The organism is Bilophila sp. T19-St14, assembly GCF_059728385.1.
Window position 1 is genome coordinate 281,441 of record NZ_BAAGFT010000002.1, and the last position, 227,336, is coordinate 508,776.

217 protein-coding genes, 3 pseudogenes and 1 CRISPR repeat array (2 of these 221 running past the window's edge) are annotated in these 227,336 nt (G+C 56.3%); of the genes and pseudogenes, 98 read left to right on the forward strand and 122 right to left on the reverse strand.

The window, feature by feature from the left end; translation table 11 throughout:
• The 18 genes from AC6I1V_RS15640 to AC6I1V_RS15725 all read left to right on the forward strand — a co-directional run.
• On the forward strand, nt 1-419 hold the 3' portion of the coding sequence (locus AC6I1V_RS15640; protein WP_497737202.1) for a phage virion morphogenesis protein. It extends 115 nt beyond the left edge of the window; 419 of the gene's 534 nt are visible here — the last part of the coding sequence; its start codon lies beyond the left edge, outside the window; the stop codon is at nt 417-419.
• Between the two features lie 216 nt (nt 420-635).
• Entirely contained in the window at nt 636-1,682 is a 1,047-nt protein-coding gene (locus AC6I1V_RS15645) for a phage protease (protein ID WP_497737203.1), read from the forward strand.
• Nucleotides 1,683-2,636 carry a Mu-like prophage major head subunit gpT family protein gene (locus AC6I1V_RS15650; protein ID WP_497737204.1) on the forward strand — a complete coding sequence of 318 codons (954 nt, stop codon included), beginning with the start codon at nt 1,683-1,685 and terminating at the stop codon, nt 2,634-2,636.
• Nucleotides 2,624-3,040: a gp436 family protein gene (locus AC6I1V_RS15655; RefSeq protein ID WP_497737205.1), complete on the forward strand. Its 417-nt coding sequence runs from the start codon at nt 2,624-2,626 to the stop codon at nt 3,038-3,040. Before AC6I1V_RS15650 ends, AC6I1V_RS15655 begins: the two co-directional genes overlap by 13 nt.
• Nucleotides 3,037-3,762, forward strand: coding sequence for a phage tail terminator protein (locus tag AC6I1V_RS15660; RefSeq protein ID WP_497737206.1), 726 nt, complete (start codon nt 3,037-3,039; stop codon nt 3,760-3,762). Before AC6I1V_RS15655 ends, AC6I1V_RS15660 begins: the two co-directional genes overlap by 4 nt.
• Nucleotides 3,713-3,910 carry a DUF2635 domain-containing protein gene (locus AC6I1V_RS15665; protein WP_227329138.1) on the forward strand — a complete coding sequence of 66 codons (198 nt, stop codon included), beginning with the start codon at nt 3,713-3,715 and terminating at the stop codon, nt 3,908-3,910. The genes AC6I1V_RS15660 and AC6I1V_RS15665 overlap by 50 nt, the downstream gene beginning before the upstream one ends.
• Nucleotides 3,903-5,324, forward strand: coding sequence for a phage tail sheath C-terminal domain-containing protein (locus AC6I1V_RS15670; protein WP_497737207.1), 1,422 nt, complete (start codon nt 3,903-3,905; stop codon nt 5,322-5,324). Before AC6I1V_RS15665 ends, AC6I1V_RS15670 begins: the two co-directional genes overlap by 8 nt.
• Before the next feature lie 12 nt (nt 5,325-5,336).
• Nucleotides 5,337-5,711, forward strand: a complete 375-nt coding sequence (locus AC6I1V_RS15675; protein ID WP_497737208.1) for a phage tail protein — start codon at nt 5,337-5,339, stop codon at nt 5,709-5,711.
• A gap of 3 nt (nt 5,712-5,714) precedes the next feature.
• Nucleotides 5,715-6,041, forward strand: coding sequence for a hypothetical protein (locus tag AC6I1V_RS15680; RefSeq protein WP_497737209.1), 327 nt, complete (start codon nt 5,715-5,717; stop codon nt 6,039-6,041).
• Nucleotides 6,042-6,191: 150 nt separating this feature from the next.
• Nucleotides 6,192-8,399: a phage tail tape measure protein gene (locus AC6I1V_RS15685; protein ID WP_497737210.1), complete on the forward strand. Its 2,208-nt coding sequence runs from the start codon at nt 6,192-6,194 to the stop codon at nt 8,397-8,399.
• 1 nt (nt 8,400) lies between these two features.
• Entirely contained in the window at nt 8,401-9,738 is a 1,338-nt protein-coding gene (locus AC6I1V_RS15690; protein WP_497737211.1) for a DNA circularization protein, read from the forward strand.
• Nucleotides 9,722-10,810, forward strand: coding sequence for a phage baseplate assembly protein (locus tag AC6I1V_RS15695; protein WP_497737212.1), 1,089 nt, complete (start codon nt 9,722-9,724; stop codon nt 10,808-10,810). Before AC6I1V_RS15690 ends, AC6I1V_RS15695 begins: the two co-directional genes overlap by 17 nt.
• Nucleotides 10,807-11,451 (forward strand): phage baseplate assembly protein V, encoded by a 645-nt coding sequence (locus AC6I1V_RS15700; RefSeq protein WP_497737213.1) that lies wholly within the window; start codon nt 10,807-10,809, stop codon nt 11,449-11,451. The genes AC6I1V_RS15695 and AC6I1V_RS15700 overlap by 4 nt, the downstream gene beginning before the upstream one ends.
• Nucleotides 11,452-11,524: 73 nt before the next feature.
• Entirely contained in the window at nt 11,525-11,875 is a 351-nt protein-coding gene (locus AC6I1V_RS15705; protein ID WP_497737214.1) for a phage GP46 family protein, read from the forward strand.
• 1 nt (nt 11,876) lies between these two features.
• A complete protein-coding gene (locus tag AC6I1V_RS15710; RefSeq protein ID WP_497737215.1) occupies nt 11,877-12,923 on the forward strand; it encodes a baseplate J/gp47 family protein in 1,047 nt (348 codons plus the stop codon).
• 1 nt (nt 12,924) lies between these two features.
• On the forward strand, nt 12,925-13,491 hold the full coding sequence (locus AC6I1V_RS15715) for a YmfQ family protein (protein WP_497737216.1): 567 nt from the start codon (nt 12,925-12,927) through the stop codon (nt 13,489-13,491).
• 8 nt (nt 13,492-13,499) lie between these two features.
• Complete coding sequence (locus AC6I1V_RS15720; protein WP_497737217.1) at nt 13,500-13,904, forward strand: hypothetical protein; 405 nt, start codon at nt 13,500-13,502, stop codon at nt 13,902-13,904.
• Nucleotides 13,798-14,403 (forward strand): tail fiber protein, encoded by a 606-nt coding sequence (locus tag AC6I1V_RS15725; protein WP_497737218.1) that lies wholly within the window; start codon nt 13,798-13,800, stop codon nt 14,401-14,403. Before AC6I1V_RS15720 ends, AC6I1V_RS15725 begins: the two co-directional genes overlap by 107 nt.
• Before the next feature lie 1,192 nt (nt 14,404-15,595).
• On the opposite strand, the gene AC6I1V_RS15730 is transcribed toward AC6I1V_RS15725, so the two are convergent.
• The gene (locus AC6I1V_RS15730) at nt 15,596-15,820 is read right to left on the reverse strand and encodes a hypothetical protein (protein WP_497737219.1); all 225 of its coding nucleotides are present in this window, start codon (nt 15,818-15,820) and stop codon (nt 15,596-15,598) included.
• A 684-nt stretch (nt 15,821-16,504) separates the two neighbouring features.
• On the opposite strand from AC6I1V_RS15730, the gene AC6I1V_RS15735 reads away from it, so the two are divergent.
• From AC6I1V_RS15735 to AC6I1V_RS15760, 6 genes are all read left to right on the forward strand, one after another.
• Nucleotides 16,505-17,008, forward strand: coding sequence for a tail fiber assembly protein (locus tag AC6I1V_RS15735; protein WP_486851092.1), 504 nt, complete (start codon nt 16,505-16,507; stop codon nt 17,006-17,008).
• 8 nt (nt 17,009-17,016) lie between these two features.
• Nucleotides 17,017-17,571 carry a macro domain-containing protein gene (locus AC6I1V_RS15740; protein ID WP_486851093.1) on the forward strand — a complete coding sequence of 185 codons (555 nt, stop codon included), beginning with the start codon at nt 17,017-17,019 and terminating at the stop codon, nt 17,569-17,571.
• A 27-nt stretch (nt 17,572-17,598) separates the two neighbouring features.
• Nucleotides 17,599-18,492, forward strand: a complete 894-nt coding sequence (locus AC6I1V_RS15745; RefSeq protein ID WP_486851094.1) for a tyrosine-type recombinase/integrase — start codon at nt 17,599-17,601, stop codon at nt 18,490-18,492.
• A gap of 183 nt (nt 18,493-18,675) precedes the next feature.
• Nucleotides 18,676-18,879 carry a Com family DNA-binding transcriptional regulator gene (locus AC6I1V_RS15750; protein WP_486851095.1) on the forward strand — a complete coding sequence of 68 codons (204 nt, stop codon included), beginning with the start codon at nt 18,676-18,678 and terminating at the stop codon, nt 18,877-18,879.
• A gap of 25 nt (nt 18,880-18,904) precedes the next feature.
• The gene (locus tag AC6I1V_RS15755; protein ID WP_486853859.1) at nt 18,905-19,579 is read left to right on the forward strand and encodes a Mom family adenine methylcarbamoylation protein; all 675 of its coding nucleotides are present in this window, start codon (nt 18,905-18,907) and stop codon (nt 19,577-19,579) included.
• A gap of 61 nt (nt 19,580-19,640) precedes the next feature.
• On the forward strand, nt 19,641-20,081 hold the full coding sequence (locus tag AC6I1V_RS15760) for a hypothetical protein (RefSeq protein WP_486851097.1): 441 nt from the start codon (nt 19,641-19,643) through the stop codon (nt 20,079-20,081).
• 245 nt (nt 20,082-20,326) lie between these two features.
• On the opposite strand, the gene AC6I1V_RS15765 is transcribed toward AC6I1V_RS15760, so the two are convergent.
• Nucleotides 20,327-21,373, reverse strand: coding sequence for an alpha/beta hydrolase (locus AC6I1V_RS15765; RefSeq protein ID WP_486853860.1), 1,047 nt, complete (start codon nt 21,371-21,373; stop codon nt 20,327-20,329).
• 67 nt (nt 21,374-21,440) lie between these two features.
• Complete coding sequence (locus tag AC6I1V_RS15770; RefSeq protein ID WP_486853861.1) at nt 21,441-21,671, reverse strand: hypothetical protein; 231 nt, start codon at nt 21,669-21,671, stop codon at nt 21,441-21,443.
• A gap of 273 nt (nt 21,672-21,944) precedes the next feature.
• Here AC6I1V_RS15770 and AC6I1V_RS15775 point away from each other — a divergent pair, with 273 nt between their 5' ends.
• Nucleotides 21,945-22,856 (forward strand): LysR family transcriptional regulator, encoded by a 912-nt coding sequence (locus AC6I1V_RS15775; protein ID WP_486853862.1) that lies wholly within the window; start codon nt 21,945-21,947, stop codon nt 22,854-22,856.
• 530 nt (nt 22,857-23,386) lie between these two features.
• Here the strand turns inward: AC6I1V_RS15775 and AC6I1V_RS15780 are convergent.
• The 3 genes from AC6I1V_RS15780 to AC6I1V_RS15790 form a co-directional block, all read right to left on the reverse strand.
• Nucleotides 23,387-24,838, reverse strand: coding sequence for an ATP-binding protein (locus AC6I1V_RS15780; RefSeq protein WP_486853863.1), 1,452 nt, complete (start codon nt 24,836-24,838; stop codon nt 23,387-23,389).
• Between the two features lie 1,146 nt (nt 24,839-25,984).
• Complete coding sequence (locus AC6I1V_RS15785; RefSeq protein ID WP_486853864.1) at nt 25,985-28,264, reverse strand: MFS transporter; 2,280 nt, start codon at nt 28,262-28,264, stop codon at nt 25,985-25,987.
• 2 nt (nt 28,265-28,266) lie between these two features.
• On the reverse strand, nt 28,267-29,436 hold the full coding sequence (locus tag AC6I1V_RS15790; RefSeq protein ID WP_486853865.1) for an ABC transporter substrate-binding protein: 1,170 nt from the start codon (nt 29,434-29,436) through the stop codon (nt 28,267-28,269).
• A gap of 349 nt (nt 29,437-29,785) precedes the next feature.
• On the opposite strand from AC6I1V_RS15790, the gene AC6I1V_RS15795 reads away from it, so the two are divergent.
• Nucleotides 29,786-30,163 carry a RidA family protein gene (locus AC6I1V_RS15795; protein WP_486850978.1) on the forward strand — a complete coding sequence of 126 codons (378 nt, stop codon included), beginning with the start codon at nt 29,786-29,788 and terminating at the stop codon, nt 30,161-30,163.
• A gap of 392 nt (nt 30,164-30,555) precedes the next feature.
• Here AC6I1V_RS15795 and AC6I1V_RS15800 read toward each other — a convergent pair whose 3' ends face one another.
• A complete protein-coding gene (locus AC6I1V_RS15800) occupies nt 30,556-31,266 on the reverse strand; it encodes a GntR family transcriptional regulator (protein WP_497737220.1) in 711 nt (236 codons plus the stop codon).
• 96 nt (nt 31,267-31,362) lie between these two features.
• On the reverse strand, nt 31,363-31,854 hold the full coding sequence (locus AC6I1V_RS15805; RefSeq protein WP_486850977.1) for an aminoacyl-tRNA deacylase: 492 nt from the start codon (nt 31,852-31,854) through the stop codon (nt 31,363-31,365).
• A gap of 378 nt (nt 31,855-32,232) precedes the next feature.
• Here AC6I1V_RS15805 and AC6I1V_RS15810 point away from each other — a divergent pair, with 378 nt between their 5' ends.
• The 6 genes from AC6I1V_RS15810 to gcvH all read left to right on the forward strand — a co-directional run bounded on the left by AC6I1V_RS15810 (nt 32,233) and on the right by gcvH (nt 36,794).
• Nucleotides 32,233-32,643, forward strand: coding sequence for an OsmC family protein (locus AC6I1V_RS15810; RefSeq protein WP_302552483.1), 411 nt, complete (start codon nt 32,233-32,235; stop codon nt 32,641-32,643).
• Between the two features lie 20 nt (nt 32,644-32,663).
• Nucleotides 32,664-33,041: a RidA family protein gene (locus AC6I1V_RS15815; RefSeq protein ID WP_308770782.1), complete on the forward strand. Its 378-nt coding sequence runs from the start codon at nt 32,664-32,666 to the stop codon at nt 33,039-33,041.
• 592 nt (nt 33,042-33,633) lie between these two features.
• Nucleotides 33,634-34,455 carry an aspartate dehydrogenase domain-containing protein gene (locus tag AC6I1V_RS15820; protein ID WP_302552481.1) on the forward strand — a complete coding sequence of 274 codons (822 nt, stop codon included), beginning with the start codon at nt 33,634-33,636 and terminating at the stop codon, nt 34,453-34,455.
• Nucleotides 34,456-34,522: 67 nt separating this feature from the next.
• Nucleotides 34,523-34,957, forward strand: a complete 435-nt coding sequence (locus tag AC6I1V_RS15825; protein ID WP_302552479.1) for an OsmC family protein — start codon at nt 34,523-34,525, stop codon at nt 34,955-34,957.
• The gene (lpdA, locus tag AC6I1V_RS15830; protein WP_486853866.1) at nt 34,954-36,342 is read left to right on the forward strand and encodes a dihydrolipoyl dehydrogenase; all 1,389 of its coding nucleotides are present in this window, start codon (nt 34,954-34,956) and stop codon (nt 36,340-36,342) included. The genes AC6I1V_RS15825 and lpdA (AC6I1V_RS15830) overlap by 4 nt, the downstream gene beginning before the upstream one ends.
• 62 nt (nt 36,343-36,404) lie before the next feature.
• Nucleotides 36,405-36,794: a glycine cleavage system protein GcvH gene (gcvH, locus tag AC6I1V_RS15835; RefSeq protein WP_308770647.1), complete on the forward strand. Its 390-nt coding sequence runs from the start codon at nt 36,405-36,407 to the stop codon at nt 36,792-36,794.
• A 986-nt stretch (nt 36,795-37,780) separates the two neighbouring features.
• Here the strand turns inward: gcvH and AC6I1V_RS15840 are convergent.
• Nucleotides 37,781-38,692: a tripartite tricarboxylate transporter substrate binding protein gene (locus AC6I1V_RS15840; protein WP_308770645.1), complete on the reverse strand. Its 912-nt coding sequence runs from the start codon at nt 38,690-38,692 to the stop codon at nt 37,781-37,783.
• Between the two features lie 1,031 nt (nt 38,693-39,723).
• On the opposite strand from AC6I1V_RS15840, the gene thrC reads away from it, so the two are divergent.
• From thrC to AC6I1V_RS15860, 4 genes are all read left to right on the forward strand, one after another.
• Nucleotides 39,724-40,956, forward strand: coding sequence for a threonine synthase (gene thrC, locus AC6I1V_RS15845; protein ID WP_308770644.1), 1,233 nt, complete (start codon nt 39,724-39,726; stop codon nt 40,954-40,956).
• A gap of 51 nt (nt 40,957-41,007) precedes the next feature.
• Nucleotides 41,008-41,961, forward strand: coding sequence for a tripartite tricarboxylate transporter substrate binding protein (locus AC6I1V_RS15850; protein WP_308770643.1), 954 nt, complete (start codon nt 41,008-41,010; stop codon nt 41,959-41,961).
• A 59-nt stretch (nt 41,962-42,020) separates the two neighbouring features.
• A complete protein-coding gene (locus AC6I1V_RS15855; RefSeq protein WP_482332505.1) occupies nt 42,021-43,514 on the forward strand; it encodes a tripartite tricarboxylate transporter permease in 1,494 nt (497 codons plus the stop codon).
• Nucleotides 43,515-43,602: 88 nt separating this feature from the next.
• The gene (locus AC6I1V_RS15860; protein ID WP_302552466.1) at nt 43,603-44,049 is read left to right on the forward strand and encodes a hypothetical protein; all 447 of its coding nucleotides are present in this window, start codon (nt 43,603-43,605) and stop codon (nt 44,047-44,049) included.
• A 587-nt stretch (nt 44,050-44,636) separates the two neighbouring features.
• Here the strand turns inward: AC6I1V_RS15860 and AC6I1V_RS15865 are convergent.
• The 9 genes from AC6I1V_RS15865 to AC6I1V_RS15905 all read right to left on the reverse strand — a co-directional run bounded on the left by AC6I1V_RS15865 (nt 44,637) and on the right by AC6I1V_RS15905 (nt 55,827).
• Entirely contained in the window at nt 44,637-45,665 is a 1,029-nt protein-coding gene (locus AC6I1V_RS15865; RefSeq protein WP_497737221.1) for a tyrosine-type recombinase/integrase, read from the reverse strand.
• 1,345 nt (nt 45,666-47,010) lie between these two features.
• Entirely contained in the window at nt 47,011-47,829 is an 819-nt protein-coding gene (locus tag AC6I1V_RS15870) for a M55 family metallopeptidase (protein ID WP_486854817.1), read from the reverse strand.
• A 38-nt stretch (nt 47,830-47,867) separates the two neighbouring features.
• Nucleotides 47,868-48,935 (reverse strand): P1 family peptidase, encoded by a 1,068-nt coding sequence (locus AC6I1V_RS15875; RefSeq protein WP_486854818.1) that lies wholly within the window; start codon nt 48,933-48,935, stop codon nt 47,868-47,870.
• A gap of 2 nt (nt 48,936-48,937) precedes the next feature.
• Nucleotides 48,938-49,825, reverse strand: coding sequence for a glutathione ABC transporter permease GsiD (gene gsiD / locus AC6I1V_RS15880; RefSeq protein ID WP_302554272.1), 888 nt, complete (start codon nt 49,823-49,825; stop codon nt 48,938-48,940).
• A 7-nt stretch (nt 49,826-49,832) separates the two neighbouring features.
• Nucleotides 49,833-50,756 (reverse strand): glutathione ABC transporter permease GsiC, encoded by a 924-nt coding sequence (gene gsiC / locus AC6I1V_RS15885; RefSeq protein ID WP_337430814.1) that lies wholly within the window; start codon nt 50,754-50,756, stop codon nt 49,833-49,835.
• 65 nt (nt 50,757-50,821) lie between these two features.
• Nucleotides 50,822-52,366: a glutathione ABC transporter substrate-binding protein GsiB gene (gsiB, locus tag AC6I1V_RS15890; RefSeq protein WP_486854819.1), complete on the reverse strand. Its 1,545-nt coding sequence runs from the start codon at nt 52,364-52,366 to the stop codon at nt 50,822-50,824.
• A gap of 9 nt (nt 52,367-52,375) precedes the next feature.
• On the reverse strand, nt 52,376-52,504 hold the full coding sequence (locus AC6I1V_RS15895) for a hypothetical protein (protein WP_497737222.1): 129 nt from the start codon (nt 52,502-52,504) through the stop codon (nt 52,376-52,378).
• Between the two features lie 68 nt (nt 52,505-52,572).
• Nucleotides 52,573-54,465, reverse strand: coding sequence for a dipeptide ABC transporter ATP-binding protein (locus AC6I1V_RS15900; protein ID WP_302554268.1), 1,893 nt, complete (start codon nt 54,463-54,465; stop codon nt 52,573-52,575).
• Between the two features lie 372 nt (nt 54,466-54,837).
• Complete coding sequence (locus tag AC6I1V_RS15905) at nt 54,838-55,827, reverse strand: isoaspartyl peptidase/L-asparaginase family protein (protein WP_486854611.1); 990 nt, start codon at nt 55,825-55,827, stop codon at nt 54,838-54,840.
• On the opposite strand from AC6I1V_RS15905, the gene AC6I1V_RS15910 reads away from it, so the two are divergent.
• On the forward strand, nt 55,826-56,152 hold the full coding sequence (locus tag AC6I1V_RS15910) for a hypothetical protein (protein ID WP_302554266.1): 327 nt from the start codon (nt 55,826-55,828) through the stop codon (nt 56,150-56,152). The two genes, AC6I1V_RS15905 and AC6I1V_RS15910, sit on opposite strands and share 2 nt — an antisense overlap.
• A gap of 727 nt (nt 56,153-56,879) precedes the next feature.
• On the opposite strand, the gene AC6I1V_RS15915 is transcribed toward AC6I1V_RS15910, so the two are convergent.
• Both AC6I1V_RS15915 and AC6I1V_RS15920 read right to left on the reverse strand, forming a co-directional pair.
• A complete protein-coding gene (locus AC6I1V_RS15915; protein WP_486854612.1) occupies nt 56,880-60,827 on the reverse strand; it encodes an MFS transporter in 3,948 nt (1,315 codons plus the stop codon).
• Nucleotides 60,828-60,849: 22 nt separating this feature from the next.
• Nucleotides 60,850-61,182, reverse strand: a complete 333-nt coding sequence (locus tag AC6I1V_RS15920) for an ArsR/SmtB family transcription factor (RefSeq protein WP_308770954.1) — start codon at nt 61,180-61,182, stop codon at nt 60,850-60,852.
• A gap of 477 nt (nt 61,183-61,659) precedes the next feature.
• Between AC6I1V_RS15920 and AC6I1V_RS15925 the strand changes: the two genes are divergently transcribed.
• A complete protein-coding gene (locus AC6I1V_RS15925; protein ID WP_486854613.1) occupies nt 61,660-62,595 on the forward strand; it encodes a patatin-like phospholipase family protein in 936 nt (311 codons plus the stop codon).
• Nucleotides 62,596-62,847: 252 nt separating this feature from the next.
• Here AC6I1V_RS15925 and AC6I1V_RS15930 read toward each other — a convergent pair whose 3' ends face one another.
• Nucleotides 62,848-63,138, reverse strand: a complete 291-nt coding sequence (locus AC6I1V_RS15930; protein WP_486854614.1) for a hypothetical protein — start codon at nt 63,136-63,138, stop codon at nt 62,848-62,850.
• 323 nt (nt 63,139-63,461) lie between these two features.
• Between AC6I1V_RS15930 and AC6I1V_RS15935 the strand changes: the two genes are divergently transcribed.
• The gene (locus tag AC6I1V_RS15935) at nt 63,462-64,019 is read left to right on the forward strand and encodes a metal-dependent hydrolase (RefSeq protein ID WP_302553823.1); all 558 of its coding nucleotides are present in this window, start codon (nt 63,462-63,464) and stop codon (nt 64,017-64,019) included.
• 426 nt (nt 64,020-64,445) lie between these two features.
• On the opposite strand, the gene AC6I1V_RS15940 is transcribed toward AC6I1V_RS15935, so the two are convergent.
• The 8 genes from AC6I1V_RS15940 to AC6I1V_RS15975 all read right to left on the reverse strand — a co-directional run bounded on the left by AC6I1V_RS15940 (nt 64,446) and on the right by AC6I1V_RS15975 (nt 75,456).
• Complete coding sequence (locus AC6I1V_RS15940; RefSeq protein WP_486854615.1) at nt 64,446-65,153, reverse strand: B3/B4 domain-containing protein; 708 nt, start codon at nt 65,151-65,153, stop codon at nt 64,446-64,448.
• Between the two features lie 4 nt (nt 65,154-65,157).
• Entirely contained in the window at nt 65,158-66,024 is an 867-nt protein-coding gene (locus AC6I1V_RS15945; protein ID WP_302553827.1) for a hypothetical protein, read from the reverse strand.
• Nucleotides 66,025-66,807: 783 nt separating this feature from the next.
• On the reverse strand, nt 66,808-67,878 hold the full coding sequence (locus tag AC6I1V_RS15950; RefSeq protein ID WP_486854778.1) for a tellurite resistance/C4-dicarboxylate transporter family protein: 1,071 nt from the start codon (nt 67,876-67,878) through the stop codon (nt 66,808-66,810).
• Nucleotides 67,865-68,527: a respiratory nitrate reductase subunit gamma gene (gene narI, locus AC6I1V_RS15955; protein ID WP_486854779.1), complete on the reverse strand. Its 663-nt coding sequence runs from the start codon at nt 68,525-68,527 to the stop codon at nt 67,865-67,867. Before narI ends, AC6I1V_RS15950 begins: the two co-directional genes overlap by 14 nt.
• 281 nt (nt 68,528-68,808) lie before the next feature.
• Nucleotides 68,809-69,408, reverse strand: coding sequence for a nitrate reductase molybdenum cofactor assembly chaperone (gene narJ / locus AC6I1V_RS15960; protein ID WP_486854780.1), 600 nt, complete (start codon nt 69,406-69,408; stop codon nt 68,809-68,811).
• The gene (gene narH, locus AC6I1V_RS15965; protein ID WP_486854781.1) at nt 69,405-70,874 is read right to left on the reverse strand and encodes a nitrate reductase subunit beta; all 1,470 of its coding nucleotides are present in this window, start codon (nt 70,872-70,874) and stop codon (nt 69,405-69,407) included. The genes narJ and narH overlap by 4 nt, the downstream gene beginning before the upstream one ends.
• A gap of 136 nt (nt 70,875-71,010) precedes the next feature.
• Nucleotides 71,011-71,187, reverse strand: coding sequence for a hypothetical protein (locus AC6I1V_RS15970; protein WP_479859244.1), 177 nt, complete (start codon nt 71,185-71,187; stop codon nt 71,011-71,013).
• Nucleotides 71,188-71,706: 519 nt separating this feature from the next.
• The gene (locus tag AC6I1V_RS15975) at nt 71,707-75,456 is read right to left on the reverse strand and encodes a nitrate reductase subunit alpha (RefSeq protein ID WP_497737223.1); all 3,750 of its coding nucleotides are present in this window, start codon (nt 75,454-75,456) and stop codon (nt 71,707-71,709) included.
• Between the two features lie 1,144 nt (nt 75,457-76,600).
• Between AC6I1V_RS15975 and AC6I1V_RS15980 the strand changes: the two are divergent.
• Together AC6I1V_RS15980 and AC6I1V_RS15985 are read left to right on the forward strand one after the other, a co-directional pair.
• Nucleotides 76,601-76,756: pseudogene (locus AC6I1V_RS15980) on the forward strand (hypothetical protein); the annotation flags it as partial.
• A 762-nt stretch (nt 76,757-77,518) separates the two neighbouring features.
• Nucleotides 77,519-77,719, forward strand: coding sequence for a hypothetical protein (locus AC6I1V_RS15985; protein ID WP_308770568.1), 201 nt, complete (start codon nt 77,519-77,521; stop codon nt 77,717-77,719).
• 281 nt (nt 77,720-78,000) lie between these two features.
• Here AC6I1V_RS15985 and AC6I1V_RS15990 read toward each other — a convergent pair whose 3' ends face one another.
• A complete protein-coding gene (locus tag AC6I1V_RS15990) occupies nt 78,001-78,270 on the reverse strand; it encodes a hypothetical protein (protein ID WP_497737224.1) in 270 nt (89 codons plus the stop codon).
• Nucleotides 78,267-78,647, reverse strand: coding sequence for a hypothetical protein (locus AC6I1V_RS15995; RefSeq protein WP_497737225.1), 381 nt, complete (start codon nt 78,645-78,647; stop codon nt 78,267-78,269). The genes AC6I1V_RS15990 and AC6I1V_RS15995 overlap by 4 nt, the downstream gene beginning before the upstream one ends.
• Before the next feature lie 513 nt (nt 78,648-79,160).
• Between AC6I1V_RS15995 and AC6I1V_RS16000 the strand changes: the two genes are divergently transcribed.
• The 6 genes from AC6I1V_RS16000 to AC6I1V_RS16025 all read left to right on the forward strand — a co-directional run bounded on the left by AC6I1V_RS16000 (nt 79,161) and on the right by AC6I1V_RS16025 (nt 84,768).
• On the forward strand, nt 79,161-79,487 hold the full coding sequence (locus tag AC6I1V_RS16000; RefSeq protein ID WP_497737226.1) for an HxsD-related protein: 327 nt from the start codon (nt 79,161-79,163) through the stop codon (nt 79,485-79,487).
• A complete protein-coding gene (hxsB, locus tag AC6I1V_RS16005; protein WP_497737227.1) occupies nt 79,480-80,934 on the forward strand; it encodes a His-Xaa-Ser system radical SAM maturase HxsB in 1,455 nt (484 codons plus the stop codon). Before AC6I1V_RS16000 ends, hxsB begins: the two co-directional genes overlap by 8 nt.
• The gene (hxsC, locus tag AC6I1V_RS16010) at nt 80,921-82,045 is read left to right on the forward strand and encodes a His-Xaa-Ser system radical SAM maturase HxsC (protein ID WP_497737228.1); all 1,125 of its coding nucleotides are present in this window, start codon (nt 80,921-80,923) and stop codon (nt 82,043-82,045) included. Before hxsB ends, hxsC begins: the two co-directional genes overlap by 14 nt.
• Nucleotides 82,046-82,053: 8 nt before the next feature.
• Nucleotides 82,054-82,308: a hypothetical protein gene (locus AC6I1V_RS16015; protein WP_497737229.1), complete on the forward strand. Its 255-nt coding sequence runs from the start codon at nt 82,054-82,056 to the stop codon at nt 82,306-82,308.
• Between the two features lie 321 nt (nt 82,309-82,629).
• Nucleotides 82,630-83,577, forward strand: coding sequence for a BRO-N domain-containing protein (locus AC6I1V_RS16020; protein WP_497737230.1), 948 nt, complete (start codon nt 82,630-82,632; stop codon nt 83,575-83,577).
• Between the two features lie 35 nt (nt 83,578-83,612).
• Nucleotides 83,613-84,068: direct repeats of the CRISPR family, unit length 28 nt; unit sequence GTCTTCCCCACGTACGTGGGGGTGTTTC.
• Between the two features lie 442 nt (nt 84,069-84,510).
• The gene (locus AC6I1V_RS16025) at nt 84,511-84,768 is read left to right on the forward strand and encodes a hypothetical protein (RefSeq protein ID WP_497737231.1); all 258 of its coding nucleotides are present in this window, start codon (nt 84,511-84,513) and stop codon (nt 84,766-84,768) included.
• A gap of 321 nt (nt 84,769-85,089) precedes the next feature.
• Here AC6I1V_RS16025 and AC6I1V_RS16030 read toward each other — a convergent pair whose 3' ends face one another.
• From AC6I1V_RS16030 to AC6I1V_RS16085, 12 genes and pseudogenes are all read right to left on the reverse strand, one after another.
• A complete protein-coding gene (locus AC6I1V_RS16030) occupies nt 85,090-91,500 on the reverse strand; it encodes an LPD3 domain-containing protein (RefSeq protein WP_497737232.1) in 6,411 nt (2,136 codons plus the stop codon).
• 968 nt (nt 91,501-92,468) lie between these two features.
• Entirely contained in the window at nt 92,469-94,211 is a 1,743-nt protein-coding gene (locus tag AC6I1V_RS16035; RefSeq protein ID WP_497737233.1) for a hypothetical protein, read from the reverse strand.
• Between the two features lie 3 nt (nt 94,212-94,214).
• Nucleotides 94,215-94,805: a virion core protein, T7 gp14 family gene (locus AC6I1V_RS16040; protein WP_497736938.1), complete on the reverse strand. Its 591-nt coding sequence runs from the start codon at nt 94,803-94,805 to the stop codon at nt 94,215-94,217.
• A complete protein-coding gene (locus AC6I1V_RS16045; protein WP_497736939.1) occupies nt 94,805-95,260 on the reverse strand; it encodes a GNAT family N-acetyltransferase in 456 nt (151 codons plus the stop codon). Before AC6I1V_RS16045 ends, AC6I1V_RS16040 begins: the two co-directional genes overlap by 1 nt.
• Before the next feature lies 1 nt (nt 95,261).
• Nucleotides 95,262-97,688 carry a phage tail protein gene (locus AC6I1V_RS16050; protein ID WP_497737234.1) on the reverse strand — a complete coding sequence of 809 codons (2,427 nt, stop codon included), beginning with the start codon at nt 97,686-97,688 and terminating at the stop codon, nt 95,262-95,264.
• Nucleotides 97,689-97,756: 68 nt separating this feature from the next.
• Entirely contained in the window at nt 97,757-100,462 is a 2,706-nt protein-coding gene (locus AC6I1V_RS16055) for a tail fiber domain-containing protein (RefSeq protein WP_497737235.1), read from the reverse strand.
• Nucleotides 100,452-101,018 carry a phage connector family protein gene (locus tag AC6I1V_RS16060; RefSeq protein WP_497737236.1) on the reverse strand — a complete coding sequence of 189 codons (567 nt, stop codon included), beginning with the start codon at nt 101,016-101,018 and terminating at the stop codon, nt 100,452-100,454. The genes AC6I1V_RS16055 and AC6I1V_RS16060 overlap by 11 nt, the downstream gene beginning before the upstream one ends.
• 130 nt (nt 101,019-101,148) lie before the next feature.
• Entirely contained in the window at nt 101,149-101,586 is a 438-nt protein-coding gene (locus AC6I1V_RS16065; RefSeq protein ID WP_497737237.1) for a Bbp16 family capsid cement protein, read from the reverse strand.
• Between the two features lie 9 nt (nt 101,587-101,595).
• Nucleotides 101,596-102,588, reverse strand: a complete 993-nt coding sequence (locus AC6I1V_RS16070; RefSeq protein ID WP_497737238.1) for a major capsid protein — start codon at nt 102,586-102,588, stop codon at nt 101,596-101,598.
• Between the two features lie 18 nt (nt 102,589-102,606).
• Complete coding sequence (locus AC6I1V_RS16075; RefSeq protein ID WP_497737239.1) at nt 102,607-103,227, reverse strand: hypothetical protein; 621 nt, start codon at nt 103,225-103,227, stop codon at nt 102,607-102,609.
• On the reverse strand, nt 103,220-103,513 hold the full coding sequence (locus AC6I1V_RS16080; RefSeq protein WP_497737240.1) for a Bbp19 family protein: 294 nt from the start codon (nt 103,511-103,513) through the stop codon (nt 103,220-103,222). The genes AC6I1V_RS16075 and AC6I1V_RS16080 overlap by 8 nt, the downstream gene beginning before the upstream one ends.
• A pseudogene (locus AC6I1V_RS16085) lies at nt 103,513-105,039 on the reverse strand (portal protein); the annotation flags it as partial. The pseudogene AC6I1V_RS16085 and the gene AC6I1V_RS16080, both read right to left, overlap by 1 nt.
• 245 nt (nt 105,040-105,284) lie before the next feature.
• Here AC6I1V_RS16085 and AC6I1V_RS16090 point away from each other — a divergent pair.
• Nucleotides 105,285-106,802 (forward strand): class I SAM-dependent DNA methyltransferase, encoded by a 1,518-nt coding sequence (locus AC6I1V_RS16090; protein WP_227118466.1) that lies wholly within the window; start codon nt 105,285-105,287, stop codon nt 106,800-106,802.
• Nucleotides 106,789-107,910, forward strand: coding sequence for a restriction endonuclease subunit S (locus AC6I1V_RS16095; protein WP_227118467.1), 1,122 nt, complete (start codon nt 106,789-106,791; stop codon nt 107,908-107,910). The genes AC6I1V_RS16090 and AC6I1V_RS16095 overlap by 14 nt, the downstream gene beginning before the upstream one ends.
• On the opposite strand, the gene AC6I1V_RS16100 is transcribed toward AC6I1V_RS16095, so the two are convergent.
• From AC6I1V_RS16100 to xerA, 4 genes are read right to left on the reverse strand one after another with little or no spacing between them, the layout of a single operon-like run.
• A complete protein-coding gene (locus AC6I1V_RS16100; RefSeq protein ID WP_227118468.1) occupies nt 107,907-108,386 on the reverse strand; it encodes a restriction endonuclease subunit S in 480 nt (159 codons plus the stop codon). The genes AC6I1V_RS16095 and AC6I1V_RS16100 overlap by 4 nt on opposite strands.
• Nucleotides 108,387-108,406: 20 nt before the next feature.
• On the reverse strand, nt 108,407-108,655 hold the full coding sequence (locus AC6I1V_RS16105) for a DUF2442 domain-containing protein (RefSeq protein WP_196982958.1): 249 nt from the start codon (nt 108,653-108,655) through the stop codon (nt 108,407-108,409).
• A gap of 9 nt (nt 108,656-108,664) precedes the next feature.
• Complete coding sequence (locus AC6I1V_RS16110; protein WP_196982957.1) at nt 108,665-108,931, reverse strand: DUF4160 domain-containing protein; 267 nt, start codon at nt 108,929-108,931, stop codon at nt 108,665-108,667.
• Between the two features lie 3 nt (nt 108,932-108,934).
• Nucleotides 108,935-109,915, reverse strand: coding sequence for a site-specific tyrosine recombinase/integron integrase (gene xerA, locus AC6I1V_RS16115; protein ID WP_196982956.1), 981 nt, complete (start codon nt 109,913-109,915; stop codon nt 108,935-108,937).
• A 156-nt stretch (nt 109,916-110,071) separates the two neighbouring features.
• Between xerA and AC6I1V_RS16120 the strand changes: the two genes are divergently transcribed.
• The 5 genes and pseudogenes from AC6I1V_RS16120 to erm(G) all read left to right on the forward strand — a co-directional run bounded on the left by AC6I1V_RS16120 (nt 110,072) and on the right by erm(G) (nt 112,996).
• A complete protein-coding gene (locus AC6I1V_RS16120) occupies nt 110,072-110,629 on the forward strand; it encodes a restriction endonuclease subunit S (protein WP_227118470.1) in 558 nt (185 codons plus the stop codon).
• A 78-nt stretch (nt 110,630-110,707) separates the two neighbouring features.
• A complete protein-coding gene (locus AC6I1V_RS16125; RefSeq protein ID WP_227118469.1) occupies nt 110,708-111,046 on the forward strand; it encodes a phage major capsid protein in 339 nt (112 codons plus the stop codon).
• The gene (locus tag AC6I1V_RS16130) at nt 111,003-111,536 is read left to right on the forward strand and encodes a zinc ribbon domain-containing protein (RefSeq protein WP_122012635.1); all 534 of its coding nucleotides are present in this window, start codon (nt 111,003-111,005) and stop codon (nt 111,534-111,536) included. The genes AC6I1V_RS16125 and AC6I1V_RS16130 overlap by 44 nt, the downstream gene beginning before the upstream one ends.
• Nucleotides 111,537-111,965: 429 nt before the next feature.
• Nucleotides 111,966-112,247 (forward strand): annotated as a pseudogene (locus tag AC6I1V_RS16135) (MFS transporter); the annotation flags it as partial.
• Between the two features lie 14 nt (nt 112,248-112,261).
• On the forward strand, nt 112,262-112,996 hold the full coding sequence (gene erm(G), locus AC6I1V_RS16140; RefSeq protein ID WP_014387027.1) for a 23S rRNA (adenine(2058)-N(6))-methyltransferase Erm(G): 735 nt from the start codon (nt 112,262-112,264) through the stop codon (nt 112,994-112,996).
• Nucleotides 112,997-113,635: 639 nt separating this feature from the next.
• Here erm(G) and AC6I1V_RS16145 read toward each other — a convergent pair.
• Nucleotides 113,636-113,857 carry a hypothetical protein gene (locus tag AC6I1V_RS16145; RefSeq protein ID WP_122012633.1) on the reverse strand — a complete coding sequence of 74 codons (222 nt, stop codon included), beginning with the start codon at nt 113,855-113,857 and terminating at the stop codon, nt 113,636-113,638.
• A gap of 262 nt (nt 113,858-114,119) precedes the next feature.
• Entirely contained in the window at nt 114,120-114,497 is a 378-nt protein-coding gene (locus tag AC6I1V_RS16150; RefSeq protein ID WP_021949478.1) for a TnpV protein, read from the reverse strand.
• 338 nt (nt 114,498-114,835) lie between these two features.
• Between AC6I1V_RS16150 and AC6I1V_RS16155 the strand changes: the two genes are divergently transcribed.
• Entirely contained in the window at nt 114,836-117,919 is a 3,084-nt protein-coding gene (locus tag AC6I1V_RS16155) for a type I restriction endonuclease subunit R (protein ID WP_227118471.1), read from the forward strand.
• 17 nt (nt 117,920-117,936) lie between these two features.
• Nucleotides 117,937-118,290, forward strand: a complete 354-nt coding sequence (locus tag AC6I1V_RS16160; protein WP_196982985.1) for a hypothetical protein — start codon at nt 117,937-117,939, stop codon at nt 118,288-118,290.
• 94 nt (nt 118,291-118,384) lie between these two features.
• Here the strand turns inward: AC6I1V_RS16160 and AC6I1V_RS16165 are convergent, their stop codons facing one another.
• Genes AC6I1V_RS16165 through AC6I1V_RS16185 form a run of 5 tightly spaced genes read right to left on the reverse strand, consistent with a single transcriptional unit; the run spans nt 118,385 to nt 121,639 of the window.
• Nucleotides 118,385-118,993 (reverse strand): hypothetical protein, encoded by a 609-nt coding sequence (locus AC6I1V_RS16165; protein ID WP_196982984.1) that lies wholly within the window; start codon nt 118,991-118,993, stop codon nt 118,385-118,387.
• The gene (locus AC6I1V_RS16170) at nt 118,990-119,694 is read right to left on the reverse strand and encodes a nucleotide-binding protein (protein WP_196982983.1); all 705 of its coding nucleotides are present in this window, start codon (nt 119,692-119,694) and stop codon (nt 118,990-118,992) included. The genes AC6I1V_RS16165 and AC6I1V_RS16170 overlap by 4 nt, the downstream gene beginning before the upstream one ends.
• 2 nt (nt 119,695-119,696) lie before the next feature.
• Nucleotides 119,697-120,068 (reverse strand): hypothetical protein, encoded by a 372-nt coding sequence (locus AC6I1V_RS16175; RefSeq protein WP_196982982.1) that lies wholly within the window; start codon nt 120,066-120,068, stop codon nt 119,697-119,699.
• 12 nt (nt 120,069-120,080) lie between these two features.
• On the reverse strand, nt 120,081-121,295 hold the full coding sequence (locus tag AC6I1V_RS16180; RefSeq protein ID WP_196982981.1) for a relaxase/mobilization nuclease domain-containing protein: 1,215 nt from the start codon (nt 121,293-121,295) through the stop codon (nt 120,081-120,083).
• Nucleotides 121,289-121,639 carry a plasmid mobilization protein gene (locus AC6I1V_RS16185; protein WP_196982980.1) on the reverse strand — a complete coding sequence of 117 codons (351 nt, stop codon included), beginning with the start codon at nt 121,637-121,639 and terminating at the stop codon, nt 121,289-121,291. The genes AC6I1V_RS16180 and AC6I1V_RS16185 overlap by 7 nt, the downstream gene beginning before the upstream one ends.
• 110 nt (nt 121,640-121,749) lie before the next feature.
• Here AC6I1V_RS16185 and AC6I1V_RS16190 point away from each other — a divergent pair, with 110 nt between their 5' ends.
• A complete protein-coding gene (locus AC6I1V_RS16190; protein WP_486854541.1) occupies nt 121,750-122,301 on the forward strand; it encodes a hypothetical protein in 552 nt (183 codons plus the stop codon).
• 56 nt (nt 122,302-122,357) lie between these two features.
• Here AC6I1V_RS16190 and AC6I1V_RS16195 read toward each other — a convergent pair whose 3' ends face one another.
• The 8 genes from AC6I1V_RS16195 to AC6I1V_RS16230 form a co-directional block, all read right to left on the reverse strand.
• Nucleotides 122,358-122,561, reverse strand: coding sequence for a helix-turn-helix transcriptional regulator (locus tag AC6I1V_RS16195; RefSeq protein ID WP_165178278.1), 204 nt, complete (start codon nt 122,559-122,561; stop codon nt 122,358-122,360).
• A gap of 276 nt (nt 122,562-122,837) precedes the next feature.
• Nucleotides 122,838-124,043 carry a tyrosine-type recombinase/integrase gene (locus AC6I1V_RS16200; RefSeq protein ID WP_196982979.1) on the reverse strand — a complete coding sequence of 402 codons (1,206 nt, stop codon included), beginning with the start codon at nt 124,041-124,043 and terminating at the stop codon, nt 122,838-122,840.
• Nucleotides 124,037-125,236 (reverse strand): tyrosine-type recombinase/integrase, encoded by a 1,200-nt coding sequence (locus AC6I1V_RS16205; protein ID WP_196982978.1) that lies wholly within the window; start codon nt 125,234-125,236, stop codon nt 124,037-124,039. Before AC6I1V_RS16205 ends, AC6I1V_RS16200 begins: the two co-directional genes overlap by 7 nt.
• 465 nt (nt 125,237-125,701) lie before the next feature.
• Nucleotides 125,702-125,980 carry a hypothetical protein gene (locus AC6I1V_RS16210; RefSeq protein WP_486854542.1) on the reverse strand — a complete coding sequence of 93 codons (279 nt, stop codon included), beginning with the start codon at nt 125,978-125,980 and terminating at the stop codon, nt 125,702-125,704.
• Complete coding sequence (locus tag AC6I1V_RS16215; protein ID WP_486854543.1) at nt 125,977-126,522, reverse strand: hypothetical protein; 546 nt, start codon at nt 126,520-126,522, stop codon at nt 125,977-125,979. Before AC6I1V_RS16215 ends, AC6I1V_RS16210 begins: the two co-directional genes overlap by 4 nt.
• Nucleotides 126,522-127,988 (reverse strand): terminase, encoded by a 1,467-nt coding sequence (locus AC6I1V_RS16220; RefSeq protein WP_486854544.1) that lies wholly within the window; start codon nt 127,986-127,988, stop codon nt 126,522-126,524. Before AC6I1V_RS16220 ends, AC6I1V_RS16215 begins: the two co-directional genes overlap by 1 nt.
• Nucleotides 127,978-128,319 (reverse strand): hypothetical protein, encoded by a 342-nt coding sequence (locus AC6I1V_RS16225; protein WP_486854545.1) that lies wholly within the window; start codon nt 128,317-128,319, stop codon nt 127,978-127,980. Before AC6I1V_RS16225 ends, AC6I1V_RS16220 begins: the two co-directional genes overlap by 11 nt.
• A gap of 81 nt (nt 128,320-128,400) precedes the next feature.
• Nucleotides 128,401-129,327 carry a BRO-N domain-containing protein gene (locus AC6I1V_RS16230; protein ID WP_486854546.1) on the reverse strand — a complete coding sequence of 309 codons (927 nt, stop codon included), beginning with the start codon at nt 129,325-129,327 and terminating at the stop codon, nt 128,401-128,403.
• 358 nt (nt 129,328-129,685) lie between these two features.
• Between AC6I1V_RS16230 and AC6I1V_RS16235 the strand changes: the two genes are divergently transcribed.
• Nucleotides 129,686-130,699 carry a ParA family protein gene (locus tag AC6I1V_RS16235; protein WP_486854547.1) on the forward strand — a complete coding sequence of 338 codons (1,014 nt, stop codon included), beginning with the start codon at nt 129,686-129,688 and terminating at the stop codon, nt 130,697-130,699.
• A 450-nt stretch (nt 130,700-131,149) separates the two neighbouring features.
• Here AC6I1V_RS16235 and AC6I1V_RS16240 read toward each other — a convergent pair whose 3' ends face one another.
• The 5 genes from AC6I1V_RS16240 to AC6I1V_RS16260 are packed head-to-tail and all read right to left on the reverse strand — an operon-like array spanning nt 131,150 to nt 132,421.
• Entirely contained in the window at nt 131,150-131,428 is a 279-nt protein-coding gene (locus tag AC6I1V_RS16240) for a hypothetical protein (protein ID WP_302554036.1), read from the reverse strand.
• Nucleotides 131,425-131,553, reverse strand: a complete 129-nt coding sequence (locus AC6I1V_RS16245; RefSeq protein WP_482334918.1) for a hypothetical protein — start codon at nt 131,551-131,553, stop codon at nt 131,425-131,427. The genes AC6I1V_RS16240 and AC6I1V_RS16245 overlap by 4 nt, the downstream gene beginning before the upstream one ends.
• Nucleotides 131,543-131,743, reverse strand: coding sequence for a hypothetical protein (locus tag AC6I1V_RS16250; protein WP_337431102.1), 201 nt, complete (start codon nt 131,741-131,743; stop codon nt 131,543-131,545). Before AC6I1V_RS16250 ends, AC6I1V_RS16245 begins: the two co-directional genes overlap by 11 nt.
• 1 nt (nt 131,744) lies before the next feature.
• Nucleotides 131,745-132,035, reverse strand: coding sequence for an RNA-binding protein (locus AC6I1V_RS16255; RefSeq protein WP_497737241.1), 291 nt, complete (start codon nt 132,033-132,035; stop codon nt 131,745-131,747).
• Complete coding sequence (locus AC6I1V_RS16260; protein WP_497737242.1) at nt 132,035-132,421, reverse strand: D-Ala-D-Ala carboxypeptidase family metallohydrolase; 387 nt, start codon at nt 132,419-132,421, stop codon at nt 132,035-132,037. The genes AC6I1V_RS16255 and AC6I1V_RS16260 overlap by 1 nt, the downstream gene beginning before the upstream one ends.
• A gap of 344 nt (nt 132,422-132,765) precedes the next feature.
• Between AC6I1V_RS16260 and AC6I1V_RS16265 the strand changes: the two genes are divergently transcribed.
• Nucleotides 132,766-133,176 carry a hypothetical protein gene (locus tag AC6I1V_RS16265; RefSeq protein WP_497737243.1) on the forward strand — a complete coding sequence of 137 codons (411 nt, stop codon included), beginning with the start codon at nt 132,766-132,768 and terminating at the stop codon, nt 133,174-133,176.
• Nucleotides 133,176-133,544, forward strand: a complete 369-nt coding sequence (locus AC6I1V_RS16270) for a hypothetical protein (protein ID WP_497737244.1) — start codon at nt 133,176-133,178, stop codon at nt 133,542-133,544. Before AC6I1V_RS16265 ends, AC6I1V_RS16270 begins: the two co-directional genes overlap by 1 nt.
• 18 nt (nt 133,545-133,562) lie before the next feature.
• Here AC6I1V_RS16270 and AC6I1V_RS16275 read toward each other — a convergent pair whose 3' ends face one another.
• Genes AC6I1V_RS16275 through AC6I1V_RS16310 form a run of 8 tightly spaced genes read right to left on the reverse strand, consistent with a single transcriptional unit; the run spans nt 133,563 to nt 137,418 of the window.
• Nucleotides 133,563-133,937 carry an RNA helicase gene (locus AC6I1V_RS16275; protein WP_497737245.1) on the reverse strand — a complete coding sequence of 125 codons (375 nt, stop codon included), beginning with the start codon at nt 133,935-133,937 and terminating at the stop codon, nt 133,563-133,565.
• A 26-nt stretch (nt 133,938-133,963) separates the two neighbouring features.
• Entirely contained in the window at nt 133,964-134,230 is a 267-nt protein-coding gene (locus AC6I1V_RS16280; RefSeq protein WP_497737246.1) for a hypothetical protein, read from the reverse strand.
• The gene (locus tag AC6I1V_RS16285) at nt 134,227-134,655 is read right to left on the reverse strand and encodes a PDDEXK family nuclease (protein ID WP_497737247.1); all 429 of its coding nucleotides are present in this window, start codon (nt 134,653-134,655) and stop codon (nt 134,227-134,229) included. The genes AC6I1V_RS16280 and AC6I1V_RS16285 overlap by 4 nt, the downstream gene beginning before the upstream one ends.
• Nucleotides 134,652-135,032 (reverse strand): inverted formin-2, encoded by a 381-nt coding sequence (locus tag AC6I1V_RS16290; protein ID WP_497737248.1) that lies wholly within the window; start codon nt 135,030-135,032, stop codon nt 134,652-134,654. The genes AC6I1V_RS16285 and AC6I1V_RS16290 overlap by 4 nt, the downstream gene beginning before the upstream one ends.
• Nucleotides 134,956-136,098, reverse strand: a complete 1,143-nt coding sequence (locus tag AC6I1V_RS16295; protein ID WP_486855087.1) for a hypothetical protein — start codon at nt 136,096-136,098, stop codon at nt 134,956-134,958. The genes AC6I1V_RS16290 and AC6I1V_RS16295 overlap by 77 nt, the downstream gene beginning before the upstream one ends.
• Nucleotides 136,095-136,583, reverse strand: a complete 489-nt coding sequence (locus AC6I1V_RS16300; protein WP_497737249.1) for a DNA N-6-adenine-methyltransferase — start codon at nt 136,581-136,583, stop codon at nt 136,095-136,097. Before AC6I1V_RS16300 ends, AC6I1V_RS16295 begins: the two co-directional genes overlap by 4 nt.
• Nucleotides 136,574-136,864 (reverse strand): DUF4258 domain-containing protein, encoded by a 291-nt coding sequence (locus tag AC6I1V_RS16305; protein WP_486850646.1) that lies wholly within the window; start codon nt 136,862-136,864, stop codon nt 136,574-136,576. Before AC6I1V_RS16305 ends, AC6I1V_RS16300 begins: the two co-directional genes overlap by 10 nt.
• Nucleotides 136,861-137,418, reverse strand: a complete 558-nt coding sequence (locus AC6I1V_RS16310) for a phage regulatory CII family protein (protein ID WP_497737250.1) — start codon at nt 137,416-137,418, stop codon at nt 136,861-136,863. The genes AC6I1V_RS16305 and AC6I1V_RS16310 overlap by 4 nt, the downstream gene beginning before the upstream one ends.
• Before the next feature lie 403 nt (nt 137,419-137,821).
• Here AC6I1V_RS16310 and AC6I1V_RS16315 point away from each other — a divergent pair, with 403 nt between their 5' ends.
• From AC6I1V_RS16315 to AC6I1V_RS16375, 13 genes are all read left to right on the forward strand, one after another.
• Nucleotides 137,822-138,226, forward strand: a complete 405-nt coding sequence (locus AC6I1V_RS16315) for a restriction endonuclease subunit S domain-containing protein (protein ID WP_486850649.1) — start codon at nt 137,822-137,824, stop codon at nt 138,224-138,226.
• Nucleotides 138,227-138,396: 170 nt separating this feature from the next.
• Nucleotides 138,397-139,326, forward strand: a complete 930-nt coding sequence (locus AC6I1V_RS16320) for a BstA C-terminal domain-containing protein (protein WP_497737251.1) — start codon at nt 138,397-138,399, stop codon at nt 139,324-139,326.
• Between the two features lie 200 nt (nt 139,327-139,526).
• Nucleotides 139,527-139,772, forward strand: a complete 246-nt coding sequence (locus AC6I1V_RS16325; protein WP_486850699.1) for a hypothetical protein — start codon at nt 139,527-139,529, stop codon at nt 139,770-139,772.
• An 88-nt stretch (nt 139,773-139,860) separates the two neighbouring features.
• The gene (locus AC6I1V_RS16330) at nt 139,861-140,157 is read left to right on the forward strand and encodes a hypothetical protein (RefSeq protein ID WP_486850698.1); all 297 of its coding nucleotides are present in this window, start codon (nt 139,861-139,863) and stop codon (nt 140,155-140,157) included.
• Nucleotides 140,154-140,294, forward strand: coding sequence for a hypothetical protein (locus tag AC6I1V_RS16335; protein ID WP_486850697.1), 141 nt, complete (start codon nt 140,154-140,156; stop codon nt 140,292-140,294). The genes AC6I1V_RS16330 and AC6I1V_RS16335 overlap by 4 nt, the downstream gene beginning before the upstream one ends.
• Nucleotides 140,291-141,121: a PD-(D/E)XK nuclease-like domain-containing protein gene (locus AC6I1V_RS16340; protein ID WP_486850696.1), complete on the forward strand. Its 831-nt coding sequence runs from the start codon at nt 140,291-140,293 to the stop codon at nt 141,119-141,121. The genes AC6I1V_RS16335 and AC6I1V_RS16340 overlap by 4 nt, the downstream gene beginning before the upstream one ends.
• A complete protein-coding gene (locus tag AC6I1V_RS16345; protein WP_486850695.1) occupies nt 141,118-142,218 on the forward strand; it encodes a recombinase RecT in 1,101 nt (366 codons plus the stop codon). Before AC6I1V_RS16340 ends, AC6I1V_RS16345 begins: the two co-directional genes overlap by 4 nt.
• Nucleotides 142,219-142,303: 85 nt before the next feature.
• A complete protein-coding gene (locus AC6I1V_RS16350; RefSeq protein ID WP_497737252.1) occupies nt 142,304-142,777 on the forward strand; it encodes a hypothetical protein in 474 nt (157 codons plus the stop codon).
• Nucleotides 142,774-142,956 (forward strand): hypothetical protein, encoded by a 183-nt coding sequence (locus AC6I1V_RS16355; RefSeq protein ID WP_308770981.1) that lies wholly within the window; start codon nt 142,774-142,776, stop codon nt 142,954-142,956. Before AC6I1V_RS16350 ends, AC6I1V_RS16355 begins: the two co-directional genes overlap by 4 nt.
• Nucleotides 142,957-143,166: 210 nt before the next feature.
• Nucleotides 143,167-143,940: a phosphoadenosine phosphosulfate reductase family protein gene (locus AC6I1V_RS16360; RefSeq protein WP_486853829.1), complete on the forward strand. Its 774-nt coding sequence runs from the start codon at nt 143,167-143,169 to the stop codon at nt 143,938-143,940.
• On the forward strand, nt 143,937-144,197 hold the full coding sequence (locus AC6I1V_RS16365) for a hypothetical protein (protein ID WP_486853830.1): 261 nt from the start codon (nt 143,937-143,939) through the stop codon (nt 144,195-144,197). Before AC6I1V_RS16360 ends, AC6I1V_RS16365 begins: the two co-directional genes overlap by 4 nt.
• Nucleotides 144,179-144,481, forward strand: a complete 303-nt coding sequence (locus tag AC6I1V_RS16370; protein WP_486853831.1) for a hypothetical protein — start codon at nt 144,179-144,181, stop codon at nt 144,479-144,481. Before AC6I1V_RS16365 ends, AC6I1V_RS16370 begins: the two co-directional genes overlap by 19 nt.
• A gap of 34 nt (nt 144,482-144,515) precedes the next feature.
• Nucleotides 144,516-145,610 (forward strand): tyrosine-type recombinase/integrase, encoded by a 1,095-nt coding sequence (locus tag AC6I1V_RS16375; RefSeq protein WP_486853832.1) that lies wholly within the window; start codon nt 144,516-144,518, stop codon nt 145,608-145,610.
• A gap of 134 nt (nt 145,611-145,744) precedes the next feature.
• Here the strand turns inward: AC6I1V_RS16375 and AC6I1V_RS16380 are convergent, their stop codons facing one another.
• A complete protein-coding gene (locus tag AC6I1V_RS16380) occupies nt 145,745-146,905 on the reverse strand; it encodes a GGDEF domain-containing protein (protein WP_486853833.1) in 1,161 nt (386 codons plus the stop codon).
• 201 nt (nt 146,906-147,106) lie between these two features.
• Between AC6I1V_RS16380 and AC6I1V_RS16385 the strand changes: the two genes are divergently transcribed.
• From AC6I1V_RS16385 to AC6I1V_RS16395, 3 genes are all read left to right on the forward strand, one after another.
• Nucleotides 147,107-147,517: an OsmC family protein gene (locus tag AC6I1V_RS16385; protein ID WP_486853834.1), complete on the forward strand. Its 411-nt coding sequence runs from the start codon at nt 147,107-147,109 to the stop codon at nt 147,515-147,517.
• A gap of 224 nt (nt 147,518-147,741) precedes the next feature.
• Nucleotides 147,742-149,148: a dihydrolipoyl dehydrogenase gene (gene lpdA / locus AC6I1V_RS16390; protein WP_497737253.1), complete on the forward strand. Its 1,407-nt coding sequence runs from the start codon at nt 147,742-147,744 to the stop codon at nt 149,146-149,148.
• Between the two features lie 239 nt (nt 149,149-149,387).
• Entirely contained in the window at nt 149,388-150,296 is a 909-nt protein-coding gene (locus AC6I1V_RS16395; protein ID WP_486853836.1) for an AEC family transporter, read from the forward strand.
• A 740-nt stretch (nt 150,297-151,036) separates the two neighbouring features.
• On the opposite strand, the gene AC6I1V_RS16400 is transcribed toward AC6I1V_RS16395, so the two are convergent.
• On the reverse strand, nt 151,037-152,347 hold the full coding sequence (locus AC6I1V_RS16400; protein WP_497737254.1) for a sensor domain-containing diguanylate cyclase: 1,311 nt from the start codon (nt 152,345-152,347) through the stop codon (nt 151,037-151,039).
• Nucleotides 152,348-154,305: 1,958 nt separating this feature from the next.
• Nucleotides 154,306-155,196 (reverse strand): pyridoxamine kinase, encoded by an 891-nt coding sequence (locus AC6I1V_RS16405; RefSeq protein WP_302553679.1) that lies wholly within the window; start codon nt 155,194-155,196, stop codon nt 154,306-154,308.
• A gap of 635 nt (nt 155,197-155,831) precedes the next feature.
• Between AC6I1V_RS16405 and AC6I1V_RS16410 the strand changes: the two genes are divergently transcribed.
• From AC6I1V_RS16410 to AC6I1V_RS16425, 4 genes are all read left to right on the forward strand, one after another.
• On the forward strand, nt 155,832-156,203 hold the full coding sequence (locus tag AC6I1V_RS16410) for a DUF134 domain-containing protein (protein ID WP_302553680.1): 372 nt from the start codon (nt 155,832-155,834) through the stop codon (nt 156,201-156,203).
• Nucleotides 156,200-156,508, forward strand: a complete 309-nt coding sequence (locus AC6I1V_RS16415; RefSeq protein WP_302553681.1) for a sodium/nucleoside cotransporter 2 — start codon at nt 156,200-156,202, stop codon at nt 156,506-156,508. Before AC6I1V_RS16410 ends, AC6I1V_RS16415 begins: the two co-directional genes overlap by 4 nt.
• A 63-nt stretch (nt 156,509-156,571) precedes the next feature.
• Nucleotides 156,572-157,534, forward strand: a complete 963-nt coding sequence (locus AC6I1V_RS16420; RefSeq protein WP_302553682.1) for a radical SAM protein — start codon at nt 156,572-156,574, stop codon at nt 157,532-157,534.
• 89 nt (nt 157,535-157,623) lie between these two features.
• On the forward strand, nt 157,624-158,472 hold the full coding sequence (locus AC6I1V_RS16425) for a P-loop NTPase (protein ID WP_482332486.1): 849 nt from the start codon (nt 157,624-157,626) through the stop codon (nt 158,470-158,472).
• Between the two features lie 795 nt (nt 158,473-159,267).
• Here AC6I1V_RS16425 and AC6I1V_RS16430 read toward each other — a convergent pair.
• Nucleotides 159,268-160,071, reverse strand: coding sequence for an SDR family oxidoreductase (locus AC6I1V_RS16430; RefSeq protein ID WP_308770578.1), 804 nt, complete (start codon nt 160,069-160,071; stop codon nt 159,268-159,270).
• A gap of 108 nt (nt 160,072-160,179) precedes the next feature.
• On the opposite strand from AC6I1V_RS16430, the gene AC6I1V_RS16435 reads away from it, so the two are divergent.
• Nucleotides 160,180-161,049 (forward strand): LysR family transcriptional regulator, encoded by an 870-nt coding sequence (locus AC6I1V_RS16435; RefSeq protein WP_486853838.1) that lies wholly within the window; start codon nt 160,180-160,182, stop codon nt 161,047-161,049.
• Nucleotides 161,050-161,399: 350 nt separating this feature from the next.
• Here the strand turns inward: AC6I1V_RS16435 and AC6I1V_RS16440 are convergent, their stop codons facing one another.
• Nucleotides 161,400-162,767 (reverse strand): sigma-54 interaction domain-containing protein, encoded by a 1,368-nt coding sequence (locus tag AC6I1V_RS16440; RefSeq protein ID WP_486853839.1) that lies wholly within the window; start codon nt 162,765-162,767, stop codon nt 161,400-161,402.
• 282 nt (nt 162,768-163,049) lie between these two features.
• On the opposite strand from AC6I1V_RS16440, the gene speB reads away from it, so the two are divergent.
• Both speB and AC6I1V_RS16450 read left to right on the forward strand, forming a co-directional pair.
• On the forward strand, nt 163,050-164,003 hold the full coding sequence (gene speB / locus AC6I1V_RS16445; RefSeq protein WP_486853840.1) for an agmatinase: 954 nt from the start codon (nt 163,050-163,052) through the stop codon (nt 164,001-164,003).
• Nucleotides 164,004-164,013: 10 nt separating this feature from the next.
• Complete coding sequence (locus AC6I1V_RS16450) at nt 164,014-165,072, forward strand: ABC transporter substrate-binding protein (protein WP_486853841.1); 1,059 nt, start codon at nt 164,014-164,016, stop codon at nt 165,070-165,072.
• 304 nt (nt 165,073-165,376) lie between these two features.
• Here the strand turns inward: AC6I1V_RS16450 and AC6I1V_RS16455 are convergent, their stop codons facing one another.
• The gene (locus AC6I1V_RS16455; RefSeq protein ID WP_486853843.1) at nt 165,377-166,234 is read right to left on the reverse strand and encodes a phosphodiesterase; all 858 of its coding nucleotides are present in this window, start codon (nt 166,232-166,234) and stop codon (nt 165,377-165,379) included.
• A 303-nt stretch (nt 166,235-166,537) separates the two neighbouring features.
• Nucleotides 166,538-167,866 carry an MFS transporter gene (locus tag AC6I1V_RS16460; protein ID WP_302552295.1) on the reverse strand — a complete coding sequence of 443 codons (1,329 nt, stop codon included), beginning with the start codon at nt 167,864-167,866 and terminating at the stop codon, nt 166,538-166,540.
• A 389-nt stretch (nt 167,867-168,255) separates the two neighbouring features.
• On the opposite strand from AC6I1V_RS16460, the gene AC6I1V_RS16465 reads away from it, so the two are divergent.
• Nucleotides 168,256-169,326: a LacI family DNA-binding transcriptional regulator gene (locus AC6I1V_RS16465; RefSeq protein ID WP_486853844.1), complete on the forward strand. Its 1,071-nt coding sequence runs from the start codon at nt 168,256-168,258 to the stop codon at nt 169,324-169,326.
• Nucleotides 169,327-169,647: 321 nt separating this feature from the next.
• On the opposite strand, the gene AC6I1V_RS16470 is transcribed toward AC6I1V_RS16465, so the two are convergent.
• The 8 genes from AC6I1V_RS16470 to AC6I1V_RS16505 all read right to left on the reverse strand — a co-directional run bounded on the left by AC6I1V_RS16470 (nt 169,648) and on the right by AC6I1V_RS16505 (nt 179,425).
• Nucleotides 169,648-170,403, reverse strand: a complete 756-nt coding sequence (locus AC6I1V_RS16470; RefSeq protein WP_486853845.1) for an ATP-binding protein — start codon at nt 170,401-170,403, stop codon at nt 169,648-169,650.
• Between the two features lie 640 nt (nt 170,404-171,043).
• Nucleotides 171,044-172,090, reverse strand: a complete 1,047-nt coding sequence (locus AC6I1V_RS16475; RefSeq protein ID WP_302552298.1) for an ABC transporter substrate-binding protein — start codon at nt 172,088-172,090, stop codon at nt 171,044-171,046.
• An 88-nt stretch (nt 172,091-172,178) separates the two neighbouring features.
• Nucleotides 172,179-173,447, reverse strand: coding sequence for a TRAP transporter large permease (locus tag AC6I1V_RS16480; protein ID WP_497737255.1), 1,269 nt, complete (start codon nt 173,445-173,447; stop codon nt 172,179-172,181).
• 3 nt (nt 173,448-173,450) lie between these two features.
• Nucleotides 173,451-173,957 carry a TRAP transporter small permease gene (locus AC6I1V_RS16485; protein ID WP_302552300.1) on the reverse strand — a complete coding sequence of 169 codons (507 nt, stop codon included), beginning with the start codon at nt 173,955-173,957 and terminating at the stop codon, nt 173,451-173,453.
• Between the two features lie 51 nt (nt 173,958-174,008).
• A complete protein-coding gene (locus AC6I1V_RS16490; RefSeq protein WP_302552301.1) occupies nt 174,009-175,043 on the reverse strand; it encodes a TRAP transporter substrate-binding protein in 1,035 nt (344 codons plus the stop codon).
• A 145-nt stretch (nt 175,044-175,188) separates the two neighbouring features.
• Nucleotides 175,189-176,220: a TRAP transporter substrate-binding protein gene (locus AC6I1V_RS16495; RefSeq protein WP_482333629.1), complete on the reverse strand. Its 1,032-nt coding sequence runs from the start codon at nt 176,218-176,220 to the stop codon at nt 175,189-175,191.
• A 60-nt stretch (nt 176,221-176,280) separates the two neighbouring features.
• On the reverse strand, nt 176,281-177,516 hold the full coding sequence (locus AC6I1V_RS16500) for a M20 family metallo-hydrolase (RefSeq protein ID WP_486854738.1): 1,236 nt from the start codon (nt 177,514-177,516) through the stop codon (nt 176,281-176,283).
• A 304-nt stretch (nt 177,517-177,820) separates the two neighbouring features.
• The gene (locus AC6I1V_RS16505; protein ID WP_302552304.1) at nt 177,821-179,425 is read right to left on the reverse strand and encodes an amidohydrolase; all 1,605 of its coding nucleotides are present in this window, start codon (nt 179,423-179,425) and stop codon (nt 177,821-177,823) included.
• A gap of 653 nt (nt 179,426-180,078) precedes the next feature.
• Here AC6I1V_RS16505 and AC6I1V_RS16510 point away from each other — a divergent pair.
• Complete coding sequence (locus AC6I1V_RS16510) at nt 180,079-180,903, forward strand: helix-turn-helix transcriptional regulator (protein ID WP_486854739.1); 825 nt, start codon at nt 180,079-180,081, stop codon at nt 180,901-180,903.
• 1,237 nt (nt 180,904-182,140) lie between these two features.
• Here AC6I1V_RS16510 and AC6I1V_RS16515 read toward each other — a convergent pair.
• The 4 genes from AC6I1V_RS16515 to AC6I1V_RS16530 form a co-directional block, all read right to left on the reverse strand.
• On the reverse strand, nt 182,141-182,266 hold the full coding sequence (locus AC6I1V_RS16515) for a hypothetical protein (protein WP_497737256.1): 126 nt from the start codon (nt 182,264-182,266) through the stop codon (nt 182,141-182,143).
• A 42-nt stretch (nt 182,267-182,308) separates the two neighbouring features.
• Complete coding sequence (locus AC6I1V_RS16520) at nt 182,309-182,569, reverse strand: hypothetical protein (RefSeq protein ID WP_497737257.1); 261 nt, start codon at nt 182,567-182,569, stop codon at nt 182,309-182,311.
• 63 nt (nt 182,570-182,632) lie between these two features.
• Entirely contained in the window at nt 182,633-183,871 is a 1,239-nt protein-coding gene (locus tag AC6I1V_RS16525; RefSeq protein WP_486854753.1) for a hypothetical protein, read from the reverse strand.
• A gap of 4 nt (nt 183,872-183,875) precedes the next feature.
• Nucleotides 183,876-185,156: a contractile injection system sheath initiator gene (locus AC6I1V_RS16530; protein ID WP_486854752.1), complete on the reverse strand. Its 1,281-nt coding sequence runs from the start codon at nt 185,154-185,156 to the stop codon at nt 183,876-183,878.
• A 132-nt stretch (nt 185,157-185,288) separates the two neighbouring features.
• Between AC6I1V_RS16530 and AC6I1V_RS16535 the strand changes: the two genes are divergently transcribed.
• On the forward strand, nt 185,289-186,038 hold the full coding sequence (locus AC6I1V_RS16535) for an endonuclease (RefSeq protein WP_302552312.1): 750 nt from the start codon (nt 185,289-185,291) through the stop codon (nt 186,036-186,038).
• Between the two features lie 36 nt (nt 186,039-186,074).
• Here AC6I1V_RS16535 and AC6I1V_RS16540 read toward each other — a convergent pair whose 3' ends face one another.
• From AC6I1V_RS16540 to AC6I1V_RS16555, 4 genes are all read right to left on the reverse strand, one after another.
• The gene (locus AC6I1V_RS16540) at nt 186,075-186,857 is read right to left on the reverse strand and encodes a Gp138 family membrane-puncturing spike protein (protein ID WP_486854751.1); all 783 of its coding nucleotides are present in this window, start codon (nt 186,855-186,857) and stop codon (nt 186,075-186,077) included.
• Nucleotides 186,857-187,777, reverse strand: a complete 921-nt coding sequence (locus AC6I1V_RS16545) for a baseplate hub protein (protein WP_486854750.1) — start codon at nt 187,775-187,777, stop codon at nt 186,857-186,859. The genes AC6I1V_RS16540 and AC6I1V_RS16545 overlap by 1 nt, the downstream gene beginning before the upstream one ends.
• Entirely contained in the window at nt 187,777-188,157 is a 381-nt protein-coding gene (locus tag AC6I1V_RS16550) for a phage baseplate plug family protein (RefSeq protein WP_337431777.1), read from the reverse strand. The genes AC6I1V_RS16545 and AC6I1V_RS16550 overlap by 1 nt, the downstream gene beginning before the upstream one ends.
• 424 nt (nt 188,158-188,581) lie before the next feature.
• Nucleotides 188,582-188,809 (reverse strand): helix-turn-helix domain-containing protein, encoded by a 228-nt coding sequence (locus tag AC6I1V_RS16555; protein ID WP_479858684.1) that lies wholly within the window; start codon nt 188,807-188,809, stop codon nt 188,582-188,584.
• Between the two features lie 159 nt (nt 188,810-188,968).
• Here AC6I1V_RS16555 and AC6I1V_RS16560 point away from each other — a divergent pair, with 159 nt between their 5' ends.
• Both AC6I1V_RS16560 and AC6I1V_RS16565 read left to right on the forward strand, forming a co-directional pair.
• Nucleotides 188,969-189,760: an ORF6N domain-containing protein gene (locus tag AC6I1V_RS16560; RefSeq protein WP_486854749.1), complete on the forward strand. Its 792-nt coding sequence runs from the start codon at nt 188,969-188,971 to the stop codon at nt 189,758-189,760.
• 9 nt (nt 189,761-189,769) lie between these two features.
• Nucleotides 189,770-190,024, forward strand: coding sequence for a hypothetical protein (locus AC6I1V_RS16565; RefSeq protein ID WP_486854748.1), 255 nt, complete (start codon nt 189,770-189,772; stop codon nt 190,022-190,024).
• A gap of 473 nt (nt 190,025-190,497) precedes the next feature.
• Here AC6I1V_RS16565 and AC6I1V_RS16570 read toward each other — a convergent pair whose 3' ends face one another.
• The 10 genes from AC6I1V_RS16570 to AC6I1V_RS16615 form a co-directional block, all read right to left on the reverse strand.
• Nucleotides 190,498-190,776: a hypothetical protein gene (locus tag AC6I1V_RS16570; protein ID WP_486854747.1), complete on the reverse strand. Its 279-nt coding sequence runs from the start codon at nt 190,774-190,776 to the stop codon at nt 190,498-190,500.
• Nucleotides 190,773-190,901: a hypothetical protein gene (locus AC6I1V_RS16575; RefSeq protein ID WP_486854746.1), complete on the reverse strand. Its 129-nt coding sequence runs from the start codon at nt 190,899-190,901 to the stop codon at nt 190,773-190,775. Before AC6I1V_RS16575 ends, AC6I1V_RS16570 begins: the two co-directional genes overlap by 4 nt.
• Nucleotides 190,891-191,091 carry a hypothetical protein gene (locus AC6I1V_RS16580; RefSeq protein WP_486854745.1) on the reverse strand — a complete coding sequence of 67 codons (201 nt, stop codon included), beginning with the start codon at nt 191,089-191,091 and terminating at the stop codon, nt 190,891-190,893. Before AC6I1V_RS16580 ends, AC6I1V_RS16575 begins: the two co-directional genes overlap by 11 nt.
• A gap of 1 nt (nt 191,092) precedes the next feature.
• Nucleotides 191,093-191,383, reverse strand: a complete 291-nt coding sequence (locus AC6I1V_RS16585; RefSeq protein WP_497737258.1) for an RNA-binding protein — start codon at nt 191,381-191,383, stop codon at nt 191,093-191,095.
• Entirely contained in the window at nt 191,383-191,769 is a 387-nt protein-coding gene (locus AC6I1V_RS16590; RefSeq protein ID WP_486855089.1) for a D-Ala-D-Ala carboxypeptidase family metallohydrolase, read from the reverse strand. Before AC6I1V_RS16590 ends, AC6I1V_RS16585 begins: the two co-directional genes overlap by 1 nt.
• Before the next feature lie 134 nt (nt 191,770-191,903).
• On the reverse strand, nt 191,904-192,239 hold the full coding sequence (locus tag AC6I1V_RS16595) for a type II toxin-antitoxin system PemK/MazF family toxin (protein WP_482333743.1): 336 nt from the start codon (nt 192,237-192,239) through the stop codon (nt 191,904-191,906).
• Entirely contained in the window at nt 192,236-192,514 is a 279-nt protein-coding gene (locus AC6I1V_RS16600; RefSeq protein WP_337430981.1) for an AbrB/MazE/SpoVT family DNA-binding domain-containing protein, read from the reverse strand. The genes AC6I1V_RS16595 and AC6I1V_RS16600 overlap by 4 nt, the downstream gene beginning before the upstream one ends.
• A 57-nt stretch (nt 192,515-192,571) precedes the next feature.
• Nucleotides 192,572-192,754, reverse strand: a complete 183-nt coding sequence (locus AC6I1V_RS16605; RefSeq protein WP_497737259.1) for a hypothetical protein — start codon at nt 192,752-192,754, stop codon at nt 192,572-192,574.
• Complete coding sequence (locus AC6I1V_RS16610) at nt 192,751-193,359, reverse strand: HAD family hydrolase (protein ID WP_497737260.1); 609 nt, start codon at nt 193,357-193,359, stop codon at nt 192,751-192,753. Before AC6I1V_RS16610 ends, AC6I1V_RS16605 begins: the two co-directional genes overlap by 4 nt.
• Before the next feature lie 755 nt (nt 193,360-194,114).
• A complete protein-coding gene (locus AC6I1V_RS16615) occupies nt 194,115-194,450 on the reverse strand; it encodes a tripartite tricarboxylate transporter substrate-binding protein (protein ID WP_497737261.1) in 336 nt (111 codons plus the stop codon).
• A gap of 128 nt (nt 194,451-194,578) precedes the next feature.
• On the opposite strand from AC6I1V_RS16615, the gene AC6I1V_RS16620 reads away from it, so the two are divergent.
• The 8 genes from AC6I1V_RS16620 to AC6I1V_RS16655 all read left to right on the forward strand — a co-directional run bounded on the left by AC6I1V_RS16620 (nt 194,579) and on the right by AC6I1V_RS16655 (nt 203,644).
• Nucleotides 194,579-195,277 (forward strand): DUF554 domain-containing protein, encoded by a 699-nt coding sequence (locus AC6I1V_RS16620; RefSeq protein WP_302554158.1) that lies wholly within the window; start codon nt 194,579-194,581, stop codon nt 195,275-195,277.
• Between the two features lie 674 nt (nt 195,278-195,951).
• Entirely contained in the window at nt 195,952-196,941 is a 990-nt protein-coding gene (locus AC6I1V_RS16625; protein WP_302554157.1) for an ABC transporter permease, read from the forward strand.
• Nucleotides 196,941-197,846: an ABC transporter permease gene (locus AC6I1V_RS16630; RefSeq protein WP_486853444.1), complete on the forward strand. Its 906-nt coding sequence runs from the start codon at nt 196,941-196,943 to the stop codon at nt 197,844-197,846. Before AC6I1V_RS16625 ends, AC6I1V_RS16630 begins: the two co-directional genes overlap by 1 nt.
• 54 nt (nt 197,847-197,900) lie before the next feature.
• Nucleotides 197,901-199,472 (forward strand): ABC transporter substrate-binding protein, encoded by a 1,572-nt coding sequence (locus tag AC6I1V_RS16635; protein ID WP_486853443.1) that lies wholly within the window; start codon nt 197,901-197,903, stop codon nt 199,470-199,472.
• Nucleotides 199,473-199,557: 85 nt separating this feature from the next.
• On the forward strand, nt 199,558-200,574 hold the full coding sequence (locus tag AC6I1V_RS16640) for an ABC transporter ATP-binding protein (protein ID WP_486853442.1): 1,017 nt from the start codon (nt 199,558-199,560) through the stop codon (nt 200,572-200,574).
• On the forward strand, nt 200,571-201,467 hold the full coding sequence (locus AC6I1V_RS16645) for an ATP-binding cassette domain-containing protein (RefSeq protein WP_302554153.1): 897 nt from the start codon (nt 200,571-200,573) through the stop codon (nt 201,465-201,467). The genes AC6I1V_RS16640 and AC6I1V_RS16645 overlap by 4 nt, the downstream gene beginning before the upstream one ends.
• Before the next feature lie 994 nt (nt 201,468-202,461).
• On the forward strand, nt 202,462-203,061 hold the full coding sequence (yedF, locus tag AC6I1V_RS16650; RefSeq protein ID WP_486853441.1) for a sulfurtransferase-like selenium metabolism protein YedF: 600 nt from the start codon (nt 202,462-202,464) through the stop codon (nt 203,059-203,061).
• Nucleotides 203,062-203,326: 265 nt separating this feature from the next.
• Entirely contained in the window at nt 203,327-203,644 is a 318-nt protein-coding gene (locus AC6I1V_RS16655; RefSeq protein WP_302553694.1) for a 7(1) septoil knot domain-containing protein, read from the forward strand.
• Nucleotides 203,645-204,419: 775 nt separating this feature from the next.
• On the opposite strand, the gene AC6I1V_RS16660 is transcribed toward AC6I1V_RS16655, so the two are convergent.
• From AC6I1V_RS16660 to AC6I1V_RS16685, 6 genes are all read right to left on the reverse strand, one after another.
• A complete protein-coding gene (locus tag AC6I1V_RS16660) occupies nt 204,420-205,343 on the reverse strand; it encodes an NAD(P)/FAD-dependent oxidoreductase (protein ID WP_302553692.1) in 924 nt (307 codons plus the stop codon).
• 76 nt (nt 205,344-205,419) lie between these two features.
• On the reverse strand, nt 205,420-205,554 hold the full coding sequence (locus AC6I1V_RS16665; RefSeq protein WP_337431795.1) for a hypothetical protein: 135 nt from the start codon (nt 205,552-205,554) through the stop codon (nt 205,420-205,422).
• Between the two features lie 313 nt (nt 205,555-205,867).
• Complete coding sequence (locus AC6I1V_RS16670) at nt 205,868-206,176, reverse strand: thioredoxin family protein (RefSeq protein WP_302553690.1); 309 nt, start codon at nt 206,174-206,176, stop codon at nt 205,868-205,870.
• Nucleotides 206,177-206,332: 156 nt separating this feature from the next.
• A complete protein-coding gene (locus tag AC6I1V_RS16675) occupies nt 206,333-207,031 on the reverse strand; it encodes a Crp/Fnr family transcriptional regulator (RefSeq protein WP_486853440.1) in 699 nt (232 codons plus the stop codon).
• 20 nt (nt 207,032-207,051) lie between these two features.
• The gene (locus AC6I1V_RS16680; protein WP_337430651.1) at nt 207,052-208,455 is read right to left on the reverse strand and encodes an SLC13 family permease; all 1,404 of its coding nucleotides are present in this window, start codon (nt 208,453-208,455) and stop codon (nt 207,052-207,054) included.
• A gap of 384 nt (nt 208,456-208,839) precedes the next feature.
• The gene (locus AC6I1V_RS16685; protein ID WP_337430650.1) at nt 208,840-210,357 is read right to left on the reverse strand and encodes a sulfatase family protein; all 1,518 of its coding nucleotides are present in this window, start codon (nt 210,355-210,357) and stop codon (nt 208,840-208,842) included.
• Between the two features lie 1,308 nt (nt 210,358-211,665).
• Here AC6I1V_RS16685 and AC6I1V_RS16690 point away from each other — a divergent pair.
• Nucleotides 211,666-212,238, forward strand: coding sequence for a hypothetical protein (locus tag AC6I1V_RS16690; protein WP_486853439.1), 573 nt, complete (start codon nt 211,666-211,668; stop codon nt 212,236-212,238).
• A 588-nt stretch (nt 212,239-212,826) separates the two neighbouring features.
• Here the strand turns inward: AC6I1V_RS16690 and AC6I1V_RS16695 are convergent.
• Nucleotides 212,827-213,177 carry a hypothetical protein gene (locus AC6I1V_RS16695; protein WP_486853438.1) on the reverse strand — a complete coding sequence of 117 codons (351 nt, stop codon included), beginning with the start codon at nt 213,175-213,177 and terminating at the stop codon, nt 212,827-212,829.
• 50 nt (nt 213,178-213,227) lie between these two features.
• On the opposite strand from AC6I1V_RS16695, the gene AC6I1V_RS16700 reads away from it, so the two are divergent.
• Nucleotides 213,228-220,310 carry an EAL domain-containing protein gene (locus AC6I1V_RS16700; protein ID WP_486853437.1) on the forward strand — a complete coding sequence of 2,361 codons (7,083 nt, stop codon included), beginning with the start codon at nt 213,228-213,230 and terminating at the stop codon, nt 220,308-220,310.
• 841 nt (nt 220,311-221,151) lie between these two features.
• Here the strand turns inward: AC6I1V_RS16700 and AC6I1V_RS16705 are convergent.
• The 7 genes from AC6I1V_RS16705 to AC6I1V_RS16735 form a co-directional block, all read right to left on the reverse strand.
• Nucleotides 221,152-221,451 carry a hypothetical protein gene (locus tag AC6I1V_RS16705; RefSeq protein ID WP_302554198.1) on the reverse strand — a complete coding sequence of 100 codons (300 nt, stop codon included), beginning with the start codon at nt 221,449-221,451 and terminating at the stop codon, nt 221,152-221,154.
• A 6-nt stretch (nt 221,452-221,457) separates the two neighbouring features.
• Nucleotides 221,458-222,636, reverse strand: coding sequence for an acetyl-CoA C-acetyltransferase (locus tag AC6I1V_RS16710; RefSeq protein ID WP_479858842.1), 1,179 nt, complete (start codon nt 222,634-222,636; stop codon nt 221,458-221,460).
• Between the two features lie 88 nt (nt 222,637-222,724).
• Nucleotides 222,725-223,567 carry a 3-hydroxybutyryl-CoA dehydrogenase gene (locus tag AC6I1V_RS16715; protein WP_337431278.1) on the reverse strand — a complete coding sequence of 281 codons (843 nt, stop codon included), beginning with the start codon at nt 223,565-223,567 and terminating at the stop codon, nt 222,725-222,727.
• Between the two features lie 49 nt (nt 223,568-223,616).
• A complete protein-coding gene (locus tag AC6I1V_RS16720) occupies nt 223,617-224,732 on the reverse strand; it encodes an acyl-CoA dehydrogenase family protein (protein WP_479858840.1) in 1,116 nt (371 codons plus the stop codon).
• 37 nt (nt 224,733-224,769) lie between these two features.
• Nucleotides 224,770-225,531 (reverse strand): enoyl-CoA hydratase-related protein, encoded by a 762-nt coding sequence (locus AC6I1V_RS16725; protein WP_337431604.1) that lies wholly within the window; start codon nt 225,529-225,531, stop codon nt 224,770-224,772.
• Between the two features lie 63 nt (nt 225,532-225,594).
• Nucleotides 225,595-227,055 (reverse strand): 4-hydroxyphenylacetate 3-hydroxylase family protein, encoded by a 1,461-nt coding sequence (locus AC6I1V_RS16730; RefSeq protein ID WP_483971946.1) that lies wholly within the window; start codon nt 227,053-227,055, stop codon nt 225,595-225,597.
• 95 nt (nt 227,056-227,150) lie between these two features.
• Nucleotides 227,151-227,336 carry the 3' end of an SDR family NAD(P)-dependent oxidoreductase gene (locus AC6I1V_RS16735; RefSeq protein ID WP_486853436.1) on the reverse strand. It continues 570 nt past the right edge of the window, so only the last 186 of its 756 coding nucleotides appear in the window; its start codon lies beyond the right edge, outside the window; its stop codon occupies nt 227,151-227,153.

Here is a 227,336-nt window from a genome sequence, read left to right on the forward strand (position 1 = left end):
CGGGGGCCGCCGAAGGCGCTTTTGCCGATGAAGCCGATCCGGTGACGGGTGCGAAGTGGCAGCCGCTTGCGGCTTCAACGGCGGCGGCGCGGGCCGCCGCCGGGCATTCCGGCAAGATATTGCAGCTTACCGGAAGCCTCGCCTCTTTGCTTGAGCGCGACTTTGGGCGCAATTATGCGGTCGTCGGCACAGCCAAAAACTACGCGGCGGCTCACCAGTTCGGGGCCGTGACAAAGCCGCATGTGATCCGGGCGCGCAACGGCAAGGCGCTCAAAATCCCCGGCGTGGGTTTTCGCCGCTCCGTCAACCACCCCGGATCGACCATCCCGGCGCGCCCCTTCCTCGGCATCGGCCCGGACGATGAAAAAGAACTGCTCGGCATCTTCCGGGACGAACTGCACAAGGCGCTTTACGGCTGATTCGCAAATTTTCGTTTTAAGGGCCGTTTTTCTCCCCGGATGAAGAACGGCCCGCGTTTTTCCTTCACGCATTTTTTAACGGGGGTCTAACGGCCTTTATTCGCGTGCCGCTTCTTTTTCTCCTCCCCCGTTTCCCGTCCGTACCCGCTCCCCCGCCTTTTCACCCGCTGACATGCGTCAACTGGCGCGCTTCCCGCGTCCTGCTACTCTGACGCCATGAACGCTTCCACCACATTCTCCTCCTTCATCGCCGCCCGCGTCTCCCCAGAGACGGCGGGCGGCCCCGCGCCCGGACGCATCCAACTTTTCCCGGCGGGCGAATTTTCCGCCCGCGACGGAAGGCCCGGCACGCTCAAGGGCGTCAAAGCCAAGGCGTGGACGCTTACTTTTGAGACTGCCGCCGCCGTGATCGCCCGCTGGCAACAGCGGGAGACGCCGCTTGTCGTGGACTATGAGCACCAGACGATAAACGCCGCCGAAAACGGCAAGCCCGCCCCTGCGGCGGGTTGGATCGAGTCGCTGGAGGCGGGGCCGGACGGACTTTACGCCACGGTCAAATGGACGGACGCCGCCCGCGCGTTCATCCAAGCGGACGAATACCGCTACATTTCCCCCGTTTTTTCTTTTGACCCCGAAACCGGGGCCGTGCTCGAACTGAAAAGCGCGGCCCTGACAAACTACCCCGCCCTTGACGGCATGGACGCCGTGACCGCGCGGGCAGAGGACGATCCCCCTATGAAGAAAGAAACGCTTGAGGCGCTCCGGCACTTTTTCGGCCTTGCCGCCGACGCCGACGAAGACGCCGCCCTTGCCGCGCTCAAGGCGCAGGGCCAGCCATTGGCCGCCATGCTCACCGCCGCCAAGGAAACCGCCCCCGATCCCGCTCAGTACGTGCCCGCCGCCATGCTTGCCGCCGCGCAGGAAAAAAACGCGGCGCTGGCCGCAAAGGTGAAGGAACTTGAGGGTGAAAGCACCCTTGCCGCGCTTACCGCAGAGATTGACGCGGCGCTGGCCGACGGGCGTTTGCCGAAGGCTTGCGAGGCGTGGGCGAAGGCCACAGCAAAGACCAACCCGGAAGCGATCAAGGGCTACATCGCTTCCGCCGTTCCCGTCGCGGCCCTGACATCTACCCAGACCGACGGCACCTCTCCCGCCGGAACGCCGCACACCGCCGCACTGACTAATGAGGAAAAGTATGCCTGCGCACAGCTCGGCATGAGTGAAGCGGAATTTCTCGAAGTCAAGAAAATGGAGAAAAAGTAAATGGCAATCGTAACTTCAAGCCTCATTCAAACCCTGCGCACCGGCTACTCGAAAGCCTTTCAGGAAGCCTTGGCGAAAGCGCCGACGCAATGGGCCAGCGTTGCGACGCGCGTACCGTCGGGCAACAGTTCCAACACCTACGGTTGGCTCGGCCAGTTCCCCAAGCTGCGGGAATGGACGGGCGATCGCACCTTTAAAAGCATCAAGGAGCACGGCTACGCCGTGACGAACAAGCTCTACGAGGCCACCGTGGACATCCCCCGCACGGCCTTTGAAGATGACGAGCTTGGCGTCTACTCGCCCCTGTTCTCTGAAATGGGCTATGCGGCGGCTACCCACCCGGACGAGATCGTCTTCGGGCTTCTGGCCGCCGGGAGAACCACGGATTGTTACGACGGCAAAAAGTTCTTCGCCGCCGATCACCCCGTATATCCCAACGTCGACGGCACGGGGTCGAAGACCGACGTTTCAAACCTGCTCCGGCCTGCACCCGCCGGAGATCCGAGCCCGACGATCACGGACAAGACCGCATGGTATCTGCTCGACGTGTCGCGCCCGCTGAAACCTTTTATCTTTCAGGAGCGCACCACGCCGGAATTGCAGGTCATTACGAACCCGGACAACGATACCGTCTTCATGAAGGACAAAATCCCCTACGGTATCCGTTACCGCTGTAACGGCGGTTATGGGTTCTGGCAGCAGGCCATTTGCTGCACCGACGATCTGACGCCTGAAAACTTTGAGCTTGCGCTGACCACCATGCAGGGCTTCAAGGCGGACGGCGGGCGGCCCCTTGGGCTTGGCTTCGGCGGCAAGGCCGGGACGTTGCTTGTCGTCCCGCCTACTTTGCAGGCCGACGCGCGCAAGGTGATCGCCGCAGAGCGCGACGACATGGGTGCCAGCAACATCTGGTTTGATACCGCAACCATTCTTGTCTCGCCGTGGCTGGCGTAACCGTCTACGCCACCCCGGATCAGCTTGTCGCCCTGTTCGGCGAGGATGAAATGCTCACCCTCGCCGCCGGGGCGGACGGCGAGCTTGACGAAGCCCGCATCACGGCGGCGATCGAGTGGGCGTCAAGCGAGGCGGACAGCTATCTGTCCGCCCGCTATCCGACGCCAATCAGCCCCGTGCCGCCGATCCTGACCAATGTTGTGGGCGACATCGCCCGTTATCGGCTCACCGGACACAACACGCTGGAAAATGATGTTATCCTGCGCCGCTATGAAAAGGCGATCGAGTGGCTTTTGCGTATCGCAAAGGGGCTTGCCGATCTGCCGGGGCAGGACGCGGGCGGGGAATCCGGGGACGGTACGGACGGCGTGGGCATTACGCCGGGGGCAAGGGACTGGACATGATCGCAGCCATCGAAACCGCGATTGTCGAAACTATTCGGGCGGCCCGCCTGCCGTACCTGCGTTATCTGGGCACCTACGGCGGGGAACTGGACGGCGAGCCGCAAAGCATCATCCGGCAAACGCCCGCCGTGTGGGTATCATACCGCGACGAATCCGCGCCCGATCCGCGCAATACGGGCCGCACACGATGGACGGTCAAGGCGACGTTCTCCGTGCTGGCCGCCGCCCGCAGCCTCAAAAACGAGAAAGCCACCCGCCACGGCGACGCCGTGCAGGTGGGCAGCTACCAGATGATCGAAGACATCCGGGCGCTGATCGGCTTCAACGATTTTGGCCTGTCCGGCGTCGACTACCTGCGCCCCGGACGCACCCGGACGCTGTTTAACGGACGGCTGGCCGCGTGCAGCATGTCCATTCTCATGCAGGAATGGACGGCGCTTTACGATCTGCGCGTCCGCGAGCCGGGACAGCGGGCGCTTGACGCCCCGCCCGGCGCATATCTTCCCCCGGAAGGCACGCGCCTGCCCGGCAACGCCCATGCGAATGACGATCCATACCTCCCGCCGCTGTCGGCGTGCGGCCTGCGGTACTGGCTGAAACCGCCGCTTGACCCGGACGCCGACGAACCGAGCGCCGTTGACCTTGTAACCCTCAACAAAAACAGGGAGTACCATGCTTACCGTAAAAGCCCGCCCCGGTGTTGCCGTGCCGATGGAGCATGACCCGCGCCGGTATATCACAGCGTCATCCGGCCCGGTCAAGGTGCCGGGGACGCCGTACTATCTGCGGAGGTTGCAGGACGGCGATCTGGTGATCGTCCTGCCCGCCGAACGCGCCTACACACATGACGAGGAGGCCCCCAATGGCTAGCGCGAACGTCAGTTTCGACAATATCCCGGCAAGTATCCGCAAACCCGGAAAATACTTTGAGTTCAACACGAAGCTGGCCGTCCGCACATTGGCGACCAACCCGCAGACGGTTTTGATCGTCGCACAGAAAACCGCCGACGGCACCGCCACGGAAAACGTCCCCGTGCAAGTCTTTGATACCGACACAGCGGGGAAGCTGTTCGGGTTCGGCTCACAGGCCGCAAACATGGTCAAGGCCGCCATGCGCGCCTACAGCTATGTCGATCTGTCAGTCCTGCCCATTGCCGACGACAGCGCGGGCATTGCCGCATCCGGCTCCCTCAAGCTGACCGGTGACGCTACCGCGCAGGGCGTGCTCACCCTGACGGTTGCGGATACGGAAATTTCGGTTGCAGCCGCCGCCGAAGATTCCGCCGATGCGCTGGCTACGGCCCTTGCAGCCGCCGTCAACGCCGAAAGGGACTTGCCGGTTACGGCGCAGGCCGCCACGGGCACGGTCACGCTGACCGCGAAAAACAAGGGCACTCTCGGCAACGGGATCGCGCTTGCGTACAGCAATACGGTTCCCGGCATCACGCCGACGCTGACAAAAATGACGGGCGGGCAGAAAGACCCGGACATTGCCGAAGCGTTGGCCGCCGTCTTTGCCTCCGAGTATACGATCTATTGCGTGCCGTGGGCGGTACAAGCCCCGCTTACCGCCCTGCGCGAGCATCTGGACAACATGGGCGGGCCGCTGGAGCAACGCGGCGCGATCGGCGTCTTCGCTTCCACGGGTACGCTGTCCGCCGCAACCACGCTTGCGGGCCAGCTTAATGCGGGCCGCATCACCGGGGCGCTTTTGCCCGGTTCAACAACGCCGCCCGAACAGATCGCCGCAGCCTACGCCGCTGTCTTGGCAAGCGAGGAAGACCCGGCGCGCCCGCTCAATACGTTGTCGCTCACGGGCGTGACCGTGCCGCCCGTGGCTTCGCGCTTGGGGCGCACCGAGCAGGAAGTCTGCCTGAAAAACGGCGTAACGCCGCTTGAGGCCGGGCCGGGCGATGTCGTCCAGATCGTCCGGGCGATCAGCACGTACACCGTCAACGCGGAAGGCACGGCGGACGTGTCGCTTTTGGACATCACGACGATCAGGACGCTTGATTATGTGCGCAAGGCGATCCGGGAGCGCATGTCCCTGCGCTTCCCCCGCGAAAAGTTGTCGACCCGCACGCCCCCGAAAGTGCGCTCGGAGATCCTTGATGTCCTGCGCGGGCTTGAAAGCCTTGAGATCGTCGAGGAAGTGGACGCCAACGCCGACGGCGTAGTGGTTGAGCGCGATCTTCAGGATGCGAACCGGCTCAACGCCAAAATCCCCACCGATGTCGTCAACGGCCTGCACGTCTTCGCGGGCCGCATCGATCTTTTGCTGTAAAAGGAGGCGCATATGGCGCTTGAAGAGTATGTAGGCGCGGTTGTCGTCGAAGTCGACGGGCGGGAGATTGAAGCCTTTTCTTGTTCCCCGTCCGCAAATACGGGCCGCAAGCCCGTCAAAACCATGAACCGCAACCAGCGGATCGCCGGGTACACCAACGGCGTCTATGAATATACCCTTGATCTGTCCGTACCGGTTGAGGCGGACGGCGACACGATCGACTGGGAAAACGTTATCGACGCCAAGGTGGTCATCTACCCCGTAAAAGGCAACCGCCGCACGGCATATACCGGGTGCGTTGTGACGGAAGTGGGCGAGCAGTACGAAGTGGAAAACGAGGCCAAACGCGACATCAAGATGTTCGCGCAGGACAAAAAGGAAGAGTAGCGCATGGATACGATTAAAGGCCGATTTGCGATCGGGCTGTGGGATGAAGAAAGCGAGGCGTTTCAGCGCGATTTTGAAATGCGCCTTGCCACGCTTGAAGACACCGAGAAGGCACTGGAAGAGACGCCGGAAGATGCCAGCACGGCGCGCATCCGGCGGCACGAGTGGGCGGCCTGCCTGCTTTCCGTCGGCACCATTCCCGGCGACAAGATCACCCCGGAACGGCTGGCCGGGCTTGCTTCCGTTGAATACGGCATCCTCGCCGACGCGCAGGAGCGGCTTGTAAAAAAGCTCAGTGGCGGGAAAAGCGCCTCGCCGATGTCCGTCTGACGATCGCCGCGCTTGTCCGGCACGGTTTTTCTCCCGCCGACGTGCGGGGGATGACCGGGCCCGAGGCCGTCAGCTACCTTGAGATCTTTTACCCAAACCCCGACAGGGGCAAGAAAAAATACATCTCGTTAAGGAAAAGGAAGAAGGGACATGGCCCGCGATCTTGAAGTCGAAGCAAGGCTCACGCTTAAAGACGATCTCAGCAAAAAGGCCGGGACAGCACTTGACGCCGTGGGCAAAAAGGCGCGCAACGCCGGGAAGGCCGCCGATGCGCTGTCGGCTGCGAAAAAGGACGCGGGGGAGCAGGCGTATGAACGGACGGCGCAGGCCGCCGACAAGGCCGCCACGGCGATCGACAAAATGGCGCGCTCGACGGAGCGGGCGCGGGACGCACACGGGCGATTCGTCAGCGGTTCCGGCTCAGGCATGGGGCGTGTGGCGCAGGACGCTGAAAAGGCCGAGCGCAGCATGGGGCGTCTTGAAGCAATGGCCCGGCGCACCGGCACGGCCCTTTCAAAGATAGGCGGCGCTATGGGCACCGCGCGGGACGCCGGGGCCGGGCTTATGGCTGGCGGGTATGTGGCGGCCCGTGCGGTGCAAAAGCCGATCGCCTATGAAAAGCAGCTCGCCGAAATGGCGAACAGCACCTATCGAAAACGTGATGTCGCTGGCCGTATTGAGGGTATGAAAGACCTTGACGAAGCCGTTAAGGAAGCTATCCGAATAGGTGGGGGAAGCCGCGAACAGGCCGCTGGAGCACTCGGCACAATGATCAGGGGCGATCTGGATAGTGCTACGGCAAGAAGGCTGTTGCCGCTTGTCCAGAAGACAGCCACGGCGTCACAGGCAGATCCTAACGAACTGGCGGCGATCCTTGTTAAAGGGATCAAACAGGGGCAATTTAAGGTCGATGAAGCGGAAGAGGTGTTGGAAATGGCTCTCCGGGCCGGTGACGCCGGACAGTTTGAGCTAAAAGATCAAGCCCGCTGGCTGCCTCAGTTATTCTCTGAAGGTAAGGGCATGAAGGGGAAGGAGGGCTACAAACAACACCTCGCCAACCTGCAAGCCATAGCGGAAGTGACGGGCTCAAGCGATCAGGCGGGCAACGCCTACTACAACCTGCTCGGCAAACTTACGGCCCCCGACACCGCAAAGAACCTTGAGGATTTTGGCGTCAATTTGCCGAAAGAACTGGAAAAAGCGGCAAAAGAAGGCGAGGATCCAGTATCGGCATTCGTCCGTATTGTGGAAGAGCGTGTCGTCAATACGAACAAAAGCTACAAAAAAATCAAGGCACAACTTGCAGCCGCCAAGGGGCCGGAACGTCAGGCGCTTCTCAAACAGGCCGAGGAAATCCTGCAAGGTTCCGCCGTAGGGCGAATTCTTCAAGACCGCGAGGCCAGACTCGGCTTCGTCGGCATAATGAGCCAAGGCGAGACGAAGAAAAGCGTACTGGCCGAGCTTGATAATGCCAAGGGTGCCATTGATGCCTCATACAAGGTTATGGCTTCCACAACCGACGTGCAGCTCCAGCAGGCGGCCAACGAGAAAGACATTGCCGCCAGCGCCGCCTTTTCCGAGGTCAAGCCCCATATCGACAATATGCTCACCGGCTTGCGCGACGCGGCACAGGAATTTCCCCGGCTGACGACGGTTGTCTATGAAGCCGCGACGGCCTTGGGCGTATTTGCCGCCGTCGGCATGGCGTGGGGCGGCTCCCGGATGCTTCGCGGGGGAGGCGGAAAACTGCTCGGCGGGGCGGGCAAACTTTTGGGCGGGGCCGGGAAAACCGCCGTTGAGGCTGGCGGCAAGGCGGCCCTCGCCAAGACCGCCGCCGATGTGGGCGGCAAGGCCGTACTCAAGGGGACGGCGCTGGAAGCCGGGGGCAAGGCGGTTGCAGACGCCACGGCGAAGACGGTAGCGAAAGAGACCATACAGGCCGGGGCGAAGACGCTCGGCAAGGGATTTCTTGGGGCCGAGTTTGCCATGTCCGCCTATGACATTTGGCAGACTGAGAACGACCCGAACCTGACGCGCCAACAGAAAGATCAGGCGAATATGGCTACCTACGGCGGTTTTGGCGGTGCGCTTGCCGGGGCGGCTGCGGGCGCTTCCGCCGGTTCCGTCGTGCCGGTGATCGGGACGACGGCTGGTGCGCTCATCGGCGGACTGCTCGGCTGGTGGGCGGGGCGTGAGGCCGGGGAAGGCGCGGGCAAACTCGTTTACAGCGATCCGGTTTCGGAATCGCAGATGAGCAGGCCCATTCAGATCGACAACCGGATCACCCTCGAAGTTGACGGGGAGCCGATGGCCCGCAAGGTTGAAAGTTATATTGCCGATTACGGGCTGAGGTATTGATATGGGCTGGAAAACCGAACTTCTTGACGCCTCTTTCCGGGGCGTCGCGTTTGAAGTCGAATCAGTGCAGGACGACGGGGAAAAATCCATTGTCGTGCATGAATACCCGTACCGGGCCGGGGCCGAGATCGAAGACCTTGGGCGCAAGGCCCGGCGTATCCGCGTTACGGCGCTTTTTTGGGGCGAAAACTATCTTTCCGGCGTGGCCTCGCTCGTCAAGGCTTTTGAAGAAGCGGGCAAGGGTGAGCTGATTCACCCCGTTTTCGGCAGCGTGCAGGTTGCGATCACCCGATGGGGCATTCCCCACCGGGCGGACGATCCCGATTACGTCGCCCTTGACTTTGAGGCCGTGGAAGCCAGCCTCGACAATCCTTTTTTCGACTATCAATCGCCGCGCGCCGGGGCGGAACAGGCGCAGGCTTCGCTTGACGCAAGCATTGCCGACGCGCTTTCTTCCGCCGCTTCAACGGTGCGCGACAAGCTCGCCGTGGCGCAGGAATACGCGCAGGCCGCCCGCGCCCGCGTTGAAAACGTGCTGTCCGCCGTGCTCGACATATACGACGCGGGGCAATCAGTCGTCAGAACCGCGCTTTCATACGTCAACTATCCCGCCGCGTTCATGTCGGATCTGCTGGCCGTGCAGTCAAAAATCACTTCCGGCGTCGATCTGTCCGGCTCCTTCTCGGCGTGGACGCGGCTTTCCGATTCCTTCCCGCGCCTTGGGCGCACCGGCGAGACCGTCAAGAGCGAGCCGATCGTGGGCGGCGTCTCGTCCCGCGTGCAAGGCTACGTGTCCGGCGGCGCGGACGGGCGCGCCGAGCCGGTGCTTGCCGTCAAAAAGTCTCCGGTAAAAGAACCCGCGCCGTCATTGAACGCCCCGGCCCCCGGCGCGGGGACGGTGGAAGATGTAGGCGTTATGGCGGCGACTGTGACGCAGACCGTACAGCTTGCGGAAGCCGCCGGGGGACTGCTTGCCGACGAACTGGACGAGCCGGTGATGGTTCCGCAGGAAATAGAGGCCGTGGTTGGGAACGTGCGGGAGCGCGTGCAAAATTCCATTGACTGGATTCGGGCTGTCAGTGACGAAAAGACGGCCTACGAGAGTTCGGAAGCCTTGCGCACCATCGCCGACGCCGTGCAGACATTGGGGGCGAAGGTCTTGGAGGCCCGCCCGCCCCTCGTTGAGCATGTGGCCGAGACGGAATGCAACGCGCATCTTCTCGCCCATAAACTGTATGGCGACTTTACCCGCGCGGCGGAAATCGTCCGGCTGAACCCGCAGATCCGCAATCCGAACTTCATAGCCAAGGGGCAGGCCCTCCATGTCTACGCCGACTGACGCCGATCGCGTGACGCTGCATATAGCCGGGCACGTCCACGCCGATTGGTTAAAATACAGCATTGATTCCGATTTCTTTACACCGGCGGACGGCTGGAGCGTGTCTTTGGGCACGCCCGCAGCGGCGTTGCCGGAATACCTCCAGCCGTGGGCCGAAGTGCAGATCCGCATCGGGGACGAGCTTGTCATGTCCGGGCGCGTCGACCGCGTGCGCCATGCCTTCCGTAAGGGCGAGCACATACTGGACATCCGGGGGCGCGACGGGGCCGCCGTACTGCTTGACTGCTCGGCCCCCATTTTCGTCAGCCGAGAGGTGACGTTGCCGGAAGCCGTCGCCGCCGTGGCCCGGCCCCTTGGCATCGCCAAGCTCGACATCGCCGGGCGTGATGCGGCTTTCGTCAAAGTGACGATCGAGCCGGGCATGTCGGCGTGGGAAGTCATCCAGCAGGCCGCCGAAGCAAGCGGCCTGTGGCCGTGGTTCACCCCAGACGGCACCTTGAAGATCGCCGCCCCGGACTATACCACGCCGCCCGTCGCGGCCCTGATCATGCGGCTTGACGGCAAAGGCAACAACGTGATCGGCCTTGAGATCGATAAGGGCTGCGAGCGCCGGTACTCTGAAATCACGGTGCTGGCGCAGGGTGCAGGGACGGAAAAGAAAAAGGGCAAAAACGCCATGAAGGGCAAGGCCACAGATCCAAACGTCAGGTGGTACAGGCCGTTGATCATCCCGGAAGGATGCCTTGATTCCCCCGGCGACGCGCTGAAAAAGGCAAAGAAACGGCTTGCCGACGGCGTGATGGACAGCTTCACGATCACGGCAAAGGTGCGGGGCCACCGTACCAGCGATGGAAAGCTGTGGGAGCCGGGCCAGCGGGTGACGCTGAACGGCGACGAGCACGTTTACTTTCTCACCCGGCGCACGTTCAACGGCGGGCGGGACGGCACGACCACCACGCTTGTCTTAAAACCTGACGGGGTTTGGCTGCCGGATACCAGCAAGAAGGGCAAGCGCGGGAAAAAAGGCAGGAAAGCCTTTTCCGGCTCGTGGGATTTTGGAGACGAAACATGACCACCGCGCAGATGATCAAGGATGCCATTGCCCGCGCGCTTGCCGCCGTGCGCCTTCCGTTCCGGGCCGTGCTCGGCGGGCTGAACGGCAGGCCCGGCGTACAGCTTGCGCAAGGCGACGCCCTGAACGGCGAAAAACTGGAAGCATCGGAAGTTTTTCAGCAATTCGGCTTTACGTCCGGGGTTCCTGCGGGGTCGGAGCTTATCGTTTTGCCCTTGGGCGGCAAAACGGCGCACAGCGTCATTGTGGCGACGGAAAACGGCGCGTACCGGGTGCAAGTCGGCAGCGGGGAAGTGTGCATCTACAACCAGTGGGGCGCGAAAATCACCTTGAAAAATGAAAAGATCATCGAGGTGGAGTGCGATCACTTCATTATAAAAGCGAAAGAAGACATATCAATACAGACAAAAAGCTACACCGTACAGGCAGACACAGGCGTCACCTACCAGACGCCTAGCCTCGCCTACGGCGGGGCCGCAGGCCGCAGCCGCGCCGCCGGGCGCACCGTGGCCCGCATCACCGGCGACATGCACCTTGACGGCGAGATCACAAGTACCGGCGATCAGGTGGCGGCGGGCATATCCACCGCCCACCACACCCACCAAGGCGACAGCGGCGGAACTACCGGCGAGCCGCAGTAACCGCCTTTCCTTCTTTTCACCCGCTGACATCCGTCAACTAGCTGGCGTCCGTGCGTTTGCTACCATGCAACGCATGGACGCTTTTCTTGATCCCCATACCGGCGACTATACCGGCGAACGCATCAACACTCTGGCGAACGCCGTTTACCTGCGCCTAATGACCCCGCTTGGCGGCTGGTGGGCCGATCCGTCTTTGGGGTCGCGTCTGCACGAGCTGACGCGCCAAAAAGACAGGCCGCGCGTGAGCAAGCTCGCCGTGCAGTACGCCGAGCAGGCCCTTGCCCCGCTGGTCAATGACGGGCGGGCGCGCTCCGTCAGCGTCACCGCAGATATGCCGCATGACGGGCGATGCTTGCTTCACGTCGAAGTCGTCGACCTGACGGGCCGCCGTTCCTTGTACTCATACCCCGTTAAAGTAAGCTGATATGCCGTACACGCCCCCCGATTTCGCGGCGATCCGCGAGCGTATGCTGCGCGATGCCCGCAACCTCGATCCCTCGGCCCCCGCAGACGGTGACAGTGATCTTTTTGTCCGTTCCTCATGCACCGCGTCAGCCGTAGAAGGGCTTTACGACTATCAGGCGTGGCTTGCCCGCCAGCTTTTGCCCGATACCGCCGATACCGAGTATCTTGAGGCACATGCGGGCTTGCGCGGCATCGTCCGCAAGGTCGCCGTGGCGGCGTCGGGAACTGCGACGTTCACCGGCGCGCCGGGCGTCGTCTTGCCGTCCGGGGCAAGCCTGAAAAGCGCCGACGGCACGCTTTACCTGACGACGGAAGAGGCCGCCGTGGGGGAAGAAGGGGCTTTGACCGCAGCCTGCGCCGCCGCCACCGCCGGAGTTATGCCCGATCTGATTGACGGCACGGTGACGCTTATGCAACCGCCTACCGGGATTGAGGCCGTCGGCACGGCCACGATCACCGGCGGCGCGGATGCCGAAAGTGACGCCTCGCTTTTGTCCCGGTTGCTTGACTACATGCAGAGCCCGCCCAGCGGCGGCACCGCCGCCGACTATCGCAGGTGGGCGAAATCGGTAGCGGGCGTGGGCGAGGCATATGTCTACCCGCTTCGCCAAGGGGCCGGGACTGTCGACGTAGTGATCACGGGCGACGGCGTGATCGCATCGGAAGAAGTCGTTCAGGCGGCACAAGCCTATATCGACGAACAGCGCCCATGTACGGCGCAGGCGACAGTCATAGCGGCTGTCGCGCTGACGGTAAATGTGACGCTCAAGATCGTACCCGCCACAGGCTACACGCTCCAAACGCTCGCGGCTCCGGTTCGCGACGCCGTGCAGGCCGTCTTTGCAGACTATCACCCCGGCTCGCGCGTCTACCTGTCTGCGCTGATCACCGCCGCGTCTACAGTCCCCGGCGTCGTCGACGTGAGCGTTGCCGCTCCCGCCGCAACCGTCACCCCGACGGCGATACAATGGCCCGTGTGCGGCACGGTGACGCTGGAGGCGGTATAAAATGGGCCACGCAACCCTTTTGCGGCGGCTTTTGCCGCCCACAAGCTATAACCCCAACGCCCCGCGCCTCAGCGTATCGGTCGACATGGAAGGGAAGGAGCTTGATCGCGTGCTTGCCGACGCGCCGCACGCCGTCGGCGCGCTCCGCCCCTTCACCTATCAGGAGTGGCTTGAAGACTACGAGCGCATCTACGGCTTGCCCGGCCCCTGCGCCGTGGGCGAACAGCTTTTGCAGGAGCGCATGGCCTTGCTTGCCGTGGCCTTGCAAGAACGCGGCGGCATTTCGCTTGCGTGGCTTAAAAGATATGCCTCCCTAGCGGGGTATGATGTTGAAATCACAGAGTTTCAAGGCTTTAAAGCCGGGATCAGCGCCGCAGGGGACTCATTGACCAATGGCGGCTGGTGCCACGCCTTTCTTGTGAGCGCCCCCGGCGATGCCCCGCGTGAGTTCAAGGCCGGGCGCTCCGTCGCCGGAGAAGCCTTGCGCACTTGGGGCGATCCCATACTTGAATGCGTCATCAACTGGCGCAAGCCAGCGCATACCGTTGGGCTTGTTGCGTATATTTAGGAGCAGACATGCACAGGATAGATTCCGCCACCGCTACATCTGACCACAAATTCACGGAAGGCGATCCAACTATTCCCATTGCGGCGACTACCGTTACAGCCGATTGGCTTAACGCCGTGCAAGAAGAAATCGCGGCGGTCATCGCGGGAGCCAAGAAAGAACTGGATAAAAGTGACAATGCGCAGCTTTATGCGGCTATCACCTCGCTGATCACCACGGCCAAACCCGGCATAGCTACCTCAAAAAAAAACGGGCCTCGTGCAGATAGGCAGCGGCCTGTCGATCACGGCGGAAGGTCTGCTGTCCGTGCTGACGGCTACCACCGCACGGGCGGGCATTGTCCAGCTTGCCGCCGCCTTGTCAGCGTCCACAACGCAGGCCCCTACATGCAAAGCCGTCAAAGATGCGATTGACGAGAAGTTTACCATAACCCTGCCCATTGGAGGTATTGTCGCTTTTTCTGGAACTTTTGGCGGCGAGGGCAACCGTTTTCCTATCCCTCTCGGTGCAAAACAACCTGATACTAATTGGGTTTTGTGTGACGGTACAGAGACAAATGGGCACCCCGTTCCAGACCTGCGCGGGCGCATGATTTTGGGCGCGTCTGAAAGCCACCAAATTGGCGATACTGGCGGATCGGAGACGCATACGCACAGTTTGTCCGGCACTGTCGGGGCCACGACGCTGACTGTGGAGCAGTTGGCGAGCCATACACATCCAATTCGAGGCGATGTCCATGCTTTTGACTATGGAAGTAAAGGAGGTACAAGCAATGATTGGTCTGCATCGTATATGTCGACATACACAACCGGAGGTTCACAGCCACACACGCACGGCTTTTCCGGCTCCAGTGGCGCGGCCAGTAACCTGCCGCCTTATTATGTCCTCGCGCATATTATACGGGTTGCCTGATATGTTGGAATCCATAAGTTTTTTTGACCTCATCCGGGTGTGTCCGGTACTGTCGGGGCTGCGACGCTGACCATAGAGTACATGCCCAGCCATATGCATACGGGAATCGTCCTGAACAACGTGGGAAATGGGGACGGCATTCCCGGAAAGGTAGCCAATACAGTACGTTTGTTGGAACACGGAATTGGATGGACGGGCGGCAGCCTCCCACACATGCACGGCATGTCCGGGAACACTGGCGCGGCTGGCAACCTACCGCTTTACTATGTCCTCGCGTATATCATGCGGGTAGCCTGATACGTTGGAATCCATAAGTTTTTTTGACCTCATCCGGGTGTGTCCGGCACTGTCGGGGCTACTACGCTGACTGTGGAGCAGTTGGCGAGCCATTTACACACCCATGACAACAATACGGGATTGGGGCGATCCAAGTTTGGAGGTAACGGCAGCGATATGATTGTTTGGGCTACCTATAAACCTCAATGGGATACAGTATATTCAAATCCAACCGGCTCAAATTCGTCACACATCCACACACTCTCTGGAGCGTCTGGCAAAGCCAGTAGTCTGCCGCCATATTACAATCTCGCATACATCATGCGCAGCGCATGATAAACGCGAGGCTATGGAACGGCGGTATGTTTGGGGCGTCCCCGGACACCCCTGTCAGGGCATGGGTGTGGGGCTGGCTGCCGCCAGCATGCCAAGTAGACAACAGGTAATCGTTCCATGTGGAGTCCGTATTTTCGTAAAGTATCCCGATTCCTGCCGTCCCTGCCCCCTTTGTTTTGACGGACAAGGAGTGATTATGGATTGGTATTTCGTTGACAGTCAGCGTAGTAGCCCCGACAGTGCCGGACACACCCGGATACCACATTTAACCCATTGACAAAATTTAGTTACGATACTCGCATGATGTACGACAAAGCATAAAATGGCGGCAAGTTATCGGCGACTCCAGACGTTCCAGATAGGGTGTGGGTGTGTGGCTGAGAGCCGCCACTATATTCTGTTACGTGTACTTGTGGCCCGGTGGACTCCCAAACCTGCCGGGGGAGGTTAGTTCCAATTTGCCCTGGCAAAGTCTTGATGTCGTGATTGTGGCTGGCTATCTGCTCCACAGTCAGCGTCGTGGCCCCGACAGTGCCGGACACACCCGGATGAGGTCAAAAAACTTATGGATTCCAACATATCAGGCCACCCGCATGATCAAGGCAAGGACGTAGTACGGGGGCAGCGAGGAAATACTAGCAATTTTGCCCCCGGATAGGGCGTGCGTGTGGTTTTTGGAACCACCTGAAGCTGCAAGGTTTTTATTTTCATCAAAACTGAACGCACTACCGAAATCCAAACGGTTTTCAGTTCCATTTGTCAGTATGCCCTTTTTGTTTGTCGTGGTGTGCGTATGGTTCGACATCTGCTCCACAGTCAGCGTCGTGGCCCCGACAGTGCCGGACACACCCACAGGAGGCCAAAAAATTTACGGATTTCACCATGTCATGCAATCCGCATAATCAACGCCAGCGCGTAATATGGGGGCAAACTATTCGCCTGTTTCGATGCTCCAGAAAGGCTGTGGGTGTGAGACTGAGAACCGCCAGTTGTGTCAATTAGATTGCTCGTGCTGCTAAGAGGGAAATATGTGTCAAAACCATACTGGCCTTCACCATTTGATCCATACTTATATTTGCTGTTTTTTATAGTGTGTTTGTGCGTAGCCAACTGCGCCACGGTCAAAGTCGTGGCCCCGACAGTGCCGGACACACCCGGATGAGGTCAAAAAAACTTATGGATTCCAACATATCAGGCAACCCGTATAATATGCGCGAGGACATAATAAGGCGGCAGGTTACTGGCCGCGCCACTGGAGCCGGAAAAGCCGTGCGTGTGTGGCTGTGAACCTCCGGTTGTGTATGTCGACATATACGATGCAGACCAATCATTGCTTGTACCTCCTTTACTTCCATAGTCAAAAGCATGGACATCGCCTCGAATTGGATGTGTATGGCTCGCCAACTGCTCCACAGTCAGCGTCGTGGCCCCGACAGTGCCGGACAAACATTTCATTTTTCGTAGTATACTAATAAGAAAGGAGTTTTTTATGAAAAGGTTGACTGTTGTTCCCGCTGATAGCCTCATTATCATTGACGGGGAAGCCTTGCGCTTTGATTTTCCCGCTCCGTCAAATCTGCACGCCCTGCAATGGGACAATGTAACGCAGAGCGGGCATCTGGAGTTTACCGACGACTATAATCAGGCTCTTGACGGCTCACTTTACGACGAAGAAGTTGCCCCCTTTGTCGCCCTCTGGGAAGCGGAAAAAGCCCGCATCACCGCCGAGGCCGAAGCCGCAGAAGCCGCCCGGCTGGAAGAGTACAACAGCGAGCCCGCCCGCTACCAGCGCCTGCGTGCCGAGCGCGATCGGCGTATAGCCGCCACCGATTACCTTGTCATGCCCGACTACCCTTTGGGCGAGGATGTCAAGGCTGCGGTCAGCACCTACAGGCAGGAACTGCGTGACCTGCCCGCGCAGGAGGGCGCGCCGTGGGATGGAGGCGAATCCGGGACGCCGTGGCCGGAAGTGCCCGCCATACTGGCAAGTTAGAGGTCAATATGCAAATTATCCTGTGCGATGTACGGACAGATATTACTACGGCATGGCAGGCATACATACCTTCCCAACTGGCCGCAACGGTTCAAGTCATAAAAGGGAGCATCCTCTCCTTGCCCGTGGCAGCCGTGGTAAGCCCTGCAAACAGCTTTGGCTTTATGGACGGCGGGCTTGACGCGCTTTATACGCGGTTTTTTGGCCCGCAGCTCCAGCATCGCCTGCAACGGATGATCCGGGAGCGGGCTTCGGGTGAATTGTTGGTGGGGCAAGCCTTGCCGGTACAGACGGGGCATACACGCATCCCGTGGTGTATCAGTGCGCCGACAATGCGCGTGCCGCGTAGTCTTGAGACGGCGGAACCCGCTTATCTGGCTACACGGGCCGCATTGCGCTGCGCCATGACAGCCGGGCTTTCGAGCGTGGCTATTCCCGGCATGGGGACGGGTGTGGGTGGGCTGCATCCTCAACGTGCTGCCCGTGCTATGCTGCACGCCGTCAATGACGTTTTTTTCCCGCGCCCGTTCCCCGCATCTCTAGCCGAGGTATACGCTTTTTGATGCAATGGCCTTCTTCAAGGAGGCCATATGGCAGCAAAACAACGAAAACGGGACGCAATGACGGCCCGGCAGCTTGTAGAGGAATATCTGGCGCACCAAATTACACGGGATGTAACCCGCACCAGTACCCGGCACCATCTCAATCAGCTATTGGCCCTTTTCGGGGGCTGGCAGGCCCGCCGGGTGGGCGCGGCACAGGTGCAGGATTTCTTGGCGGCGCAAAAGGCGCGCGGCGTCATGATCAGCACGGCCCACCATCGCGTGCGCCTATGGAGGACGGTTTTGGCTTGGGCTGTGGAAACGGGCCGCCTGTCCGTGTCGCCTTTGGCTGGCTTTCGCCTGCACCGCCCAAAAGCGCGGCGCATAGACCCGCCGACACGGGCCGAGGCTGCGCGTATGTACCGAGTGGCCGTGCCGCATATCCGGCGCGTGATCGTTCTGGGCATGGCCGCCGGGCCGCGTATTGGGCCGTCCGAGCTTTTCCGGCTCACATGGGCGGACGTAGAACTGGCGGCAGGTTACATGCGTATGCCCAACGCAGCCAAAGGCGCAAAAGAAGACAGCAGGATCGTCCCTATTCGTGACGACATTTTGCCCCTGCTGCGGGCATGGGAGGAGGAAGACAGAAAGGCGGGCTGCCCGTGGGTCATCCACTGGCGCGGGCGACCGGTGCGCTGCATCGGCCATGCTTGGCATCAAGCCCGCATGGCTGCGGGCATCACACGCCGTATCACGCCGTACAGCCTGCGCCATGCCATGCCGACGGAGGCCCTTGAACACGGGGCCGACGTCAAAGCTGTGGCTGAGGTAATGGGACACACAGATCCCACCATGCTTTTGCGCGTATATCAGCACACGCGCTACAGGCTGCGGAAAAAGGCGGTCAACGCCGCGCCCGGCCTGAAATTAAACAAAATGTGACAGTGGCGGGGGAGCCGCAAACTCCCCCACCGGCTCGGCGTCACACCGCCGAACCACGGCCCCGCATGATACGGACATATCATGCGGAGTATCCGCCTGCGTTTATGGCTCACAGTCAGACCGCGAGCGCGTAAACGCATATCAGGACGGATGCGGGGGCGCAACCCAAGGACAATCAAAAAAATGAAGGGAGCACACGACAACGAAATCAGATGCGGACACTGTAACCGCCTGCTTGCCAAAGGTGAGGCGCTTTATCTTGAGCTAAAATGTCCACGTTGCGGGGCATATACTGTATTGCGCGCCGCGAGCGCCAACTGTGCGGGCCGTCGAGCCTCTTTAGGGGCTTGTCATGCACCGCAAACCATACCATCCCCCCGTCCCTAGCCCGTATACTCCTCCAGAGGCCGACGTGCCGGGCTATATCATCGGAGAACATGGCGGCGTTGTCGGCTTCGGAAAACGCGGCTTCTATGTCGCGGCAATCCCGGCACAAAAGGCGCGGGAGACGATCCTGCGCCACCATTACTCGCAATCCATCGTCAACAATTCATATATTCATTTAGGAGTGTTTTACCGGGACAACTTCGCAGGCGTCCTGCAATTTGGGTATGCCCTCAATCCAGCCTGCGCCGGTAAAATCGTCGAGGGGACGGTACAGGGGGAATATCTAGAGCTTAATCGAATGTGGCTTGCTGACGTTTGCCCGCGCAACTCTGAAAGCATGGCGATCAGCTATGCAGTCAAGTACATCCGCCGGGCAAGTCCGAGCGTCGCTTGGATACAGTCTTTTGCCGATGAACGGTGCGGACGGCTTGGCGTCGTCTATCAGGCGTCAAATTTCCTCTTTTTAGGCACACACGTCAGCCCGTTTTATTTCCTCGACGGCGATTACTACCATAAGATCCTCATGACGGCGCGGCGAAAATCTAATGTGCGCGGAAAACTGCTGCGGGAAAACAAAAATCGTGCAATCCCGCTTGAGTATCGTCAGTTCCGGTATGTCCTTTTTTTGAAGCAGTCATGGCGCAAGCGTCTGCGGTTGAAAGTACAGCCGTACCCTAAACCAAAAGAATACATTTTATAAATTAAAAATTGATTTTTATCCATAATAGATTTATTTTTGTCCGCAAACAGGAGTATCCGCTATGAGCCTTGAACGTGTCAGAACACAACTCGGCAAGTTCGGCTTGGCGAAGGCCAACGATGAAATGGCTGTCGCTGTCCAACCGCTCTTGCCCTATTATCTTTTTAGCAACGCCACAGGGGAAAGCCTGCTGATTGCCGGGGCGGAAGATGTCAGCCAACGGCTGAACAAGATTTCTTACCAAATGGGACGATTGACGCATGAAGAGTTCTGGAGCGGCATCTGGCTTGAAAAGGCCCCCCATTACCGTGGTTTTGATGAGCTGTGGGGCGCGCTTGCCGCCGAGCCGTTCACCGTCAGCGTTTCAGTGCCCAAAGAATCCGAAAGACTTTGCATTGGCCGTGCAAAGAAGCTGAACAAGGATTTTTGGCTCTTTGAATCTGAGAGCGGGGAATATGGGCTTGTCCCTGAACGGGAAACCCGAAAGTGGTATATCGAATAACCACAGCACGAGGAACGGAACAACACAAAAAGCCCGGAGAAAAATTTCTCCGGGCTTTGCATATGCTGTGCCAGCATGGGAAAAAGGCAAAAAAGAGTGTCCCAAATCGCGCGCTAAACTGTCCCAAATCGCGCGCCGCGTTAGTCGACCAGCGGGGATTGCCTGTCTGAAAGATACCGTTCTGCATACTATGGCCTTTGGGATGCGGGTGGGGCCCTCAACCGGGCCCCGCCCTCCCCGGAATGTTATTTCAGGTTTTTCGTGAAGAAGTCCGTGAGCTTGCCGAAGGGGATGAGGCTTGCCCTGTCATACAGATCCACATGCCCGGCTCCGGGGACGATATGCAGTTCCTTCGGTTCCGCCGCGAGCCTGTACGCGTCTTCGCTGAACTCGATGGAGTGCGCCTTTTCGCCCGCGATAAACAGCATGGGGCGCGGGGAAATCGTCTCGATGTCCGAGAACGGGTAGAAGTTCATGAACTTGACGTTGCTGGTGAACGTCGGGTGCGTGGTGAGCTGGGGGGAGGAGCCTTCCGGGGTGAATTCCCCTCTCGGCGTCCGGTAGAAGGCGTAGAATTCCCGTTCGATGGGCGTGGACGTTTCCGTCAGTTCATGGACGGTGCCGCTGGTGTACCGGATTTCGCCGCCCGTGAATTCCGCATAACGCTGTTCCGCCGCTTCCCTGATGATCCGCTTTCGCTGTTCCAGTGTCATGCCGTGCCGGAGCCCGTTCCGGTTGGCCGCGCCCATGTCGTACATGCTGATCGTCGCTATGGCCTTCAGGCGGGGATCGATCTTGGCGGCGCTGATGGCGAAGCTGCCGCTGCCGCAGATGCCGATGACCCCGATCCGTTCACGGTCCACAAGAGGGTTCGTGCCGAGGAAGTCCACGGCGGCGCTGAAGGTTTCGGCATACAGGTCAGGGGAAACGGCATTGCGCGGCTGGCCTTCGCTGCCGCCCCAGAACGCCAGATCCACGGAGAGGGTGACGAATCCCTGTTCCGCCATTTTGACGGCGTACAGGTTTGCGCTCTGTTCCTTCACCGCGCCCATGGGATGCCCGACGATGATCGCGGCGTGTTTCTTTTTCTGATCCAGATTCTTGGGCAGGAACAGGTTCCCGGCGATGTTCATCTTGTACTGGTTCGGAAACGTGACCTGGCGCATGGTCACGCTTTCGCTCTTGTAGAAATTGCTGGCGTCGGCGGGGATTTCCTGAGCCAGAACCGGGGCGGCGGACATTGCGCCGACAATGGCGGCGCTCATGCCGAGTCGTTTCACTGCACGCATCATGTTGCCTCCTTTGGGGTTGAGCATTCTTGATCGGGCTGGAGACCGAAAGGGACGCGGCAAGGCTGTTTCAGCATCCCTTTTTCAGTTGAAAAAGAAGGTAATCAAGGCAATCCAGCTTGTTCTGATCCGTATGGAGGGCTTCAAGAAGCAGGCTCCGCTGTTTTGCCAGAATGCGGATCTGGCAAAGCGTATCCTTTTCCCGCCTGCCCTGCATGAATTGATCGATGATCTGTTGTGAGCATCCGGCGTCATGCAGGTTTTGAATCAGCGAATCATCCTGTTTGGCGTTGCCTTTCATACTTGCTTTCTCCTGTGGCATTCATATAGGGGCAGGGTCATTGAATAGCAAATACTTATATTGAATACTTTACCATGCTTCATAAGCATGGTATTAATTGCCGCATCACAGGGGGGGCTGCGTGCGGGCGGCATTGCGTGCCGCCCTGAGGGATGCGCACCAGGGCCGACGCCCTTTCAATGGCCTTGCCGCCGGTACGGATGCGCCGCCCCTGTTGCGTGAAGGCAGGCTGGCGAACGGTACGCAGTGGCCTGTAGCAAGTGGAGGGGGACTATGGAACTGAGGGTGCTCCGTTATTTCCTTGCCGTGGCGAGGGAGGAAAGCATATCCGGGGCGGCGGAAGCCCTGCACGTCACCCAGCCCACGCTGTCGCGGCAGATGATGGAGCTTGAGGAGGAACTGGGGAAAACGCTGTTCCTGCGCGGGAAAAGGAAAATTTCGCTGACGGAGGAGGGCATGTTCCTCCGCAAGCGGGCGCAGGAGATCGTCACGCTGGTGGAAAAGACGGAATCCGAATTCAGCGCGGCGGAAGAGACGATCAGCGGGGATGTCTATATCGGAGGCGGCGAGACCGACGCCATGCGGCTGATTGCCCGCGCGGCGCACAGGCTCCAGTCGGCGTACCCCCACATTGCGTACCACCTGTTCAGCGGCAATGCGGAAGACGTCACGGAAAGGCTGGACAGGGGGCTTGTGGATTTCGGCGTCTTCATCGAACCGGCGGATCTGTCGAAGTACGACTTCATCAAGCTGCCGATGACGGACATCTGGGGCGTGCTGATGCGAAAGGACAGCCCTCTCGCGGCAAGGCCAACGATAAGGCCGCAGGATCTGCCGGGCCTTCCGCTCCTCGCTTCCAGACAGTATCTGGTGAAAAACGAATTCTCAGGATGGTTCGGGGAAGGCTATGAGAAGCTGAACATCATCACGACATACAATCTGTTGTACAACGCCTCGATCATGGTGGAGGAAGGCATGGGGTACGCCCTGTGCTTGGACAAGATCGTCAGAACATCCGGCGACAGCCCGCTGTGCTTCAGGCCGCTGGAGCCGAAGCTGGAGGTGGGGCTCCATATCGCGTGGAAAAAATACCAGTTTTTCTCGAAGGCCGCTGAAAAATTCCTGGAATGCCTGCAACGCGAGATCGCCGCTTGGCGTAAGGCGGATAGCCCCGCTCAAGAGTGAACCACGGGCAAGCGGGAAAGGGGAAGAGGGCGACGCCAAGTCCGGGATACGTAATGGAACTAGCTTTCCCATATGGAAATGGCTTTCCCATTGCGCCCATGCCGATGCTCCACGTGCCGCCGGCGGGCGACTCTGCGGACTTTACTCGGTAAAGTTCTTGGCGAGGGCGGGAGCGGCATCCACGGCAAAGGCAAGGGCGGGAGCTTAAGGGATGCGTACAGGTCATGGCTAAGCCTTCGGCAGTTCAATATTCAGAGCTTTGCGGCGTTCTTGTGCAGGGGATTGGGCAGGGCTTCGTCCCTGAAAAGCGCCTTGAAGCGGCTCACGCAGTCCACGATGGGCATCAGCGGATAAGCAGTGCCGAACAGAAAACGCTCCTGATGGGAAACGGATGATACTCTTTTGAAATTCTAAAAGGATAGCCAATACACTGCCTCAGTCATGGAACCAGCCCACGGAACAACTGAACAGGCTGTATTTTCACCATATTATTGTGGAAATAAAACGGTCGAATCCTATGACAGGGCCCGTCATGATACGTCAATGGTGAGGCCTTCCCATGCTGTGTTGCGCAGGGCGGTTTCCCAAGCCGGGGCCCTCTGCGAGCGGGGCGTGTAGTCCAGACACCACCGGGCGAGGCTGAGGGGGAGGACAGCTTCAAGCGGGAGATCCGCAAGGCGCTGCAAGTCCGCCCGGCTGATGCCCCCGGAGGCGATCAGCTCCAGCATGCCCGCGGGAAAGAGCCTCCCGGCTTCCCGCGCCTGCATGGAAATGGCGAAAGCCGCCAGCATCGTCCGGCCCGGAAGCGGCGGGAGCGGTTCGCCGCACGCCATGAACTGATCCCGCACGGCGTGGAGCATTGCCGGAAGGTAGCGCACGAGGAAAATCCCGCCGTGGCAGCAAAGCCCGTGCTCAAGCGCCAGCGTCATGTAGGAAACGAACAGCCCCGGATAGATGTTCCGGTCGCGCAGGGCCTCAATGACGGCTTCCGGCACAAGCGGCAGATGGAAGCCCGGAAATTCGAGCGCGCCGCTGTCCGGCGATACGCGCAGGGGGTGCCGCCGCCCGCGCCCGTCCACGCCCCAGAAAAAGGCCGTGCCGTTCCCGGCTGTTCGGGGCAGCTCGCCGCCGGAAACCACGCCGTGGCTCCAACAGCCGCGCACGCCGGCAAGACGCCGTAAAAGCCCTTCGCGCAGGCGCGGCATAAACAGCGCCCTGTGCAATACCGAATCGGGCCGGGCAAGGTCGTCGATCAGCAGTTCCCGTGCGATTTCCTCCAGTTCGAGATAGACGGCTGTGGGCCGGGCATCTGGAAACAGGGCGGCGTACAGCTTCGCGTTGACCCGTGCGGCCTGCTCCCCAAAGCGTTTGAGCGCGAGCGTGTCCGGGTCAAGCAGATGATGCAGCACCGTCCCCAGCCCCCGTTTCTCATAGGCCCGCGTCGGTTTCCAGTGGACGGCGCTTGAACGCATGTCCTTTGCGGTCAAGGCGGGGGCGTTCAGTTCCACGGTGTCCTGCCAAGAGCTCCGAAACAACGGGAAACGTGCCGGGGCGTCCGCGTGGAAGGATTGCAGCCCGCGCGGGTATGCCGAACTCTGTAGGGAAACGCCGCCGCAGGACAGCACGGGGATGACGGCCCCCGGCTCACCGTTGGCCAGACGGTCAAGGCCGAAGAACGGCACGGCCTGCACCATTTCAGGCAGGCAGTCGATGCCGTGCAGGTTCGCCGACAGGACGGCGTTGTTCCGGGAAAAATACCGTTTAACCGCATCGCCAACATCGTTGCCGAGGCTCCGTGCCGCGTGTTTCGCCATGCAGCCCACGATGGCGCCGGAAGGCAGACGTTCCCCGTCCGCCGTCGCGTAGGCCGAAGCGGATATTTCACCGAGGCTCATGCCGCGCCATGATGCAAAACAGCCGGGAAGGTAGGGAAAAGCCTCCCAAAGAGGCTTGAAGATGGGCATGGCCAGGGGATCAATCATGTGTACTCCTTTGCAAAACGGCATCCGGCGGCGCCAACATTATTGCGCATCGCTGTCTCTTGCAAGGAACAAAGCAAAAAACGGGCCGGGAAAGACCTTCCTGCATGAAAGGCGTCCATACCGGCACGCAGCATTGGTGCGCACGCGGTGCATACGGAGAGGCTTCCGGCCTTCCGAAAGGTGGCGTCAGGAGCATGGGGAACGGGACGGCTGGTGGAACTCCCCCGTACATGTAGGGAAGACTGTTCCATCAGCATGTTGCCCGCGGCGACGGCGGGGACTCCCCCCATACATGTAGGGAAGACCAGCTTCCGGTTCTGGCGTCGCCGGGCGACGAAGGGACTCCCCCGTAACACGTAGGGAAGACGACATGGCAGGTGAAGGACGGGGCATGAGCGTGGGGGCTTCCCCATACGTGTAGGGAAGAAATTCTCCAAGATAGACGCTCCGAGCCTGTTCATTAGGCTTCCCCATACGTGTAGGGAAGAAATCGTAGGAATGGGCATATTGGCTGCCAAAGCTGGTTTCCCCTACGCGTGTAGGGAAGGCAATATTGCGTCTTTCTTTTCTTCCCCCGGTTTTTCCCCGGCATCCAGTCTCCCACACGGGTGTGGGGAAGAGCGTTCGCAATACTCTCGACGAAAGGCTGTAATACGGTTTCCCACATGCGTGTAGGGAAGACAACCCGAAGCCTTCGGTTCCGGCGACCCCGTGAGGGGGCCCTATCTGTGTAAGAAACAGCCTAACACAATGAAAAGACAGGGAAAAATCCACGGTTTCCCCAACGGTGGGGAATTTTCCTTTTCTAAAAGACGCTTTAAGGCTCCCCCATGCGTGTGAGGAAGGCTCCGCAAGCTGGAGCGCATCCCCTGCTGCGTCGAAGTCCCCCCATGCATGTGGGGAAGGCCTAAAGGATCAGAGGGGAAACCGGTACGCACGGAGGGGATCCGGCTGATGCTTCTTTTGCAACCCCAAAGAATCCATCCGGCATGTGCGGAGGTGGCCCGTCACGGCGTCCATGCCGTCAAGGGCGGGGTAGGGCCATCCGGCGCGCATGGAGGGCACGGCGGGGCCCTTTTGCGGAGGACATGCGGCGGCTGCGCAAAAAGCGGAAGCCGATCCCTGCAAGGGGGAAACGGCAAGCCGTCATGCGCCGCCCCTGGCAAAGCGCCCGGTCAGGGCGAAAAGGATATTCAAGGCGGCGAGCACAGCCGCCATCCCAAGCAGCCCCGAATCCACGCCCCACAAGGCGATCACCTGTCCGAGCGCGACCGGGCCGAGCATTTGGCCGAGCCGTTCGGTGATATTGTAGATCCCCACCGTCCTGCCGGAGCCGACCCGCTGGGAAACCGGGATTTCGAGCGCATAGGTTCCCTGCGCGCTGGCGACGACGGCATTGCACAGGGCGAGCAGCGCCACGCAGACGAACGCCGCCGCGAGTCCGTCGAGCAGGAGCAGGGCGATGATGCCGCCGATGCACAGGAACCCGCCGCCCACGAGCCAGGCGAGCTTGTTGGGCGACCTGTCCACCGCCTTCCCGAAGAAGGGGCCGAGGTAGATGATCACGAGGCAGAACAGCAGGAACACCCGCCCGATGCCCGCCGGGCTGACCCCGGCCTGGCTGAGCGAGACGGGAAGGAAGAACTGGAACAGGCACACGGTCACGAAGGCGCAGGGGAAGATGTTGCCCAACAGCAGGCCCGCCATCCTGATGTCCGAGAAAAAGGCGCCGAGCCCGCGCAGGGAGATGCGCCCGGAAGCGGAAGGCTCAGGGGCCCACGTTTCGCGGGGCAGCGTGAAGCGGAGGAAGATCCCGATGAGGGCCATCAGCCCCGCCGAAACGAGGAAGGCCGACGCATATCCAAGGTTGTCCGCGATGAGCCCGCCGAAGGCGCTGCCGCACAGGAACCCGGCGTACAGGCCCGCGACGAGCGCGGAGAGGTTCCCGGCCCGGTGTTCGGGCGAGGAGTGCGACACGACGAAGACCTGCCCGGCGAGGTTGATGAGGCCGTAGCCGAACCCCGCGCCGCCTCTGGAGAGGATGTAGGCAAGGGGCTCCGAGACAAGGCCGCTTGCGACGTTGCCGAGCGCCACCAGCAGCGCCCCCCAGAGCAGGAGGGGCCGCCAGCCCTTCTTCTGGCTCCAGAAGCTGCCTAGAAGGATGCCTATGCCCACCGCGCACATTTCAAACGACAGCGGGAGGCCCATCACCACATCGGGCGGAAGTCCAAGCAGGCCGAGATCCATTTCCGCTATCCGCAGGGGGATAAAGGAGGCGGGCAGATCGATGGCGAACATGCACAGGAAGATGATCGGGCGCATGATGCGCGGCGGCAGAGGTTCATCGGCGGACGGCGCGGCGGGCTTCCCCATGCTTTGCAGGGGCACAAGCTCCAACATGAACAGCATGGCGATGATCATGATGGTCAGGGTGTCGTAGACGATGGAACGGAAGGCTTCCCATACCGTGCCCTCGTCAATGCCCACGGTTACGGAAACCGGGTTGCCGTCGGACAGGGGCACGCCCGCCTGGAGGGGCGTCATCGGGTTCCCCACCGTAAAAGTGGTTCCTCCGGCATCGCTGACGGTGATGGACTGCGCCCAGGGCAGGCTCTGGCGGATGTGATCCAGATACGCCCTGACGGAAGGCACGTCCGCCAGCTTCAACCCAAGATCGTTGATATGCGCGACATCATGCCCGATGTAGCGGGCAAGCTGGGTTCCGGCGTCGCGGGCGTTTTCCTCCAGAAAGGAAACGGCGGGGCCCCGGAGGAAAAGGAGGAAGGCGATCTGGCTGACGAGCAGGGGGATGATGAGGCAGCCCTTGCCGAGTTTCGGAAAGGGTGGCTTGCCTTCCCGCAACACCAGCAGGATGAACAGGGAGCCGCCCAGTACGGCTACCCCAAGGAACAGGAGCGTGTGTCGGGAGGCGGCGCTGCCGACAAGCTCCGCCATGCCCGCCTCGTCGAACCCGGCGAGCACGCTCCCCACGCCGGCCCCGGTGCGGTTCCTGATGGGCTGGACAATCCAGACCTTGCCGTCGGCGTCGAAGGTTTTCACCTCGCCGTGCAGCGTCTTGAGCTTGTTCTCGTCCTGAGGGACGGGAGGGGCCTCCGGCGCGCCTGAGGGCCAGGCGGAGATGGGCCGCCCGTTTCCGTCCAATACGGCAAGGCGGCTGACGCCCGCGGTTTCGCAAAAACGGCGAACGCGCCCGTCCATGTCCTCCACCCGTTCGGGATCTTTGCCGAAACGGGCCAGCCGCGAGAGATCGAGGCTGAACTTTTCGCTGGCGATGGCCTGCACCGAGACAAGGGACGTCTTATAGGATTTGTACAGGGTCGCCAGCGTGAGGATACCATACAGGCACTGCGCGGCAAGGAGCGTTGCCAGGCCGCCGATGAGCAGGCGCTTGCGGGATGGTTCCATGTTCACTCGGCCGCGTTTTTGATGTCTTGATAGATCGCGTCCGCCGCCAGCAGGATTTCAAAAGGCGGATCCCAATAGATGAGCCGCGCCATTTCCAGATTGATGGCAAGCCCGATTGCGCTGTCAAAGACCTGCCCGACATCCCTGGGGCGTGTGCCGTCCATGACTTTGGCGATGGCCTCGGCCCCGAAGCGGCCTTCACTGGAAAAACTGCTCTGGGACAGGCTCATCAGGACGCCGAGCTTCGTCTCCTCAATGCCGCTCTGGGAAAAGGAGGGGACGCCCGCCTCAATGAGCGGCTGGAGCAGTTCCCGCATCCGGTTCCACTGCATGCCTGAGTTGGTGGTGAGGTACACGGCGTCGGACGTTCCCGCCAGTTGGGAAATACACTGCCTGAGGTTGGCGAAGCTCTGATCGGGAGGCACGTTCAGCGCCGTGGTGCAGCGCACAAGCTCGATGCCGAGCTCATCGGCGGCGGATTCGATGGCGGCCAGCGAGACGTCGGAACGGCCTTCCGGGGTATCCTCATACGGGACACCCAGTTTCTTGAAACCAAAAATATCATGGAAAACGGCAAGCTGGCGCTTGTAGCGTTCGGGATCGATCTGCGTATGCAGGTTGTCGCGCCCGGAATCCTCCAGCGATTTGGAGATGCCCGCCTGCACCGCGTCGGTGACCGACATGGAGAACACCGGAACGGCAATGTCGGCTGTGGCCATATCCAGACCGGCCCACGTGCCGAAGGCGAAAACCATATCCACGTCGCCCCGTTCGCGGATACGGTCGAGCAGGGCCTTCCTGTTGGCGGCACGCTGCGGCGCATCCCAGTTGGCGGAATAGTAGCCGTCTTTCAAAAACTCCAGCCGATCCCCGCCCGCATGTTCGGCGAGCCAGTCCCAAATGGGCCGGGTGTCGTCCGTCTTCTCCGGGATGGGCACATCGCCGTCGGCAATAATCCCAAGTTCGGCAAGCCCCTTGGCTGTGGCGGCGAGGATGCGCTGATAGTCCGTATACCCGCCTCCCTCAATGTAGGCCACCCGCCATCTTTTTGCGGGATGGGCGGAGGCTTTTTCCTCAACAACTGGGGTGCCGTCGGCGGACGCGGCAACAGCGGCAAAGAGCAGACCGCCGCACAGCACGATAAAAAGGAACAACCGGCAAAAGCGATTCATGGCGACTCTGTTTTTCACAAGGTTAGGCAGGCGGCTTTCAGGCCGCGTTCCCGGCGGAACGTGCATGCCGGGCCATCCGTATGCCCCTGATCCATAAAACGTCAGGAGATGATTTCGCTTTTACGTGCATTCCCCAAGCCATGCAAGGCCGACAGATGACAAAGGGGCCCCTTGCGGCTACTGTAGCGATGGACGCATTTGGCGAACCGCGCACCGGGCGTACATGCCCAAACAGCCAGTGCGCGGCATCCCGCGGCAACAGGGAGGGAACGTCCGTATCCCGGCTCCTGTCCCAGTTCCTGCTGGTGCGGCAAAACTTCAATACCCGTTTGGGAACAAGGAGACTGCCATGAAGACCGTCATTTCCACTTCCAAGGCTCCCGCCGCCATCGGCCCCTATTCGCAGGCCGTCCGTAAGGGCGATACCCTGTATCTTTCCGGGCAGATCGGCATGGATCCGGCTACGGGGGAACTCGTTTCCGATGATGTGAAGGCGCAGACCGCGCAGGCCCTCGCCAACATGAAGGCCATCCTTGCGGAGGCCGGAGCCACGCCCGCCGATGTGACCAAAGTAACCGTGTTCATCGTGGACATGGCGGAATTCCAGATCGTGAACGGCGTGTACAGCGAAACTTTCGGTACAGACGCCCCGGCCCGCTCCTGCGTCGCCGTCGCCGCCCTGCCCAAAGGCGCACGCGTGGAAATCGAAGCCATCGCCGTCCTGTAACTTTTCAGTCCCACTAACTTTTTCGTCCCACGTTCACACATAAGCGGATTTTTCCTTCCCCCTCGGCCCGCCGAGGGGTTTTCATATGGGAAGGCCAGCTTTTCTCTTCCCTGAGCTTTCGTCAGGATAAAGACGGGAAGAGCGGGCCGCGTGTTCCCCCAGTTTCCCATAAGCGAACGTCCCGAAACTTCAACCGGAAACAAAAGGCTGTACCATAGAAAATGGTTGATGTTTTTTCTTTGGAGTTCCAAAGGCATGAACAACAAAATGCCTTAACTATGGATTCCGCCGATGGGAAAACCGGAAAAGAATGTATTTTCAGCGTACCGCGGAGATGAAACAACCACTGCTATGGCAGGGCCAAACAAAAAGCCCCGCACGGGGCAGGGCTGTCATTCGGTGGGGAAGTGGGCGCGCCGCTTGGAGCGGGTTGCCTTGGGTTTTTGTTCCGCTTCGCAGATTTGGGCGAGCCGTTCGGCGGAATCGGCATAATGCGCCCGCACTGCTTCCTCAATGGTGTGCGGGTTGCGCGTGAGGAACGCCTCATACATGCTGTTGTGCCGCTGAAAAAGCTCCTCCGCCGTGTACAGCGTACGCCATTGCTGAAACATAAGGTATTTGGAAATCACCCGGCAGGAACTGCGGGCAATGGAGATGAGCAGGGGGTTGCTGGCCCTTTCGAGGATCGTTTCATGGAAGGCCGTGCCGAGTGCCGCGTGATCCTCGAAGGGCGTGCCGGAAAGCACGCCTTGTTTCATGCGGTCAAGCAGGGCTTCCAATTCTTCCCACGGGCCTTTGGGCAGGTTCAGGACTACGTTGACGGCAGCGGCCCCTTCGAGGAGCCCACACAGTTCGTAGCGGTGGCGGATGCCGTCGCCCGTGAGCAGGGTTACGCACTTGCCCCGCTTCGGGTGGGACATCAGGAACCCCTCCGTTTCAAGCTGATAAAGCGCCTCACGGACGGGGGCCCGGCTGATGCCGCATTCCTCGGCTATGCTGGCCTCGCTGATCCGATCCCCGCTGCGGAGTTTGCCGTTGCGGATCCGCTGGCGGATAAGGTTGACCACCTGTTCGCTGTATGTCGGTTTGTTAAGCTGTTGCATCGCTCACCATTGTGTTCGTTGGCGGCGTCCGATTGTGAACGCCGTATCATATGTATTTGATACCAAATAACCTCTCCCCATATACGCCGTCAAGGGCTATCGCCGGGGCCCGCAGCTCTGAATGTCCCCGGCCACGGCCCCGGCAAGCCGCAGGGCATCGGGCCGGATAACGGCGATGACGCCGCGTTCGCCCGCATTGATGTACAGCGTCCCCCGCTCGAAAAGCGAAGACTGCGCGAACACCGGAAGCGGCGAACTGAGCCCGAACGGGCAGATGCCGCCGGGCTTGTATCCGGTCAGGCGTTCGGCGTTTTCAGGGGAACTCGGCTGGAGGTGCGGCACGCCCGAAAGCCGCTGGAGCTTGTGCAGGGATACGCGCTCATCGCCGTGCATGAGCGCCATGACCGCGTGCCCTCCCTGCCCGTCGTCGAACACAAGGCTTTTCACGATGTCGTGTTCGCACAGCCCAAGCTGCCGGGCCGCGTCCTTCGTGCCGCCCCGCTCGGTGAAAGCATACTCCAAACGCCCCACGTCCTCACCCGCTTCCTGCAGAATGCGGATGGCCGGAGCCTCTTTTTTCCCGTACATCCCTCTCCCTCCACACGTATTATTGTACGGGCAGGAGATACCTGATATCCGACATGCTGTCGACTGCTTTAGTCGACGGCTAGTGGTTCCATGTTTCGCATTGCACGCAGAGTTTGCATTGCACGCCGATGGCCCGATGACGGCTGGGCAGGGAAGGCTTTCAACAGGTGCCCCTTTTCAACGAGTGCCCTTGGGTTATCTTGGGGAGAAATGAGGAAAGCTCCGCATGGGCAGGGCTTCTTTCGAGGAAGGCCCCGTATGGGCAGGATTTCTTTCTTGGTTTTTAAATAAGTCGACGGTATACTGTTGACCATTATCCGCGTCCGGGGTATTGTGCTTTCAGCAACAAGCTCAACCCTGACGACAAAGGAGAACCACATGGCTACAGTTACCGCGAAATACCTTGGCGATCTGCGCGTCGAGTGCACCCATGTCGCGAGCGGAACCAAACTGGTGAGCGACGCCCCCGTGGACAACAACGGCAAGGGCGAAGCCTTTTCGCCCACTGACCTCTGCGTTACCGCCCTCGCATCCTGCGCCATGACGATCATCGGCATTTACGGCAAGATGCACGATGTGGACGTTGTCGGAACGGAAATTGAAGTCGCCAAGACCATGAGCGCCAACCCGCGCCGCATCGGCAAGATCGAAGTGACCTTCATCATGCCCGACCGCGAATACACCGACAAGCAGAAGACCATGATTGAACGCGCCGCGCATACCTGCCCGGTTCACCTGAGCCTGCACCCCGATGTCGAGCAGGTGTTCACCTTCAAATGGGCGAAGTAGCTCCAACCAAGGAAAACGCCATGAAAACCGTGATTTCCACCCCCAATGCCCCCGCCGCCATCGGCCCCTATTCGCAGGCCATCCGTAAGGGCGGCACCCTGTACCTCTCCGGCCAGATCGGCATGGTTCCGGCCACCGGAGAGCTCGTTTCCGATGATGTGAAGGAACAGGCGGCGCAGGCCCTCGCCAACATGAAGGCCGTCCTCGCCGAAGCCGGAGCCACGCCCGCCGATGTGGTCAAAGTGACCGTGTTCATCGTGGATATGGCTGATTTTCAGGCTGTGAACGGTGTATACAGCGAAACCTTCGGAGCCGATGCCCCGGCCCGTTCCTGCGTCGCTGTTGCCGCCCTGCCCAAGGGCGCGCGCGTGGAAATCGAAGCCATCGCCGTCCTCTAGCCCCCTTTCCCATACGGCTCCCAGATGCCTCCTCCCACATAGCCCCCGGCCCAGCCGGGGGTTTTCCGTAGGCCCTGTTATAGTATGTGGTTGTTTCATCTCCCCAGTGCGATGAAAAATAGAGCTTTTTTCCAGCTTTCCCCTTGGCGGGATCCACGGCTAAGGCATTTTCCGGTTGGCTGTGTTCAATTTTACGGTTGATGATTTTTTCAATGAAAATCAATAGATAAAAGCTCATTCCACGTCTGGTGATATGGGCCTCTCTCATTTTTTGTTCATTACATGAAATCCAGTTTTGAAGAATTGTTGCGAGACCTCCAAATCATTTCCAAAGAACTCTTCCTTTCCAGTTGGAATCTTGTATCAACCACAAACTTAAACACAGTCTTTCGGTTATCCCTTTGGAGTTTCAAGGAAAAAAGCATCAACCCTTTTCTATGGCACAGCCTTTCCGCAAGGGGCTGCAAGGGAATAAGCCTTTTGCGGACAACGGTGAGAGGGCTGGATCTGTCGGATTATTTTTGGTCGACTATTATTGTCGACAATAAAACGGTTTTCGGCTATGCTCCCTATGGATATATTGGAGAAAGCGATGCAGCCAACGGTTCTTGGGATCATCGGATGCGGTGCGATGGGGCGTCTCATCGCCCGGCATATCCGCGAACATCTGCCGGCCTATCGTCTCGGCGGGCTTTTTTCACGCACCACGGCGCACGCCGAGGAGCTCGCGCTGGAGCTCGGAGGCGTCCCCGTGCTTGGCCTGCAACCCCTTATCGAATCATGTGATTTGCTTGTCGAAGCCACCAGCGCCGTCTCCATGCCGCCTATCGTGCGGGCTTGTCTTGCCGCCGGAAAAGCCGTTGTGCCGTTGAGCGTCGGCGGGTTTTCGCTTGATCCTTCCCTGCTGCGCGATGTGGAGGCCTCCCGCGCCGCGGTGCATGTGCCCTCTGGGGCCATTGCCGGGCTGGATGGCATCCGGGCCATGCGGGAAATGGGGCTTGATGCCGTTACCCTCACCACGGTGAAGCATCCCCGCAGCCTTGGGCAGACGCCGCCCCTCACGGATCTTGACCCGCCCACGGCGGAAGAGGCGCTGATCATGTCCCCGGAAGCCCGGCTGTTGTTCAGCGGCACGGCGGAAGAGGCGATCCGGCGTTTCCCCGCAAACGTGAACGTCGCGGTCAGCCTCGGCCTGGCGGGGCTTGGCTTTTCGCGGACGCGGGTACGCCTGTTCGCCGATCCCGGCGCGGCAGGAACCCTGCACCGCATTTCGGCCCGTGCCGGGGACTGCACGCTGGAAACCATAACCCGCCCGGCCCCGCTGCCCCGGAACCCACGCAGCTCGGCGCTCGCCATGTATTCCGTCCCCGCCCTGCTGCGGGGGCTCGCCGCCAACCCGAAGCTGGGGGGATGACGGTTTTCATGGACTTGGAAGCAGGATAGGCACACTCTGGAATCCCACAACAAACAAGGAGTCAGCGATGTCCCAACGCATACAGGTTTCGTTCGTTCAAGAGGGCGACGTCTACACCGTCCATACGGGTTCCCCTGTCCTTAAAGATATTGTCATGGATTATACCGGAATCCCGGAAACGGAGCGGGGCGGCAACTCGTCCGCTTTGCTGATAGCCGCGGCCCTGAGCTGTTTCTGCGGAAGCATCCGGGCGGCGCTTGTGGCCCGCGGGGTTCCGTTCCGCGCCATCCGGGCGCAGGGGACGGGAACCAAGGAACCCAATGCGGACGGCGCGATGCGCCTTGTACGCATCGACATCGACGTGACCGTGGACGCGGATGAAGCCTATGCCGCCAAGGTGGATCATTGCGCGAAGATCGTCAAAAACTGCCTCATCACGGCATCCATTTTTGAAGGCATCAACGTCTCGCACAGTGTCCGCAGGGCAGGGGGCGCGTCATGAAGCTGACCATCATCGGGGGAGGACCCGGAGGGTACACCGCCGCATTCGCCGCCGCGAAAGCCGGGGCCGAAGTGACCCTTATCGAGCGTGCCCATCTTGGTGGGACGTGCCTGCACACGGGCTGTATCCCAACGAAGACGCTGCGTTCATCGGCGGACGCGCTGGATACGGCTGCCCGGCTCAGGGAATTCGGCATTGCCGGGGATTGCGCCGCCGTGCCGGACATGCCCGCCATCGTCGCCCGGAAGCGCAAGGTGACGGCAACCCTGCAAACCGGGCTTGAGAAAACAGCCGCCCAGTTGAAGATCCGCATCATCCACGGCGAGGCGGGGCTTGTCGGTTCCGGGCTCGTCAGGGTTGCTTCCGGGGATGAAGTTCTGGAGATCGCCGGGGATCGGGTCATCCTCGCCACCGGCTCCTCCCCGTTGGAGCTGCCTTCGCTGCCCGTGGATCACCGGCTTGTCCTATCCAGCGACGATGCGCTGGAGCTGCAAACCGTGCCTGAGCACTTGGCCATTGTCGGCGGCGGGGTTATCGGCTGTGAACTCGCCTTCATCTACCGGGCCTTCGGCGCGAAAGTGACGGTCATCGAAGGGCAGGGGCGTCTGCTCCCCCTGCCGTCCGTGGACGGGGAAATCAGCCGTCTGCTGCTCCGTGAAATGAAGAAGAAAGGCATCGCCGTGGAACTGGCCCATACGGTTTCCCGCGTATCCCCGTGTGACGGCGGGGCGGCGGTGGAAATCGCGCCTTTCCCCGCAGGGGCGGGCGGTTCCCGTATCCTAAACGCGTCCGCCGTTTGCGTTACCGTGGGCCGGGCGCCGAACACCGCAGGATTGGCCGAAGCGGGGATTGCGCTCGACCAGCGTGGCTGGATCATCGTCGACGATACGCTGGAAACGTCGGTTCCCGGCGTATATGCCATTGGCGACGTCACCGGCCCGCGGCGGATCATGCTGGCGCACATGGCCGCAGCCGAAGCGCATACCGCGGTTCATAACATCCTGCACCCTGAGAAGCGGAAAACGCAATCCTATGCGGCGGTTCCTTCGGCCATCTTCACCTCGCCGGAAATCGGCGATGTGGGGTTGACGGAAGAACAGGCCAAGGAACAGGGGATGGCGGTACGTTCGGCGGTGTTCCAGTTCCGGGAACTCGGCAAGGCGCAGGCTATGGGCGCGCTTTCCGGGCTTTTCAAAATCGTTGCCGAAGAGGGCACGGGCAGGCTCCTCGGCGTCCATATTGCCGGGGCGCACGCCTCGGATCTCATCGCTGAAGCGACCCTCGCCCTTCAGAAGGGGTGTACGGCACGGGAACTCTTTGAAACCATCCATGCCCACCCGACCCTTTCGGAAGGGCTGTACGAAGCCGCCGGGATGCTCGCCTAGCTCCCGTTTCCCTCAACCATGCCGCACGGCTCCACCGGGTGCGGCGAACCGCAGGAGGCATTATGAACACGCCAAAATCCCTGAACTTTCCTGAAGATCTCGGTTACACGGCCCGCCACGTATGGGCCCGCAAGGACGGCGACACGCTGGTCATCGGCATCACGGATTTCGCACAGGATCAGCTTGGTGAAATCCTGTTCGTCGATCTGCCCGATGCGGGCGCTTCCTTCGGGGCCGATGACGAATTCGGGACTGTGGAATCCCTGAAAACCGTCAGTTCGCTGTATATGCCCGTGGCCGGGGAAGTCGTTGAGCGCAATGGGGCGCTGGAAGGCAAGCCTACGCTCGTGAACCTCAACTGCTACGCCGATGGCTGGATGCTCCGTATCCGGCCCACGGAAACGCCCGCCCTGATGACGGCGGCTGATTACCGCAGCCAGTTGGAAGGCTGACGGACAGCCTTCGGATGAAGGCAAAGGCTTCTGTCATGGCAGGTGGTTGTTTCATCTCCACAGCACGCTGAAAATACGGCTTTTTTTATCCGGTTTTCCCATTGGCGGAACCCACAGCTAAAACATTTTGCTGCTTATCCCTTTGGGGCTTTAAAGAAAAAAGCATCAGCCATTTTCTGTGACGCAGCCAATGCAAAAAACGCCGGGAGCTTTTCCCGGCGTTTTTCTTTGTGGGTTTCAGCCTGTTGAGGATACGAAGCGTCAGAAAAATGATCACCTGCTGTGCGGGTGGTTATTATTTGGCCCTGTCATGGGATATGGCTGTTTCATGTGGCTGTGTCATAGAAAATGGTTGATGCTTTTTTTCTTGAAGTTCCAAAGGAATAACTAACAAAATACTTTAACCACGAATTCCGCAAAGGAAAAACTAGAGAAAGAGGCTGTATTTTCACCATACTATGGAGATGAAACAACCACATGCTATGACAGAGCCTTTCATGTTTACAGCGTGATGAAAAGAGGGCCTTTTTCTCCCGTGTTCCGCTTGCTTCCGCTTTTGTTGGCGGGCTTCATGGCCCAAGCCCTTTATCGGCCATTTCCTTGGGATATCAAGAAAGCATCAGCTATTTCCATGAGACAGCTTTTTTATGTCTCTATCAGAGTTCATGGTCGTTTTGCCTCAGCAATATGCTGAAAAATATATGTTTTCTCTCCTATTTTTCCGCTGAAGGGTTCCATGGTTGGGGGAGTTTATTGGTTATGTCTTTGGCATTTCAGGAAAGAAAGCATCAACCGTTTTCCATGACAGAGCTTTTCCTACCCTGTTCCGCCATCACACCTCACGTTTTCCATCCCCCTTCCCCGTCCATCGTTACAGCCGCAGCCATCAAAAAAGCCCCCTGATCCGCATGGTGGTACGGATCGGAGGGCTTTCCGCCGCGTCGCCGCAGGCTGCATCCTTTCAGAATGGGGCCGCTTTCGCTGTGCTACCGGATCAACCCCTGTTCCTTGAGGGTCTTGTGGGCCTTTTCCTTTTCCTGCCGGATGATTTCGCCAAACGCCTTGCCATCCTTAAAGTAGGGGAGCAGTCCGGCCCCGCGTACGCCCGCCTGATATTCAGGGTTGGCGCATATCTTGGCAAGCGCGGCTTCGAGATAGGCCTGAGCTTCCGCGGGGAAGTCCGGCGGGGTGGCAAGGCCACGATACTTGGCGGATTCGAGCTTATAGCCAAGCTCGTTCATGGTCGGGACATCGGGGCAGAGCTCATAGCGATCCTTGGTTGCAATGGCGAGGCCGCGTGCGCCCTGCATACGCAGGAAGTTGGATGTGGAAGCGAAATAGCAGTCCACTTCGCCGCCGAGCAGCGCCGGGGCCGCCTTGCTGCCGCCGGGGTAGGGAACCTGCGTGAACTTCGCGCCGGTGAACTTTTCCACGTTCATAAGAAAGATATGGTCACCGGTGAGCTTGCCCACGGTTGCGGCCTTCACCTTGCCGGGGTTGGCCTTGGCGTATTCGATCAGTTCCCCGAAACTCTTAAACGGGCTCTTTTCGCTGACGATCAGGATGTCCGGGTCGAACACGAGGCAACAAAGCGGATTCAGTTGTTCCGTCTTGTAGCCCGGCTGCCCCTCAGGGCGAAGCATGGGCTGGAGCACGATATGGGGCAGATCCACGCCGCCGATGGTGTACCCGTCCGCCTTTGCGCCGATGAGCCACGTCCAGCCGATTTCCCCGCCCGCGCCCGCCTTGTAGGTCACGACGATGGGCTGGGGGATGACCCCCTTGGCGAATTTCTCGACGAGCCTGTGGCTCAGGTCGCTGCCGCCGCCCGCATTGAATGCGGTCATGAGCATGATCGGCTTGGCGGGGTATTCCGCCAGCGCAGGAAGCGCGGACACAAAGCAAATCCCCAGGGCGAGCAACAAAGCATAGAATCTTTTCATAGCTACCTCAAAGGTGGGTGGTGAAAAAAACAAATTTGTCGACCGTTGACAGTATTAGAACTCTGTCGACGGGTTGTGTCAAGTGCTGTTTGTCACAACACCTAAAAAATCTTTCAGAGTGGATGGGGCAGGCATGGTGCGATGTTTTGAAGGCCGGGGAAAAAGACGGCGTGCCGGCAGAACGGCATTTGGGAGCCAGGCAGGAAGGCCGTTTTTGCGTACATCAGGCCGTACCTGTGGGCCAACCCAATGGAGGGGAAAAAGCCCATGGCTGGGACTCTTGGCGGCTATTTTCTATATTTGATTATAACTATTATAAATATTTTATCATTCAGTTGTAAAAAATAAGGCTGCGTCATAGCATGTGATTGTTTCATATCCACAGCCCGGTGAAAATACAGCCTTTTTCTCCAGTTTTCCCCTTGGCGGAATCCATGCCTGCGGCATTTTGTCGGTCATGCCTTTGGGATTTCAAGGAAAAACATCAACCATTATCCTACAACACGGCCAAAAATAAATTTCCCGTATCAGAGAACCCGGCAGCTCCAAAATAAGGCGTGGGCGCGGTTACGCACGAAGGTTTGGGCTTCTGGATGGCATCCGGCAGTCCCCAACCCCGTCCGTGTGAAGCGTTTGGAACGGCCTTTCATAGGGTGAGAGGCCGGAGTTTCCGGTTTGGGCAGCTAAAAAATGGCATCAGAGGCCTGCCGGAGGGCCCGCATCGGCCATGTGGCTGGAGGAGACAGGGCTTACAGTATTTTTTCGGATCTGTAGTTTATCTATTTCACTTTCCTTATTGCATAAATGAAGAAGCTCCATCGGGTGTGCGAGGCCGTCTGTATTTTTGTCGACTATTTTTGTCGACAGAGTATTGACAGGGCGTGTTTCTTTTCACATACTGTCGACGGATGACAAAAATACTGCCGGCGATCGACCGTTGTTCGTACACGAGAGGCGCCAAGCCTTTTCCACTCAGGAGGATTCATATGCATGCAGAATGTCTGGGGCTTGTCTGCCGCGAATGCGGCAAACGCGTGCCTGAGGCCGAATGTGCCCTGTCTTGTCCCGACTGCGGCGCGCCCATGCGCGTCACGTTTTCCGAGGCGTCGCTCCGTCAGGTGCTGGGCGCGGGCTTGCCCACTCCCGATGGGCGTTCATTCCTCCGCCAGTGGCGGTCTATCCTGCCGATTTCCGACGAATCGCTTATTGATCGCGTGAGCCTTGGCGAAGCCGAAACGCCGCTGCTGCCTTCCCACCGCTACGGCGAGAAGCTCGGCATACCGGATCTGCATTTCAAGGTGGAGCAGGGGCCGACCCTGTCCCTGAAGGATCGCGGCACGGCCCTGTGCGTCCTCAAGGCTTTGGAATTCGGCTGTAAAACCGTGTGCCTGTCCTCGTCCGGCAACAACGCGGCCAGCGTATCAGCCTACGGCTCCCGCGCCGGGCTCAATCCCGTGGTCTTCGTCCAGAAACAGGTTTCCGCCGCGAAAATTTTCAAGAGCCTCGTCTACGGCGGGCGCGTAGTCCGCATCGACGGCGACATGGCCGCCGCCAGCCGGATCTGCGGGGAAATGGTCAAGCGCCGCAACTGGTTCCAGTGCGGCGGCCCCAACCCTTACCGTATCGCCGCAAAGCGTACCTTCGCTTACGGTGTCGTCCAGCAGCTTGGGCAGGCCCCGGATACGGTTCTGATCCCCTGCGGCGGCGGGGCCGGGATGGTCGCCGCGTTTGACGCCTTCCGCGAGATGCTCGCCGCGGGGGTCATCGATCGGATGCCGCGCCTCGTCGGGGTACAGTTGCAAGCCTGCGATCCCACGGCCCGCGCCTTCCATGAAGGCCGCGATAACGTGACGCCCGTGGACAAGAAGCCTTCCCTTTCCGACGCCATCATGAACAACAACCCCTACTGGGGGCGTTACTGCCTGCAAGCCGTGCGCGAAACCGGCGGCACCATGATTTCCGTTTCCGACGCCGACTTCATCCACACCATCCGCGAGCTTGGGCGGGAAGAGGGGCTGTTCACGGAACCGGCGGGTTCCGTCTCCGTGGCCGCCTTGCGGTATCTCGTGAAGGTGCCCGGTTTTGAGAATCCGGGGGTTACCGTCTGCAACCTCACCGGGCACGGGCTGAACGCGCCGCAGGTCGCCACCGACGAACGCGAAACGCCCGGCGTCATCCCCCCGACCGTGGAGGCCGTGGAAGCCTTCCTGCAAAGCTGAGTCCCGGACAACGCCCTGTAACTGCCATCTAAACACCTGTTGGAGGTAGATATGAAAAGCTTGTTCCTTTCCTCTCTTCTGGCGCTGGGCCTCTTGGCGGCTCCCGCACAGGCGGCCGAGTATCCTGCAAAGCCGATCACCCTGATGACCGCGTTCAATGCGGGCGGCGGCAGCGACGTCAGCCACAGGCTCCTTGAAAAATTCGCCAAGGGCGTTTTCGATCAGCCCATCATCGTAACCTACAAGGCCGGTGCGGGCGGGGAAATCGGCTGGACGTGGCTGGTCGGCGCAAAGGCGGACGGGTACACCATCGGCGGCGTGGATCTGCCTCATATCGTGCTCCAGCCCATGCTGCGCCCTGAGGGGCAGCCGGGCTACAAGACGGAACAGCTCAGCCCGCTTTGCGGCCTTGTGTACGACGCCGACGTGGTCATGGTTCCCGAAGACGCCCCCTATAAGACGTTCAAGGATCTTATCGAGTACGCCAAGGCCAACCCCGGCAAGGTGAAGGTGGCGACCGTGGGCAAGCTTACCGGCGATCACCTCTTCCTTATGCAAATCGAAAAGCTCACCGGCGCGAAGTTCACGCAGGTGCCTTATTCCGGCAGCGGCAAGGCCATCCCCGCTTTGCTCAGCGGCGAGGTGGACGCCTACTTTGGTTCGGGTTCCAGCTTCCTGCGCATGGAAAAGACCCGCGGGCTCGCCATCGGCAGCAAGGAACGCTATGAGCTGTGCCCCGACGTGCCCACGTTCATTGAACAGGGCTATGCCATCGAGTCCGGCAAGTATCGCGGCCTCGCCACGCCCCAAGGCATTCCGGCTGAAGCACGGCAGTATCTGGAAAGCAAGTTTGCGGAAGTGTGCGCCAACCCCGAATATCAGAAGGCGGTCAAGAGCAGCGGCCTGATGCCCCAGTTCCAGACCGGCAAGGCTTTTGGTGAGATCATCAGCAGGGAAGGCGAACAGGCCAAGAAGGTTCTGGAGGCTTCCGGTTTCCTCAAGTAGGGTCATGGGGGAGGCGACTCCCCCCTTGAAGCTTCATCCATAACACGAGCGAGATGAACATGTTTGATCCGTGGGTAGTCCTTTCCAATCTGTCCGACCCGGTCACGCTGCTGCTCATGACCCTGAGCGCCTGCTTCGGCATCATTATGGGGGCCATCCCCGGATTGTCAGGCACGCTCGGCATCGCGCTGCTCCTGCCTTTTACATTCGGGCTTGAACCGGCGACGGCGCTGCTGATGCTCGGTTCCGTATACTGCGGTTCGGAATATGGCGGCTCCATCCCCTCAATCCTCATCAATACACCGGGAACGGCGGCGGCCCTGTGCACCACGTTCGACGGGTACCCTATGGCCATGAAAGGGCAAGCGCAGAGGGCCCTTTTCACGGCACTGATCGCATCGGTCTTTGGGGGGCTTTTCGGTGTTGCGTCCTTGCTGTTCCTGTCCGTGCCCCTTGCCAACGTGTCCATGAAGTTTGGTGCGCCCGAACAATTCTGGCTGTGCGTGTTCGCGCTGACGATCATCGCTTCCCTTTCTTCCGGCAATGTCCTCAAGGGCGTGATCGGGGCGCTTATCGGCCTTGTCCTTGCCTGCGTGGGCATGGATCCGGTCACGGGGTATCCCCGTTTCACGTTCAATACGATGGAACTGATGGGCGGGATCAACGTAGTCCCCGCGCTTATCGGGCTGTTCGCCATCCCTCAGGCCCTGCTGCTTCTGCGCCCCGCAGGGGAAAAGGGCGTTATGGCCCCCTACAACCCGGCCCCCGGCGTCTTTTGGCAGACGTTAAAAGACTTCTTCCGCCGCATATGGGTCACGCTTGTGGCCGGTGTGGTCGGGGTCATCGTGGGCATCATGCCGGGAGCGGGCGGCAACATCGCCACTTTCGTAGCCTATAATGAAACCAAGCGGTTCTCGAAGAAGCCCGAAGAGTTCGGTACCGGCGTCATGGAAGGGATCATGGCCCCTGAAGTCTGCAACAACGCCGTGGTCGGGGGGGCGCAGATCCCCATGCTCACACTCGGCATCCCCGGCAGCGCCCCCGCCGCCGTGATGCTCGGCGCGCTGATGACCCACGGGCTGAAGCCGGGCTTCGATCTGTTCTCGGAACAGGGCGACATCGTATTCACCTATGCCTTCGGGCTGATCCTGTCGAACATCATCATCCTGCTGCTTGGGCTCGTACTGGTGCGCATTTTCGTGCGGGCGCTGCAAATCCCGCAGCACTTCCTTGTGGTAGCGATCCTGGCCCTGTCCGTGGTCGGCTCCTACTCCATCAGCAGCTCCCTGATGGACGTGCTGTCCATGGCGGCTTGCGGTTTGCTCGGTTACGTGCTTGTGCGGTATAAGTACGGGGTCGCCCCCATGGCGCTTGGGCTTATCCTCGGCACCACGATGGAAGAAGGATTCAAGCTGTCGCTTCATCTCGGATCGGCGGAAGGCAATATCATGCTGTTCTTCTTCTCGCGCCCGCAGAGCCTTGTGCTCATCATCCTTACGCTGCTTTCGCTCGGCTATTCCATTTGGAAGGAATGCGGGGCCAAGAAGGTTTGATTCGCGGGACATATCGCCCTTACTGTATAATGGCGTATCCGGCTAAACAAGAATTGGGATGCTGCGCAGCCCATCAGGAAGGATGCAGATGAAAGAACGTACCATAGATATTCTGACCGCTGTTTTTCTCATCGCCTTCAGCTTCGTCATGCGGGGCCAGCTTGAGGGCATCCCCCGCGAAGGCGTACTCTTTCCGCTGTGCGTGCTGTATTTGATCATGGCGTGCAGCGTCCTGTTGGCGCTCAAGGCCATTATGGCAGGCAAAGGGGAAATGTCCTTCTTCGGGGACATTCCCCCGCAGCGCTGGTGCCTTGTTTCCGCGATTTTCATCGCGCAGGTGCTTGGCGCAATGTATGTTTCATTCAAGATCAGCATGGCCGTCGGCATGTTTGCCATGCTGGTTGTGCTGACCCCCCGCAAGACCGGCAGGGCACTCTTCGCCGACCTTGCGTTCACGGCGGCGTTTATCGTATTTTTCCAAGTCTTTTTCACCAACATCATGCATATCTACTTTCCGGAGCCTTTCTTTGGATAATCCCCCTTCCTGAAAAGGCTTTTGGTTCCCCAACAGGCGGTGCGCACCGCCTGTTCCCCCAGCACGACAAGGCCGCCCCATCTAGTGAGGGGCGGCCTTGTTTGTGGCTGTACATCGCTTTTTTGTCCATCCTGTGCGGGGAAGGCTTTTTCCGTGCCTCATGTCCCTTTTCAGTTGGCTGTGTCATAGAAAACGGTTGATGCTTTATTTACTTGAAATTCCAAAGAAATAATCAATAAAATCTCCCAATTACAGAGCCCACCAGCGGAAAATTTGGATAAAAAGCATATATTTTCAGTATATTGCTGAAACAAAACAACCAAGTACTATGACAGAGCCTTTCAATTTTCAGCATTCCTGTGCTTGAAGATGGAGCGTGAAGGGCTGCGTATCCACCACACCAATATAGTGAAAGTCTTTGTTATAGTTTGTGGTTGTTTCATCTCCACAATGCGGTGAAAATACAGCCTTTTTCTCCTGTTTTCCCCTTGGCGGGATCCACGGCCAAGGCATTTTGCCGGTTATCCCTTTGGAACTTCAAGGAAAAAAGCATCAACCATTTTCTAAAACACAACCTAGTGAAATAATTATTCTTCATCAAATATGGCGCTTGCCGGGGCCATAAGCTGGGCCGCCTCGTTGTAGTGCATGGTCGTCTGGATGTTCGCATGTCCGGCAAGGGCCTGAATGCTTTCAAGGCGCGCCCCCCGGCTTGCAAGCTGGGTGAAACAGCTATGGCGGAACCAATGCGGCGAAACGTCACCTCTGGAAATGACAAGGGAAGACCATTTCTTGACAAGCGCATACAGGCCATGCCGGGAAATAGGGCGTCCGCGGTGGCGGAGGTTTTCAAAGATCGGATAATCGGGGCGCGGTGAGGTGCGGCGCCGCAATTCTTCAAGTGCCGCTTGAGCTTTTTGGGGAAGATAGACCCGCCGCGCTTTGCTGCCTTTCCCCAGCACGTCAAGGTACCAGCGCCCTTGCCAATTGATCACATTCACCCATTTGAGGGATACGGCTTCCTCGGCGCGCAGCCCCGTCATGAACAGAACCCGGAAGAGGACAACATCACGGAACGGTGCGCCAAGTTCTTCCATGCCAGTGAATAGGCGCTCCAGTTCATCCTGTCCGAGGCTATGCGACAGGTGGCCCGGCAAGGTTCCTTTCCCATCGCTGCGCTTCCGTTTCAAAAAAGCGGCGGGGTTGACTGTGCAGACGCCCGAATCGACGAGATGCCGGAAAAAACTCCGAAGTGTAGCCGCCGCCGTATTCCGGGAGCTTGGCTTCAGCCCCTTGTTTGCCAGATGCCGTAAATAGGCGTCAATATCCCATGCTTTCAAGAGGTTGAAACTCTTTTTCGCATAATTGAAAAGGCCAATGATATACAGGGCGTACAATTCTATCGTCCGTGTGGAGTCGGCATACACGGCATGGAGGAAAAAAAGGATGACGCGCTCATCGGGCAGGAGATCCGACTGGAAAGAAATGTATTCGGCGATGTTTTCGTAATCGCGGCTAAGCATAAAATGTTCCAAGACCCGTTTCCGATCAAGGGGCGTCCAGTCAGGCAGGGTTTCGGGAAGCTGTGAAAATGAGGGGGCCGGAAGGGGGGGCATGAATAGAACCTCCATAACAGGGAACGGCTACAGCCTATCGAACTTGTAAGGGAGCCGCAAGGTACATTCCCTTTGCATTTCATGAGATTGGGAAAACTGCTAACGAGAGGATACACTGCCGGGGACGGCCTTTAGGATAGAAACCTTTGGCTGAACCCAAAAAGAAATGGCTGAGGCCATATTTTTTGAGGCTCTGTTATAGTTTGTGGTTGTTTCATCTCCACAGTGCTGTGAGAATACAGCCTTTTTTTCCGGTTTTCCTCTTGGCGGAATACAGGGCTAAGGCATTTTGTCGGTTATCCCTGTGGAACTTCAAGGAAAAAAGTATCAACCATTTTCTATAACACAGCTTTTTTTTAACTTCAAAAACTTCAAAGAGGTAAGCAATAAAAGGACTCGGCTATGGAGGCAGCCAACGGAAAAGCTGATAACAATCTGTATTTTCACCGTATTATAACAACAAAAGGCTGTGTCGGAGAAACTGGCTGATGCTTTTTTCTTTGAAGTTCCAAAGGAACGACCGGCAAAATGCCTTAGCCATAGGTTCAAGGGAAAGCTGGAGAAAAAGGCTGTACTTTCACCGAGCTGTGGAGATGAAACAACCACATCCCCTGACAGAGCCCAGCAAAACAATCGCATCTTATGGTAGATCCCATCTTTTGAAGACTTGTTTCAGCACTGAAAACACAACCCGGTTAATGGCTGCTTCACTATGAGAACAATGTTGGCAGATTTGGCCTTTTGCGGATGGCTCTATCAGAGTACATGGTTGTTTTTGTTTCGACAATATACTGAAAATATATGCTTTTTCTCAAAATTTTCCGCTGGTGGGCTCTGTGATTAGGGGATTTTATTGGTTATTTCTTTGGAATTTCAAGGAAATAAAGCATCAACCGTTTTCTATGACACAGCCTTGCGGATTTGGTTTTACTCAGGCTTTAGCTTTGCCAAAGCGGGCCAGAAAAGTTTTATTCCCGATAGCTCGGAATTGGGCCATATGGCGTCAAAGAAAAAGTCCTTCAAAAATTGATTTTAAGGCGCTAAAAAATTTTTTCCGATGTATGAGGCGTAAAATGGATAAACGCGATTACAGCGCGTTTTTGGCGGTTCTACTCCACTCTGAAATTTTAGTTAACTTTATGACAGTAAAGTTAACTAAACTGGAGAGGAACATTTCCTGATTTTCTTTTATGCCGAACATTTCATTTTTTACATTTTATCAAATAAATACATGATGTTACGTAATAAATTTGACAACATGGGTCTGCTCTAAAGAATATCCGCCATTCCACAAAAAAAGACGCGCGGAAAAACCGCGCGCCGTATGTTCGTCTTAACCATCAAGCTAATGCACTGAGGCCGCCATGCTCGAAAAACAGTTGAGTGTCCGCGAAATGGCAAACGGCGTCTCCGCGATAAACTCAAGGCATGTCGGAGACAGCCGTTTCGTGCCGGGAAGCATACAGAAAAGATCCGCATGGTAGGTCCGCACAGTGGAAACCTGTACCGAGAACGGCCCGGCGAGCTTGAACGGCTTGCATGAAATGTTTTGCAGTGATTTCCGGGCCGCCGCACGTAAAGCCTCATGAACCGCCCCGGTCGGCTGATGGACGGCTGCCCTCGTACCCAGTGCCCGTTTTACCGTTACAATCTCCGCATGGGGATAAACGGAAGCGGCTTCCTCAGCAAGCCTGTCGTCACCGCTGATCAGCCGGACGGGGATATCATACTCGCCAGCCAACAACCCATTCAGGTAATACTCACCCACGGGGACGCCGTTGACGCGGATTTCGGCGAAGGCCGAGCCATTGATGGTGTGGGCCAGCACACCATAAGCTCCGGCGCGCGCATGGTAGCCGATCAGGAAAAGCCCATCCCACGGGCCGCAGTCAAGACCGCCCATCATACCGAACAGCCGGGGCTTCCCAGAGACGAGGCTCGCGCTCGGATGCAGTTCTTCCAACAGGATATTGTTGTATTGCCCATGACCGTCAGCCACCCAGATTTCGGCAGCCCCGCCTTCCAATGCCCCTTCGACGGCGGCATTGACTTCCCTGGTCATGAGGAGCCGCGCCCGTTCGTACTCGCCAGATCCGGGGCTGGTCTGCTCCGGGCTCATAACCCCGCTGATGCCTTCAATATCCGCAGAAATCAAAATGCGCATGATGTTCTCCGTATTCCGAACAAGGATAGCTGCGGCCCTCAGCCCCGCACGATGTCACGCCACTCCGGCAGCACTTCCCGAATGGAAGGACGCCTATGCCCGTCGCGCCCGGTAAAGGGTTCCGCAAAAAACAAGGCTTTGAAAATGGCTTGCTCGGTCGCCTCGGCAGCAGCCTGAAACAGGCGATCCATCCAACCGTCCGGCGCATGAAGAAGCGGCACGGCGGATTCTGACGACTGCGGGAGGTGTTGGCTGGAAGAAAAGGCAATGGCGACGTCTCCGCTGCCATGCCCGAAAATGGAGCCCGTCCGCGCAAGGCCATTCCCGGCCCGCTTCGCCAGCCGCCCAAGCTGCAAGACATCCAGCGGCGCATCGGTTGCCAACAGCATGATGATGCTGCCCTTTTCCGGTGCGGCGGCAAGCGCGGCGGCTTCCGCACCGATGCGATCCAGCCGTTCCTGCAAAAGGCGGCCTACGGGACGGCCCGCCAACAGGCAGTGTTCCGCTTTGCCGAAATTGGAAAGCACCAGCGCCCCGACGGTGAAGGGCTGCCCTCCGCACTCCGCTATCCGGGAAGCCGAACCGATGCCCCCCTTGAGGTGGAAGCAGGACATGCCCCGCCCGGCCCCGACACTCCCCTGCATGAATTCGCGGGAAGCCGAGGCACACGCTTCGATATACTGTTTTTCAGTTACGGCAAGGGCCTGAATGTCGTTTAAATACCCATCGTTGCATTCAAGAACCAAAGGGTTGACCGTCGGCCATTCCCGGCCCACTTCCGGGTGTGCGGACACCGCCGCCCGGATCTGCGCCGTGGCGATTGCCCCCACCGAAAACGTGTTGGTCAACGCCAGCGGCGTTTCGAGGCAACCGAGCTCCGCCATCTGCATCAAGCCGACGCTCTTGCCAAACCCATTGAATATACGGCAGGCGGCAAGCGGCTTCCGCATCAGGGGATCGTCGTTGGGGAGCACCACGGTCACACCGGTATGGACATCCCCTTCATCCAGTGTGCAATGCCCGACGCGGACGTCGCCCACATCCGTGATCGCATCCAACGGGCCGCTCGGCAAAACCCCGACGCGGGGGAAATCCAATCCGTTCATGGCTATTCCTGATCGATCTTGGGATCAAGCGCGTCGCGCAGGCCATCACCGAAAAGGTTGAACATGAGCACCGTCAAAAAGATGGCGAGGCTTGGGAAAATCGCCACATGCGGGGCCACCACCATATCGGCGCGGGCTTCATTCAGCATCGCCCCCCACTCCGGCGTGGGCGGCTGCGCACCGAGGCCGAGGAAGGACAGGCTGGCGGCGGTGATGATGGACGTGCCGATACGCATGGAAAAGTAGACAACGATGGACGAGATCGTCCCTGGGAAAATGTGGCGCAGCATAATCGTCATCGGCCCGGCGCCGAGGCTGCGGGCCGCCTCAACGAACGTCTGGCGTTTGAGCGCCAGCGTGTTGCCGCGCACCAAACGGGCGAATGCGGGAATGCTGAAAATCGCCACGGCGAGGATGACGTTCGCCATGCCGCTGCCGAGAACCGCAACGACGCTGATGGCGAGGAGGATGCCGGGGAACGCGAACAGAACGTCGCAAACCCGCATGACCACACGATCCCACCAGCCTTCAAAATAGCCGGAGGTCAGGCCGAGCAGCGTCCCGACGACTGCGCCGACGAGTACGGAGGAAAAGCCGGCGGCCAGCGAAATGCGCGCGCCCGCAAGGATGCGGCTGAAAATATCGCGTCCGAGGGAATCCACGCCGAACCAGTGCTGGAGCGAGGGGCCAGCGTTCAACATATCGTAGTCAAAGTAGTTTTCCGGGTCGTAGGGCACGATCCACGGCCAAAAGACGGCGATCAGAACCAACAGGCCGATGAAGCTGCCCGCGAACAGCGTCATGCGCTGCCGCTTGAACTTGCGCCAGAATTCGCTCCACGGGGTACGGACTTTTGCGGGGCCGGATGCGGCTGATACGTTGTTTTGCATGTTCATATCACTTGAAGCAGATTCGCGGGTTGATGATGGCATAGAGGATATCCACCAGCAGGTTGATCAGGATGAATTCGAGCGAAAACAGGAGCACTTCGGCCTGAAGAACCGGATAGTCCCGCATTTCCACGGCATCCACGAGCAGGCGGCCAAGGCCGGGCCAGTTGAATACCTTTTCGACCACGATGGAACCGCCGAGCAGGAAGCCGAACTGAAGGCCCATCATGGTCACGACGGGGATGAGCGCATTGCGCAGGCCATGCTTGACGATGACCGCCCATTCGCTCAGGCCTTTGGCGCGGGCCGTGCGGATATAGTCATCCTGAAGGATTTCCACAAAAGACGCACGGGTGAACCGGGCCATGACCGCGGCGACGCCCGCCCCCAACGTAATGGACGGCAAAATGTAGTGTTTCCACGAGTCCGCCCCGACGGTGGGCAGCCACCCCAGCGAAACGGAAAAAATTTCCATGAGCAGCAGCCCAAGCGCAAAGGTCGGGAAGGAAATCCCGGAAACGGCGAGCGCCATCCCTGCGTGATCCTGCCATTTGTTGCGCTTGGTGGCTGAAATCATGCCGATGATCAGCCCAAAGAAGACCGACCAGACCATGCTCCAGACGGTGAGCCAGAAGGTCGCCGCGAAACGCTCCCCGATTTCCACGCTGACGGGGCGCTTGGTGCGCAGGGAGGTGCCGAAGTCGCCTTTGGTAATGATGTTGCCGAAATAGGTGATGAACTGTTCAGGAAGGGGCTTGTCCAGCCCAAGATCCTTGCGCACCAGCTCCACGGTGACCTGATCCGCTTCCGGCCCGGCGGCAAGGCGCGCGGGATCGCCGGGAAGCATGTGTACGAACAGAAACACGATCACCGCGACCAGAAACAGCGTGGGCAGCAACCCAAGAAGGCGTTTGACAAGATAGTGGAGCATCCGTTGAAACCTCGCCGAAGGGCGGAATGACGGGCCGGGCATGACGCCCGGCCCTGACACTGGAATTATTGCAGATCGATTTCTTCAAAGAAGTAGTTGGCGTCAGGCATGACGTACATGCCGGTCAACTTCTTGCTGGTCGCGTAGAGCAGCTTTTCGGTCACGAGGAAGGCCCACGGGGTATCCTTCCAGATCTCTTCCTGCACTTCGGTGTACAGCTTGGTCTTTTCGGCGCGGTCGGTGGTGCCGAGCGCCTTCATGATGTTCGCGTCCACCGTGGGGTTCTTATAGTAGGAAATGTTGTACATGGACGGCGGAGTCTTATCGCCGGCGAACAACGGACGCAGGCCCCAGTCGGCTTCGCCGGTGGAGGAAGACCAGCCGGTATAGTACAGGCGGACGGGCGCGGTGGCGGCATCCTGATGGCTTTCCACCTTTTCCACGCGCTGGCCGGCTTCCAGAGCCTGAACCTGGGCCTTGATGCCCACCTGGGCGAGCTGCTGCTGGATGAACTGGATCACCTTCTGGCCGGTGGTGTGGTTATAGGCAGACCACAGCGTGGTCGTAAAACCGTTGGGATACCCGGCTTCAGCAAGCAGTTTCTTAGCCTTCTTGGGGTTGTACGGCCAAGGGCCGAGCTTGATGGCATAGTCGACGCCCTGCGGCAGCGGGCCTTCCGAAGGGAAGGCGTAACCGCTGAAAGCCACCTTGGCGAGGGCTTCCTTGTTGATGGCGTAGTTGATGGCCTGACGCACACGGATGTCGTCGAACGGCTTCTGGAGCATATTCATGTTCAGGTAGCGCGTCACGATGGAAGGCGCGGCGATGAGCTTGAGGTTCTCATCCTTTTCCAGGACGGCGGCCTGTTCATACGGCACGGGGAAGGTGAAATGGGCTTCGCCGGTACGCATCATCGCGGAGCGGGCATTGTTGTCCACAACGGGCACCCAAGTGATGGTATCGATCTTGGGCAAGCCGGGACGCCAGTAGTTCTCGTTCTTCACACCCTTGAGATAGTCGGTCTGCTTCCATTCCACAAACTTGTACGGGCCGGTGCCCACGGGGTGGAACATGATGTCCTTGCCGTACTTCTTGAGCGCAGTGGGGGAAATCATGACCGCGGAGGGATGCGCGAGCTGGTTGATGAAGGGCGAGAAGGGCGTCTTCAAAGTGACCTTGGCGGTGAGGTCGTCGACCACTTCGGTCTTGGCGATGTTGGAATACAGGCTGTACCGCTTCAGCTTGTTTTCCGGGTTGGTAACGCGGTCGAAGTTGACTTTGACGGCTTCGGCGTTGAAGTCGGTGCCGTCGTGGAACTTCACGCCCTTGCGCAGATGGAAGGTATATACGAGCCCGTCAGGGGACACGTCGTAGCTTTCGGCGAGCACGGGGCGCAGCTCAAGCTTCTCGTTGAAGCCGAACAGCCCTTCATAGAATGTTTTCGCACAGGCGTGGGACAGCGTATCATTGGCGTCCCACGGATCGGTGGTGGTCAGGGTCGAAGCGACGGCAAGCACCACGTCTTTGGAAGCATGGGCCTGCGGAGCGCACAACGCAGCAACCATCGTTGCGGCAATAAGCACTTTTTTCCATGTGTTGCAGAAAAACATACATACTCCTCACATACGCCTGACGGCGGGGTTGATAACGGCGTCCCGCGCCATTGCGGGACGTCGGACAATCCTGAATGTCTGGACGAGCGCCCTTTCGCCCAAAGGGGGCAGCCGCCTGACGGCTAAGCTCGCCATAAAAGCGGAATTCCACCGAAAAATTCTTCCCCGGCGAACCCCTCTTGAAGCGCGGAGCTCAGGTGCCCCTAAAACCAGTTCGCCACCTGATCTTCGGATACGAAATGTCCGGGGCTTACTTCCTTCAGGGGGGGCACCACGGGCTCATAATCCGCTGGGCGGACAGGGCTTGGGATTTCACCCGTCAGCAAGGTGTGCGACATGGTGCGCCGCGAGGGATCCGGGATGGGCACGGCGGACATGAGCCGTTTGGTATAGGGATGCAGCGGGTTTTCAAAGACGTCACGCCGGGAGCCCAGCTCCACGATCCGCCCAAGGTACATGACGGCCACCCGGTGGCAGACGCGTTCTATGACGGCCATATCATGGGAAATAAAGAGGAAGGCGATGCGGAATTCTTTTTGAAGGGCCAAAAGGAGGTTGATGATCTGGGCGCGTACGGACACGTCGAGGGCGGAAACGGATTCGTCGGCAATGATGATTTCCGGGTTCATCGCCAAGGCGCGGGCGATGCAGACGCGCTGGCGCTGCCCGCCGGAGAACTCATGCGGATAACGGACGGCCATTGCGGGGTCCAGATCGACGCGCTCCAGCAGTTCCCCAACCCGGCGTTCCGCTTCCTGCCGTGAACAGACCTTATGGATCAGCAGGGGTTCCATAATGGAAAAGCCGACCGTAAGGCGAGGGTCCAGAGCCGCATAGGGATCTTGGAACACATACTGGATATTCCGCCGCAGTTTTTGCAGCCGAGGCCCGGATACCTGCGTAAGCTCTTGCCCGTTAAAGACGATGCTGCCCGAACGCGGGGTTTCAAGCCCGATCAGCGAACGGCCTATGGTGGATTTGCCGCAGCCGGACTCACCCACCAAGCCGAGGGTTTCGCCCGGATACAGATTGAAGCTGACCTGTTCCACGGCGTGGACGCGGCGTTTGACCTTCCCCCAGAAACCGGTTTCCACATCAAAACGGGTGATCAGCTTGTCCACGCTGAGTACGGGGCCATCCGACACGGACGGCGCGGGGGCGGCAGGTTCGGGCGCACTGGCGGGCGTTTCGTCCATGTCGGCGGTGCCCAACTGTTCAGCTTCGGGATCAGTGATGCGCAGCAAGGGGAAGGGGGCGGGCTCGTCAGTCCCCCGCATGGAACCGAGGCGCGGGACAGCCGCCAGCAGGGATTGCGTATAGGGATGGCGCGGGTTGTGGAAAATCTGTTCGCAGGTGCCCTCTTCCACCGCCTCCCCGTGGTACATGACGAGCACCCGGTCAGCGACCTCCGCCACCACGCCCATATCATGGGTGATGAAGATGACCGCCATGCCCATCTCTTCCTGAAGCTGCCGGATGAGCTGGAGGATCTGCGCCTGAATGGTCACGTCGAGGGCTGTGGTCGGTTCGTCGGCGATGAGCAGGGAAGGCTTACAGGACAGGGCCATAGCGATCATGACGCGCTGGCGCATCCCCCCGGAAAGCTGGTGCGGGTACCGCTTGAGGATCTGCTTGGCTTCGGGGATGCGGACAAGCTCAAGCATCCTGAGCGCTTCGGCCTCTGCTTCCGCGTGGCTGAGCCCTTGATGGAGCATGACCGCCTCCGCCACCTGCGCCCCCACGGAAAACACGGGGTTTAAGGAGGTCATGGGCTCCTGAAAAATCATTGAGATTTCGCCGCCCCGGATAGTGCGCATGACGCTGTCGGCGGCTTTGGCAAGATCGAGCTTCCCACCGTTCCTGCGGGTGAAAGAGATCCTCCCCGAAGCAATGGTTCCCCCGCCATGCTCAATGAGGCGCATGATGGACAATGACGTAACGGATTTCCCGGAGCCTGATTCACCCACGATGGCCAAGACTTCCCCGGCCCGCACATGAAATTCCAGATCCTTTACGGCAACAACGCTTCGCTCGGACGTATCGAAGCGGACGGTCAATCCCTGAACTTCCAGGACGTTTCTGTCACTCGGCCCCATTCCCTTCTCCAACTTCCAACCTAACGGTACTCCGCCCTCCCCCGGAACGCTTCCCAGAGGCGGTGCGGACAAGCCAAACTTTTGCGGAACAAATTCGAGGCTGGGGATCTCACAGGGCCTTGCAGAACCGGCAAAACCACATTGTGAAATCCCGCAGCCTTCGTTTTCGTTCGAGAATACCTATTAGAAGCCTAAACGCCCCTGTCCTGTCAATAGAAAAAAAGCATTCCCCCCTCTGCAAAACGGGTGGAACGCCTTTTTCCCTTTTATCGTGAAAAACAGAACAAAACCGCAACACGCCTTCATCTTTCCGAATAGGCGATGCCGACAGGCGGAAATGACATTATGGAAAAGGTCCGCTGTTTTCCCTGTTCAGCAGCCTTCTTCCTTTCCATAAATGGCTACGAGCGGCGCATCCGTCCCCCGGACGCATCCCCGGTACATCCCTTCGGAAATGAAAGGCAGCGCCGCATGCCCCGCGTTGTCCACGGCGATGAGCCCGCCCGTGCCTCCGAGTTCGCCCACCCGCGACAGGACGGCGTGGGCGGCATCCTCAAGGCTTTCCCCCAGATAACGCATGCGGGCGGCAACGTCGTGCCCCACCACCAGCCGGATGAAATATTCGCCGGAGCCGGTGCAGGAAACCGCCACGCCGTCATCGGCATAGCAGCCCGCGCCGACGATGGGCGTATCCCCTACCCGTCCGGGGAGCTTGTTGGTCATGCCGCCCGTGGAGGTCGCCGCAGCCAGATTGCCCCGGCTGTCCAGCGCCACGGCCCCCACAGTGCCCATTTTCGTCTTTTCGTCGAGCGGGTTTCCGGAGAAGGAGAGCTTGCTTGCCGCAGCCGCGCCGTCATGGTCGAGCACAGCCGCGCCGGGCTGCCTCTTCTGCGCCTCATGGAGCTGGGCCAAACGGTGCTCCGTGTCGAAGTACGCATCGGGCATGAATTCCACGCCGTGCCCGCGGAGGAACGCCATCGCGCCGTCGCTGGTCATCAGGACATGGGGGGACTGCTCCATGATCACACGGGCCGCCCGGATCGGGTTCTTGACGCCGTGCACGCACGAAAGCGCACCAGTCCGCAGCGTGCTGCCGTCCATGATGGCGGCGTCCAGCTCATGGGTTTCGGCACTGGTGTACACCGCACCGCGCCCGGCATTGAACAGCGGGCAGTCCTCAAGCATGGACACCGCCAGCGTCACCGCATCAAGGGCGGAGGCCCCGGCAGCCAGCGCGTCCCGCCCTTTCTCCAGAATGGATTGAAGGGCGCCGCGGTATTCGCGCTCCGCCTCGGCGGAAAGAGCTTCCCGGTTGATTGTGCCCGCGCCGCCATGAATAGCCAAAACAGGAACCTGTAGCATGAAACGTTTCCTCCAAAAAAGGGGAAGGAACCTCCCCGAAATATGGCGCATTCCTACCGCGCCTTCATCCTTTTGTATAGCCCGCGCTGACGGGCGGCAGGGGAAGGCGCTGCCGCTGATGCGCCTGAAAACCGGGGACTGCCGGGACAGGGGCAGCTTTGCGAAACGGAATTTCCCCAACGGAGTTTCCCCTACCCCGGCAGCCCGCCAACGCGAAACCTTTTCTGAGGCCGTGTCGTTGATTAGATATAATCTATTGAAACTAGTTAACCATTTTCAAGTTGCAAAAGATTATTTTTCAATAATTTCATATAATTATACGTAAAATGACGACACGGCCTAGGCCGTATCCTAGGAAATGGTTGATGCCTTATTTCTTGAAACTCCAAGGGGATACTCAACAAAATTTTTCCGGTTGTCCCTTTGGAACTTCAAGGAAAAAAGCATCAACCATTTTCTATAACACAGCTTCTATAACACAGCCTACCTTTTTTGTTGGCTGTGTTTAAGTTTGTGGTTGATACAAGATTCCAACTGGAAAGGAAGAGTTCTTTGGAAATTATTTGGAGGTCTCGCAACAATTCTTCAAAACTGGATTTCATGTAATGAACAAAAAATGAGAGAGGCCACATCACCAGACGTGGAACGAGCTTTTATCTATTGATTTTCATTGAAAAAATCATCAACCGTAAAATTGAACACAGCCTTTTTGTTTCTCAAAAGGGGGAAAACATACGCGCCGGACGCATCCGGGACTCCCGCCGCGCTGCACCCCACCAGTCAGGAAACTATACTCGCCGGACGCATTGATGAACGGAGATACTTTTTACTGCATGATGACAGGAAACCCCATACGCGCCGGACGCAGCGGCTGCCCCTTCACATGCAGGCCGCCAACCCCTCCCTCTCCTCAAAGACTTTTGTGGGCTGCCCCTTCGCAGGTTGCCCAGGAGAAAGGAACTCCGACCAGATAGGGCAAGGCACTCAAGGAACGCCGCCAAGGGCACTCCGTTGAAGGGGACTCCGGCGCATGGGGCAAGGGCTGCCCCCTCTCACGTACAGGCCGCCTTGAGCGCCTTGTAATCGGTCTTTCCGGTTCCCAGAACCGGGATGGACGCCAGCTTTTGCACACGGGCGACGGCGAACAGCCCGGAAAGGTGCGCCGCCCGCAAGGCCGCATTGGCCTCTTCCCGCGTAATGTCGAGCGTGGTGAACAGGACAATGGCTCCGTCCTCCCCGCTTTCGACCGCAAGCGCGGGGCCCTGCCCGCCGGGTTCTTCGGAACGCCCCCTGCCGAAGGCCGCCGCAAGCACGCCCTCGATCTGCGGGAGTGAAACCATCTCGCCGCCGATCTTGACGAAACGCTTTAAACGCCCCCGGAAGGACAGGCAGCCGTCGGCGGCCTCGCTTACCAGATCCCCGGTGCGGTACCACTCCGTGCCTTCAAAGGCCACAAAGGGCTGCCTGTCCGCATCCGCGCCCAGATACCCGCCGAAGACGTTGGGGCCGGACACCAGCAGCATGCCGGTTTCGCCGAGGGCCACGCGGCGCGGTTCCCCTTCCGCGGACACGACGGCAACCCTTACGGACGGCAGCGGCTGGCCGATGGTGCCGGGGAGGGCGCTTCCGGGGCGGTTCACGCTGATGACCGGGGAACATTCCGTCACCCCGTAGCCTTCGCACAGGACGCCGCCGGGGGCGGCCTCGGCAAAGGCCGCATACACGCTGTCGGGGCACTTTTCCGCACCAACGAACCCAAGGCGCAGGGAAACGAGATCGCCGGGGCGGGCCTTCCGCAACATGCCGTCAAGGAACGTGGGCGGGGCCACGGTGATCGTGGGCTTCCAGCGCCGGGCCAAGGCCGCAAGCCGCGCCCCTTCGGTGGGGTTCGCGTGGTAGACGGCGGGCAGGCCGAAAGCCAGCGGCAAGGCGATATTCCCGGTCAGCCCAAGGGAATGGAACGGCGGAAGCATGGACAGCATGCTGTCGTGCGACGTGATCTTGAGCACGGCTGCGATGTCCCGGCAGTTTGCGAGGATGTTCGCATGGGTGAGCGGCACGGCCTTCGGCAGGGCCTCGGAACCCGATGTAAACAGGATCGCCGCCGTTTCCGGCACGCGGCGCGGGATGACGGCCTCGCCAAGGCCGGGGACACCCAGCAGGCGGGACTTGAGGAATGCGCCGAGCTTCGCCGGGAACGGAAGGCGCTTCGCGTCTTCAAGCGCCGCCCAGACATCGGCGTATTCGCGGACGGGGAACCCTTGCCCCGCAAGCCTGTCCAGCAGGCGGGACGAAGTGAAGACGCGGCGCACGCCCGCCGCTTCAAGGCCGTGGGAGAAGTTGGCCGCTCCGACCGTCCAGTTGCACATCACGGGCGTCTTTCCGGCCATGAGCGCCCCAAGCCACGCGAGCACGGCTGCGGCGGAAGCGGGCAGCATGATGCCGACGCGCTCCGCGCGCCCCGCCTTTGCCTTGATGAAGGACGCCAGCGCAAAAGCCCGCATGACCATATCCCGCGCCGAGAGTGCGGCGGAGCCGTCGGCAAGCATGGGCCGCGAGGGTGAGCGCATGGCCTGCCGGAATGCCGTCTCCACCAGATTGCGTCCGTCCGGCACCGAAAGTGTGCGCGCCTCGCCCGTGGGGAACCACGCGGCGGGCGGTTCGGCGGCTTCACCTGCCGCGCCGAGCAGCCCTGCCGCCGCGAGGATGCAATCCCCAACCGTGCGCAGCGCTTCAAGCCGCTCGATGGGCTGGCCGGAAACCTCCTCCAGCCGTACGCTGACATTGATGAGCGACAAGCTGTCGATCCCCAGATCCGCGGCGAGCGTCGCCGTATCTTCAAGAACCTCCACCCCGCTCTCTTCCCGCAGGATGCCCTCTACCTTTTCCCGGATGGCCTTCGGCACGTCCGCCAAGGCAGCCCCGTCCGGGGTTTGGGCTGCGGGCGCGGGCAGTTCCTTCGGCGTGGAACCGAGCAAAAAATGGTACGGCACAGCGAGCGCGGGCTTCATGTCCGCATTATAAAAGGCTTCCAGCGCCTCGTTGAGCGTGCGCAGCCCCTCGGCCTGTCCGGGCAGTTCCGGTTCCGATACCACAATCCGCACCCTTCGGCGCGGCATAAAGAATATGCCGTTGAGCAGCAGTTTGAACATGCCCCTGCCCAAGCCCTTCAAAATCTCCGGGGCCGTGCCCCGCGCCCAACTGAACGAGCTTCCCCAGAGGCCCGTCGTCCTGACGAGCACCAGCCGCACGTCCGGCACCAGCCCGCGCAGGCTGTATACACCCCGATTGCCGCCGAGCCGTTCCCGGCCCGTGCGGGTAAGCCCCCCGGCGGGATAAAGAAGGACATTCCCGCCTGAGCGCAGGACTCCGGCAACACGTTCCAGCGCCTCACGTACCCCGCCCTCTGCCGTGCGCCCTTCCCTGCGCAGATCCGGTATGGAAATGGTTCCGATCAATCGGGCCAGGGTGCGGATCAGCGGCTGTCCGACTTGGCGTTCGTCCCCAAGCGGCCTCGGCGCAAAGTCCGCAAGGCTCGTGTAGACAAGCGCCGGATCGATAAGCGCCGGATGATTGGGCAGGAACAGGATCGGGCGTCCATCGTCGCGGGCGCGCACGGCTTCAAGCCCTTCCACCTCTATCGTATAGCGCAGCCGCAGCAGCACGCGGACAAACGCCGGCAGCGCCCGGAAACCGGGGCCATGCGCCGCCGGGCGCGGGGACGAAGCGGCCGGGGCTGGCCCCGAAAGCGGTTCTTCAGGGGTTTGATGCCGCCCGAACCCACGCATTACGGCCAGAAACACGCAGGCGACGCCCAAGCTGAGGATGCCGAGGGCGACATGCCCGTATGAGGGCCGCAACGCCGACAGGGGCAGATACAACTGGCCCGCAAGCAGGATGCCGGTGAAGGAAAGGCAATTGTCGAGCCCAAGGATGCGCCCCTTGTCCGTGGCGGCGGGGCGGACTTGGATAAAGCTGGTGATCGGGATGAGGTAGAGCCCCCCGCACGTCCCGGCAAGCGCGTACAGCCCGAACAGCAACGGAAGCCGGAACGCGGGATCGGCAGACGCGGCGAGCGGCACGAGGCACAGCAGGATGCCGATGCCCATGAGCGCCGGAACCAGCAGCGTGCGCCAGCTTTCGGGCGTGCCCCTCGCGGCGAGCAGCGAGCCCGCGCAGATGCCGACCATCAGGGCCACAGGCAGGAAACTGGTCGCGGTATAGGACAGGCCGAGTTCCGCCCCCCCAAGGTTATTGATCTCAAGCAGCAGCAAGGTCGAGAGGAAATAGAAAAAGGCTTCCGCCCAGATGACGAGGTGCAGCGGGCCATCCTTGCGGAGGGTGCGCAGGAAGCGGAAGGAATCGATGACCGCCGACCACGGGAAGGGGTTGCGGCTCCCGGCCCCCGGATGCGCGGGGATGAAGGCCGTACTGGCGAGCCCTCCGGCTGCGACGGCTACGGCCAATATCGCCACCAGCCAGCGCCCGAAGGGGTAAGCCGTTTCGATCCATGCCTGATCCAGCGCGATCCCGGCGAGGAACACCCCGAACAGGATGGACGCCGTGGTTCCGAGCTTGAACAGGGCGTTGATGCGGGGGACTTGTCCGACCGGGAACAGTTCGGGGATGGAACCGTTGAGCGCCGGGCTGAACAGCGTGGAGCTCAGGCCCATGCAGAAGGTCATGGCGAGCATCCAGTTCCAGTCGAGCGTCACCATGCCCCACGCCCCCGCCAGCATAGCCGCGAGTTCCAGCGCCTTCGCGCACACGACGAGGCTTTTCTTGGCGAAACGGTCGGCAAGCCAGCCGCTCCATGCGGAGAAGAGCACGAACGGCAGCGCAAACAGGAACGTCACCTGCGACTGGAACACCGCATTGCCCGTGGTCACCGCAAGGAGCAGCCCGGCCTGCTTGAAGAAGTTGTCGTTGAAAGTCCCAAGGGCGTAGCTGGCCCCAAGGGCAAGCGCCTGATGCTTCCGATTCCCGTTGCCGGTACTCATGGAACGCCTCCCAAAGGATGTGTCATTGTGCCGCTTCGGTGGCGGCAAGCAGTTCGTCGGCGTACGTCTTGACCTGCCCAAGCGCATGGACGGCGCAGGCAAGGTTGAGCGTGTACGAAAGGGCACGCCCGTGTTTGTGCGGAATCAACAACCCCGCCTGCTCCAAGACTTTCAGGTGGTGCACCACCGCCGAACGGCTCAGCGGCAGGATATCCACGAAGGTCTTCAGTTCGATGGCTTCGCCCGGCTCAAAGAGCAGCAGGATCGTTTGCCGCGTCCCATCCCCCAGCGCTGAAAAAACTTCAGCGATGGCGGCCCATTCCTGAGGCAGTCCGTTGAGGTAGTGTGTGTTCATGACTAAATAACTAGTTTTTTAGTTATAATAAGTCAAGCATTTTCTCCCCTCACATGCATCTTCCGCACAGGGAGGTTTGGGGAATCATCTTTTTTCTTTACATTATAGGCAGGTAACAGCTTTCTGCCCCAAAGGGGGAACATCCGATCCTGCTGGATGGGGCTTTGCCGCGTCCGGGAAACGATGTGTAACCCTATCGACAGGAACGGCGGCAGCCCGTATAAAAAAGGCTGTGTTATAGAAAATGGTTGATGCTTTTTTCCTTGAAGCTCCAAAGGGATAATCGGAAAAATGCCTTATCCGTGGCTCCCGCCAAGGGGAAAACCGGAAAAAAAGCTGTCTTTTTACCGCACTGTGGAGATGAAACAACCACAAACTATAACAGAGCCATAAAAAATCTGGAGCGCACCAAATACCTTCAAAACGCGTACCCCTGCCCCTCCGGGCAGGATCGAAGACGCAACAAGGCGGTCTGCCATGAAAATAGGTTTGGCACTGGGGAGCGGCTCCGCACGGGGCTGGTCGCACATAGGCGTCATTGAGGCGCTTGCGGAGCTGGACATCCACCCCGAAATCGTGTGCGGGACGTCCATCGGCTCCATTGTGGGCGCGGCGTACGCCACCGGGAACATTGGGCGGCTGAAACGGCGCGTATCCGGGCTGACCAAGCTCAATACGGCGTCATACTTCAATTTCAGCATGTCCAGCAATGGATTTGTGAATAAGGAAAAACTCCGTGCCTTCTTCGCGGACTGCGTGACCCCGCCGGGGATGCTCATCGAAGACTTGCCCGTACGCTATGCCGCCGTCGCCACGGAGGTGAACACCGGCAGGGAATACTGGCTGAAGAAAGGCCCGCTTGAAGAAGCGATCTGGTCGTCCATCTCCCTGCCCGGCTTGTTCCCGCCCGTCTTTTACCATGACCGCTGGCTGTTTGACGGCGGGCTGGTCAACCCCGTGCCCATTTCCGTCTGCCGCGCGCTTGGGGCGGACATCGTCCTCGCCGTCAACCTGAACGGCGAGCTCATCGGACGGCATTACGCCAAGAAAAAGCCAAGGGAAAACAAAGAGGGCGACGGGGATTTCGTGGAGCGTATCGCCATGACCATCAGGCAGTACGGCACTACGCTGTTCGGTGAAAACGAGCCCCCGGCACGCCAGCCGCCGAGCGTCTTCGGCACCATCGCCAGTGCCGTGGACATCGTGCAGGATCGGATCACCCGGAGCCGCATGGCTGGGGATCCCCCGGACATCTTCCTGACGCCAAGGCTCTCCCATGTCGGCCTGCTGGAGTTCTACAAGGCCGAAGAGGTCATCAGCGAAGGGAAAGCGTGCGTCGGCAGGGCGCTCCCGGCACTTGAAACCCTCCTGCACAGGGATTTCAGCCACGCGCACGAAGACACCTGTTCTTGAGCTGGAAGCTGGAGTAATGGATTTTCATTTCAGCCAGGCGCGTAAAGACACCTGCCCTTGAAAAGCCGGTCTACTCCATCCTGATGATTTCAGCCACGCTTGTGAAACTCCCTGCGCATCCAATACGGTGCGTTACACTCTTTGATTTCAGACAGGCGCACGAATCGGGCAAGCGCACAAAGACGGCTGCGGCGGCCCCGGCGTCAACGGCACCATCAACCCGCTTCAGCCGCATACGGGGCTGATTGCCCCTCAGCAGCGGTTTTGCAGCCCCATTTCAGCCGCGTACATGGGGATGGTTGCAAATGGCCTGCTGCCAGAAGCCGTACCCGCCGATTTCGCCATGCGCATGGGGATGCCCCCTCTTACGGGTACGAGGTACTTTACACCCCGAACTCCAGCCATGCGCATGAGGATGACCAAGATTTCGCCGCCCGCCACCGCGTCGATTTCAGGCCCGCAGAAGATGGATATGGATGTTGACCGCCTTGCCAAAGGCCGGATACATAAGGCCGGATAGATCAGGATTTCGGCCCCACGCATGAGGCTGGTTGCGAGTGCGGCGGGGTCACCGGCTGCGTGATTTCAGCAGCGCGTATGGAGGCATTCACGTTTTCAACAAAATGGAGGCATTCACGTTTTCAACAAAATGGAGGCATTCACGTTTTCAACAAAATGGAGGCATTCACGTTTTCAACAAAACGGATATTAACCGTATGAAATTACAATATTTTCTTAAAAAACATCAACAGAGCGAATGCCTCCGCGCACGGGGACGGTTGGCATGGCGTCCAATCGGGATGAGAGACATGGGGCGGGCCATACCCTCATGCGGTAATGCCTAGCCGCCATTTCAAGGGGTCCCTATGCCCACTGTTTTTTCCCACCCCGCCCCCATGCTTGCATTGGCGGCGATCATGGGCGGACGGGTTTCTTCCCGGATGCTCCTCTTCGGCGTCCTGTGCGCCGTTTTGCCGGATGCCGACGTCATCGGCTTCCGGTTCGGCATCAGCTATGCCGATGCGTTCGGGCATCGGGGCTTTTCCCACTCCCTCGCGTTCGCCCTGCTTATGGGCTGCGTCGGCTTCGGCACGGCCCCGCTGCTCCTGCGCGGTTCACGCCTCATGGGTTTTTTCATCGGCTTTCTGGCCGTTTCAAGCCATATCCTGCTGGACGCCATGACCAACGGCGGGCTGGGCGTAGCGGCGTTCTGGCCCTTTGATCAAACCCGGTACTTCTGCGGCTGGCGGCCTATCCGGGTTTCACCGTTCAGCCTCAAGGCGCTCCTGTCGGAACGGGGGCTTGCCGTCATGCTCTCGGAACTGCGCTGGATATGGGCCCCGTGTCTGGCGGTCATAGCCGCCGCCCTGTTCTTCAGGAAAAAAGGCATACGCGGCACACGCCGAAGGCCCCCTTCCCGCTGAAGCGGCGCACAAAAGGAAAATGATCCCCACAAGGTACGGCAATAGCTGGAATCCTTTCCATAACGGGGCCTGATACAATAGGCCGTGCCACAGAAAACGGCTGATGCGTTTTTCTTTGAAGCTCCAAAGGGATAACCAGCCAAATGCCTCAGCCATAGATTCCGCCAATGGGAAAACCGGATAGAAAGGCTGCCGTTTCAGCGTGCTGTGAAGATGAAACAACCACATATATGACAAGCCAATAAAAAAGGGATGCCCCATACGGAGCATCCCCGGCCAGCGCCGTGCCGGGACTACCGACAAGACGGGAACACGGCGTTTGCCTTCCCCATACCTGCGGGGAAAGCCTTCTGGCCAAAACACCCCCCAGCCCAAAACCCGTCCCGCCGCGGATACGGCGCCGGAAAAGGGCCGGAGTACCAAATATTACAGCACAAAGCGCGGCGCTTCGGCGGTCAGCTTGTGGATGGCCGTTTTCGCGCCTGTGAAGCGGCGGAGCAGCCCGGCGGCTTCTTCGGCGGCCTGTTCGGCGGCCGCCAGGGGCAGGGGCGGCATGGCGTCCACATTGATCACCGCATTCGTGGTTTCAGGCGTCAGTTTGCTGCGGTTGCCGTTTTTCCAGCACCATGCCCGGCAGAACACGTCTTTCGTCGCCGTATCATAGTAGATGACTTCACCGGGCTGCGGGTGCTCCAATACATCAGGCTGGCCGAGCGGCACATAGCTTTCCGTGCCGTCCGCAATGCCGAGGCGAAGATCCCCTTTGATGACGTCCCGGTCGTCGCCCCCGCACGGCAGCAAATATTTCAGGCTGATGCAGTTGAAGATCGCCACCAGCGGGTTGATGAACGGAAGAGGTTTCCCGGAGCGGCAGCGCTTGACGAGGTTGATCACGGACGGCGGGTTTTTCTTGGGTTTGATGCCCATGCCGGAGAAGGCCCCGGCCCATGCCTCAAGCGCCGGGACATGCCAGAAATCTTCCAGCTCATCGCGGCATACATCTTTTTCACACTGGGCCAGCAGTTCGGCCAGTTCGGGGATTTCCCGGTTGTTGTCCACACCCTCGGCAACCACGACCATCCGTGCATACCCCGGAAAACGCTCAAAAACAGCCCGCTCGATCTCATACAGCATGACATTACCTCGGCAACGGCTTCCGCAGACGCGAAGGCCCGAAATAGGTGGTGGCCCACGTCAGGGCCAAGACAAAAACCGCCGCAAAAATGCTCGCCGCGATGTTCCAGGGCCAAGGGGCGGACAAGGACAGGCGCATGATCAGCGTCCCGATCACGAAGCCGGAATTGCGGAATACGGCATGAAAATCCGGCATGAACCGCTGTGAAATGAGCACCAGCGCGATGTCCGCAAAGATCAGGATGGTATAGATGGTTTCAAAGAAATCAGCGTCATTGCCGGTCTGCACGAACAATATCAAATCCCGGACGGCGATGCCCACGAAGAGCAGGAACAGCACGAGCGAGATGAGCTTCTTCGACATGACATACCGCATCTGCTCTTCTGGATTGGTGATGTAATTCTGGTGGGTACGAAGCTGGTAATAGAATCCGAGGCAGATGAAGATGATCAGCGCGCCCAGCCCCGCAGAGGCGATATGCACCACCGGGCCAATGCCCCCCGTGAGGCTGACCGGCTCAGGGAGGTTGGACAATTCCTTAAAGGCGTCCCGGAGCAGGATAAGGGCCATGACTTCAAACTGTTTGCCGAGCGATTTGGAAAGCGATCCCGAAATGGTCAGGATGAGCTCCATCACCTCCATGCCCAAGATGAGCGTGAAAGCCAGATGAATCGCCTGAAAGTGGCTTATGGGCGTGATATGTTCCAACCACGGCGGCAACATCCCCTGACGGTTGGCCTCGATGCCCAGAAGCCCCGCAAGGTAAATGAAAAAGATAACGGTAGCGAGCGCACGCTGCGTGCGCCGATGATCCCATAACTGATGGACGGCATCAAACAGATGCGTAATCGGTTCGCATTTTTCAATCACGGTTTGCGCCTTCATTCCGGCCGGTTGCCGGAGGGGAACCCCGGTCCGTCTCCGGGCCTCCCGCACCGTACGGCGGCTTATGGCCGATACGTCCCGGCACCCCGGAAAATCCCCGGCCAACCAGCCCTTTTGTTCCCACTCCCCACAGGCGGAACCCTTTTCCCCTCTTTCCCGCCGTGCGCCTTGCGGATGCGGTCAAAACCTCCCGACGGCCGGGGGGGCCCTGCAAACATCCTCTATAGGCGCAAGGGACATATTCGCATACGCTCCCTAGCTCACAGCCTTGCCCTTGTCAATCAGGAATCATTTTCAAATGTTACAGCACGGGGCATCGTTCAGCTTTTATACTGATCCCATTGTAAAAAGGGATGCTTCTCTCCGCAATGCGGAGATGCGGAGATGCGGAGATGCGGAGTCTCATATGCCTTCTGATACAAGTCAATAGATACGGAACCGTGAGACATTCGCTTTTGCACTGGAAGCCACATTTCAACTATCTGAAATTCAAATTATGTCGTTATCTTACATATAACTATTTTAAATAATTGAAAACAATCTTTTCACGGATTAAAATAGTTATATAATTTCAACAGATTATATCCAATTGACGACATGACCTAGGAAGTTGCCAAACTTCAGGAGCCCCCGGCTAAGCCGGGGGATTGCTTCAAGGATTCGTGCCCTCAGCGGGCTAAAGCCAATCCCCAAAGGCTGCTTCGACAGGCTGCCTTTCTTTTATGGAAAGGAAAAACAGCGTTTGGTTCGGCAGCCCCCCCATTGGGGTTACGCCGTCGGGCAATCCCCCCTCAGGAGCATTGCCAGCCTTGTGATGACCATGCCGCAAAAAACCGCCGCCCACGCAGCCAGCGCCACGTACACGAACGCTTCCGGCAACGGCAACAGGAATTCCAGATTCAGGGACCTCGCCAGCATCGCCGTACATGCCGTGTACATCCCCAACGGGAACACCATGCCCCAGTATTCCGGGGCATAAGCCGCCGGGTATCGCTTCACGCCGTGCCGCCAGAACCAGAGCAGAAAGAGCATCGGAATCCAGAATGTCGCCGTGGCCCATGCCATGAGCGTCAGCCCTTTGATGAACGGGAAAAGCTCCATCAACAGCGGCGATGCGCCCGGATGCGACAACAGTTCCGCGCCCGCCAGCGTCGTAATCGCCACGGCCCCGGCATTGATCCAGTAGGTCGGGCTGAGCTGCGCCGGTTTCAGATCCTTGAATGCGAAACGATAAAATATCATTGTTATTACAAACAAATACAGCATGAATCCAAGCAGGAACAGCGCCGTGAACGCAAAAAAGGCGATTTCCTTGTCCCACGGCATATGATCGATGAGGATGCAGCCGAGGATCACTATGGCCTGCGTGCTCACGGTGGCGACCAGCCACGCGCCGTTAATGCCTTTTTCCAGCGGCGGCTTGGGTTCGTCGGAGAACACGAAGTAGAATACGCCCCACAGAATCACGATCCACAGGCCGCTCCCTATCCAGAACAGCGCCTCGCCCAAAGCCGGATCTTTGCCGAGCAGCACAAACTGGTTGCCCAGAATACATATGCCCGCCACCACCGTCAGGAAGCCCGGCCCCGCGCCGTGGCTCCTGAAATCTTGGATGAACCGTTTCGGGAACACGAACAGCCGGATGATGTACAGGCCCGCCAGCCCCACGCACAGCGCCGCATTAAGCCAAAACAGCAGGCGTGCGCCGATGGGATAATCCAGCAGGTGCAGGGCCACGGATACGATGCCCGTGGACATGACCATTGCGAAGTTGGCGGGGGCCTGCGCTTCCAGCATGGTCAAAAAACGCCCGCCGACAGTGTTTTTAGAGTCCGGCATACCGCCTCCGATAGATCTGGAACGGACGCAGCACGTATGTGACCGGCACGCTGAAGATATGCACCAATCTGCTGAACGGCATCAGCGCGAACAGCGTAAACGCGCTCACCACATGGATTTGCAGGAACAGCGGCACCGATTCCATCAGAACCGCTTCGGGCCGGAAGGCGACAAGGCCCCTCAGCCACGGGCCAACGGTCACAAATACCGGAAAGTGCGCCACATACGCCTGATACAATCCCGTACAGCCGTTGACCAGAATGAGCAGCACCACCAGCACGTCCATAGGAACGGTTGTGGCCCGGACATGCTCGTCCGTGATCCTCCGCCACAGCAGGATGCCGAGGCCAGCCACAACCAGCGGGGCCAGAATCATGCCCATGCCCACGGCAACCACGGTATGGGCTTCCATGGAAATCCGCAGGGCGTGCATTACGCTGTCGGGCGTGAGCAGGCCCACAATATGCCCAAAGAAAGACAAGATGATCGCATAGTGGAATATGATTGATCCCCGGCGCAGCCACGTCTTTTCAAAAATCTCGCTGGAACGCGCGTTCCAGCCGCCCGGCGCCGTCACGTACCGGAATGCCAGCCCCGCCAGCAGCAATGTTATGCAGATGTATGGATAGTACGCAAAGAAAAAGCGCATATGACCTCCTTTAAGGATGCCTCCCGGCGTATGGAGCATCGCCCATACGGGCCCGGAGGGAATTCTAATGATCCCGTAGATTATTCGTACTATACCGTATCGCCCATACAGGCCCGGAGGGAATGCTTTCCTCCCGATGGGAAATCGGCCCTGTAAACCTTATCCATATCAAGATATTGTGGGATATGGTGAAACGGCTGCAACCGGAACGCCCCCCGCAATGCCCCATCAGCCGGAAATTTTGGAAAGAAAGAGGGAAACCGCACGGGCGCTCCCTACGCTCAAAAACATTTTCCCCCTTTCCCCAATATCCTCTCCCCCACCTGAACTTGCCCCAACCGCTTCGCGGGAAGGCGTTGATCCGGGACGAGGCCGAGAACCGCAACGATTGGCCGGAACAGCGAGAGATAGGAACTGCCGGGGTACCGGGCTTCGAGCGCGGCATAGACGCCGAGGAGCTCCTTGCCGAAACCGTCGAGGAACACCAGCCGCGCCCAGTCCGGGGCGGCGGAAAGGAATTCGAGCACCAACGGCAGGTAATCGGGCAATATACCCCGCACGGGCTCAAATCCGGCGTCCCGGTACAGCTCGTTCAGGCCCGCCAGAGCGCGCCCAAGCCGGGGATCGTCCCCATACCGATGCCATGCAAGGGACAGGCTGCACTTGCCGTCCATATCGAAAATGGCGACGTGCTCCTCGCGTAGGCTGGAAAGCCCTTTCGAGCGGGCCGACCGGATGAATTCCCGCAGCGGGTACGCCCGAACCACGGACAGCAGACCGCACAGTTCCTCGATTGAGCGCGCCTGAACGAAAAAATCGTCATCGGGGTAATGCAGCAGCCCCGACACGGCGAGCAGAAGCTGACGATCGGAACCGTTCATGGCCTTTCCTCCATTTCACCCTGCGCCAGCCCTTCCGAACCCTTCATGGCCCAGACATCGTCGTGGTTTTCACGGCCAGAGGTCGGAACCACAAACCGATCCTCATAGCGGGCGATGGCAAGAAGATGATACATCTCGGCAGCCTGCTCAGGCGTCAGGCCGGCATCGGCCAACGCTCCCGACGTGTCGGGATGCACCCGCAGGGACGGGAACGGCGCGGAAGCTGTTGACCGGAATTGTCCGTCCCGCATGTGGCGACGCATGGCGAGCAGGCGGGAAAGCGCCGAGCGTACCGGCCCCTCGTCGCCGGCCGCCAGCAGGTTGGCGAGGTAACGGACGGGGATCCGCATCCGGTCAAGCCCCTTGGCGTCTTCAACGCCTCCCGAAACGAGCGGGCTGGTCGGCGGCACGTACCACACCATCGGCAAGGTGCGGAATTCGGGATGCAGCGGCAGGGCCAGCTTCCAATCCGCCACCAGCTTGCGGACGGGGGAACGGCGGGCCGCTTCCATGACATGCCATGAAATGCCCTTGCGTCCGGCCTCACGGCAGACGGCGGGATCATTGGGATTGAGGAACACTTCAAGCTGCGACTGATACAACCCCTGCGGCTGGGGGTGCGAGGCCGCCTCACGCACCCGGTCGGCATCATACAGCATGACGCCCACGTACCGGATGCGGCCCACGCAGCTATGCGCGCACAAGGTCGGCTCGCCCGCTTCAATACGCGGATAGCAGAACAGGCACTTTTCCGAACGGTGCGTCTTCCAGTTGAAGTACACCTTCTTGTACGGGCACCCCGATACGCAGTAGCGCCACCCGCGGCAACGGGATTGATCCACCAGCACGATCCCGTCTTCGTCGCGCTTGTACATGGCCCCGGACGGACAGGACGCCACGCACGCGGGATTCAGACAGTGTTCGCACAGGCGCGGCAGGTGCATCATGAACACGTTCTTGAAATCAAGATACGCCTTGGCTTCGAGCCCCGCGAAGTTGCGGTCGGAAAGCCCCGTGACGGGCGCGCCGCCGAGGTCGTCCTCCCAATTGCTGCCCCACTGCGGGCTGAACGCCTTTCCCGTAACCGCCGAATGGGGACGGGCCACGGGCTGGTGCCGCGAAGCCGGGCTGTCCGTCAGCCGTTCATAATCGTATTTCCACGGCTCATAGTAATCGCCGAGGCCCGGCAGATCCGGGTTCGCAAAAATATTTGCCAGCTTGCCTGCCTTGCCGCCCGCCCGCAGATGGAGCTTGCCGTCCCTGATTTCCCAACCGCCCTTGTAGCGATCCTGATTTTCCCATTCTTTGGGATAGCCCACGCCGGGCTTGGTTTCCACATTGTTGAACCACATATATTCCGTGCCGGGGGCCGTAGTCCACGCGTTCTTGCACGGGATGCTGCACGTGTGGCACGCGAGGCACTTGTCCAGATTCAGCACCATGCCCATTTGCACCTTGATATTCATACGCACATCCTTTTAAGAGGAGAAAACGCCGGGAGGAGGCTTTTTTTCAGAGCTTCAGAAAGCCCTTCCCAGCCTCCCAAAGGTTTCCGGATGGCAGGGAGGATACGCCATCCATCCAAGGATAATATATTAATATCTAAAAGAATTCCTGCTTGAAGGGAGGATACACCGAGCCTTTCCCGCCACCGTCCGCTTGTTGATCCATGTCTTCGGAAAAACGCCTTTCCGCATATTGCCGATGCAGTTTTCCATCTTGATCCCTTTCCAGCTTCACCGCCGGAAACCACTTCCCCGTTCTTCCTGCCCCAAACATTCCCGCACTCCCCGTACAGGGATTACCCACAGGACTGATTATAGAAAATGGCTGATGCTTTTTTTGAAGGCTCTGTCATAATATGTGGTTGCTTCATCTCAATAGCACGGTGAAAATACAGCCTTTTCTCTTCGTTTTTTCTCTTGGCGGAATACAGGGCTAAGGCATTTTGTCGATTATCCCTGTGGAACTTCAAGGAAAAAAGCATCAACCATTTTCTATGACACAGCCTTTTTGAAGTCCTAAAGACATAACCGGCAAAAGGCCTTAGCCATGATTCCGCCAAGGGGAAAACTGGATAACATGCTGTATTTTCATTGTATTGTAACGATGAAACAACCGCATGCTGTGACGGAGCCAAACACAAAAGCCTCAGGAGGGAGAGGGGCGGGGTTTGGGGAGGGGACGGCCCAACGGGCGGCCCCTTGGGGCTGTGCCCGTTAGGCGAGCCTTCGAGCCTTACGCCCATCGATGGCAACGCGGCCCTTCCAGAAGGGTTCCCTCTCCCCTCCCCAGCCTTCAAAACCTCACATCCCCCTGCACCTTCCGCACCACGACGAACTCGTCGCGCTGACAGCCGGTCGGGCCATAATAGTTGAAGAAATAGGAAAGCTGCCCGTACCCGCCGATCATCTGGGTCGGCTTGACGAGAGGCCGGGTGAGGCTGTTGTGCGTGCCGCCGCGCGTGCCGGAAAGCGGCGAAAGCGGCACGTTGACGGTACGCTCCTGCGCATGATGGATGTACGTCTTGCCGTGCGGTATGCGATGGCTCACCACCGCGCGGCCCATGAACACGCCGTTCGCGTTGAAACACTCCAGCCAGTCGTTGTCGGCAATGCCTGCGGAGGCCGCATCGTCGTTGTTCAGCCAGATCTCCCCACCGCCGCGGGACAGTTCGCGCATGATATGGTTGTCCGAATAGGAGGAATGGATCGACCACTTGCTGTGCGGCGACAGGAAGTTGAGCACCAGATCCTTGTCCGTCCGCGGGATGCGCGGGCCGGAGATCTCGCCGATGGCCGCGAGGGACAGGGGCGGGCGGTACACGGGCAGGGCTTCGCCAAGACAGCGCATCCATTCGTGATCCATGTAGAAGTGCTGGCGCCCCGTGAGCGTGTGGAACGGCACCAGCCGCCGCACGTTCAGCTCGAAAGGCGCGTACGTGCGTCCGTGGACTTCAATGCCGCTCCAGTTCGGGCTGGTGAAGCCCTTTGTGGGCCGGGCCGTGATGCCCTCAAAGGTCAGATGCTGATCCTGCACCGGGCGGGAGAGGTCGTTGAGCTTGAAACCGGTCTGCTTCTCCAGCCCGGCCCACGAGCGCACCCCCACGTCGCCGTTGCTTTCCGGGGACAGGGCCAGCATGATTTCACAGGCGTCCTTGGCATTGTCGATGCGGGGCATACCTTCGCTGACGCCCGGCTCGGAAACCACGCCGAGGCGCGCCTTGAGCTGTTCGTATTCCGGCGCGCACGACCACGACACGCCCTTCGCGCCCACGCCGCCGGGCTTGGCGACGTTGGGGCCGAGCGCGGAGTACATCTTGTAGATGTCGGGATAGGGCCGCTCCACGACCTTGAGGTTGAACATGCTCTTGCCGGGCACGGGTTCCGCGTCGCCCCTGCGCCAGTCGCGAACCTCACCGAAAGGCTGGCCTATCTCGCCGGGGGTGTCGTGCAGGAGCGCCGTCGCCACCATGTCCTTGCGGACGCCGAGATGCCTGCCCGCCAATTCAGAGAATTTCTGGGCTATGGCCTTGAACTGATCCCAGTTGGTCCGGGCTTCCCACGCGGGGTCGGTCGCCGGATTGAAGGGATGGATGAACGGGTGCATGTCCGTCGAGGACAGGTCATGGTATTCGTACCAGTGCGCCGCCGGGAGCACGATGTCGGAATACACGCATGTCGTGCTCATGCGGATTTCGGACGTCACCATGAGATCCAGCTTGCCGCCGCCCACGCCTTCCGGGGAATCCGGCTCAGGCGTGGCGCGGATGGTTTCGGGCTGCCGGGCCTCCCCGCCGAGGAAGGAACTTTCGGTGCCGAGCAGATATTTGAGAAAGTATTCATGCCCCTTGACGTTGGAGCCAAGCGGATTGGCGCGCCAAAAGACCATGATGCGGGGCACGTTGGCGGGATCGTCGGGCGCGTCCACGGACAGTTCGAGATCCCCGGACTTGAGGCGTTCGAGGGCATGGGCCACGATCTCCTCGTTGGAAACCGCTCCGGCCTTGATCGCCTTTTCGCAGGTTTCGAGGGAGTTTTCCTTGAACTGCGGGTAGAACGGCAGCCAGCCGAGCCGGACGGCAAGGGCGTTGCAGTCCGCCGGGTGATCGGGGAGGCTTCCCTTGCGGTCGGGCGGCGTGAGCTTGTCCATGCTGAGAAGCTCGTGACGCCACGAGTCGAGCGCGAAATAATAGAACGAGGTGCCGTTGTGCAGGCGCGGCGGGCCCATCCAGTCGCTGCCCACGGTCACGGCAGTCCAACCCGCCAGCGGGCGCACCTTCTCCTGCCCCACGTAATGCGCCCAGCCCCCTCCGGATACGCCCTGACAGCCGCAGAGCGTGGTCAGGGAAATCATGGCCCGATAGGTCACGTCGTTGTTGTACCAGTGGTTGACGCCCGCGCCCATGATGATCATCGAGCGCCCGCCCGTGCGTTCGGCGTTGTCCGCGAATTCCCGCGCCACGCGGATCATATCCTCGGCGGGGACGCCGGTGATCGCCTCCTGCCACGCGGGAGTGGCGTAGGCCCTAGCGTCTTCGTAACCGGACGCCACATCCCCGCCGTGCCCGCGATCGATGGCAAGGCTTGCCGCAAGGATGTCGAACACCGTGGTGGCGAGGCGTTCCTGCCGTTTGCCGTCCGCGCCGGTGACGCTCAGGCGGCGCACCGGGACGGCCCCCCTGCGCAGGGACGGACGGCCTTCAAAAAAGACGGGGAACACGGCAAGGCGCCATTCCGTACCATCGTCGAGATCCGCATAACTGAGGGCCGGATCGAGCGCGGCGCGGTCGTAGCAGTCGCGCATCTCAAGGTTCCACGTCCCCTCCTCACCGTAACGGGACCCGATGGAGCCGTTGGGCACGGCCGGGCCCTTGCGGGTGCGGTCGTGGATCACGAATTTCCATTCCGGGTTGTTGCCGCCGAGCCCCAGATCCGAAGCGCGTACGCAGCGGCCCGGCGCAAGCACGGTTTCGCCGTCCCGCTCCTCTTCGTCGAGGAACAGCAGGAACGGCAGATCCGTAAAGCGCTTGGCGTAATCCTCAAAATACGGCACGCGGCGGTCGAGATACCATTCTTTCAGGACGACGTGATCCATTGCCATGGCAAGCGCGCCGTCCGTGCCCGCGCGCACGGGCAGCCAATGGTCGGCGAACTTGGTGAAGTCGGCGTAGTCCGGGGAAATCGCGGCGATTTTAGTGCCCCGATACCGGGCTTCGACATAAAAGTGGGCGTCCGGAGTGCGGGTCTGAGGCAGGTTGGAGCCCCACGAGATGATGTAGCCCGCGTTGTACCAGTCCGCGCTTTCCGGCACGTCGGTCTGTTCGCCCCAAATCTGCGGGGATGCCGGGGGAAGGTCGCAGTACCAGTCGTAAAAGCTGATCATGCTCGCGCCGAGCATGGACAGGAACCGCGCCCCGGATGCGAAGCTGGCCAAGGACATGGCGGGCAGCGGCGTAAAGCCGAAAATGCGATCCGGGCCGTGCTTCTTGATGGTGGAGATGAGCGACGCGGCGATGATTTCGGACGCCTCATCCCACGAGAAGCGGACAAAGCCGCCCTTCCCCCGCGCCTGCTGATAAGCCCTGCGCTTGGCCGGATCGGACTGGATGGCCTCCCATGCGGCGACGGGATCGTTGTTGGCGGCTTGTTTCGCGGCTTTCCACATTTCGAGCAGTTTGCCGCGGATATAGGGATACTTTACGCGCAGAGGGCTGTAGACGTACCACGAGGCCGAGACGCCGCGGGGACAGCCGCGAGGCTCGTAGTCGGGGAAATCCGGGTGAGGCGTGGGGTAATCGGTCTTCTGGGCCTCCCATACGATGATCCCGTCCTTGACGAACACATCGAAAGAACAGGACCCCGTACAGTTGACCCCGTGAGTGGAACGCACCACCTTATCGTGCTGCCAGCGCCGCCGGTAGTAGTCTTCCCACGAACGGCCGCCCTGCCGCTCTTCATAGGGATGGTGGGCGTTCTCGAAATTGTGGGCCAGTTCCTTGGCCCGCTGGCCGAAGTACCTGAGCGTTCGAGAGCTGAGGAAACGCATGGAGCCTCCTTGGACAATCGTGTCTTTTCAGAAGATTGTAGAAGGAGGGCCTTCACTTGCAATGAGTATCATACTGCGGCCAGCGCCATAGAACCATGCAGCGGCGGCTCCGTGGGGCAGTCCCCCGCCTTGAAATAAGCCTTGATGTTTATGCCAAGCTTATGGAGCCTAAAGATAGGCTCTGTATATGTGGTTGTTTCATCTCCACAGCACGGTGGAAATACCGACTTTTTCCCCTTGGCTGGATCCACGGTTAAGACATTTTTCCGGTTATCCTTTTGGAGTTTCAAGGAAAAAGCATCAGCCATTTTCTATAACACAGCCTAAAGATAAGGGCGGCGTTCGGAGCTGCCCCCATCCGCAACTGGAAACGCCGCCGTGTAGGGAACCTGTCTGCGGATGCCGCTTCAGCGCGCTTCCCGTTTTTTCCAATGACACATGCCCTGCTGAGGAAAACGGTCTGGCGTCCGCCCTGAAACCGGAAATCTACGGCGCTGGCCCCTGCCACTCCCCTAAAAGCGCTGGCCGCCAGTATCCCCAGTATGCGTTTCATGTTCCCTATCCCAAAAGGCCGGAAATTTCCGTTCTCCGAACAGCGCGGCGGCCTGCCTGCCCCACAGCGGCCATGCCCGCATTCCATCATATCCCCACGAATACATGCGCCATATCAATAAAAAGTATATTCTATATAGCGAGATAAAGTGAACCCATGTACTCTGTATTGGTATTCCTCCTTAGATACGGATTGGCACACTATAGACGGAAAAAGCCTGCACCGGCCTCCAGACAGGCGGCTTTGGATGCAGCCGTCCCCCGCTTCCCCACCGGCATCCTCCGTCATCCCCTTGCAAGAAACTCCCCCGCCGTAGCGGAAAACCCGAAGATAGAGGCACTAGATCGTGTCGTTATTTTACATACAACTATTTGAAATTATTCAAAACAATCTTTTATAAATTGAAAATAGTTGAATAATTTCACTATATTATATCTAATTGAGACACGAAATAAACTTTTCCGAAGGCTGTACCATAGGAAATGGTTGATGCCTTATTTGTTGAAAATCCAAAGGAATAACCAATAAAAAGCTCCAACCATGGAACACATCGGCGGAAAACTGGAGAAAACGTCAGTATTTTCACCATGAAACCGTGCCGTGACTCAGGCCGACGTCATTTTGGCTGTTGGAGCCCGTTTTGATGACCGCGTTACGGGTAAATTGCCCCAGTTTGCTCCCAACGCGCGAATCGTGCATATCGACATCGATCCGGCGACATTGCGTAAGAACGTCACTGTAGAGATAAAGCAACCACATCCTCCGACAGCGCAACGAGAGCCCCTAGGCCGTGTCGTCATTTTATATGTAATCATTTGAAATTATTTAAAACAATCCTTTTATAGCCTAAAAATAGTTTAATGATTTCAGTATATTATATCTAATTGACGACACGGCCCAAAGCTCGCCGTCTGGAAAACTGTACCGCGTTTTTCTTATGAAAAGAAAAAAATTTGGCTGTGTTCAATTTTACGGTTGATGATTTTTTCAATGAAAATCAATAGATAAAAGCTCGTTCCACGTCTGGTGATGTGGGCCTCTCTCATTTTTTGTTCATTACATGAAATCCAGTTTTGAAGAATTGTTGCGAGACCTCCAAATCATTTCCAAAGAACTCTTCCTTTCCAGTTGGAATCTTGTATCAACCACAAACTTAAACACAGCCAAAAATTTTATTTCAGAAGCGGCATATTCCGCATTTTTTTGCCCAAAAACCCTTTTTATCATAGCGTCGTGCGGTACATCGTACTAGATGAAGCAGCCATTGCGTGGGGTTCCCCCAACCCATCCGAACGGCCTCCCCTTCAAGCAACGGAAGGAAACGATCAGGCCGCCATGCCCTGAGGAAGAACATTCCCCCGCAGCCCATGCAGGCTCAATGCGGCCTCCAGCGCGGACGGAATATTCTATATTCCATATCTTATTGATTATCTTGATGAAATATAATGGACGGGCCCTCTTTCGCACTTACAGTATGCCCATACCATACATACCAACCAGGATGTGACGATGAAAGACAAAAAAGAATCTATTGTACTTGATCTCGACATTTTTATCCATCTGATGACCAGCGCCTACCGTGAAGGCTTCAAGGCCGGAGCGGACAAGAATATCCAAAGGCTTGAAAACGACTGTGCCTCCGCCGTGAGCCAATTCCGCTTTGGCATGGTTGACATGCTCAAAGAACCTGACTCGACCGTACACCATTAAGCCTCTCTCCGGTTTCCCCTCCATGAGGAAGCCGTCCCGATACAAACGCCGCCCTATCCCGAAATCAGGGATTAGGTAATTGTTTAATACGGTTAAATAATTGAATTTACACCTCAGCAGATGTGTCAAAATGTGGCAAAAACGGACACAAATATGTGTCAGAATATGTGTCTTAGATCCCCCTCCAGGTTCGCGCCGGGAGGGGGATTTTTTTGTGCCTTCAATCCGACTTTTTTACCACAACCCTGATCTCCTCTCTATGCTCCGGCGCCCATTTGCACTTATGGATGCACTACCACGGGGTTATTCGGAACCTTGCCCGCCTTATGTGCGGCGTCCTTCAGACGCGGGTGCAAGACATCAAGGTCAATCATGCCGCCATCGGTCAAAGCGCCGAGGGCTGACAGTGCTGGCTTGTATTGAGTAAACATCTGCTGTGCCTGCGCCCCGATCACGGGTACGGCAAGATACGACATTACTTTTTGCAAGCCGTTTGCTTTTGGAACAACCGCGCCTATGAGCGCGGGGATATTACCCGGCGACATTTTCATGCCCGTTGTTCTCCATAATAACCGGGGGAGCGTCCTCCCCCGGTGTTGGGATTACTTCGACGCGGAAGCCGCAGCGGAGCCGTTCCGGTGGGTGCCGTCCACGAGTTATAACGTGGCATCTGTTCGGGACAAATCGCGTCAGCGGGCATCACCAGCTTACCGGGCACGAAATGACCGTTCAGGTATGTATAAAGGTTGCACAGTTCACCGTGCGGTTCGGTTTCTCTAACAGCGCCTTCAGCCACGACCTTTTCAAGGTTGCTGATACGGGTGCGGTTTTCATCAAACCGCTTATCCATTGCAGACAGGGATTCCTTATAAGTGGCAATCCCAACGCCGCCAGCGTACTTCTCAGCGGCAAGACGGATACTCTGCATGATGTTCCTACCATCATGTGGGGCCGTGGTTCGGCGTCTCGCCGCCGAGCCGGTGGGGGAGTTCACAGCTCCCCCGCCACTGCCCTTCTTCATCGCAAATCATAATTTCTTCCAAGGGGTTTGTCATGTCTCCACCCCCTTGCCTTCCTTTCATTTCATCATTTTTGTAAGTAATTTCAGTCTATTTCACTTTTTATGCATTTTCTGATAACTGAAAACCATGAAGCTATATAAAAAAGGCGTTATAGTTGCCCTCATATTCGCACTATTTTTCTGTGCCACAGCGGAATCGAAAACGCAGTGTTCCCGTGCTCAGGTAACAGCTTTCCTGCGCCAGCATGGATTTAAGCGCACGCCGCCCGGCTATCAGGTGGATCACATCACACCCCTTTGCGCTGGCGGCGAAGATACGCCGGAGAATATGTAACTTCTTACTATTGGGGAACATCGGGAAAAAACTAAAAACGATGTCCGATGGTATAGATTGTTGAAAAAGATTGAGGAGAAGGGGAAATGAATCTACCATTCAAAATTATTAATAACGGTGAGAGCGGTGTTATCCAAGCCGAAAAAGAATACTTTGAACGTGACTGTATTTTACGCGTAATCAGTGAGTATACCCCAAAATATTTTATTTCCTTCTGCCCCACCTCCAAAAACACTGTAGAGATAGTAATAAAATCTAAAAATAATAACCCAATAGATGAAAATTTATTACGAGTTTTTTTTAATTCTTGTATTGATGAACAGATACGAATAGACCTTCAAAAAGAATTTGGTGAATTGCGACAGCGCATTGTTGAGTACGCTTTTTCACCTGTGGAGAAAAGTCGTGTCTGAATACAAAATTTTACCTTTTCAATTTAAGCATATATTCAACAATGATGTCCTGCTTGTCAATGAATGTGGCGACTTTATTTTTCTTCAACATAATATATTTGATAGTTTTATACGCTACCAACTCTCTGAAGAGGATCCTGCTTTTTTTCAATTAAAATCTCACCTATTTCTTGCACAAGAAGAACTTGAAACTTCATTACAAAAAATAGCTGCAAGATATAGAACAAGAAAGTCATTTTTACGAGATTTTACAACATTACATATGATGGTAATCACACTCCGCTGTAATCAGCGTTGTGAATATTGCCAAGTTTCATGTGCAGAAGAAAATGCACATGCGTATGATATGGGAATAGAAGTTGCACGTCATGTCGTAAACATGATTTTCTCTGCCCCAACAACAAATCCTAAAATTGAATTTCAGGGAGGAGAACCATTATTAAACTGGCCAGTTATAGAGGAGGTTGTCACTTATGCGGAGCAGTGCGCGAAAAGCTTGGGCAAAAAGGTTGAGTTCGTTATCTGTACAAATCTTACTCTGATTACAGAGGAGCAGCTATATTTTTGTCGTGACCACCATGTCTCGATATCAACATCGCTTGACGGCCCGCAGCATATCCATGACGCCTGCCGAAAAACAAAATTGGGCAAAGGAACGTACGATCTCTTTTTGGAAAAACTGCAGCTTGCACGCAAAATTTTAGGATATAGGGGCGTAGATGCCCTTATGACAACTTCATCGGCTTCCCTTGATCATCTTCAGGAGGTGATTGGAGAATATGTACGTCTTGGGATAAACGGTATTTTTATTCGTTCATTAAATCCTTATGGATTTGCGGCGGAACAGGCTGCAACCCTCGGCTACAGTACGGATAAATTTGTTGAACGGTATTTGGAAGCATTGGATTTCATTATAAATCTTAATCATAAGATATTTTTTCCCGAACATTTTGCCACGCTGTTATTCTCAAGGATATTAACGCCTTTTGCTACCGGTTTTGTAGACTTGCAGTCTCCGGCGGGCGCAGGCATCAGCGGAGTCATTTATGACTATGATGGTTCCGTATTTCCCGCTGATGAAGCTCGTATGCTGGCCAGAATGAATGACAGGCATTTTTGTCTTGGTAACGTATTGCAGGACAGTTATCATACTATTTTTGCCGGTAGAAAAATTAAGGAGCTCACAAGTAAGTCATGCGTTGAAGTAACACCGCCATGTTCATGGTGTGTGTATCAGACCTATTGTGGATGCGACCCTGTGCGAAATTATCTCGAAAGCAACAATGAATTGAGAAATATGGCAGAAACACCTTTTTGCATCAAGCATAAGCGCATATTTGACGGCCTCTTTGAGAGACTGTGGCATGCGGATACTAAAACTCAAGATATCATCTGGAGCTGGATAACCCGCAACCCCGAACTGGTGCAGCGCCATGCGAATAGTTAAAGGTCGGCCCTCACGCTCTTTTCATTCTGTCATAGGAGAAATATCAAGGTCTCCGCGTCCTGTTTACGCCCGCAAGGACACTATTCTTGTAACATCCAAATTGGATGGTGGGAGTATCGGCTATAAGGCATGTATCACTTCTGGGAATAAAGGCCGTTTCTTTCATCCCGATCATATCTATGATTGTTGCGATATGGATTCTCTTCATGATGGAGATATAGTTTGTATAAATTCTGATGGTACTGTGCAGATACTCTGGGAATCGTCGTCTGCTGATAATTCTTTCATGTTGACAGAGTCCTGTAACTGCAAATGTCTTATGTGCCCGCAGCCTCCAAAACCTCATGATGACAAACTGTTAGACGAATCATATCAGATTCTTGATTTGCTGCATGGGAAGGACATCAAACATATATGTATTACAGGTGGTGAACCTACTCTTTTGGGAGATCGATTTATTCAGTTCCTGGATAAGTGTATTAGGGAGCATCCGTCTGCGCATGTTGCCGTTCTTACCAATGGGAAAACATTTAGTAACTGCGAGTTTACAAAGAGGGTAGCAAAAACGGCAACAGATAATGTATGTTTTTGTGTTTCTTTGCATTCTGAAGTTAACACTCTGCATGATTACCTAGTAGGCGTGAAGGGAAGTTTTTCCGATACGCAACGTGGATTGTACAACCTTGCTGAATATGGATGTAGAATAGAAATCCGCCATGTCATAAGCCGAGATAATGCTAGGTATCTACACTCATTCGCTGAACATATGTATAATTATTTTCCGTTTTGCAGCCATTATGCTTTTATGGGAATGGAGCTTTATGGCAATGCCGCAGATAATAAAAATATAGTTGATATATCTCCATACGAATACAGACATGAATTACGCGATGCTGTTCTTTATTTATATCGCAGGGGGCTTCCCGTTTCTATTTATAATATCCCCTTATGCCTGTGTGATCCTGACGTGCGAAAGTTTGCCCGACAATCAATATCAAGTTGGAAAAATTCGTATATTGAAAAGTGTGAGGACTGCAGTGCCAAAAAGGATTGCACTGGTTTCTTTACCACTTCAATAACCTTGCCCATTAACCATATACAGCCTATTTAGGAGGAACTATGAGAAAAATTATCTATGGCATTTTTGGATTTGCAGGACTTCTTGCATCTGTTCTGGGCTTTGGGAAACAGGAGGTTCAGGCCGCGCCCGTACAGGAAATCAGGCCGGCTCTTGATAATGCCTGTGACGAAGGACTAATTTTTTCCGACGTGTTGAATATGCATGAAGGGACGATTGTTGCCAGTCATTACAGCCATAGGAGCCATTTAGCCATACCAGCCATCGCAGTCACTATTCCAGTCGCTACTAGATAACTTGTCCACTCCCCGCCCTGTGCGGGGATTTTCTTGACATTTACCCCGTTTTGTAGCGTTGTCTTCCCACGGTGCTCACAACACCAACAGTAGGCGGACAACGCCATCCGACAGCATGGCGCTTTTTTTGTGCCCCTTTTTCTACAAGTCAAGATAGTTCTTGGCTGCGCTTTGAGTTATAATTGTATCCATCGTTTGCCGGGTGTCCCCGATATGTCCAAGCTGCAAGGCTAAAGGCGGGGAGCCGCTCCTACTGGCGGTTGTGAACACCCGGCATCGTTATTCACAGACGGTGCCAACTCTCAACAGTAGGAGTTGGTTATGCCTCAGTCTCTCTGCTTCAACGACTTCACTTTCTCCCCCGTCACCCGCGACAATCAACCTTGGTTCAAGTCCTCTGAGCTTGCCTGCGCCTTGGGCTATAAGCGGGAAGATATTCTTGGTAAGCTCTACCGAAAGAATGCCGACGAATTTACTTCTGACATGACGCAAGTGGTTGAAAACCTCGACAACACCGAATCGGTGTTCCCGGTCAAGCCCCGCATATTCTCCCTACGCGGCTGCCACCTTCTTGCCATGTTCGCCCGCACTCCGGTGGCCAAGGCATTCCGCAAGTGGGTGCTGGACGTCATCGAGCAGTACGGCGACAAGGTGCCCGTTGCCGAGCCTGTGATGCTCAATGACACGTCGCGCCCCTCACGCCGTACCGACCCGGAGTGCAAGACGCTCACCTCCATCATTAATACATGGGTAGGCATAGCCCCGGTTCACTACGCTTCGGCCCGCGCGCAGGTGAACGCCCACTTCGGCGTCGCTTCTGTGGATGCCTTGACCGTGGCGCAGGTTAAGGAGGTTATTCAATGGGTACAGGCAAAGATTGACGCTCTTTCCGCTGTACCTGCCCCCACCCGTACCCCGGCGCTCCCCGCCTCCAACGTCTACGCCGACCGAGTGAAGGAGCTTGAACGCCTTGAAGTCAAGTTCATGGAATTCGCGGGGGAAACCAGAACCCGCCTTTCCGAACTCAACGCCGAGTACATCCGCCTGAATCAAGGGGCTTATGCCGCCATGCTTGGCCTCATCCCTTCGATACAGCCCGGTTCCAAGGATAGGCTTATCGACGCGCTGCCGTCTCAATCATATGATGCCTACAACTGGATCGATGAGGGCTTGCAGCGTATGAGGCTGGCAATCATCGCCGCACGGGCGGCAAACAGGACGGCCCCCGGAAACGGGGGCTTTTTATTCTATATTTTTCTGGAAAACTGATGTATAGAAAGAAAAAAGTTCAATAAAATCTCAAGGTCTTCCCCACGTACGTGGGGGTGTTTCTGCCTTTCTGCCTTTCCTCTTCGGCATATGCCTGTCTTCCCCACGTACGTGGGGGTGTTTCTGTGTGATGCCCTTGGCTTATCGTGGGTAGATGGTCTTCCCCACGTACGTGGGGGTGTTTCTCATGGCTTACGTGACCGCAAAGGTGCGTTTCAGTCTTCCCCACGTACGTGGGGGTGTTTCTTTCTGATTTTTCTGAACGTCTACTCGATTTGGGTCTTCCCCACGTACGTGGGGGTGTTTCCAGAGTGAACAGACATGAGGTCTTGCGCACACTGTCTTCCCCACGTACGTGGGGGTGTTTCCTAGCTGACGCGGTAGACGTATTTACACTAGACGGTCTTCCCCACGTACGTGGGGGTGTTTCTAAAATGTTTGACACTCGCTATATAAAATCCGTGTCTTCCCCACGTACGTGGGGTGTTTCTGTCAATCCTTTTACTTGATGAAAGAGCCTATCACAGCCAGCAATGGTACTCCCCATACTCTCTTATGGATTCTTCCAGCTTCATAAGAAAGTTGTCTGGGAAAATCTTTTGGAATAAGGTGGTTGTAAAGTAGCCTGAAAACGAAGGTTTTGATAAGGCTGTTGATGCAACCCACTAAAAAATAAAAAGGAGTTAACAAATATTTCTTATTATCCACCGTGTAGGCGGCTTAGAAAATGATAAGGGAGAGGTACGGGTGCAAGTATTCATGCCTGCCCCGGCGGAAGTTCAGGGATGCGGCCCTATGGTTACTCGATGAGCCGTTGACGAATGTCTGATTCGGCTGGTGCCTTCTCGAAACCATGCAGAATCGGGAAGGCAATTTAACCATCTTGCAATCCATATCAGATCAGATACCATAATACCAACAAAGGTATTCACCATGCTGTTATTTGATGACGGAAAAAAGCTTGAAAAGGCCGTAGGTGAGGAAGCCGCGAAAACCATAGTGGAAGTTCTGGAACGCTTCGACGAAAGCCAACGGAGCGCCAGCGCATCCAAGGGGGACTTGCGGGAAACGGAGCTGCGGCTGTTGAAGGAAATCCAACAGGCCAAGTCCGAAACCATCAAATGGGTGGCGGGCATCATCACGGCGCAAACCGTAGCGATCATCGCCGCAATCATCGCTCTTATGAAGTAGCTTGACCACAGCCCCGTTCGTGGTTATTGAAAACAGGAAGGGCGGCGAGTGCGACCAACACCCACCGCCCTTTGGGGCCAGTCCCCGGATTTGATTCTATCTCATCCAGTTTTTAGCCCCGGCAGGGAGGTCAGTCCCTACCGGGGCAACTCGTTTTCAGCCTACTTTTTCAAGTACGGTGCAACGAGAACCACGATAACGCCCGCCAACACATTGGCGAGGACGTTCAGCAGGAACTGCTCCATAGGCACAACCTCCTTTCGGAGACTGGCCCACGGCGGTTTTCTATCCTTTCCCTATTTCCTTGTCAAAGAGCGGTTATCAGAATGCCGATGTACGTTTTTGCTTGTCTTTGGACGGAGCGCCGAGGATAGGAGCGAGGGGCCCGGCATTGCCCTCAAGGAACGCTTCCGTTCCCTCAACCGTGCGCCAGATCGGAGCCGTGGGAACCCCCGCGACAAAACCAACGGCGTCAAGCGTGTTCTTCATCGTCTTGCAGAACTGCTCATCAGACGCTTCCCCCGCCGCAATCTTCATTCCGCCGCGCGTTGCCGTCACCGCCGCATTCAGTCCCTTGAATGCCGCACTATCCCCAAACTTCTTGTTGTACTCGAACAAGGCCGGGATTTCCCGGATAATCGGGATCCCCATCAACCAGTAACCGAGCAGTTCAGAACCCACATCTTCAGGTTCAGGAAGCTCCCCATCGCGGCCCCACCCAATCAAAAGCAGCGTCAGCATTGGAGGTGCCAGCCATTCGAGTGCGAAATGGGAGAAGAACCGTGCCGTTCCGATTTCAGACTGTCCCGTCCGTAGAGATTCACGGAACCCCGCAAGATAGTACCTTTGCCGATTCTGCCAGTTCATGGCAAAGCTCATGAACATGGTAAACAGACGGGCAGCCCCCGGTTTACGCATCAGCGCAGTGGTATCCATCGTCAAGCCGGAACCCTGCGCCCGGATTACAGCATCGTCGGCCATCAGAATAGCCTTGGATTGCTCAATGCCTTTACTTATCGCATCGTTGTACTTCGCCATCCATGTTGGGTAGGCAACAATGGCATCCATAGCCTGAATCATGGCAAAGGCCGCTTCTTCCCATTTCGAGCCGAAAATCTTTGTACCTTCTCTGAACGGCTTGAGTCTGTCCGCTACGTCCCGTTCCATGTTCCGTGAACGGCTCACCATATAGGGGGAAAGTTCCCGGATGGTATTCCAGCTTTCCAGAGGGTGGGCGATCATATGGTACGCCCCGCGTATGAAAGCGCCCGTGCCAACTTCTGCCATCGACTGCGGGACGCTCGTTGTCTGGAGCAACGCCGTACGGAAACTGAACCCCATCGCCGCCAGAGAACCCCGGCGCGCCAAGAACTCGAACATCTTGTTGATACCGTCGATCTTGGTACGATCCGGGCGGGCAATGGAACGGAGCCACGGCACCACCTGCGCATAGGCTTCATCTCCAAAAGCCCGTTGCATGGCCCTGCGGTACACAGGCTGTTTCACAATGCGGTAGGCGTCCAAAAGCGGCAGTGTATGGGTGCCGTAATGAATGGCGTCCGCAACATGGGAAGTCAGCACGGACAGGGACAGCAGCGGAGGCAGCCCCGCGCCTTTACGCTCCTGCGTCATGCCGCTTTTCGGGTTCGGCGTCCGTAGAATAGCCTCCTGTGAGTTCAGAGCATCAAAATCAGAATTTCGCTGTGCCGCCTCGCTGAATCGCTTGTCGAACATGAGAGGATAATAACCGCCCCGCATAGTGATGGTTTCACCGTCAGCGGAAACCACTGTAAACGGTTTAGCTTCTACCCGCTTCAACGGGATGCCGTACATCTTCTCATATGTGGCGTTGATCACCGGATACAGCTTACCAATCAGATCCCATACGGATTGTACAAACCGCCATTCAGCACTTGTCATCCTGCGGGTGATTGCCTCCAAGTCCTGCATATTCCAGTTATAGCCGCGCTGGAGCGCCGAGAGGTTGCCGTCATTCCCCATATTCAGGGCAACGGAAAGAACACGCTCTTTTGTCCACTGCCCGCCAAACTCCCGTTCAACATCCGGCAGCATACGGACGCCCTCAATCGTGAATGTTTTGTGCATGTCCTTTCCCATAATGGGATCAAGAAGCCCGCGCAGCGCATTGCCGTATTCACGGAACAACGCTTGCTCCTGCGACGCGGCGCGCTGGAGAGGTTGCACGATAAAGCGGCTGTTCGGCCCGTCGTGATCCGCCCTGTAGCCGTCCGCAGCGTCGAACAGGTAGCGCATCACCTTCATATTGGCGAGGGAATCACGGAACCACGCGCGCAACGCGCCGGGCAAACGGTTGCGTTCATCAGCCGTAATATGTTTTGTCTCGCTCAAGGAAGCCATCGGCGCCACGGTTTCAGCCACGGCTTGATCAAGCTCCTGCTTATGCAGCATACCGATCAGCGCATCCTGTGCCTTCCCTTGATGCGCCAGAATCTTGATCGCATCGTATACATCGCGCAATTCGGACAGGGAAAGCTCACTTGCCCGGCGCAGCCCTGTGCGCTGCGATTCCTCAAATATCCACCCTGCAATAGGCGAAACCGTTCCTGTGGGGTCGAGGCTGTATTCCACGCCAAGGGCTTCTTGGAACTGCAACAGCGTCGGCCTGTTCTCATCAGGACGGGGGGCCATGCGTTTAGCGCCAAGGCCGGGGAAGTGTGCGACGAGAGAAAGGATCTGCTGTTTGAAGTTGTCGGGAATATCCTTTGACCGTGCAATACGCCGGATCTGGCGTATCTTTTGATTCCGCTCAATCCGCGCACGGTAAGCCGCTCCAAGTGCCGCCCGCTTCAACCTTTCCTCTTCCTTGAGCTGTGCCAGACGGGAACGCAGTTCGTCTATACGCGCATTCTTTGCGGCGTCGCTCCCACGCTGTTTTGTCTGTTCTTCCCGCCGGACTTCCCTCACGGCCTCCTCAATAAGAACCCTCTGCTTGCGAATTGCAGCCGTCAGTGCTTTATACTCGGCATCAACAGCAGAAGCCTTTTTGACGCCCACACGCCTATCAACAACATCGCGCAACTGTTTGGTTGTGGGGCCCGCATTCCCGCCGAGAGATTCAATTTCAATACGCAAGGCTTCATCCATCGCATCATTCATGAATTCTGCATCGGGTACGTAAGTCTTTTCCCATTCAGCGACTTTTGAACGGATATGGGTTTCAGTGTATTCAGCCGCTGTCGGTTCATTCATGAGCGCTGCGAGGACTTCCGTCCCGTCCCGCACGCCAAGATAAGCTGCGGCATCGTCGATAGATACCCCACACCGTCCTTTAATGACATCCCGATCCCGGCCCGCATTCCATTTTTCGCGCAGCAGCCACGCCAGATCCTCAGTAGCCATGTCTATAAGAGAATCCCAATTGATGCCGCCGACTGCGGAAAGTTCACGGATCCCACGATAGAAAGGAGCATCACGCACGAAATCCAGCGCCTCTGTGCGTGCCTCGTTCTCGACCTGCTTTTGTTCGCGCATCCGGCGCAGTGCAATTTCTTTTTCCCCTTTCTGCATCCCTCTGGAAACGGCCTTTCTGTAGGCGTCAAGACGTTCCGCAGGGATACCCAAAACTTCCGAGGCGCGCTCAATAACTGGAGCCGGGGAACCGTTTTCACGGGCAACAGCAATATCTTCTTCGCTGGCAAGAAGTCTGTCGAATACGGCGCGCACATCGGCGGAAAGTTCCGCATCACCAAGCAAACGCCGGACGGAACGATAAATTGCAGTAAGCCACGCCCGGAACTGCCTGAACGCTGATTGTAGTTCTTGCCGTGGGGCCTTGCCTTCCCGTGCGTAGGCTTCAAACTGGCGGGCAAACTTCTCGTGCGCTTCCCTCTTGATAACGCCATCACTTTTGATCCCAAGTTCTTTCTTAATGGCGTCCCAATCGTTCTTGACCCATTCCGGGGCCGTCTCAAGCGTAGCGGCATCCCGAAGGTTTTCGAGGAAAAAATGCCCCGTTTCATGAATAATCGTAGAAAGGTTCTTTTTACCCTTGAAGACGCTGATCAACCATTTCCCGTCAGCAGTAGATTCAATTTGTCCCCGGATATTGTTTTTATCTTTCCGCTGATAGTAGGTACTTGGGTTGTTCGGTTCGTACTTGGCCCGCTCTTCCGCCGTCAGTTCAAAACGGTTTTGCGTGTCGAAAGCTTGGATCTCATGCGCTTGAGAAAGGTACTGAATGCGAGCGGCAAGAACACGGGCACGCTCCAACGGGACTTTTCCCTTAAGTTCCTGCTCAACCTGAGAATAGACCTCTTGAGAGGCTTCTTCCGACAAACCGAAATCAAACCGTTCATCAACGTCTTGGATCGCGTGCTGCACTTCATGCGCAATGACGGCTGGCGTCACATCGGGATCGGTGGTGATGTAAATTGTTCCGTATTTGGGAGAATATCCGGCGAGATTCCCCGGAAGGCGTTCTTCCGGCACAACTTCATATTGGGCTTCCCTCAGTTCAGGATAGAGCTCATACAACGCTTCATGCTGGTAAATGTCAGTCAGAGGCCCGCTCATGCCTTCTTCACGGGGAACGGTCACGGTGGCCTTGCTGTCGTCAAGTTCCATCGTGTTCATGTGAAAGACGCGCCGGTGTACAGGAACAACGTCCTGAACGTCTGGATGGGCCTGAACGCGGGCGGGATCAATGAATTGGAAAAGAATACGCCCCGTTCCATCATTGACACCAAGCCTGTCGCGGAGTATGTTCATCACATTACCCCGGTTTGCTCGGGTTGCGTGTTCCTTGCCATCTTTTGAGAGGCTGGCCGCATTGAGCGAATCGGAGGAAATGCCCCGATTGGTCCGGTGTCCAGACGACCCTTCCCCGGAAGGACCTTCATCTGAAGGATGGCCCGGTACGAGCCGATCGGGGCTGATTATTTCCGTCAGTTCGTGGTCATAGAACCGATTGCCGTTAACGTCCTCCCGCAGCACGAATCCCACCACATAGTCCTGACCGTCCAATCTGATCTTATTTGCAAAGATGTGCGACAGGAGCTGTGGTGTTTTTCTGATGCTGTCAACATGAATCCCACCTTCAATGATCTGCGGAATGAAGGGAATGGAACGGGCCAGTGTTTTGTCAAATCCATGCGAAAGCGAGTTTTCAATCCCCTTGGGCGTCACCTGTATCTGCCAGCCGGTATCGGCATTGACAACGGGCATACCCCCTGAAAACCGCTCTTTTGCCCATGTCTTGACCGCATTACGCAGCATTTTCCTCTGTTCGGGAGTTTCAACTTCTTCTGAAACAGGAATCTCCCTCCCCGGCCCAAACCACTGGGAACTGTCCGCCTCGATCATAGGCATGTCGGCAAAACGGCTAGCAAGCTCGTTTCCAGCCTGATAAAATCCTTTTTCAGGCTTCTTTCCCCGCTTCAACCGCTCAACAAGTTCATCCGCCCCGCTTCCTTCCGGCAGAAGCCCACGGCGTACGGCTTCATCCGCAAGCTCGTCAATGGGAATGCCTCCCTTCTCTCTCGACTTGAAGAGTCCACGCCCTCTTGCCCGCGTAATTTCCTTGAGCGTATCGGCATTGTAGGCTGAGGAAAGGCTTTTCCCGTCAAGCCGTCCCCATACCAAAGCCAACAAAGGATCGCGTTCAGCCAAAGGCTGGCGGGCAAAGGCGCGCTGTGTACGGGCGTCAAGAACGTCCTGCGTGGGGGCATTGAGATCTATGAGTTGGATGCCCTGCAACCGGGATTCAAGCCATGCGGCAGGTTCCATGCCGTACATCGGCGCCATACGTTCCGCATTGGCGGCAAGGAGATCGCCATAATGCCGCGCCTGAGACTCAGAATAGCCTGCGTCGCGCATTTGTTGGACGTAGGGGGCCGCGATGCGGTCAAAGCTTTCCCTGTTGTTCTGAGCCTGCTCAATGCTTGAATCAACGAAATCGAGGAATGAATTGAGCGCCTCAATCTGTGCAAGCTGTTCTTGCGTCATCCCGGAGGTTACTTCCTGAACTTCACCGGGAGACATGATCGAAGGATCCAGCGTGGAGTCCTGCAAGAGCTCCTTCCCCTGCGCCGTATTCAGCAGATAAGGGACTGCCTTTTCCATCGGAATGGCAACCGGAGTTCCGAGAGCCATAGCGTCCGCGACATCCTCAGCGGATACCTTGATACGCTGCGCAATCTGCAACCCCTCATCAGACTGGAAAAGAACGCGCTGCATGGCTTCAGGATTAACGTACAGATCTCCCAAAACTCCCTCTTCCTTCAACTGCCCAATGAGCTGTTCAGCAGAGGAGGGACTTTCTTTAATCAGCTTATTGTTGGCGGCATGTTCAGAAAGAGACTGCAATGTATTCGCACTGTTCATTGCCCTTCTGGAATCGCGCACGGCGGAACGGACGCGCATAGCCCCGCCGCCTACGCCAATCGGCAAAACAAACGCTTTAAGAGACTCATAGGCCGCGTCAGAAAGCCGTTCAGCGGCTTCTTCACCTGTAGTCAGACGGAAAGGCTGGTCACTGATTTGTTTCGCGGCTTCTTCCGTGATGATGTTAATCCCTTCCTGTGCAGTCTCTACGCCGACTTCGGTAGCCAATGCTCCCAGGGCTTCCCCTGCCCCCTTTCCTACGGCTTTCAACAGGGAAGGATTACGGCTCAAAAGCTGTTGTGCGGAGGCCATCGTTGCCCGGTTTAAGAGCCTGTCGGCGCCGGGGATAAGTGAAAGTGCCTTATGCACCCCCACAACTTCCAATGCTCCTGAAGGTAGGGAACCAAGGAATGAAAGAAGGCGAACTTCATCACGCGGGAGAGGTTGCCCGTTTTCATCTTTGAGCTGTGAAAGTGAACCATAAATTTCGCCAAGGGACATCTCAAAGGCGTAACGAATCCAGGCAGCCCCGGCCCCCGCTGCAAAGGCTGAACCTGCGGAGACGCCAGATACAGGGCCAAAGGCAGAAGTAGCCACCCCAGCAGCAGCCCCGGCCTGTGCCCCCCCGAGTACGGAACGATAAGCCCCCTCTGCAACTTGAGGAAAAAACGTAGCAAAAGAACTGCGATACGCCCCCATCAAGAAGCTTTCATCTTGGCGGTACGCCTGATTAACGGAGAGTTCCCAATTGATTTGTTCAATGCGCTGGAGGTCGGCAGGATCGGGGTTATTTTGCCAAAAAACTTTGTTCAGTAGATCTGTTTGTTCGATTTGCAGTTGCCCAATCCTAGTTGCTTCCTGCATTTCCTGTGAAAGGTTTTCAAATACTCCGATTTCAGGGAGCTGATCGCCAAGTCCGGCAACCATAGCCGCACCTTGCTGTACAAGCCAACGTCCGGTGATAGGCTCGTCACGAATCATCTTTTCCAGAGCGGCCCGGCGCGTTGGGCCATTCTGTACCGCATCATAACTCTTGGAGATCTCCTTATGATTCTCTAAAACCGTGCTTACAGGGATGCCTGTCTTGTTCGAGAGTTCAACAGCAGAAAGTGTATCAGGGAAGGTTTCGGCTACGGTTCGGGCACGGAGCTCCAGATCTTGCGCAAGATCCGCTTTTCCCGGAACATATCCGGCAAAAGCCCCTTCTGGAATATTTATTTCCGGGAAAAACTCTTGAGTCTGCTCAAAATCGGAATCTTCAAGCGTAATTCCCATGAAGGGATTGGTAGAAGAAGGAACCTCATTTTCTTCAACACTCATGAACGGATTCTGAGACATTATTCCCCCTGTTGCCTGAGATATTTTTGATAAAGCGCCTTACGGTTCTCGTCCGTCAATTCTTTTCCTTGGGCAGAAAGAGCTTCATCAATCATTGGCTTTACAGTTTCAGGAATCTCGACCACTTTTGAGAACTGGTATCCCCTCTCCCTGTAGCGTGGTAATCCTGCGGCAGGAATATCTCGTCCCGTAAACCACTTCCCTTTATCAACGGCAATTTTTACAGCAAGAGTCTGTGCTTTTTTACGTCTGGCCTCATAGCCGATCGTTCCGTTAAGCTGACTCAAAATCAAACGATAATAGGCTTGTGCGTCAGCATCCCTATAATTAAATTCGTTCTTCAACGTGCTGACAAGCTCATCCTTCAAAAGCTGTTCTTCCTGCTTCCATTGCTGATCCTCAGCACTTTTTCTTACCTTTTGAAGTGCGGAGGGGGGAAGGGATCCGGAAAAACGAGCAGTTACCATATCGGAGGTCACACCCGGTTGTGCAGCGTATGATTGAGCTTCAGCAAGAATACGGTCATTGACGGGGGCCTCAACACCGTTGATCAGAAAATCTGCCTCTGCATCTAACTGGTTGCGGACATCCTTATCTGAAATTGAACCTAAAATATTGGCTATACCTTTCTGCTTTTCCTCGTAGGTGAGGCTACTGTCTTTCAAAACAGCATGTAATTGAGAAACTCCATTGTTATATGTCTCTGCTTTTTGGGCATCCTTTTTCTGATCCTCAAAAGCAGCATATAGTGCCCGTTGTGTGGAATATGACCTGAGAGCTTTCCCCCGCAAAACAGGGTCTTTTATCTTGCCAAGCTCTTGATCTATGCCTCTACCGTCAATCCCATAACTCTGGAACCACTCCACTCCAAGTTGTTCCGCCGCCTGATTCTGTGCCCGTTCCGCCTCGGCCCGCGCCTTGGCTTCAAGCTGTTCCTGTTTATTCCGAATGGCCGTTTCAAGCCTGATTTTGTCGTCCCCCATCAGCATACCTGACGCCAGCACGGACTTGGCTTGTTTCACGTCATCACGAGACAAGGCCGCGTTCCCTACATTAAGATAAATGCCGCTGGCGTTCTCCCGCGTGGCAAGCTCCATCTGCTCACGAGACCACCCGCTGATACGGGCAATCTCCATGATCGCCAGCCCGCTTTCCTGTAGTTTTTGGGCAAACACTTCAGGATCGTTATAGTTCTCAAGGGCGGCGTTTTTTGCCAGTTCCGCCCGTGTCTTCTGCGTATTGATCTGCCACGTATTGAACTCACTGGTGGCATGGCGCTGCACCTGCGGCAAAAGCTGGCGCCCGTATGTTCCGATCTGCTTTTGGAAAAATTTCTTGCCCATGTCGCCAAGGTTCTTTTCAAATTCCCCGGCCCGTTCCCTCATGAGCTTTTCAGCGTCGGCAACGGAACTAAGCGCATTTTCCCCCTTCCTGTTGAAAATGCCGTTTTCTCCGTACAAATCGGCCTGCATGGACTCCTGAAATTTGTTGTAGGCTTCCTGAGCCTTGGTACGGCTGTATTCGGTATAGAGGTCGAAACCAACCTTTGCGGCGCCCTGTACGGCCTTCCCGGTATTTATGACGGCCTGCCAACCAGCCTGTGCCCCCTGTGCCGCAATGCCGCCAGCACTGTCGGAAAGTCGCGCGCCGAGATTGGCTCCGGGCGTGGTATTATATGCGGGCTGCTGCCGATACTGCGGCATACCGCCGGACCGCTTTTCAGGAACCCTAAGACCAGCCATATGTTACTTCCACCCCTTATTCTTGTTCCAAGTATTGAAACTTACGGCATTCTTTGCACTTTCATCAGTTCCGCTCCAAAGAGGGCTTCCCCCACCCCAAAGCCTTTCACCGTAATTACTCCCGATTGCCGCTAGGCCGCCGATTGCCGTACCTGCCGCCGCCCATCCGGGATTGATATTGTCGGCCTGAGACTCATACGCTTTCGCCTGCTGCCCGTAATTCCAACCCTGCACTTCCGTATTGTATGCGGCATCCAAGCCGCGCTGATACAGCGCCAAGGCGTCAATCTCTCCCTTTTCCGCCGTATCGAGTTCCAGATCGAGGAAAGATCCTCTGTCAACCTGAGCCCCGGATGCGCCCATAGCCGCCCGCTGACTTGCGATAACTCCGGCCACTTCTTGGCGCTTCTTGACCATGTTTTCATAGCCTTCCCGCCGCTGTGCCGCCGCTTGTTCTTCCGCTAGCTCCTGATTTTTCGTAGCGATTGCCGCGTTGTACTCAGCTTGAGATTTCTGAGCCTTTGCCTGCTGGTAGGCGCCGACCGTACTCAGCCCCGTACCGACAAGCGCGACGATTGAAGATGTAAACGCCATTACCCCACCACCTTCATGTAGCTTTTCTCCGCAAGATGGTAGCCCATGCGCTCGAACAGACTCCCGCAATCATGCGCGGCCTTCACTTTGTTGACGATAATATCAACAATGCCGGAAAGCGCCTTGTCTGCCTCACGGAGCAGCCGGAATCCGCACAGACCTTTCCGGTACTCAGGGAGCAGAAAGAACACATCAGCCTCGGCAACACGCCGGGTCTTGTAGTGGAAATTATGCATGAGGAAATAGACGGCATACCCGACAAGACGCCCACCATCCCGTGCCGTGGTTACGTGCAGCATCCCGCGCTCGTACAGTGCCCGATAAGCGTCCTCGTCAATGTCCACTGAACCGAAGGCGTCTTTCAAGGCAATCTCATCCCAATGCCGCTCAAGCAAGGGGCGCATCTCAAAAAACAGATTAGGGAAAAGAGGCTCTGTCTGGAAAGTAATGGGCATCTCACACCTCTCCAAAATCTACGCTGCACATGACCGAAACGACATGGAACGGCATGGGCCTGTCCTGCACCAGCCACACAGTCGTATCCGCTTCCTGCCCGCTGTTAGGATTAAACTCGATGTCGCCTGAAAAGGGTTCGCAGGGCTCCCCGTAGTAGGGAGGGAGAAAGGGCAGATCATAAAGCTCCATCTCACGTGAGCCATATTTACCGCCTACACTGCGGAAAAGACGGGCTTGGCACTTACCATAGGCCCGCATCTTTCCTAGTGTGCTTCCTGTCTGCGTGTCCGTTTCAACGGGAAGCAGCGCAAGGACAGACGAGAAGCCCAACCCAACCTGTACCTTCTTGGCAGCATAGGGAAGCGACACAGAACCGTTCTTGACCGTCAGCCCTTCAACCGGGGAACCATCGGCAAGAACGGAAACTTCCATGCCTTCCAAATGATCAAGCCCAGTGACGGATTCAGCAGGTTCTTCATTGGAGCGGGTAATGCCGCAGTCGACAAAAAAAGCGTCCTCTATCGCCGTCATGGGCATAAAGGATTCCGCCATCCGTTCAAGGAACCAATGATCCTTGCCGCCGATACTGCGCTTTACCACGCACATGATTACGTCGCTCTCATCGCCTGACATACTCATCACGGAAACAAACTTTCCATCTGTAATGTGCCGTGACCAACCAAAAATTTCATGTTCTTTCATGTAGGTAAGGCACAGCAGTACACCATCATCACGCACACACCAGATATTGGATCCCGGAGTCTGCTGATAGGCCCATTGCAAAATGGTGTGACCATCGAAAAGGTGAGGTGACATGATCGAAAGATCATTGCCCGCGTACCCATCTTTTTCCAAGGAATAGAACAGATCCCGTACACGGGAGCCGTGCCGCTGCACGTGCATGATCGAGTTGCCGATAATCAGCGGCGTGAGGCCACCGGAAGACCCCCAATAGCTTTGGGATACAATGCTCACATTTTTCGGGGTAATAACGCCGTTATCGCCTGTAACCTTATACTCCGCCCCGCTGGTGCCTATGAGCAAATCACCGAAAGACTGAATCCATTGGATCGCGTCAATGCTTCCAGAAGCAAGCACGTACTCTATCGGATCGTCGTCTTGCAGCGGGCGGGATTTACGGAAATTCTCAAAGTCACCTGTACGGCTTGCATAGAAAGACTGCGGCGAGGACTTGGTGCCCCCCAAAACCATACGCTGCTGATGGAAGGCCACGATAGTCGGATTGTTGCCATCTGCGAAGGGATTCCAATCCTCTTTTGGCGTATCCGATGTATCAGCTTCATAGTTTGAATCAATAAAATAGTGAGCATACGTATGTGCCGTATGGAATTGAGGGACAGCAGCCAATTCCCCGCTTACACCTTCGGGGTAATCAGCAGATGTTCCAAATCCTTGATATGCTTTATATGAACTATAATCACCGATAAAAGAACTAGGAACATTATCAACTATATACCAGTATCCAGATATACTTTTAACCTGTACTAAAAGCTGACTAGAACCAGCATGGTAAAATGCGTTTGAACCTTCTGATTCTGTAATACTTATAGATGAATATCCTCCTGTATCGCTATGCACTAATCCTTTTAATCCCATGTCCGTCTTGGAAAAGATAAGCCCTCCAACACTCACTGCATAAACAGTATTTGTAGTGCTTTCAGGCTGTACCTGAGACGAATCGGCAACCCCGATAAAACCATAATATCCTGCTTCTTCACGATAGACATTATATTCCTTGGCTCCAGAAACGGTAGGCCATGAAATGCGTACTTGGTTCCCCGTCACCCAATCAGATGGATGCTTTCCTGCTCCCTCGCCAGCAGGAGAAGCAAGGGATTCCAGCCCATTTTCATCGACTGCGACAATTTTATAACGCAGGGTATAGGATAGATCAGCGTCATCTTTTTCATTGTGGCGCTCGAATGAAACAGTAGGTTCCCCCGGAGCGGGCAAGCTGGTATTCAAAACAACTTGCTGGATACTCCATTGATATGATCCGGGGCTTCCCGTTCGCATGACTTTGTGTAATGAATAATTTTCATGAGCAAGATAAACGACATCCCCCACTTGAGCATAAGAAATGCCTAGTAAATCAGCTTCGACATAGGGTGTCACCACGCTCATATCGAGAAGCTTTTGCCCATCGGAAACCTGTAAAAGCTTGTCAGATAAAATCAGAGCAAAGTTTTGCTCGGCTTCAACATTGAAACTGAACGGGATAAGTACGGAAAACCGCCCCAAATCTGCCACAAACCGCGTACCGGGGCGCCTTTGTACGTCACCATGCAGACCGGGGATAAAATTCTCCATCCGAAGAACGCTCGTTCCAAAACGCGAAAGATCATAACGAGCGGAAAGCGTCTGTGAAATTTCTCCACCTGTGAAATTTTTGTAGGCTATGCGCATAGAATAGCTTCTTATCTTTCTGGGTTACAGTCCGCTTTTTCTAAAAATGATCGTTGTACGGTTCTGGATCATACGACACCCAACTTTGTTTCTAGCGCTGCAAGTCGGGCCTCAATGCGCTCCGCTCGACGACGCTGGTAGGCGGCTTCAAGGCAGAGGGCCTCGCTGTACCGTATGCCGTATCTATTTCCCGAAGCACGCACAAGACGCCGCTCTTCATGCGTCTGCTCTGAGGTTAACTTGTTGCCGTCTTTATCGTAAGTGGCTTCAACGTCTACAACGGTTACGTTCTCGTACTCGTCGGGCCATTCGTCGTAACAGAGCAAACCATAATGTGTAGCATCCAACCCTTCCGATGCAAACGCTTCAACTATTTGCTGTGCAATTATGCCAACATGTACTCTCGCAGCGTCTCCTTTCTCTTTAACAGCATTGCAAAACAGAAATTGTCTAAATTGAATGTTTCCCCATGCTTTCAAAATAGCTTCGGAAAGAGCATCAATATCCTGCTTTTCTCTTTTATCAGATGTATTAATAATACTGGATGTTGCAAAAATATTATCCCATCGCAACGAAGCCCCACCAATATCATATGTATCGTCGCTAAATGGCTTTATTCGATGAGATGTGATCTCCATATTCACATTCAGAGCTGTATTTTCTTCTACTGAATTCGGATGTAATGACCTCACATACAAATTTTGTGCATATAAAGAACGCATTGCCATATCTTGCGTAAGGGATTTTGACAGTCCTGCGTATTTCCAGGGATATGAGTCTAACGATATTTTTTTTGGTGTTCCAAAAAACTCAATCCATTCATCATTTTTCACCATCCTAACAACAAAAAAACAATTTTTAAAATAATCGATATGGGGTGTAAGTAAAATATCATTACTGATATTGGGGCAGGTAAACTTAAAGATTCCAGTTATGGAAGATGAAGGGTCAATATTGTTGTTCACACATGTTGAACAGGAATCAAGCGCAATATCAAAATTAAGCTGATTAGCGTCAAAAGCTCCACCATGGGTTTCATCAAAGGCAATCGTATACGGTTGTGCAATCTGCCATGCACTGTCGAAGTTTCCATGAGCGATTGCTTTGATCGTGCAATTTTTACCCCATCCAGCAACTACCGCTCCTACATCTCCAGACAGCCCTGTGCCGTAAAACTCCCAGTTAAATCCGAGTTCTTCTGAAGGATAGGATGACGGGAATCGTGTACCACCAGCAGGAAACGCAGTTGATGGAAACCCATTAGGATTATTAGCAGTTATCTCTACATCCACATTCGCACATCCTGCAAGCACCACAGGCGCACATTTCCGTTTCTCCTTTTTATTTACAGATGCATCAAAAAAGTCAGGATGATGCCCACAACACCACGCGCTCCCCTTCCAAATAATGCTTGCATCTGCCGGGTTAACTGACACTTCATCAAGTATTTCACCGTCATAACCACGCCCCAAGCAGAAGAAGACTTCACCGCAACGCCTTGCCTCTATCCCATCAAAGACAATAGATCTTGCGTAGGCAGGATAGATTGGTGAGCTTTGTCGATAAATGACACTCGTTGCAAATGTGCAATCTTCAATAATAGTATTACGGCATAAAAAGTTCTCTACCCCTTCTTCGAGAGCTATACCTTTCCCACCAGTACCGCGACGCATGGCAAGATAGCCTCTGATATGCCCGCCCTCGATTTTGATATTCCTTGCGGGATTACGAGAAGCATCAAGCTCCTTTGAATGCGCAGTAAAAGCAATAGCGTTTTCGTTGCAGTATTCTGAATCAAGATCTGCATAGCTTGTATTCCAGAGCTCAAGGTACGACCCATCGATCTGCGGCTGAATCAACGTGATATTTGAACTCTTGTAATCAGCAGAGTCAGGGTGGAAAATTCCCGTATTGGAGTTAGCTAAGAAACTTCCGGTAGCTGTGGGGAACATTTGGATTAACCAAGCGTCGTCGTCCCATTCAATGACGGAACCATCACAGAGATCGAGCCCGCCTGACTTCATTCCGTTATACACGCTTGATGTTTTGTCGATGGTTCTTGTGGCCCCGTTGTTCCAGACACCGTATAGCCCGGATGTGATGCGAAGCTTTTTCCCATGCGCAGCGCAGAATTCAATCGCGGACTGAATGGCGGCTTGATTATCCGTTCCCGTCTTTGTGACAGGATCAAAGTCGCCCACGGCACCGAAGTCCTTGACGTTGACGATGTCGGCAAAGCGATCTTTTAACGGCCTTGGTTCCGTCGTTCCTGTCGCAACAACGGGGATTGCCCCGGTAATGCTTCCGGTTTTTTCAAGGGATTCCAAAATATCATGATACGCCTTAAAAATAGCTTTAAGAAGCTGTTCGGGCGTCATGCCACTGGTCACACTGACCTTTATGCAGCGTGACAGTGTTTCTAAAATTTGTTGACGTTCGGCACAGTCTTTATCAAAGCGAGTTTCAATTACTTCAGGATTAAAACGGGTTCCCGTAATATACATGTCTTCTTGAATAAAAGGCATGTTCCTGACTATGGATAGAGTGTATCCTTCGGGTAAGGGCTTTCCTTCCAAGGTATACGTGACAGTCCCCCCTGATTCTGTCAGTATAACTTTTTGCGGAGTCACCTCCATTTCGTTTATGCCATCAGGATCATCGCTAACAAAAACTGCAATCTGAGAAGCATCCCATACTTTAAAGTCAAAGGGGAACTCTACGGCTGCGCCATTCCCTTTAAAGACAACACGGCTCGTTTGAAGATCAAGCGTCATACCATCCCCCGCGTGCAGCTATCCATGTATCCCTGTATGGTTTTTCGTGCCTTTCAGACGCATTGGCTTCCATAGGTTTCGGAAGGCTTGCCCGGTAAAGCTGTTCAAGTTCCTGAACTTTGGCAGTATTGTTTTTGAGCAGAGGAACGCAAATAAGCGAAGCGAGCTTTCTCGCCATCATCCCAACAAAAAGATCATCCCACAGCGCAACTTCCGGGACGTCTCGCGTGTAGTCGAGCCGGACTTTTTCAGCATCGGACAAAAGCATTTCCGTTTTCTCGGCATCCGAAACAATGACGAAAGGAATGCGACGTGCTACGGGATTGCCACACCTGCACGTTGGATTCACGATCTTGTGTGCCTTGAGACAAAGATCGGGAAGACGATAGGCATAGCGCCACTCGTCCGCATAGGTTTCAGGAACGGCTATGGACGCCAATTGTGCGCGGGCCTGTGCAAAATTGTAGGGGTAATCCCGGAGACATGCGCGCCGGGCATTGTCCCAATACAAAGCACACTGTATTGCTTCTGGCGTATGCTCGGTTTCGGATGCCACTGTTCGCGTCCCGATGAAGCCCAAGGCCATGTTCCATATCTGAATTTTACTTGCTGACATGCGTTCCGCCTTGCGGACAGCGCGAAGCGGAAACCGCCCCGCGCATCATGTATTGCCAAGAAGTAAGGGCCTAGCCCTTCACTACACCGCCATCAATGTACATTCCCGCCTCATATGGCTGGTCATCCTCACGCACAATTGCGGCGAAGACTTTACCCGCCGTAAAGGTACCCGTAGGTGTGGCCACCATTTTCAGCCAAGGCTTATCTGTCCCCGCAGGAAGGAACCGCCAGCCGATTTTCTTGCCGACTTTCAAATCCGCAAGAGGCACGGTAACAGCCGAACCGGGGACATCGTCATAGCTTCCCGCTTCCGTCGCGCTCTGAGTCAGCTTGAATTCGATGGACGTCCCACCCGCAAAGTTCGCTTCAACAACCTTGGCGGATACGAAAATCGGATTCGCACGACCGGGTTTCAGGAGTGAAGTCAGCCCCACAGCCGGGCCAGTAACTGCGCTGGACGTAATGGCCGCCGAGTCCAGCAATACGGCGTTGGAATCAATCAACATAGCGTCCCCCTAGGAAAGCACGGCTTCGGTGGAAAGAAGGGCATCACACTGGCGGATAGGCCGCCCATGCAGGTTCGGCACAGCCTTGGAAGAGAAGTATTCGCCGTAAACCAGATGAACATTGCCCGCATCGGTTGCCTGAAGCTCCAGCGCGGTCAGAACGTCCTGGTTGCAGTACCAGATAGCCTTGTCGCGCAGATTCTGAGGCATCATATTTTTCGCCTTGATGGTCAGCCCCTGAAGATCAACAAATCCCTCTTCTCCCTTGCGCAGAGTCAGCTTGCTGGTATCCAAGTTGCAGATGCGAACCACGGCCCTCCAGTCACGTACAGCCAGCCCACATTTCCACGTGTACAGATCGCCCACGCACTGGAATTTCTTGCCGTCCTCGTCCATCGTCATGTATTCGCCAAGATCTTTGTTCTTCAACCCGCCAGCGCTGCCTTTCGGATAGATGCCGTGGCAAGAATTGCTGCCCCAACTGATGAGGTACATGGACGTTTGCTTTTTGGCCGTGTTGCCGCCCGCATTCACAACATTGGGACTGGACTTTGAAGGGTACCGCATGGCAAGCCCATTGAACTCATCGGGATTGTTGTTACTGTCCCCGTAGAAGAGCGTATTCGCCACCTTCTGGCGCATGGATTCAGCGAAAGCCAGTCCTTCGGAAAGCCGAAACGCCTTGGCCTTGTCGCCATAGAGTTCGATCTCTGCCACATCCAGCTCCATGCGGGCCTCAAGCATGCCGCACGGTTCCGTAACCTGTGCCCACTGAGACTTGCTCGGAGGCGTGCCCTGATACAGCCTACGCCAGTAAACCGTAGGGAGCCCCGTGCGAATCCGCGTTTTGTGCCCCTCGCTCTGATTCGATTCCATCCACTGGACATCGCTCAGGATGTCGTTGGTCTGGTTCATCAGCTCAATGATGTCGCCCGCAGGCTGCCCCCTGTAAAAATCTTCCAGTTCGGCCAGCGTCGCCACTAATCCTTTTTCATAAGACATTATTTTCCCTCATCCTGTTTACATATTGGGATACAGACGTTCTTCCAGAGGTCTGGTTTCCTTGCCGCCCTTGCCGCCGATCATCCTGTCTTCACCCATTGCCCGGCCAATCCGGGCAAAAAGCCGGATTACGGCGGGATTATCTCCGTATCCGGTCGCATCAAGCATAGTCCGCACAGCCCCATCAGCATCAAACTGAGCCAGAGCCCTTTTCGCATCAGCCACGGAAGCCGAAAACTTTTCGCCGCCAAATTCCTTGTCAGACTTAATCTCAGCGACCCAATCCCGCCTCTGAGCCTCAAAAGCCTCCTGCGTCGCCTTAAAATTGGAATGCAGCATTTCCAGAGACTTTTCGGCCTGTTCTTTGGTCATGCCCACTTCCAGACAATGCCGATTGAAGTCAGACAGTTCCTTTTCCGAAATCGGGTATCCTTCCGGCGCAGTCAGCGTATAGGGTTCCGCCTTTTCCGGCTCGGCCTTGGGTTCTTCGCCGCTATTCTGGGGAGCCCCCACAGCTTCCTGTTCCTTTGCTGACTCGTTCCCGGTTTCGGTCATCAGCGTAGAGCCCGTTTCTTTCCCCGCGTCCTGTTCAGACTGGACGCTTTCAGGGGCACCGCCGTTTTCCATATCCTCAGCCATTCTTTTCCTCCTGAGCAAAAAGTTTCTCGATAACTCCTGCATTCTGCGCCATAGTCATAAGATGCAGCCCTATTGCGCGCCGTCCTTCACGCCATGCAGCCTGAGCATGTCCCTCTGGAAACTGGGCTTTCAGGACTCCGCTCTCTTCCAGCAGAAAGAGAAGGAAATCCATTCCGTCACGGGTATCAGTCAGTTTACGAACGACATCAGCCATTCTTTCTTGAAAAGAGAGAGCTTGCAGCCTTTTTCTTCTTTTCAGCTCTTCGGCTTCATCCCACTCCCACATCACATACCTCCCATGCCGCCTATGATTGCTTCCAGAGCCGTTTGACCATCAGGCCCAACTGTTGCCTGCCCAAGATTTTTTGCGGCCCCAGTCAAGTTCTGCACCTGTTGGGCTGCGGCCATAGCCTGCTGCTGTTCTGCCGCCTGCTGCTGCGCCTCAGCCTGAGCTTGCTGAATGGCGGCGATCTCCTCAGAACTCCTCAGCATCCCCTTGGGAGCACCAACGGCCTCGGCGTAATCGGAGATCGTGTACTTGACATCAATCACGTCCATGACCTGCGGGAACGCCTGAGACATGTTCAGGACAAAGGCCATGAACTGATCGATACCCGAAGTGCTCACAAGACGCTGTGCCTGCGCCAGCACGCTTACAAACTCGATGCGCAAAGGCGCCCCAGAGATTGATTCAGGAGGTTCGGGGATAAAGTCATATCGACGCATCAAGTTGAACGTGCGCTGAATCAGCGGCTCGAAAAATTCCTTTTGCAGACGTTCAACCACAGGGCCGATCAGGATCATCTTTTCCTGTTCCCGAGCCTCGATTTCCGTAGCCGTAATCTGGCGGCGGTCATTTGAAATGAGCATCTTGAACAAATCGGCATAGAGGCCATCATGCAACTTTTGCCGCACGTCCTGAATCGCCGCCTGCGTATACTGGATACTTTGAGCATTTGGCTGCTGTATTGGCTGCGCCGCTATGGGCGGCCTCCCGTCAAACGTCTCAACAAAGTTCTCACCGCCGGGACGCAGATCAAGACCAACGGATTGGAGAGAAGCCATAACCGACATCGGAGGATCGGCATTCTTATGAAGCGTCTTGAGAAGCGTTGAAGTCATGCTCTGAAGCATCCGGCAGTCAGGCAAAACGTCCATCGCCGGAGACCGCCCATAGACGTCGGTTCCGCTCACATCCCAACGGGGAGCAAACGCCGGGAATTCCTCGAAACCAGATTCCCGTAAGACTGTAGGAGCGCCCTGCCCATCCGTTCCTGCAAGCATCCAGTAAACGGAAGCAAAGGGCATATTGTTGGCTGTCATTTTTCCGTATGTGCGATCATTTCGCGGGTATACAGCCTGAATCACATCAAATCGTGTTGTGCTTGCATTGCCCGTTTTGTACTTCGCAGCCGTCTTGACGATGTTCGGAACATGTTCTTCACCAAATTCTTGTAAAATCTGACGTGCCGTCATGCTGATGCGTCTGAAAAATGTATCAACTGCATTCAACTCATTCGTATCAATGACGTACTCGCCAGCGTTTACGACAAAGAAGTGGAGGCCATCCCAATCAGCGACCTCTATCATCAACCCTGTTCCGAATGTTCCAAGGTCACTGTAGAGTGCATGGGCGGCGTTATAGAAATTTGAACGGTGCAAAACCGCTTGCATACGGCGGGTTACGTCATCGAGCCACTTCCCGGCATCCGGGGCGTTCAATACCTCCTCATCCTGAAGAGTCAGCTTGAACCACGGACGAGCGGGGCTGGTCATGCCGCCCTGCATCCCTGCCGCAAGCGTCCGCATGTAGTTGACACTTGTTTTATGTCATAATTACATGAAATAATAGAATAAAAACTTTAAAAATATTTTTGATACCCTGAAATTTACCCTGTAAAATACTGGATGAGAAAAGCTGCTCCTAGTCAGTACCAGACAGAAATGAGGGGCGGCGCTGTACCGGGATTGATCAGTATGTCCAAGGAACGAATAGGCTGGTAAGCTGCTTGCCGGGTAACCTTTTGCCTGCTAACCTTATATTTCAGAAATTTTTCATGGAGAAGAAAATGGGGAAGCAGAGTACAAGCAATATTGGTTTTGAAAAACAGATATGGGATGCCGCCTGCGTTTTGCGTGGCAATCTGGATGCTTCTGAATACAAATCCGTCGTGCTTGGGCTTATTTTTCTCAAGTACATATCCGATAGCTTTGAAGCCAAATATCAGGAGCTTCTCGCTGCTGGAGAGGGGGACGAGGAAGATCGGGATGAATATACCTACGAAAATATTTTCTTCGTGCCTCCTTCTTCCCGCTGGTCTCGCATAGCGCAAGCGGCGCATACGCCGGAAATCGGTGTAGTTATTGATGAGGCTATGCGCGAGATTGAAAAGGAAAATTCGCGCCTCAAGGATATATTGCCCAAAAATTTTGCCCGCCCGGAGCTGGACAAGCGTCGCCTTGGGGATGTGGTGGATCTCTTCACCAATATCAAGATGATTGAACACGGCAATGAGAAAGATATTCTGGGGCGAACCTATGAATATTGCCTTTCCCGTTTTGCTGAGCAGGAAGGCAAGCTGGCTGGAGAATTTTACACGCCTTCCTGTGTAGTTCGTACCCTTGTGGAAATTTTACAGCCTTACAACGGCAGAGTGTATGACCCATGCTGCGGTTCCGGCGGCATGTTCGTCCAGTCGGCAAAATTTGTCGAAAATCACGGCGGCACAATCAACACCATTTCCATTTTCGGGCAGGATTCCAATCCCACCACATGGAAGATGGCGCACATGAACCTTGCCATTAGGGGGATTGAAGCCAATCTTGGAAAATTTCATGCCGATACGTTTTTTGACGACAGGCACCCCCAGCTCAAGGCGGACTTCATCATGGCTAATCCGCCCTTTAACCTCTCAGACTGGGGCGCGGACAAGCTGAAAGATGATGTGCGCTGGAAATACGGCCTTCCTCCGGCGGGAAATGCCAACTTTGCCTGGATGCAACACATGATTTTTCATCTGGCCCCACGGGGGAGGATCGGGCTTGTGCTGGCCAACGGCTCGCTTTCCTCGCAATCCAGCGGAGAGGGAGAAATCCGCAAAAAGATTATTGAAGATGATTTGGTGGATTGCATCATTGCCATGCCGCCGCAGCTTTTCTATACCACCCAAATCCCCGTCTCCCTCTGGTTTCTGGCTAGAGACAAGAAACAGAAAGGAAAAACGCTATTTATGGATGCCCGGAATATGGGCACAATGGTGACGCGAAAGTTACGAGAACTAACCGGAGAGGACATAGCGAAGCTGACGAAAACCTATGTCGCTTTTACCGAAGGTTCCCTTGAAGAGGTGAAAGGCTTTTGCGCTATTGCGGCAACGGCTGATATTGCCAAGCAGGATTATATCCTCACCCCCGGACGTTACGTGGGTATTGAAGAGCAAAAGGACGATGGCGAACCCTTTGAAGAGAAGATGGGGCGTCTGACAAAGGAACTCTCGGAACTGTTCCAGAAGTCCCATGAGCTGGAGGCACAGATTAAGAAACAGCTGGAGGCGATTGGGTATGAAATATCGTAAACTATCTGAACTATGCGAATATGCAAGTGACAAGATTTTAGTAAGTATATTATCTCGGCAAAATTATATTTCTACAGAAAATATGCTTCAAAATCGTGGTGGGATATGTGACGCAGAGATATTACCAAGTACATTGAAAGTATCTAATTTTGCAGAAAATGATATCCTTATTTCCAACATCAGACCATATTTTAAGAAAATATGGAGAGCAAAATTTTGTGGCGGTTGTTCAAATGATATACTTGTAATGCGTGCAAAACAAAATTGCAATCCGATTTTTTTATATTATATACTTTCTAGTGATAGTTTCTTTTCGTATGCTACACATACATCAAAGGGCACAAAAATGCCTCGCGGTGATAAAAAAGCTATTATGAATTATCAAGTTCCAGATCTTTCATATCAAGCTCAAAAAATAATAGGGGAATTCTTAAATGTCTTTGATCGCAAAATCGAACTGAACAACAAGCTAAATGATAATTTAGCTGAAATACTTCAAACGCTTTATCAGCAGCAGTTTTGCTATTCAAAAGGCACTGGTAATCAGGGGAGACTGGCCGATCTCTGTGACTACTCTAAAACAAAAGTTGCCGTAGCAGAACTTTCGCTTAGCACTTATTACTCAACAGAAAATATGCTACCTGGAAAAGCTGGTGCAGTAGATGCTGCAAGTTTGCCAACAACAGCACAGGCGACAAAATGTCAGATTGGCGATGTTTTAATTTCTAATATCCGCCCCTACTTTAAGAAGATTGTCTACTGCCATTCTGATTGCGGCTGTTCTGCGGATGTTCTCTGCTTTACTCCTAAAGTGTCACAGTTGTCAGCCTATCTATATAGCACTCTATATGTGGATTCTTTTTTTGACTTTATGGTAGCGGGTTCAAAAGGAACTAAAATGCCGCGCGGCGATAAACAACAGATTATGGCTTATGTTATCCACATTCCCACTGAGGAAGAGATTAGAACATTCAATAAGCTTGCCATACCAATCTTGGGGCAAATGGAAAGCACTCATCGCGAAAATATGCGTCTATCATCTTTACGGGACAGCCTTCTTCCTAAACTCATGTCCGGCGAGCTGGATGTCTCCGAACTCGACATTTAGGCCGCTAAATTATCATTTAGCTTATTGTTCACTTCAATTTTGTCATCTAGTAAACTGAGGATAGAGACAATTTTTTTTTGTATAGTAAGGATAGGAATAAGGACTTTAACATTTGAAAGATATTTTACCGAGAGGCCAGGCTGTGCGGACTGTCCAGATAGGCGACCTAAGTTCATTGTTGAAAGCAGGTATGATAAATACCTTGTATTATTTTTATTATTTGCACATGCAATAATGGCATGTTCTGTCATATAAGCATTCCCGGAAAAATACCTTACATTGCCGCAAAAAGCTCCTTGTCTGCCAATAATGGCACATTCACCTGAAAAGTTGTAGTGTGCCGTATAGCCGCGACAACCATTTCCGCCAAAAACAGGATATTCTCCATGTGTAGAAATTTCAGAAGCAGTAATAGTCTTACCGCTTCTAAGATAAGAACATACGTCTACTAACCTCTGTTCTTCAAAAAGGTTCATTTTTATCCCTCTCGGCATTGTTATCTAACGCCAATACTTAAATCATATAATTCATGCGGCGCAATATCCTGTCCATCAGGCCACGCTATGCCTTCACCGTGGGAAATGATTTGCACCTTTGTAAAATACGATGTGTCCTTGAGCTGTCCAAACCAGCTTCCCTTTATATACGGTGTGACATCAAAAATCTTTCTTTCTCCTGTCGAGAAATGCAGCAAGAGCCTGTAATTTGACATAGGAGAGATAGATATAATCTTAGGTTCGTTCATAGATGCCTCCTACTTCAGAGGATCGATTCTAAAAATCGGTTCACCACTGGAGAGCAGTTCCCAGTTTGCCTGCAAATCTTCATGATGAATGATCATCCATGCTTTGAGAAGCTGAAGCTGCTTGGAAGGAAAATCTCCTTGGAGAATCTCACCGTCAAGCGACATGACAATCTTTTTACCGGCATATTCCGCATGAATATGCGGCATATTATGCTTTCCGCCCACTTCCATGTACATGCGTACAATAATACCATAAAAAAGAGATAAAATCGGCATGATTCATCCTATAAATTTTCTGTGCGCCAGCTTCACATTGTGTTGTTTCACCATTGCATAGTGCATGGTCGTATCAATTTTCTGATGCCCTAAAAGCTGTTGCACCTGTTCAACGGGCATTCCCTTGTCTATGGCTGTCGTTGCCAGTGTTCGACGAAATTTATGGGGATGGACTCTGGCGAGATGCAAACGTCTGCCCATATGTCGGAGCATAGTCTCAAGACCGCCGATTTGAAGACGCTCATAAGGGCTTTTCAGAGAAACAAATAATGCCTCATTGGTATCGTTTCGTTCTTCAAGATACTTTTGCAAATGTATTTTAGTGCGTGCGTCAAAATACACTATACGTTCCTTGCTTCCCTTGCCAAAGACGACACATTCCCTTTCTTCAAAATTAACGTCACTCCGATTGAGCGTAACCATTTCGCCCACACGCATACCGGTTGACGCCAGCATGTCGATAATAGCCAAATCCCGTGTCGTCGTACAGTTATCGCGCAGGCGTTCGAGGGCTTCGTCCGTATAGGTGTCCTTGATGGTTTGGGCTGCCTTAACCTTGTGAATCCGGCGCACGGGACTTTTGATAATCCGGTCTTCATCTTCCAGCCATGCAAAGAAACTGGACAGGATTCGACGGATATTGTCAATAGTTACTCTGCTTGATTTTCGGGATGCCTGATATTCCGTCAGATAGGCTCGCAGGTCGTCCGTGACGATTTGTTGCGGCGATTTCCCCACTTTTTCCAACATGGCCGCTATGGTAGCCTGGTAATATCGCAGTGTTTTTTCCGAACATCCCTCAATACGTTTGGCCGTCAGGAACGCTTCAACACAGTCAGTCTCCTGCGGCTGGGTGAACGAATTTGCCTCTCCCTGCATTATTGCTCCCAAGCTGACGATGAGGACTTCCCGAAGGTGCAGCATTTGTTCATTGGTCAACCAGGGCAACATTTTTTGCTGAATTTCTGAAATAATTTGCAGCATTAGATCATTTCCTCCCGTTCTGTTAGAATGCCATGGCGAGACTTTGCGGGAGAATGCGATTCGAGGGAAGAGGGAAAGGTAAATGATAATTTACAGCAGCAGATAGCGATAATTTTCAAAGCATGGTTTGTTGACTTCGTACCGTTTGACGAGACAATGCCGTCTAATTGGACTGTCAGCACGCTTGGCGACGTTACTGAAATGGGTGCTGGCGGCGACAAACCGAAGGAAACCTCTCAGGTCAAAACACCTTTGTATCCATATCCCATTTACTCAAATGGGATAAATAACTACGGCTTGTACGGATACACCAACGAGCCGAAGATAAAATCTGAAAGTGTTACGGTGTCTGCGAGAGGTACAATTGGTTATGTATGTTTGAGACATATCCCCTATGTTCCGATTGTTCGTTTGGTAACGCTGATTCCCGACACTAGTGTGCTTAGCGCAAAATATCTATATTTGTACTTGAGCCAACTTCATATAACCGGAACTGGTACAACCCAGCAACAATTAACAGTTCCTGATTTCCGTAAAACTGAGATCATTATTCCTGACAAGGCCACAATGGACTTTTTTACGGAAACCGTCACTCCACTATTTGAGCAAATTTGGGTAAACGAGGACGAGAATAACAAACTTGCCGAGGTGCGTGACGCGCTTTTGCCAAAGCTCATGTCCGGCGAGATTGATGTCTCCAACATTCAGGTCTAAGCCGCTAAATCTGGATTAATAATTTTAATGGTGCTTGCTTACGAACTGAATCTATCCGGTAAGTGATGAGGTTATCCATTGCATCAAACACGTCTGTATATGCCAACAGTAAAAGCAATCCGTAAACTGAAAGACGGTCAAGGTCAATATCTGTGGCAGCCTTCTTTAACAGCAGGTACTCCAGATACGTTGCTGAATCGTCCGGTTTACACTTCTGCTTATGCTCCTATTATTGAAGCTGGAGCTAAAACTATTGCCTTCGGTGATTTCGGATATTATTGGATTGCCGATAGACAGGGACGTTCTTTCAAACGTTTAAACGAGCTTTTTGCAACCACAGGGCAGGTTGGTTTCCTTGCGAGCCAGCGTGTAGATGGAAAGCTTATCTTACAAGTCTATTGTTTGGAGATGTGTTAGTCGTTTAGAGGAAAAAGGCTCTGAATGTACGGCACCTACCATAAATGAGGAAACATTACAGGCAGCAGTGGTTAAGGCTATTAACGAACTTTTGACTAACAAAGAGCCCTTCCTCTCAACGTTACAGAAAAACATAGCTACCGTCCTCAATGAAGAAAATGATAATACCACCGATGATATTGATAGAAGATTGGAAGAGTTACAACAACAGCTCCTTATACAAGCAAAATCAAAAAATGACTATGAAGATGTGGCTGATGAAATTTATCGACTTCGGGAGTTAAAGCAAAATGCACTTGTAGAGAATGCAGATCGAGAAGGGAAAAGGCAACGAATCGCTGAAATGACTGATTTCTTGAATAAACAGTCACGTGAACTGGAGGAATATGATGAGCAGTTGGTAAGGCGGCTTATTGAAAAAGTAACGATATATGAAGCTAAGCTCACCGTTGAATTCAAGTCTGGGATTGAGATTGACGAAGAGATATAGAATATTAACCGCCAATTAAGGGCTAACACCATTTGGCGGTTTTTAATGGATTTTTTAATTTAAAAGTTGCTTAAAATGACTTATTGTGTTAAAATATATGATGATCCAAATAAGAATTTAGGAGGAACCGAAACTATGACAGCCTCAATGCGTTTAAGATAAGCTGGCAATAAAAAAAGCAGAATCTATCCCCGATGATAGGCTTTTTTGTTGTGCTTATTTATACGATATTGAGCATTCATTAGTTACGGTGAGGATATAGGTTATTAAACTATACCTTTATTTAACTATGTCTTTAATATGAATGTTTCCAAATTGTATGTATGCAGACCAAAAGCCACATTGTGGATTTAGGCCTGCATTTTTTATTGCCTAGAATGCTATTCAAAATAGAAATTCAAGCAAAATAATATGCAGGAGATAATATAAATGGAAAAATACAACAATTGGAAACTTAAGTTTTATACAATATGGGCAGGGCAAGCAGTATCATTAATCACTAGTGCCATCCTGCAAATGGCGATTATTTTTTACCTTACAGAAAAAACTGGATCTGCGATGGTCTTGTCTATGGCTTCACTAGTAGGTTTTTTACCCTATGCGGTCTTTGGACCTGCAATTGGTGTGCTAGTGGATCGTCATGATAGGAAGAAGATAATGATTGGTGCTGATTTAATTATCGCAGCAGCTGGTGCAGTGCTTGCTATTGTTAAGGAGAGGTTATAATGAACAAAGTAAATATAAAAGATAGTCAAAATTTTATTACTTCAAAATATCACATAGAAAAAATAATGAATTGCATAAGTTTAGATGAAAAAGATAACATCTTTGAAATAGGTGCAGGGAAAGGTCATTTTACTGCTGAATTGGTAAAGAGATGTAATTTTGTTACGGCGATAGAAATTGATTCTAAATTATGTGAGGTAACTCGTAATAAGCTCTTAAATTATCCTAACTATCAAATAGTAAATGATGATATACTGAAATTTACATTTCCTAGCCACAATCCATATAAAATATTTGGCAGCATACCTTACAACATAAGCACAAATATAATTCGAAAAATTGTTTTTGAAAGTTCAGCCACAATAAGTTATTTAATAGTGGAATATGGTTTTGCTAAAAGGTTATTAGATACAAACAGATCACTAGCATTGCTGTTAATGGCAGAGGTAGATATTTCTATATTAGCAAAAATTCCTAGGTATTATTTCCATCCAAAACCTAAAGTGGATAGCGCATTAATTGTATTAAAAAGAAAGCCAGCAAAAATGGCATTTAAAGAGAGAAAAAAATATGAAACTTTTGTAATGAAATGGGTTAACAAAGAGTATGAAAAACTGTTTACAAAAAATCAATTTAATAAAGCTTTAAAACATGCGAGAATATATGATATAAACAATATTAGTTTCGAACAATTTGTATCGCTATTTAATAGTTATAAAATATTTAACGGCTAAAAACAATAGGCCACATGCAACTGTAAATGTTTAGTTATAGGTAGGGTAGCATAAGTTAAAATGCTATTCTGCCTTTTAAAAGTATGGTATACATTCCAGAGAGAGATTGGATATGTTCCCGTATACCGATAGTGCCAAAAGCGAAGTGGATATGTTTCCGAGAACGGACGTACTCAAATGACATTCATTCTGTCCTCTCAAGCCATGTGGAGACAATAGTGTTGCTACAAAGAGAAACCTTGTAGAAATCCTTAGATTTAGGCACTTTTCCCGTCATGTGGTGTTTGACGCAGAGGGTGATAAATTCCGTAATAAGCGTATTGAGGACTATATCACCGTTTCGGTAGTCATTGATATGGAGTGTGGGAACACAAAAAATTAAATAGTTGACGAGAAAGGGCATCGTGCAAGTGGTGTCCTTTTCTCATAGGCCAAGCCGCAGATTTTGAAAAAGTCTGCGGCTTTTCTTATGCCAAAAAACAGAAAGGAGGCGACGCCATGTATTTTACATCCGGCAGCGACCGCGCATTTGAAAGCCTTGCAATGATGATACTAACTCTTTTCTATTTCCCATTTACATTTCTCCTTTGTTGTTGATATTTTATCAAAGCTTGCGTATAAATTTCTCCTTGCTTATTGCTATACCTCTGGTATATTGCAATACAAATGAAATAAAGAACACATATAATTCCGATAAAAACTAACCACTGAATAAATGTCCCTACCGTCTTTTTGGGCATACAATTTATTGTCAAATGATTCGATATGCGATTTTAATCTCATTACTTCATCATCAATTTTATTGCACTGAATAACTACGCTTAATGTTTCTTTTATGTGCTCAATAATCTGAATATCCATACCGCACCTCCTTCAATTATTATAATATAATCATTCATATTTTTTTCTCAACGGGTTTGTTGTAAGAGGTACAAAATCTGGCATTAAAATGCCATTAACTGAGCAAACGGAGTATACCCTACCCGCCGTCTATAACAAATGTTAAGTAATATAACGCTTTTCGGTGTCAAAAGCCTTGTTTAAGCGGCTCATAGAGCATAAAATAGGGCGGGTAAGTTATCCCTACTCGCCACGATTTTACAGTCAAATTCGTTACAATGCTTTAATTGTAGATGTTTTCCTCATTCACAACCTCCATAGCACACGCCCGTATGTTATTCATTCGACCAACCCACTCTAAGGTGTTTTCAACCTTTAACTGCTCCGTGATACCCTGTGCCTGTTTCATCTGCTCTGTGAGTATTTCAAAGCGTTCTTGTGCCTGCCTGTCAATGTCGGCAAGGTAAGTGTTCAGCCTGCCGCTTGTCAATAGCGTTGTGTATGTATTTCTGTGGTATTCTTTCAGATACCGCAAGTGCCGCTGTCCCCACAAACCGATAGGTTGTTCTTTTTCGGCTGGTAAGATAAAACAAGGAATATAATAATCTCCTTGCAGTTCATACCACATACCATTTTTATCATCGTAAATGTACTTGTCCATTGAAAAATCCTCCGTTATAATATATTCGCACATACATCACAGTTCTCCGATTGCCACACTCTGTTATATCTTGTTGTGAGATTTTCTTGCCCTTGTATTTGCCCTTATGAGCAAAGAGGGAAAGAATAAACTTGTGTGTAATCGTATAAAGAGATAAGGCGAACACATTGCGATAAATCCTTTATTTTCAAGGCTTTTGGAGGATTTTATTAAAACACTGTAACCTCTGTTGAGAGGTCATAATTTACTGATATTCAAATTATCATTTATCGGCGGATATTGCCATTCTGACGGTTTCCTGCCATACCTGCAATGAGCGATAACGCGGAGAAAACGCCATGTCGGAAAAATATTCAGAAAGTAATTATGAAAATGCCGTACTGGAGATTTTCAGAGCCTCGCTTGGCTATAACTATATCTATGGTCCTGATTTTGAAAGGGATTACCATAAACCTTTCCATGAAGCAGCGTTGCGGGATGCCCTGCCGCGCCTCAATGCGCATTTGCCCCGTCAGGCTATTGCCGAAGCCCTTTCCAAACTGGAAAATCTGGAAAGTGGTTCGCTGCTTCAAAAAAACATGGTTTTCATGGATTATCTGCAAAACGGCATTCCTGTAAAATTTTTTGAAAACGGTACGGAACGTTCTTCCATTGTCCATCTGCTGGATTACAATGATCCATCAAAGAATAATTTTGTTGTTGCCAATCAGTGGACATTTATTGAGCATTCAGAAAAACGGCCAGATATTATCCTCTTTATCAATGGGCTTCCTCTGGTTGTTATAGAACTGAAGTCTCCTTCTCGTGAAGAGACGGATGCTTCCGCAGCGTACCGGCAACTGCGTAATTATTTCCATGAGATCCCTACCTTGTTTGCGTATAATGCCATCTGTGTCATGAGCGATATGACGACCTCAAAGGCAGGCACTATTACCTCCGGTGAGGATCGCTTCATGGAGTGGAAAACAAAGGATGGAAGCTATGAAAATACGCAGTATGCGGATTTTGATACCTTTTTTGAGGGGATGTTCGAGAAGGAACGTTTTCTCGATATTCTGAAAAATTTTATCTGCTTCAATGTCGATGGGCAAAATACTTTCAAAATCCTTGCGGCCTATCACCAATATTTTGCTGTGAAAAAGGCTGTGTCCTCAACACTGACTGCTAGTGTTGGCAATGGGAAAGGCGGTGTCTTTTGGCATACTCAGGGAAGCGGGAAATCCCTCTCGATGGTTTTCTATGCTCATGCCTTGCAAGAGGTGATGGAAAGCCCGACCATCGTTGTGCTGACAGACAGAAACGACCTTGACGACCAGCTGTATGGACAATTTTCCCGCTGCCGCGATTTTTTGCGGCAAATTCCGCAGCAGGCAGAAAGCCGAAAGCATTTGCATGAGCTTTTGGCCAATCGACAGGCCAACGGTATCATTTTTACCACCATGCAAAAGTTTGAGGAAAGTTCCGAGGCTTTATCTCTGCGAAAAAATATCGTCGTTATGGCGGATGAGGCACATCGCGGACATTATGGATTGGTGCCCAGAATACAAACCCGCACACGGGAAGATGGCGAGGTGGAAACAAGAACAATAACAGGCTCAGCCAAAATCATTCGTGATAATCTGCCACATGCCACGTTTATTGGCTTTACCGGTACGCCAATATCCTCCAGAGATCGCAGCACACGAGAAGTGTTCGGCAATTACATTGATATATACGATATGACTCAGGCGGTCGAGGATGGAGCAACCCGCCCGGTATACTATGAAAGTCGTGTTGTCCATTTGAATCTTGATGCTGAGATTCTCAAACTCATTGACGCCGAGTATGATTTGATGGCGCAAAACGCCGAGCCTTACGCCATCGAAAAAAGCAAGAAAGAACTTGGCAAGATGGAGGCCATTCTCGGAGCGGATCAAACACTGAACTCATTAGTTGATGATATTCTTGAACATTATGAAGGAAACCGAGCGTTTTTGCTGACAGGCAAAGCCATGATAGTGGCCTATACACGCTCCATTGCCATGAAGATTTACCACAAGATACTGGAACGGCGTCCTGACTGGACGGATAAGGTGGCAATCGTCATGACGCAGGGGAACAATGACCCGGAAGAATGGAGAAAAGTCATTGGAAATCAGGCCCACAAAGAGCATATGGCGCGTCTCTTCAAAGATAATGCCTCGTCCCTGAAAATTGCCATTGTCGTTGATATGTGGCTCACGGGGTTTGACGTGCCATCTCTTGCCACCATGTACGTCTACAAGCCCATGTCCGGACATAACCTGATGCAGGCTATTGCCCGTGTAAACCGTGTGTTCGGCGACAAGGAAGGCGGGTTGGTGGTGGATTATGTGGGTATCGCATCGGCACTCAAACAGGCTATGCACGACTATACCGGACGAGACCAGAAAAACTACGGCGATACGGACATCAGCAAAGCGGCTCTGCCCAAATTTCAGGAAAAGCTGTCCATTTGCCGTGACTTTCTGCATGGTTTTGACTATGGGGCATTCCTGCACGGCAATGATCTGGATCGGGCGAAAAGCATCAGCGGCGCGGCCAACTTCCTGCTTGCAAAAAGCACTGCTGAGCATCAAGCCGGGGTTGATGACAAAGATACCAAGGAAAAATTCATCAAAGAGGCCTTGCTGCTGCGGCAAGCTCTCTCTTTATGTGCGAGTTTGGTAGATGAGCTTACCCGCCTTGAAGCCGCTTTCTTTGAAGCCGTGCGCACTGTGCTGGTGCGTCTTGCCAGCGGAGGAACAGAGCAGAAGTTATCCCTTGATAAAATAAATGCCCGTATTAATGAGTTGCTGAAACAGAGTATTAAAAGTGATGGAGTCATCAATCTTTTTTCGGATGTTCAAAAAGGATTTTCACTTTTTGATCCAAAGTTTCTTGAAGAAATAGCCGGTATGAAAGAAAAGAATCTGGCTATAGAAATACTGAAAAAGCTTATCGCTGAGCAGGTTTCGGTATACCGAAGAACAAATATTGTCAGATCGGAAAAATTTTCTGAAATCATTCAGCGCGCTATGAATCAGTATCTCAACGGTATGCTTACCAATGAAGAAGTAATTCAGGAACTCTTGAAGCTTGCTGGTGATATTACCGCTGGAAATGAAGAAGGTGAATCTCTTGGCCTTACGACAGAAGAACTGGCCTTTTATGATGCCTTGACAAAGCCTCAGGCTATCAAAGATTTTTATCAGCATGAAGAGTTGAAGTCACTTACCAAAGAATTGACTGAACTATTGAGGAAAAATCGTACTATCGACTGGCAGAAGAAACAAAGCGCACGCGCCGGTATGAGGATACTTGTGAAGCGTCTTCTCAGACGTTACAAATATCCTCCTGAGGGTATGGAGGATGCTATCCAAACTGTGATGAAACAATGTGAATTATGGGTAGATAATCAATAGTAGTATAGGATATTACGATGGAAAACAATTTTTGCGACATTTCTGTAGATGATTTTGTGGAACTTTTTCGTAATGCTCAGGTAATGCACAGTACGAAAGTGAAGATTTTAAAAACACATTTTCAATGCACAGAACATACCGCGACAGCAAGACAATTATCTGAACTTCTTGGATATAAAAATTTTAATGCTGTTAATTTACAATATGGTCTATTTGTAAAATCTTTAGCTCTAGAATTTGGGATTTCAAAAAATCAACAGAATTTTGATTGGCTTTTCTTCCTTATGGATTTTATTCATCAACCAAATGAAGAATGTAAGTTAAGGCTCAGAGAGAATACTGTTCAGGCATTAAGAAAAATTGGTTGGTGAAAAACAACATGTTCGTAGTGTTATATGGAATTATGAACATGACTAGCAGTAAAAATAAAGGAGCCTTAGAATATATAGGTATAGATATACTATTTCAATATGTTATTAAATAAACAAACATGCTGCATCCTGTAAAAATAAGTAATAGTGCCGAGATTCCTTGTTTCCATATCCCCTTTTTTTCTTCGACGAAGCTCTTTGCGCTCAAAACGCCGCAAAATAACCCTGCCGCGAGACACAGCCCGCTGATGAGCCAGCCTGAGGGCATGTGCAGAATTGCCGCCAGAGGAACATCCCGTCCGGTGTTGATACGGAAGCCCGCCCAGAGCATCAGACTCCCGTAGGCCAGCAGGCAAATCAGAGCAAGCAGTCCCATCGGCACCAGCCTGTCGTATCGAATTTTCGAGGCAAGATTCCGCGATTCCTTCACCACACTGTTGGTAAGCCGGGCTTGGGCGGCGGCAGTTTCCTTTTCGGCGGCAGCGGCCATGCTGTCCACGATGGCTCTGGACGCTCCGGCGATTTTTTCCGGCAACGCTTCATAGTAGATGCGTTGATATTCCATCGCGGCCAGCAGCGGCCAGAGCGCGTCATCCTCCCGGAGATTCAGCCTGTTGCCGATTTCCCGCAAACGCGCCGCTTCCGCTTCGGACAATTCCCTGCCGCACGCCTTGCCGAGATCAATCACAGTATCCATGCTCATGACGCTTCCCCCATGACGGAATCAAACATGTTCGCGCACACTCTCCGCCAGCGCTGCAATTCCACCCGTGTGCCGATGGGCATTTCAGTCTGGGCGGCGCGGATGGACATGCGTCTGGAATACAGCCAGTCGGCCACGCGGTTGCCGACCGCCGGAAAGTCCAGCGTCCTGCCGTTCTTCTCCACCGCTTCCCGTGCCTTGGAACTGTTATACATATCAAAACGCCGCGCTTCACCGAAATACAGATTCCGGCAAACGTGGATGGGCACGTCCGTGAATACTTCCTGAAAGGAGTGCAGAAGCTCGATGGAATCGCGGTGACGATTGATTATCCAGAAGACAACCAGTTCCCGCCGCATCTCTCGCAGAGCTTGCTTCATGATGTCGCCGTGACTGGCCGTGCTGGTCTTGGTACGGGCGGCGGCATTGATGACCACGGCATGATCCGGGTAGTTCTGTACAGTGTCCAGCAAATCCGCCCAGCCGTCGGCGTCGTCCAGACAGTTCAGACGGCAGAGCAGATTCGGCAGGGCAAGCTCCTTGTGCGCCTTGAAGACATCAGGGTTGTCGGTATCGGTATCCACAAGCAGGACGTTTGCGTTTCTGTTGAGAAGATAGTCCACAAGGGCGAAGGAAAAGAGGCTCTTGCCGACGCCGCCCTTGCTGCCGCCGACATAGAATACGCTGTTCTGAATGTTCATGATCAAAGCTCCGAATCGGGTTTGTCCGGCGTGTAGAAGTCCGGGATTTCTTCCTGTGCGTGGGACGTGACGGGAGGAGCCGCGACGGGTTTCGCGGTTTCGGGCCGGGGCTTCGGCTCACGTTTTCGCGAAGCCGCCTTCGCGGGAAGCACCTTTGCCCTGATGACGGGCGCGGGAATGACCACGTTGCCCTGGGCCAAGATGTCCGCCAGCTCCTTCACCGTGTATCCCTTTTCAAACGCTTTCAGGATATTGGCGTTGAGCAGTTCGGCGGCTTCCTCCCGTGTCTTGCCGAGATTTTTGTCCGGCAGGTCGTCAAGGATTTTCCGCATGGCATTGATGTCTTTCACCGGAATGCGTTTGAACTTTCCCATGCGCGTCGCTCCCTATCGCATCCGCATACGCGGTCGGTTCTGCCGTTCGCCTTCTATGCGCCGTTTTTCAAGGTCGCCAGCAAGGTCTGCAAGCTGCTGTACACTTCGCTGACATCGGTGAACAATCGCTTCAAGGTGCGCAGTTCCGTCTGAATCAGCATCTGCCTGTCCTCCAGTACGTCGATCCTCGTGCCGAAGGCCGTCAGTCGGGCGTTGCAGTTCTCCTCCATCCGTTTCAGGCTTTGCATCAGCATCCGTTCGGTTTCGGTCATGAAGGGGCTCCTCCTGAAGCTGGGGCAAAAGAAGGGCTTCCTCGTCAGGGAGCTGTTTCCATTTTGCCGGATAGCGTTTGATGTTGCAGGCGGCGCGTTTTTCAATGACGCGCTCAAAAGCCGGTTGCAGGCGGGCGACCATGCGCCGTGCTGTTTCCTTTTTCTTTTCTTCGGATTCTTCTTCCTGAGCGACTTTGGGTGTCCAGCCTCTGGCGTAAAAACCTCCCCGGAAGCGCATCTTCATGCCGCTGTTCGGGGCAATGACGCTGATGTAGTCCCTGCCTTCGCGGTTGATGCTCAGCCCCTGTTCCTTCAGGGCGCTCAGAATATCTTCCCGGTTCCGGACAAGTCCCTGCGTCACTTTTTCCTTTAGGAAAGCATGGATAACCTCTTTGGCCCGGTCGCGGTCGCTTTCTCTGATTTCCTTGCCCCATCTCGCCATTCGCGCCTTGAACAGGTTGGCTTTTTTCGGAAGCTCATCCCTTGCCCGCGCCGGGTCGTCAGGCCGCGCCCAGCCTTCGCGCCAGTTGAACAGGTCGCGGAACACGTCAAAGTCCTTTTGCCAGCCGGGAGGACAAGCATTGAAATCCTTGCCGCTGGAAAGCTCCAGGCGCGGAATGAGGAAATGCAGCTCGTGATGCCCGGCATGGGTATGCCTCACCCAGAGGATATTGCGCTGATCCGCGTCCAGACCGGCGAAGGCCACCCGCTCGAAAGCGTCCATGACTTCCTCTTCCTGTGCCTCGCTGATCTTCTCATCCGGGTGCCATGACAGAACGCCGGAAGTGAATTTCCATCGCCGCTCTATGCTGTCGATAAGCGCGCGGGTCATGACTGGATCGCCGCGCAGCACCTGGGGCGGGGCTGTGTCTCTCCCCGGATAATCCGGGCGTACAAGATAGCGGCTGGGCTTGTCGCCTTCTCCGGTGCCGTGCGGAAAGACCTTCATCAGCATGGTTCCGCCTCCGGTTCATCTTCCGTTGAGGCGCATGATGCGAACTCGATAATGCGCTGTTCGATGCCCGCCAGCGCCACCAATACCTCCACGGCTTCCGCCGCGCGTTTATAGGTGTTGGCCCATCTCGCAAGTTGATTGATGTTCGCGCCGATGCGTGCCAGTTCCCGCAACCGCCGTTTCTCTTCCGGCGTTTTCCGCAGACGGATGCCAAGGCAGGTCTGGCGGATGTACTCCGACATGCTCATGCCGTGCAGCCCCGCGTTGAGGCGGAGGATGTCGCGCTCCTCCGGGAACACACGCACGACGACAGAGGCAGTGCGAACGGGTTTGACGCGTTTCACCGCTTTCCCTGCCTTTGGGCTTTGCGGGGTTCAAAGGGGCAGCGCCCCTTGCCAGCCGTGAGGCTATACGCGCAGCGTATAGACGAAACGTAGGCTGGCCCTCGGAGACAATGCCGGACGAGCGAACAGGCATCCGCGCAAAAACGGGGATGCATGATGCGGGCATCGGGAATGCGGCGGGTGCGTATCGGGCGCGGCGCGGACTTGTATTCGGCGAGTCGCTGGTGGGTATACTGACGGCTCCAGATAAACATCCGACACATGAGGAGATGGTATGCGGCAAATGCCTGAACGCCATGCACAAGCCGTGTAGTCAGTATCCGACACAAGGCAAGGTCGGCATAACGCACATGACGGCGCGGACATATAAACGCTGGGCGGGCGGTCACAGCGCATGTATGGGGAGAACTCTGCGGAGCGCAAGCCGGGGCGGCCTTATGTGCATCGTGTCCGCCGCTTGTCGGTATGCGGGAAAATTGCGGGAGGCGGAAAATGCTTTTTTGTATTGCTGCGTTTGTGTTTTTGAACAGCGGACTTCCTTTGACAGAGCCCCCGCCGGAGGCTTCCTCGTCCGTCGCCCGCAACCGTCCATAGCCGGAAAGCAAGGGCATCCTGTCAAGGCCCGCGAAGCGGCCCGACAGGGCATGGCCTTGACCGGATGACCGCTTCCGGCACCCGTGCGGGTGTGACGGACGAAAAGCCGGGGAAGAAGCGAAGTTCATTTTTCCTCCGGTTCGGCGGTGAGCTTTTCCAGAAGTGCGGCAATATCCGCCGCTCTCCACGCCGTTGTGCGCGGGCCGAGTTTGACGGGTTTCGGATAGCGGCCGCTTTTGCAGCCCGCCCACCACGCGCTGCGGCTGACGGGAATGAGCGCGAGTACCTGCGGCAAACGAAGCAGAGCGTTATTGGGTATATTTTGCATGGAGTTCCTCCTGGCTGGTTATGTTCGGCACAGTATATCATGGGTTTTCCCGCTCTTTCGTTTTCGAAGTCCCCGCATACAGCGGGATAAATCCAATAGCGTCCTGTGAGATGCCGCTTGTGTTCAAAAAAATTCAAAATACAGCTTGACATGTTTTTGTGCTTTAAAGCGATATCGTGCAATATATTGAAATTACACAACTCTAACAACACATAAAAACACTGTTTGCACTGTGTTGTATTAGCCGTATTTGTCTTTTACGGACTTCAGATGGCGCTATAGCATGTCATTGTCCGTCTGTGTTGCTTCGCGCAAGCCGTCCAGATAGTCGGCCCATGCCTGCATCATCTGGTGCCGCTGGGGAAGATATTGGGCATGGTTGTAGGCGAACCGGGAAGTATTCTTTTCCTTGTGGGCCAGCTGACGCTCAATCCAGTCAGGCTCAAAGCCCTGTTCATTGAGCAGGGTTGAGGCCATAGCCCGGAAGCCATGAATACACATCTCTTCCTTGCCGTATCCCATAGCGCGTAACGCCTGTAAGGGCGTGGAGTAGTGGATAGGCTTCCTCACACTGTTCCTTGAGGGGAAAAGGTATGTTCCGCCTCCGGTGACGGCGTGAAGCTCCTTGAGAATGGCAACGGCTTGTGATGACAGCGGAACAATGTGCGGCTTTCGCATTTTCATGCGTTCGGCCGGTATGTGCCATTCCCGCGTTTCCAGATTGAACTCGCTCCATTCGGAACGGACAAGTTCGGCGGAACGGACAAAGAACAGGGGAAAAAGGCGCAGCGCGCATTTGACCTGAAAATGTCCGTGATAGTTGTCCAGCCTGTTCAGAAGCACGCCGATTTTTTCGGCGGAAACGATGGTGGCCCTGTGCCTGCCCCGATGCGGACGTATGGCTCCGCGAAGATCGGCGGCAATGTTGCGCGGCACTCTGCCTGTGGCAACCGCATAGCGGAAAACCATGCCGCAATACTGGATGATTCTGTGGGCGATAAGTTCCTTTCCCTTTCTTTCAAGCGGCTTGAGTATCAGCAGCAGGTCTTGCGCCGTGACCTCGGAAATGGGCTTCCGTTTCAAGGCGGGGAAAAGATAGTGTTTGAACGTGTGCAGTTTTCTCCCTCTGTCTTTTTCGGAATTGTGGACTGTCTGCGTATCGTGCCATTCACGGACAACATGCTCGAAGGTATTGGCTTCCGCGAGGAGGGCGGCGTTTTTCATCTCCTTCTTGCGTTTGCCCGGATCAATGCCGTCGGCAAGCAGCTTTTTCGCCTCATTTCGCTTTGTCCGGGCATCCTTCAGGGAGACAATCGGATATTCCCCGAAGCTGAGCAGCTTTTCCTTATCGTTGAAACGGTACGCCATACGCCAGAGTTTTGAGCCGGTTTTGGCGACATAGAGGTACAGGCCGCCGCCGTCCGCGTACTTTTTCGCTTTTTCAGCGGGCTTCAGATTCCTGATTTGCGTGTCGGTCAGCATGACGTACCTCCCTGACTGGATGTATCCTGCAACGCCTTGTCCCGCAGAAGAAAAAGATATCTGGCCCATTCCCGCATCATGGTTTTTCTTTCCGACAGATGCCGCCACGGGTCAAAACGTGTGCGCCCGGAGTGTGCCAGCTGCACGTCGATGATGTTCTGTTCGTACCCAAGGTCGAACAGTAATTTGGCGACAAGAGAGCGGATTCCGTCAAAGGACAGTTTTACGCCGTCATATCCGCGTCTGCGCAGGGAAACGGTGATGGTGGATATGTCGATGGGGCGTTCAGGAGAACGGACGCCGGGGAACAGCAGGGTTCCATGACCGGAGTATTCCTTCAGTTCCCTGAGTATTTTGACTGCCTGTGGCGCGAGAGGCACAACATGCTCATGTTTCGTCGCCATGCGTTTCGCGGGGATAACCCAGAGCCTGCGGGAGAAATCAAATTCATTCCATGCCGCACAGCGCAATTCACCGGAACGGACGAACAGCAGGGGAACCAGCCGCAGGGCGCACCGCACAGGGAAATAGCCGTCATGCCGCTCAAGGTTCAGCATAATCTGACCGAGTTTCCCGGCGTCGAGCGCGGCGGCTCTGTGCCCTGTCTGTCTGGAACGCAGCGAAGCGGGCAGGTCTTCCGTGGAGTTCCGCGCGGTCTTGCCGGTGGCGACGGCATAGCGGCATATCTGGCCGCAGACATCCGTCAGCCTGCGTCCTCCGCGCAATTTCCCGGATTGCCGCAACGGTTCGATGGCGCTCATAATGTCCTCGGCGGTAACGTCTGTCATGGCCTTGCCGCCGAAGACGGGAAAGAAATATTCCGTCATCCCCCGCATCATGAAGGAGCGATAGCGGTTTTTACAGTGAAGGGTTTCCCGCTCGTACCATTCCATAGCCACGGATTGGAACGTAGCGTTGGAGGCGGATGTCCGTGCGGCCTTCCTGTGTTCCGCCGGGTCGATGCCGTCCTTGAGCAGGGCCTTGGCTTCATCCCGGCGTTGCCGTGCGGCGCGGAGTGATACCTGAGGATATTCACCGAAGGAAAGGAGCTTGGCCTTTCGCTCAAAACGGTACGCCAGCCGCCAGAGTTTTTTGCCGCTGGTCGGAATGAACAGGAACAGCCCACCGCCGTCCGCATACTTTTTCGGTTTGTCGGCGGCTTTCAAGCCTTGAATAATGTGGTCATCCAGCATGATTTTCTCCGTATTCGGGATACCCGTAAATCCCCATGAATCCAGTGGTATCAGATACCCACAAATAAAAATATTTGTAGTATTATCAATTGACTATATGAGAATATTTCAGAATGCCAATTTGTATGGATACCCTGAATAATACCCGGAAAACAGCGGGATGCAAGGCGCTATTTCTGGACTTCTCTGGATGACTGTTTTAATATAACATATTGAAATATAAAATATTATAACTCTAAACAAGTCTATTTGGACGTAAAATGAGAGTTTGTCAAGAACGCCCGTTGAATCAACCAGTTTTGAGTTAAGGATCTGTAAATTTCGGGGGTTGTCGTTCGACGCATCGGAACGGTACTTTGTGGGAGAGAAGTGCAGCGCAAGATCCGCATAGGCTGAATCCCACGGTGAGCGCTCGTCACGAAGCGACTGATAGCGCCGATTCAATGCATGTACGTCAGCAGCCATTTATTGCCCTAACAATGTCTTTTTATTCTGGTTCTCTGTTGGAGTTCCAAGGGGGCTCGTAAGAATCGTTGCGTTCAAGCCAGCGGCCTTTGCCGCCTTTTCCCTTTGCGCATCGCGGGCGGCGGTAGCGGCTTCCGTCACAGGTTTAGTTGTCTGGGCCTTTGGCGTTTCTACAATTTCCGGCGCCGATCCTCCCTTACCGCCCCCCTTTGCATTGGCCCTGCCGCATAAAACCCCGACAATGCCCAAAGAAAGCACTGCCACTGTCAAAAGGCTCATATCCCTGCCTCCATGAAAGATTTTCGCGTACACACACTCAAAACCATATCGCAGTACCTTTTCCGCCGCCGGATAAAACATCCTTCCGGCACAATACAGCGCGGGACGAACCCAAACCGGGGCAATCCTCGCAGAACATGCCGATAACAACTCGGAGTTACGCCAACAAAACTACTGAACTTTCCAGTCCAAAACAGCCAATCCAAGATGTTTCTCCCCAAATCCGTCCACAGCCGATCCCATCCCGGCATCAGACAAAAATGGAACACGGCGCTTTTCCCGGAAAAGAGAGTCAGCAAAACGATTGCCGCCAGTTCTCTTTGCCCATCGGTTCCCAGCATGGTCAGAGCAAACGTCCAAGAATCGTCGGTCAGCCCTCTCCATTCCCGAAACTGCGCATCTCTGTCCGGAGTGCTCTCGTACAGCATGGCTTCCAGCCGTCCGGCATCCCTGATGCGCTCGAACAGCTCCGTCCTACGTGATGCCGCATTCTCGATCTCAAGCCCCGACAAAGTAGGTGCCCAATCCGTCAGCAAGCTCATCAGCGCCACCCCAACACATCATAGTCAGTCCGTGCCCGCCCCTGTCTCCGCACCTTCGGAGATGCCACAGGTGCATAGAAAGTAAGCGCCAGAGAATCGGCCCTATCTGGAGAAGACAATCCGCGTTTCTTCATGTCTTCTTTCTTTTCGAGCAAAAGCGCGCCGGACGAGGTAAAACCGTATTCGAGCCCTGTGAGATCATCAAAAAGCTCTTGGTTTTCCGGGATACCGCCATTTGCCAGCCATTCCCGCATTCCAGCCCACATTTCAGCGCGTCTGTTTGCGTACTTCTTCGCATCAATCGCACGGGCGCCAGCCTGCGCATCCGTGACCGAAAAGCCGAGCTCGCGCAGCCTGTCGACCACACCAGCGCCAACGCCTACGCCGTCCACGAAAACCGCGTCAGGCTTCCAGTCCCGGATTTCCTGCGCAACAGCGCCCACAAGAGCCATCAAGTCGACGCTACGCCAAATTTTTTGAGGTGCGCAGTACAAGCCTTGGCGTTTCGTCAAGACGCTTGAGTCGCCACCGAAGCGGGCCACATCCAAAGCCATGACCTTAGCCGCATGCTTGTACGTCTGTTCATCCAAATGCCGCCCGCGAGCACATTGCGCCAATTCCGCAGGAATGAACTGTGCCGTCCCAGCCGATGGGAATTCACCCCGGACGCGGACTTTTACAAAGTCTGAATCTTCACCGAAGTCTGATACCCACGCTGCGATCTGCTCTTTATTCGTCATCTTCGCCGTGCGGCTGTCTATCTTGCGTGTCTCCCACCGATGCCGGAACTTGCCGAAGCACTCACGAAAGCGGCCCGTGTTGCGCGTGGGGTTGCCGAACGCGCACCAAACGATTTCTGTATCCTCGTCAGTCAGCGCGCCTTCTGAGACTTCCCAGATCACGTCTGGGATAGCGGACGCCTCGTCAAAGACGATGAGCACGCGACGGCCCTTGTTGTGTAGCCCGGCGAACGCCTCAGTATTGCGCTCAGACCACGCGATGGAGTCGACGCGCCATGTCTTTTCATGCCCCGGCTCTTTCGAGATGAGCGCTGTAGCCGTGCAGTCGAACCAATGCCCGCAGATGCAGAGGCGATGCCACTTGGCGAGTTCAGCCCACGTTTTTGTCCGCAACTGGTTCTCCGTGTTCGCCGTCACAACGCCCTTTGTATCCGGGCACGTGCTCATAGCCCACAGGATGATCCATGCCACCAAAGCCGACTTCCCGATACCATGCCCGGAAGCCACGGCGATCTTGATAGCTTCTTTGAAAGCGTCATCTGTAGAAGCGCCAGACTTGAGCTTTTCACCGATGAGACCGAGTATGTCGCGCTGCCAATTGTCAGGCCCGTCAAAATCGGCAAGCTCACCCTGCCCCCACGGAAAAGCGTAGAGTACAAACCGAAGCGGATCGCGGGTGAATCCACCGATGTCTGCGGCAAGCATCACTTCAAAATCAACGGCCATTTGCACGCCTTCTTGCTTCTTCAAGTATGCTCACGACATCGAGAGAGCCAGAAAGTTCCTGCTTATCCACGGGCTTCTCGCCAACGGTGTCTCTAAGCTCCTGAAAAGCCTTTACATCACCGGACATAGCTTTCTCGAAAAGAGCAACGGCAACGGCCTCGCGCCCGGTGAGACGTGAGCCGTCGAGCTTACGATCAAGCAAGGCTTCAAGCGTCTCCCGAAAAGTCTTCTTCTCACGCCGGGATTCACCCGAAGCGATGCCGCCTTTCCGGCCTCTTTCTCTTGCTTCGCTCTTGGTTCGAGCGGGCTTCAGGTTCCGTTCATTCGCCATGTATGCAGAATGCGGCAGGACGCAAAAAAAGCGCACCCTGAACAAGTTTCGGGTGCGCTTACAATTGGTGACTATTGACTTTTATCTTGCACTCATGGCGCGGGCGCAGGCCAGCAGGAGCATTGCAGGGTTGTGCCTGTCGGGAAGCGATTCGGCAAGCGAAGAGAGGCTTTCGATCAGGCGTTCCGAAAGGAACCTGTCGAACTGCCCTCGGATGGTCATGTCCGAGAAGGGTGCCGTTCCCTGCCCCAGTGCGGCCCGCTGTTCAAGCTGGACAAGAACAGGGGTACCAAGCTGGTAGAGTCGACCCCAAAAAAGCTGATAGCTACGGCGGTATCCTTGTTGGAAGGTGCGGATGTCTTCCGCCAGCCTGAGAAAAGGCGTCTCGTCAAAGCGGGGCGGCGTCGGGGGAATCGCGGCCTCAGCCGTGGGGATCGCGTTAATGGCACGGACACTGACGGAAAGCAGGAACTCGCGGGCGTCTGGCATGAGCCGAGTGGGAAGCTGCTTGTATTCGGCAATCCTAAAGTGACGGTTGAACTTCGCCCATATCTCGGCGCGGGCCTTGCCCTGCACCGCCGCCGGGTAGGTGGAGAGCTTGGCGTCCACAATCAGCTTGAGCTCGGCACGTTCCGACGCGCTGATCAGCTCGTCGTTGAGCGTCACAGGTTCGGCAACGGGCACTCTGTCGCCGTACTGCTCAATCACGTCGAGCACCCACTTGCGGAATGCCTTGGCAACGGGCGTGCGGGCGAACATCGCGAGGAGGTGGCAGCCACGCAAGCTGAAGATGCGGGTTTCCTGCGGGCCGCCCTCTGTGGGCAATGTGACAACGGCGGTCATTGCAGGGGTGAATTCGTCGGCGTGGCGGGTGTAGAGCTTAGAAATCTGAACGTCTGGGGCGGTGTATCCCAAGGCACTACCGATCTGGTAACCCCTTACCCAAGGCTGCTGATTTTGCTGGATTACGTCGAACTCTACTGATTGGAAGCAAAGAGCCTGTGACATGGTAAACCTCTCTAGTTTTCTCATTGGCCCCGCAGAAAAAGCAAGAGCCGGGAGCTGAGAACTGCTAGAGAACAGCCAGGCCTATTCCCCCGAAGGGTATTGTATTAGCCTACTCCCGACCCATGAAGATCGTATGATACACCTCTCCCAAGACTATGCGTAGTCTTGACAGGGCATAAAAATAGCCACTCTCACGGGGTTGGCGTCCGCTCTAGGAGTTTCTCAGGCTCCGTGGAAAGACAACGCCATAAAACGAGGGAAATGTCAATGTAATATCGTTGCCTTTGCTTAGGCATTAGGGCATAATCAAAGCATAAAAACAAGATTTCAAGCCACAACCACTGAAAGGGGATATGCTATGAATTATGGGATATGGAATAATAAGGGGGGGGTAGGCAAATCTTTCCTATCCTTTACGCTTGCTCTTGAACATGCACATAATCATCCGGACAAAAAGATTATTCTCGCAGATATGTGCCCACAGGCGAACCTTTCTGAAATTGTCTTAGGAGGCAACGGGAAAGGGAATGCAAATCTTGAGAAAATACTCTCTCTAGGAAGCCAGAGGAAAACTATCGGAGGCTATTTCGACGAACGCATTACGTCTCCCCATAAAGCGACAGGGAATGAAACTAGTTATCTCACCAGCGCATGTGATTACAACGAACAGATCCCCACTAACGTTTATTTGTTGTGCGGAGATCCGAGCTTGGAATTACAGGCTCAAGTCATCAACCAGATTGGAAGCCAGACCCTTCCGGCAGATGCATGGAAGACTGTTCACTTATGGTTGCGTGATCTGGTGAACGCATGCGTGCGCAAGCTTGGTGATCCCGAAGGTGTTACTGCCTTTATCGACTGTAACCCCAGTTTTTCCGCATATACGGAACTCGCTATCATCGCCAGCGACAACTTGATTCTTCCGTGTTCGTGTGATGGGTCTTCCGCCCGCGCTGTAAAGAATGTTGAAAGCCTCGTATACGGAGCTTCAAACTATTATGCTGACAAAGATTTTTACGGAATGTGCAAAAAATTTGGTATGCATCTTCCGTTAATCCATTCTGTTGTGTTGAATCGTTCCACACAGTACAACAAGTCTGCAAGTAAAGCGTTTGCAGCTATGTTTGATGAAATCAAGCGCACTGTGGAAGTATTCTTTGAAAAGAACCGGGAATGTTTTGTTTCGGGCGGCCCCAAATTCATCGATATGCCGGACAATCATTCCGTTGCCATAGTCTCTTCACATCTTGGAAAACCGCTCTACGCAATAACTTCTGGCAAGTATGTTGTTCATGACGTTACACCACAAATCAATCCAGAACCTCTTGAAAGATACAAAGAAGCGATTACAGGGTTTGAAAAAAACATTTAGCGGAAAAACGAAAGTCGACTCATAAACTCGCTTTTATTATTGACATAAATAAAAGACCACAAAAAATGTGAATTAAGCTATCCCATTATTCATAACAGTTTTTCTACTCTATCTAACATATTAAATTCAAGAGTTTTTTTGACCGACACTGCATGGAGTTGGGAGTATCAAATGCCCCAAGTTCATCTCCACTGAAACTCATCGATTGAGAAGAGGTTTCTGTCCTATCTTTCCAGATAGTGTAGCCGGTCTTCCCCACACACGTGGGGGTGTTTCTTTCGGAGGCTTTCCGATGGTTGGTAACGGGCCGTCTTCCCCACGTATGTGGGGGTGTTTCCAGATAAAAAGCCTCGTGGAGACGTTATGAAGTGTCTTCCCCACACGCGTGGGGTGTACAACAAAGCCCCCTTCCTCACGGTTGGTGGCTCTCTCTTTTCTGTTCCCGGCAGCTCACATCGGGCCGATCAGCTTCATGATGAGCGCACCGAGGCTGCCTGCCGCAGCAGCCACGCCAGCAAGTACGGACAGTCCCCCGGCGCGTTTGTTCTCCGCCGCTTCAAGTGCCGAAATACGGACATCCTGCCCGGCGATGCGTTTGCCGTGATCCTTGAGCTGCGTAATCACGATGTCGTCGAGGCGCTGGTTGGTGCCCGCGACTTCGGCCTTGAGCCCGGAAAGTTCGGCCTTCACTTCCCCGATTTCACGGACAAGCTGCACATCGTCGCTCATTGCGCCTCCTCAACGCCCCTGATCCACAGGAGCAGGTTCCCGGCCTCGCCAGCGGGCAGGTGCACCCATTCGCCGGGCTCGGTGAACGTCTCGCCCCGATAGGTGTAGGACCACTCACCCGTCACGACGGCCCCCGGCGTCAAGGGGGCCGGGCTTGTCACGGCGGTCGGTTCCGCCCATCGAGCGCACCCACTCGCCGCCGGCGTCATCACAAACAGCAGCGCGATCAGCCTCGCGGCGTTCGCCATACTTTTGGCGCAGCCACAGCTTGAGGAGCTCGACGAGCGAGGCGAGGAACTCAAGGACGGCCCGCACATTACTTCCCCGTCACGGCCCTGACTTCGGCCCGCACGGTTTCGGACTTGCCGTCCGCCACGGCGCCCTTGTTCTGCCCGAAATGTGCGGCAAGGGCGTGCGTCCAGCGGTAGAAGACGGCATAGGCCCCGGTCGTCTCTTTGGGCACGGGAAGCCAGATGGTCGCGACGGCCGCCACACCGCACAGGGACATGAGCACGGCGACGGCGGTGACGATCCACGAGGCTTCGGGATACTGCGCGGCAAGGCTTGCCAGTGCCGAAAAAAGAAAATCGATCACGGTCTGTTCCATCAGTATTTGCCTCCCTGCTGGTAGAACGCCACGTCGCGCGGCTTGTCCGGGTCGTTGTCCACATGGATCCACGTCGGGGCCAGCTCGATGCGCCGGAACCCGGCTTCAAGCAACGCTTGAAGGATGGAGAAACGGGAATGGGAATCAACACAGCGGATGTCCACGGCGTAACCTCGCGTATGGGCGGAGGTGGGCACCCCGCCGACAGCCTTGTTGTGCCTAGAGCAGCGGTAGGCGGAAGAAAGGGGGAACGGGATGCCCGCCAAATCGCGGGCCTCATCAAGCATCTGGAGCAGGTCGGCGTCCATCTTCTCCATGCCCGCGCCGCACCCGCACTTGCAGCGGAACTCGACCGGGGAGAAATGGCGCAAGGGAAGAACAGCCATAAAAAATATCCTCCTGCGTCCACCATGTCACGGGAGGAAGGGGGAGGCACACCCTGAAATTGTTCAGGAGGTAATTGAGATACTCATGTTGTCTGAAAAAATAATTTTTGTGGATAAAAATTATCCTGTAATTTCACATAAAATGTGAAGTTATCCACAAAAAAATGGAAAACTTTAAACAAAAAAAGATCAACTATTTCATAAAGATGGCCCCCAAAAGACAACTAACATCTTTTTAGGGGGTTGCGAATAGACAAAAAAGATTACTACCTTTAATCATTCACTTTATCAAAATTTGCTCTTACTGTTTTCTTCGATATAAATAATTTCGAAGGAGGAAAGCCATGACTACCTGTCAGCTCACCATGGATACGCTTGCCCAAAAAATGCGAAGAGTTAGTGACTCCGTATCCAATAGTAGAGCAAATATTTTGGCTATCTTGAAATTTTTTATTGTGGGGAAGTTTCTTCTCCGCTGTGTTTGCAAAGATATTCAGGAAAGTCGTAAGCATCTACTAGCACTTTCAGGACAGAACTCCATATTAGCTACAAAAGAACTGTATAATATTGCTCTCGAAATGCGAGAGGATGCAGAAGTTCTTTTAGAAAAAGTGCGTAAAGAAAGATTTCCTTATTTTGTTATCAGCATTTATGAAAATGTTGAAGATGAATGGGTTAACCTTGTTGAAGATCTTGCTGTATCCTGCGATGAAGATACAGCCAATCTAGTTTCTGAACTTGAACGGATAATTTAATGTTGAAACCTTTTAAAGGTTCCTTTTTTTGTTCCACAGTTAAAAAAGCTCTCGCACCGTATAGACGGAGCGAGAGTTCTTTTCAAATAGCTTTAGACGAAATTTTAGAAAATCCACAACAAGGTGATGTTTATCCAGGTATTAGCCCCGCATGTAGAAAAACACGTATTGCCCTAAAAGAGTATAATATCGGTAAAAGTGGTGGGCTACGGCTTATTTATATGATTGGTAAAAATATTCTCGTTTACATCTGTACCTATTATAAAGGACAGTATAAAAAAGAATCCGACATAGTCCAGCTTATTAAGTGTGGTATAAAATCAGCCACGTTAGAACTGAAAGGGCAGTCACCATCACATCCCAAATAAAAATTTTTATATAGATTCTCACCACAGCCTGAGCTGCACCTGCGGCTTGGGCTGTTCCTTTACCTGCCGGGCGAGGATGCGCACATAGCGTTCCGTTACGCCGAGTTCGAGGGCGATACGTCCCGGCGACTTCCCGGTTTCCAACATGCGGACGATCCTGTCCTTGAACGGCTCGCCCTTGCGCCTGTTCGGAAGCGTCACCCGGAGCCCCCCGAAGGCTGCGCAGAGCTTTTCCATGCGCTCCGGCCCGATGACGGCGGAAAGCGGGGAACCCGCAACGGGCTTGCGGGGAATGTACGTGGATACCCCGCCCACGGCCCTGCATAAGAGATCCGCGCCGTCGTCACCGATGGCTTCGGCCAGTTCATCATGGCTTACCCACAGCTCGCCCATTACAGCCTCCCGCCGTTCATCCACCGTCATAACGTGACCTTTTCCGCATTCCGATCCCACACGTAGCGCATGGAGTCCCCGCCGAAGTCGTGGGCGACGCGATACACGAACAGCCTGCACGCTGGCCTCTCCTCGACGTTCGGGCCGAGTACGGCGATTTCCCCGCGCGTAGCCCGCCAGTCCCGGCGTTTCCTCGCAATGACGCCTTGAAGGGACGCGGACACCTTCGCCAACGCCTCGATCGTGCCCATGCTTTCGGGAATGACGATCTCAACCTGTACGGCCGTGCTCATGCCCCACCTCCAAACGTTTCATACTGCCACCCTGTCTTCCCTGCCTTCACAGCAAGGAACCGGAACCACGGATGCTGTGTTGCGGCGACCTTGATTTTCACGCGGGCGTCGTCTTCCCAATGCCCCTTGACCTCATGCAGCTCGATGCCCCCGTCAGCCCGGATCACGACGAAATCCGGCGTGTAGAACGTCTTGTCCGCAAGCCGCAGCTTCATGGCCTCATACGCCCACGCGACGACCTCCCCCGTGTGCTTCATCCCGTCCAGATACCCGGCATAGCGGGCCTCGGTCTGGTTCATGGCATCGGTCTGGTACGTGCGGCCATTCCGGGGAAGGCGGGCCTTGCCGGAAAGCTGAGACTTGGGCAACGGGCTGGGGCCGGGCTTTACCGCCTTGAGAAATTCCCGGTACTCTTCGGGGCTCACTGCTCCACCCCCATCTCCCGAAGCCCTGCAAGCTGTTCATCGAGCGGCGTGTCGGGACGCCCCTGCATCCGGGCATCCATTTTGCCGCGCATGTTGGCAAGGATCTTCGCGCACCAGCCGGTACCGAGTTCGCACCGCTCATCGAACGTCAACGCATTTTCCGGCAAGGCTTCGCGGTTCACGGCTGGCGTCCGCTTCCTGGCCTCTTCCACCTGCCGCATCACGTCGGCAGGAACGGGGAAGAAGCTCAATCTGGCCTCAACCCGGCGTATGCCCTCAATGAACTCCGCATCGCCCACGTCAGCCAGCACGTCGCCCCAAGCCCTGACCAGCAGCTCGAATTCTTCCCGCTCCGGCATCGGCTGCCGATAGAGCACGAACGCCTTGCTCAGTTCCAAAGCCAAAATCTTCAACGTCGCCATTTCGCACCGCCTCGTCAAAAGCCAGAATATGTTTTGCCCAATCGCCGCGTTCCTTCGCTTCCGCCTGCCTTGCCGTCATCGGACGCCCGCCGGATGGCCCTGCCGATTGTATTTCCTGCTCCGGCGGTTTCCGCAGCCAGTATTCCCGCTTGAGGAAATTCGCCGCCGAGGGGATGTATCTGCCGCCCTGCCGCTTCCATGCCTCAGAGTCCTCCCACTGGCCCAGAGCGTCGAGGATGCGCGGCAAACCGGGAAGGGCACGGCTGGCTTCAAGGGCCACCCATTCGCCCGCGGCTTCGCTCCTGCTTCCCCGGTGCTGTTCCGGGAACGCCTCGAAGAACTCGTCAAACCCCTGCGAGGGCTGGCGGGAAGAAGCCCCCGCTTTGCCGGACAGCCCGGAAGCATCCCCCACCGGGGCCTCCTCGCGCGCGCCCGCGAAAACACACTCTCCCTGTATTTCTTCTTCAGGATTAGGAGAAGGAGAAGGGGCAGATGGTTTCGCCAGCGGGCGCTCTGGGGGCGCTGTGCGGTCGCTGCGCGAAGGCAAAAGAGGCGCAGGTGATGCACTCGGCAAGGGCGCTTCGTGCGCTCTGCGCCATAGCTTCCAATGGTGGTATTCCTCCGGCGAAAGCCCTTCGATCCCTCTGCGGAGGCACTCGTCGTAAGCCTCCCGGTTCACCTGAGCCAGCTTCGCCATGCGGGATTGGCCGCCACGTATTTCGGCTTCCGCAACCCACGGGTTGTGCTCCTGCCAATCGTGCAGGACGTACCCGTCCGGGGATTCGTCGACCCACATGCCGAGACAGGTGTCGAAAAACTTCCGTTCTTCGCCCTGCCAGTCTGCGGCAAGCTCGACGTCTTCCCAGTCCATGCCGGAAAGGTTCCCGTCCGGGCGGCTCACGGCGGCCCACGCCCACAGGATCTGTAAAGAGCGGATGCCTTCCAGCCCCAAGCGCCGGACTGTTTTCTTGGTCTTCGGGTGTTGCCAGAACCCGACGGATAACCTGATGTCCGTATTCATACCTTCCCCCATACGGCGATCATGGACGGGAACGGCGCGGAAGCCGCCGCCCCTTCAAACTTCAAGCGTCCCTTTAAAAACCGGATTTCGGCTGCGGCCCGGCAGACGTGCTCGTGGAACCACGCCGTATCGGTGCGCGCCGGGAGGAGCCCGACGACCAGCGCGCCCCGCTCCGCTTCCCGGCGGGCCTTCTCGACCCATGCGCCGATCTCGCGGCCGTAGGGCGGGTTCATGTAGCAGCGTTCCCCGGCCCACGAGTGCGCGAGGCCGTCCACAAGGACGTCTGGGAACAGGCGGCGGAACGTCGCTTCCCCCCAAACCCGCGGCGCGTGGGGCGGCACGCAGTACCGCCAGACCTTCGCCGACCACGGCACGGCGCATACGTCCAGCGTGAAATCGAACTCCAGATCAAGATTACGGAAGAACTCCCACGGCGTCGGCCAGTCGTCCCTAACGCTTGAAAAAAGGGCCGGGGCTACCACCATATCCCGCTCTCCTTCCGGTTCGCGCGCTGGAACCTGCGGACTTGCCGGCGGCATTGCCGGGCCATGCGCTTTTTGTTGGCTTCGGCGGCGCGGTAGGCCGTCACAATGACGCAAGCGTCGCCCTGCCTTTCAGCTACGACTTTGAGCCGTCCATGAATCACGACATAGCGGTCGCCGTAGCGTTCCAAGCATCCCGAAAAAAGGGCATCAGCCACAAGCTGGAGGGAGATGCCCCGCTCAAGGCAACGGTCGAGCGCGTGGGCGGAAAAGGTGAGGTTCATTCGTCCCCTCGCAGCGTTCGCGTGAAGGTTTCCCGGATTTCCCGGACAGCCTTGTCCTTGAATTCGTCCAGTTCGGCTGCTGAAAGTTCTCCGTCCCGGAACCGCTTGCAGCCTTCATGGAAAGCCACCAGTGGCGGGTAATCCTGCAACGCTTCGGCCTCAAAGGTCGGGGCGTCCGGTTCATCGATGGCGGAAGATAGGGAGCATCCGAACTCAGAGGCCATAATTCGAAGGGCGGAGATGTCCTCTGAGGTCTTCATGATGAAGAGAGCCTGCTCCAATCCGAGCTTGACCACGGACCTGTCTGCATAGGGATTGAGGATATTGCCGAGGCTCGACGGGGCCATATCCATCTCTGACGCCATGCCCCGAATGCCACCGGGATACAGGCGTGCTGCCTTCTGTACGGCTTCGATGATGTGTTCGTATGTTGGAATGCTCATAAGTATACCATTCATCCTGTATGACCTGTCACCTATGCTGGCGGCATGGAAAAGATTCACCTGCTCATCACCCGGCGCGGCCCCGTCTGGCGCGTCCGCGTCCTGATCCATGGGGATCCCCGTATCCGCTGGAGGGCGTACCGCGTCGCGGAGTACCCGACGCCGACGGCAATCAAAAGGCTAGTCAGCATGGTGGGCCTCGGATTCTTCGGGTGTCGGAGAAACAGGAGACGGGGGAAGCCTATCGTAAACATAAGGTAGCAGTCGTAAGACAAATTTTCCGCTCAATAGAGCCTTTTTATTGATGAAGTTATACAAGCTACTTTGTTGAACATGCGCCAACTGAGCGAGTCTATTGGCGTTCAAGCCTTGACGAGCCATTGCCTCAATCATGTCATGTCGGAATTGTTCGATATTCATAAATAAAATTTATGTAGAACTACATAAAAAGTCAACATTAAACTTCTGTATTTCTACTATGGGCATCTCCAAAAACCATTGGTAGGGTTCACCCATGAGTATCATCGAAGACATCAAGTCCGCTTTGGAAAGTGCCCAAAATTCGGGGAAGAGCCTTAACAAGGTCGTCACCGATGCAGGTGCAGACTATGCTAGTGTCCACAAATGGTTACATGGAAAACAGGCGTCTCTTAATTTGAATACGGTCGCTCGCATTCTCGATTACATGGGAGCGAAAATATATATCCCGGAATGGGGCTGTCCTACGGTGAAAGCAGAATCCCCCGTCCCCAAGCGGGAAGAACTTTCCCAGAAAGTAGACTACCTCGAATCTCAACTGGCAGACATGACGAAAGAAAGAGATATTCTCAAGGCGCAGCTAGAGTTACTTAAAGAAATCATGCAGCCCATGAGCATACCCCAAAATAACGCCCAAAAGTCTGATAAAAAGATAGCGTAGACCACCCCCGCCTCCGCGAAATAAGGCGCGAACGGCGGCCCTCCGGATGCGTGATCATCTATGTTGAGTACAAATGAAAGTCCCCGCCGGAGCGGGAAGAACAGATACATTTAAATCAATCAACACGGCGAAAAGTAGGACTTAGGCCCATATAAAAAGGAATTAAAAACATGACGTTAGATAAAAATAACCGTGATTTAGTCCCATCTCCCAAAATGGTACAAGGATGTCTTTTCCAAGTTGAAAAACAATGTGAAATCGATGGAATTGAGATGGGGGTTCTTGAAAACGGTATCCCCTATCTGACAGAAGCTGGACTCGCACGGATGTGCGGTATTGATAGAAAGGTCCTGAATAGACTTGCTATAGAGTGGCCAATAGAGAAGACAAAACCTAGAGGAATGAGTATCAACTCTCTTCTAAATCAGGCTGGATATAACGAGGATTGCTTATATCTTGAATCTGAATTTAACGGGAAGAAAATAAACGCATATACAGAACCAGTATGTATGGTTCTTGTTGAATATTATGCCTTTGTTGCTAAAGAGCCACGACAAGAGGCAATTAATGCTTTTCGCTCTTTAGCTAAAAGAACATTCAGACAGTTTATTTATACTGCAACTGGGTACTCTCCTGAACAACGTCTTATTGATAGCTGGAAGCATTTTCATGATAGAATGGATATAACGTCCATGTCCGTTCCTGATGGTTATTTTAGTATTTTTCATGAAATAGCAGGAATGATTGTCCCTATGATCCGATCAGGAGTCATCATTTCTGATAAAGTTATACCCGATATTTCTGTTGGCAAATTATGGTCTGCATTCTGGAAAGAGAATGATTTTGATAAAAAATATGGAAGCAGAATAAGATATAACCACTCCTACCCTGATTACTATCCACAATCAAAATCAAATCCACAACCTTCCTATGCTTACCCTGATTCATCATTAGGTGAGTTTAGGAAATGGCTGCGAGAAAAATATATCTATACTAATTTTCCCAAGTACTTAGTTACAAAAATAAAATCACTAGCGATATCATCTTGGACAGCACAGAAGGCTATTGCAGCATTTTCCCAAGAAAATAAAAATAATTAACTGAAAAGCCCTTTTTGCTCTATATCTCTCCGCCCCTCCTCGTGAGGGGCTTTTTTGTGCCCTATCGGGCATGACCGTCGATGCCTTCATGGTGTCGGCGGTATTTTTATAGCTCATTATATGTATTTCTACAAAATTTTTCTTGCATTTTTATGTAGAACTACATATATTCAATTCACGACAAACAAGGAGAAAACGCCATGACCACCACAACCGCCCCCTACCTCGTAATCGGAACTTCCCCCTTCGACGGGATGGACACCGTGGACGAATGCGACTCCCTCGAAGAGGCGCGGGAGTTCGCCAACGAGCACGACGGAAAGGTGATCAAGGCTTCCGAGTATCGCCCCAAGGGGCTGCTCGAAGACTGGCTCAACAACGAGCCCGAAGACTTCGGCGTCCTCCCCGGCATCGACTTCCCCGCAACGCTGCACCGCGCTTGGTAAAGCGCCCAGCCCCGCACCAGCCCGGAAAATCCGGGTTGGAAACGGGATTGGGACGCCAATCCGAACATCAATGCAGGAGAAAGGAACCATGAAGGATTTGGACAAGATGACCGCCCGCGAACTTGAAGCGGAGCTGTCCCGGCTGGTGCTCCTCCGTACCGAGGCCCGCTGCTGTATCACTCCAATCTTTGAACCGCAGGGCCTCGGATTCGTGAACGACATCGAAGGCAATGAACTCGCCCGCTGCATCTACGAGAATGTCCGCGACTACATCGTCACGTTCGACCCCGTCACAGTCCGCGGACTTCTCGACATCGCCATCAATGCCGTTTCCGCCAAGCTCGACGCGGTTGTCGAGGCCGAGCGCAAGAGGGCCGCCGCATGAAGTGGATTGAAGGACACCCCGTCGCGTGGCGCGTCACCCTGCTCATCCTCTGCTTCCTGATCACGGGGTACTTTGAGGCCAGAGAAAGTGAACGCCTCCAACAACTCGAACCCGTATCCATTGGGGAGGCACAATGAAATCAGAAATCCGATATAATGAGCCGCCCGAAATCTACCACGCCACCCGCGCCATCAGTAAAAGCGGGATGGACAAGCTCAGACAGGCCCCCGCAAAGTTTAAGGCGTGGATGGATGGAGCTGCCGAAGAAGAGACGGAAGCACTTCTTTTTGGTTCCGTTTTCCACTGCCTCGCGCTCGAACCCGGCGAGTTCGGCAAACGGTACGCCGTGAAACGGTTTAACGGCTCCACCAAGGCGGGCAAAGAAGAAGCCGCGACCGCCAAGGCCGCAGGGTTGGAACTGGTTCCCGCGAGAATCTATGAGCCCGCCCTCGCAATGGCCGAATCCGTCTGGAACCATCCCCTGATCGGCCAAATCATGACGGCGGTGGACAAGCGGACGGAAACCTCCATCTACTGGAGCGAAACCGTGGATGGGACCGAAATCCCCTGTAAGGCCCGTCTGGACATGCTCGCCACCGTGCCGGGTTTTGGGCTCGTCGCCGTTGACCTCAAGAGCACCGACGACGCCAGCCCGGAAGGGCTGTCCCGCTCCGTCCTCAAGTGGGGATACCACCGGCAGGCCGTCTGGTATCGCCGGGCGCTCAGGGCCGTGGGCATGGACTCCAGCGTGTTCGTGCTCGTCGCCGTCGAAAAGGCCGCCCCCCACCTCGTCACCGCCGCCAATGTCAGCGAGGCCGCGCAGCAGGTCGGCCTTGAGGAAATCAAGGACGCACTCGGCACATACGCAACCTGCGCCGAATCCGGCCTCTGGCCCGGATACGCCTCTGAAATCATCGATCTCGACCTGCCCGAATGGGCCTACAAAAGGAGATTCGCCGCATGAGCAGCCTTCCCCAAACCCAACGGCGGGAACCGCCCGTCATCGCCAACGTGACCAATCTGCTAGCCGCCAATATGAAGGCGATCCAGTCCTGCCTCCCGAAACACATGACCCCGGAACGGATGTGCCGGGTTGCGCTCCAGACCATCCGGCGCACACCGCAGCTCATGAACTGCACCCCGGAAAGCCTTGTGGCGGCCATCGTCGAGGCATCAAGCCTCGGCCTTGAACTGGACCTGCGCGGACAGGCATACCTTGTTCCGTACAAGAACAGCGTCACCCTCATCCCCGGATACAAGGGCCTGATGGACCTCGCCTATCGTTCCGGCAGGGTCACGAACATCTATGCCGAGGTCGTCTGCGAAAACGACCAGTTCGCTTTCGCGCTCGGCCTCGCCCCAAAGCTGGAGCATACGCCCAACCTTGAAGACCGCGGCGCGCTCAAGGCCGTCTATGCCGTGGCCCGCGTCAAAGATGCCGATCCCGCGTTCGTCGTTCTCGGCAAGACCGAGATCGACAAAATCCGCAAGGCGTCCAAAGCGTCCGGCTCCGGGCCGTGGGTTCAATGGGAAGAGGAAATGTGGAAGAAGACCGCGATCCGGCGGCTCTGCAAGTACCTTCCTCTCTCCCCGGAAATTCAGAAGGCCATCGCGCTTGATGAAGCCGCCGATGCTGGCGTGAGCCAACACCTTGCCGACGGCATCATTGATCTTCCCGCCGTCGCACCCGATACGCCGACCGCAGGGCTGAATGCCGCCCTCTCCGAAGGCGCGAAGGGAAAACGCCCCACCAACGCCGAAATGGAAGCCCGACGCAGGGAAGCCGCCGACGCATGGCTGGCCACGGGCAACCCTCTTGAGGACGTCGAAAAGCTGGTCAACGCCTACGCCCGCAACTGGAACACGGCGCAGTGCGAGAAGGTCAGGCAGCTTGCCGCCGAAGCCGTGCGGAACGGTGCGCAACAGGACGCCCCGGAAGCCCCCGCGCAGCCAGCCCCCGCCGCCAATATGCTCACCTGCCCGAAAACGGAAACGCAGGTCAGCGACTGGACGTGCTCCGACTGCGAACAGCGCGCCGGATGCCCGGCGTGGGCCGAGTAAGCCCCCAACCGCCCCGCACCTTCCTTCCGGGGCGTCACCATAAAAGCCCCGCCGGGGGCTTCATACCCGGCCCAAAGGAAAACCCATGAGCCAAGAAATAGCCATCATCGCCACCAATGCCCGTCCCATCGGCCCCAACATGACCTATGTGCGCGAGGAAACCATCACAGTCTCCGAACCGCTGACAGACGCCGAACGGCTGGAATACGGACAGGAAATGGCCGATGCCCTCGCGAAAATCGAGGAATACGAGGCCGCGCTTGATGCCGAACGCAAGCACTACAAGCGCCTCATCGAAACGCAGGAGAAAATCGCCCAAACCGCCTCAAAACGCTACCGCGACGGCAAGGAAGAACGGGAGGTTCACTGCGATCTCCTGAAGGATTGGGACAAGTGCGAAATGGTCTGGGTTGAATCCACAGAACCTTACCGCGAAGTCCTGCGCCGCCCGATGACCACCGAGGAACGGCAGGGCTCCTTTCTTGAAAAGCCCGTCTCCGTCTCGCCCAGCTCCCCCAATAATGACGACGTAATCGACGTGACCTCGGAGGAACAATGATGGATACCCGCCGCGCCACCATCACCATTTCCGAAACGCCAAAGGAAAATACCCTCAGCATCGACGTGGAGTTCTTCCCCGAACTGAACCTTCAGGACGATGCCTTCTCAGGTCTGGCACATCTCGTTTGCACCGCGCTTGAAGCCATCAACAAGGAAGCGGAACGCCATGCCGGATGAAGCCCCGAAACCACGCAAACAAAAAAACTTCGCTCAGATAAACGGCGCCTGCAAAATGGCCCGCCTCAGCGACGGACTGTCTCCCAAGGCTTGCCCCGTCTGCGGCACCGTCAGCAAACTCAGGGAATGCCCCTTTTGCCACCATCGGCGGGAGAAGAAATAGCCGCCGTCCGGGGGCGCGGCCGGACAACAACGCGCAGGGAGGGAAAAATGAAAAACGCCATCCGGCAGCAGGCGTTTCCGGGATACGATACAAACGATTACATAGCCGAAAGCATAGCTTTCTTACAGGAGAACGAGCCGCCGGAAGGCTTTTTTGTCGGGTTCAGCGGCGGTAAGGATAGCATTGTATCGCTGGAGCTGTGCCGCATGGCAGGGGTCAAGCACCATGCATATTACTCATGTACGAGGATTGACCCGCCGGAAGTTGTTCAGTTTATCCGAACGGCTTACCCGTCCGTGCAATGGCTCTACCCCAAAATGACGATGTGGGAAGCCATTCAGAAAAAGGCTCCTCCGTTACGCATGCAACGCTGGTGTTGTGAGGTGCTGAAAAAAGAACCAGCGCGTGAGCATCCCCTTAAACATCGAATCATGGGAATACGCGCCGAAGAGTCAACACGTCGCGCATCCCGCCCAAGAATAGACAGCTTTAGCAAACAAACTATCTACAAGCCGATTTTTGCATGGCCCGAATGGGCCGTATGGGAATTTATTGAGAGTCGAGGATTACATTATCCATCATTATATGATGAAGGTTTTTCACGTATCGGCTGTGTCGTGTGCCCTTTCATCCTCAGTTCATCTCCGGGGGCCACACGACAACGCAAAGAATCAATGCGACGTTGGCCGGGAATATGGAAAGCATATGAACATGCGGTGAAAAAGTGGTTTACAGCCAAGATGGTTGAAGGTTTGAGAAGTAACCAGCGTCATAGGACACCAGAAGATTACTGGCAAGCATACCTGAGAGGTTTTGAATGACTATCACCCCCGAAGAACTCGACTACATCCGAACCGCCGCCGTTGGCGACATGCTCGGAGACTCCCGCGCCTTTGATGGGATGGGGCCGTCCGCCGTCGTTTTCAGATTGTGCGTGGAGATCAAAAAACTCCACAAAGAGCGCAGCGAAAACAGGGCGTTAATCCGTTTCATCATCGGCAGATTGGAAGCCATAGCCCAAAGAGGGAAAGCCCCCGTAAGACGATGTAGGAGAACAGCATGGAACCGGAACTGCTGACAACAAAACAAGTCGCTTCCGTCATGAACATTGGAGAAGAGAGGGCGAGGGCAATCCTGCTGTCCCGTGGCGTACAGCCTGTGAGCCTTCCGTGGGGCAAGGAGCGCAAAACCTTGCGCTGGTCACGGCGCGCCGTTATGACGGTGATCGACACATTACATGCTGAGGCTCAGGCAAAGGCAGGAGTTCCCAAGCGCCGGCGACCGCCCAAAACGTCAGGGTACGTCATCGGAAAATCCGCAGAGGAACTTTTCGCAGAATTCAATATGGGGGCCGTCCAGTAGTGGCTGGCGGCCCCTTTGCTCAGGAGCTATTCGTATGGCTATCAGACAGAGGAAAGGCCGTAGAAAGCCGTGGGAAGTGTACTGGAACAACCCCTTTACGCTCAAACGTGAATCACTGTACTTCGAAACGGAGGAAGAAGCAAAAAAACAGGATGCTCTCAAGAAGTATCAGCTCAAGTATGAACGGGATCTCTTCCGACGGGAGGAAACGGAAGCGCCGCAGATGGAGCATACCTTTGAATCCGCGTATTACCTGTTCCTAAAAGAAAGACGCTTTTCAGAAAGGGCGTTGAGCAGGCACTTGGTAAACATGAAACCATCCGTCCTGTTTCTTGGGGATACACCTCTTCGGGATGTAGACAACGCTAAACTCAAAGCTCTTGTCGAGCACCTTTTGTCACGGGGGATCAAGACGGCAACCCTCAAACGCTATATGAGTCAAGTCATTTCCATGCTCAGATGGGCACATCAAAATGAACTCATCATGAAGATACCGCGAATCCCTAAATTGCCACATGTGGAGTACGAGCATTTCATTCCGCCGACTCAACATGAAATCGCACTGATTTTTGCCCATGCCAGCGAACATATACGGCGCGTTATCGTACTCGGATCGCAAATGGGCATCAGGGTAGGTCCATCTGAACTTTTCGACCTGAAATGGACGGATGTAGATATTGAGAATAGTGTGATTCATCTGCGTGCTGCAAAAAAAAACAGAGTTGAGCCGATCAGGGATATTCCTATCAGAAAGGCGTTGATAGAGGAGTTGCAGTCGTGGCGTAATATGGACAGAGCACAGGGTGTTGAGTATATCATCCACTTTATGGGGAAGCCCATCGAAAGCATACGAAGAGGATGGAAGGCGGCCCTGAGACGAGCCGGGATAACTAGAAATATACGTCCATATGATTTGCGGCATGCCTTCGCCACCGAAGCAATAGCCGCCGGTGCAGACATAGGAACGGTTGCCAAGCTCATGGGGCACGCAAGCTTGACCATGATTTTAAAGCACTATCAGCATGTGCTCAACTCGCAAAAAATTGCCGCAATCGAAGCTATCCCCGAACCGAAATATGTGGCAAAAAATATGTGGCAGCTTGAAAATGCATGTTCCCATCGCCAATAACATGGTGTAAACAAATTACTTTTACGTCATACTATTTTTATGCCCTATCCCGAAATCAGGGAAGGGCGGCGTTCCATACAATCTTCAGTGAATCAGCACGCTCTTCAGCGAATCAGCCTTTACCGGTTGCGTATTCAGCTTTCGCCTCTGGCGGCTTTCTTAAAGCGGTACATGAGGGCATCGGCCCGGCTCAGCGTATTGTGCAAACTGCCTTTATCAAGGGCAGGATCATACGAGGCGACCCCATAGGAGAAAGTGACGGGCTGCCCGTTGACTTCGGCCTGTGCCCCAGCCATGTGGAACAGCTCCAGCCCCCACAGCAGGGCTTCCTTTTCTTCGCCCTCAAACAGCGTCACAAATTCATCCCCGCCGATGCGGAATGAAAGCCCTCGGCTTACCGGCTCCTCACGCGTCAGCAGGTGGGCCATACGCCGGAGATAGGCATCCCCCGCAGCATGGCCGTAGGTATCGTTGAGCTGTTTCATATAATTCAGATCATACGCAACGATGGTCAGGGAGCGGGGCAACTTTTTTTCCAGATCCTTCAGTTCCAGTTCAAAGGCGGTGCGGTTGCCGATGCCGGTGAGCATATCCGTGTAGGCGAGCTTCTTATAAAAGGGCGTTGCCAAACGCCGCAGGCAGAGCATCGTAATAACGGTACAGCACCCCACGATCACCAAGGCCAGCGCCCCGCTGTAAATCATGGCCCGGAGCTTGCTGTCATGAATGACGTCAGCGTTGAACTCCATGACTACGGCCCCGACGGGCCTCGCCCCCCCGCTGGCATGGACGGGCATGCACGTCAGGAAAATCGCCCCCCATTCGGTATTCAGCACGCCGTCCGACTCGATAGGGTCCCCGGACAGGCAACGGTTCAGCATGGGAACGATGTCTTGTTCAATAAGATCGCCGGGGCTGCGGAAGTCCGAGGAATCAGGCGGCAGGCCGTCCACCAGATATATGGGCTGGCCCCCGCCATTGGACTTGGCCGTGTAAAGATAGCGCACGTTGGCGATCTGCCTGATATTGTCCAGCATGGACTGCGTATCCTGATACGTATCCCGCCGCATGTCCGTAAGCGTATTGATATTGGCGAACCCCTCAAGGTTCAAATGGGATTCCGCATAGGCATTCACCACGCGCGCACGTGCCCGGATGTCTTCCTGCAAGGCGTTGCTCATCATCAGATACAGGATGGCGAAGACGGATACGGAGGCAATCAGGATAGCCGACGCAATCGTCAGGACGATTTTCTTTTCAGCGCTGTACCAGCCCGTTTTTCTGGTCAAAACCATCCTCCATCCTCTCAAAAAGGCACTGCCGCCTATGAGAACACTCTGTATTTATTTTAACAGTGGTGGAAATCACAGGGGTTGTCAATGAAACCTTCCTTTCCTTCACCCCCTGTGGACGGCGGCGGGGCTCCGCAGGCAAGGCGCTGCGGGGGGTAGGCTCCTGCGGGAGATTCCGTTACAATCCGTAAAAAGGAGTTTGACATGGCTACCGTTACCGCGACCTATCTTGGGGACCTTCGGGTCGAATCCGTCCACGCCGCCAGCGGCGCACGCCTCGTTACCGACGCCCCCGTGGACAACAACGGCAAGGGTGAAGGCTTCTCGCCAACGGATCTCTGCGCCACGGCACTGGCCGGATGCGCCATGACCATCATCGGCATTTACGGCAAGATGCACGATGTGGACGTGACCGGAACCACCATTGAAGTCACCAAAACCATGAGCGCGAACCCCCGGCGCATCGGCAAGCTTGAAGTCGTCTTCACCATGCCCGACCGCGAATACACCGACAAACAGAAAACCATGATCGAACGCGCCGCCCATACCTGCCCGGTCCATTTGAGCCTGCACCCCGACGTCGAACAGGTGTTCACGTTCCGCTGGAAGCGCTAGCCCCATCCGCCGGGAAACCCGCCGATCTGTCCAGAAGGAAAGAAAATCCGTTTTTTTTCTGAAAAAAAAGTTGTTTTCAAGCGTATAAAAAACGTATTTCGCCAGATTGGCGGCTGTCCGCCCTTGCATCCTCCGCCGGTTTCCCCTAAAGAATTCCCACTGGCGGGAAGCGGGGACTCGTCCCGGCTGGAAGCGCATCAAACAGCACCTTTTGAGGAGGCGACATGAAACTGACCATCATCGGGGCCGGGCCGGGAGGCTATTCGGCGGCGTTTGCGGCGGCGAAAGCCGGGGCGGAAGTGACGCTCGTGGAACAGGGGAAGCTCGGCGGCACGTGCCTGCACACGGGCTGCATCCCCACAAAAACCCTGCGCTCTTCCGCCGACGTGCTGGAAATGGGCGGACGGCTGGCGGAATTCGGCATCACCGGGGAATGCGCGCTCAAGGCGGACATGCCCGCCATCGTGAACCGCAAGCGCAAGGTCGCCGCCACGCTCCAGGCCGGCCTTGAAAAAACGTGCGCCCAGCTCAAGATCCGCGTCATCTGCGGCAAGGCCGAACTCGTGGGCGCGAAGCTGGTGCGCGTCGCCACGGCGGAAGGCGTGGAAGAGGTCGAAAGCGACAACGTGATCGTCGCTACGGGCTCTTCGCCGCTGGAGCTGCCCGCCCTGCCCGTGGATCACGCCCGCGTGCTGTCGAGCGACGACGCGCTGGAACTGCAGGCCGTGCCGTCCAGCCTGATCATCGTGGGCGGCGGGGTCATCGGCTGCGAGCTGGCGTTCATCTACCGGGCGTTCGGCTCCAAGGTGACGGTTGTGGAAGGCCAAAACCGCGTGCTTCCCCTGCCCTCCGTGGACGAGGAAATCAGCCGCCTGTTGCTGCGCGAAATGAAAAAGAAGGGCATCGCCGTGGAGCTGGCCCGCACGGTGACCGCCGCAACGCCCGCCGGGACAGGCGTTTCCGTGGAAATCGGCGCGTCTCCCTTTGTGGCGGCGGCCAACCCGCCCGCCCCGCGCACGCTTGAGGCCGATGCCGTGTGCGTCACCGTAGGCCGCGTGCCGCATACGGACGGGCTTGGGCTCGACGCCGCCGGGGTCAAGGTCGATGCCAGGGGCTGGATCGAAGCCGACGATTTTCTGGAAACCTCGGTGCCGGGCGTGTACGCCATCGGCGACGTCATCGGGCCGCGCCGCATCATGTTGGCGCACATGGCGGTTGCAGAAGCCCACACCGCCGTACATAACATTCTGCATCCCGAAAACAGGAAGGCGCAGAACTACGATGTGGTGCCCTCCGCCGTCTTCACCGCCCCGGAAATCGGGAATGTGGGACTTTCCGAGGCGCAGGCCAAGGAACGGGGGCTCGCCGTGAAAACCTCGGTGTTCCAGTTCCGCGAGCTCGGCAAGGCGCAGGCCATGGGCGAACTCGCCGGGCTGTTCAAGCTCATCGCTGAGGAAGGCAGCGGGAAGCTCCTCGGCGCGCACATCGCCGGGGCCCATGCTTCCGATCTGATTGCCGAAGCCACCCTTGCCATCCGGCGCGGCTGCACCGCCCGCGATCTCTTCGAGACCATCCACGCCCACCCCACCCTTTCCGAAGGGCTCTATGAGGCCGCCGGTTCGCTGATATAGCCTCCTAACTCCACCGCTGAACAGGCTTGAAGACGGCCGCGCCCTTTTTCTCCGGGTGCGGCTGTCTTTTTGTGCCCTTCGGATGGCCTCGGCGGGGCGGCCTTCCGCACGACACGGCGAGGGGGAGTGTACAGGAACGGAAAGTGGGTATAATAGGTTCGCCCCGTACAGGGGAACACCACGCCGGAGGCCGCCCTTTGAAACGCGCTCCCGCGGGCTGGTGCAGAAAGGGGATTTTTATGGAAGAGGCACTGATCAAAATTCTTTCGTTCATCACCTTCATCATGCTCGGCTACCTGCTCCGCCGTTTGTCCATCCTGAAGGCGGAAACGTTCCGCGTGCTCTCCGGCATCGTGTTCTACATCACCCTGCCGTGCATCATCATAACCAGCATCAACGGCGTACCCGTGACTTCCGAAATGCTCTGGCTCGTCGCGCTGGGCGCGCTCTGTAACGTCCTCATGGTCGTCACGGGCTACGGCATGACCCACGGCAAGGCCCGGCAGGAACGTGCCTTTTCCATGATCAACCTTTCTGGTTACAACATCGGCACGTTCGCCATGCCTTTCGTTGCCGGTTTCCTGCCTCCCACAGGGTTTCTGGCAACCTGCCTGTTCGACGCCGGGAACGCAATCATGTGCACGGGCGGCACCTACGCGCTCGCCAACAGCGTCACCGACGCCTCACAGCATCTGTCCGTCAAAAGTTTCCTGCGCAATGTTTTTTCGTCCATCCCTTTCTGCATCTATCTGATCATGATCGTCATGGCGTTCCTGCACCTCGCCCTACCGCACCCAGTGATCATCTTCACCAAGATCGCCGGGGACGCCAACGCGTTCCTCTGTATGCTCATGATCGGGGTGAACATCCATCTGCAAATGGACAGCAAGAGCTTCCGATGCCTCATCAAACACATCGCGGTCCGCTATGCGCTGTCAGGCGTGCTGGCGTTCCTCTTCTATCGCTGCCTGCCTTTTTCGCTTGAAATCAGACAGGCTATGGCCGTCATCGCCCTTGCCCCCTCCTCTTCGCTGGCCCTTATCTTTACCATGAAGCTCAAGGGCGACGTGATCATGGCAGGCAACATCTGTTCCCTGTCCATCCTCCTGAGCACCATCGCCATGACCATCCTGCTCGTCTACCTCTAGCGCGGCGCATCCAGATGGCATCGGCAAGGGAGAAACGGGATTTGGGGGCTGTGGCAGGTGTGAGGCTGGATGAAACAGGCCGATCAGCTATGCGGCGTGGGGAAATCGGCCTGCACGTCAAAGGGATACAAAGGGATACAGACATCTTGAAGGATTTTAAGCTATTGCGCCGCTTAGCCTTGATATGAAAATCATAGTGATTTCAGGCCATTCGAGCAAGATGCTGTCAAAGCATTCAACTGCCTGCCTGCACGACAGCCACATTTCCAGAATGCGGTTACCCTGCTTAAACAATAGGCTTCGTCAGGGTATGTGGCTGTTTCCTCCACAGCGCGGTGAAATGCAGCCTTTTTCTCCCGCTTTTCCGTCGGCGGAATCCATAAGCCAAGGCATTTTGCTCGTTATTCCTTTGAAACTTCAAGGAAAAAGCATTAACTTTTTATGACACAGCCCAATAATGTACTTTATTTTACTGGGGATTTTAGAGCGTGTCGCCATTTTGATGTAATTATTTGAAATTATCAAAAAATATTTTTGTGATTTGAAAAATAGTTAAATAATTCAAATAGATTATATCTCTCATTGGCGACATAATCTAAAAGTTCCCGCTGCATAGCAACTCTGAAATGAGGAATTTTTTTTGGCTATGCGACACCATCCGTTTCCGGCCATGACTATCGCAAGCGCTCCATACGGCTATCCATGCTAAAATGTTTATTCTTCCTTCCTAAATACCGTATCTAAGCGTCTTCCGTGAAGAAAGCCGTCTGATTTTTACCTTGCCGCTTGGCCTGATAGAGGGCGTAATCAGCTTTTTTGAAGAGTTCATCAACGGTCTTACCGTGCTGGGGAAACAAACTGACCCCAATAGAATTCGTAATAGCGTAACGCCCCCCATGCGGCTGGCACTTAACCGCAAGGTTTTGGCGATACCGTTCGACCAATACTTGCGCAGTTGGGCCATCCACGTTTTTGATGATCACTATAAACTCGTCGCCGCCGAAGCGCCCTTTCAAATCGTCCAGACGAAAGCTTTCTTTTATACATTCAGCAACCGTTTGGATAATTTCATCACCAAAGCTGTGGCCAAATGTATCATTCGCCCGCTTGAACTCATCGAGATCCAAGACAACCATCGCATGGGACTTGAATGCTTTCCCATCCCGGTTTGTTCCGGTGCGGAGCCCTTGGGCCTGCCCATTTTCCAGGGAATGCTTGAACAGTTGTGTAGCTTTTTTGAGCATGGCGGCTTTGTTGAGCAGGCCTGTCAGCTCATCACGTTGGGCGCTTTGGCGTAAATCACATACGAGCTTTACATCCTCATCCACATCGCTTAATTTGCCTATGATGACACGATTAGCGATGCCACACGTAACCGTAAACCACTTATACCCCTGCTCGGTCATGATTTGAATGGGCTGTGAACGCTTACAGTGCCTATTTTCAATAACATCCTTAAAAAATAACTGATGCAAAGCAGTTATGCCCTTCTCCGTCAATAAGCCATGCGCATCAGGCCTGGAGAAAAAGCCATCGATAGATGTCATATTAAAATTGGATGACGTTGTTGAATAGTTTGTCATTTGATCTTTTTCAATGTCACATTCAAACAACAAATCATTGCTCAATTCACAAATCAGTTGGTAGCGTTTTAATTCATACTCCCTCAATTCCTGAATTTTCCTTAGTTCGGTAATATTACGCATTATATTGATAAAACAAGGCTTATCATCTTTATAGCCGATAAAGTTGGAAATGACATCAAGCCATACGACGCTGCCATTTTTATGGAAAACACGATACTGGATATTTAATTGTTCTTTACTTTGTATATGCTTATTGAATGCGGCAAAAACCCTTTCAAAATCATCTGGGTGCAACACATTTCTGGGGTTGCCGCTTTTTGATTGGTCTTCATATTCTTTACGAGTAGATCCAGTCAACGAATAGAAAGCATCGTTTGCCCATTCTACAGTACGCTGATCGCCGTTAAACACTATTTTCACCACACCGCAATCCAACATATTAAGAATACTTTCTAAGTCATTCATTTTTCCCTCGTAAAAGGATGAAAGCATTTCAATGCTCATGTTCCGTCAAGTTCAACAAGATACGAAAGGCCCTGTCATAGCGTGCGGTTGTTCCACCTCCGCCGCAAGGCAAGATGGGGGCTTTTTCCCCAATTTTTCCGTCAGCGACATCAGCACATAATAGATATTGTATTGGCTATGTCATAGAAAACGGTTTATGCTTTATTTCCTTGAAATTTCAAGGAAATAACCAATAAAATCCCCCCAGTCACAGAGCCCACAGCGGAAAATTTGGAGAAAAAGCATATATTTTCAGTATATTACTGAAATAAAACAACCATGTACTCTGACAGAGCCATTGTATTTATTATTTAGAAAGTTTTACTGAATAAAGCAGTCATGGTTTCCTGTGCCGCAGCCATGCGAAATGCCTGTAATCAAGGCTTTGCCACAAGACTATTCTTCAATGATTTCAGTGAAGCTGTCATAAAAAACATATGGCCTCTCCTATCGCCGCCCCCTGCTTTTTATCAATCCTGACGCTCTATTATAAATAGGGGCTATGCCGCCTTTCACGTTCCGTTCCCGTGCTCAGGCTGCTGATAACGGCGATGAGCCTTTGAGCAATCTTTCGGACGGCGGGGGGGGGAAGCAATGCATATCATAAGGAAGCACCCGTTCATACCGCTAACCCACAATCTAAGAACAGGAGATTGTTAATACAGACAGACTATTGTCGACATTATTCCTTTGTGGAAAGCTGCGCCTCAAATAGGGGTGGGCCGTTCCATAGCCTGATTGAGACCTTGAAGCCCTTGCGGATGCGTTCCGCAAAGCGGCAAATGTTCAGCCGTCTATATGTGAACAGGATACCAACCATTATCAAAGAATGGAAGTCCGGTAATTCATTGGCCTTCATGGTCAGTTCATCCAGAACAGATGCGGACAGCAACTTTTTCAAAAGGCTGTGTCATGGCATGTGGTTGTTTCATCTCCACAGTGCGGTGAAAATACAGCCTTTTTCTCCGGTTTTCCCCTTGGTGGGATCCACGGCTAAGGCATTTTGCCGGTTATCCCTTTGGAGCCTCAAGGAAAAAGCATCAACCGTTTTTTATAACACAGCCAAACATTTTGTTGGCTATCCCCTTTGGAACTTCAAAGGGAAAAGCGTCAGCCCTTTTCTATGACACAGCCTTTCAAAGGCTATGAACAAACGCTTTCCAAGGCAAGGAGGTTTCCCTCGCAGGATAAAGCCCGGCAGGTTTGATCGTCTGGAGCTAGGCATCTTGAGGGCATGGGGGGCAAGGTTGCTCTTTTTCCGGCCTGTTTTGCACAATATTTTCCGCACTGGAAAGAAGTGAAGAGCATACCGGACGAATGCCCATCGCTTCAAAGAGCGGCGTTATCCTCTCCCCTTCCCTCTGTGGAGGAGACACCAGAGAAAGCCAAACGGCATGGGCCGCCGCCATACCTATATACTGTCGGTGGGAATACGTCCCAATCCCCATTGAATACTGGCAGGCTATGTCATTTGAAATCTAAGGCCCTGTCAGAGCACATGGTTGTGTTTTCTCAGCAATGTGCTGAAAAATACCTACTTTTTCTCCAATTTTTCCACTGTCTGACGTATATTCTTCACTGAAGCATCACGCTCCTTGCGGAGAGTTTTCACCAGCACATCAAAGAACCATTGATTCTCCCGTCAGTATTTGCGCTAGTCAAAGAATATTCTTCCCTATCTACCTGCGCCAAATTCTTTGGCTTTGTACCGAAAGGTTTTTGATGGTTTGTGGTGGGATGTTTGGGGTATGGAGCAGGGTTGATGGTGTTGGTAATAAAATTTACATAATAAAAAAAGATTATGGGTATAATATGCTCGTATCGGATCGCATATGTGCCGCCTTCATAAAAAAACGGCACCCGGAAACCGGAATGCCGTTTCAGCGCGCCGTGAACACGCAAAAGCCAAAAGAACCCGCTTAATCCACAAGGCGGCACATATACGATCCGAGAGGCGCACGTAAGGTATCAAGGATTCGCTCAAGCAAAATCCCCTCCCGGTTGGGAAGGCCCTGCCCAAAGGTGGCCCGGATGCCAAGGGTGACGAACTGCACGGCACGGTCAAGCGCAATGGCGAGGCTGTCGCCCTGCAGGAGGCTCCCCGTCAGCACACTGGCGAACACGTCGCCCGTGCCGGGGTAATAAGCTGGGATGTATGAACAGTCCACCCGCCAAAAACGATCCCCGTCCCGTTCGTAGGCGAGCACGGAAGTGCATTCGGGCTTACGCAAGGCCTGCCCGTCCGCAAGCGGCACGCTCGTCGCCACGACCGTCTTGGGGCCGTTTTCTGCGAGGCGGCGCAGCCAGCCCTTGAGCGTGGGCAAATCCGTTTCCGGGCTGTAGGGCTCATCAAGGAGCAGGCAGACCTCGGTGAAATTTGGGGTGATCACGTCCGCGCGGGTGATGAGCCAGCGCATTTTTTCCACCATGTCCGGGGTCATGGTCGGGATCAGCTTGCCGTCATCCCCAAGCACGGGATCAACCACAGCCAACCCGCCGGGCGCAAGGCAATTTCGGATGCACCGCGCCGCCGAATCCATCTGCGCCGTGGACGCCATGAAGCCTGAGTATACGCCGTCGAACCGCAGCCCGAGGCGTTCCCAGTGATCAAGGATACGAACCATGTCGTCCGTGAGGTCGAGCAGCGTAAAATCGTCATAGCCCACCGTCTGCGTGGACAGGATGGCCGTAGGCAGGGGCGTCGCCTGAATGCCCATGCTGGACAGGATCGGGATGGCCGCCGTCAGGGACGTGCGGGCGAACCCGGCGAGATCGTGGATAGCCGCCACTCTGGGGATGGGATTGCGCATTGTTTTTCCAGTATTCTCAAGATGACGTTTCGTGATGGATGTTCCAATTACGGATCGCCCAAACGTTTTCCGGGGCCGGAACAAACACGACGGATTGTTTCATACCGCGCACGCCAAATCAAGATGAAACCGTTTTCCCGGAGGGACTCCTCCGAACGGGAGAGCATACTGCGCTTTTCCGCTCAGGGCTATACGCCTAAAGGACGGCCTAAGGGGGGTGGCTGAAAAAAAGCAAGCACGACGGGCCCCCACAGACGGGACATTCGCCTCTTTGATGACTTCCTAAAGCTGTGTCATAGAAAACGGTTGATGCTTTATTTCCTTGAAATTCCAAATAAATAACCAATACCCCCCCCAATCACAGAGCCCGCCAGCGGAAAGTTTGGAGAAAAAGCATATATTTTCAGTATATTGCTAAAACAAAACAACCATGTACCATGACAGAGCCTTTCCTAAAAATTCATTTTGAGTTTCATGTAGTTGAAATGCGGCTTCCATTGCAAAAGCGACTGTCTCCCAAAGGCTTGATTGTTGACAGGTGCGGCGTGAAGGAATAGGGCATATGTCAAAAACGATCGATGGGGCGCTCCACTCCGAGGCCCCGGAACGGTTCCCGGACAACAGAGGAAGGGATCATGCCAAGGCCCAGAAAGTGGCGGCGCGTCTGCCGCCTGCCTCAGAATACGCTTTTCGGCCCCCTTGCCGGGATTGACGAAGGGACCATCGTCATGACGGTCGAGGAATACGAAACCATCCGGCTCATCGATCTGGAAGGCTTGAATCAGGAAGCGTGCGCCGGACGGATGCACGTCGCACGGACTACCGCGCAAGCCATGTACCGGAACGCGCGCCACAAAATTGCCGATTGCCTCGTCAACAGCCGACGGCTGATCATCGAAGGCGGTGATTATTTGGTCTGCAACGCGCGTGAAACGACGTGCGGCTGCCCTCACTGCCGACGGCCCCTTCAGCCCGCCGAAGGCGAAACCCCGACACCAACACCATGAACGAAATCATCTGCTCAATCACATCCGCCATCGAGGAAGGCCGCTCGTGGGGCCATACGGATAAAGAGATCGCCGACTACATCTATGCCAAGCACATCCGGCCTCTGGAGATGAAGCTCGCCGAAACGTTGGAACCGAAGGCCGCGTTTTTGGAAGGCTTCATGCTGACGACCAAAAACCGGAATGGGGAAACCCCTTTCTCCGGGGATTATGCCGAGGCATGGAAAGCCATCGCCTCCTATGCGGGCATAAGCCGACGGGCTTTGGAAACCATTGAAGGCGGCCCGGACGGAAACAAGGCCTGACCCCGGCGCACCTCCGGGGCAGGCTGCCGAACGCGGGCAATCCCGCGGGAAAAGGACAGAAACATGAACACTGGCTTTAAACATGTGTACGGCCCGGTTCCTTCCCGGCGTCTGGGAAGGTCTCTCGGCGTGGACGCCCTGACCTTCAAAAGCTGTTCGTTCGACTGCGTGTACTGTCAGCTTGGGCGAACCACGAACCACACCGCCGAGCGCAAGGAATACATCCCCACCGCAGAGATCCTTGACGAAGTGCGCCGCAAGCTCGAAAACGGGGACAGGCCCGAATACATCAGTTTCGCCGGCTCCGGCGAACCCACGCTGCACTCCGGGCTCGGCGACATCATCCGGGGCATCAAGGCCATGACCGACGTCCCGGTGGTGGTGTTCACCAACGGTTCCCTGCTGTGGATGCCCGAAGTCCGCGCCGACCTCGCCGCCGCCGATGTGGTGATCCCTTCGCTGGACGGAGGCGACGCCGCGCTGCTCGATAAGGTGAACCGCCCCGTCGCGACCCTTGATTTCAACCGCATCGTCGAAGGGCTGATCGCCTTCCGTGAAGGATTCAAAGGGCAGATCTGGCTTGAAGTCATGCTGCTCGGCGGCATGAGCGACGACGACGCTTCCGTGGACGCCATCGCCCGCCTGGCGGAACGCATCCGGCCCGACAAGGTTCAGATCAACAGCGTATGCCGCCCTCCGGCGGAAACCTATGCCCTGCCCGTTCCCGCCGCCCGGCTTCTGGAAATCCGTGAGCGTTTCGCGGGGGTGCCCGGCACGGTGGAAATCATCGCGGAACATCTCGACGACATGGCGCATACGGCTTTCCGCACGCAGATCAAGGAAGAGGACATCCTCGCGCTCATCGAACGCCGCCCCTGTACCGCAGCCGGAGCCGCGGCGGGCCTGAACATCCACGTCACCGAAGCCATCAAGCATCTGGAGATGCTCGTCGCCGACGGCAAAGCCGTGACGCAGCCCAAGGACGGGCAGGTCTTTTATTCCGCCTGTGAGCTGCGGACGGAATAGCCGGGGCTTCGGCGGGAAAGCCTCCCGCCGGAAGAAAGGCTTCCGCCACGGCAATCCTTCATCCCTCACAACTGTCTGGAGAAATACATATGGCATCATGTTCGGAACAGCAGGGGCAGACGACGATCCCCATGACCGAGGCCATGCAGCGCAAGGTCATGGCCGAAAACCTGAAAGGCGTGCGGCACAAGCTTTTCGTCATGAGCGGCAAGGGCGGCGTGGGCAAGAGCTCAGTGACCGTGAACCTCGCCGCAGCACTGGCGGCGCAGGGCTTCCACGTCGGCATCCTCGACGTGGATCTGCATGGCCCAAGCGTCCCGCACTTGCTCGGCTCCCACGGGTTCGTCAGGGTGGATAACGAAGACGGCAAGCTCGTGCCCGTTTCCTGCGGCGAGCGCCTCTCGCTCATCTCCATCGAATCCTTCCTCGAAGACAAGGACGCCGCCATCATCTGGCGCGGCCCCAAAAAGGTTGGGGCCATTCAGCAGTTCGTCGCCGACGTGAAGTGGGGCGCGCTGGACTACCTGCTCATCGATTCCCCTCCCGGAACCGGCGACGAGCATATGACCATCCTTGACGCCATCCCCGACGCCAAGTGCATCGTCGTCACCACACCGCAGGAGATTTCCCTGGCGGATGTCCGCAAGGCGCTTGATTTCCTGAAAGTCGTCAAGGCGGACGTGCTCGGCCTTGTGGAGAACATGAGCGGCCTCTTCTGTCCCCACTGCGGCGGGGAAATCGATCTCTTCAAGAAGGGCGGCGGCGAAGCCCTTGCCAAACAGGAAGGGCTGAACTTCCTCGGCGCGATCCCGCTCGATCCCGCCACGGTCGTCGCCGCGGACAGGGGGCATCCCATCGTCTCCATGCCCACCGACACCCCGGCGAAGGCCGCGTTCCTCAAGCTTGCCGAAACCGTGCGGGAAGCGACGCAAGCCTAGCTCCATCGCAAAGTGGAATATTTCAGGCATGTTCTGAGGGAGGGCGCTTCCCTCACACTTCTGCCTTCTTCCACAGAGGGTGCAGGCGCTTCCCGCAAAAGAATCCCCCGCGCCATTATGAAAACTCCCCGTCGATATCCGATGGGGAGTTTTTCCGTGCAATGGACAAAAAATTAGGCTGTGTTTAAGTTTGTGGCTGATACAAGATTCCAACTGGAAAGGAAGAGTTCTTTGGAAATTATCTGGAGGTCTCGCAACAATTCTTCAAAACTGGATTTCATGTAATGAACAAAAGAGACCCACATCACTAGATGTGGAACGAGCTTTTATCTATTGATTTTCATTCCAAAGCTATGGGGATGGGGACTTCCTGCTGTCCGATGCAACCAACCGTATTTCCATTAAACCTTGCCGCAGCATCTGATTGATGCCCTTTCCCAGCGGCTGGTTTCGTTGAGTTTTGCGAAGGCATTTGCTGGTGGGCCCTACATGGACAATGTTTTCCCCAGTACCTGTCTTGAATTGCGTAAATATAAAAAGCAAAGCCGTATCAAGGTGCAGCTTCGCTTTCAAAAAGTAAAATTTGCACGTCAGATATTAGGCCGTGTCGTCAATTAGATATAATCTATTGAAATTATTTAGCTACTTTTACAAGTCGCAAAAGATTATTCTAGTAGTTTCAAATAATTATATATAAAATGACGACACGGCCTAAAGGGTACGCGATTAAACACACATAAGCAAAGGCAGGCGGCTCCTTCCGGCCTACCTTTCCTGATAATATGGAGATTTCCTTTACCGTTTCACACCGTTAAAAATACGGTCATAGAAATACATCTTAAATTCCTCAACATCCATGCTCTGGTACTGATCATAGAGCTTCCGGCACACGCTGTCTGTGGGATAATTAATTTGATCCCTGCCGTCATTCACCGCAGTCCACACCGTCGCCGCAGCTTCCTCAGGCCCTGGGAAAGCGGCATTGCCGTCCAGCAGATATTCCCGTTGTCTGGCCGCAGGCTCCTCATAGCCGTCGAGAATGTTGACGGGGGTCTGGAAATTGGTGCTGGTTCCGCCGGGAATCATAGCCGCCACCTTCACGCCGAAGGGCTTCAGCTCATAGTAGAGGGATTCTACCATACCCTGCTGGGCGCGTTTGGCCGCGCCATACGCGCCGTCACGCGGCAGGGCGATGATACCGGCCAAGGAGGTGGTCGTCAGGATTGCGCCGCCCTTGCGCCCTTTGAAATGGGGGATGAATTGCTGGGTCACCAGCATTGTTCCGATCACATCGGTATCAAAGAGTTTGCGGATCTCGTCCTCCGGCAGCTTCTCGAAAGGCCCCATCATGCCGTAGCCGGCGTTGTTGAACAATACATCCACATCATACTCCGCCAAGGCTTTCCGGCTGGTTTCACGGATCTGTTCCGGGTCCGTCAAATCCAAGGGCATGATGACCACATTGGGCAGGTCGGCCAATTCCCCGGCTTTCTGCGGATTCCTCATGGTGGCGATGACCCGCCAGCCGTGATCCGCAAAATACTTGGCCGTTTCCCGGCCAATGCCGGAAGATGCGCCTGTGATAAAAAGCGTGTTCATCGTTTTCTCCTCTCTGCTGTGGTAAAAGTTGATTGTCCGTATGAGAGGAATATGGTACGGCATCACATAAGTAAAATTCAAATTTTATGATGATGAGATAACTAAAAAATGATGTTGAACCGAAATTTGGAAATTTTTCTCAGAGTGGCTGAGTACGGAAGCATCACACGAGCCGCAAAAACGCTGTACATCACACAGCCAGCCGCGAGCAACGCCATCTCAAAACTGGAAGCGGAATTGAACGTCAAGCTGTTCTTCCGGGACAAGCGCAATGGGCTGATGCTCACCGATGTGGGACAGAAGATTTTGCTTCTCGCCAAGCAGATGGAGGATTTGGACAACCGCATCGCCCAGACAGCCTATCAGGAAAACCATTTTGTGGAGGGCCGCCTGCGGATCGCCTCCCTGACCTCCCTTGTTTCAACCATCCTTTCAAAAGCCCTGAAAGCGTATCGGGCGGCATTTCCGGGCGTGACGGTTGAAATCAAGGAAGGCAGCCCCAATGATATTTTCCGCATGGTGGAGGAGCATTCCGTTGATTTTGCGGTGTCCTGCTCTCCCTTTGGGAAATTCGATTCCATCGTGCTGCGCCGTGACCGTATGGCGGCCATGCTGCCAAAGGAGTATCCCGGTGTTTCAGAAGTGAATTTGGCTACCCCGCCCGACCTGATGATCATAAACAAATCCGCCTATGAAACGATTTTGGATTATGTCCGGCAGCCACCCCCTGCCGGACAGTTTCTTCAGGTGCAAATGGCGGAAACCGCCATCAATATGGTGCTGGACGGCATCGGAGTTGGAATCCTATCAGAGTACACGATGGACACGTTGGCACCGGGGCATCAGAAGTACCCCGTTACGCCGGAGATTACTTTTGATATTGGAATATTTGCAAACAGCCTTAGCGATTTGACACCTGCATCACAAGAATGCGTGAACATGATAGGCGCCGTTTTTAACGGCAAAAGGCAGGCATAACATGCCGGCCTTTCTCGGTTAAAACGACAATTTCTTCAAAAAAGCAAATATATTGTTGAGAATTGCAGCATTGGCGGATGCGGAACGGCATCCCTCTGTAAGGAAGGCCCCATTGCGGGCCCCGCTTCCCCTCGCCATCCCGCCATCCATCGCCCTTGCCGAAAATGTTTTCCGCGTTCCCCCGTCAGGCATTGCGCGGCAGGCGAAAACAATCTCCCCTAGACCTGTCCACGCAAACAGAAAATAAACATATTTTTACAGATGGTTATCATCATTTTTAAACGATGCTGCATTTTTCCAACCCTCTTCAACTATGGGAAAATTTCAGCGTAGTGTGAACACGCCCCAGCCTATCCCTCTCCGGGCGCCTCGTTTTTGTACTTCGCAATCTTCCGGGCGGCCGTGGGCTGGCTGATCCCCAGCGCCCTCGCAACCCCGGTCGTCGTCCCACAGGCCTTATACGCTTCCAGAACCATGCGCCGCTCAAGCGCCTCCAACGCATCGGGCAGGCTCCCGCCCATCGGGCTTTCCGGGTTCCCCTGATGCCGGGACATATGTTCCGGCAGTTCCGCCGCCTTGATGACGCCCCCAGAAGAAACTATCACGAGCCGTTCAATGACGTTGCGCAGCTCCCGGATATTCCCCGGCCACGAGTAGGCGGCGAGATGCCGCTTCACTTCCTCGGAAAAAACCTTTTCAGTCCCGTACTTGGCGTTCATCTCCTCCAAAATGCTCAGGCACAGCGGCATGATCTCCTCGCGCCGTTCCCGCAGGGGCGGAATCCGCAGCGGCAGGACGTTGAGCCGGAAAAACAGGTCGCTGCGGAAACGCTTCTTCTCCACCAGCGCCTCCAGATCCTGATTCGTCGCCGCCACCAGCCGGAAATCAATGGAAACGGGCTTTACCCCGCCGAGCTTGACGATCTGCTTTTCCTGAATCACCTGCAATAGCTTGGATTGGAGGCGCAACGGGAGTTCCCCGATCTCGTCAAGGAACAGCGTGCCCTTGTCCGCCAGCGCAATCCGCCCTTCCTTCCCCTTTTGGCTGGCCCCGGTGAACGCCCCGGCCTCGTAGCCGAACAGCTCCGATTCCAACAGCGGGGCGGGGATGCCCGCGCAATTGATTTCGACCAGCGGCCCGTCCGTGCGGTCGCTCAGGCGGTGCACCAGACGGGCGACCACGTTCTTCCCGACCCCGGATTCCCCCGTAATGAGCACGGTCGTGTTCACTTTGGCCAGCTTTTCGATGGTCGCGGCAATGGCCCGCATAATCCCGCTGAAGGGCGGGCCCTCCACGGATTGGGGCGCATCCGGGGACACCAACGCGCTGATTTTTTGGTATTCCTCATGCAGCCTGCGTGAATAGCGCATGTCCACGCTGTAGCTCACCACAAACGAGACATCCCCGGCATCATCATAAATGGGGACGCCGGTAACGATATTGTATTGCCCCGAACGTGTGGCTTCGGTCAGCGTGACCACCCGGCGGGTTTTGAGGACGAGGGCCGCCACGGATGGCGAAAACACTTTTTCCGCCTCCAGTTCGTAGGTCGTCCTGCCGATGACCCGGTCGCGGCTGATCCCGTAATTGCGCTCAAAACAACTGCTCACCCAGCGCATGACGCCGTTGTGGTCAACAATGGCGACGTTGTCGTGGATGGCCTCAATGACGGAAAACAGATCTTCCGTGCTCGGTAACGCGGCATCGAACGGCGGCATGGCGGGCCTCCTGCGGATATATTCAATACTGAATAGGCTATTCATGTTTGAATAACAAGGCCGCCGCAGGATCTTTTTTCTTTTTTTCTGTTATATTCCTATATGATAGATAAACCTATACCCCTCCCCCCGCCCTTGCGGGGCCACAAGGTATTCACAACTGAATAGCCAGCCTTCTTTTTCCAAAACACAACATCCTTTTGTTTCAACATATTACATAATGGCATGTACCTTGCTTTTTATGGAGCAAAACCACCTTCCAACAAAAACAAGGAGCATGACATGGGCGTCCCCGTCAATTCACTGGCTTCCCCCCGTTTCTGCGGGGTCCGCACCTTCCAACGCCTGCCGCATTCCGCCGACTGCTCCGGCAACGATTTCGCCGTGCTCGGCGTGCCATTCGACACGGCGACCTCCTATAGGCCGGGATGCCGGTTCGGTCCGGCGGCCATCCGGGACGCCTCCAGCATCCTGAAGTCTTACCACAGCGTTCTTGACGTGGACATTTTCGAGCACTGCCAAGGCGTCGATGCGGGCGACGTGGACATCATCCCCGGCTATCTCGACGAGTCCTTCGAGCGCATCGAAGCCGCCGTTGCGGGCGTGCTCGGCGCCGGGGCCGTCCCGGTGATCATGGGCGGCGACCACTCCATCACCCTGCCCGAACTGCGCGCCGTGGCAAAGCGTTACGGCCCCGTGGCCCTGCTCCACTTCGACGCCCATTCCGACACCGGCGACGACTTTTTCGGCAAACCCTACAACCACGGCACGACCTTCCACTGGGCCATCGAGGAAGGGCTGATCCTCCCCGAACAAAGCACGCAGGCGGGCATCCGAGGCCCCCTCTATTCCCGTTCCAGCCTCGACTACGCCAAGGGCAAGGGGATGCGCGTCATCAGCGGGTGGGAACTGCACGACATCGGCATGGACGAGGCGATCCGCATCATGCGCGGCCGGATCAGTCCCGGAACCCCGGTCTTCGTCACCTTTGACATCGACTTCCTCGACGCCGCCTATGCGCCGGGGACCGGGACGCCGGAAATCGGCGGCTTCACCACCCATGAGGCCCTCAGGCTGATCCTCGGCGTGTGCCCCGGACAACGCCTTGTCGGGATGGATCTGGTGGAAGTCCTCCCGGATACCGATTCCGCGGGCATCACCTCGTTCGCCGCAGCCGGGATCATCCATGCGTTTCTGGCCTGCCTCGCCGCCAACAAGAAGCACAACCCCGCATAAGGAGTTCATCATGCGCCTGAACAAGTTCTTCTCCGGCCTTGCCGCCGTCGTGCTGGCCTTCTCCCTGTGCAACGCCGTTTCCGCCGCCCCGCTCACCAAGATCCGCACGGCGTGGATGGATTCCTATGAAACCTTCGCCATATGGTACGCCAAGGAAAAAGGATGGGATAAAGAGGCCGGGCTTGACATCGACATCCTGTTCTTCGATTCGGGCATGGCCATCCTCAACGCACTCCCCGCGGGCGAATGGCAGTATTCCTGTCTCGGCGGGGTTCCGGCCATGATGGGGAACCTGCGCTACGGCACCAGCGTCATCGGCGTCGGCACCGACGAATCCTCCTGTGTCGCCGTGCTCGCCCGCCCCGACAACCCCGTCTTCAAGACTCAGGGCCTCAACCCCAAGCATCCCGGCGTGTTCGGACGCCCTGAGGACGTGCGCGGCAAGACCATCCTCTGCACCACGGTTTCCTCAGCCCATTTCGCACTTACCGCGTGGCTCGACGCCGTCGGCGTAAAGGCCTCCGAAGTGACCATCAAGAACATGGATCAGCCGCAGGCCCTCGCCGCCTTTGAAAACGGCATCGGCGACTTCGTGGCCCTGTGGGCGCCGCATATGTACGCCGGAACCGACAAGGGCTGGAAGGTCGCCGGAAACGCCGCCCTGTGCGGCAAGGGAACCCCCCTCGTCCTCGTGGCCGATACCAAGTACGCCGACGCCCATCCTGAAACCACCGCAAAGTTCCTCTCCGTCTACCTGCGCGGCGTCGAACACCTGCGGACGTCCAGCATCGACGACCTGATCCCCGAATACCAGCGTTTCTTCTTCGACTGGGCCGGGAAGACCTATTCCAAGGAACTCGCCCGGCTGGATCTGGAATCCCATCCCGTATGGGACATCAAGGGACAGCTCGCCCTCTTCGACGCCTCCAAGGGCATGAGCACCGCCCAGCAGTGGCAGGCCGACACCGCCCGGTTCTTCGCCTCCATCGGCAGCATCACCCCCGATGAACTCAAGAAGGTCGAAAACGCCTCCTACGTCACCGACAAGTTCCTGAAGCTCGTCAAGTAACGGCCCCTGAACAGCAAGGCTGCGCCGCAGGAAACGGCTGATGCCTTCCTGAAGCCCCAAAGGAATGACCGATAAAAGGCCCGGCCATGAAGCCCGCCAACCGGATTGGCTGAGAGAGAGAGAGAGAGAGAGAGAGAGAGAGAGAGAGAGAGAGAGGAAAGCTGTATTTTCACGATATTGCAGTGTGCGTTTTCACGATATGCGGCAAAGGAACAGCCGCATCCCGTGACAGGGCCAAAAACAAAAGGTTCCCCGCCGTCAGTCCGGTGGGGAACCTTTTTTGGGGGAATGCCGTCCCGAGTTGCTATCCTTCAACGGGGTTCACGGAGCCGACAAAGGGGTGGGGGCCAGAGAACGTGGGCGAACACGGAATCTGGCAAATATGGCTGTTCAGGACAGTGCCGTCCCAATGGTGCAGCAGGTAGCCGGGGGTTTCCATGCGGAAGGTGTCCCCGCCCTCAGGGGAAAGGTCGAGATCGATCTGCATGGACACGGCGGGGGCGGTCAGGGCGATGCGGCCCGCCCACTGGGTCACGATGGGGCGGTGCATATGCCCGCAGCTCAGGCGCACCCACGGCGAACGGCTCAGGATGTCGGCGAGGCGGCCCACATTTTCAAAAGGCTCATCCATCGCGCCCATGCCGGTCACGAACGGGGGGTGGTGCATGAACAGCAGGGTCGGGACGCCGGGGCGGGCCGCAAGCGTCCGCTCCAGCCAGTCCGCCACGGCCTCAGGGCAGTGCCCGGAATGTGAACCCGGCTGCATGGTGTCCAGCATGACCAGACGCACCGGGCCATCTTCCACGGTATAGCACAGGTATGGAGCCACGGAAGCGTCGGCGGGGCACCAGCCCCCCAGCAGTTCGCGCATCCTGTCGCGGCGATCATGGTTGCCGGGCACGGCGTACACCGGCAGGGAAAGCGGCGCAAGCGCCTCATGCAGCAGGCTGTAGGCGTGCGCGTCCCCGCTGTCGGCCAAGTCGCCCGTGATGACCAGGGCATCGGGCTTTTGAACAAGCGTCTTGAGATGATCCGCGGCAACCCGCAGGCATTCGAGGGTGTCCACCACCCGGAACGAAAGGCCGCCGTCGCCGCGCAAATGAAAATCGGAAAGATGCAGGATACGCATTTCGCTTACCTTCAATCGGTTGTGCGGAAACACAACGGCCTCCGCGCATCATCTAAAAAACCATGAACCTCGCCGAATCGGATAGGCTCCGTTTCCGGCGATCCACTCCGCACGCAATGCGCCCCGCCGGGAGAGGTTTGGGGGCTTTCCTCCTCCGACCTACTCCGCGCGCAATGCCCCACGCCTCCGGCCTTTCAAGCCGAGGCCCGCAGCGGGAACGGATGCCCATTACGCGCCCCATCCCGTGGCCCGCCTGGCAGGGAGGAAAGGAAGGAGGAAGGGCCCCTTTTTCAGAAAGGCCCCACCCTCCCCAATCCCCCATTCCGCTACGGCATCTTACACGTGCTCAACTTCGCCGTCGGCGCTTCTGCGAACCGCGGCATTGTGCTTGCGCTGGATGATAAAGGCGGACACGGCACTCGTGAGGCCGGCAAGAAGCGTGAACAGGCAGACGTAGAGGGGATCGCCGTCATTCCACTTCATGAACAGGGTACACAGGCCGGGCACGATGCCCGCGACGAGGAAGCCGGGGAACTGGTACACGATGGAAATGCCGGTATAACGGACGTCCGGCGGGAACAGGTCGGAGAACAGCGCCGCCTCAGGGCCGAACACGCCCGCGTAGAATACGCTCAGAGGGATGATGATCGCAAGCCCGATGAGGAACAGGTTGCCGCCGCTCCCTTCCATCAGCCAGAAGGAGGGGAAGATGGACACCCCACAGAGCAGGCTCGCCAAGCCGTACACCTTGCCGCGCCCGAAACGGTCGGCCAGACGCCCGGCGATCAGGATGAACGGGCACATGGCCAGGGCGGAAATCATCACCACGGTGAGCGCCTGCGTGCGGGGCACATCCACATACTGCACCAGATAGGTAATGACGAACACCGCAAGCACGTTGAAGAACACGCCGTCGATCCAGCGCGCGCCCACGCCGAGCGCGATGTTGCCGGGGTGATCCTTGCAAACGCGCACGATGGGCAGGCTCTTGTGTTCGGTCTTGCCGCGTTCCTGCGCCTTGCGGAAGTCGGGGGTTTCAAGGATGTGCATGCGGATATAAAGGGCCACGCCCACCAGCACCACGCTGATCAGGAACGCGCAGCGCCAGCCCCATGCCATGAACTGCTCGTTCGAGAGCCCCCACGACAGGAGCGCCACCACGCCGGAAGAGAGGCACAGCCCCGTGGCAAGGCCCATTTGCGGGATGCTGGCGTAAAAGGCGCGTTCACGCTTGCTCGCGTATTCATAGGTCATGAGCACCGCACCGCCCCATTCGCCGCCCAGCCCAAGGCCCTGACAGAGGCGCAGGGTCTGGAGGATGATCGGCGCGGCAATGCCGATCTGGGCATAGGTCGGGACAAGGCCGATGCCGATGGTCGCCAGCCCCATGATGAGCATGGTCAGCACCAGCATACTCTTACGTCCGAGCTTGTCCCCGAAGTGGCCGAAGACGAACCCGCCGAGGGGACGCGCCAGATAGCCGATGGCAAAGGTGCTGTAGGCAAGGATGGTGCCTATGAACGGGTCGGTGGTGGGGAAGAACAGCTTGTTGAAGACGATGCCCGCCACAACCCCGTAGAGAAAGAAGTCGTACCATTCGATGGTGGCTCCGAGCAGACTGGCAAGGACGACCTTGCGGATCTCCCGTTTGCTGGGTGCGCTCATGCGATGCTCCTTGGACGGCCTTCCGCCGTCCGGGTTGCCCGTCCGCCTCTTCCGCGGCGCCGGGTGAGGGATTCGCGGGGCGAGGCCGTCTGAGGATCCGCCGTCCGCTCATTAAAAATTTAATAAAAACTCAGCCTCATTTTCAATGCCGAAAGAGGCTCCGTTCCGCCCCTATTGGCATAATACCGCAGAAACCATGCCATCTAATCCGAGATATGGCAATATACCGTTTGTGTCTTTTTGTTGAAAAAATGAATTTTTCAAAAATCCCCTTTTTCATCTTCTTTTTTTCACATATTATAATTAAAAATTTAATAGCTCCAAGCCAGGTTTGACACCTGAAAGGTCTGTGTCTATATGTTCCTCAAAACAACGAAAAAGAGGATGTCGTGAGCCCCAGAACCAGAGTCACCTTGGCTGATATAAGCAGGCAGTCCGGGTATTCCCCCGCCACCGTTTCCATGATCCTCAGCGGGCGGGCGGATGTTTCCTTCTCCGCCGATACCGTCCGCAAGGTACGGGAAACCGCCGAGGCCCTTGGTTACGCTCCCACAGCCAAAAAGCGGCCCTCCCTCTTCGATCGCAAGACAGTCCTCATCGTCTGCCCCAACGTCCTCAACCCCTATTATTCCACCATCGTGCAGGCCATCCAGCAGGCCGCAGCCGATAGGGACTGCGACACCCTCGTCTACACGACCTACCGCGACGCCGAAAATGAGATCCGCATCCTGAACGCCGTGTCCGGCTCGGATCTTGCGGGCGTGGTGTTCACCATGATGCCGCAGTCCACCGAACTCGTGGAACGCGTGAACAGGCTCGTGCCGATTGTGGTCATCGGCGACCGCAACACCAGCCTCAATGTGGACACCGTGGAGATGAACAACTACAGCGCCGGGGCCATTATCGCCCACTATATGATCGGCCTTGGGCACAAGCACATAGCCTATATCTCCACCACCCTGAACGAGGCCAACTCCGCCCGCGTCCGCCGTCTGGAAGGCGCGCGCGACACCTACCGCGACGAGTGCCCGGAAGGTTCCGTGATCGTACGCTCCCGCGAGGTGACGCCCAAGGAGGAGCGGGACAACATTTCCATCGAACACGCCGTCGGCTTCGAGCTGACCCGCAAATGCCTCGGCGAACGGCGGCGCGTCACGGCCTTTGTCGCGGTCAACGACATGGTGGCCTACGGCGTGCTCGACGCTATCCGGGCCGAAGGCCGCCGGGTTCCCGAAGACTACAGCGTGTGCGGGTTCGACAACATCTTCCCCTCGCAGTTCCTCCCCGTGGGCCTGACCACGGTGGAGCACTACATCGCGGACAAGGGACGCAACGCTTTTGAAATACTTCACGCAAAAATGTCCGGCGAGTCGTCCGGCCGCAACATCACCCGCGTCGAATTCAAACACCACCTGATTGTCCGGGACTCGACCGCAGCCCCGCGCGGAGGGGGGAAATAGGGCCCAGACCCTGCCCCTGATGCGGCCACGGCCCTGTACGGGGAGGGGAAAACACCATAAAGAAAAAACAAGAAACCACCCACATAGCGGGTGGTTTCTTGTTTCGGCCGCCTCGCGCCCTCAACAGGCTGAAGCCCATAAAACAAAGCGGTTATCTCATAAGATAACCGCTTCCCATCCCTGCACACCGCAATATCCTCCCCCATCCCCCATCGGGACGGACTCCCTGCGTGCCGCCTCCCCACCAGCCGAAAGCCTTGGAATCGGGGGAGGGGAACCTTTCTCCAGAAAAGTTCCCCTCCCCCGGCTCTCCGTTCCCCCTCACCCATTCATCGGGCACAACTCCCCATCACGGCCCATGACAAGCTCATGGACGGGGATGCCGCACTCCCCGGCGGCTTCACGGCAAACCGCCGCAATGCCCCGGCAACAGGGGACTTCCATACGCAGGGCCGTCACCGAGGCCGGGCGCGCCTCCGTAAACAGCGCAACGAGACGGGCGCGCATTTCCTGATTGTCCTCAAACTTCGGACAGGCGATCAGCACGACCTTTCCAGACGCGATCTCATGGAAACGGGCGGACGCGGGGGCCGAACAGTCGGCGGCAAGCAGGATGTCCGCATCCTTGAGGAACGGGGCGGACGGCGGCACGAGCCGCAGCTTGACGGGCCATGTCTGCCTTCTTTCGCCGACCGGCCCCGCCGCCTCGTTTCCCTGCGGCTTCCGGGGGGCGAATTCCTGCACGGTGGTCCCGGAGCACCCGCAGCCGAGCGTCCCATGCGGCTCCTGCTTGCCGAGCGGCTGGAAAAGCTGCTGCCTGCGCGCCTCCTTCTGCCTCGCGACGTGGCGCATGGCTGCCTCCTCATCGAAGGGCGCGGCTTCCCGGCGCACGATGGCCAGCGCGTTCTGCGGGCACCCGGAAAGGCACGCGCCGAGCCCGTCGCAATAGCTGTCCGAAACCACCGCAGCCTTGCCGTCGATGATCGCAATGGCGCCCTCGGCGCAATCCAGCACGCACTGTCCGCAGCCGTTGCAGCGATCCCTGTCTATTTCAATGATGTTCCTATATTCCTTCATGGCGGATCCCTCCGGGTTTTTCTTTCCGTATGCCCATCCCTACACCCTACGGGAGCCCGGCGCCGTGATCAAGATCACGATTTTCCCCTTTGCCGCAAAACCGCTTGAAGAAGCGGATACTACGGCAAAAAAGCAAGGGGCTGTCATGGCATGTGGTTGTTTGCTCCCCTCAGTATGGTGAAAATACAGGCTTTTCCTCCAGTTTTCCGGCGATGGGCTTTATGCTTGGGGCATTTTATTGGTTGTTCCGTTGGGCTTTTGAGAACGGCTGTGGCCTAGACCGTGTCGTTATTCTATATATAATTATTGGAAATTATTTAAAATAATCTTTTTTGTGACTTAAAAGACAGTTCAATCATTTCAATAGATCATATCTAACTGACGACACGACCTAGAAAATGGCTGATGCTTTTTTCCTTGAAGCTTCAAAGGAATAACCGGCAAAATGCCTTAATCAGGGATTCCGCCAAGGGGAAAACTGGAGAAAAGGCCGTATGTCCACCGTGCTGTGGAGATGAAACAGCCACATGCTCTGACGGCGCCTTGAGAAGCATCAACCATTTCCTATGGGCACAGCCAAAACAAAAGCCCCTCCCGGCGTGAACCGGAAAGGGGCGGGGCTGCCCTGTTTTCAGGCGGCCTATTTGATGGCCTCAAGGAAACGGGCGGTAACCTGCGTCTTGCCCTTCATCTTGTCGATCTGTTCCGGGGTAAAGTTGCCGTGGCTGATGGAGAAGTCCACGATCTCGTTGAGGGCCTTCTGGACGCTGCCGCCAGGGGCGAACATGGCAAGCTGCTCGTCAAGGGTAAATACCGGATGGCTCTGGATGTCCGCAACAGCCATTTCAGGCGTCAGATCGCGGCCAGTCCATTCCTTGTAAAAACGGACGTAGTCGGCGGCAAGCTCCTTGGCTGGCTTGGCGCGCAGGGCTTCGATGCCGCGCATATACATCTTGAGGAACGCCTGCACCTGCTCAGGGTGCTGATCCGCAAAACGGCGGTTCGCCACCAGCAGGACAAGCTGCGTGATGCCGCAGTCCTTGGAATCCGCCACGGCCTTGAACCCCTTGGCCTCCGCTTCATAGGTCAGCGGCGCCCACAAAGCCACAGCATCGCCCACACCGCCGGTAAAGGCGCTCAGGGCCGGGGTGGGCTCCATTTCCTGAAGTTTCACATCCTTTTCGCCAAGGCCGAGGATGCGCAGCCATGTATCCAGCAGGTAATGCGCGGACGTGCTTTTGGGGTACAAGATGTCGGCCTTCTGTACGGTTACGGCGGAACCGTACACATTGGGATAGGCCGGGTTCGTCCCCTTGGCCCCAAGGATGGGGCTGTCCTTGCGCACGTAAATGGCGTTGTTGGCGGATTCGTCGTTGGCGACCGCAATGATGTACAGGTAGTCGCTGAGCGGCGTGGTCAGGGCGGGAACGGCGCCGCAGCCGGCGACGGCCCAGTCGTAGGCGGCAAGGCTTTCAACGATGTTCTTGCCCGAATCAAAAGGCATCATCGCCAGATCCAGCCCGGCTTCCTTGTCCCAGCCCTGCTGCTTGGCGTACCATGCCACAAAGGTTTCGTGTTCGCCCATCCAAGCGCTCGAAAGCTTGGCGGGCGCGGCCTGTACGGCGGGCGCCGACAAAAGGGCCAGCGCCAGCACGACAAGCAGCGACTTCATCTTTCCGAGGATCATGACAAAAACTCCGCAAGGTTGACATGAAGGGGAATCCCCCCGCGCGACGGATGGGCAAATCCGCCGCACGAAGGGCCCCCGGGAGGGCTTACATGAGCAGGTTCGGCAGGAACATCACCACCTGCGGGCAGGCCGCGATAAGAATGATGAGCAGCCAGATTGTACACAAGTAGGGGAAGGCCTTCAGCGCCACTTCCTCAAGCTTCACGTCCGTGATCTTCATGGTGATGAACAGGTTCGCGCCAAAGGGAGGCGTCAGGAACCCGGTTTCGCAGCACACCACGAACAGCACGCCGAGCTGGATCGGATGGATGCCGAGGGCGTTCGTAATGGGCAGGAACACCGGCGCGAGCACCACGACCATCGCCAGCGTATCCGCCACGAAGCCGCACAGGAAGATGAAGAACGCGATGAGCAGCAGGGTGATCGTCGGGTCGGTGGAGATGGAGGCGAGGAACGCGCCCACGGTCTGGGGAATGTGGTACAGGGTGAGCAGCCGCGAGAAGGCCATCGAAACGCCGACCAGCACCGTGGCGGAACCGGCGAAGGCCGAAGTGCGGATAAGCGCCGAGGAAATGTTCTTCCACGTCAGCTTGCGGTAGACGAACAGGCCCACGAACAGCGTCCAGAGAACGCCCACTTCGGCGGCTTCGGTGGGGGTGAACACGCCGCAGTAGATGCCGCCGAGGATGATCGCCGGGGTCGCCAGCGCCCACTTGCCGTTCCAAATCGCCTTGAGCAGGCCCAAAGCGGAAAACTTTTCACCGGTGCCCTGATAGCCGCGCTTGCGGGCGATGCAGTAGGCGGTGACGCACATGGCGGTAGTCAGCACGAAACCGGGGATGAACCCGGCCATGAACAGCCCGGCGATGGACGTATTCGCCACGACGCCGTAAATGATCATCGGGTTGCTCGGCGGGATCAGGATGCCGAGCGTCCCGCCCGTGGCGGAGACGGCGGCCGCGTCGTCCTTGCGGTATCCCGCGCTGATCATGCCGGGGATCATGATGCTGCCGATGGCGGCCGTGGTGGCGGGGCCGGATCCGCTGAGCGCCGCGAAGATCATGCAGGCGAGGATGGTCACCATCGCGAGGCCGCCGCGGATGTTGCCCACCGCCTTCTTGGCGACTTCAATGATTTCGCCGGTGATCCCGGCAGGCTCCATGAGGAACCCCGCCATCACGAAGCCGATGGTGGCGATGAGCGGGAACTGGTCCATGCCGGTGTACAGGTTCTGGGGGATGAACTCCATCGGGAACGGCATCCCGATCATCGAAATGATGGACGCAAGCCCGATAACCCCGAACAGGGGCAAGCCAAGCAACATGAAAAAGAGGAATGACAAAACGAGCAGCATGGCTTAATCCCCCCTGCCTTCAAAGTGAAGCGTCTTGTTCCGAAAATCGCGGTACAGGCCCTGAAGCACGCGGAACGTCGTAACGGCCATGCTGAGCGGGATGATCAGGTAGGCGTACATCACATTGATTTCAAGAGAGGCGGAAACCTGCTTGAAACGGGTCATGTTTTCGAGCATGTTGATGCTGTAGTAAAAAACGAGCATGCAGAATGCGGCGAACGAAAGTTCGGAAACCACGTAGCAGACTTTCACCAGACGCGGGAAATGCTTTTCCAGCGTATCCATGAGCATGAGGATGCGGAGCTGCTCCTTGCGCTTCACCGCAATGGCGACGCCGAGGTACGACGCCCATACGAACAGGTAACGGCAGAGCTCTTCAACCCACGAAAACGATTTGCCGAGCAGGAACCGGGAAAACACTTCCGTCCCCAAAAGGATGATGAGCAGGGACAGCATTATTGAAACGCAAAATTCTTCAGCCCATTCGTCGAGCCAGCGCAAAACCTTCATGATACCTCCCGGAGAAATGGCGGGAAGGAAGCCCTCCCCGCCGGGGACAGCTTACTTCTTCGCCAAAGCTTCCTTCTTGGCCAAGACGATGTCGACGACAGCCTTGCCCTTGGCGGCGTCGCCATCGCCGATAACGTCATAGCACTTGGGCCACGCGGTACGGCCAAGGCGGATCCATTCCGGGAGGTCTTCAACCACGCCGAGCAGCTCCATGCCGTGCTCCACCATCAGCTTGTCGTCGGCTTCAAGCATGCCCGCGACCTTGGTGCGCTCATATTCCATAGCTTCCCTGCCGGCGCGGATCAGAGCGTTGCGCTCCTTTTCGGGCAGGCTCTGGAGCCAGCGTTCGCTGACTACGAAATTGCAGCTGTGCACGGAGTAGTTGATCTGGGTGGCGTACTTCTGCGCTTCGTAAAACTTGAGGGTCACAACATTGTTGAAACAGCCTTCCTGACCGTCCACCACGCCCTGCTGGAGCGCGTTGAAGGTTTCGGAGAAGGAGACGGCGGTGGGCTCAAGGCCGAGGGCCTTGAACGTGGATACCATCATGGCGTTTTGGGGGGTACGGATCTTGATGCCCTTGGCGTCGGCGAGCTTGCGGACCGGGTGCTTGGCGCTGGTGGTCAACTGGCGGTAGCCGATGTCGAGGATGCACAGCAGGCGGCATCCGCCTTCCTTGATGGCCCATTCGTTGTTCTGATCCCACATGGCGTCAACAAGGGCGCGGAACTCTTCCAGCGAGTCGAACAGGTACGGCATGTTCACCCAGCCGCAGGACGGGGCGAAGGGCGTATAGTTGTTTGTGGCGACGTTGCTGATGTGGATGGTTCCGAGCTGGAGGCCGCGGACGGTTTCCTGCTCGTCGCCGAGCTGCATGCTTGGGAACAACTGGAAGTCAAAGGCGTTGTCGGAATACTGCTGGGCCAGTTCAGTGAACTTGTTGTAGAACACGTTGCTGTAGTTCTGAGGGCTGGTGTCCACGGACGAAGCCACGATCACCGGAATCTTCGAGGCCGCTTTCGCCTGACCGAACGCAAGGCCGATCACAGACGCGCACAGCAGGCAGGCAACAAGCAATTTCTTCATGTCATTTCCCCTTGAAGTGACATATTCGCGGGAAAAACCCCGCTGAAACATTCCGCAAACGGCTGCGGAAACCTCCTCAACACCCCGGCGGCTCCCTTTTCCGCCGGGATCCGGGGGGCATTCCCCCCGGACGCCCCGGAAGGGGCTACTTCTTCGCCAGAGCTTCCTTCTTGGCAAGGACGATATCCATAACGGCCTTGCCCTTGGCGGCATCGCCGTCGCCGATGACGTCATAGCACTTGGGCCACGCGGTACGGCCAAGGCGGATCCATTCGGGGAGGTCTTCAACCACGCCGAGCAGTTCCATGCCGTGTTCCACCATCAGCTTGTCGTCGGCTTCAAGCATGCCCGCGACCTTGGTGCGCTCATATTCCATAGCCTCCCTGCCGGCGCGGATCAGGGCGTTGCGCTCCTTTTCGGGCAGGCTCTGGAGCCAGCGTTCGCTGGCGATGATGTTGGCGCTGTGCACGGAGTAGTTGATCTGGGTGGCGTACTTCTGCGCTTCGTAGAACTTCAGGGTCACGACGTTGTTGAAGCAGCCTTCCTGACCGTCCACCACGCCCTGCTGGAGCGCGTTGAAGGTTTCGGAGAAGGAAACGGCGGTGGGTTCGAGGCCGAGGGCCTTGAACGTGGACACCATCAGGGCGTTCTGCGGCGTGCGGATCTTGATGCCCTTGGCGTCGGCGAGCTTGCGGACAGGGTGTTTGGCGCTGGTGGTCAGTTGGCGGTAGCCGATGTCGAGGATGGACAGGATGCGGCATCCGCCTTCCTTGACGGCCCATTCGTTGTTCTGATCCCACATGGCGTCAAGCAGGGCGCGGAACTCTTCCAGCGTGTCGAACAGGTACGGCATGTTCACCCAGCCGCAGGACGGGGCGAAGGGCGCATAGTTGTTCGTGGCGAGCATGGACATCTGGAGCGTGCCGAGCTGGAGGGCGCGGACGGTTTCCTGTTCGTCGCCAAGCTGCATGCTCGGAAACAACTGGAAATCGAACGCGTTGTCTGAATACTTCTGAGCGAGCTCCACCAGCTTCTTATAGGTGACGTTCATGTAGTTCTGTTCGCTGGTGTCCACGGACGAGGCCACAATCACAGTGATCTTTGAAGCGGCCTGCGCCTGCGCCTGAGCAAGCAGCATTGCGGTACACACCAAAAAGGCGATGAGAAACCGTTTCATGCGAATAGCTCCTGTGGATAAAGTTACCCAAAATGAAAGCCAACCGAAGGGGTTCCGGCATCAGGGGCGGCCACCCCCCGCAAGGGAACGCAGCGCATCCTCAAGCACCCATGCCCCCAAAGCGAGGTGCTCAGGCGCGGTGGCCTCCTGCGGGCAATGGCTCAGCCCCTTGATGCTCGGAACAAACAAAAGCCCGACCGGCACGCGGCCCCCAAGGCTGGCGGCGTCATGGGCGGGCCCGCTCTTGAGCAAGAGCGGTTGGACACCCCGCCTTTCGGCCGCCTGCCGGAACACCTCGCCCACTTCGGAGGACGTGCGCACGCCCCCGCTGGCGGAAAGCCGGACAAGCTCCAGATCAAGCCCTCTGGATTCGGCGACGGAACGCACGAGCGATTCGATGCGCTTCCAGCCCTCTTCCAGGACGGGCACGTCAACATGGCGTATGTCAATGGTGAACGTCACCGATTCGGGAACGACGATCCCCACATTGGGGGAACAGGCCAATTCACCGATGGTACAGGAAAAATCTTCCGGCAGCCCGCCCTCCTTCCAGAGCCGCTCCATGCGGAAGGCCAGCTCCGCGAATCCGGCGGCGGGGTCGCGGCGGCCCTGCATGGGGCTGGCGGCATGATCGGAGCGGCCCTTGTACACGATGCGGTGCAGGCGCATCCCAGAAATGGCGGTAACGATGCCGAGCCCGCGCCCGGCGTCTTCCAGCACCGCGTTCTGTTCGATGTGGACTTCAAGGAAAGCTTTAACATTCGCGGGATCGATCTGCTGGCCGGGCAGGGCATCCGGGTCGAGCCCGAACGCCCGCAGCTTATCGTAGGCGGAACCCTCGGCATTGCTCAGGCGTTTCAGGCCCTCCACATCGATCTGCCCCACGATGCCCTTGCTGCCGAGGCATGTGGAACCGAAATTCGATCCCTCTTCCTCCGCGAAGGCGATGAATTCAATGGCGCGTTCCGGCCTGTACCCTTCATCATGGAAGGAACGCAGCGCCTCCAGCGCGGCGACCACGCCGTATGTCCCGTCATAGCGCCCGCCGTTGCGCACGGTGTCGAGGTGGGAGCCGGTGAGTACGGCGGGAGCGCCTGTCGTGCCTTCAAGCCGGGCGTGCAGGTTCCCCATGCCGTCGGCCCACGGTTCCAGCCCGATGGCCCTCAGCTCGCGCTCAAGCACGCGGCGGGCACGGCCGTCCGCTTCCGACCATGAGAACCGCGTCACCCCGTTTCCGGGCGTCGCGTTGCATGTGGACAGTTCTTCAAGCGTATCGAAAAGGCGCTGTGCCTGCATGGAAAACCTCCTCCACCGCCTCCGGCGATGGCTCTCCGTGTTCCCTGACATCCGTGGGGCCGCCCGACGCATGGCATGCCCGAACCCCTTCAGCCTTGGGGAAATGCCCCGCACTTCCAACCCGCCCGTATTACAAAAACTACCGCCGCGTTTCAGCGGAGCCTTACGCCGCCGTTTCCGTCAATGCGCCGACGGAACGGGGCCTTCGTATGCCCTCCCCGCCCAATGCCTGCGGGCGGAACCAACCCCCATCTGTGCCAAGGGAGGGGGCTTCCTTTGAAACGCCCTCCCCCGGCCTTTTCCGCTATGCTTCGTACACCACGCGCCCGCCGCAGATGGTCTTTAAGACCTTGATGTCCCTGATGCCGGACGGATCGATGGCTTCAATATCGCTGTCGAGCAGGACGAAATCGGCGAACCGGCCCGGCTCGATGCGCCCGCGGTCGTGTTCCCCGCCGCAGCAAAGGGAAGCGTAGGTCGTGTAGGCTTCCAACGCCTGACGCGGGGTGATGCGCTGATCGGCCCCGAACAGGACACCGCCGTCGCTGATGCGGTTTACCGCCGCGTGCATGCTGCCGAGGGCCGTCACCGGAAGGACGGGCGTATCCACATGCAGCGAGAAGGGCATGCCCAAACGGACGCAGGAACCGGCGGGATCCATGCGCGCGGTGCGTTCGGGGCCAAGGAACGTGGCGGCGTGCCGATCCCCCCAGACTTCGATATGCCGGGCGAACAGGCTGGGGATGATCCCGCAGGCCTTCATGCGCTCAAGCTGCGAGTCGGAAACGAGCTGCGCATGGATGAGCATGTGGCGCAGATCCGTACGAGGGCACCGCTCCACGGCCTTTTCAAAAGCTCGGATGACCGATTCTGAGGCGGCGTCGCCGTTGGTGTGCACGGCGACCTGAAAGCCGAGGCAGTGATACTTGATGATGGTTTCGTCGATCTCTTCCTGCGGCCACAGCAGCGAGCCCTTGTAGCCGGGGCGGGTATGGTAGTCCTCAAGCAGCGCGCCGGTGAACCCCTGAATGGAGCCGTCGGTAAAGTATTTGACGCCGCCGATCTTTATGTGGTCGTTGCCGATGCCCCACACGCCGAGGGGGATGAGCTTGTCCATCTCGGAAGGCAAAAGCTGCAAATAGGCGCGGGCGTTGAGCCGCCCTTCGCGGGCAAGCTCCATGTAAGGCCGGAGGAACACTTCGGCTTCGCCGTTGATCCCAAGCCCGCCATCCTGAAAGGTGGTGAACCCTTCCTTATTGTACTCGGCGATGGCGCGGGCGAGGCTTTCGCGAACCTGCTCTTCCGTGGGGACGGGCAAACGGCCCGATGCCTCGATGATGGCGTTTTCCAACAGCAGGCCGGTGGGCACGCCGTTCCCGTCAAGGACGACCTCGCCGCCGGGGATCTTCGTATCGGCAGTGATGCCAAGGCGTTCGAGGCCGATGCTGTTCACATATCCCATATGCACCGAAATATGGACAACCATCACGGGCCGGTCGGCGCAGACGGCATCGAGATCATGGCGGTTCATGTGGCGGTTGTCGGAAATGCCCGAATCGTCGTACCCATAACCGATCACCCATTCGTCGTCGCTTGCGGCGGCCTTCTCGCGCAGGGCCTGCTGCACGGCGGCGATGGAACCGAGCGAAGCGCCGCAGTACACCTGATTGAGGCAGCGGCTGAACGAGGACATATGGCTGTGGGTATCGATGAAGCCGGGATAGAGAGTCCCGCCGCCGAGATCCACGACATCATATTCACCCGCTTTGGCGTATCCGAGGACTTCCTCACGGCTCCCGACGCACTCGATGCGCCCGCCCGCAATGCAGACGGCTTCGGCTTTGGGAGCCTTTTCGGACATGGTGACGATATCAGCCCCGACATAGACGGTCTTTTTGCTTACCAACATGGGCTTGCTCCTTTGATGGTTCGTGCGTCGTATGGGGGCGTTCGGAACGCAATGGCGAAAAAATTCCCGGAAAAAAACACACAGCCCAACTGTCCATTTTGCGCTATTGTGTTTTTTAGAACGAAAGTCTTTCTTAAAAAAGACCGCACAGGAGTATCTTTATAATCCTAAAGAAATAAATCCATTATGCAGTCAGGTGAAAAACTTTTCGTTCTTTCTAAGAAAGGTACGGTATGATATTCCCGTTTACTTGCGAAGGATGGACAAAAGATAACGCCAAATGGACATTTTTTGTTCCGAAACGGAACAAGGTATAAACAGCTAACAATTGCATATCGTTATTTTATCCGCTCCCCAGCCTCCCCATTGCTGTCTGCCGCGCCCGGATCCGGCACGTTGCGCACAGGGAATCCATTCTGATACAGGCAAAAGTATGGCAACGTCAGTTCCGTGACTTCATAAGGCGGGCATCCACAGCGCCGCAGCAGCAATCCCACAGGCATGGAATGGCTATGCTTGGATGGGATGTTTTCATGAAGGAACGAAACGGCATTTTCAGATGGATGCCCCACCTCCGTGGACGGCGCGGGGCATCAGGGAACAGTTTTTCCGTATCAGAAGCCAATACCGCCCGATACGGCTCAGGGGGCATTATGGCGCTGCGACAGCATTACTGGAATCCTCGGACGAACGAAGCCTGTTTCGTTGATGAGACACAACTCATTTACGCCTTTAATGAAAGGCAGGATGCCGGGACATGGAGCGACCTGCATGTCCACCCCGACTGGGGGGAGCTGCTGTTTGTCGCCACGGGCAGCATCGTCCTCTGCTCGGAAACGGGAAACTTCCTTGGACAGGGGTACCGCGCCACATGGGTCCCGCCGGGCGTCCAGCATGAATGGTACCTGCCCGAAGCCTCATGGAACCGCTCGCTTTTCTTCCACGCTTCCCTGTTCAAGGATTCCCCCCGCTTTCGGAAGTGCCACGGTTTGGAAATGTCCCCGCTGCTGCGGGAGCTTCTTTTTGCGGTGGACGACCTCAAGCCGGACTTCACGACGGAGGAAGGGAAACGGTTCGCGCTGGTGCTTATGGATCGCCTCAAAGCCAGCAAGGAAGTGGGCGGGCCCCTGCTCATGCCTTCCGAACACCGCCTGGTGGAGCTGTGCGCGGCGGCCTTGGCCGCACCCGACGCGCCGATATGCATAGCCGATTGGAGCAGGCATCTCGGCATGTCGGAAAAAACCCTCTCCCGCCTCTTCATCCGGCAAACCGGGCAGACATTCGGGCGCTGGCTGCAAATCATGCGCCTCCAACACGCCATGAACGAAATCGAACAGGGGCAAAGCGTCACCGCCGTCGCCCTGAACTGCGGCTACAATTCCGTCTCCGCCTTCATCTCGGCTTTCAAGAAGCATTTCGGCAGCACCCCCGGCGCCGTTGCCAAACGCCGCCATGATATTGACAAAGCCGAGGAATGAAACATCCCAAGGCTACGGCGGAACCAGCCCCCGCGCCTTCCGCCGCCCGGCAGCACCCGCTTTTCCGCCTCTTCCTTCAAAAAAAGCCCGCAAGACGTTTTCGCCGTGCGGGCTTTTTTCAGGCTATGCCGTGCCATTTCCAATGGCCGTGCCCATAGGAAATGGTTACTTTCTTAAAGTCCCAAAGGGATAACCAATAAAATGCCTCGGCCATGAAGCCCTCCGATAAGAAAACCGGATAAAAAGCCGCATGGTTATCATGTGTGGAGATGAAACAGCCACATCCTGTGGCAGGGCCTTTCTAATAAATTTTGGTTGTCAAAAAGAACATTTTTTTCCGTTTGCTTCTTTTCCTGCAATAATGATAGACAAGATTCACGGCAAAAGGGTTCCCTCTACAAACTTTTGCACTGATTTTCTACTGTGTGTTTCCTTTTTCTGAAACCTGTAACGATAAAGGAGTCCACCATGTCCATATTTCCGATTATGATCATTGCTGGTGCTTTCATGCTTATCTCCGTTGTCGTCGGTATCTATGGCGTAAGGAAGTACAACTAGCAGGTTTTTCCATATGGAAATCAGGAAAAGCCCTGAACACTTGATGTGTCAGGGCTTTTCCTTGTTCTTTTCCTCAAATCTCTCTTTACCGTTTCATAGCCTGTTATCATCCATTGGCATACGGTTCCCACAACACGGCACCTTTTCTTATGGCTGTATCATAAAAAATGGCTGATACCCTATTTCTTGAAATCCCAAAGAAATAACCAATAAAAGGCCCCAAGCATGGAGCCCATCGCCGGAAAAACGAAAAAAATGGGGAAAACATCTGTATTGTCACCATACTGTGAAGATAAAACAATATGGCAGAGCCTTTCTTATCAACCACATCCGACAGGCCCATTTCCTCGCTCACACCAAGGCTGCCGCAACCTCCCACAGTCCACCAACTCGGCAGCACTCATTTCCCTCGCTCCCACCGAGGCCATACCTAAAACACAACCGCCGCCGTACCCCAGACACGCAAAAAACATTCGGGGTATACACTATACATTACTATACTTAAAATCATACTTGCACTCAGCATAATGTGTCAAAATGTGGCGAAATAGAACACAAATATATGTCTAGAAAGCCCTCCCGGATCACCACCGAGAGGGCTTTTTCTATCCCTCAATCAACCACCCTGCAAAATCCCCGAACCGGAACACCTCCACGGCGTCGAGCATCAACTCACACCTCACTGAGTAAGCTGCAACTGCTTCGGCCCCGGCTTGACCTCGCGCTTAGCCTGCTTGTTCATAGCCCTGCCCTCCCTATAGTCCAAGTAGTCGGGTTTGGCCCCGGCCAGCAGTTCCCTGCTCATCACAATCTGGATACGCTGAAATCGCTTCCCGTTGGAATATTCCTAGTGCCCGGCGGCGAGAGCGTCCGCCCGCATCTTCTTACTGGGGTCCTCCAGCGTGAACAGGAAGGCCATTTGCATATTGTCCTTACTGGTGTTGAGCAACCCTGCCAGTTCGCGGATATGGTTCGCCGGGATTTTTCCGCTCTTCACAGACACGGCGATCTTGAAGGGCTTCTTCACGTTCGGGCCGTCATAGGCCCAGATGAAGCCGCCGAACCCGCCGTCCGCCCCCTTCTTTTTGTCCTGCGGGCAAGGCGTCAATAAGCGACAAGGCCCAATATTGGAATTGGTACCGTCCCTCAAGGCGGGAAGAAACCCGTATGACTATTGCTCCCGCACCGTGACGGTGATGCCGTCAACATCAAAGGCCGCCACCTGATTCCATGCGATGGGGATGTTCTCTTCGGCGAGAGAGCCTTGCTCCGTGCCGATCTCGCAAAGGATAATCTCATGCCCCGCTATGGAGTTGATCGGCGTATAGAGCCGAGTCCTGATGACATCCTCGCCCGGCGGGAACCCTTCCGTGTTGCTCGTGTCTCCGTATTGGGCATAGGCGACGATGGCTTCCTTGATGAGCCGGATGCCGTTGTCCGGGAACTCCGATCTGTTGGTGATCTCGACGATGACGTTGACGTACACGGGAACAGGCGTGGGACGGCTGAATGAGATCGGGTAACCTACGCCCTGCTGGTCATATTTCGTGATCGATATTCTCCCGTGCCCGATGACGCCGACGGGGAACCGCAGGAACAGGGCGTCGGTGATCGCATCCGGGTCGCCCCCTTCTGCAACGACGGCTACTTCTTTGAACGGTATGCCGCGATCATCGACCGGGTATGTCGTGGCATTCTGGTAGGCCCGGCAGTAGGTCACGCCCTCGACGGCCAGAACGGACGCATAAATGGCGTCGATCTGGCGGTAGCTGGTGAGCTGCGTAGACCGCTGCTGACGCTTGCGCAGTTCCTCATCCGTCTCCTGCGCCGTCCCGACCGATTCCGTAGCCGTGTTGCCGGCGTTGAACCAGCCCGCAACCGGGGTCTGGATGGTATTGACCGTACCCGGTTCAGGATCGAATGCGCCGTACTCGGTGCAACCCCCGCGCGCCGTCACATGGGATGTCCGCTGCCCGTCCTCCGCCGCGGGAAAGATGACGTTTTCCTGAATGGCGTAGGCCGTTTCCCCGGAAGCGGCGGCAATCAGGGCACCTGACGGAACCAATACGCCCGGCGTCCCCGTAAGATCAAACGTGAGAATCGTCCTCGTGCCCGCCTTGCGCGTGATGGCGTTGAGCTGCACCGTGCCGCTCTGCCCCGCCCCCGTGTTCTTCTGCGGGTCAAACTGGACGCTGGCTTCATAGGCCGCTTCCCATGCCGCCTCAAGTGCGGAGGCGAACACGCCGACAATCTGTTGGAGGATGGCGTCGTCAGCCGCATTCTGAAAGGGATATTCCCCTGTAGCCGGATCGACGATGAGCGCAATGGAGGCGTTCATATCGTTTTGGATATCCGCCAAACGCTTGGGGATGAACCCGGCAAGGGTCATGCCATATGAGGACGGCGCCATATCACTACCTCCAGAGCGCACCGTTCAAAAGCGAAGAATCCAGTTTGCCGTCCTTCAAGGCTGACGCGTTGGCGGCTCTGGATAAAACAATCGCCTGAGTGGAACTCGTCATCGCTCCTTCCGAAACCGCCACAACCGAGAACGGCCACCGGGCCGACTTGAGAACGAGGTATGCCGTGTTGCTGTCTGGATCAAAAACGATATCGTTTGCAGCGTAAGTCGTACCCGAAACAACTGCACCCTTGACCGAATAGAAAAGCCCGGAATCGCCCTTGTCCCCTTTTGGCCCCTGCTGTCCCGTAGATCCGGTATCCCCTTTATCGCCTTTCGCTCCGGTTTTTCCGGTATTCCCCCTCGGAATCACAAAATCGAACACGGCGTCATCATCCGTTTCGCTGTTGGTGACGGAAGCCTGTGTTCCGGGTTCGCCAGTGGTGACGGTGCCGATGGAAACCTGTGCCGCCTTCCCCTGTATGCCCTGCTCACCGCGAACGCCTTGAGGGATTACAAAATCAAGAACCGCTGCGCTCTCCGTCCCGCTGTTCGTGACTTTAGCATTGGAACTGGCCTCACCTGTCTGAACTTCGCCGACGGCGACCGTCGCTATAACCCCATCAATACCGGGTATCCCCTGTTCTCCTTGTTCACCCTGTATTCCTTGCTCACCGCGAGGGATGGTGAACCACAGGACAGCGTCCTTATCCGTTCCTGTGTTCTGAACAGCGGCTTCGGTTCCCGGTGCTCCCGTCGTCACCTTTCCAACGGAAAGCGTCGCGGCTGCGCCGTCTTTTCCCGGTTTTCCTTCCGGGCCGACAAACGCCCCGTTTTCCAGCTTCTCCTGCAATGATTCGCCGTCAGAGAACAGTATATTCTGAGCCATCAGCTTCGTGAGATCGGACATGGCCATCCCCGGCGCCGTGAATACGGACTCATGGACAGTCACGGTTTGCTCGACCAGTTTCCCCGAATTGAGCAACACCTGCATATAGATGGAGTATTCGCGCTGCCCTGCGGCAAACAAGCTGTTGAGCTTGAGAACTCTGGAGACGCCTTCCGTTTCCAGAATTCGCTTGCGGATCAACAGATCCACAGTGCCCTTGTCACGCAGCGTCGCGCCGAGGATTCCCTTGCCGTCCTGATACCACGGCAAGCCCGAAGCGGTATTCAGGAACCATTCCCCACGCTCCCGGAACAGGCGCGTGCGGATGCGCTGGATGACTTCATCGTCACCCGTCGCAATGCCGCCCGTCAGGTCGCCGTTTTTGAACTCCAAGTCCCAAGCCATCGCTTTCTCCTGCTCCCCATGAACGTACGGGGGAACGCCCGGCGCGTTCACCCTGAACAAGTTCCTGTGCGCAGGAATTATATTTGTTAATTTATATAAAATTATCTATATGCCTCTTTTGGAGGCATACGTATGTACAAAAAGATTCTATTGTCCCTGATAACCGTGCTGGCTGTGGTGTCCGGGGCGCAGGCCGCCGGCAACGAGTGGAACGAGTCGTTCAATAAAGCCAAGAAGATGCTGGAACGACAGGTCTATTATGATCACCGGGTTACGCTTTACTGTGGGGCAGTGTTCGACGAAAAGAAAAACGTCACCCTTCCAGAGGGCTTCACCGCCGCAAAGCACATCAAGCGGGCGAAAAAAATCGAATGGGAACATGTCGTCCCCGCCGAGAACTTCGGGCGCGCGTTCGCGGAGTGGCGCGATGGGAACGCCCAGTGCGTGGACAACAAAGGGAAGCCTTTCAAGGGCCGTAAGTGCGCGGAAAAGGCAAATAGGGAATACCGGCTCATGCAGGCGGACATGTACAACCTTTACCCCGCTATCGGCGCGGTCAACGCCGCCCGCTCAAACTACAATTACCAGATGCTCCCCGACGAAAAGCCGGACTTCGGGAGCTGCGGGATGAAGATTGCCGACCGGAAAGCCGAGCCGCCCGTACGCGCACGAGGCCAGATTGCCCGTACCTATAAATATATGGCCGCTGCCTACGGGCCGCGATACCAGATGAGCCGCCAGCAGACGCAGCTTATGGACGCATGGGACAAAATGTATCCGGTTGATGCGTGGGAATGCACGCGGGCCAGACGGATCAAAGCGTTACAGGGCAATGGAAACCCGTTTGTAGAGCTGGCATGCCAAAATGCCGGACTGTGGTAGAAAGCGCATATACACCCTGCCCATCTTGAGGCCTTTTCATTTTACAGGGCCGCCCGTCGTCCCGGCGCCAGTCTGCACGCCTTCGTGCGTATGGGCGCCGAGCACCACGCCGTCCTTGTCGGTGAACGTCCCGTTCGTGGAACGGCAGTCACCCGAAAAGGTGTTCCCCGTACCGCTCAAGTCCATGTTCCGGCTCCTGACGGTACACTGCGCGTCGGTCTGCATGGCGATGCCGGACGGAGCCGTGGTTTCGAGCTTCCCGCCGCTCATCTTCATGACCGCCGTTCCGTCCGTCATCGTAATGCCGTCCGGGCCGAGGCTGATGTAGCTTTTGCGCTCTTTGTCCCGCAGCTCGATGGCTTCCGTGCTGTAGTCGGCGATCTCCACGGCGTCGGACGACAGGCCGGGAATGAAGATGGCGTCCGTGAGGCTGTGGCCGCGCGGCTGTATCAGCGTCGGATCGCCGTAAAAAGGCGGCGCGGACACGTCCCCGGCCTGCAAAAAGTTGTCGAGCCCGCGATCCGGGATGACGAGCAGCCCGGTGTCCCCCGGCTGGATGGGGACGGTCAGCAGAAAGCCCGCCGTCTGCGCGAACGGCAGCACGACGGGCACCCCGGAAAGCTGCGGAAGGCTCCGGTAGCTGACTTCCTCGCCCAGCGTGATTTTCATCTGGGTAGTGGGCTGCACGGTGACGCGGACGGGCGGCCCCGGCTGGAAAGCGAGCACCTTGGCGGGCATGGCGACGTGCAGGCCGTCCATCATGCGCCGCATCTGAAGGCGCAGGTTCTCTGATTCGGACGTAACGGAGTAGTCTGCCATCACTTTTTCCCCGGCGGGAACCGGAAGGACTCAATGTCCATCGTCCACGCCTCGCTGTAGGCGTCGATGTTGATACTCATGGTGTGGATGCGGTACATGCCGCTCAGACGGGTGTTGAGCGTGCTGTTGACCTTGATGGAGTGCCCGGCGCTGATGCCGGGAACGTAGAGGGCCTTGATCTTCACCCCGGACTGGATCTGCATCGGCCCGGTCAGCGTCGGCGCAATGCTGATCAGGCCGCCGTTCTCGCCGTTCAGTTCGACGTAGCTGCCGAGCATGAAACGATCCCCGATGGCCGTCACCTCGCCGTCCTGCACGCTCCACGAAAAGCCGTGTTCCTCTCCGAGCCGGGTCAGCCCGTCTTTCGTCGCGCCCGCGTAGCTCCACCCGCGCGGCCCGATGTTCCCGGCGACGCCCTGAAAGTTCCCGTCCTGCACCGTCAGCCCCGGCAGATCGGACGCCAGCTTCTGCGCCGCGACGCTCACGGGCGTGCCCGCGCCGAAGGTCACGGAGCTCACGCCGCGCACGAGCGAGCCGTACCCCGGCAGGGCCACCAGCTTGGTCACGATGTCCGGCCCGTTCCGTTCCGAGCTTGAGGACATGATCGAGCCCTGAAAGACTTTGCGCAGGTCGGTGTTGTCCCACCCCGCCTCGACCGTGATCTTGGTGAGGCTCCCCTTGATGGCGTTCCGGGTGTCGCGGGAGAGGTTATAGATGGAAATCTGCGACGGCTGCGGCATCCCCATGAGCGTCTTCTGGAACGTGCCCGTCACCCGCAGGCCCTCAAGCGTCCCGTCGCTCTTGAACTGCACAATCTCGCCTCTGCTCTTGCCCCGCCACTCTTCGAGCGGGCCGAGCGTGACGACGATGCGCCGCAGGAACGGACGGTTCGGCGTGAGGCTTTTCTTTTCTGCGGCCATCATTCCCCCGCAAGCCGGATCGCTTCGCCGAGCGTTTCCATCGGATCGCCGAGCGTGAATGGGGATTCCTCCCCTTCCGGGAACCACAGGACGTTGAGCGTATCGCCGGGGGCCTCCTCGTCGCCGGGCCTGCCCCGCGAGAGCGTCACCACGATGTTCTCGCCGTTGAAGGCGTCGCCATAGCCCGCAAGACAGTTCGGGCTCCCCGGAACCAGCTTCACCCCGGACGCCAGCATAGAGCCGCCAGCGTCGGAAATGTCGAGCAGCCACGCGGATTCCTGCCCGCGCACATAGTAGGAGCGGAAAAAATAGGTGCTGGAGCCGAGCACCACGGAAAACGTGCGCTCGCCGTCCGATGTGAGAGGAAGAAGGTATGCCATGGGGGAAGGATAGACGGGAATCTGCGTCTGCCTCACCCTGAACATGTTCCAAAACAAAGCCCCGGCTGCTGAATGAGGCCGGAGCTTTTGACAATCCAAACCGCCTACACGGCGGATAACCCATCGCTACTTACTTGTACCGATGCAAGCCTTCTACCGCCTTCGCGGCGGATATACCCTCTTTAACAAGAGTAAGAGAAGACCCTCTAAACCGCCTTCGCGGCGGATGATTGGGGAACCTTTTATGCTTGTAATGCTTGAATCTTCTAAGCCGCCTACACGGCGGATAACGCCGCAAGAGGGATTGTCAGCAAGCAAGAACTGGAGTTCGCGGTATTCATCGTCAGGAAGAAGTTACAAGACGAGTAAATACAGGCGCTTCGATAAATTCCATAGCGTTACTGTACGTCATTGGCGTATGAAGTCAACATTTTTGCTCATGGCTCTCAGAAGGTTTCCTTTCAAAGGTTTCCTTCACGTCTACCCCAAGCGCGTCCGCGATGCGGGTAAGCGTTGAGAGGCGGCACTCTGAGATGCCGTCGTCCTGCCGGGCTTTGAACAGTGCTTGCCGGGAAACGCCGGATAAATCAGCCAGCTTTTGAGTGGTAATTTTTTTTTCTTTAATTAACCTATTAATATGACTTATAAACATTTAATCACCCGCGTTGTTTTTTGAAGCAATACTTGATTTTCTATGTAAAGTATCGTACACGTAAATCAACGAAAGGGCAATACCTAAAAACAGCCCGCCAAGGTGCTGTCAACACCAAGACGGGCCTAACCATCAACCTACTTCAAGGAGAGCAGACTTATGGTTTTATCTAATATCACCGATCTTCGATCTTCCGTCAATCATTCTATTTCACTGCCGTCTTATCTTAGTTCATTTTATAAAAACATTCCTGTCATGACTACTGAGATGTTGGCGCAGGCGTATGACGTTACTCCTAAGCAGATACGTCAAAATTATGCCAACAACCGGGAACGCTTCACTGAAGGGAAACACTTTTTTTCTATATCAGGTCAAGATCTCAAGGATTTTCGTTTGCGAGTCGAAAATTTCGACTCACAAATCTCATCCAAGGTTCGTGTGCTGATACTCTGGACAAAGCGCGGTGCGGCACGTCACGCAAAGATGCTGAACTCGGATCGGGCGTGGGATGTGTTCGAGCTTCTGGAAGAGACGTTCTTTGCAGTTAAACCCGACCGAAAGCCTCTTGAAAAACGGAAGGAGAAGAAGGCGCTCCCTCCGGCTCAACGGAACCTACCCGCCCCGGCTCCCGATATGGACGAAACGCCGTTCTTGAAGTTTGTTGAAGAAATCCAGTCCGCACATGAAGAGGTACGCAATATTCTCCAACCGTTGATGTCGAACTCCTTTAACCTTTGCCTCGAATTAGGGCTGGAGTTGGGAAGGCGTTCGGGCATGAGGAGCGGCTCCATCAAGGGAATGGATCCGACAAGGAACCTCACGGATCTCCTCCAGCACGCCATATTCTCTGATCTCCGGCAGGCTCTTATCTACCCGGAAAGGCACCTCGCGGATTATGCGAACCCCGGCTACGCGCTGCTCGGAATCGTGCGGCAGTTGAACGCACGGTAGGGGGCGGATATGCTCACCACCCTCGACGCAGCCAAGGGAATGCAGCGCAAGCACTCCAAGCCCATGCGGGACATAGACCGGGCCAGGTCAATCCTCCCGCCGGACTTCGCGGAAACAGCCTTCACCCCGGACGCGCAAATCAGCCCCGCCGGGAAGCGGCAACGGTTCTTCCACCTTACCCGCAACGCCTTGCCCTTCCTCTTCATGGGACAGGCTGCGAAACATAAAATTTTGCGGCTGACGGACGCCATCAAGGCATTGTAACGAAACAGCCCCCAACCGTGAGGAAGGGGGCTTTTTTTATATCTTGCCCCGGAGCTTCTAGGCTTCATAAAAAAGTTGTCCGGGAAAACCTTTTGGAATAAAGTGGTTGTAAAGCAGCCCTAAAAACGAAGGGTTTGATAGGGATGTTGATGCAACACGCTGAAAAAAAGAAAAGATTATCAAACATCTCTAGGGTTATCCGCCGTGTGGGCGGTTTAGAAGCCCACAAGGGGGCTGTGGCTCTCGGAGAGAACGTTATCCGCCGTGTGGGCGGTTTAGAAGTCCGGCACTATCAGCATGTCAGCCTGCGTGAGGTTATCCGCCGTGTAGGCGGGTCTTCCCCACACGCGTGGGGTGTTTCTACTGCATCGACGCCTTGCGCTATGCACTGGAGTCTTCTCCACACACGTAGGGTGTACAACAAAGCCCCCTTCCTCACGGTTGGTGGCTCTCTCTTTTCTGTTCCCGGTAGCTCACATCGGGCCGATCAGTTTCATGATGAGCGCACCGATGCTGCCTGCCGCCGCAGCCACGCCAGCAAGTACGGACAGTCCCCCGGCGCGTTTGTTCTCCGCCGCTTCAAGTGCCGAAATACGGACATCCTGCCCGGCGATGCGTTTGCCGTGATCCTTGAGCTGCGTAATCACGATGTCGTCAAGGCGCTGGTTGGTGCCCGCGACTTCGGCCTTGAGCCCGGAAAGTTCGGCTTTCACTTCCCCGATTTCACGGACAAGCTGCACATCGTCGCTCATTGCGCCTCCTCAACGCTCTTAATCCACAGGAGCAGGTTCCCGGCCTCGCCTGCGGGCAGGTGCACCCATTCGCCGGGCTCGGTGAACGTCTCGCCCCGGTAGGTGTAGAACCACTCACCCGTCACGACGGCCCCCGGCGTCAAGGGGGCCGGGCTTGTCACGGCGGTCGGTTCCGCCCATCGAGCGCACCCACTCGCCGCCGGCGTCATCACAAACAGCAGCGCGATCAGCCTCGCGGCGTTCGCCGTACCGTTGGCGAAGCCACAGCTCGAGGAGCTCGACGAGAGAGGTGAGGAACTCAAGGACGGCCCGCACATCACTTCCCCGTCACGGCCCTGACTTCGGCCCGCACGGTTTCGGACTTGCCGTCCGCCACGGCGCCCTTGTTCTGCCCGAAATGCGCGGCAAGGGCGTGCGTCCAGCGGTAGAAGACGGCATAGGCCCCGGTCGTCCCTTTGGGCACGGGAAGCCAGATGGTCGCGACGGCAGCCACACCGCACAGGGACATGAGCACGGCGACGGCGGTAACGATCCACGAGGCTTCGGGGTACTGCGCTGCAAGGCTTGCCAGTGTCGAAAAAAGAAAATCAATCACGGTCTGTTCCATCAGTATTTGCCTCCCTGCTGGTAGAACGCCACGTCGCGCGGCTTGTCCGGGTCGTTGTCCACATGAATCCACGTCGGGGCCAGCTCGATGCGCCGGAACCCAGCTTCAAGCAACGCTTGAAGGATCGCGAAACGGGAATGGGAATCCACACAGCGGATGTCCACGGCGTAACCTCGCGTATGAGCGGAGGTGGGCACGCCGCCGACGGCCTTGTTGTGCCTGGCACAGCGGTAGGCGGAAGAAAGGGGGAACGGGATGCCCGCCAAATCGCGGGCCTCATCAAGCATCTGGAGCAGGTCGGCGTCCATCTTCTCCATGCCCGCGCCGCACCCGCACTTGCAGCGGAACTCGACCGGGGAGAAATGGCGCAAGGGAAGAACAGCCATAAAAAAATCCTCCTGCGTCCACTGTGCCACGGTGGGGCGTGAGGAGGCACCCTGAACTGGTTCCGGTGGATTCCGGGCACAAAAAAAGACAGGATGCAGAAACATCCCGTCCCCAGAGTGCATAATTATGCAATTCAGCCTTCGAGAACAGCGATCAAACGCCCCGATACCTCATCATCCATAAACTCGTCAGGCACCATGCCAATGCGCTCGAACCCTCTTGCTGCAATATCCAGCGCCCGCAACTGTGAGAGCAGCAAGACGCCCCTAACCGGAAGCCCCTCAGGGAGGGCAATCTCATCCGGCCTTCCTTTCTTCTTGGAAGTAATAGGAAGCACCCAGACAATTCCACCCATACGATCGTTAAATGTACTGGCGGATACGACTATGGCGGGACGCCGTTTTTGCTGTTCATGCCCTCTGGTGGGATCAAAATCCACCCAGATCAGCTCTCCTTTCTGTACGCTCATTGGCCAGCCTTCCCCATAAATTCGGCTTCAAGGCGTTCCCCGCCCACATCAGCCCCCCAATCAACCTCAGGATGCTCCTGAGCCGACTGAAAACTATCCAGCACCTCTTCCAGGGCATACCGCTTGACCTTGCGGACTTTTCTCAGGGTAATGACACCATTCACCAGTTCGATGTTGACGGAGTCCCCTTCCCTGAGGTTGCTCTCTTCAAGCACGCCCTTCGGGATTCTCAATGCAAGGCTGTTGCCCCACTTGGAAACAGTAGCGGTGTTCATGGCTATCCTCCTCTTATGGATATACGGTATATCCATATACATAGATAGTCAATCTCATCACCACAGCCTGAGCTGCACCTGCGGCTTGGGCTGTTCCTTTACCTGCCGGGCGAGGATGCGCACATAGCGTTCCGTTACGCCGAGTTCGAGGGCGATACGTCCCGGCGACTTCCCGGTTTCCAACATGCGGACGATCCTGTCCTTGAACGGCTCGCCCTTGCGCCTGTTCGGAAGCGTCACCCGGAGTCCCCCGAAGGCTGCGCAGAGCCTTTCCATGCGCTCCGGCCCGATGACGGCGGAAAGCGGGGAACCCGCAACGGGCTTGCGGGGAATGTACGTGGATACCCCACCCATGGCCCTACGCCGTGGCGCTCCATGAGCAGGGCCAGCATCCCGGCCTTGGAAAGCCGACGCCCCGGCACCGAATCGCTGCACGCGAACCCGGCTAGGTACGGCAGGAGGCCCCGCACGTCGAGCAAACGGCGGGTTACGTCCTCCGGCTTGTTGGTAGCCACAAACAGCCGGCAGCCCCGTCCCGACAGCCGCTCGAACAGCGGCGGTATGCCGGGGAAGGCCGGGCTTTCCTCAAAGGGGCAGGCGCGGTAGCGCGCCCGATAGATGCGGACGATGCGCCCCAGATCCGCAGGGGCCAGATCCGGGCAGATCCCGCGGATGATGTCTTCCAGCAGCGGCCCAATGCGCCCTTTGTCCAGTTCGGGCACGGCGAGCCCTTCCTCCCGCAGCACGCCGCCGAGCAGCCGCAAGATATCGGGGGCGCTGTCCACCAGCGTCCCATCCAAGTCAAAAAACCAGTCGGCGTAGCGTTCCGCTCCACATCCCGTCATGGGGCCTCCTGTGTGTTGCGGTGGGCGGCAAAACCGCCTCGGCAGAATAGACGCAGCACATTCGGAAGCGGGGAGGCAAGCGCAGGCACCAGCCAGCATATGGCCTTGCTTCTTATGTATCCCGTTGGCGGTTGTCAATCGCCGTCCGGCGGAAGGGAGGCTGAGGGGGCACCTCCGGCGGCGAAGGGCACAAACGCATTGGGGAAGGGAGGAAAACTGCCGCTGAAGAGGCCCCCCTTCCCTAAATTGCCAGTACGGAACTCTCTGCTTTCCAAAGCGTCTTGCGCTTACCGCCCCTGAAAAACACTGTCTGGAGCGGCATGGCTTCAAAACCGAGCGTCCGAAACGCCACTTGAAAAACATAGGTGCGCCATAGGAAACGGTTGATGCCTTATTTCTTGAAATTCCAAAGAATAAAACGCCCCAATCATGGGTTCATCAGCGAAAAAACTTGATACAAAATCTATATTTTCAATATATTACAAAAATAGGCTCTGTCATGGCACATGGTTGTTTTGTCTCGGCAATATGCTGAAAAATATATGCTTTTTCTCCAATTTTCCGCTGGCGGGCTCCATGACTGGGGGATTTTATTGGTTATCCATTTGGAATTTCAAGAGATAAAGCATCAACCGTTTTCTATGACACAGCCCAAAAATAAAGCAACCACATGCTATGACAGAGCCAAAACATTACCCACAAAAAAAGCCTCTCCGCCATAGACGGAAAGGCTGTTAAGGATGCGATGCAGAGGCTTACTTCTTGGGCCGCTGGGTATAATGCAGGCCCATAGACATGGACAGATCCCGATAAAAATCAAACTCGGACTGGAGGAAGGCATCGGCCTCGCTTGGGGGCAGCCAAGCGAGAATCTCGTAATTCTCCTCGGCGGACTTCTTCATGGCCGGGCTGTCCAACGCCTGCTCGGAAGCCTTGGCGAGCTTTTCCACAATGGCGTCCGGGGTATCCTTGTTCACCACGAGGACACGCCAGCTCGTCTGGGAGAAATCATAGCCGAGCTCGCGCAGGGTCGGCACATCGGGCAGCATGGCGAGGCGTTCCAGCGCAAACGTCGCCAAAGGAAAAAACATCGACCGTTTTCTATGATGCAGCCAAACAGCATTCCTTTTATTTGCCGCTTGACAATTTTTCAGAGCCATGTTTCATGGTACGCTTGAATAAAACAATCTTTTATATCATTTCAACAGGTTGAAGTATCATGATCGGACCGATTGCAGACAGTTGCGCCCTTTTCATCGGCGGGCTTGCCGGAACCCTCTTCTCCGGGTTCATCCCGAAGCGCGTCAAGGAAACCCTTCCCCTCATCTTCGGCGTGATCACGCTGTGCATGGGCTCCACCCTCGTCAACAAGGCTTCCTCGCTCCCCGTCGTGGTCATGGCCCTCATCGTGGGTTCCGTCATCGGCGAGCTCGTCTTTGCCGAGTCTTTTCTCGCCAAGTGCATCAGGGCGCTGTTCCGTCTCGCGAAAAGCAAGCACTGCGGGAATGAGGCGTACATCGTGAACATCATCACCCTTGTTTCCGCCTTTTGCTTCGGCAGCATGGGCATCTTCGGCGCGATAAACGAAGGCATCACCGGATCCACGGATATCCTCCTCACCAAGGCCGTTCTCGATCTGTTCAGCGGCATTGTTTTCGGGACGCTTTTCGGCCTGTCGGTCAGCCTCATCGCCATACCCCAGTTCGCCATCCTCGCCCTGCTCTATGCTTCCGCCGCCTCCCTCGCCCCGTATATGACGCCGGGCATGCTCGGTGATTTTACCGCCTGCGGCGGCGTCATCTTCGTCGCCACGGGGCTGCGCATGTGCGGCATCAAAATCTTTCCCGTGATCAACATGCTGCCGTCCATGCTCATCATCATGCCGCTCTCCGCGCTGTGGGCGCGGTATGCCGTGTAGCAGCCGCACAGATCCCCATACCGCTCCATTTGCCCTCCAACGGATGGGAGGTCTGGCAATCCCCCGATTGCCTGCGCAGCCATTGCGGGATCACGCATGGACACGCGCAGGTAATAGTGGCGCACAGGCTTCTTCCTTGTTGGGGGCCGGACGTGGCTATGGGCATGGGATACATGGCCTGAAGGTTATCCCCGGTACGGTAAGCGGCCTCGTGCTCTATGCGCATGGCCTGAAGGCGGGGATTGCCCCACCGCACGGGTCATAGGGTGCATTGCCGGTTGCCGAGTATGGAGGGCTCAGGATCACGGCATCGACACGCGCATAGGTACATAGCCATGCCATCGGATAACATCAATTTGACAAAAGTAACACCTTGCCCTATACACAGGCATCGCGGCACGCTTAGGGAACCGATGCGGACGGCGGCGGGGACGCTTTCTCCGTTTTTCCTTTTCATATCAGGACGTAATCCGTTTATGGGCATGAAGGGAATCCGTCCGCACCCAGCGTGCGCTTGATGCGGGAAGCCTCTCATTGACACCGCCGGCGGTGCCCGATATATCTCGTATTACATTTTTTATACACGTAACACTCAAATCTCTATCTAAGAAAACAATGTGTTACGAAACAGGTTCGGCACAGTCCGAAGGATTGCGCTCCAAGGAAGGCAGACCATGAACGGCAGGCAGATGATGGCTTCTCTCGCACGGAAAACGCTGGTGTTCATCGCCATGATGTTTCTGTTGTCGCTGATCGTTTTCTACGTATCCCGCCTGACCCCCGGTGATCCGCTCCAATCCTTCTACGGCGACGCCATGCAGTCCATGACGACCGCCGAACTGGACGCCGCGCGGGAACGGCTGGGGCTGGACGGCCCCATCTGGGGGCAATACGCCAAATGGATCGGCAACGTCATGCAGGGGGATTTCGGCATCTCCCTGAAATACAAGCGCCCCGTCCTCGACGTCGTTTCCCCGCTCATCGGCAATACGCTCATGCTCGGCGGCATCGCCTACGCGCTGGTCTTTCTGCTCGCCATCGCGCTGGCCCTTTTCTGCGCCCGGTTCGAGGACACCTTCATGGATCGGTTCGTCTGCCGCATCGGTACGGTGGCCTTCTATGTGCCCGCCTTCTGGATGGGCGTGGTGCTGGTGCTCGTTTTCAGCGTCAACCTCAAGCTCCTGCCGAGCAGCGGGGCCTACGGGATCGGGAAATCCGGCGACGTGGCCGACCGCCTGCGCCACCTCGTCCTGCCGCTCATCGTCATGGTGGCGAGCCACCTGTGGTATTACGCCTATATGATCCGCAACAAGCTGCTGGATGAAGTCCGCCGCGACTACGTGCTGCTGGCACGGGCCAAGGGGCTTGGGAAGACGCGGGTTCTGCTGAGCCACTGCCTGCGGAACGTGCTCCCCACCATCGTCAGCATCATGGCCATATCCATCCCCCACGTCCTGAGCGGCACCTATGTGGCGGAATCCGTATTCAACTATCCGGGCATCGGCCTGCTTGCCGTATCCAGCGCCAAATACCACGACTACAACCTGCTGATGCTCATGGTGCTGATCACCGGGGCCATGGTCATGCTGAGCAGCCTCGTCGCGCAGGCCGTCAACGAAGTCATCGATCCGCGCATGAAATCTTCCGACGGGGTCGTGTGCTGATGGACGCCCCTTCCAACGACGCCTTCACCATCGTCGGGGCCGGGTACAGGACGCACAGGCCCGCCGTACGGAAAAAAGGCTTTTGGGAACGGCTGAAAGGCAAGCCCGTCCTCTCCGTTGCCGTCTTTTCCGTGATCGCCCTCGGCTGCCTTTTTTCCGGCCTGATCATCAACCATGATCCCGCCGAATTCTTCCTCATGAACGTCAACGAGGCCCCCAATGCCGAATTCTGGTTCGGCACGGACTCCCTTGGGCGGGACATCTACTCGATCATCTGGTACGGCGGCAGGGCCTCCATCTCCATCGGGCTCATGAGCGCGGCGGTCATTACCCTTATCGGGGTCTTCTACGGCTGCCTGTCCGGGGCCGCTTCCGGCGTCGTGGACGGCGCCATGATGCGGGCCGTGGAACTCCTGCAAAGCGTCCCGGTTCTCCTGTCCCTGCTGCTGATCCTTTCCCTCATGGGCAAGCAGAACGAGCTCACCATTGCGCTCGTCATCGGCGTCACCGGCTGGTTCCCCCTGTCCCGCATCGTCAGGAGCGAAGTCCGGCAGATCCGCAACAGCGAGTACATCCTCGCCTCGCGCTGCATGGGGGCCGGTTTCCCTTTCATCATGCGCAGGCACCTCATCCCGAACTTCGTGTCGGCGATCATGTTCGTGGTCATCTCCAGCATCAGCACCAGCATGGCGATGGAAGCAACCCTGAGCTTCCTCGGCCTCGGCCTGCCCACCGACGTGCTCTCGTGGGGCAGCATGCTCGCGCTGGCCGACCGCGCCCTTCTCCTCAACTCGTGGTGGGTCATCCTCATCCCCGGCGTCTTCCTTGTGGTTACGCTGCTGAGCATCACCAGCATCGGCCATTACTTCCGAAAAAGAAGCAACCAAGGGCCAAGCAACCTGTAACCGCAGGTCGCCTTTTTAATAGGTAACGTACGACAATCCGAAAAGGAGCATCCCGTGAAGAGGAACGGACTGACCGCTTTGGTCTTAAAAACGGCCCGCTGGGGCCTCATGAGCCTGGCGCTCTGCCTTGCCTGGGCGCCCGCCTACGCCGCCGACGAAATGGCGAACACCCTTGTCTACGCCGGGGAAAACGAGGACACCATCAACCCCCTGCTCAACAACCATCAGGAACTGCCCACAATCATCTTTTCCGGCCTGATGAAGTACGACGCCAAAGGCCAGCCGGTTCCCGAACTCGCCGAGAGCTTCACCTATGACAAGGGGACGCATACCTATACCTTCAAGCTGCGCGACGGCGTGAAGTGGCACGACGGCAAGCCCCTTACCGTGGATGACATCCTGTTCACCTACGGCGCGCTGACCAAGGACAAGACGCTGGCCTCATCCATCACCAGCAACTACGAGGACATCAAATCGATCAGCGCGCCAGACGCCCATACCGTGGCCTTCACCTTGTCCAAGCCCAACGCCGCCATGCTGGACAACTTCACCATCGGCATCCTGCCCAAGCACCTGTTCGCGGGCAAAGACATCAACACCGCCCCCGCCAACCAGCACCCCGTGGGCACCGGGCGCTACAAGTTCGTGGAGTGGGACACCGCCGGCGGCATGATCATCCTTGAAAAGAACAAGGACTATTACGGCAAGGTGCCGAACATCGACCGGCTCGTCTACAAGACCGTCGCCGTCGAAAGCACCAAGGCCCTCATGCTTCAGTCCGGGGAAGCGGATCTCGCGTGGCTGAACGCCAAGTATGCGGACACGTTCCGGGGCAAGGACGGCTACAAGAATATCGACTTCGCCACCGCCGACTACCGCTCCGCCGCCATGGATTTCCACACCGACTTCTGGAAGCGGAACGGCGACTCCATCGGCGTGCTGAACTACGCCCTGAACAAGGAAGCCATCGCCAAAAGCGTGCTGAACGGACAAGGGTTCCCCGCGTTCAGCCCCATCCAGATGAACGCCTACGGCGGCAACAAGGCTGCGGACATCTACCCCTACGATCTCAAAAAGTTCGCCGCCGAAATGGAAAAGCTCGGCTGGAAGAAGGGCAAGGACGGCATCTACGAGCGCAACGGGCAGAAGTTCTCGTTCACGATTCAGGTCCGGGACTATGAGGAAGAGCGCGTGGACATCGCCAAGGTCATCGCCAACGAGCTGAAGAAAGCCGGTGTCGACATGCAGATCGTCCTCGTCACCAAGTTTGACTGGAAGGCCGGGTATAACGGGTTCCTCGCCGGGTTCGCCGCCGAATTCGACCCGGACGGCGTCTACAAGGACTTCGTCACCGGGGCCAGCGACAACACGATGGCCTATTCCAACCCCAAGGTCGACGAGCTGCTGAAAAAGGGCCGCGCCACCGAAGATCCGGCCCAGCGCAAGGCCATCTACGCCCAGTTTGAGGAAGCCTATGCCGAACGCCCCGGACACCTGCTGTTCGCGTACCTGAACGGCAACTACGTCAGCATCGCCGGGCTGGAAGGGCTTGATGCCACGCGCGTTCTCGGCCACCATGCCGTGGGCGTCATGTGGAACATCGAAGACTGGACGCTGAACCGTTGACCGTACGCGGCAGGGCCGTCCGGGACATCCGGGCGGCCCCGGCCGCCTTTTCAGGGCACCGACTTTGCAGAGCACCGGGGAAGACATGGATACCGTATTGGAGCTGGAAAACGTTTCCGTTCACTTCGACACGCCCGACGGAACCGTTCAGGCCGTCCGGGACGTTTCGCTGTCCCTCAAAAGCGGCGAAACGCTCGCCATCGTGGGCGAATCAGGATGCGGCAAGTCCGTCTTGTGCAAATCGGTCATGAAGCTCCTGCCCGGCAATGCCCGGATCAGCGGCAAAATGCTCATCGACGGCAAAGACATTGCCCCCTATACCGAAAAGCAGATGCGGACGCTGCGCGGCTCCCTGTTTTCCATGCTGTTCCAAGACCCCATGACCACCCTGAACCCCACGATCCCCATCGGGAAACAGATCACGGAAGCCGTGCTGAAGCACCGCAGGATGAGCCGGGAAGACGCGCAAAAGCTGGCCGTGGACATGCTCCACCGCGTGGGCATCGACGATCCGGCCCAACGGATGCTCCTCCAGCCGCACTATTTTTCCGGGGGGATGCGCCAGCGGTGCGTGCTGGCCATCGCGCTGGCCCTGAACCCGCGCATCCTCTTCGCCGACGAGCCCACTACGGCGCTTGATGTGACCGTGCAGGCGCAGATGCTCGACCTGCTGCGCGACATCCAGCGCAAGACCGGCATCGGCATCGTGCTGGTTTCGCACGATCTGGGCGTGGTCGCCCGCGTCGCGGATCGGGTCGCCGTGATGTACGCCGGGAAGATCGTCGAGATCGGAACCGCCGAGGAAATTTTTTACGACCCGCGCCACCCGTACACATGGGGGCTGTTGGGGGCCCTTCCCTCCCAGGCCGTGGAAAACGGGGAACTTAAGGGGATTCCGGGCATGCCGCCGACGCTCCTTGATCCGCCTCCGGGGGACGCCTTCGCCGAACGCAACCGGTACGCCATGAAAATCGACTACGAACGGATGCCCCCGATGTTCCGCGTTTCCGAAACCCACAGCGCCGCAACATGGCTTTTGGATGAAAGGGCGCCCGCGGTCACGCCTCCCGTCACCATCAAACGCCGTGGTATGATCCATTGAAAAATCCGGTTCTTTTATCCGTCAGGAATTACAAGCAGCATTTCCCCATCAACAAGTCCCTGACGGTGCGCGCCGTCAACGGGATTTCCTTCGACCTGCGCAGGGGGGAAATCTTCGGGCTGGTCGGGGAATCCGGCTGCGGCAAATCGACGGTGGCGCGCGCCATCATGGGCATTTATACCCCGACGGAAGGCGAGATTTACTTCAAGGGCTTCCTGATCTCGGAAAAGCGCTCCTACCGGGAGCACAAGAAAGATATCCAGCGCAACATGCAGGTCATCTTTCAAGACTCCGCGGCGGCCCTGAACCCTCGCATGAAGGTCGCCGACATCATTGCGGAACCCTTGGTCATCAATCGCCTGTATCCAGATAAGGGCCGGATGCGGGCCGAAGTGGACAAGCTGCTTACGCTTGTCGGGCTGGACACCAGCTACGGCAACAAGTTCCCCGCCGAGATCTCCGGCGGGCAGCGCCAGCGCGTCGCCATCGCCCGCAGCATAGCCGTCAACCCCGAACTGATCGTTGCCGACGAGCCCGTCGCGTCGCTCGACGTTTCCATACAGGCGCAGATCGTCTCCCTCTTCCAGCACTTGCAGCGGCAGCACGGCTTCACGTTCCTGTTCATCGCGCACGACCTGTCGATGGTCCGTTACCTCTGCGACCGCGTGGGCGTCATGTACGAGGGCAAGCTGGTGGAGCTCGCCCCGGCGAAAGAACTTTTTGGGAACCCCCTGCATCCCTATACCCGTGCGCTGCTTTCCGCCATCCCCGTGCCTGACCCTGTTTACGAACGCTCAAAAACGATCATTCCCTACACGCATGAAACGGCGGATCTGAGCGGGGCATGGCGTGAAGTCCTGCCGGAACATTTCCTGCTCACCCGGAACGGGTAAAGCCCATCGCGGACGGATTTTTCCCCCCACCCAGAACGGCAAAGCCGCATCACACAAATATATCACACAAATATTTGGTATTCTGCCCCCGGAACGGGTAAGGCCCATCATGGGAGGATTCCCTCCCCGAAGCGAGTAACGCAATATCACGCAACTATTGGTTATCCAGCCCACCCGGATGAAGTAAGGCCGCAAATACCGGATAATTGAACATCCTGCCCAGCCGAAATAGGTAAGACCCATTGCGGACGGATTTTTCCCCCCACCCGGAGCGGCAAAGCCGTATCACACAAATATTTGGTATTCTGCCCCCGGAAGGGGGTAAGGCTCATATGGGAGGATTCCCTCCCCGAAACGAGTAACGCAACATCATGCAACTATTGGTTATCCTGCCAACCCGGATGAAGTAAGGCCGCAAATACCGGATGTTTGAACATCCTGCCCAGCCGAAACGGATAAGGCCCATCGCGGACGGATTTTTCCACCAACCCGAAGCGGGCAAAGCCGCATCACGTAACTATTTGGTATTCTGCCCCCGGAAGGGGGTAAGACCCATCATGGAAGGATTCCCTCCCCGAAGCGAGTAACGCAATATCACGCAAATATTGGTATATCCAGCCCACCCGGATGAAGTAAGGCCGCAAATACCGGATGATTGAACATCCTGCCCAGCCGAAACGGGTAAGGCCCATCGCGGACGGATTTTTCCACCCACCCGGAGCGGCAAAGCCGTATACTGGAGGATTTGGCATTCCATCCCCCGCTCCTTCAGGCAGCATTTTCTTACGGACGGCGGCCGTTTCATGAAAAAACAAGGCCCTGTCATGGCGTGCGGCTATTTTATGTTTGTATTATATTGAAAATACAGATTTTTTATTGAATTTTCCGCCGGCAGACTTCATGACTGAAGCATGTTATTGGTTATGCCTTTGGAACTTCAAGAAAGCATCAACCCTTTCCTATGGCACAGCCAAAAAACAAAAAGGATAGACACATGACCAAGGAATTGAACTGCTGCGGATTGGCCTGCCCCGAACCCGTCATTCGTTGCCGCAGGCTGCTGGAAGAAGAAAAGCCCGCCTCGCTGCGCGTGCTTGTGGACAATACGGCGGCTTCGGAGAATGTGGGCCGTTTTCTTGGCAGGAGCGGCTATTCCGTGGACGTGCGGCAAGAGGGGGCCTCCCTGTGGGCCGTTTCCGCCACGGCATGCGGATGCCGCGTCACCGAGCCGGAACCCGCCGCCGCATCCCTCACGCCCGGCAAGACGCTGGTGCTCATCACCACCGAAACCTTCGGGCGCGGGGATGATGAACTTGGCGAAAAACTGATGGGGAACTTCCTGTCCACCCTGACCGAGCTGGGTGAAAGCCTGTGGCGCGTCATCCTGCTGAACGGCGGCGTGAAGCTTGCCGCCGCCCCCGGCAAATCGCTGGACAGCCTGAAGGCCCTTGAAAGCGCGGGGACGGACATCCTCGTCTGCGGAACCTGCCTTGATTTCTACGGCCTCCTTGAGGCGAAGCAGGTCGGGCAGACCACCAATATGCTGGATGTCGTGACCAGCCTCGCGCTGGCCGACAAGGTCATCCGCCCGTAACCCCTTTCCTTTTGCCGGGAACGGCTTCAAGCCCCGTTTCCGGCGAAAACGGCTCGGCACTCCAAGGCTCCCCCTCCCATCACAAACCGGGAGGGGGGCATATCCCCGATACCCGACTGCCGCACAGACGCCCATCGGTTCCGACAGCAGCCTACTCCAAGATGGCCTGGATCGGGGCCATATTCGGCTTTCTTGGGTTTCCGCTGATGGGGCTGTCCTCGAAAAGACGATGCCACCCAATAATACGGCCCGCTAAGGATATGTCATGCGGTACCTTCTCTTGAGCCTGATTGCAGCCTGCCTTTGCAGTCAGGCGAATGCCCAAAGTGCCGTTGACAGCCAATGTACGGCAAAGGGTATAAAGCTCTACGGCAAAGTCCAAGTCGTGGATGCCCTTGCCGACATTACTGTACAACGGGTTTCCGCGCTTGCGGATCTCAAAGTCAAGGCAGTGGACGCCTTCCCCTACAACTGCGGAGAATGGGAATGGGTGGACAGCTTACCGGATTTTACCGTTCAATTCGTGGATGCGCTTCCCGATATTACCATTGAATTTGTAGATGCTTTTCCGGGGCGCCCATAATTTCCCGTACGCAGCCCGTTGCCGCAGCCCGCTCTGCCCCGGCTGGGCAGCTTCCCTTGTCTGCCGGAGGGGATGCGTACCCGGCGTTCCATGATGACGATGACGCCGATGCCGCCTTCGTTGGCCGAAGCGGATGGGATGCCCACCCAGCACTCCATCAGCATGCCTCCAACAGCAAAAGCCTCTGAACGGATGGGGAGATGTCCCAGTGTCCCCTGATACCGAGGCCAAGGGCGGACATACGTATATGGGCATGGTAAGGAACAGTTCTGAAAGGCTGTGCCATAAAAAATGGTTGATGCTTTTTTCCTTGAAGTTGCAAAGAAATAACCAACAAAATTCCTTTGTTATGGATTCCGCCAAGGGGAAATTGGAGAAAAAGGCTGCATTTCCACCGTGCTGTGGAGATAAGACAACCACATGCTATGACAGATCCTTTCCTTAAAGTTCCAAAGGAACAGCCAGCAAAATGCCTTAGCCATAGATTCCGACAACGGAAAAGCTAGATAAAAAAGCCGTATTTTCACCGTACTGTAGAGATAAACCACATCCTATGACAGAGCCTATTGCGTAACGACACCAATCAGTCCTTGGTATAGGGGCTTCCCCAAAAACAACTATCCGGTCATTTGTTGTTTCCCATAAAAAAAGACGGGGCACTTACCCCGTCTTCGTCCCCCTGAAGGAACGTCTCTCCCCGCCGTCCGTTCATGCGGACGACATGGCGGGGGAGGATGCCTTTCCCCAAACATCCTCCCCGGCGCCATACATAACCCTATTTCTTGCGGCTGCGCAACCAACGCTCGGCGGCAAGCGCGGCGACGGTGCCGTCGCTGACCGCCGTGGTGATCTGGCGGAACGGCTTTCGGTTGATGTCCCCCGCGCCGAATACGCCGGGAATATTGGTGGACATATCCTCACCCGCAAGGATGTAGCCCTTGTCATCAAGGGCGATCGCATCCTTGAACCACTCGTTGTTCGGGGACTGGCCGAGGAAGACGAAAATCCCGTCCACGGGCAGCGCGGTGCGTTCGCCGGTCTGCACGTTTTCGAGGATGGCGGCGGACAGCCTGCCGTCCGTGACTTCCACATCCACGACCTTGGTCGTCTTGAAGCCCTTCACGCGGGGATCGCCGAGCAGGGCGTCCTGCGTGGCCTCCGCCGCGAAGAAGCGATCCATGACTTCCACCACGGTCAGCTCGGCGACGCCGAGATTCAGGAGGTACAAGCCCTCGTCGAAGGCGCTGTTCCCGCCGCCGACCACGAGCACGCGCTTGCCCTTGTACGGGGCGCCGTCGCAGATCGCGCAGAAGTGCATCTGATCGCATTCGGTGGGCACGTCCAGCGCAATGGGCTTGCGGCCCGTCGCCAGAATGATCGCCGGGGCCTTGTAAACGATGCCGTCCCCATGCACGGCTTTCTCGTCTTCGCCAAGCTCAAGGCCGGTGACTTCAAACACTTCCTCGACTTCCACGCCCATGTGATCCACGTGTTCGCGCATCTTTTCCATGAGTTCCATGCCGTGGATCTCAGGGTAGGAGGGAAAATTCTCCACCGTATACGTCGAATTCACCAGCCCGCCCGTCACATTCGTTTCGAGGAGCACCACATCGAGGTTTGCGCGTTTCGCGTAGATCGCCGCCGTCATCCCGGCAGGCCCTCCGCCCAGTACGATGATGTCACAAGTACGTTCTTCCATTGCAAGCTCCTGATGGAAACTCCTGATTTGCCGGGTGAAGGGCCCCTTACAAAAGCCTCCTTTCCCGGCCCCCACCTCAAAACGTTTCGGCTGGTGGGAAGATGACGCCGCGGCTTTCCCGCATGGGAACCGCCGCCTTTTCCGAGACAAACGACGCGACGACCGGCCCCGCCTTTGCCCGTGCCTTGCCGCCGAAGGGGGTTCGGCTCACGCAATCATTGGCAAAAACAGAAAGCTGTGCCCTAGAAAATGGTTGATGCTTTTTTCTTGAAGTTCCAAATGATTAACCGAGAAAATGCCCTAGCCCTGTATTCCGCCGAGAGAAAAACCGGAGAAAAAGGCCGTATTTTCACCGCACTGTGGAGATGAAGCGACCTCATACTATGACAGAGCCAAACAGAAAAGCATTGAAGCCTTCATCGTGACGGATGCAGGATAAGGGAAAAAGACAATGTGGAAGGAAGGGGGAACGCGCATCAGCGCACCGTTCTCGAAAAAAACACCCCCTTCCCCCATTCGGCAACTTAGGCCTTCTCGAAGAACGCGGCCATTTCGCGGGGGTTCATGAGGCCGACCTTGGAAGCCTTGACCTCACCGCCCTTGATGACGAAAACCGTCGGCGGGCGTTCGGCGCCGAGCGCGGCGGCAGCGGCGGCGTTTTCTTCAATATCGATGCCGTACAGCGCGATGCCGGGTTTGGCGGCCCCGAACTTCTCAAGCACCTTCTCCATGTTCTTGCAATGCGGGCACAGCTTCTTGAAGAACAGCAGCACGCCCTTTTCCGTCGCGGCAAGGCGATCCTTGTAGTCGGCTTCGGTGATGATCTCGATCATAATGTCACTCCAATGGGTTTCATGCGGTTCTCGCGTCACGAAAGGGGATTCCCCTCCGTGCCGCCTCCCTTCCTCGAAAAGGTGTGGGAAGGCGGTATATCCAAGGAGGGGGGAACCATGCGGGTACTCTCCGGAAGTCCCCTCCCCCCGGTTGTCCTATTTTCCCCCCTCGCTCGGATTGCACAGCTCCGCAAGGGCTTCGCGGTCGAGGATCTCAAGGGAACACCGGGTAAAGTGCCCCAGAACGCCCCGATCGCGCAGGATTCGGATAATGCGGCATACCGTGCTCCGATGCAAGCCGAGCACGAGGGCCAGCTCGGACTGCGACACGCCGGGATTGACCACGCGGGTCCGGCGCTCCTCGGCCAGCCGGTGCAGATACCGGCATACCTGCGTCTGCGGGTCCAGCTCGACGCTTTCGGTTATCTGGCTGTAAAAGGCCCCGGCCTTGGCTCCAAGCGAGTGGACCAGATTGCTCATCAGCGCCGGATAGTGCCGCACAAATTCGGCGTCGTCCAGCAGAGTCCGGGGGAAATTATAGACTTCACAGGGTTCCAGCGCCACCAATGATGCAGGATGCAAAGGGGAAACATGCAGCAGCACGACTTCGCGGAAGAGGCACCCCGACTCGATGTAGAGCACAATACGCTCCTTGCCCGTTTCGGAAAGGTTCAGGAGCCGCACCCTGCCCTTCTCCAAAAACGAGAAGGTGGAGGTTTCGGGATCGTCTTCCCACTGGTAGGACTTGCCCACCATCTGGCGCTGGCCCAGATGCAGGACCGAACGCCAAGGGCTGTTGAGATCCCGGATACGGAATACCGGGCCTTCCTGCCTGCAAAAGCCGAACCGGTTCATGTTCGCTCCTTTTCCCCTCCCTACAGGCTCATCATGGGCCAGATGAAGGCGGCGACGAAGGCCACGATCAGACTGGCCAAAACCATGCGCACCGTCATGATGCCTATCAGGTAACGGACGCGGACGTATCCTGTCGCAAACATGATCAGGGCCGGGGCCAGCTCATACGGCAGGAAGAACTGGTCAAGCCCGTACAGGAAGCTGTAGAGGATGGGCTTGATCCCAAGGTTCAGCGAATTGGCGATTTCGGCCATGGGCACGCTCAGGGACGTGGCCGCCGCAACGGGCGTCAACACGAGGTTGGCGACGACGCCCACCCAATAGGCGAACATGGATGAACCGGCGTTGCTGTCGATCTGCTGGAGGTAGGGCACCAGCTTCGCGGCCAGCCATGCGGGGATGCCGAGGTTCCCCGCCACGATGCCGATGGCCATGCAGCCCGCGATAAAAAACAGGATGGGGAACTGCACCTTCTTGAGATCGCCGGCTTCCATCAGGCTGAAGACGGGGGTGAACCCAAGCAGGACTATGCTGCAGAAGGCAAAGTAGCCGGGGATGCCGTGCCACGGCTCGCTGATGAAGGCCGCCAGCGCGAGCAGGGCCAGAACGAGGGTCTTCTTCTCATCGCGGCCCATCTTGCCGAGGGCGACGAGTTCGGCTTCGGCGCAGGCGCGGCAGCGGGAAATGTGCTCGCCGAGCTCACGCCCGCCGAAAAGGTGCAGGATGGTATAGGCCAGCAGTGCGTGCCCGATCTGGTAAGGCAGGTTTTCGCTGTAGAAGCCCAGCCATGTGAACGGGACGCCCATGTCCTTGACCATGAGCAGGCCGATGATGCCCGTATTATTGGGCAGGTAGGCCGCCGAAGAAATGGTCGCGCCGAAGAAGGCGGCAAGGACGATGGTGGTCGCGGAACGGGAAGTCACGGACAGGTTGAGGCTCTGGCACATGCCGGTGGCGATGGCCATGAACAGGATGTCGACCGTGATGACGTCGGGGATGATCGCGCTGACGAGGAATCCGGCAAGCAGGAACGCGATGTACATGCGGATGGGGGTAGTCCCCACGCGGCTGATGGTGAACAGGGCGATGCGGTTGGCGAGGCGCGTCTTTTCCATGAGCACGCCGATGAGCATGCCGCACATGCACAGCCACGGGATGGGGGTGGTCCAGCCGACGAAAGCCACATCCGGGGCCGCGATGCCCGTCAGGATGTAGTACATCAGGAGCAGGACGGCGGTGACGAAGTTCGGCAGCAGGTCAAAGGCGAACATGCCGATCGCCATGATCGTCCCGAACCAGTAGAGGTTCACTTTCGGCGTGCTCGGGTCATAAAAGCACCAAGCCACAAAGAGGCCGCCGAGCAGGCTCGTCAGCCAGCCTATCCACTTTCCGGACAGCTTGTTGGTCGCAACGGCAGTTGTCATATGCGCTCCACGCAGGGTGTGGAAAAAAAGATTGAATCACCGGAGGGAAAAGGCGCAACGCCCAAACGTCCGCAACGCATCCTGGCCTTCGGCTCCCGACTTCCCCGGCCGGGAAAGAAGGGCTGTCTCGCTTCAACTGGAGGAATCGGGAAAAGCCTTATCCCGCTGATGTCCGCAACAACATCGCATAACCCGCGTTTCGGCTCCCGAAAAAGAGAAGGGGAAGCGGGCCTTGCCGAAGCCCTGGGGGAACCCGCCGCGGCCCGGCGGAACGCCTTCCGCCCTCCCCGCCAATCAAAAGCCTTGGGGGGGAGGTTAGGGAAGGGCGCGGCCTTTCTCCAAAAAGGTTCGCCCTTTCCCCCATTTTTCCCATCTTCCCTTGCCTCAGCTCGTGCGGATTTCTCCGATGACGAGCTTGAGCTGCTGGAGCATCTCGCGGGCCTTGTCGGGGTTCTGCTCCGCGATGTTGTTGAGCTGGAAGGGGTCGGCCCTGCGGTCGTACAATTCGTCATGATCGGGCACCTGCACCTTCGCGCCAGCCGTGCAGGTCCACATTTCTTCCTTCATTTCGGTGCCGGAACCGGCGATGCAGTCCACGCTGTCCTTCACGTCCTCGCTCACCAGCCAGTGCACGTAGGAGTAGTCCTCGGTGATGAGTGACCACGACATGCCGTAGTACCCGGCGATGGCGCAGTCGCGCACGGTGTCGGTCTCGCCGCGCATCACGGGCAGGAGGCTGATGCCCTGCATTTCCGAGGTGTCGTAGGTCGGGAAGCCGAAATCGCTCGCCTTCTGCGGCGTGCCGAGCTCTCCGAGCGCGTCCATGATGGTCGCGGTCACGTCCACGTTCTGCACGAAACTCTTGATGCGCCTTCCGCCTTCGATGCCGGGGACGTGCATGATCAACGGCACATGCACGAGCTCCTCATAAGGCCACGGGCGGCACTTGCGCATGATGCCGTGGCCGTGCTCGCCCTCGCCCATCGGCTGGCCGTGGTCGGACATCAGCACGATGAGGGTTTCGTCCCAAAGCCCCTGAGCGCGGATGGAGTCGAGCAGTTCGCCCACCCACTTGTCCACCTGCGTGATCTTCTCCATGTACAAGGCGCGGATGTGCTCGCATTCGCGCTCCGTAATGCGGCCTTTGACGGGCGTCCATGGCGCGAGCACCAGCGGGTTGCCGACGTATTCGGGATCATAGGGGCAGGGTTCGCCCTTCCATACGGATTCCGGGTCCCAAGGCTCATGCGGATCGAAGGAATCCACCCACAGCAGGAAGGGGCGGGTCTTGTCGCGGCGGTTGGACAGCCAGTTTTGGGCATCCGTCATGACGCGGGAAATATAGCTGTCTTCGGGCTTGCGGAACTGCTGCTGGCGCAGGAAGCAGCCGATTTCGTCAAGGAGCTGCGTGCTGTCTTCATCGATGATTTCCCCCTTTTCGTTGAAAACCATCGTGGGGGAGGTATAGTCTTCCGGCTTCAGCGCGGGATCCAGCGGCACATCGGCAAAGCTGGTATGGTCAAGCTCCTGGCCGGGGTTGAAGCTCACGAAGTCAAAACCGCGCGAATAGCCGTATTTGGGCAGGCGCATGGGCGGGGTGTCGTAGACGAGGGCCGTCTGCATGTTCTTGCCCCACATGATGTCGGCGACGGTGGTGTCGTCAGGGGCAAGAGGCTGCCAGCCGCCGTAAGGCAGCGTGAAGCGGCCCGTCATCAGGGCGCGGCGCACGGGCACGGTGGGCAGGCCTTCGCTGTAGGCGTTTTCAAAGAGGAAGCCCTGACGGGCGAGGCGATCGATATTGGGGGTCTTCACAACCTTGTTGCCGTAGCAGCCGAGATAGTTGAACTGCAGCGTGTCGAGCATGATCAGCACGACGTTCTTGATCTTGCGGTCTTCTTTCATGGCGGTTCCTTCCGTAGAGAGGGTTGGAGGGTCGCTGCGCGACCTTGTTCTTGCGTTCACAATACGGATTCCAAGGACATTTTCTGTCTCACAAAAGACACTTTTCACCTTTTCCGTTTTTTTCACGGAAACCACGGAGGAAGCGAAAAGCCGGAATAACGTTGATTATAAGGTATAATGCATTACGTCTATTAGCTTTTTTATGATAAAAGAAAGGAACGCCACGATTGGGCGAAAATCCTTGAGGCTCAAGGAATTTGGTTGGAATGGGGGCATCCGGAGGGGATCTTTTCTTCACATGGGAAAAGGATGAAGCAATTTACTGAGATACTGGTACGGCATTCAGGAGCGGGGAACGAAAAGGGCGGCCCTGCCCCAGCAGGAACCACCCCTTCCGACCGGACGCATTGCCCAGCCCGCCCCATACGCGGAAGCCCTCCCCCTTGCTTTGCCCGGCGGAAAAGCCGTTTCCATCGTGCCGCCCCCCAAAAAGAACCCGGAACCCCGTACAGAGAACGCGTATCCATAGGGCAAGCGCCGTCCTCGGCGAGCAAGCGGGCAGCCTTTCCGAGCCTGGACGGGGACAGGGGCTGCGGGCGTTTTAACGCGCCGGGGTTACCCACGATTGAAGCTCATTTTGGCGTTGTTGGGCTTTACGATGCAGCCAATGTCACTGGTGCGGCATACAAGGGGGCACGAACTGGAGAAGACGGCGGTTTTGGCAGCCTTGGTGGACGCGGAATGCCCTTTTTAGCGCAGCAGGTTGTTCTCCAGTCTATGCGAGATCCACCACAGTCATACCGCCGGGCATTGATGTTCCAACGGCGCTCCATCTTGGCTTGCACGCATGTTTTTTGATCCCGGCTCCCGCCTTTCCGAAATTGGGGCAGGGAGTGGTGAGAGCCCGGAAACCGGCAGAGCGAAGACATCCAAGCGCACTGCCAGCGATCCCGCGCATGACATTCGGGCCAACTACGGCGGGGGTGATGCTGAGGGGGAAAGGTGATGCAAATGGAGACGTTCCTGCATCGTACTGGGGCGGGACGGAAACGCGATCGGTCAACAGAGATCTACCCACAGCCTTATGTCTCGGCAAATCTATATGGCTTTTGCCGATGCCCCTCGCCTCTCCGAGGGGCGGCCCCGCTGTTCCCCGCCCGAAGGGACATCCCCAACTGGCCGCTGTGCGATTCCGACGGCCACAGCGCTGTCCCCCGCCCAAAGGGACATTACCCTCCGCAACGGGAACGGTTTTGGAATAATTTCTGATACAAAAAAACAACTCCGCTTGATGGATGCCACCCGTAAGTGTATCCTCTGTTGCCGGATGCCGTATCGGATTTTCCAGCCTTTGATACGGTGCGGGCGGATTTTCCTGTAGATATGGAAGGAGCCGGTTTTCTTGCCGCTTTGATACGGCGCATGGCGGATATTCCCGGCAGAGGGTTCCAGCATTGCCGGACGATGAAAAGCCTTGATGAATCCTTCCCCGGCATGTGGGGCATCCTTGGCGGCCTTGACGCTGCTGATCCCGGCTTGAAGCTCTCCGGCATGCGGGGCACCTCCCCGCCTGCGGAGCCCGCTTCTTCAAAGAGTTTGGGCGGTCATTTGTGGGCTGGCATCCCCCCTGCCCGCGGAGCCCGCTTCCGCCCTGTCGAGCAGCGGCGGCACGATCCGGGGCATCCACCCGCCTACGGAGCGCCGCGCCCGGCGGTGCATGCTTTGCCCTCGGATGGCGTCGCCGCCGCACACCTGCGGAACACCGCGCCCGGCGATCTTCCCCGGTATGCGGGGCATCCCATGCTGCAAAAGCCGCTTGCCGCCGGCTGCGTATTCAGGGTATCCCGTGCGTCCGCTGGGTATGTTTGTTACTGTAGTTGAGGGAATAGAAAATCGTGGGGTATCCCGTGCGTCCGCTGGACATGCTGGCCTTGTGGCGGATCTTCCCCGACATACGGGGGTATCTGCTGGCGACCGGCGGATCGCTCCTTGAGATTATAAACCTGCCGCTGTAGTTTTTAGTATCTGCTAGCGACCGGTGGATCGCTCACCGCCACGAGATATTCCCCGGCATACGTTGGTGGGTATCCCTATGAAATAGATGATGATACGCCGAATTTTCAGAACTTTCCCTGCATACGGGGGTATCCTACAGATGAGTGCTCGTTTAGTTTGAATGGGATATTATCCCCTGCATACGGGGGGATCCGGCACATCTGGGGGGCTTCCGCACACGTAGGATCTTCCCCGGCATGCGGGGGTATCCTGTGCTTGAAGGGACGCGTATTTTTACCAAAGGCTGTGTTATAGAAGGCTGTGTTTAAGTTTGTGGTTGATACAAGATTCCAACTGGAAAGGAAGAGCTCTTTGGAGATTATCTGGAGGTCTCGCAACAATTCTTCAAAACTGGATTTCATATAATGAACAAAAAATGAGAGAGGCCCACATCACCAGACATGAAACGAGCTTTTATCTATTCATGATTTTCATTGAAAAAATCAGCAACCGTAAACTTAAACACAGCCTTATAGAAAATGGTTGATGATTTTTTCCTTGAAGCTCCAAAGGGATAACCGGCAAAATGCCTTGGCCGTGGATCCCGCCAAGGGGAACACAGAAAAAGAGGCTGTATTTTTCACCGCACTGTGGAGATGGAGCAACTACATGCTCTAACAGAGCCTTACCCAAAAATCTTCTCCGGCATGCGGGGCATCCCGGATTATGCAATAATATCTTTTCATCTCTAAGATATTTTCCGACATGCGGGGGCATCCCTATTCTGGCGGGAATTTGCGCCGCCGATCCAATATGTCCCGACATGCGGGGCATCCCCCGGAATGTCTCCACACCCTATTCAAGAGAACAGTCGAATGAACAGGCTCCAAGAATTCCTCGACAACCCGCACATAATCACCGGAACCGCCACCGTTGCCGCGGATCCGCAGCTCAGCCTGCTCGCGGCGAACAAGGCTTTCCGCACGCTTGCCGGGGAAGCCGCCGAGCCCTGCCGCCAGCAGGGCAGCGCCCTCCTCCCTTGGCTCGAACCGTCTTCCGCCGCGCGCCTCATCGGGCTGCTCGCCGGACACCCTCCCCTTTTCGACTGGGAAGGGGAGATCGTCCGCAAGGGCACCCCCATCCGCATCCGCCTCTCCGCCACGCGCGTGGAGGGCGTACTCCACAAAGGCCAATACCCCATCTATCTCTGTACCTTTACCGATCTCGCCCGTGTGGAGGAGATGCTGCGCAGCGCCGAATATGAGCGCCGCAAATACGCCCTCATCGCCGACATTTCCGAAGATCTGCCCTTTGAATACGATTTCGGGACGGACACCATCACCTACACCCAAAAGTACCATAAGGTCTTTGGGCACGAACCCGTTATCCACCGTTTCCGCGAGCGGCTGGGCAAAGGCGAGCCCATCGATCCCGTGAGCGAAGGGTTCCGGGGGCCATTCCTCGCCCTCGACGCCGAAAAAGCCCCCACCGGGGCCGCACCCGAACGGTTCCTGCCTACACGCTCAGGCAGCAAGCACTGGTTCGCCCTCTACAGCACCAACATCAAGGACGCCCTCGGCAAGCCCATCAAATCCGTGGGCGCGCTGCGCGACATCGACCGCCAGAAGCGCGAACAGCTCAGGCTCCTTGACAAGAGCCGCACCGACTCCATGACCGGGCTGTACAACAAGGCCACCACCGAAGAGGAGATCCGCATCGCCCTGCGCGACGCACGGCCCGGCAGTTTCGGCGTGCTGTTCATGATCGACATCGACAACTTCAAGGACGTCAACGACAGCATGGGGCACCTCGCCGGGGACTCCATCATCATCGAGATCGCCCGCCAGCTCCGGCGCACCTTCCGCCAAGACGACATCATCGGGCGCGTGGGCGGCGACGAGTTCCACGTCTATATGCGCGACGTTTCCGAAACCGCGGGCATCCGCACACGCGCGCGATCCCTCTGTTCCTCCATCCGAACCCTGTTCAAAAACAGCAACGTCAGCAACGCCATCTCCGTCAGCGTGGGCATCGCCGTAACCGAACGCCCCATTGCCTATGAGGATCTGTTCCGGCAGGCCGACGTCGCCCTGTACCACGCCAAAGGGAACGGCAAAAACCGTTACGAATTCTTCGGGCAGTCCTCCGGCGGGGACGCCGGCGGCGTCCAGACATCCCCGCCCCTCGCCGCCAACGCCGTCCGCAACAACATCATGGTGGACATCATCGACATCCTCTTCAGCATGTACGACATGCACGAAGGGATCGACAACGCGCTGCATTTCATCGGAAACACCTTGCGCGTGGACAAGATCCTCATCTTTAAATATTCGCCCGATGGGAAGTCCGCCAGCATCGCGCACGAATGGTGCTCCGATCCGAAATGGCGCAGCGGGGAACGGTTCCAAAACGTCCCCGTCGAAGCCGTCAAGCTGCCCCAAACACGGGACTTCAGCGGCATCTATTATTGCAGCGATTTTTCGGAAATCCTCTCGGAAGGGAAAACGTTCATCCTCGACGGCGCCATCTCCTCGCTCCTCCAATGCGACATCGTGTGCGACGGGCGCGTGATCGGCCATATCGGTTTCGAGGAGCGCGGCAACCGCCGCATATGGACGCAGCAGGAAGTGGACGCCCTCATCCTCATGTCCAAAATCATCGGGGAGTACATCCGCCAGCGCCGTTCCGCCAGCCTTTTGCGCGAAAGCTACGAATCCACCCGCAACATCCTCGACAGCCTGCACAATACGGCGGTCTACGTCATCGACGCCAGCCACCGCATCGTCTATTTCAACGATACGGTCGCCCGCGCGTACCCCAATGCCAGGATCGGGGCAACCTGCTTTGAGGTGTTTTGGGGCAGATCCGACATCTGCCCCCTCTGCCCCGTGGCGAAACGCGGCGGCGGGGAAGCCTTCACCACCCTGCATGAACACCCGCCCTTCAAGGGCGTCTGCGAGGTTTCCGTTTCCGGGCTCCTCTGGGAAAACAGGGAGCCGGCACACGTCGTGCTCATTTCCGAACGCCTTCTGACGACCGAGGAGCGGGAGGCCAAGGCCAAGCGCGACTCCTTCGCCCGCGCCCTCTGCGCAGGCTACCATCATGTCGTGGATGTGGATCTCGGCACCGGGCATTTCGAGCTTCTGGCCAACCGCAGCGGCTTCGCCGCCGACGCTTCGGGCGATTACGCCGACCACTTCGGACGGTTCGCAGGCCATGTCCTCCCGCAGCATCGTGACGCCTTCCGCGAATGCTTTTCCCTCGAAGGGCTGCGGGCGGCCTTCGCGGAGGATGCGGACGGCAGGAGCGCCTACCTCGAATACCTGTCTGACGAGGACACCGGCCCCCGCTGGCGCTCCCGCATCGCCTTCGCCTATACGCAGGACGACGGCTCGCGCCACGCCCTCCAGTGCATCCGGGACATCGACGATCTGAAGGCCGCCGAATTCACCCGCAGGCAGGAAGAGGAAAACCTTCAGGTAGCCCTCCAGAACAGCTACGCCAAGATCTACCGTATGGATCTCGCCGCCAACCAACTGGCCTGCCTGTTCTGCAATACCAAGCTGCTCGCGCCCATTGATGTCAGCGGCGAATTCGACAAGGACATCATCACGGTCATGGAAACCCGCGTCCACCCGCAGGATCGGGCCCTTTTCCTGAATTTCTTCACTGCCGAAAGCATCCTCAGGAAACTTGACGCCGGAGACGAGCCTTCCGCCGAATACCGCAAGCTCGGCCTTGACGGGGCCTACCATTGGATGCTGGCGCTCATCGTGCCCCTGCCGGCCGGCAAACGCGGCGAGGCCGTCCTCCTCGTGCGCGACGTCACCGAAAGCAAGAAGCGGCAGGACAACTATCTCCTTGCCCTGCAAAACAATTATTCCGAAATCTTCTCCCTCGACATCACGAACCGCTCGGTCACCCCGCTGTTCTACAACAGCGGGCAGGCGGCCGCCATCAAGGGGGAGGCCAACTATTCCTCGTTTGTCCACCAGCGCGCCGTTGACCGCGTAGCCCCCGACTCCCTCGAAAGCGTGCTCGATTTCTACGAGCGCCGCCTCTTTGAGGAACTGGAGCGCGGCGGCCACCCGGAGTGCGAATACCGCAAGCGTTTAACGGAAACCGGCCCTTACCGCTGGATTTCCGCCTCGGCGCAGCCCGTCCCCGGCAACGAGGGGCATGCCCTCATCCTGCTGCGCGACGTCACCAAGAAGAAGGAAGAGGAAAACAACTACCTCCTCGCCCTGCAAAGCAGCTATACGGAAATCTTCCGCCTCGATCTTGAGGCCGGGCTCATCGCTCCCCTCTATTACAACAGCGAACAGGTCACCATCCCGCCGACCCTGATGCCCATTGAGGAGTTCGTCCTCGATCGCGGCAAGAACCGCGTCCACCCTGAGAGCCTCGAAAGCGTCCGTGCCTTTTACGACGTGCCGAACATCACAGCCCGGCTCGACGCTGGCGAGGCCCCGCAGCTCGAATACCGCAAGCGGCAGGACGCCGGGAAGCCCTACCGCTGGGTCAGCGCCGCCATCCGCGCCATCCCCGGATCGTGCCGCCATGCCCTGCTCCTGCTGAGCGACATCACCGAGCAGCTCAACGAGGAGGCCGAATTCTACAAGGCCCTCCAGCACAGCTATTCCGAGATCTACGAGGTCATGCTCGATACGGATTCCATGCGCATCGTACACCGTGACGCGGGTTCCACGCTGGCGAAACCCGAATTGACCCATTCGTATTCGCGCGACACCCTCGCCATCGCCAGCCGGCATATCCATCCCGATGACCGGGGCTCCTTCCTCGACCTCTTCTCACCGGAAAACGTCAGCAAGAAGGTGGCCGCCGATCCCCGGCTGTCCACCGAATACCGTGCCCTCGCCGCCGACGGAACCTATCACTGGATCTCGATACTGGTGCTGCCCATGCCCGGCTCGTCAGGGCGCCTGCTCATCCTCTGGCAGGACATCAACGAGCGCAAAAAGATGGAGGAGACCGCCGCCCGGCTCGAACGCCGCCAAAGCGCCGTGTTCCGCCAGTCCGGGGACTGCATCATCGAGATCAACCTGCGCACGTGGCAGTTCCAGCGCAGCGTCTCCGCACCGAGCCTGCCCGCGGAACCGCATTCCGGCGACTACCGTGCATTCCACGCCGAAGCGATCGCGATGATCCACCCCGCCGACCGCGAGCGCATCAACCGCACCGCCACGCCCGAAGCCCTGTTCGAGGCCTGCCGCGCGCATTCCCGCACCCTCGTCGCCCAGTACCGCGTGCTTCTCGGCAAAGGGAAAGAGCTGTGGCTTGAAAACCGTGTGTTCTTCCTTGAAGAAGGCGACGACATGACCGCCTTTTTCATCATCCGGGACATCACGGATCAGAAGCGCGCCGAAGAGGAGCGCGCCATTGAGGAAGAGCGTTACAACATCGCCCTGCGCAACACCTACACCGAAATCTACGAAATCGACCTCAACGCCGATACGCCCCACCTCGTCTACGCCGCCGACACGCCGATGATCCCGGTGGATCGGGACGAGGGCGGCAACATCCACACCATAGCCGCCACCCTCATCCACCCTGAGGATCGGGAACGCTTCCTCAACGCCTTTATCGGGAGCAACATCCGCAAGGAATTCAACGAAGGCCGCATGGAAGTCCCCGCCGAATACCGCCGCCTTGGACGCGACGGCAAATGGTATTGGGTCGCCGCCTTCATCGTCCCCCTGTGCGGGCACGACCCCTGCCGCACCGACAAGGGGATGCTCCTCGTGCGCGACATCTCCGAACAGCGCGAGGAGGAACAGCGCCGCCGCATCAGCGAGCAGTACGACCACGCCTTGCGCAACATCTATGACGAGCTGTACGAGCTGAACATCACGCAGGACAGCTACCGCATCGTGTACCATGTGGAGGGCAAGTATGTGACCCCGCCTGAGCGGGGCCGCCTCAGCGAGTCCATCGATCTCGTATCGCGCAACATGATCTTCCCCGAAGACCGCGCCCGTTTCCTTGAGTTCTTCGATCTTGATGCGCTGCGGCAGAACTTCGCGGCGGGGCGGGAATACCTTATCGGCGAATTCCGCAAGCTCTGGCACGACCGTGAGTACCACTGGGCGTCGATCACCATATTCCCCGTGGCCCAGCCCGACGGCGGCGACGAGATCTATCTCGCCTTCATCATGGACATCGGGGACAAGAAGCAGGCCGAGGAAATCGCCCAGCAAAACATCCTCCTTGAGCGCCAGCGCCTCGACGACGAGCGCTACCGGACCATCGTGGAGCAGACGGACACCCTCGTCTTCGAGTGGAACCTCGAAACCGGCGCCCACTACATTTCGCCGGAAATAGCCGCCCGTTTCGCCGGAAACTATGATCAGCGCGATCTGATGCACATCTGGCGGGATGACCTTGTGATCCATCCTGACGACCTGCCGTTGCTCGCCGCCTTCCTCAAGGACTCGCGGGCTCAGCGCTATACCGAGATGACCGCCCGCTTCCGCAAGCGCGACGGCGTATACATCTGGTGCAAGGCGGCCCTCACCTGCCTGCGCGACGGCAACGGCACCCCAAAGCGCTATATCGGCACGCTCAACGACGTGGACAGCGCAACCCGTTCCGTGCTCGCGCTCAAGTACCGGGCCGAGTTCGATCTCCTGACCGACATCTACAACATGCATACCTTCTACTCGCAGGCGGCACAGGCCGTGCATGCCTATCCCGAACGCCGCTACAGCATCGTCCGCATGGACATAGACCGTTTCAAGGTCATCAACGACCTGTACGGCCTCAAGGAGGGCGACAAGATCCTCATCACCATTGCGGATTTCCTGCGGGAAAAGATGGCGGGGACGCACAGCGTCTATGGGCGGCTGGGCGGGGACGTATTCTGCCTGTGCGTGGACTATCCCCGTGAGCGGATCCTCGCCCTCATCAGGGAATTGACGGACAGGCTCGCCGACTATCCCCTGCCGTACAAGGTCGTGCCTTCGTTCGGCATCTGCGAGGTCGACAATGCCGACACGCCCATCAACGTGCTCTGCGACTGGGCCAACCTCGCCCTCAAGACGATCAAGGGCAATTACCTGAACAGCTACGCCTTTTACGACGGCAAGCTGCGCGAGAAGATCCTTGAGGAAAAGAAGATCGAAAACCAGATGCACGACGCCCTCGTACAAGGGCAATTCGTGCTCTACCTTCAGCCCAAGGTTCACATCCCGACCTCGCGCATCATCGGCTCGGAAGGGCTGGTACGGTGGATACACCCCACTGAGGGGCTGATGCCGCCCGACCGCTTCATCCCTTTGTTCGAGAAGAACGGCTTCATCAACCGGCTGGACGAGTACATCTGGGAGCAGGCCTGCATCACCTTGCGCCGCTGGATTGACCGCGGCCTCACGCCCACGCCCATTTCCGTAAATATGTCGCGCATGCATATCCACGATCCGCGCCTGCGTGAAAAGCTGCTTGACCTGATGCGGCGCTACGGGCTGCCGCCGCACCTCCTCGAATTGGAGCTCACCGAAAGCGCGTTCCTTGAAAACGAAAGCGGGCTGTTCGAGTCCATGAAGGCCCTGCAGGCCTTCGGGTTCCAGTTCTCAATGGACGATTTCGGATCGGGCTACTCGTCCCTGAACATGCTCAAGAGCATGCCCGTGGACTTTATCAAGATCGACCGTGGGTTCCTCAACGAGGTCGTCACGACCGAACGCGGCAAGACGGTCATCCGGTTCAGCATTTCCCTCGCCCGCGAAATGAACATCAAGGTCATTGCCGAAGGCGTGGAAACCGAGGAACAGGCCGCTTTCCTGCTTCAGGCCGGATGCTCCTACGCGCAGGGCTATTTCTATTCGCGCCCCCTGCCCATCCCACAGTTCGAGGCATTGGCCTTTGGGACGGAACGGCCTTTCCCCGTCGCCCCAAGCATCAAAGCCATCGCCGAAACGCTGGACCAAAGCAGCAAATGATGGAGGGCCTCCTGCGGGGACAAGCGCCCGGAGGAGGCCCCCATACCGGAGATACCCGCTTTTGCGCGGAGATATTTGCTTCTGCAGTGAAAGCTACATTTCAACTAGCTGAAATTCAAAATGGATTTTTCATAAAATCACCGAAAAGGCGAATGCCTCCCACAGCGCGGCACTATCAGAGAGAGTGTGTACCGCATGTCCCTGTTGCCACAGCAATAGGCTCCCATTTTAGCCTATTGCTTGCACGAACAGTGTCAGCATATTGAAAGTCTCTTCAGACCCCACGCCCACGCCTTCACTGCGGACACCATACTCTCTGCGCCCATCTGTATAATAATCATTAACTATTGCATATACAGTATCGTCATCAGGGTGGCATCAAAATATCTCCCGCTTCATCTCAGGGGAAAAGCAGAGGCGAACACCGTCATGATATACGGTTTCTCTACGCAGGGTGGCAGAGATGCTTGCTCAGTACGACAAATGCAGGAACCGGATGTCCCTTACCGATGACGCACCTCAGGCTCATGGAAGCACTGAGGGAGGGGTACGCCACGGCGGAAATAGTGACGCTTCCCATCATAACGCCGGACACTTCTTTCACATAAGGTTATGTTGGTATAGCTGGTGAGGAAGGTACATTCGCATGTACTGAGGTACACCATACCGCGCAGGCAGGAGGCGATGAGGACACCGGACAAAATCACGGCGAATAGGGCCAGTACATCGAAAACCGTGCTAACATAGATAATAGCGCTGAGGCTGGGGGATATCACTGACACCGATACCACCTCTGCGTTCCTTAACTCTTATTTTCTTTGTAATAAGTTGACAAGCAATGCTATTCGTCCCTTCCATTCCGCGGGGAGGCCATGTTCAGCAAATATACGGCCATATCACTGGGTCCCATACGCTCCCCATCCATATATGGGGCATGGAGCATATGCGTCCCCGGCAGAACGGAAACGCACTGGGCAGGACAGCCGCACACAGCTACCCGGATATCGGCCCCGGCCTCATTGTCCGTGAGCACGATGCTCTCATCAAAGGCACGCATGGCGGACAGCACCCCCCTGAACCACGCCACACGATCGTATCCAGAGCGGCACCCCCCGCAGTACTTCACATGGAGGGAAGGCATGGCCCGTCAGCCCCTTTCCACCAGCATGGCTATCCCCTGCCCGCCGCCGATACATAGCGTTGCCAACCCCCTGCTCTGCCCCTTCCGCTTCAGCGTATGCAAAAGCGTAACGAGGATACGCGCACCGGAGGCACCGATAGGATGCCCAAGGGCAATGGCACCACCGTTGACGTTCACGTTATCAAGGCTGAAGCCCAGCTCGCGGCCCACGGCGAGGAACTGGGCGGCAAAGGCTTCGTTGGCTTCGATCTGATCGAGATCGGCCACCGTCCAGCCAACCTTTTCCAAAACCTTGCGGGTGGCGGGGATGGGGCCAAGGCCCATCACGTCGGGCTCCACACCGGCACTGGCCCAACCCACGATACGGGCAAGAGGGGAAAGGCCACGTTCAGCGGCCAGTTCGGCATCCATGAGCACGAGAGCCGCCGCGCCGTCATTCACGCCGGAAGCGTTGCCTGCCGTCACCACGCCGTCCTTCTTGAAGGCGGGGCGCAACTTGCCGAGCACTTCCATGGTAGTGTCGGGACGAGGGAACTCATCGCGAGCGAAATCGAAGGACTTTTTCTTCTGCTCCACGTGTACGGGCACGATCTCTTCATCAAATACGCCCGTTTCCAGCGCGGCTGCGGCCCTCTGTTGGGAAAGCACGGCATGGGCGTCCAGTTCTTCGCGGGAAAGATGGTATCGGGCCGCCACGTTCTCAGCGGTGATACCCATGTGATAGTCATTGAAAGCGTCCCAGAGGCCGTCCCTGATCATTTCGTCTACAAGCTTAACATCGCCCATGCGGCTCCCCCAGCGTGCGGAGGGGATGACATAGGAAGCCAGAGACATGTTCTCCATACCGCCAGCCACCACACAGCGGGCCTCACCGGCACGGATGGCCAGCGCAGCTTCCGCCACGGCCTTGAGGCCGGAACCGCAGACCTTGTTCACCGTCCATGCCGGGATCTCCACAGGGATACCGGCCTTGACGGCAGCCTGACGTGCGGGATTCTGGCCTAAACCCGCTTGAAGGACATTGCCCATGATGACTTCTTCCACCATGCCGGCATCCACGCCACCCCGGGAAAGGGCTGCGCGGATGACCACGGCCCCCAGTTCAACGGCAGGGACAGAGGCAAGCGAACCGCCGAAGCTTCCAAGTGCTGTACGGGCTGCGCTTACGATGACCACTTCACACATAATGACTCCTGTCCGGCACAGTGCCGGCTCTCCAAGGGCTTTCGCCCGATGATGCTGCGCTCTTTGCGAGCGATATGCTCCCGACGGCTTAGTAGCGGAAGAACCCTTCACCGCTCTTGCGGCCCAGCCTGCCTGCACGAACCAGCTTACGGAGCAAGGGGGCGGGACGATACTTGCTCTCACCCAGCTCGTCGCGGAGCAACTCCATGATGGCAAGGCACACGTCGAGGCCGATGAGGTCGGCCAGAGCCAGCGGGCCCATGGGATGATTGGCTCCGAGCTTCATGGCGGTATCGATGTCTTCAGCGGAGGCTACGCCTTCCTGCAACATGAAGACAGCTTCGTTGAGCATGGGGATAAGGATGCGGTTAACCACGAAACCGGGGTATTCATTCACGGTGACCGCCGTTTTGCCCAGCCTTTCGGAAAGCGCCTTAGCGGCTTCGTAGGTCTCGTCTGAAGTGGCGGCACCGCGGATGATCTCGATAAGGGCCATGCGGGGCACGGGATTGAAGAAATGCAGGCCCACCACCTTGTCGGGGCAGCTCACAGCGGAAGCCACGGCAGTGATGCTCAGGCTGGACGTATTGGTCGCAAGGATACAGTCAGGGGAAACGATACCGCTCAGCTTCGAAAAAATGGAACGCTTGACGTCCAGATTCTCCACGGCAGCCTCGATGACTACGTCGACATTGGCGGCATCCTGCATGTCCAACGTGCCGATGATGCGTGGGAGGGCCGTATCACGGTCTCCGGCGGCCATCTTGCCCCGCTCCACAAGATTGTCCCACGCTTCGGCGATCCCCTTCAGACCTTTGTCAACGAATTCCTGCTTTATATCATAGAGATACACGGTGAAGCCGTGCAGGGCGGCTACCTGAGCGATACCGCCGCCCATAGTCCCTGCACCTATCACAAAAAGGGTCTTCATAACCATCTCCTTTTCGGCGTAACGCCGCTCTTGAACTATCCCGTTTCCATCACCCAAGGATGCCGGATGCGATGATCATACGCTGGACTTCGCTCGTTCCCTCATAGATTTGGGTAATCTTGGCATCACGGTACAAACGCTCCGCAACAGATCCATGCAGATAACCGCTGCCGCCGCATATCTGCACGGCTTCCGAAGCGCACCATACGGCCGCCTCCGATGCCACGAGCTTGGCCGCCGAAGCTTCCGCGCGAAACATTTTCCCCCCGTCACACAGACGGGCCGCATACAGGGTGAGCTGACGGGCGGCTTCCACCTTCGCCCACATGTCCGCAGCCTTCCAGCGCAGCCCTTGGAAGTGCTCCAGGGTGCGGCCGAACTGGCGGCGTTCCTTGAGCCGCGCACACACCTCGTCAAACGCGGCATCCGCTATGCCCACCGCCTGTGCGGCGATGCCCAGCCGCCCGCCGTCCAGCGTTTCCGCAGCGATGCGGAAACCATCACCGGGCCTGCCAATGAGGCGATCGGCAGGGATACAAAGGTTACGGAAAAAGAGTTCACAAGTCTGAGCACCACGGATGCCCATCTTGCGCTGAGGGGCGGATATGAGCAGCCCGGCATCGTTACTGCACACAGCGAAGGCACTCAGACCTTCCGTACCCTGCCCGCCGGTACGGGCAAAGAGGATGTAGATATCGGCCCTGCCGGCATTGGTGATGAATATCTTGTGGCCGTTGATGATGTAGAAGCCGCCGTCCAGCTCCGCCGTGGTTGCGATGCCCCCCACATCCGACCCTGCTTCGGGCTCCGTGAGCGCAAAGGCCCCCAGCTTGTCGCCGCGGAGCATGGGACGAAGGAAGCTTTCCTTCTGCATGGGCGAGCCGAAAGCATGGAGCGGATGGCAGGCAAGTCCCACATGCGTCGCATAGGTGACGCCAACGGAAGGGCAGGCCTTGGAAAGGCGTTCCACACAGCGGACATACGATTCATAACTGGAACCGCGCCCTCCCAACTCAGGAGGATAAGGAAGCCCCATGAATCCGGCATCGGCCAAGGCTTGGACAGACTCCCCGCAGAAAAGGCTCTCTTCATCACAGCGCGCGGCCATAGGCCTCACGGTCTTCGTAATGATCTCATCAAGGCGTTGCCAGAACGCTGCTTCCATTCTGTTCATCCTCCAAGAGTTGCGTAGCGGAACCCGATCAGCGGCGGCGATTGACGAAGGCGTCCATCCTATCCTTCTGATCCTTTGTCGAGAAACAGAGGCCGAACGCCTGCGCTTCGTACGAAAGGCCGGATTCGAGGCCAGATTCAAGGCCATGCCGTATGCAGCGTTTAGTCTGCTGGACGGCACAGCGAGCCTGACGGGCGATGCCTTCCGCCAGCGCGGAAACTTCCGCGGCAAGGGCATCGTGGGGGACGATCTTGTCGACAAGGCCGATGCGCAGGGCCTCTGGGGCATCGATCATGCTACCCGAAAAGAGCAACAGGGAAGCCGCCCCCCTACCCACCAAACGGGGCAAACGCTGGGTGCCGCCGAACCCGGCCGTGATGCCGAGGCCGACTTCAGGCTGGCCGAAGCGGGCCTTTTCGGATGCAATGCGGATATCGCAGGCAAGGGCCAGTTCACAGCCGCCTCCAAGGGCAAAGCCCGAAATCATGGCGATGACGGGCTGGCGCAGGGCCTCTATCTTAGCGAATACCTTCTGTCCAAACGCACCGAAGGCCATACCGGATTCCGCTTCCATGAACTGCATCTCTGCGATGTCCGCTCCGGCGGCAAGGGCCCTCTCTCCGGCCCCCTTGACGACGAGGACGCGGATCTCAGCATCCCCGTCGATCATGGCAAGGGCATCGTCAAGCTCCTTCAGCACGGCACTGTTCAGTGCGTTCAGCCGATCAGGGCGGTTCAGCGTGAGGTAAGCCACACCGTCCTTTTTCTCAAAAAGGATGTTCTCGTACATAACCCCTTCCCTCTCTTCAGGCAGTAACGCCAAGGCCCCAAAAGCCACGGCAGGTATCTCAAATCAGAACAGGCCGTCGGGATCGATACCACACAGGCGGCGTGCAAGTGCCTTCTTCGCTTCCATATTGGCCTGACGGCCGATCATGATACGTTGGGCCTGCGGCGAACCTGCTCCGTGCATGGATTCAGTGAGGTAGCCCACCGCCACGGAACCGATGGTCATGGCCTCAATGAGACGAAGAATACGCTGGCGGTCTTCCACGGAATATTGGGCGTCGCCCACCATGAGCTTGCGGCACCATTCGCCCACTTCTTCGGACGTGAAATCGGCATCGGAAGGCATGGTCACCATGAGCCCTCCGGCGATGTCCTGCGCGAGGCGGGCGATCTCGTAAGGCAGACGGGTGACGTTCTGCTTGCACACGTTGGCAAGGAGCATGTCGATCTGATAGTTTCCGGCCCGCGTAGGGGCGCCTTCGCAGGAACAGGCGATGCCGCAGGAGAACAGCGTCTCGTTCAGGTGGATCATCTCGATGATCTTATCCTTAATATGGGACGCCTTGGCACAGCCGTTGCATTCAGCTGCCGTTTGGGAAGCGCCGATGAGTACGTCGCCGTTTCCGACCTTGCAGCCGCCGTAGGACTGGCGGTGATAACCGGCGAAGCGCTCCACCAACATGCCGGTAAAGTCGATCTCGCCCAGCATGTACACGTTCTTGTAGGGAACGAAGGTATCTTCAAAAATAATGATGACTTCCTGACCGCCGTAATTCGCGTTGCCCACGTCCACCTTGCTGGCTTCCAGCTTGCGGGTGTCACTGGCCTGACGGCCATAGATGTAAAGGATGCTGGGGTCATCGGCGGGGACAGAGAAGGCCACGGCATAGTCCCGGTCTTCCGCGCGCATGGTCTGCGTGGGCATAACGAGAATCTGATGGGAGTTGAGGGCACCGGTCTGGTGCATCTTGGCACCGCGCACCACAATGCCGTCCTCACGGCGTTCCACCACGCGCAGGAACAGATCGGGATCCGTCTGGGCGTGGGGGGCGAGGCCCCGGTTGCCCTTGGGATCGGTCATGGCACCGTCCACGGTCCAGTCCTTTTCCTGCCATTCTTTGATGAACTCCACGAAACGCCGATGATATCCGGTACCGTAGCGGGCATCGATCTCATAGGTAGTGCTGAACACGGCGTTGAGGGCATCCATGCCCACGCAGCGCTGGAAACAGGCACCGGTCATGCTCCCGCAAAGCCGCTGCATTTTCACCTTATTCACCAGATCAGCCGTAGACTGGTGCAGATGGCAGAACCGATTCACGGGTTTGCCGGTGAAGCTGGAGGCAGTCACCATCAACTCGCGGTACTCAGGCATCTCGGCCAGCTTGTAGGTCATGGCGCAACAGTTGATGGAAGGGCGGATCAAAGGGTGCCCAACACAATCCTCGATCTTCTCGCCAAATGCATAAACTCTGCGGGGGCGCAGATCACGGAGGGACTGGATGTACTCCTCGGCGGTCATCATAACGCATATCCTGATGGTCTTTGCGACCGCTTTCGGAACAGCGGCGGCAGGTCTGTAAAAACGGGCTCCCGCGAAAGGAGCCCGCGTACGCTCAGTCAGCTCTTATGGCAGAAGCTCCAGCCTCCGTCGGACTGGCACATGGGCATAAGTTCCATATCGCACACGTCCATGTGGGCGGGCAGGTTTACAGACCACCACACGGCTTCGGCAATGTTTTCAGGGGTCAAGGGATCCAAGTTTTCGTAAGCGGCTTCCGAAGTCTTCAGGTCACCCTTAAAACG

What these genes read in the sequence shown, in the direction of transcription:
- AC6I1V_RS15645 (WP_497737203.1), top strand. Translation starts at nt 636, where the DNA reads ATGAACGCTTCCACCACATTCTCCTCCTTCATCGCCGCCCGCGTCTCC.
- AC6I1V_RS15650 (WP_497737204.1), top strand. Translation starts at nt 1,683, where the DNA reads ATGGCAATCGTAACTTCAAGCCTCATTCAAACCCTGCGCACCGGCTAC.
- AC6I1V_RS15660 (WP_497737206.1), top strand. Translation starts at nt 3,037, where the DNA reads ATGATCGCAGCCATCGAAACCGCGATTGTCGAAACTATTCGGGCGGCC.
- AC6I1V_RS15665 (WP_227329138.1), top strand. Translation starts at nt 3,713, where the DNA reads ATGCTTACCGTAAAAGCCCGCCCCGGTGTTGCCGTGCCGATGGAGCAT.
- AC6I1V_RS15670 (WP_497737207.1), top strand. Translation starts at nt 3,903, where the DNA reads ATGGCTAGCGCGAACGTCAGTTTCGACAATATCCCGGCAAGTATCCGC.
- AC6I1V_RS15675 (WP_497737208.1), top strand. Translation starts at nt 5,337, where the DNA reads ATGGCGCTTGAAGAGTATGTAGGCGCGGTTGTCGTCGAAGTCGACGGG.
- AC6I1V_RS15680 (WP_497737209.1), top strand. Translation starts at nt 5,715, where the DNA reads ATGGATACGATTAAAGGCCGATTTGCGATCGGGCTGTGGGATGAAGAA.
- AC6I1V_RS15685 (WP_497737210.1), top strand. Translation starts at nt 6,192, where the DNA reads ATGGCCCGCGATCTTGAAGTCGAAGCAAGGCTCACGCTTAAAGACGAT.
- AC6I1V_RS15690 (WP_497737211.1), top strand. Translation starts at nt 8,401, where the DNA reads ATGGGCTGGAAAACCGAACTTCTTGACGCCTCTTTCCGGGGCGTCGCG.
- AC6I1V_RS15695 (WP_497737212.1), top strand. Translation starts at nt 9,722, where the DNA reads ATGTCTACGCCGACTGACGCCGATCGCGTGACGCTGCATATAGCCGGG.
- AC6I1V_RS15700 (WP_497737213.1), top strand. Translation starts at nt 10,807, where the DNA reads ATGACCACCGCGCAGATGATCAAGGATGCCATTGCCCGCGCGCTTGCC.
- AC6I1V_RS15705 (WP_497737214.1), top strand. Translation starts at nt 11,525, where the DNA reads ATGGACGCTTTTCTTGATCCCCATACCGGCGACTATACCGGCGAACGC.
- AC6I1V_RS15710 (WP_497737215.1), top strand. Translation starts at nt 11,877, where the DNA reads ATGCCGTACACGCCCCCCGATTTCGCGGCGATCCGCGAGCGTATGCTG.
- AC6I1V_RS15715 (WP_497737216.1), top strand. Translation starts at nt 12,925, where the DNA reads ATGGGCCACGCAACCCTTTTGCGGCGGCTTTTGCCGCCCACAAGCTAT.
- AC6I1V_RS15720 (WP_497737217.1), top strand. Translation starts at nt 13,500, where the DNA reads ATGCACAGGATAGATTCCGCCACCGCTACATCTGACCACAAATTCACG.
- AC6I1V_RS15730 (WP_497737219.1), bottom strand. Translation starts at nt 15,820, where the DNA reads ATGTCGAACCATACGCACACCACGACAAACAAAAAGGGCATACTGACA.
- AC6I1V_RS15735 (WP_486851092.1), top strand. Translation starts at nt 16,505, where the DNA reads ATGAAAAGGTTGACTGTTGTTCCCGCTGATAGCCTCATTATCATTGAC.
- AC6I1V_RS15740 (WP_486851093.1), top strand. Translation starts at nt 17,017, where the DNA reads ATGCAAATTATCCTGTGCGATGTACGGACAGATATTACTACGGCATGG.
- AC6I1V_RS15745 (WP_486851094.1), top strand. Translation starts at nt 17,599, where the DNA reads ATGGCAGCAAAACAACGAAAACGGGACGCAATGACGGCCCGGCAGCTT.
- AC6I1V_RS15750 (WP_486851095.1), top strand. Translation starts at nt 18,676, where the DNA reads ATGAAGGGAGCACACGACAACGAAATCAGATGCGGACACTGTAACCGC.
- AC6I1V_RS15760 (WP_486851097.1), top strand. Translation starts at nt 19,641, where the DNA reads ATGAGCCTTGAACGTGTCAGAACACAACTCGGCAAGTTCGGCTTGGCG.
- AC6I1V_RS15765 (WP_486853860.1), bottom strand. Translation starts at nt 21,373, where the DNA reads ATGATGCGTGCAGTGAAACGACTCGGCATGAGCGCCGCCATTGTCGGC.
- AC6I1V_RS15770 (WP_486853861.1), bottom strand. Translation starts at nt 21,671, where the DNA reads ATGAAAGGCAACGCCAAACAGGATGATTCGCTGATTCAAAACCTGCAT.
- AC6I1V_RS15775 (WP_486853862.1), top strand. Translation starts at nt 21,945, where the DNA reads ATGGAACTGAGGGTGCTCCGTTATTTCCTTGCCGTGGCGAGGGAGGAA.
- AC6I1V_RS15780 (WP_486853863.1), bottom strand. Translation starts at nt 24,838, where the DNA reads ATGATTGATCCCCTGGCCATGCCCATCTTCAAGCCTCTTTGGGAGGCT.
- AC6I1V_RS15785 (WP_486853864.1), bottom strand. Translation starts at nt 28,264, where the DNA reads ATGGAACCATCCCGCAAGCGCCTGCTCATCGGCGGCCTGGCAACGCTC.
- AC6I1V_RS15790 (WP_486853865.1), bottom strand. Translation starts at nt 29,436, where the DNA reads ATGAATCGCTTTTGCCGGTTGTTCCTTTTTATCGTGCTGTGCGGCGGT.
- AC6I1V_RS15795 (WP_486850978.1), top strand. Translation starts at nt 29,786, where the DNA reads ATGAAGACCGTCATTTCCACTTCCAAGGCTCCCGCCGCCATCGGCCCC.
- AC6I1V_RS15800 (WP_497737220.1), bottom strand. Translation starts at nt 31,266, where the DNA reads ATGCAACAGCTTAACAAACCGACATACAGCGAACAGGTGGTCAACCTT.
- AC6I1V_RS15805 (WP_486850977.1), bottom strand. Translation starts at nt 31,854, where the DNA reads ATGTACGGGAAAAAAGAGGCTCCGGCCATCCGCATTCTGCAGGAAGCG.
- AC6I1V_RS15810 (WP_302552483.1), top strand. Translation starts at nt 32,233, where the DNA reads ATGGCTACAGTTACCGCGAAATACCTTGGCGATCTGCGCGTCGAGTGC.
- AC6I1V_RS15815 (WP_308770782.1), top strand. Translation starts at nt 32,664, where the DNA reads ATGAAAACCGTGATTTCCACCCCCAATGCCCCCGCCGCCATCGGCCCC.
- AC6I1V_RS15820 (WP_302552481.1), top strand. Translation starts at nt 33,634, where the DNA reads ATGCAGCCAACGGTTCTTGGGATCATCGGATGCGGTGCGATGGGGCGT.
- AC6I1V_RS15825 (WP_302552479.1), top strand. Translation starts at nt 34,523, where the DNA reads ATGTCCCAACGCATACAGGTTTCGTTCGTTCAAGAGGGCGACGTCTAC.
- lpdA (WP_486853866.1), top strand. Translation starts at nt 34,954, where the DNA reads ATGAAGCTGACCATCATCGGGGGAGGACCCGGAGGGTACACCGCCGCA.
- gcvH (WP_308770647.1), top strand. Translation starts at nt 36,405, where the DNA reads ATGAACACGCCAAAATCCCTGAACTTTCCTGAAGATCTCGGTTACACG.
- thrC (WP_308770644.1), top strand. Translation starts at nt 39,724, where the DNA reads ATGCATGCAGAATGTCTGGGGCTTGTCTGCCGCGAATGCGGCAAACGC.
- AC6I1V_RS15850 (WP_308770643.1), top strand. Translation starts at nt 41,008, where the DNA reads ATGAAAAGCTTGTTCCTTTCCTCTCTTCTGGCGCTGGGCCTCTTGGCG.
- AC6I1V_RS15855 (WP_482332505.1), top strand. Translation starts at nt 42,021, where the DNA reads ATGTTTGATCCGTGGGTAGTCCTTTCCAATCTGTCCGACCCGGTCACG.
- AC6I1V_RS15860 (WP_302552466.1), top strand. Translation starts at nt 43,603, where the DNA reads ATGAAAGAACGTACCATAGATATTCTGACCGCTGTTTTTCTCATCGCC.
- AC6I1V_RS15865 (WP_497737221.1), bottom strand. Translation starts at nt 45,665, where the DNA reads ATGCCCCCCCTTCCGGCCCCCTCATTTTCACAGCTTCCCGAAACCCTG.
- AC6I1V_RS15870 (WP_486854817.1), bottom strand. Translation starts at nt 47,829, where the DNA reads ATGCGCATTTTGATTTCTGCGGATATTGAAGGCATCAGCGGGGTTATG.
- AC6I1V_RS15875 (WP_486854818.1), bottom strand. Translation starts at nt 48,935, where the DNA reads ATGAACGGATTGGATTTCCCCCGCGTCGGGGTTTTGCCGAGCGGCCCG.
- gsiD (WP_302554272.1), bottom strand. Translation starts at nt 49,825, where the DNA reads ATGCAAAACAACGTATCAGCCGCATCCGGCCCCGCAAAAGTCCGTACC.
- gsiC (WP_337430814.1), bottom strand. Translation starts at nt 50,756, where the DNA reads ATGCTCCACTATCTTGTCAAACGCCTTCTTGGGTTGCTGCCCACGCTG.
- gsiB (WP_486854819.1), bottom strand. Translation starts at nt 52,366, where the DNA reads ATGTTTTTCTGCAACACATGGAAAAAAGTGCTTATTGCCGCAACGATG.
- AC6I1V_RS15895 (WP_497737222.1), bottom strand. Translation starts at nt 52,504, where the DNA reads ATGGCGAGCTTAGCCGTCAGGCGGCTGCCCCCTTTGGGCGAAAGGGCG.
- AC6I1V_RS15900 (WP_302554268.1), bottom strand. Translation starts at nt 54,465, where the DNA reads ATGGGGCCGAGTGACAGAAACGTCCTGGAAGTTCAGGGATTGACCGTC.
- AC6I1V_RS15910 (WP_302554266.1), top strand. Translation starts at nt 55,826, where the DNA reads ATGAAACGTTTCCTCCAAAAAAGGGGAAGGAACCTCCCCGAAATATGG.
- AC6I1V_RS15905 (WP_486854611.1), bottom strand. Translation starts at nt 55,827, where the DNA reads ATGCTACAGGTTCCTGTTTTGGCTATTCATGGCGGCGCGGGCACAATC.
- AC6I1V_RS15915 (WP_486854612.1), bottom strand. Translation starts at nt 60,827, where the DNA reads ATGAGTACCGGCAACGGGAATCGGAAGCATCAGGCGCTTGCCCTTGGG.
- AC6I1V_RS15920 (WP_308770954.1), bottom strand. Translation starts at nt 61,182, where the DNA reads ATGAACACACACTACCTCAACGGACTGCCTCAGGAATGGGCCGCCATC.
- AC6I1V_RS15925 (WP_486854613.1), top strand. Translation starts at nt 61,660, where the DNA reads ATGAAAATAGGTTTGGCACTGGGGAGCGGCTCCGCACGGGGCTGGTCG.
- AC6I1V_RS15930 (WP_486854614.1), bottom strand. Translation starts at nt 63,138, where the DNA reads ATGCGTGGGGCCGAAATCCTGATCTATCCGGCCTTATGTATCCGGCCT.
- AC6I1V_RS15935 (WP_302553823.1), top strand. Translation starts at nt 63,462, where the DNA reads ATGCCCACTGTTTTTTCCCACCCCGCCCCCATGCTTGCATTGGCGGCG.
- AC6I1V_RS15940 (WP_486854615.1), bottom strand. Translation starts at nt 65,153, where the DNA reads ATGCTGTATGAGATCGAGCGGGCTGTTTTTGAGCGTTTTCCGGGGTAT.
- AC6I1V_RS15950 (WP_486854778.1), bottom strand. Translation starts at nt 67,878, where the DNA reads ATGCCGGACTCTAAAAACACTGTCGGCGGGCGTTTTTTGACCATGCTG.
- narI (WP_486854779.1), bottom strand. Translation starts at nt 68,527, where the DNA reads ATGCGCTTTTTCTTTGCGTACTATCCATACATCTGCATAACATTGCTG.
- narJ (WP_486854780.1), bottom strand. Translation starts at nt 69,408, where the DNA reads ATGAACGGTTCCGATCGTCAGCTTCTGCTCGCCGTGTCGGGGCTGCTG.
- narH (WP_486854781.1), bottom strand. Translation starts at nt 70,874, where the DNA reads ATGAATATCAAGGTGCAAATGGGCATGGTGCTGAATCTGGACAAGTGC.
- AC6I1V_RS15970 (WP_479859244.1), bottom strand. Translation starts at nt 71,187, where the DNA reads ATGTTTGGGGCAGGAAGAACGGGGAAGTGGTTTCCGGCGGTGAAGCTG.
- AC6I1V_RS15975 (WP_497737223.1), bottom strand. Translation starts at nt 75,456, where the DNA reads ATGCGTTTCCTCAGCTCTCGAACGCTCAGGTACTTCGGCCAGCGGGCC.
- AC6I1V_RS15985 (WP_308770568.1), top strand. Translation starts at nt 77,519, where the DNA reads ATGAAAGACAAAAAAGAATCTATTGTACTTGATCTCGACATTTTTATC.
- AC6I1V_RS15990 (WP_497737224.1), bottom strand. Translation starts at nt 78,270, where the DNA reads ATGAAAATGTCGCCGGGTAATATCCCCGCGCTCATAGGCGCGGTTGTT.
- AC6I1V_RS15995 (WP_497737225.1), bottom strand. Translation starts at nt 78,647, where the DNA reads ATGCAGAGTATCCGTCTTGCCGCTGAGAAGTACGCTGGCGGCGTTGGG.
- AC6I1V_RS16000 (WP_497737226.1), top strand. Translation starts at nt 79,161, where the DNA reads ATGAATCTACCATTCAAAATTATTAATAACGGTGAGAGCGGTGTTATC.
- hxsC (WP_497737228.1), top strand. Translation starts at nt 80,921, where the DNA reads ATGCGAATAGTTAAAGGTCGGCCCTCACGCTCTTTTCATTCTGTCATA.
- AC6I1V_RS16015 (WP_497737229.1), top strand. Translation starts at nt 82,054, where the DNA reads ATGAGAAAAATTATCTATGGCATTTTTGGATTTGCAGGACTTCTTGCA.
- AC6I1V_RS16020 (WP_497737230.1), top strand. Translation starts at nt 82,630, where the DNA reads ATGCCTCAGTCTCTCTGCTTCAACGACTTCACTTTCTCCCCCGTCACC.
- AC6I1V_RS16025 (WP_497737231.1), top strand. Translation starts at nt 84,511, where the DNA reads ATGCTGTTATTTGATGACGGAAAAAAGCTTGAAAAGGCCGTAGGTGAG.
- AC6I1V_RS16035 (WP_497737233.1), bottom strand. Translation starts at nt 94,211, where the DNA reads ATGGCTGGTCTTAGGGTTCCTGAAAAGCGGTCCGGCGGTATGCCGCAG.
- AC6I1V_RS16040 (WP_497736938.1), bottom strand. Translation starts at nt 94,805, where the DNA reads ATGGCGTTTACATCTTCAATCGTCGCGCTTGTCGGTACGGGGCTGAGT.
- AC6I1V_RS16045 (WP_497736939.1), bottom strand. Translation starts at nt 95,260, where the DNA reads ATGCCCATTACTTTCCAGACAGAGCCTCTTTTCCCTAATCTGTTTTTT.
- AC6I1V_RS16050 (WP_497737234.1), bottom strand. Translation starts at nt 97,688, where the DNA reads ATGCGCATAGCCTACAAAAATTTCACAGGTGGAGAAATTTCACAGACG.
- AC6I1V_RS16055 (WP_497737235.1), bottom strand. Translation starts at nt 100,462, where the DNA reads ATGACGCTTGATCTTCAAACGAGCCGTGTTGTCTTTAAAGGGAATGGC.
- AC6I1V_RS16065 (WP_497737237.1), bottom strand. Translation starts at nt 101,586, where the DNA reads ATGTTGATTGATTCCAACGCCGTATTGCTGGACTCGGCGGCCATTACG.
- AC6I1V_RS16070 (WP_497737238.1), bottom strand. Translation starts at nt 102,588, where the DNA reads ATGTCTTATGAAAAAGGATTAGTGGCGACGCTGGCCGAACTGGAAGAT.
- AC6I1V_RS16075 (WP_497737239.1), bottom strand. Translation starts at nt 103,227, where the DNA reads ATGGCTGAGGATATGGAAAACGGCGGTGCCCCTGAAAGCGTCCAGTCT.
- AC6I1V_RS16080 (WP_497737240.1), bottom strand. Translation starts at nt 103,513, where the DNA reads ATGTGGGAGTGGGATGAAGCCGAAGAGCTGAAAAGAAGAAAAAGGCTG.
- AC6I1V_RS16090 (WP_227118466.1), top strand. Translation starts at nt 105,285, where the DNA reads ATGGAGAAGAAAATGGGGAAGCAGAGTACAAGCAATATTGGTTTTGAA.
- AC6I1V_RS16095 (WP_227118467.1), top strand. Translation starts at nt 106,789, where the DNA reads ATGAAATATCGTAAACTATCTGAACTATGCGAATATGCAAGTGACAAG.
- AC6I1V_RS16100 (WP_227118468.1), bottom strand. Translation starts at nt 108,386, where the DNA reads ATGAACCTTTTTGAAGAACAGAGGTTAGTAGACGTATGTTCTTATCTT.
- AC6I1V_RS16105 (WP_196982958.1), bottom strand. Translation starts at nt 108,655, where the DNA reads ATGAACGAACCTAAGATTATATCTATCTCTCCTATGTCAAATTACAGG.
- AC6I1V_RS16110 (WP_196982957.1), bottom strand. Translation starts at nt 108,931, where the DNA reads ATGCCGATTTTATCTCTTTTTTATGGTATTATTGTACGCATGTACATG.
- xerA (WP_196982956.1), bottom strand. Translation starts at nt 109,915, where the DNA reads ATGCTGCAAATTATTTCAGAAATTCAGCAAAAAATGTTGCCCTGGTTG.
- AC6I1V_RS16120 (WP_227118470.1), top strand. Translation starts at nt 110,072, where the DNA reads ATGCCGTCTAATTGGACTGTCAGCACGCTTGGCGACGTTACTGAAATG.
- AC6I1V_RS16130 (WP_122012635.1), top strand. Translation starts at nt 111,003, where the DNA reads ATGGAAAGCTTATCTTACAAGTCTATTGTTTGGAGATGTGTTAGTCGT.
- AC6I1V_RS16145 (WP_122012633.1), bottom strand. Translation starts at nt 113,857, where the DNA reads ATGGATATTCAGATTATTGAGCACATAAAAGAAACATTAAGCGTAGTT.
- AC6I1V_RS16150 (WP_021949478.1), bottom strand. Translation starts at nt 114,497, where the DNA reads ATGGACAAGTACATTTACGATGATAAAAATGGTATGTGGTATGAACTG.
- AC6I1V_RS16155 (WP_227118471.1), top strand. Translation starts at nt 114,836, where the DNA reads ATGTCGGAAAAATATTCAGAAAGTAATTATGAAAATGCCGTACTGGAG.
- AC6I1V_RS16160 (WP_196982985.1), top strand. Translation starts at nt 117,937, where the DNA reads ATGGAAAACAATTTTTGCGACATTTCTGTAGATGATTTTGTGGAACTT.
- AC6I1V_RS16165 (WP_196982984.1), bottom strand. Translation starts at nt 118,993, where the DNA reads ATGAGCATGGATACTGTGATTGATCTCGGCAAGGCGTGCGGCAGGGAA.
- AC6I1V_RS16170 (WP_196982983.1), bottom strand. Translation starts at nt 119,694, where the DNA reads ATGAACATTCAGAACAGCGTATTCTATGTCGGCGGCAGCAAGGGCGGC.
- AC6I1V_RS16175 (WP_196982982.1), bottom strand. Translation starts at nt 120,068, where the DNA reads ATGGGAAAGTTCAAACGCATTCCGGTGAAAGACATCAATGCCATGCGG.
- AC6I1V_RS16180 (WP_196982981.1), bottom strand. Translation starts at nt 121,295, where the DNA reads ATGCTGATGAAGGTCTTTCCGCACGGCACCGGAGAAGGCGACAAGCCC.
- AC6I1V_RS16190 (WP_486854541.1), top strand. Translation starts at nt 121,750, where the DNA reads ATGCCGGACGAGCGAACAGGCATCCGCGCAAAAACGGGGATGCATGAT.
- AC6I1V_RS16195 (WP_165178278.1), bottom strand. Translation starts at nt 122,561, where the DNA reads ATGCAAAATATACCCAATAACGCTCTGCTTCGTTTGCCGCAGGTACTC.
- AC6I1V_RS16200 (WP_196982979.1), bottom strand. Translation starts at nt 124,043, where the DNA reads ATGCTGACCGACACGCAAATCAGGAATCTGAAGCCCGCTGAAAAAGCG.
- AC6I1V_RS16205 (WP_196982978.1), bottom strand. Translation starts at nt 125,236, where the DNA reads ATGCTGGATGACCACATTATTCAAGGCTTGAAAGCCGCCGACAAACCG.
- AC6I1V_RS16210 (WP_486854542.1), bottom strand. Translation starts at nt 125,980, where the DNA reads ATGAGCCTTTTGACAGTGGCAGTGCTTTCTTTGGGCATTGTCGGGGTT.
- AC6I1V_RS16215 (WP_486854543.1), bottom strand. Translation starts at nt 126,522, where the DNA reads ATGAGCTTGCTGACGGATTGGGCACCTACTTTGTCGGGGCTTGAGATC.
- AC6I1V_RS16220 (WP_486854544.1), bottom strand. Translation starts at nt 127,988, where the DNA reads ATGGCCGTTGATTTTGAAGTGATGCTTGCCGCAGACATCGGTGGATTC.
- AC6I1V_RS16225 (WP_486854545.1), bottom strand. Translation starts at nt 128,319, where the DNA reads ATGGCGAATGAACGGAACCTGAAGCCCGCTCGAACCAAGAGCGAAGCA.
- AC6I1V_RS16230 (WP_486854546.1), bottom strand. Translation starts at nt 129,327, where the DNA reads ATGTCACAGGCTCTTTGCTTCCAATCAGTAGAGTTCGACGTAATCCAG.
- AC6I1V_RS16235 (WP_486854547.1), top strand. Translation starts at nt 129,686, where the DNA reads ATGAATTATGGGATATGGAATAATAAGGGGGGGGTAGGCAAATCTTTC.
- AC6I1V_RS16240 (WP_302554036.1), bottom strand. Translation starts at nt 131,428, where the DNA reads ATGAGCGACGATGTGCAGCTTGTCCGTGAAATCGGGGAAGTGAAGGCC.
- AC6I1V_RS16255 (WP_497737241.1), bottom strand. Translation starts at nt 132,035, where the DNA reads ATGGAACAGACCGTGATCGATTTTCTTTTTTCGGCACTGGCAAGCCTT.
- AC6I1V_RS16260 (WP_497737242.1), bottom strand. Translation starts at nt 132,421, where the DNA reads ATGGCTGTTCTTCCCTTGCGCCATTTCTCCCCGGTCGAGTTCCGCTGC.
- AC6I1V_RS16265 (WP_497737243.1), top strand. Translation starts at nt 132,766, where the DNA reads ATGACTACCTGTCAGCTCACCATGGATACGCTTGCCCAAAAAATGCGA.
- AC6I1V_RS16270 (WP_497737244.1), top strand. Translation starts at nt 133,176, where the DNA reads ATGTTGAAACCTTTTAAAGGTTCCTTTTTTTGTTCCACAGTTAAAAAA.
- AC6I1V_RS16275 (WP_497737245.1), bottom strand. Translation starts at nt 133,937, where the DNA reads ATGGGCGAGCTGTGGGTAAGCCATGATGAACTGGCCGAAGCCATCGGT.
- AC6I1V_RS16280 (WP_497737246.1), bottom strand. Translation starts at nt 134,230, where the DNA reads ATGAGCACGGCCGTACAGGTTGAGATCGTCATTCCCGAAAGCATGGGC.
- AC6I1V_RS16295 (WP_486855087.1), bottom strand. Translation starts at nt 136,098, where the DNA reads ATGAATACGGACATCAGGTTATCCGTCGGGTTCTGGCAACACCCGAAG.
- AC6I1V_RS16300 (WP_497737249.1), bottom strand. Translation starts at nt 136,583, where the DNA reads ATGGTGGTAGCCCCGGCCCTTTTTTCAAGCGTTAGGGACGACTGGCCG.
- AC6I1V_RS16305 (WP_486850646.1), bottom strand. Translation starts at nt 136,864, where the DNA reads ATGAACCTCACCTTTTCCGCCCACGCGCTCGACCGTTGCCTTGAGCGG.
- AC6I1V_RS16310 (WP_497737250.1), bottom strand. Translation starts at nt 137,418, where the DNA reads ATGGATCAGGACGCGGACGCGCCAGACGGGGCCGCGCCGGGTGATGAG.
- AC6I1V_RS16315 (WP_486850649.1), top strand. Translation starts at nt 137,822, where the DNA reads ATGAGTATCATCGAAGACATCAAGTCCGCTTTGGAAAGTGCCCAAAAT.
- AC6I1V_RS16320 (WP_497737251.1), top strand. Translation starts at nt 138,397, where the DNA reads ATGACGTTAGATAAAAATAACCGTGATTTAGTCCCATCTCCCAAAATG.
- AC6I1V_RS16325 (WP_486850699.1), top strand. Translation starts at nt 139,527, where the DNA reads ATGACCACCACAACCGCCCCCTACCTCGTAATCGGAACTTCCCCCTTC.
- AC6I1V_RS16330 (WP_486850698.1), top strand. Translation starts at nt 139,861, where the DNA reads ATGAAGGATTTGGACAAGATGACCGCCCGCGAACTTGAAGCGGAGCTG.
- AC6I1V_RS16335 (WP_486850697.1), top strand. Translation starts at nt 140,154, where the DNA reads ATGAAGTGGATTGAAGGACACCCCGTCGCGTGGCGCGTCACCCTGCTC.
- AC6I1V_RS16340 (WP_486850696.1), top strand. Translation starts at nt 140,291, where the DNA reads ATGAAATCAGAAATCCGATATAATGAGCCGCCCGAAATCTACCACGCC.
- AC6I1V_RS16345 (WP_486850695.1), top strand. Translation starts at nt 141,118, where the DNA reads ATGAGCAGCCTTCCCCAAACCCAACGGCGGGAACCGCCCGTCATCGCC.
- AC6I1V_RS16350 (WP_497737252.1), top strand. Translation starts at nt 142,304, where the DNA reads ATGAGCCAAGAAATAGCCATCATCGCCACCAATGCCCGTCCCATCGGC.
- AC6I1V_RS16355 (WP_308770981.1), top strand. Translation starts at nt 142,774, where the DNA reads ATGATGGATACCCGCCGCGCCACCATCACCATTTCCGAAACGCCAAAG.
- AC6I1V_RS16360 (WP_486853829.1), top strand. Translation starts at nt 143,167, where the DNA reads ATGAAAAACGCCATCCGGCAGCAGGCGTTTCCGGGATACGATACAAAC.
- AC6I1V_RS16365 (WP_486853830.1), top strand. Translation starts at nt 143,937, where the DNA reads ATGACTATCACCCCCGAAGAACTCGACTACATCCGAACCGCCGCCGTT.
- AC6I1V_RS16370 (WP_486853831.1), top strand. Translation starts at nt 144,179, where the DNA reads ATGGAACCGGAACTGCTGACAACAAAACAAGTCGCTTCCGTCATGAAC.
- AC6I1V_RS16375 (WP_486853832.1), top strand. Translation starts at nt 144,516, where the DNA reads ATGGCTATCAGACAGAGGAAAGGCCGTAGAAAGCCGTGGGAAGTGTAC.
- AC6I1V_RS16380 (WP_486853833.1), bottom strand. Translation starts at nt 146,905, where the DNA reads ATGGTTTTGACCAGAAAAACGGGCTGGTACAGCGCTGAAAAGAAAATC.
- AC6I1V_RS16385 (WP_486853834.1), top strand. Translation starts at nt 147,107, where the DNA reads ATGGCTACCGTTACCGCGACCTATCTTGGGGACCTTCGGGTCGAATCC.
- lpdA (WP_497737253.1), top strand. Translation starts at nt 147,742, where the DNA reads ATGAAACTGACCATCATCGGGGCCGGGCCGGGAGGCTATTCGGCGGCG.
- AC6I1V_RS16395 (WP_486853836.1), top strand. Translation starts at nt 149,388, where the DNA reads ATGGAAGAGGCACTGATCAAAATTCTTTCGTTCATCACCTTCATCATG.
- AC6I1V_RS16400 (WP_497737254.1), bottom strand. Translation starts at nt 152,347, where the DNA reads ATGAATGACTTAGAAAGTATTCTTAATATGTTGGATTGCGGTGTGGTG.
- AC6I1V_RS16405 (WP_302553679.1), bottom strand. Translation starts at nt 155,196, where the DNA reads ATGCGCAATCCCATCCCCAGAGTGGCGGCTATCCACGATCTCGCCGGG.
- AC6I1V_RS16410 (WP_302553680.1), top strand. Translation starts at nt 155,832, where the DNA reads ATGCCAAGGCCCAGAAAGTGGCGGCGCGTCTGCCGCCTGCCTCAGAAT.
- AC6I1V_RS16415 (WP_302553681.1), top strand. Translation starts at nt 156,200, where the DNA reads ATGAACGAAATCATCTGCTCAATCACATCCGCCATCGAGGAAGGCCGC.
- AC6I1V_RS16420 (WP_302553682.1), top strand. Translation starts at nt 156,572, where the DNA reads ATGAACACTGGCTTTAAACATGTGTACGGCCCGGTTCCTTCCCGGCGT.
- AC6I1V_RS16425 (WP_482332486.1), top strand. Translation starts at nt 157,624, where the DNA reads ATGGCATCATGTTCGGAACAGCAGGGGCAGACGACGATCCCCATGACC.
- AC6I1V_RS16430 (WP_308770578.1), bottom strand. Translation starts at nt 160,071, where the DNA reads ATGAACACGCTTTTTATCACAGGCGCATCTTCCGGCATTGGCCGGGAA.
- AC6I1V_RS16435 (WP_486853838.1), top strand. Translation starts at nt 160,180, where the DNA reads ATGATGTTGAACCGAAATTTGGAAATTTTTCTCAGAGTGGCTGAGTAC.
- AC6I1V_RS16440 (WP_486853839.1), bottom strand. Translation starts at nt 162,767, where the DNA reads ATGCCGCCGTTCGATGCCGCGTTACCGAGCACGGAAGATCTGTTTTCC.
- speB (WP_486853840.1), top strand. Translation starts at nt 163,050, where the DNA reads ATGGGCGTCCCCGTCAATTCACTGGCTTCCCCCCGTTTCTGCGGGGTC.
- AC6I1V_RS16450 (WP_486853841.1), top strand. Translation starts at nt 164,014, where the DNA reads ATGCGCCTGAACAAGTTCTTCTCCGGCCTTGCCGCCGTCGTGCTGGCC.
- AC6I1V_RS16460 (WP_302552295.1), bottom strand. Translation starts at nt 167,866, where the DNA reads ATGAGCGCACCCAGCAAACGGGAGATCCGCAAGGTCGTCCTTGCCAGT.
- AC6I1V_RS16470 (WP_486853845.1), bottom strand. Translation starts at nt 170,403, where the DNA reads ATGAAGGAATATAGGAACATCATTGAAATAGACAGGGATCGCTGCAAC.
- AC6I1V_RS16475 (WP_302552298.1), bottom strand. Translation starts at nt 172,090, where the DNA reads ATGATCCTCGGAAAGATGAAGTCGCTGCTTGTCGTGCTGGCGCTGGCC.
- AC6I1V_RS16480 (WP_497737255.1), bottom strand. Translation starts at nt 173,447, where the DNA reads ATGCTGCTCGTTTTGTCATTCCTCTTTTTCATGTTGCTTGGCTTGCCC.
- AC6I1V_RS16485 (WP_302552300.1), bottom strand. Translation starts at nt 173,957, where the DNA reads ATGAAGGTTTTGCGCTGGCTCGACGAATGGGCTGAAGAATTTTGCGTT.
- AC6I1V_RS16490 (WP_302552301.1), bottom strand. Translation starts at nt 175,043, where the DNA reads ATGAAGAAATTGCTTGTTGCCTGCCTGCTGTGCGCGTCTGTGATCGGC.
- AC6I1V_RS16495 (WP_482333629.1), bottom strand. Translation starts at nt 176,220, where the DNA reads ATGAAACGGTTTCTCATCGCCTTTTTGGTGTGTACCGCAATGCTGCTT.
- AC6I1V_RS16500 (WP_486854738.1), bottom strand. Translation starts at nt 177,516, where the DNA reads ATGCAGGCACAGCGCCTTTTCGATACGCTTGAAGAACTGTCCACATGC.
- AC6I1V_RS16505 (WP_302552304.1), bottom strand. Translation starts at nt 179,425, where the DNA reads ATGTTGGTAAGCAAAAAGACCGTCTATGTCGGGGCTGATATCGTCACC.
- AC6I1V_RS16510 (WP_486854739.1), top strand. Translation starts at nt 180,079, where the DNA reads ATGGCGCTGCGACAGCATTACTGGAATCCTCGGACGAACGAAGCCTGT.
- AC6I1V_RS16515 (WP_497737256.1), bottom strand. Translation starts at nt 182,266, where the DNA reads ATGAGCAGGGAACTGCTGGCCGGGGCCAAACCCGACTACTTGGACTAT.
- AC6I1V_RS16525 (WP_486854753.1), bottom strand. Translation starts at nt 183,871, where the DNA reads ATGGCGCCGTCCTCATATGGCATGACCCTTGCCGGGTTCATCCCCAAG.
- AC6I1V_RS16530 (WP_486854752.1), bottom strand. Translation starts at nt 185,156, where the DNA reads ATGGCTTGGGACTTGGAGTTCAAAAACGGCGACCTGACGGGCGGCATT.
- AC6I1V_RS16535 (WP_302552312.1), top strand. Translation starts at nt 185,289, where the DNA reads ATGTACAAAAAGATTCTATTGTCCCTGATAACCGTGCTGGCTGTGGTG.
- AC6I1V_RS16540 (WP_486854751.1), bottom strand. Translation starts at nt 186,857, where the DNA reads ATGGCAGACTACTCCGTTACGTCCGAATCAGAGAACCTGCGCCTTCAG.
- AC6I1V_RS16545 (WP_486854750.1), bottom strand. Translation starts at nt 187,777, where the DNA reads ATGGCCGCAGAAAAGAAAAGCCTCACGCCGAACCGTCCGTTCCTGCGG.
- AC6I1V_RS16550 (WP_337431777.1), bottom strand. Translation starts at nt 188,157, where the DNA reads ATGGCATACCTTCTTCCTCTCACATCGGACGGCGAGCGCACGTTTTCC.
- AC6I1V_RS16555 (WP_479858684.1), bottom strand. Translation starts at nt 188,809, where the DNA reads ATGTTTATAAGTCATATTAATAGGTTAATTAAAGAAAAAAAAATTACC.
- AC6I1V_RS16560 (WP_486854749.1), top strand. Translation starts at nt 188,969, where the DNA reads ATGGTTTTATCTAATATCACCGATCTTCGATCTTCCGTCAATCATTCT.
- AC6I1V_RS16565 (WP_486854748.1), top strand. Translation starts at nt 189,770, where the DNA reads ATGCTCACCACCCTCGACGCAGCCAAGGGAATGCAGCGCAAGCACTCC.
- AC6I1V_RS16570 (WP_486854747.1), bottom strand. Translation starts at nt 190,776, where the DNA reads ATGAGCGACGATGTGCAGCTTGTCCGTGAAATCGGGGAAGTGAAAGCC.
- AC6I1V_RS16585 (WP_497737258.1), bottom strand. Translation starts at nt 191,383, where the DNA reads ATGGAACAGACCGTGATTGATTTTCTTTTTTCGACACTGGCAAGCCTT.
- AC6I1V_RS16590 (WP_486855089.1), bottom strand. Translation starts at nt 191,769, where the DNA reads ATGGCTGTTCTTCCCTTGCGCCATTTCTCCCCGGTCGAGTTCCGCTGC.
- AC6I1V_RS16595 (WP_482333743.1), bottom strand. Translation starts at nt 192,239, where the DNA reads ATGAGCGTACAGAAAGGAGAGCTGATCTGGGTGGATTTTGATCCCACC.
- AC6I1V_RS16600 (WP_337430981.1), bottom strand. Translation starts at nt 192,514, where the DNA reads ATGAACACCGCTACTGTTTCCAAGTGGGGCAACAGCCTTGCATTGAGA.
- AC6I1V_RS16610 (WP_497737260.1), bottom strand. Translation starts at nt 193,359, where the DNA reads ATGACGGGATGTGGAGCGGAACGCTACGCCGACTGGTTTTTTGACTTG.
- AC6I1V_RS16615 (WP_497737261.1), bottom strand. Translation starts at nt 194,450, where the DNA reads ATGTTTTTTCCTTTGGCGACGTTTGCGCTGGAACGCCTCGCCATGCTG.
- AC6I1V_RS16620 (WP_302554158.1), top strand. Translation starts at nt 194,579, where the DNA reads ATGATCGGACCGATTGCAGACAGTTGCGCCCTTTTCATCGGCGGGCTT.
- AC6I1V_RS16625 (WP_302554157.1), top strand. Translation starts at nt 195,952, where the DNA reads ATGAACGGCAGGCAGATGATGGCTTCTCTCGCACGGAAAACGCTGGTG.
- AC6I1V_RS16630 (WP_486853444.1), top strand. Translation starts at nt 196,941, where the DNA reads ATGGACGCCCCTTCCAACGACGCCTTCACCATCGTCGGGGCCGGGTAC.
- AC6I1V_RS16640 (WP_486853442.1), top strand. Translation starts at nt 199,558, where the DNA reads ATGGATACCGTATTGGAGCTGGAAAACGTTTCCGTTCACTTCGACACG.
- yedF (WP_486853441.1), top strand. Translation starts at nt 202,462, where the DNA reads ATGACCAAGGAATTGAACTGCTGCGGATTGGCCTGCCCCGAACCCGTC.
- AC6I1V_RS16655 (WP_302553694.1), top strand. Translation starts at nt 203,327, where the DNA reads ATGCGGTACCTTCTCTTGAGCCTGATTGCAGCCTGCCTTTGCAGTCAG.
- AC6I1V_RS16660 (WP_302553692.1), bottom strand. Translation starts at nt 205,343, where the DNA reads ATGGAAGAACGTACTTGTGACATCATCGTACTGGGCGGAGGGCCTGCC.
- AC6I1V_RS16670 (WP_302553690.1), bottom strand. Translation starts at nt 206,176, where the DNA reads ATGATCGAGATCATCACCGAAGCCGACTACAAGGATCGCCTTGCCGCG.
- AC6I1V_RS16675 (WP_486853440.1), bottom strand. Translation starts at nt 207,031, where the DNA reads ATGAACCGGTTCGGCTTTTGCAGGCAGGAAGGCCCGGTATTCCGTATC.
- AC6I1V_RS16680 (WP_337430651.1), bottom strand. Translation starts at nt 208,455, where the DNA reads ATGACAACTGCCGTTGCGACCAACAAGCTGTCCGGAAAGTGGATAGGC.
- AC6I1V_RS16685 (WP_337430650.1), bottom strand. Translation starts at nt 210,357, where the DNA reads ATGAAAGAAGACCGCAAGATCAAGAACGTCGTGCTGATCATGCTCGAC.
- AC6I1V_RS16695 (WP_486853438.1), bottom strand. Translation starts at nt 213,177, where the DNA reads ATGTCGGGACATATTGGATCGGCGGCGCAAATTCCCGCCAGAATAGGG.
- AC6I1V_RS16700 (WP_486853437.1), top strand. Translation starts at nt 213,228, where the DNA reads ATGAACAGGCTCCAAGAATTCCTCGACAACCCGCACATAATCACCGGA.
- AC6I1V_RS16705 (WP_302554198.1), bottom strand. Translation starts at nt 221,451, where the DNA reads ATGCCTTCCCTCCATGTGAAGTACTGCGGGGGGTGCCGCTCTGGATAC.
- AC6I1V_RS16710 (WP_479858842.1), bottom strand. Translation starts at nt 222,636, where the DNA reads ATGTGTGAAGTGGTCATCGTAAGCGCAGCCCGTACAGCACTTGGAAGC.
- AC6I1V_RS16715 (WP_337431278.1), bottom strand. Translation starts at nt 223,567, where the DNA reads ATGAAGACCCTTTTTGTGATAGGTGCAGGGACTATGGGCGGCGGTATC.
- AC6I1V_RS16720 (WP_479858840.1), bottom strand. Translation starts at nt 224,732, where the DNA reads ATGGAAGCAGCGTTCTGGCAACGCCTTGATGAGATCATTACGAAGACC.
- AC6I1V_RS16725 (WP_337431604.1), bottom strand. Translation starts at nt 225,531, where the DNA reads ATGTACGAGAACATCCTTTTTGAGAAAAAGGACGGTGTGGCTTACCTC.
- AC6I1V_RS16730 (WP_483971946.1), bottom strand. Translation starts at nt 227,055, where the DNA reads ATGATGACCGCCGAGGAGTACATCCAGTCCCTCCGTGATCTGCGCCCC.